We start from the raw sequence: 230,686 nt of genomic DNA on the forward strand, positions 1-230,686 counted from the left end.
ATCTGGTCTGGTAGCAATTGCGGAGGGGTTCCACGCGTACCCATCCCGAACACGACCGTTAAGACCTCCAGCGCCGATGGTACTTGGACCGCAGGGTCCTGGGAGAGTAGGACGTTGCCAGGCTGGATCACAAAGCTTTGCTTACATTCCCTGATAGCTCAGTTGGTAGAGCACTCGACTGTTAATCGAGTTGTCACAGGTTCGAGTCCTGTTCGGGGAGCCATTTGGAGAGGTGTCCGAGTTTGGTCGAAGGAGCACGATTGGAAATCGTGTAGGCGCCTAAAGCGTCTCGAGGGTTCGAATCCCTCTCTCTCCGCCACTATTTTTCCTGTAAGCATGGCCCCTTGGTCAAGCGGTTAAGACACCTCCCTTTCACGGAGGTAACAGGGGTTCGAATCCCCTAGGGGTCACCATCTTTAACAAAAAGAATTACCAGAAATTGAGGGTTGCATTACATAGGCGATATGAGTTATGATAATAAATGTCGCTTTAAGAAGTAACCTAAATGATTAACGACGCGGGGTGGAGCAGCCCGGTAGCTCGTCGGGCTCATAACCCGAAGGCCGCAGGTTCAAATCCTGCCCCCGCAACCAAATGAACTACCCTCGGCTCATTACCGAGTAACTAACGTGGAGCTGTGGTGTAGTGGCCTAACATGCCTGCCTGTCACGCAGGAGACCGCGGGTTCGAATCCCGTCAGCTCCGCCATCTTTACACTTAGTTAGGCTCGATAGCTCAGCTGGTAGAGCAGAGGACTGAAAATCCTCGTGTCGGCGGTTCGATTCCGTCTCGAGCCACCATTAACACAAAGAACCAAATACGTTACGCCGACTTAGCTCAACTGGTAGAGCAACTGACTTGTAATCAGTAGGTTGGGGGTTCAAGTCCTCTAGTCGGCACCATTTTCTTCTCCTGATCGTGGAGGATTAGCGAAGTGGCCAAACGCGGGAGACTGTAAATCTCTTCCTCACGGTTCGGTGGTTCGAATCCATCATCCTCCACCATTTTCTACTCTTCGTAGGGGCATAGTTTAAGGGTAGAACAGCGGTCTCCAAAACCGTTAGTGTGGGTTCAATTCCTGCTGCCCCTGCCAATTGAATATTGCATTAAAGTCATGGCGGTCGTGGCGAAGTGGTTAACGCATCGGTTTGTGGATCCGACATTCGGGGGTTCAATTCCCCTCGTCCGCCCCATTTTCACCAATAGAACTTTGTTGGGGATTAGCCAAGCGGTAAGGCAACGGACTTTGACTCCGTCATCCAAGGTTCGAATCCTTGATCCCCAGCCATTTATATGCGGAAATAGCTCAGTGGTAGAGCATCTCGTTGCCAACGAGAAGGTCGCGGGTTCGAGCCCCGTTTTCCGCTCCAATATCTTTAAGCCTTTGGCGCCATAGCCAAGTGGTAAGGCAGAGCTCTGCAAAAGCTCTACCCCCAGTTCGAGTCTGGGTGGCGCCTCCAAAATGCTTAAACATGCGCCCTTAGCTCAGCTGGATAGAGCGTTTGACTACGAATCAAAAGGCCAGGAGTTCGAATCTCTTAGGGCGCGCCAAGTAAGAAAATTGAATATGCCGGTGTGGCGGAATGGCAGACGCGACGGACTCAAAATCCGTTTCTCGCAAGGGAGTGGGGGTTCAAGTCCCTTCACCGGCACCATACAAAATCAGTAAGCTTCTAAGGCATTCACATGCTTTAGGAGCTTTATTTCTTTATACGGAAACATAAGATGCCGAAGAAGCAGCGGGTGATATTCTGCCTGCTGCTTTTTTGGGTTTTAAAGACAAACGGCCTTAGGAATAAGAGAAAACATGGAGAGAACGAAGTGTCCGTTCGGATCACGCCCTAACAAATGTCATGTAATATGACACAACACAAACGTGAATATTACTAATTACAAAATCCAAAAAAATGTAAACGGAACCATATTGTTGCCCGACGCATAAAAAAACATCGCAGACAAAATCTAGCCAATAAAAACAAAAATAAACCATTTGAACGTTATGTTAATTCACATACTATTGGTTTAGGCACAGAAGCCGAGTTGAATAGGGAGGAAATAAACAATGAAGAAAAACGTAACGATTTCTCTTGCATTAACGTTAGGCGTGGGACTGCTAGCAGGTTGCGGCAATTCGAATAACGATTCGAACGTTTCGCCGTCTGCCTCCGCTACTACGGAGCCAGGCGCAAGCTCGACGGAGTCGGCAGCAGCCTCAGAACTTTCGGGAACGATTATCTGGGCTACTCACCGCACGGAACTGGTCGATACCGACCTAAAGAGATACGTAGAGAAGTTCGAAGCGAAATATCCAGGTACAACGGTTAAGATCGAGGGCCTTAAAGATTACGAGCAGACGATTCGGGTGCGGATGGCCGGTAACGAATTGCCGGACGTACTGTCTCTAGTAGAAACAACCAAGGCGGATTTGCCGAAGTTCTACGAGCCGTTGGACGATCTGGGCTTGAACGATAACATATACTTCAAAGACTACAACACCTATGAAGGAAAACTGTACGGAATTACTCAGCAAGCCGCGATCAACGGACTAGTATACAACAAGAAAGCATTCGAGACTGCCGGCATCGCGGAGCCGCCTAAGACGCTGGACGAATTGTTCGCGGATGCCGAGAAGCTGAAAGCCGCAGGCATCGTTCCGATGGCTACGTCCTTCAAAGATGGCTGGACGCTGCAATACTGGACCGATCCGGCGGAATTCATCTACGGCAGCACGAACCTTCGCAACGACAAGATCAAGACGGACACTCCTTTCACCGTAGACGGTCCTTACGGACAAGGTCTTGGCATTCTGAAACAGCTGTACGAGAAAGGCGATCTGGAGAAGGATATCTATTCCGCCAACTGGGATCAAACCCAGAAGGACATCGCTTCGGGCAAGACGGCTATGATGTATATTGGCAACTGGTTCTTCTCGAACCTCGTTTCCGCAGGCTTGCCGCTTGAAGACATCGGTTTCGCACCGCTTCCTTACGATAATAGCGGAACTTACAAAGGCATGATGCGCAACGACTGGGCTTACGCGGTCAGCTCGACGAGCAAAAACAAACCGCTGGCCAAAGCGTTCGTCAAATTCATGCTCGAGGAGTCCGGAGACGAAGCAGATCATATGTTCATCTCCCCTCTGAAAGACAAAAAACAAGACTTCCCGCAGCTGACGCAATTCATGAGCTATAACCCGACGATGCTGGAAGCTCAGTCAATCAGCGTGGAAGTAACGGCAGCCGAGAACAAAATGCAATTCGACCCGTTCAAATTCATCCAAGAAGCGACGGTAGGCAAGCTGCAGGACGTATTCAACGGGTATAACAAGAAGTGGAAAGCGGCTAAAGAGGCTGCAAGCAAATAATCGTACCAATCGCATACGCCTCGCGAAGACCGACAAAATGGATGGCTGGTCACCCCAGACCATCCATTTTGTCGTCCTTATTTTACTTCAAGGCAAGAAAGGGGAGAGACGATGGTCAACAACTTATCCTATCGCCAGCAGAAAACAATTCTGATCATCCTGTTTCTGCTTGTCCCGCTTACTTTGCTCGGCCTGTTCTCCTTATATCCCGCAGTCTATTTGATCTATTTAAGCTTTATGAGCTGGGACGGATTCAGTCCGGACAAAACGTGGGCCGGTATCGCCAATTACAAGGATGTGTTCGCTAACAAAGAAATTTGGAACGCTTTTTCGCATAACTTCGTTTACTTGGGCTGGGGTCTCCTTCAGAACGCGATGGGTTTGATGTTCGCGCTGATCCTCAACTCCCGGTTGCGCGGACGCAACGTTTACAGGGTCGTGCTGTTCATGCCTTACATTATGAACGGCGTTGCCGTGGCTTACATGTTTAACTACGTGTTCAACTCGGAATACGGCTCTCTGAACACGTTGCTGCACGCGGTGGGGCTTGATTCTCTGGCCATTAGTTGGTTCGGATCCCCCAAAGTCGTGAATCACGCGCTCGGGTTCATCACTTTATGGAAGTTCATGGGGCTGAACATGGTCATCTACCTGGCTGCCCTGCAGTCGGTTCCTTCGGAAATTATCGAAGCCGCCCGCATGGACGGCGCCACGCGCTTTCAATCGGTTCGCCACGTTATTCTGCCTAATATGATGAGGGTAATCGAGTTGAATTTGTTCCTTACCATTATCGGCACCTTGGAGATTTTCGATCTTCCGTTCTTGCTCACGAAAGGCGGACCGCTCGGGGCGAGCGATACGTTCCTTACGAAGACGGTCGAAATGGCGTTCAAATTCAATAATTTCGGAGTCGCATCCGCGATGAGCCTTACGTTGATCGCTTTCGTTATCGTTATTCTGAGCGTACAAAGATGGGTAACCAGGAGGTGGGGAGATTGAACGCGACACGCTTCCGGCCGATCGGGTTGTTCAAGCATGTTTTGTTATTGCTCGCCGTTGCGGCGATTGTGTTTCCGCCTTATATTCTCGTAATGAACGCATTCAAGAGCAAGATCGAATTCTCGCAGACGAGCGTCTTTAAGCTGCCGGCCAGCTTTCTGAATTTCGACAACTTCGTCTCGGTCATGCAACGGGCTCACTTGGAACGGGCGTACCTGAATACGTTGACTATCATCGTCATCGCGGTTATCGGCAACGTTTTGTTGGGAACGATGGTCGCCTTCATTCTGGGCCGCTTCGAATTCGCGTTGAAGAAGACGGTTTTCGGCGCCTATATCGCCGTCTCGTTCGTACCGACCATTACGACGCAGGTCGCGACGTTTACGGTCATTCACAATTTGCATCTGTATAACACGATATGGGCTTCCATCGTCTTGCACTTCGGTACGAGCGTGCTTCAGATTTTCATTTATTTACAGTTCATCCGCAACATCCCGAAAGAATTGGACGAAGCCGCGATGATGGAAGGCGCTTCCCTGTTCAGGATTTTCAGGACCATCATTTTCCCGCTGTTGGCTCCCGCCACGGCTACGATCGCCATCATTAAGACGATCGATATTTACAACGACATGTTCATCCCATATTTATACATGCCTTCCCGCAGTTTGACCGTCGTCTCCACGAGCCTTATGAATTTTTCGTCGGAGCGCAGCACGGAATGGGAAATGATGTCGGCGGCCATTCTCATGATTATGGTTCCGATCGTCGCGCTTTATTTGTTCTTCCAGAAGTACGTGTTTGCCGGGATCGTGACCGGTGCAGTAAAATAACTGTACTCGATCAACGGACAACTAGGAGGAACGGACATGAGCAGAGGGACCGGGGATAGCGCGATTCGGAAGACGGCGGAGAAGCTGTGGGTCATTTTCGCCAACTTGAACATGCAGCAGAAGCTGCTTATCGTGTTCCTGTCCCTCGTCTGCCTGCCGGTCGTCATGGCCAGCTACGCTTCCTCTTATTATTATACGCGCTCTATTAAAGCCAACACGATCGCCTACGCCACGGAGATTACCTCCAAAATGATGGTGAAGCTCGACGATTACGTTACCGATCTCTATAACATGTCGGCCATGCCGCTCTATAACAGCGATTTTCTTGAATGGCTCGCGGACCCGAATATTGAATTGCAAAAGATCAAATCGATGGATCTCTATATCGAGAACTTGAACAAAATCAAGCCGGAGACGATGTCGGTATACGTCTTCGATAATTTCGGCAATGCCTATTTCAATATCAAGTCCTTATCCAAGCGCAATAACTTAGGGGAAGTGAAGGAGGAATGGGCGAAGATTGCCGAGGAAGGCGGCGGCCGGCCACAACTGGTGAGCACCCGGGAAGTGTCGACGGATAAAAATTCGTATTACGCATTTTCGGTCATCAGACAATTGAAGCAGCTAAGCGATATGAGTCCCATCGGATTTATCGCGTTCGATACGAACATTACGGCGATTAATCGGCAAATTCAAGACGTCGATCAAGTGACGAAGGGAAAAACGATTCTCGTCGACGAGAAAAACAATGTCGTGTTCGATAGCGACAATAAGCTGATGACCCAAGATTTATCAAACGACGAATCCATTCGCAAAGCGACGTCGAACATAGGCTCTTTCCCTATCGAGGTCGAAGGGAAATCGTATATTTGCGCCTATGCGGAATCCGCGCTTACCAAATGGAAGATGTTTGTCTATATTCCGATGGAAGAAGCGACGCGACAAGCTACGTTAACCCGCAACATCACTTTGCTTATGACGGGTCTATTCGTTACCGTCGCGTTACTGATCGCCATTGCGATTTCGTATGCGCTTACTCGGCCGTTGAGCAAGATTAAAACGTTGATGCAAGAAGTGCAGACGGGCAATCTGGACGTCAGCTTTAATCAGAAGTATCGGGACGAGGTCGGTCTGCTCGGAAGGCATTTCAATATTATGATCCATCGGGTCAGAGATTTGCTTGAGGAAGTGAAGCAGACGCAGTCGCGCAAGAAAGAGGCGGAGTTCGCGGCGCTGCAAAGTCAGATCAATCCCCACTTCATCTATAACACGCTCGAGATGATCCGCATGAGAGCGGAACTGAACGACGACGAGGAAGTGGCGGATATGACGTTTACGTTAGGCAAGCTGCTCCGCTATGGGGTAAATCACGAGGAACAGCTAGTCACCGTCGGTCAAGAGTTGGAGCATCTGAACAACTACATGCTATTGCAGAATTCGCGGTTCTCGAATAAATTCCAACTCATAAACGAGATTCCCGGTGTTGATTACGGTATTCCGTGCATTAAGCTGATGTTCCAGCCCCTCGTCGAGAACGCCATACATTACGCTTTCAAGAATCGGCTCGAAGCGGGAACGATTCGTCTTTCCGTCGTTCATGAAGGAAAGGATGTCGTCTTTACCGTTGCCGATGACGGTTGCGGCATGGATGCCTTGAAACTCGGTGCTTTAAGAGAGCGCATGCGAGGAAACCGTGAGCTTACGGGCGGGAAAGGAATCGGTCTTCGCAACGTGAACGATCGCATTAAGCTCCAATTCGGCGAAACGTACGGATTGCGAGTGGAGAGTCGGGAGAACGAAGGCACGAAGATTACGATTCGGATACCAGATAGACGGTTGAGCGAGGAGGTCTTGGAATGCTGAAAGTAATGGTCATCGACGACGAGGAGCAGATTCGCCACGGCATCGTGAAAATTTTGTCCCGATATCCGGGTCAACTGGAAGTAGCGGGTCAGCACGCCAACGGCCTGGAAGCCATGCTCCAGCTATCGGGTATGGAGGCCGGCGATCTAGACGTCATTCTTACCGATATCGAGATGCCGATGATGAACGGGCTCGATTTTATCGAACGAGCCAAAAGCAGTCTGCCTCATCTGTGCATCATCGTGCTAAGCGGGTACAACGATTTCGAATATGCCCGCAAAGCGATGAGGGCGGGGGCAGCCGATTATTTGTTGAAGCCGATGGACAAAGTGGAAGTGTTCCGAATGCTCTCCCGGATCGAGGAAACCAAGTCCGCTTCTTCCAAGGCCGGTCCGCCTACGGAAGTTTCTCCGGCGGCTCCCGTGCAATCCAACTCGGAGAAGACGACCGCGGAACGAATCCGCAAGCTGATCGAACAAGATTACAGCCGGGAGATCGATTTGAAATACATCGCCGACAAGATAGGGTTCAATGCAAGCTATATCAGCAAATTATTCAGTAGGGAAACCGGAGAAACAATTACGGATTGCTTGAACAAGGTTCGGATCGCGAAAGCCAAGCAGTTCCTAAAGGACCATCCCGGGCTGAAGGTTTACGAAATCGCCCATAGCGTGGGCTACGGCGACAAGATCTATTTTCAGAAGCTGTTCAAACGAATGGTCGGCGTGACCCCGCTCGAGTATCGCACGGGCGCGCCCGACGGATAGGAGAGAGTAAGCATGGCTTCTTTTGTCATCGAGGGAAACGGGTTTGCGTACGACGGCAAACCGATGCGCATCATTAGCGGCGCCATGCATTATTTCCGCATCGTCCCCGAATATTGGGAGGATCGGCTCAGGAAGCTTAAAGCATGCGGCTTTAATACGGTCGAGACTTACGTGGCCTGGAATATACACGAGCCGAAGGAAGGACGATTCAACTTCGAAGGCATTGCGGATCTCGCGCGTTTCGTCCGTCTTGCGGAGAAGCTGGAATTGTTCGTCATCCTTCGTCCGAGTCCTTATATATGCGCGGAATGGGAATTCGGAGGATTGCCTTCCTGGTTGCTCGCCGACCCGTCCATGAGGCTGCGTTGCAGCCATAAGCCTTATCTGGACAAAGTGGATGCTTATTACGACGTGTTGCTTCCGAAGATAAAACCGCTCCTTTGCACGTCCGGCGGTCCGGTTATTGCGCTGCAGCTCGAGAACGAATACGGAAGCTACGGCAACGATAAGTCCTATTTGGCCTATTTGAGACAAGCGATGATCGACCGGGGAATGGATGTCTTATTATTCACTTCCGACGGTTCCGAGGACTATATGCTGCAAGGAGGCACGCTTCCGGGGACGTTGGCTACGCTTAACTTCGGCTCCAAACCGGAGCAGGCTTTCGCGAAGCTTCTCGAGTATCAATCCGACAAGCCGCTCGTGTGCATGGAGTACTGGAACGGCTGGTTCGACCATTGGGGCGATCAGCACCATGTCAGAGGCTACGACGACGTCAAGGAAGTGCTGGATCGGATATTGCGAATGGGCGCTTCGGTCAATTTCTACATGTTCCATGGCGGAACGAACTTCGGGTTTTATAACGGGGCCAATCATATCGATTTTTACGAACCGACGGTAACCAGTTACGACTATAACGCCTTATTGACCGAGTCGGGAGACATTACCGACAAGTATAGGGCGATCCGGGAAGTCATCTCGCAATATGCGGACGTTCCGGACGAGCCTTTGCCTCCGGATTCGGAGAAAAAAGCTTATGGCGAGGTTCGATTGACGGAGCGGGCTTTCTTGTTTTCTTCGTTCGATAGCTTAAGCGTACCTATCGGCAGCGTTTTTCCAGAAACGATGGAAAAGCTCGGACAGGATTACGGATTTATCTGGTACGAGACAGTGCTCTCCGGACCGCAAACGAATTGCGAGATTATGCTGCAGGACGTTCATGACCGCGCTTTGATCTATCTCGATGGCACTTTGCGCGGAATCGCCGAACGTTGGCGCGCCGAAGATTCCGTTACGGTCGATGTTCCGCCATCCGGGGCGAAGTTAGGCATTCTCGTCGAGAACATGGGGAGGATCAATTACGGCGCCCGTTTAAAAGATGCCAAAGGAATTACCGAAGGAGTTAAGGCAGGCACCCGTCAATACCATCAATATTTATTCGACTGGACGATTCGATGTTTGCCGTTGGACGACCTTTCGGCTCTTAGTTATGAGCCGATTCCCGTTAACGAAGCAGATGGGCAGTCTTCGGTAAACGGGGGTACTCCCGCATTCTATAGAGGGACTTTTCAAGCGGACGGGATAGCCGACACCTTCTTGAAATTAGAAGGGTGGGTCAAAGGAGTAGCCTACGTGAACGGATTTAATCTGGGTCGTTATTGGCAGAAGGGACCGCAACGCACTTTGTATGTTCCGGGTCCTTTATTGCGGCAAGGAACGAATGAAATCGTGATCTTCGAGCTAGAAGGAATGGAACGGCCCGCGGTAAGCTTGCAAGATTTTCCCGAGCTCGGGTAGCCGTTCGACAACGAGGAGAGAGATCGCCTATGAATATCGGAATTATCGGCTACGGAACGCGTTTGAACTATTTTGTAGATCGCCTGCTGGAGCTTGATTTAGGGGTGAAAGTGGCGGCCGTTGCGGATATCGATCCGGAAAAGGCGAAGTCGCTGCTGGTCAAAAAAGGAATGGAAGCGGATAAGATCCGATTCTATGCGGATGCGGACGAGATGCTCGAACGCGAAGTGTTAGAGGGGGTCATGATCGGAACGCGTTGTACCTTGCATGCGGCTATGGCGGCCAAGGTCATGAAGTTGAATTTACCCCTGTTTCTGGAGAAGCCGGTAGGCGTGACGATGGCGGATTTAACTTTGCTGCGGAAGGCGGCATCCGAGTCCTCATCGGAGGTAGTCGTTTCTTTTCCGCTCAGGAGTACCCCCATGGTTCGGCTGGTTAAAGAAATTATCGATTCTGGGCGGCTCGGAACGATCGAGCACGTTCAAGCGGTCAATAACGTTCCCTATGGTGGAGTCTACTATCATAGCTGGTATAGGGACGAGGCGGAAGCGCACGGCTTGTTCCTTCAAAAAGCGACTCATGATTTGGATTGCTTGAACTACTTAGTGGGTCTTCGTCCGGTCACGATTGCGGCGATGGAATCCAAGCAAGTGTTCAAGGGAGATAAGCCTGCCAATCTCCGTTGCGGCGATTGCGGGGAATATCATACATGTCCCGAAAGCCCCTATGTGCTGTCGCGGTTTAGGCAAGAGGAAGTGACGGGAGATTCGTGCGCCTTCGGCGTCGATACGGGCAATCACGATTCCGGAAGCGTGTTGATCCGTTACGAGACCGGGATGCATGCCGTCTATTCGCAAAATTTTTACTCTAGAAAATCCGCGGCCCGAAGAGGAGCGACGCTAATCGGGTATGAGGGAACCGTCGAGTTCGATTGGTACCGGGACGAGGCGAAGGTGCATATGCATAACGCGCCTAGAACGGAAACCTATAAGTTGGAAGTTGCCAAGCTCCCGCACTTCGGTGGCGACGCCGCGCTGGCGCTTAATTTTATCGAAGTGATGCGGGGCAGGGAAAAGTCGCGCTCGCCTCTGAGCATGGGAATAACGAGCGCTTTAATGTGCTTAAAGGCGGAGGAAGCGGCTCGCTCCGATCGCTATCAGACGATTGATTGGACATAGGGAGGGGGCCGGCGACAAGTGACGGACCGACGCAGACAGCAATCGCTAGTCGCTCACGACGAGCATGACGATAGACATTACGGAGCGGTCCATGTTCCCGTATACGATAGCAGTCTGTTCACTTTCCCTTCCGTGGAGAGGATGGAGCGGGCGCATGCGGAAGACGGCTATGTATATTCAAGAGGGAATAATCCGACCGTCCGCGAGTTGGAAGTGAAACTGGCCGCCATGGAGGGCGGGGAGCGAGCCAGATGTTTCGCGACCGGTATGGGCGCGATCTCGGCGGCTATTCTCTCCATCGTCCGCGCCGGGGATCATATCGTATGCGTCGATCAGGCTTATGGACCGACGAGGAATTTCATCGGCAACTATATGAGAAGATTCGACGTCCAAGTCCACTTCGTCGATGGCTCCGATCTGGCGGCGATCGAGGCGGCTATCGGCATGAAGACGAAGTTGCTTTATTTGGAAAGCCCGTCTAGCCTCCTGTTCGAGTTGCAGGACCTTCGGGCTTGCGCCGAATTGGCGCGCAGGCATGGCCTTAAGACCGTCATCGATAACACTTGGGCAACCCCGTGTTACCAGAATCCACTGGCTTTCGGCATCGATCTGGTCGTCCATTCCTTAACCAAATACGTCGGAGGACACAGCGATGCCATGGGGGGAGTCGTTATCGGCAACGCGGATCGGATCGGCGAGCTCGACCGCAACGAGCTCGTCCTGCTTGGCTCCGTAATGCAGCCGCAAACCGCCGCGTTGATCGCAAGGGGACTGCGAACGCTTCCGTTGCGCATGGAACGGCATCGGATCGTCGGGATGGCGGTGGCGGAATATTTGGAGTCTTTATCGTTCATAGACAGGGTTCGTTATCCGGGGTTGCCTTCCCATCCGCAGCATGAGTTGGCCGAGAATCAGATGTCCGGTTACGGCGGATTGTTATCTTTCGAGGCGGGGATGGACAGGGGGAAGCTCGTCCGCTTCGTCGATCAACTGAAGTTCTTCCGCATCGGATTTAGCTGGGGGGGCTACGAAAGCCTCGTATCCTTGCAAGAAAGAGCAGAGATAGGACAGGATCGTCCGGTTCCGGTAGTTCGGCTTTACGCGGGGTTGGAGGAGCCGGCGGACTTGATCGCGGATTTGGCGGAGGCATTCCGATCGGCAGGATTCCATGTCGAATAGATCAGAAGGAGAGATCGCGGAAATGAAGGAAATCGAAGCGGTGGAGAAGCGGGAAGTCGAACTGAGAAGCGTAAGTTCTCTGGCAAAGGTGTTTCCCGACGAGGAGCTGCGGGAGCCGCGCGAAGGAGAAGGGACCGCTCTATGGGGCGAAAGGTTTTCTTTCCAAATCGCCTATCGTTCCGAACGACGGTCAAGGCCGTATTACGCAGAGATAAAGGTTTTGTCCGAGGAGCTTAACGGCTCTATATCCGTTCGCCAAGTCGGACTTGCTCCCTCGGAGCTTCCGGGATACGCGGACTCTGATGAACATGTGCTGCGTATGACGCCGGGGTTATATCCGGATCCGTTGTATCCGATCGGCCTTAGCGGAAAGCTGAAGCTATTCCCGCATCAATGGCGTTCACTATGGATCGAGATTACCGTGGAGGCCGGCGTTAGGCCGGGAGCTCATACCGTCGGAATCGAATTCGTATCCGACGAGGGCTCGATAGTGGGACAAGAAAGCTTTATTCTGAATGTCGTTCCTGCCGTATTGCCGGATCAGGAACTGATCCACACCGAATGGTTTCACGCGGATTGCTTGGCTACTCAGTATCGAACCGAGGTTTTCGGCGAACGGCATTGGGAACTGATCGAGGCCTACGTAAAAACGGCCGCCCTTCATGGCATCAACATGATTTTGACTCCACTATTCACTCCGCCGCTTGATACGCAAATCGGGGGGGAGCGCCCGACGGTCCAATTGGTGGACGTTACGCGAACGGACGGGATTTACTCGTTCGGCTTCGAACGTCTAAAGAGATGGATAGACATGCTGGACAGGAACGGTATCGCGTATATCGAGTTTTCCCACTTTTTCACGCAATGGGGAGCGAAACACGCGCCTAAGATCGTCGTCACGGAAGACGGCGTTGCAAGCTCTTCGTTCGGTTGGCATACCGATGCCGCGGGGGAGCCTTACGGCCGGTTCCTGGACGAGTTCTTGCCCGCGTTGTTGGATTTCGTTCAAGCGAACGGACTCGAGAAGCGTTGCTTCTTCCATGTGTCGGACGAACCGCAGGAAGAACATCTGGACTCTTATAGGACGGCAAGCGAACGAGTGCGCAAGCATGTGAATAGCTATCCGATCATTGACGCGTTGTCGGACTATCGGTTTTACGAGAAAGGGTTGGTCAGCCATCCGATTCCCTCGAACGATCACGTGGATATTTTCCTGGATGCCGGCGTAACGAATTTGTGGACTTATTATTGCTGCGCGCAATACAAAGACGTAACTAATCGCTTCTTCCATATGCCTTCGGCAAGAAGCAGAATTCTCGGTTTTCAGCTCTATAAGTTCGATCTAAGCGGATTTCTGCATTGGGGCTATAATTTCTGGTATTCGCAATATTCTTTGGATTCCGTTAATCCTTACGAGATTACCGATGCCGGAGGGGCCTTCCCATCGGGCGACGCTTTCCTCGTCTATCCGGGCGAGAACGGTCCGATCGAATCCGTTCGTCTTAAAGTATTGTTCGAGGCCTTACAGGATTTGCGCGCGTTACGCCTTCTGGAAAAACTGGCGGGAAGGGATAAGGCGTTGCGACTGCTCGAGGAACAACTTGACGAGCCTTTGACGTTCAAGACTTATCCAAGGCAAGCGCAATGGCTGCTGTCCAAGCGCAACCGGATTAACGAAGCGATTCGCCAACTCGTCAAGGGCAACGATTAGTCGTAAGAAATAGACCGGAACTTTAAAGCAGACGAGGTATCGTTTCCCTTGTTCTGCTTTATTGTCGTACCCGTGTTTTCCGAAGCGCGCGTTGCAGTTATAATCATTTCGTAGGTCCTATGGGAGGTGTTCGGCTTGAGCGAAAATAATCAATTCATCGCGTACGAGTGTCGTTATGTTATATACGGGGATAAGGCTTGGGACGATTTGCCCGAGAATTCGCTCGTGGATGTCGTGACGGGAGGAGAAGTACGGGAGCCAACGAAAGTGAAAGCCTGTTGGGACGAGCGGGCACTGTATGTCAGATTCGATTGCACGGACAATCATTGCGTCTCGGATTTCAAAAATCGGAAAGATCCGTTATACGAACAGGATGTCGTTGAAGTGTTTATCGACGAGGAAGGTTTGGGCAACAAATACATGGAAATCGTATTGAGCCCCAACAATGTCGTTTACGATGTGTTTATTACCCACAAACCGAGAGCGGATCGGAACCAACCTGTTTTCGATATCGATCGAGAATGGACCGTCGAGGGGCTCGAGACGTCCGTTGAAGTCGGCGAGCTTAAACGGACCTATACTCTTTCCATTCCATTCTCTAATTTCGGAAAAGCCCCGCGCGAAGACGTTGAATGGAAAATCAACTTCTTCCGCATCGACGACGACCCCGAGGGGAATCGGCACTTTCAAGCTTGGTCGCCTTCCGGCCGCATTCAATTTCATCTTTCGGAGTTTTTCGGAACACTGCGGTTCGTAAAAGTATGAACTATCCCCCGTCAAGTCGACAGTATAATAAATGAGATGCATTAAGCGGCCTTGTCCTGAATTCCACGGGACTAAGGCCGTTTTATTTGAAGTATGAAACCCTCAATTGTGGGCGGGGTTCGGACCGTAGGTCTGATCGTATAAGGTCGCAAGGCGGTAAGGATCCTCGACTACAGTCTAGGAACAAAAACATACGCGAGTCCGTTATGCATAAAGGCGGAGAGGTTTACAATAAGGTCATGAGGTAACGAGTTACAGAAAAGAGGTGAAGCAAAAATGAGAAGCGGTAATGGGCTGGCTCTACTGTTAATCGGCTTCGGCGGATTGATTATTCTCGGCAAGTTGGGCTTCGGACTGGGATTCCTGTTCGGATTGCTAATCCCGATACTGATCATCTTGTTGGGAGTCGTCGCCTGGAACAACGGTAACCGATTGTTGGGAGGCGTGATCGCGGTCGTGGGAGGATTCATTCTCTTAGGCAAGCTGTCCTTCTTGTTCGTATGGGCCGCGGCCATCGCATTAATCGTATTCGGAATTTCAATGATCAGCCGCAAGAACAATTCAACGAGGATGTAGTCACTCGACAATAAAGTCGCAACGGACAAGGGAGGGAATATAGGAATGAGCGTGATGAGAAGAGTGCGCGATATGACGGCGGCATCTCTTAACGACCGCCTGGAAAAGGCGGAAGATCCGGTTCGCGTCATCGATCAATTCCTGTGGTCGACGCACCAAGAGATTACGCAGAGCGAGGCTTTACACCGCCAATACGCTACGCATACGGATCATCTGCTGCGCCAATGGAAAGATGCCGAGCAATGGTCGTCGAAACGGGAAGGTCAAGCAGTGACGGCGCTTAAGGCGGGGGAAGAAAACGTCGCTAAGCTGGCGCTGCAGGATAAAGTGATCCATGAAGAACGATCGGAGCGTTACCGGCTTCTATACGAGCAGAGCAAAGACGAGCTTACCGATCTGGAACGGCTCATTCAAGAGCTGCGCAACGAATACCGAACCGTGTACGACCGTCGTCAGTTCTACGTAGCCAAGATGGAATCGCTTCGTTTGCAGCAACGATTGAACGCCCGTTACGGGCCCGGACAAGCGGATACTTCGCAGATGTTCCGCAAGATCGACGATCGCCTTACCGATATGGAACTGGAAAGCCGAAGCCTGCGCGATCTGCGCAGAATGGGACAAGAAACGCTGCTTCATGCGGGCGAGGTTGTTAAAAACACGATAGAGAGAGAATTAGAACAGTTAAAGCGCAAGCTGCAACAAGGAGGTTAAAGGAATGCGCAAACTATACCGATCGACGAGAGATCGCAAGCTATTCGGAGTATGCGGAGGGTTAGCGGATTATCTAGGCATGGACGCTACGCTGTTGCGTATTGCGCTGATCGCCGTAACCGTCTTCTCCGCGGGATCCGTAGTTATCGTTTACATCATTGCCGGTTTAGTTATTCCGCGAGAGCCGAGCTTCGGCGGCGGATACGGCGGTAATCCTTTCGATCAAGGCTGGAAAGGTCATGATCATCAGCCTAATTACGGCTACGGCAACCAAAGCTGGAACCCGAACGGGAACAATGCGGGGCAAGGACCCGTACCGGGAGGATCACCCGGCTATGCCGGAACGCATACGACGGCTCCCCGTCCGGGACCATCCGTCGCCACCCCTCCCGTAACGGGGCGCGCGCCTCAAGGGCTGGACGCGATGATGGAAGATATCGAGAAGAAGTCGCTGCAAAGAGAGATCGAGGAACTGAAAGCAAGAATATCAAAATTCGAGAAGCAATCGAAAGGAGAATAACACAATGGGTGTATTCCAAAGAATGAAAGATCTGACAAAGGCGTCCGTACATGATTTGCTTGATAAACTCGAGGATCCAGTCGTGATGTTAAATCAATACCTTCGGGACATGGAGACGGAAATTCACGATGCGGAAGTAACGGTAGCGAAGCAGATGGCTTCCGAACGCAGAATGAAGCAACGCCTCGACGAACTGGTGCGCTTAGGCGTCGACCGCGAAGGCCAGGCGGAGCATTCGCTCCGGAACGGGAACGAGGAGCTTGCGCGCAAACTTCTCGAGGAGAAGATTCAATACGATCAGCAAGCCGCGGACTTGGCGGGATTGCATGGGCAAGCAAGCGCGCAGGTTAACGATCTTACTACGCAGCTTCACGAAATGAAGGAAGAGTATTACAAGCTTCGCAACAAGCGCAACGAGCTCGTGGCACGCTCGCAAATGGCCAAAGCTCGCAAGCAAATGGCGCAGATCAGCACGCTGCACACGATCGAGAGCGGTTCCGCGTCTCGCGGCTTCCACCGCATGGAAGAGAAAATCATGCAGATGGAAGCGGAAGCCGAAGTCGTTCGTTTGCCGGGCTCGTCATACGCCGGCGTTCCGTCCCGCGTCGATCCCGAGAAGGCGTATCGCGTGGATCAAGAGCTGGAAGCTCTGAAAAGCCGGATGCAACCGAACTTGGACAAAGAATAAGGCCGGGCATTCTCGCTTGTCGCAACTTATGCTATGATGTCAGAATGTGAAGGTAAACGATACGTTCGAGCCATAACGGGATTCGTCCCGGTATGGCTCTAACTGCGAATTAAAGTCGAGAGCGGCAGGAGGTGCCTTTCCGGGATGAGAAAATCCAGCAACGCATTAATATTCATAGCAGCGGGACTCTATCTCGCGTTTGGCGCCATGGCGGGTTATGCGACGGTGAACGCGGCCGTTCTGCTGTTACTGGGCATCGAACGCTTCCGTTCGGATCGGTCCAGAATATCGGTCATCGTGATTGCCGTTTGTACGCTTGTCCTCATTATCACGCAATTCGCGATATTCGCATTGATCGTTCTGATCTCTCTAGGCATCTATTATTTCCGGGCGAAGCCGCCCGAATTCGGCAACAACATGAGCAAACATCGACTGTTCCTGAACATGAGGCTAGACGAGCAATCGTGGGTGCTTCAATCGATGAGCTTCTGGCACGCAATCGGCGAAATCCGCATGGACATGAGCTTGGCGGTGCCAGAGGATAAAGAAACGACGATCGTGCTGCAAGGGCTGATCGGAGATCTGGATTTGATCGTTCCGGACGATTACGGGATTCAGGTCGACGCTTCGGCGCTTATCGGCCAAGTATCGTTCAGGCAGATCAAGGAAGGCGGATTGTTCCACCGGCTATCCTGGCGTTCGCCGAACTACGACCAATGCGAGACGCGTTTGAAACTTCAGTTATTTTATCTCGTAGGAGATATCAAAATAAGAACGGTCTAAATAGGGCGCCGAGGAGGAAGAGCATGGAATCCCGCAAGGTCACCAATATGGTATGGCGTCACATGGGCGAGTCCGTGTTATACTCCCTCGGGGTCGGTGCCCTCGTCGTTTACTTACTTATCCGCTACGGACTGGCGGAATCTTTCTTGACTTTGGGATCCGTCATTTCCTATTCGTTGACGGCGATCGGGGTTCTTTCCGTTACGGGGGCCGCCTACGGCTTCTGGCGCAGCTACCCGATTCGCCATCGGCTAGAGCTTCTGGGAGAAACGATGCAGATGCTGGAAAAAGGGAATCCGAGTCTTCCGTTACCCGACTTGGGCAAGGACGAGATCGGGCGGCTCGGGGAACAATTGGGGAAGCTCGGACGCAAATGGGAAGAGCAGGTATCGTCGCTCCAACGCTTGTCCACGAATAACGCGGAACTGGCCAGCCAAGCGCGAATGAGCGCCGTCGTGGAAGAACGCCAGAGGCTCGCGCGCGAGCTGCATGACGCCGTAAGCCAGCAGCTGTTCGCGATTTCCATGACCGCTACTGCCGTAGGCCGCACGATGGACCATGATTTCGAACGGGCTCGCCGCCAGGTGGAGCTGATCGAGGAAATGGCTTCCGCCGCGCAGTCCGAGATGAGAGCGCTGCTCCTTCATTTGCGTCCGGTACATCTGGAAGGCAAACGACTGGCGCAGGCCATTCCGGAGTTGGTCGAGGAGATGAAGGCGAAGGTTCCGGTCGATATCGCGATCGAACTGGAGCAGGATTTGCCGCTTAACAAAGGCGTGGAAAATCATCTGTTCCGCATCGTCCAAGAAGCGTTGTCCAACACGCTTCGCCATTCCAAAGCGACGAAAATGGATATCGTGCTGCAGCGTCGCGGAGAAGCCGTTCGGCTCGGTATAAGGGATAACGGAATCGGCTTCGATCCGCAAGTGAAAAAACACGCTTCATACGGAATGACGAATATGGAAGAACGGGTAAACGAGCTTGGCGGCTCCCTTAATATCGCGAGCGCTCCAGGCAAAGGAACGAGAATCGAAATCAGGGTGCCCTTGATGGCGGAAGGAAGTTGAGCGAATGGCGGAGCGGGATTTGGTTCGAGTGTTATTGGTTGACGACCATGAGATGGTCAGAATCGGATTGGCCGCCGTGCTGGGCACGGAGGAAGGCATCGAAGTCGTAGGAGAAGCGGGCAACGGATTGGACGGCCTTCGTCTCGCGCGGGAGTATTCGCCGGACGTCGTGCTTATGGATCTGGTGATGGAAGGCATGGACGGCATAGAGACGACCCGTCGACTGACCGAGGAAATGCCGGATGTCCGGGTCATCGTGTTGACCAGCTTCCTGGACGACGAGAAAATGTATCCCGTCATCGAAGCGGGGGCATTCAGCTACTTGTTGAAAACTTCCCGGGCGACCGAGATCGCGGATGCCATACGAGCCGCGGCGAGAGGACAGTCTGTATTGGAATCTCAAGTCGCCTCCAAGATGATGAATCGTTTCCGGCGTCCGCCGCAGTCGGCTTCCCAACCTCACGAGGATTTGACCGAACGGGAGATGGAGGTCCTGAAGCTGATCGCCCTAGGAAAGTCGAATCAGGAAATCGCGGACGATCTATTCATCGGAATCAAGACGGTCAAATATCACTTGACCAACTTGTTCGGCAAGTTGGGCGTGGAGGATCGCACTCAGGCAGCCATCTATGCCCATCGTAACGGATTGGCGGATTAAAGCGCGAAAACGGCTCTAACGGGAGCTAAAGGAATGACGGTTTTGACTGAACTTATCTCCATGGGCGGGCCGAAGTCCAGCGTCCCCCAATAGGAAGAGCATGCCGCCGGCGACGTTTGCTCTTCAAACGAAGAGGCCGCGACTTTGCCTTTGACTTTCGATTTACGCGCCCGCTTTCCCGGGCGTGCGGCGCTTTCTCCGTTTAATACGATCGAGGAAGGCCCGCATGAAGTGAGAATCCCCGTATGGCGAGTGTCGTCTTCAAGAATGACGCATACTGGCCGACCGAACAGGGGGCGCAAGGAACCTTCGTCAATCCCATACTCCGAATTCATTTACAAATCCTCCTCATCATATCGAATTGCCAGCATTGTATTCAAATCAAGACATACGCGTACAGGCGTTTGCCTAGTCAAGTGTAAAAGATAGTAAAAACATAGCGTTGTCTATTCAATTGTGCTACACTACAATTCATGAGATTTGACCCAAAAATCAGATCATCCAATCCCGGATATAAGAAAGATGAGGAACATGACGGACAACAAAAACGATACGATTTCCGCTCATGAAGCGGTCTATTTCATTTTCGGAGCAACGGGCGATTTGGCCCGTCGGAAGCTCTTTCCCGCCTTGTACAGCCTTTATCGCGAAGGTAAGCTCGGGGAACGTTTCGCCATCGTGGGCTTAGCGCGTCGTCCTCGCACGAACGAACAATTCCGCGATGACGTGTTCGAATCGATCCAGGAATTTTGCCGCTACAAGCCGGGAGAGAAGGATACTTGGAACGCGTTCGTCGATCATTTTACATATCAATCGCTGGATACGGGCAACGTAGATGCCTTTAAACAGTTAAAAGCACATACCGAAGAGCTGGAAGCTCAATATGGAATTCCGGGCAACCGCTTGTTCTACTTGGCGTTGGCGCCGGAGCTTTTCGGCAACGTATCGCGCAACCTGCGCGAAGGCGGCATGCTCGAAAGCACGGGCTGGCATCGTCTCGTTATCGAGAAGCCGTTCGGATACGATTATCCGTCCGCGGAAAAGCTGAACGAGGAAATCCGTCATGTCTTCCGCGAGGAAGAAGTATTCCGCATCGATCATTACCTCGGCAAGGAAATGGTTCAGAACATCGAAGTCATTCGATTGTCCAACGCTTTCTTCGAACCGCTATGGAACAATAACCATATCGCCAACGTTCAAATTACGCTAGCCGAGACGGTCGGCGTAGAAGAACGCGGCGCGTATTATAACAAGTCCGGCGCTTTGCGGGACATGGTGCAGAACCATATGCTTCAAATGTTGACGATGATCGCGATGGAGCCGCCTAGCCGCTTGGATCCCGAGGATATTCGGGACGAGAAGGTAAAGGTTCTCCGATCCGTTCGCAGCTACGTTTCCGGGGAGGAAATCCGCTCGAACATCGTAAGAGGCCAGTACTCGGAAGGTTCGACGAAAAATAAAACGCTCAAGGGCTACCGTCAGGAAGATTCGGTAGATCCGGAGTCCACGACCGAAACGTTCTTCTCCGCGCGTCTGTACGTCGATAACTTCCGTTGGGCAGGCGTTCCTTTTTATGTTCGTACCGGCAAGCGTCTACCGGTTAAATCGACGGAAATCGTCATCGAATTCAAGAACGTTCCGAACAATGTTCTGTTTGCCAAAAAACAAAATTTGCAACCGAACCTGCTCGTCATTCGCGTGAACCCGATGGAAGGCATCTACATCAAGTTCAATGCGAAGAAGCCCGGCAACGATATGACCGTACAACCGGTCGCGATGGAATTCTGCCAAAGCTGCCAAGTCGGGTTGAATACGCCGGAAGCTTACGAACGGCTCATCTTCGATGCCGCCCGCGGCGACCACACGTACTTTACACGTTGGGATGAGCTCGCGGTCGCCTGGAAGCTGATCGATCCGATTGCCGCGGCTTGGAGACAATCTCCGGAAGATCTGCAATTTTATCCTGCGGGTTCATGGGGACCGGAGAAATCGGAGCAGTTGCTTGCGGATCAAGGGTATCACTGGTGGCCGGTGAACGGCCAAGACGAAGACAACGTCATTTGGGTGTCCAATACGAGCAAATAACGCGTGAGGAGACTTTAGATATGCCTAATATTTACGATATTACGATGACCGTAGAAGAAAGCATGCAAGTGTGGAAAAACTACGAGCAGAAGAAGCCGCGCATCTCGAACGTGCAGAACCATGACGAAGGCAAGCCGCATGAAAGCTTGCTTACGATGAACACGCACACGGGTACGCACGTAGACGCACCACTGCACATGCTCGCGGGCGGAGCAACGATCGAGACGATTACGCTCGAGCGCCTAGTCGGACCGGCTCGCGTGCTCGATCTCACCCACGTCGTAGATTGCATCACGAAGGATGATCTCGTTCCGTTCGCCATTCAGCGCGGCGAGCGCTTGTTATTCAAGACGGCAAGCTCGCTCAGCGAGGAGTTCCTGATGGACTTCCCGTTCCTCCGCGAGGACGGGGCGAAGTATTTGGCGGATATCGGGGTAGGATTAATCGCTTCCGACGCTCTAGGGATCGAGCGCGCGCAAGCGGAGTATCCGACGCATCGGACGCTTATGCGTAACGACGTGATCATCGTCGAGGGCGTACGCTTGAAAGACGTCGAAGCGGGCAACTATACGCTCGTGATCGCTCCGTTAAAGCTGACCGGCATCGATGCCGCTCCGGCTCGGGCTTTCTTGATGGCTTAATCGGCGTATACAACGTTGAAGATGGGAGAACCTTTGGGTTCTCTCTTTTTTTGGTCTTTACAGCGTAACAGTGTTATGTTACATTAATGGCGGAGGGATGATCATGGAACCGAATTTAATATCCAAAAAGGAACTGCTCGACGAAAAGGGCATTTCTTACGGTCAATTGTACCGTTGGAAACGAAAGCAGCTCATTCCCGAAGACTGGTTTATCCGAAAATCGACGTTTACGGGCCAGGAAACGTTTTTCCCGCGGGATTTGATCTTAGCGCGTATCGATAAAATCATGAACATGAAAGATGATTTGTCGTTGGATGAACTCGCGGATCAGTTTTCCCCCTTGCTTCCGGAGTATGAATTGCGCAAAGCGGATTTAATGAAACGTAACATTGTTTCGAATGTGGTCATCGAAAGGTTCGCGTCCGTTGATTCGGATTCTATCGTATATACGTTCGAGCGACTGCTTTACTTCTTCGTCGCGGATAAGTTGCTCCATGCGGGCGACATGAGCATGGAAGAAGGCGAACGATTGCTGCAGACGATGAGGGAGCATTTTCCGAAATTCGAAGGCAAAGCATGCGATTTGTTATTCGCTCGTAAGATGGGCGTGTCGTCTTTCGCGTTGCTGTCGGTACCGGCCGATATTTATTACGAGAGCGGAGTCAAACTGATCGCGCGACTATCCATGAACGAATGCATCGAACAATTAAAAGCAAAATTGATGTAGGAGGAATTGCAGATGGCAGTAGGCGCGGGGAAACCCGATCTGATCATTAACGGGGTAAGCAATGCCGGAGGCGGAGAGTATTCGAGCGTGAAGGTTGACGGAGTCGGCACGGTTAACGGCGATGTGTCCGCGGTCACGTTCGATGCGAACGGGGTTACGAAGGTCAGAGGAAACTTGGTCGCCGAGGAAATAGATTGCGACGGAATCATGAAGGTAAAAGGCGATTTGATCGCAGGTCGTTCCGTCGTCGACGGTAACATCAAGATCGAAGGAGCGGTCAAGGGTGATCGTCTCTCGGTTAACGGGATTCTGAACGTCGGCAAGGAATGCGAGCTCGAGACGCTCGAGATGGAAGGCGCCTTTAACATCGGCGGGTTTCTGAATGCCGGACAATTGAATGTAAGGCTTCACGGGAAAGGGCGAGCGCAGGACATCGGCGTGGAATCGATCAAGGTCCGACAGGCTTCCAAGAGCAAATGGAATATTTTATGGCGATGGATGCTTCCGCGGTTCAGTCCCGAACTCGAGACGAATTCGATCGAAGGGGACGAAATCGATCTGGAATATACGGAGGCTAACGTTGTACGCGGTTCCCGGGTTTTCATCGGCAAAGGGTGCGTGATCGGAACCGTGGAATATCGGACGGAGCTTAAAGTTCATCCGGGAGCGAAAATCGGCAAAGAGGTGAAGACAGGTGGCTGAGCAAACGAGAAGGGATTTGAGGATGGTCGGGACGACGACATCGGCGGGAGGTTTGTTCCGCGACGTCAAGCTGATCGGAGAAAGCGAGTTTCATGGCAACGTGGATTGCCTTAAGTTTACGAACACGGGCGAAGTCGAGGTCAACGGAAGCCTGAAAGCGGCCTCCGAATTGAAAGTGACGGGGGAATGCACGATCCGCGGCAGCTTGGAGGCGCGGAGGTTGCGCGGTAGAGGAGAGATTAAAATACTGCAAGGCCTCCGCGGCGAGCATATTAAGTTCACCGGGAACATAGATACCGGAGGAGATTGCGAAATCGACGCCTGCGAACTGCAAGGGGCATTTAACATCGAAGGGCTGTTGAGCGCTGATCATCTCGAGTTAAAAATGTTCGGTCCGTGCAGGGCGCGGGAAATCGGCGGAACGGCTTTGTCGGTGAAGCGCAGCAAAGCTTCGAAGTTATTAAGCATTTTTCGGTCGAGCGGGAACGCGGGATTGACGGTCGATCAAATCGAAGGAGACCGAGTGCAATTAGAGTACACGGTCGCCGCGGTCGTAAGGGGAAAGCATGTCACGGTCGGTCCGGGCTGCGAGATCGGGCGCGTAGAGTACGGAGAAACGTTAACCGTGCATAAGAGCGCAATCGTGAAACAAAGGGTAAAACAATAACCGGACGAAAGAACAAAGGAAATATCGAAAATTTATCGAGGATAGGGTGTGCGTAACTCGTGTCTCAACCGGTAAAAAGCAATTTGGGCGTCGTCATCGCCGGACTATTGTTAGGGATTCTGATGGCGTCCATGGACAATACGATCGTCGCGACGGCGATGGGCAATATCGTAGGAGAGCTTGGCGGCCTGGATCAGTTCGTATGGGTCACATCCGCGTATATGGTCGCGGAAATGGCGGGCATGCCGATATTCGGCAAGCTATCCGATATGTACGGCCGCAAGAAGTTTTTCATCTTCGGCATTATCGTGTTCATGGCAGGATCGGCCCTGTGCGGAACGGCGCATTCGATTACCGAGCTAGCGCTTTACCGCGCGATTCAGGGCATCGGCGGCGGCGCTCTCGTTCCGATCGCGTTCACGATTATGTTCGACGCCGTGCCGCTTGAAACCCGCGGCAAGCTGGGAGGATTGTTCGGAGCGGTGTTCGGCTTGTCGAGTATTTTCGGACCGCTTCTCGGCGCCTACATTACGGACCATATCCACTGGGCATGGATTTTCTATATCAATCTGCCGCTAGGCGTCATTGCCTTCATTATGATCGCTTTCTTCTACAAGGAATCGCATGAGCATTCCAAGCAACGAATCGATTGGGGCGGAGCTTTCACGCTTGTGGGAGCGGTAGTCTGCCTAATGTTCGCGCTCGAGCTCGGAGGCAAGAAATTCGCTTGGGATTCGACGGAAATCATCGGCTTGTTCGCGGGCTTCGCGGTACTCGCCATTTCCTTCCTCATTACCGAGACCAAGGTGGCGGAACCGATTATTTCTTATGCCTTGTTCAAGAATCGTCTGTACGCGACGAGCATTATCGTAGCGATGTTCAGCGGAGCCGCGTTTATCGTCGCTTCCGTCTACATTCCGATTTTCATTCAAGGCGTACTCGGCGGTTCGGCCACGAACTCGGGGCTCGTGCTGCTACCTATGATGGTAGGATCGGTCGTCACGGCGACGATAGGCGGTTTTCTGATGACGAAGGTCCCCTACCGGAACATCATGATTCCTACGTTACTTGTTCTGGTAGCGGGTACGGCCCTCGTGGCAACGCTCCAATCCGACTCCACACGATTGATCGTTACCTTGTACATGATTCTAATCGGTCTTGGTATCGGCGCCTCCTTCTCCGTGCTTGGCAATACGGCGATCCACGGGTTAGAGGCGCGGCAACGCGGAACGGCCAGCGCGACATTAAACTTTACCCGGTCGCTTGGGATGACGATCGGCATTACGGTTTTCGGAATCGTTCAGAGCCATGTGTTCATGAATAAGCTTTCGAAATTCTTTTCCGCCGGCGGAGGCGGAGAGGGCTTCGAACTGCCGAAAGGCATGGATTTGAAGGATCCGCACGCGCTGTTAACGCCCGAACTTCGAATGCATATTCCGCCCAAAATTCTCGACCCGATTACGAAGATGCTGTCTTCTTCGATCGTCTACACCTTCGCATGGGCGATCATCCCTGCCGTGTTAGCGCTTCTGGCCGCTTTCTTCATGGGCAATACCAAGTTGGATCCGAACGCGGAGAAAGAAGAATACTCGGCCGGTCATTAAAGCCCGCATCGAAGCAAGGACAATTAAGTTCATATTGAGTTCATATTGGAACGGTATGGTGGTATTCGTGCCGAACAAGGCACGGAGAAACCAGTACAAAATCGGGTAGGTGTAAAAGTGGAAGAGAAAAAAAATAACAAGGCGCTCGTGCTGACCGGCTTACTGATCGGCCTCATCTTCGCGGAGCTCGACGAGACGGTCGTCTCGACGGCGATGCCGACGATTATCCGCGAGTTGCACGGATTGTCTTTGTATGGATGGGTAGCGGGCGTATATATGCTTGCCATCACGATGTTCATGCCGATATTGGGAAAACTCGCGGATCTGTACGGACGCAAACGGATTTACTTAAGCTGCATCGCTTTGTTTATCGGGGGTTCGATCGTTTGCGGTCTCGCGCCGTCCATGACGTGGTTGCTGATCGGACGCGGCATTCAAGGCATCGGAGCCGGCGGATTGATGCCGCTAGCGCTCGTTATCATCGGAGATACGTATCCCCTGGAGCAACGGGCGAAGATACAAAGCCTGTTCGGTCCGTTGATGATCATTCCGCAATTGCTGGGACCGACCGTCGGCGGCCAAATCGTCGGCAGCATAAACTGGCATTGGGTGTTTCTTATCAACATTCCGGTCGGCCTCGTGGCAGCGGCGGTTATATCTAAGGGCATGCATGAGAAAAGAGGAGAAGAGAAGCGTTCGATCGACTGGGCCGGCGCAATAACGCTCGTGCTGGGTCTTCTATCGCTTCTGATGGCTCCCGTGCTCATCGACAACAAAGGGTACAGCTGGTCTTCTCCGACAATCATCGGATTGTTGGCAATCGCGGCTTTGCTGTTCGCGCTTCTGATCTATATCGAGAAGAAGGCGAAGGAACCGATAATCCCCCTTCATCTATTCCGTAACCGCAACGTTGTCGTTTTGTCCATGATCGTGTTCATTTTAATGCTCGGCATAATGGGCGGCATCGCGACATTCCCGTTTTTCGCGCAGAACGTCATGGGATTAACGCCGACCGCGTCCGGATACTTGATGATGGCGTTTATGGCGGGAGCGATACCTTCAAGCATCATTAATGGGTTCTTGATCACGCGCGTCGCTTACCGCAATTTGTTCATCGTCTGCTTCATGCTTCCGATCGTCGGTTTCTATCTGCTTTCGCAAGTCGGCGTCGATACGACAGTCCTCTACATCGTCGTCACCTTCTTTATTCTCGGCCTCGGCATCGGAGCCTTGTTCGGCGGAGATAACCTGATCGTGCAAGAGTCCGTCGAGAAGGAGAACAGCGGCATCGCCCTCGGAACGGTGCAGTTATTCCAGGCATTGGGAGCGACGATCGGACTGAGCGTGTTCGGCAGCCTGCTGTCGCAGAAAATTACGGGAGGCATCGCGGGCATCGCGGATCGCTTACCCGAAGGGACTGCGGAAAATATCACGACGGGCGGTATCCCGAGCGGATTGGCCGCGGATCTGGTGGATCGGATCAAGCTCGCGTTCGCGGACGCGTTCCAGCACATTTTCTCGATTTCGATTTTCTTCGTCATAGCCGCGTTTATCATTTGCTGGTTCTTGAAAAAGGAAGTGCTCACCAAGCGGGAAGCGGAAGCGGGCGCCGGGTTGTCTCATTAATGCCGGGCTGGTTAAGGCTTGCGGGCTCTTCGGAGCCTGCAGGTCTTTTTTTGTTTTTGAAAGAACTCAAAAAAAATTAATTAGAACCCGATAATCTCATTAGATTGAGATTATCATTTGTTTCTAGGAGGTAAAGACATTGGGTATGAAGCGTAAGTGGTTGGCCGGCTTAACGGCCGGGGGGATACTATTTGGCGCTGGGGCGGCGACGGTATCGGCGAAAACGTCGACGGATTTCACTGATTTGAAGGATTTGGACGCGGCGACGAAAGCGAAGTTCGACGCGATGCTTCAAGCGGGGATATTCGACGGAGTAGGGGATTCAAGCTTCGGACTGAAGGATGAAATGAACCGGGCTCAATTCGCGAAAGTGGCAGCACTGATCATGGGGCTCGATGTGAATAAGGATGTCAAGACGTCTTCCTTTTCCGACGTGAAAGCCGACGAAAGTAACGGTTGGGCGCTTCCGTATATCGAGGCTGCGAAAAAAGCAGGCCTCATGGAGGGCGACGGGAGCGGATCGTTTAAACCTTCGGACCAAGTGACGAAAGAGCAGTTAGCGACGTTGCTCGTGCGGACTCTGGGAAAAGAGGGCGAGGCGAAGTCGAAGACGGGAACCGACCCTTCGGTTTCAGACTGGGCGCAAGGTTACGTGAATCTAGCTTTGGAATTGAAGCTTTTGCCCAACGGATCTGCCGGCCAATTCGGCGGCACGACAAACGCTACGCGGGATTTGCTCTTGACGGGCGCCTACGAGGCGAAGAAAGAAATCTCGGTAGCGCCGGAGATGAAGGGCATCGCGGTGGACGGCAATAAAGAGCTGAAGCTGGCCCTTACGGACGCGATCGATCCGAAATCGGTCAAGCTATCGAACGTCAAGATCAACGGTATTACGCTGGACGATACGCTGGACAGCTTTGAGGTATCGGAGGACGGTAAAACGATCACGATCAAGTTCCGTCCAAATTTCAATTGGGGCTACGGCAGTAACCCTACCATCACAGTGACGGGCTTGACCTCGCTGTTTGGCAAATCGGTTCCGGAGACTCCGGCGACGCCGCCGGTCATCACGGTGACGAATCCTCCGGCTCCTCCTGCGTCGACTTATACGCCTCCGAGTAATCCGGCTCCGACGTTGAGTGTGTCTACGGTGGCCGAAGATCAAACCTATGTGAATTTCACTGTCGAAACTGTAGGGGCAAGCAAGTTGTACTACATGGTTTCGGAGAGTCTTAATTTGAATCCCAGACCAGAGATTTTGAAAGAGGACGCGATGTTTTCCAACCCTCTTCCTTTAACCGGATTCCAATACGTCTCATCCGGTATTCCTACTTCGTTTACTGTAACGGGACTAACTCCAAGTAAAGAGTACATGCTCTACATAGTAGCCGAAGGAGCTTCCGGGTTTTCAAGCGTCGTCAAGAAAGAGTTCTCTACGTTGGGAACAGATCCAGGAACTTATCCAGGTCCAGGTCCAGGTCCAGGTCCAGGTCCAGGTCCAGGTCCAGGTCCAGGTCCAGGTCCAGAAACAGATCCGGGTCCAGGTTCAGGTCCGGGCGGTCCGGGCCCGGGCCCGGAAACAAATCCACCTGAAGAATTACCTTAATAAAGTTGCGAATAAGCGAGCTCCGCGTTCCGAAAGGAAACGCGGAGCTTTTTCGTATATTATGCTATAATGGAGTCTGTTATTTTAATGTGAAGGGAACTTCGAACACGGATGAGCCAAAAAGCAACGGATGAACTACGGCATGAGGTCGAGAAGCGCCGTACTTTCGCTATAATTTCCCACCCCGATGCGGGGAAAACGACATTGACGGAGAAGCTGCTCCTTTATGGAGGCGCGATCCATATCGCCGGGTCGGTCAAAGCGCGCAAAGCGGCGCGCCATGCGACGAGCGACTGGATGGAGATCGAGAAGCAACGGGGAATCTCGGTTACTTCCTCGGTTATGCAGTTCCAATACGAAGGCAAGCAAGTTAACATTCTGGATACTCCCGGTCACCAAGACTTCTCCGAAGATACGTACCGGACGCTTACCGCGGCGGATAGCGCGGTCATGCTCATCGACGTCGCCAAAGGCGTCGAGGCCCAGACGATCAAGCTTTTCCAAGTATGCAGCAAGCGTGGCATTCCGATTTTTACTTTTATTAACAAGCTGGACCGCGAAGGGCAAAACCCGTTCGAATTGCTAGAGGAAATCGAACGCGTGCTCGGCATCCGCTCGGTGCCGATGAACTGGCCGATCGGCATGGGACGCGAGCTGTGCGGAGTGTACGACCGGATGAAAAACCAAGTCGAGCTGTTCCAAGGGAAAGACCATAGCTCGATCGAGGTTCGCAAGACGGAGGATTACCATGATCCCGTCATCCGCGAGATGGCCGGCGATTATTTGGCGGACCAACTGGCGCAAGATTTGGAGCTGCTCGATGTCGCAGGCGATTCCTTCGACTACGAGAAAGTCCGCACGGGACAACTGACGCCGGTATTTTTCGGAAGCGCGGTGAACAACTTCGGCGTGCAAACGTTCCTCGAGAATTTCCTGGAACTAGCGCCGCAACCGACGGAACGCAAATCGACGGACGGCATGGTCGATCCAACCGACGAGAAGTTCTCGGGTTACGTATTCAAAATCCAAGCGAACATGAATCCCGCTCACCGCGATCGCATCGCGTTTCTGCGGATTTGCTCCGGCAAATTCCAACGGGGAATGAGCGTAAAGCACGTGCGCGTGGGTAAAGATATCAAGCTGTCGCAACCGCAACAATTCCTTGCGCAGGACCGGGATATCGTCGAGACGGCATACCCGGGCGACATTATCGGGTTGTTCGATCCGGGTATTTTCCGCATCGGGGATAGCTTGAGCGAAGGCAAGGAAGTCGTGTTCGACGAGCTGCCGACGTTCTCTCCGGAGATTTTCTCCAAGGTGTCGATCAAGAACGCGCTGAAGCAGAAGCAGTATTTGAAAGGTCTTGACCAGCTCACCGAAGAGGGTATGGTTCAGGTGTTCCGTTCGGTCGGAGCATTCGAGGACACCTATCTCGGCGTCGTCGGCCAATTGCAATTCGAGGTGTTCGAGTATCGGATGAAGAACGAGTACGGCGTCGATATTCAATTGTTCCGCACGCAGTTCCAGTTCGCGCGGTGGATCGTCGGAGGTAAAGTAGACCCGACCAAATTCCGTATCAATTCGATTCTCGTCAAGGACAAGAACGACGTAGACGTCGCGCTGTTCGAGAACGAATACGCGATGAGAACCGCGATGGAGCGGATGCCGGACTTGGAGTTCCTCGAAGTCGCGCCTTAAGTTACAACGTTAAGCAAGGAGTTCGTTGCCAGGGAAGTTGGCGGCGGGCTCCTTTTTGCGTTCGCGAGAATATACTGGGTAAACGATCGATGCCGCAGGGAGACAGGGGAGTGCAATCATGATCGCCCGGGATTTCTTTCTGTTCTTATCCAAGAATGCGTTAGCGAATCGGACGGCGAGAAAATGGGGCTTGCGCTTCGGCGCGAACCGATTCGTGGCCGGAGAAACGCTGCAGACGGCGATTCAAACCGTTCGCGAGCTTAATTCCGATGGAATCGAGGCAACGCTCGACCATCTTGGGGAATTCGTATCGAGTCCCGAAGAAGCGAATGCAATGATGGAATATTGCTTGCGCACGCTAGATGCAATCCAAGATTCCGGAGTTCGCTCTAATCTTAGCTTAAAGTTGACTCAGCTTGGCCTCGATATTTCCGCGGACCTATGCCTCTCGAATATGAAACGAATTCTGGACCGGGCGCGGCAATACGGAAATTTCGTGCGCATCGACATGGAGGATTACGCCCGGAACGAGAGGACGCTCGAAATGTTCGAACAGCTTCGGGGGACTTACGTAGCTACGGTCGGCGTCGTCATTCAAGCTTACTTGCGCAAATCGATTGGCGATATCGAGCGCTTGGCTTCGTTGAAGCCGAATCTTCGTCTTGTTAAGGGAGCTTATAAGGAGCCGCAGGAGGTCGCTTATCCGTTAAAAAGCGACGTCGACAGCAACTTCATCCGGCTGATCGAAAGTCATTTACTGCATGGAAATTTCGCGGCGGTAGCCACGCATGACGAAAAGATCATCGGGCATGTGAAGAGTTTCGCGGCTGAAAGGGGTATTCCACCGTCCCGATTCGAATTCCAAATGCTGTACGGCATTCGAAGTTATCGGCAAAAGGAGCTTGCGCGGGAAGGTTACGCGGTCAGGGTCTATGTTCCGTTCGGCACGGATTGGTACGGTTATTTCATGCGAAGACTCGCGGAAAGGCCGGCTAACGTTTGGTTCGTCGTCCGGTCGATGTTCAGGCGATAATAGTGACCTTATTCCAGGAAGGAGATGAGTTGCCATGACCTTATCGAAGGTTACACTAGAAGGATTGCCGGTTTATCGGAACGAGCCGTTCACGGATTTCGCGATTGCCGATAACAGGAAAGCGATGGTCGACGCGATTGCCGCGGTCAAAGCCGAGTTTGGCCGAACCTATCCGCTTACGATAGGCGGCAACAAAGTTTATACCGCAGAGACGATTCGTTCGGTTAATCCCGGCAACGTGGACGAAACCGTCGGTTATGCATGCAAAGCCTCGAAGGCCCACGCGGAGGAAGCGATGGGAGCGGCGCTAACGGCGTTCGAGACATGGAAGCGGGCGGGCGCGGCGGAGCGGTCTTCGTATCTATTACGCGCCGCCAAGCTGATGCGCGAGAGGAAGCATGGCTTCTCCGCGACGATGATTCTCGAATCGGGGAAAAACTGGGTAGAAGCCGACGTCGATACGGCCGAAGCGATCGATTTCTTGGAGTTCTACGCGCGCGAGGCGATTCGCTTGTCCGAGACGAACGAACATCGTCCTCTGGTCGCAATTCCGGGAGAAGCCAACCGGGTCGAATATATTCCGCTCGGCGTCGGCATCGTAATCCCGCCTTGGAATTTCCCGCTGGCGATATGCGTGGGAATGACTGCCGCCGCGATCGTTAGCGGGAACACGGTCGTGCTTAAGCCCTCATCCCTCACGCCGGTCATCGCGCATCGCTTCTTCGCGCTTATGGAAGAGGTAGGCCTTCCTGCTGGCGTCATCAACTATTTGCCGGGAAGCGGGGCCGAGGTCGGAGACTACCTGACGAAACATCCGCAAACCAGGTTCATCAGCTTTACCGGCTCTAAGGAGGTCGGACTCCGCATTAACCGGCTGGCGGCGGAGACGAGCGATGGCCAGATCTGGATCAAACGGGTCATCGCCGAGATGGGGGGCAAAGACGGCATCGTCGTCGACGAAACCGCCGATCTCGACGCGGCAGCGGCGGCGATCGTCGCCTCGGCTTTCGGATTTCAGGGGCAGAAATGCTCGGCGGGATCGCGAGCGATTATCGTCGACGACGTGTACGAGGAACTGGTCGGCAAGATCGTCGCGCGAACCCGCGAGTTGGAGGTAGGCTTGCCGGAGTTGGATTTCCCGAGCGGTCCCGTCTCCGACCCGTTAGCTTTCGATAAGATCATGGAATACATCGATATCGGAAGAGGCGAAGGCAATCTGTTGGTGGGGGGGCATAAAGCCGAGGGCAACGGATATTACATTCAGCCGACCGTGTTCTCGGAAGTGTCACCTAAAGCCCGCATTATGCAGGAGGAAATTTTCGGGCCGGTGCTGGCCATCTCGAGGGCGAAAGATTACAAGGAAGCGATCTCGATCTACAACGACACCGAATTCGGTCTTACCGGATCGTATTATTCCCAAGACGAGGGACGCATCGCTTACGCAACGCAAGAGATGCATTGCGGGAATTTGTACGTGAACCGCAAATGCACCGGCGCACTCGTCGGCGTTCACCCTTTCGGCGGATTCAATATGTCGGGGACCGATTCCAAAGCGGGCGGATACGACTACTTGTTGCTCTTCACGCAGGCGAAACTCGTTTCCCGCAAACTCAAGTAACTGGGGCTAGCGATTACGGCCGGTCTTTTCCGAAAGGGGGGATCGGTTTTTTGTCGGGTAAAGAGTTCGTTTGGCGCGGGGAATCCCTTGTTGTAAAATAGAGAGACAAACTTTACCGAAGAGGGCGGCGGATACGTTCATGGGGGACTTTACGACAATAAGAGGCGGATGGATCGTTCTTCCGGATGGCGTCATTAAAGGCGATCTGAGGATAGAGGACGGCCGAATCGCCGGGATAGAAGCAACGAACGTTTCCGAACGGAAGCTCTCGGATGATCGGATTATCGACGCGGAGGGCTCGTGGGTGCTGCCGGGACTGATCGATATTCATTGCGACGCGATCGAGAAGGAAGTGGAGCCGCGGCCGAATACCCTTTTTCCGTTAGACATGGCATTTCTTCAATTCGAACGCAAGCTGGCCGGGCATGGGATTACGACGATGTTGCATTCCTTGTCGCTTGGGGTGGGATTGAGCCTCAGGGGAGAACATCTTGTCTCGCAAATGGTAAGATTAATCGCCGAGCTTCGCGCGGAGAGGGCGATGATTCGGCATGGCGTCCATCTGCGCTACGAAGTTTCTCACTTGACGGGATTCGATCTCGCGAGAGGCTTGATGGAAGAAGGATTGCTCGATTATTTGTCGTTAATGGATCATGCTCCGGGACAAGGCCAATATCATCGTCCGGGGGCGTTCGAGCGGTACGTAATGAAAAATCAAGGCGTCGGATTGGAAGAAGTAGCCGCGATCGTGGAAGAACTGGAACAACGGCGGAGCCGGGTCGATTGGAGCAAGTTGAAGGATTTAACGGCGGAAGCCCGCGGTCGCGGAATCGCCGTTGCCTCTCACGACGACGACAGCCGAGAAGCCGTAGATCGATCTTTGGGTTTTTGGGCGACGGTGTCCGAATTTCCCCTTAGCCTTGAAACGGCAAAATACGCGCACTCCAAAGGAATGGGCGTATGCGTCGGCGCCCCCAATATCGTACGGGGAGGATCGCACGACGGTAATCTGAAGGCCGTGGACGCGATAAGGGATGGCGTGGCGGACATCCTATGCTCCGACTACCATCCCGCATCGTTGTTACATTCTATTTTCCTGTTGGAGAACGATGGAATTCCGCTTCACAAGGCGGTGGCCATGGCCACGATCAACCCCGCGCAAGCGTTGGGACGCTCTTCTGAAGTCGGTTCGATCGTCGTTGGCAAGAAAGCCGATCTCATCGTCGTGCGCAAAGTTCGCGGCAATCCTCTCGTGAAATATACGCTTGTCGGCGGAACGGTCGTTCACGCGTCTCAAGATTTTATTTGACCGCGGATTGTTCGCTTAGTTTCTTATGAAGAACGTTGGCCATCTTCTTGCGAGCGGCGGCGGTGCTGCCCTGCCAGATGATCTCGAATAATACGCCGATGCCCGGCAAGGCCATCTCTTCGCCGCCTATCGAGCTTTCGATGACCTCGGCGAGCTCATCTTCGCTGTTGCCCTGCACGCGCTGAACGATTGCTTGCCGTAAATTCAATTCCACGGATGTAGCCTCCTCTTAAAGGGGAACTTCCCGTGTAGATTTCCCTGTCGGCCCAGCGGTTATGCCCGTTTGGGATTATGTTATAATTATGACCTTGAGGAATTATTTCGGTCGATTATCGTGAGGAGGATGTCCATCGTGACCAAGAAAGCCTACGCCAAAAAAGCTAAAAAGCAATTCGCCATCATCGGATTAGGACGGTTCGGATCGAACGTCGCCAAATATTTGGCGGAGTTAGGCTACGAAGTGCTGGCCGTCGACGATAACGCCCAACGCGTGCAGGATGTCGCCCATTACGTAACGCATGCCGTCATTGCCGACTCCACGGACGAAGAGGCGATGAGCGCGCTCGGAATCCGTAATTTCGACGTCGTCGTCGTCGCTATCGGGCAAGATATTCAGTCGAGCATTCTAACGACGTTAATCTTAAAGGACTTGGGAGTACCATCTATTATCGTGAAAGCTCAGAACGACCTCCACGGAAAAGTGCTCAATAAAATCGGTGCCGATAAAGTCGTTTTCCCCGAGCGGGATATGGGACTGCGGGTTGCGCATCATCTGATCTCGCCGAATATTCTCGAGCATATCGAGCTGTCCGTCGATTATAGTATCGTTGAAATGAAGCTTCCTTCTTCGATGGTCGGCAAAAACTTGAAGCAGCTCGATATCCGGCTGAAATACAATTGCAACGTTCTCGCCGTAAAGCGCGACGGAGAGATGAACATTACTCCCCGGGCGGACGAGCCTCTCATTCGGGACGATGTGCTTGTTATCGTCGGCAAGAATGATCAATTAACCAAATTGGAGCAAGCGCATGCGGAACCTTAAAGGATACATAGGCTCGTTAGACAACCCGCGCGTGAAAGCTTGGGCCAAGCTGCTGGAACGCAAGCATCGGGAACGGGAAGGCAAGTTCCTGCTGGAAGGCGTTCACCTCGTGCAGGAAGCATTGGCTGCCGGTTGGCCATTGGAAGCGATCGCCTTCGACGAAGGTTCGGAAGTTCTCGATCAATTCGAGTCTTTCATGGACGATGAAGAAATGAACGAAGAGGGATCCGACGTTCCTTGGTTCCCTGTCTCGCCCGAGATTATCGCGAAGTGCAGCGAGACGGGCACGCCTCAGCCGATCTTCGCGATCGCGCTCAAGAAGCCCCCCAGCGCGGAGTCGCTATTCGGTGCGGAGAGCGGGCTTGTGGCCGTCCTCGACGGCGTGCAGGACCCCGGCAACGTCGGCACGATTGTCAGAAGCGCCGCTGCTAGCGGGGCGACTGCCGTCGTTCTAGGCAAAGGAACGGTCGACTTATACAATCCGAAGACGATTCGCTCGACGATGGGCGCGCTATTCCATGTCCCCGTTCTGGAAGCGGACTTAACGACATTGCTGCCCCAAGCTTCCGCTCGAGGAGTCTCAATAGTTGGGACAAGTCTGCAAGCCGCGAAGTCTTGCTATGACTACGATTTTCGCGAGAGCAACGTTTGGCTTATCTTCGGCAACGAAGGGAGCGGCATGTCCGAGCAAGTAAGCGTATTAGCGCATGCGAATGTAATTATTCCCATGACCGGTCGCGCGGAATCCCTTAACGTCGCCATGGCGGCAACGGTGCTTCTTTTCGAGGCTCAGCGGCAACGGGGACAATAAGACGTATCGCCTCCCGATATCGCGGAGGACATATCGCCCGGGACCTGCTTCGATTAGTCGTGGATGACGCAAGAAAGCAGGACAAACGGATTATTCCAACGTGCTCCTATGCGTTGGCACAGTTCAAACGGCATGCGGAATACGGGGACGTATGGCAGAAATGAACGAATAACTTATCGTTTTATCGAATAAACCGATTAAAAGGACAAGCGTCCCCGGGATATCCCGAGGGCGCTTTTTTAGCTGTTTCTGCTTGTTAATGTAGTTAAATAGTCCCGTTTTAGCAACTAAAGTAGCGCGACTTCCTACACTTCCCTAGGAAATTCGTTGTGGTACACTGGAAATGTTAATCATTCCACCGGAGGTAGATTATGGAACGGTTTCTAGGGAAGCTAGTCCTAAACGATATTTCTAACTCGCGAGGCGTTACCATAATTCCCGCACAAACCGTAATTGATCGCGATGCAGTAAGATTAATGATAAACCACAAAATCAGCATGGAGTCTATTGCTGTTGCGTTGGACATTCCCGAGGTGCCGATTAGTTCTCCTGAACTAGCCGCGAGAAAGCTAACCGATGAGACGGTTGAAATCTCCAAGGAACTCTTCGAGTCGATTAAGTCATCGCGCAAAATCCCGTTAATGGAAATCCGCAAGGACGTGCTCCCTGCCATCCATTCCCTCTCGAAGAACCCGAATTTATTCGAACTGTTCGAGACGGTTAAAGCGAAAGACGACTATACCTATCAGCACAACGTGGGCGTGGGAATCTTGGCTACGTTAATCGGAAGATGGATGGGCTTAAACGATCTTGAGCTATCCATGTTATCCCTGGCCGCGGTGCTTCATGACGTCGGTAAAGTGAAAATTCCGAAGGAAATTTTGAACAAACCGGGTAAGCTTACGACGGAAGAATTTCAAGAGATCAAGAAGCATACGATATACGGCTATGAAATGCTCAAGGAAACGAAAGGTCTGAATATTCGGATCGCGAATGTCGCGTTGCAGCATCACGAGCGCAATGACGGTACCGGATACCCGCTTGGACTAAAGAAAGAACAACTCGATCCGTTCAGTTCCATCGTGGCGGTCGCCGATATTTTCCATGCAATGTCTTCCAAGAGGCCTTATCATGAGCCGATCCCGTTTTATGAAATCGTTAGCCAAATGAGGCAAGGGAAATTCGGAGAGCTTGATCCTCAGATCGTTTCCGTTTTTATTGAAAATATTATGAAGCGCTTGATCGGCGAGCAGGTCGTTCTGACGGATGGACGAAAGGGAGAAGTCGTGTACCTGAATCCCCAATGCATCGAGCAGCCGCTAATCAAAGTGGAAGACGAATTTTTCGATCTCAGCAAAGAAAAAGAGCTGCAGATCCAAGAGATCATCGTAGGCTAACTTGAAAGCGATTCAAGAACCAATCGACCCTCGGAGCCAGTAGCTCTGGGCAGGCAGGTTGGTTCTTTTTTTTGGCATCTTGGTTCATTATTGTTCGAATTTGTTTGTTGTGATAGAATGAAACCAAAACAAACGAACTCATAAGGAGAATCCGAATGGAAATCAGACATAGCTCGCACCCGGCGGACGTTAAACAATACGATACGGCAAAGCTTCGCCAGCACTTTTTAATCGAAGGTCTTTTCCGCGACGATAAAATTACGACGGTGTATACGCACGAAGATAGAGTCATTATCGGCGGAGCGATTCCGTTAAACAAAACGTTGACGCTTGAAACGGAGGCCGCGCTTAAAACCGAATATTTTATTGAGCGACGGGAAGCCGGATTCATGAATATCGGAGGGGAAGCGACGATCGAGGTGGACGGCGAACGATATGAGCTCGGGAAATTGGACACCTTGTACGTAGGTAAAGGAGCTCGCCAGATTAAATTATCCAGTCGCGAAGCGGGCAATCCCGCCAAAATATATTTCGTCTCCTCGCTGGCCCACGCTGTTTATCCGACGCGGAAAGTATCGGTACGGGAAGCGAACACGATGAACCTCGGTTCGATCGAAACGTCCAACGAACGGACGATTCACCAAATTATTCACGAGAACGGCGTGCAAAGCTGTCAATTGATGATGGGTGTTACTTTGTTTAAGCCGGGAAGCGTGTGGAACACGATGCCCGCTCATCTGCACGACCGACGGATGGAAGCTTATCTGTATTTCGACATGAAACCGGACACGCGCGTCTTTCATTTCATGGGGCAGCCGGAAGAAACGAGACATCTCGTCATTGCGAACGAGCAGGGGGTTATTTCTCCTAGCTGGTCTATTCATTCCGGGGCGGGAACAGGCAGTTATGCGTTCATCTGGGCGATGGCCGGGGAAAATTACACGTTCAAGGATATGGATGTCGTAGGGATGGACGAATTGAAATAAGCGGGCCAAAGGGATTCAGATCGGGAGGAAAACAAGATTATGCTAGCCGTTACGAGACATCAATCGATATTGGAATGCATAGAGAAGCAAGGGACGGTTCAAGTGTCCGAGCTTAGCGAGATGCTATCGGTAACGCCCAAGACGATTCGAGAGGATCTGGAGAAGCTTGAGGAAAAAGGGCTTCTTAGCAGAATACACGGCGGAGCGATGAAACGAAGCGATCGGTCCGAGTCGTTGTTTCCGTTGGAAATTCCGAATACGAAGCACGGGCGGGAAAAGGAAGCGATCGCGATGTACGCGCTCCGTTATATTCGCGAAGGAGATGTTATCGCGCTGGACGCGGGAAGCACGACGCTCGAGATCGCCAAGAAGCTGCCTAACGCGCCGATAACCGTAGTGACGAACGATTTATTGATTATCCGGGAGTTGACGGGCAAGGAGCTCGTACGCCTCGTCGTACCGGGAGGGTACAGGCATCGAAACGTGCTCATCGGTAACGACGCGCTCGATTGGCTAACCCGACTCAACGTACAGAAAGTATTTCTGTCCGCATCGGGCGTGCACGATAAATTCGGACTTTCTGTATTTACGGGCGAGCTGCTCGATCTGAAGAAAGCCTACTTGTCCGGCGCCAAAGAAATATACGGAGTGGCGGATCACAGCAAGTTCGATAGGGCGGCGCTTCAGACTTTCGCATCTTTGGATGAATTAGACGTGCTTATTACGGATGAATGGCTCGCCGACGAGACATTAAAGCGATATGAAGGAGGTCGGGTCCGCATTGAAAGAGCAAAGAAACAATCGATTTGATTTGACGGGCAAAACCGCGATCGTCACGGGAGCGGGCAGGGGCTTGGGACAGGCGATCGCTGTCGGTTTCGCCGAAGCGGGGGCGAACGTCGTGCTCGTAACGAATCGTTCATCCGCGGCAACGACGCTGGCCAAGATCGAGGCTCTCGGAGGGCAAGCGAGAATCGTTCAGGCGGATGTTGCCGATCGAGAGAAGCTGCCGGCAATTATAGAAGAAACCGTGTCCGCGTTCGGCGGGGTGGATATTCTCGTGAATAACGCGGGTATTATCCGCCGTACTCCGGCAGCCGATCATGCCTACGCCGATTGGCAGGAAGTATTGGACGTCAATCTGAATTCCGTCTTCGTCCTCTGTCAATTGGCAGGCAAACGGATGCTCGAGCAGGGGAGCGGCAAAATCATCAACATCGCGTCCATGCTTAGCTTTCAAGGCGGCATTAACGTTCCCGGTTATACGGCGAGCAAACATGCCGTCGCCGGTCTAACCAAAGCGTTAGCCAACGAATGGGCGCCGAAGGGCGTACAGGTTAACGCCATCGCTCCCGGCTACATGGCCACCGACAATACGGAAGCATTACGCAACGATCCCGCGAGAAGCAGGCAAATTCTCGAGCGGATTCCCGCCGGACGATGGGGGACGGACGAGGATTTGATCGGACCGGCTATTTTCTTGGCATCTTCTTCATCCGAATACATGAACGGACATATTCTCTGCGTCGACGGCGGCTGGATGAACCGATAGCCCGGCTTCTTTTTCCGCCCGCAGCCGCATAAGCTTGAACCATGGAAACCCGGGGACGAACCTCCGGGCTTGACGCGGGGAGGCATGGCGATGCGCAGAAAATGGGGCAGAGGCTTTCAGTTCACGTTCTTTAAGAACGGCTCGCTACCGAAACCGTTGCCGCGCAAGTGGGGCAAAGGTTTCGTTTTGTTTCGCGGCGGAGGCGCTCCTTCAAGGAATTCTCCGCGCAAGTGGGGAGGGCCGCGGCGATTGTCCGCCCCAAGCACCGCTTACGCGCCGGCGAAGAAGTGGACGTCCAAACGTCCGAGACGCAAGATGAAGCGTAGCCATTACTGGTTGATCATGTCCGCTATCCTACTGTTCATCGTCGCCCAGAGCATCATGTTTCTGGACCGTGAGCTTCGGAAGCCGCTCATGTTCCTTGCCAAAATACGCGTGAATCAGATGGCTACCGAGGCTATCAACACGGCGATATCGAAGGAGTTCGCGCAAAATGCCGACTCCGACAAGATGATTCGCTGGAAGACGAACGATTCCGGCAAAATCACCGGATTCGAGATCGACTACAAAGAGCAAATGGCGATTACGGCCAAGACGATCGAAGTCGTTACGGACGCGCTGCAACGGTACGAAGACGTTCCGGAGCGGATTCCAATCGGTCATGCCTTGAATAGCCCGTTCATCTCGTCGATCGGTCCTTCGGTTTCGGTCAAATTTCATCCGGCCAGCACGGTGAAGGTCGACGTGGAGACCGAGCAATCGGAGGCCGGCATCAACATGCTGCTTGTCGAGGTTTACGTAAGGATTAGGACGGATATTTCGGTCGTCGTTCCGTTCGACCAGGACGCGGAGAGGCTGGAAACGAAAATCCCGCTCTCCTATGCGCTAGTCGTCGGAGACGTGCCGACCTATTATTACGACGGCAAAGGCAATCCCGTAGGTAACAGCGCGGCACTGGCTCCTCCGATCGCGTTACCGGGCAAGCCGGAGCAGGCCGATTCCGTCCAGCCGATTCAACCGCAAGCGAGCCCGCATTAATAAAACCGCCCCGGGGAGGGCGGTTTTATTAATGTTTAGAAGCTTTCAGAGACTTCAGCTCTTCTCTTTCCCAACGGCGCAGTAATGGGTAGGGGTCGAAAGCCCATTCCACCAGCCCTCTATCCCTATATACTCCGTAATGAAGATGAGGAGGGAACTTGCCTTGCGTTCCGGGTCGACCGTATCCGGAGCTACCTACGTACCCGATTACTTGGCCCGGCCGGACGATGTCTCCCATCTTGATCTTTTTGTCGAAGCCGGATAGATGCGCGTAATAATGATACAGGTTATTCAAGTCCCGAATGCCGATTCGCCACCCCCCGAAAGCGTTCCATCCTTTCATCTCGACGACTCCGTAACACGTGCTCTTGACGGGCACTCCGTAATTGGCGAAGATGTCCGTTCCTTCATGGATTCGTTTGCCGCCCCAGCCTCGACTATTGCCCCACGTGCTGCGGAAGGAATACGTACTCTCGAGCGGAAGGGGAAAAGCATTGCCGGACAAGTCCAAGCGATCGAAATGCCGATAAAGCATTACGAACTGCATTACGCGCTGCACGGCACGGGTATTGTGGTAGTATTCCCAAAGTCCGATGGCGAGATCGTCCTCGGCGCTGCCTTGTTTCGCCACCTGGGCGGCTACGGAGAAGAGCGCGTCTTCGTCTTTGCGACGATCGGCGACGCCGTCTCCCGATCCGTCGCGCCCGATTCCGCGAAAAAAACGGATCGACGACGGATTCGAATCGTTAGTCTCGGGATTTAAGTCGCCGCTCCAATCCGATTCCGTAACGTAGACTCCCGATACGGCATTCTCGCTAATCGGACGAGTCTTCGGATGGGCTCTGGACATCGTTCGTTCGTATTGGTCGATCGCGGCTACGAAATGCCAATCCAGCCCCGATTTCAGGGCGATCGACTCGTAAAGCAAGCGGCGTTTCTCGTACATCCCGGTATCGACGCTTTTATCCGCCGACGTTGCCGCCATAGCGCCTAGATCGTCGAAAGGAAGCAGAAAAAGGACAAACGCGGACGAGACGCAAGCCATTCGCGTCGTACGTCCGCGCCATCTTCGCCAAAAGGTTTGCAAAGTGACTCCTCCTTTGGTATGAGCCTGTTAGAAGTAGGGTTTACAGAACATTGGTTTTTATCCGAAACCTGCTATAATAAGAAGGACGGAAAGAGGGGAATCACAATGACGACAAGCGCCAAACCGCGCAAACCCGATTGGTTGAAAATCAAATTGACGACCGGAGAGCCCTATCAGGAGCTTAAACAGGTCATGAGGAGCAAGACGCTTCATACCGTTTGCGAAGAAGCGCGCTGTCCGAATATATATGAATGTTGGGCTAATCGTACCGCGACCTTTATGATCCTGGGCGATATATGTACCCGGGCATGCCGGTTCTGCGCCGTGAAGACGGGGCTTCCCACCGAGCTCGATCTTCAAGAGCCGGAACGGGTAGCGGAAGCGGCCGAACAGATGGGATTAAAACATTGCGTAGTTACATCCGTGGCTAGAGACGACCTGAAAGACGGGGGCGCTTCGATTTTCGCCGCTACCGTTAAGGCGATCCGTAAGAAGATGCCGCTATGCAGCGTGGAAGTTCTTATCCCCGATTTTTTAGGGGACAAGAATTCGTTGCAGATCGTCATGGACGTCGAGCCGGATATTCTGAACCATAACATCGAGACGGTCGAACGGCTGTCCAATCGCGTTCGCGCCAAAGCCAAGTACCGGCGTTCGTTAGAGCTTATCCAACGTGCGAAGGAAATGAAACCCGATATTCCGACGAAATCGAGTATCATGCTCGGCTTGGGGGAAACCTACGAAGAAATTATTCAGGCGATGGACGACCTCCGCGCCGTGGATTGCAACATCTTGACTCTGGGACAATATTTGCAGCCATCGCCTTCCCATATCGACGTCTTCCGTTACGTTCATCCGGACGAATTCGCGGCGTTGAAAGTCGAAGGGCTGAAACGCGGTTTCTCCCACGTGGAATCCGCGCCGTTCGTTCGCAGTTCTTATCATGCGCACGAGCAGGTAAAATCGGCGGAAGCTAGGACGAACATCCTTCGGGAGGAGAGCCTAACATGATTTTCATGGCTGGAGGCAACGCATACTCGCTCGTTCACGAACATAAGACCGGATGGAATCCGGAGGCTTTCCGCGAAAGATACAGCGAAGTATTGGAGCGTTTCGACTATATCGTCGGGGACTGGGGTTACAATCAGCTTCGCCTCCGGGGCTTTTACCGGGACGGGCATCCGCGGGCGACCAAGGAAAGCACGATTTCGAGTTTCGTCGATTACATTAACGAATATTGCAATTTCGGCTGCGCCCACTTCGTGCTTACCAAAGTGGACAGCAGCGCTTTGCCTCCCGGAGCGGAGATTTCCCAGGAGGAAACCCCCGAAGCGATTATCGCGATGAGCGAGACGGGCGAACAAGCCGCCGAGACGGCCGCGGCGCTAAGTAACGGGCCGATCATGCGCTGGCCGCTTAAGGAAAGAGCTGGCGGGCCTGCCCGCGTGCCTAATATTACGGTTTCCGCGGTGGCAAGAGCCGCGGCGGACGCCGAACGTCGCAATGCAAGCGCTAACTCGGGACGCGACGGATCGAACGGCGCATCGTCTTCGCAACCGCGTGGCAATTCATACAAGGGGCAGGATGGCGGGCACAACAACCGGCAAGGGCGATCCTATAACAACGGATCTTCCGGCGGAGATCGCCGTTCTAACTCGAACGGTCAGGGTAATGGCGTCCAAGCTTCCAACAGGCAATCGACTCCGAGAGGTCCTCGCCAGTCGGGCGGGGAGCAACAAGCGTCCCGGGCTCCGGTCGAAAATCGGCCGATCGAGGCTCGCCAACCGGAATCACGCGGACCGGATTCATCGCAAGCCAACCAGGCTCGTCAAGACGCTTCGCGCGGCGACAACCGCTGGCACGGCAAGAACCGGCGCCGCAAGACATTCGGCGGTAAACCGGGTCCTCGCCCGGAAGGAGCCGCTCGGCCGGAGGCAGGCGCTCCAAGATCAAGCGAATAGATCAAAACGAAAAAGGCCATTCCCCGTATTGCGAGGGAATGGCCTTTCCGTATGAGTTGCCGTTAGTTCGCGTCGATGAAAGCTTCCCGTACGCGATTCCAGAACGGGAAGGGACGATGCCTCGCGAACGTGATTTTGCTTTCCGCGACTTTGCACGTAATGGAACTGACGCCGGTCATCCTCATGACTTGATGGTCGATCCCGATCAACAGTTTCACTTCTTGATCGGGAATAATATCGCAATGGTGGTGCTTCGGGAGAATAACCGAAGAACCCAGCGTTCGATATACCCTGTTGTTAATGGAAGCCATCTCGGCGATCTGCAGGGCTTCCAAGGAAGGGTGGATGACCGCGCCTCCGAGGCTTTTGTTGTATCCGGTACTTCCGGACGGGGTGGAAATGACGATGCCGTCGCCCCTAAAGGTCTCGAACGGCTCATCGTTAATATGGAGCGCCGCGACTAACGTGCCGTCCACGCTTTTTAACGAAAACTCGTTAAGAGCCAAATGAATCGATTTTCCGGCCGAGGAAGTAATTTCTACCTGCAGCAGAGGATACTGAATTTTGCGGGGCTCCGACGTTGCCATGATATCGACAAGTTCGGATAGCTCATCCTTTTTCCAATCCGCGTAAAACCCGAGATGACCGGTATGTACGCCTATAAAAGCGACTTGGTCCAACTGGTATTTGAACCGATGGAACGCTTGAAGCAAAGTTCCGTCTCCTCCGATCGAGACGACGATGTCCGGGTCGCTTTCGTTCGGCGTGAAACCTTTCAATGCCGCTAACGCGCGGAACTCCTCCGATAAAGCCCGGGACAATCGGTCGCCCCGGTCAAGCAATGCGTATTTCAAACCTGGCCGCTCCTTCCGACTCGCCCTGATACTTCTAGCTGATTCGATCATAAACAATAACGGTGTCGAATTCAATCCTCCGTTACCGCCCACGTCGAATCGCGGCGAGAGCGGCGGCTACCGATCCGGCGGCGATAATGATCGCGATCGTAAGCAAGAACGTAAAAGGCAACCATGCCGCGGAAGAAAAGAACGAAGATGCAGGGAGCAGCACGGCATGCGGCGAACCCGGTACCATTGCGTTCATCCCCGGAGGAGGAATGGAGGCGGAACCCGTTATGGCGCTAGGTCCAAGATAAGGCCAGATCGCGTAGACGATCGCCATGGCCAGAATACCGTGGGCGAGCCTCATCCGCGCGAAGGGTAGGTAACGCCACGCCGTACGGCTCATGAGTCCCGCGACTTGGGCGTGCACGGACAGTCCGGCCCAACTCAAGACGAAAGCCGCTACGGCGACCCTGTCCACTAACGGGATACCCGGCACTGTGGCGGCGGCTTTCGAGCCGAGGGTAACTTCGAAGGTTCCGCTGACAAAAGCCGGGGCGAGCTTAGGAGATAAGCCGATTAGCCGAAGAAGCTCCCCCATCGAGTCGCGGAAGAGCAGAAGCAGCCCGCTGTGCAAAAGCAGATCAAGCACGGCGGAGAAAAATACGACCAATCCGCCTACGATCACGATGAGCGTCAGCGAGGATTGCAGGGATTGTTGCAGCATGACGCCGAATGGACGGCCATCCGCAATTCGGGCTCTATGCATCGCTTGCAGCGCGGCGCGGAGTCGTCCTCCTGGCGGTTTCGGAGGAGTTAACGATAAGTCGCCGGAGGCGCGCGAGCGAAAGCCTGCGACTAATCCGAGCAAGAGCGCCCCGCTGTAATGGGCGACCGCGAGAGCGGGGGCGGCTTGCAGGCTGCCGAAAAAGCCGATGCTGACGGCGCCGATCAGAAAGATCGGATCGGAGGTCGTCGTCATGGCCACGAGACGTTCTCCCTGGTCGCGGGTGACGAGCTTCTGTTCCATCAAACGCGAGGTAAGCTTCGCTCCTACGGGATACCCGGAAGCGAAGCCCATAGCGACGATAAAGCCTCCTACGCCGGGTAACCGGAACAGCGGACGCATGAACGGATCCAGCAATGTCCCGGCGAGATGGACGATGCCGAATCCTAGAAGAAGTTCCGACATAACGAAGAAAGGGAACAGCGCGGGGAACAAAATATCCCACCATACGGCTACTCCCCTTAATGCGGCGCTTAAGGCGATATGCGGATTCGCCAGGGCCAAGAAACCGATGACGAGGGAAATTCCTCCGATCGCGAATACGGTCGCCAGAACGTGACGATCGGATTTGGGCTCGCGAGAGTTCCGAATCATTTCCATAATAGATGTGCTCCAATCCAATCCGGAATCGATCGTCGATAAAGTCTCTTGTCCACTATATGATCCGGCATGGACAATCTTGCCGAGGATCTTGGGCGTTATTTTATTGTAAACGGTTACATTAAAAACATTGCTGTGATACAATAGAACTAGTCATAACAAGAACAGTTCATGAACGACCAAGCAACATCAAATTCATTCGAAGGTGGAGTGATGATAATGGCGGGAATCGTTGCAGGCCTAATTGTATGCGCTTTCGTATATGTTATTCGCGAGTCCCTGGTCACCCCCGAAGAAGAAGTATAATGCGATATTCATCTTTCCGGCGCATGTCCGGTCTCGATCGCCCCTTAGGGGCGATTTTTGCATTTATTCGAAAGTCTCGTTCCGCCCTTTGTGGTATAATGGGCGTATTCGTCCGGGCATTCCCGGTAGGGCTTTAAGCCTGCATACAGCTAAGAAAACACGGGTCGACGGAACTTTCGAATTCCCTTGATCCGGCGTAGGAGGTACGACTTGAGCAATTACGACTCTTTGTACGAAGCGCTTGGCGAAGCGGAGGGCATCCGCGACCTAGTCGGTAGATTTTATCCGAAGGTTCAAGCGCATCCGTTGTTAGCCCCTCTGTTTCCCGAGGATATAATCCCCGTCATGGAGAAACAGATTTTATTTTTGACCCAGTTTTTGGGCGGTCCGCCGCTTTACTCCGACGAATACGGGCATCCGATGATGCGCGCTCGCCACTTGCCGTTCCCGATTACTCCGGAGAGGGCCGAGGCATGGTTGGATTGCATGACGCGCGCGCTGGCCGAAACGTCCGTCCCGGGTCCCTTGCAGAAGCTGACGATCGAGAGATTGTCCGGGCCCGCTAATCATTTCGTCAATACCGTATCCGATAACTCGCCAAGCCTATAAGGAGGCACTACCGTGGAGCCGCTTTTTCAAATTAAAGTTACTTGCATCTGTTGCGAGGAAAGCTTTCAGACGTCTCGGGTGAGACCCAGCTTGAAGAAAGCGGTCAGAACGGATACTGATTTCTGCAGCTATTTTAAGTCTGTAAACCCGGATTATTACGTGGTGAGGGTGTGCCCTTATTGCGGATTTTCGTCCACGGAAAATTTCGCGGATCGGCTGAACGACAAACAACGGGCGGCCTATTTCGAGAAAATGGGCAATCAATGGAAATACCGGGACTACGGGGGAGAACGCGACGCGGCTACCGCCATGGATTGTTATAAGCTCAGTCTACTGACTGCCCAATCGATCGGCGAGAAAGATCGGGTTATCGCCGCATTGCTTCACCATATTGCTTGGCTATATCGTTACGAAGGGAAGCACGATCAGGAGAGGCGTTTTATTTCGTTTGCCCGAGATGCTTACGTAAGGGTATACGAGACGGAGCGGGATTCGATCAGCAACGCAAAGCTTATGTATTTGATCGGGGAACTGTACAGGCGGCTCGGCGAATATCATGAAGCCGTCCGTTGGTTCGGACGGGTCATTCACGATAAGAAGATCACGGATGCCGCCATGATTCGCGCATCTCGCGAGCAATGGCAGCAAATCCGCGAGGAGATGACGGGCAAGGGAATGGAGCTTCCGGAGGAAATGTTGGAAAACGGGGCTTGAACTATCATCGACGGCAATAGGATTACCGTCGAATCGGACGGTTCGCGAGCAAATAATCCGAATCCGCGTCGACGAGCCGAACGCTTCCGTGGCAGCATGGGAATACGAGCATAATTTTTCTTCGTCCTCCGTACATATCGGTAACGTCTTCCGGTTTTAAGGGCAGAAGCACGTGCGAGCGGTCGCAAAACGGACATTGTTGCGCATAAACTTCGTTCATGACAATATCGTAGGGTAGGGAATTACGTAATGGGATCATGTTCAAGCCCCCTTTCGCGTATTCTTAACATACAACAGAGAATAAGCGTAGCGCAATGAAAACGGAGGGATTACGGAATGAGTAACGCATTACGATGGAATTTGGATTCGCTGTTTCCCGGCGGTTCGGCTTCGCCGCAATATGCGGCATTCGTGGGAGAAACCGAGGTACTCGTAACTTCTTTGTTGAAAGAGCTGCAGGATAGCAGCGGTTCTGAGGCCGGGCTAGACCGGTTGACGGAGTGGACGGATAAGCTTCAAACCGCGGTTTCGAGACTGAGGGAAGCGGATGCGTTCGTCTCTTGCATTACCTCGCAGGACATGAAGGACAAGCGCGCGGTCGCTTGGACGGAGCGGATTCAAACGTTGTCCTCCAAGCTCAAACAAGCTATGGACTTATACGACGCGAATCTCGCTTCCGTGCCGGATTCGGAATGGCAAGAATGGAGCGGGCGCGCGGCGGCGGAAATCCGATTCCCGCTGGATGAACGACGCGATTCCGCGAAGGACAAGCTGCCGCCCGCATTGGAAGCCGTTGCTAGCGAGTTGGCCGTCAACGGTTATCATGGCTGGGGAGAGCATTACAATACGATAGTCGGCCGAATTTCGATCCCTTGGAATGACGATAACGGACAAGAAGAGAAACTGTTGTCCGTGGGCCAAGCGGCCAACAAGCTGGACGATCCGAATCCTTCCGTACGCGACGCCATGGCCGTCAAATGGGAGGAAGCTTGGTCCGGGCAAGCGGACTTAACCGCGGACACGCTTAACCGGTTAGCGGGATTCCGACTGAAGCTGTACGGCATGAGAGGCTGGGACGATCCCATAAGGGAACCGCTCCGGATCAACCGGATGAGCCGCGAGACTTTGGATGCGATGTGGAAAGCGGTAGAAGGCGGAATCGAACCATTGAAGCGTTACTTGAAATTAAAGGCGCAACGCTTCGGTAAGGAGAAACTGGCATGGCATGACGTCGACGCTCCGATCGCGACGAGCCAAGCCAAAATCCCATTCGAAGAAGCCTCGCACTTGATTACGGACGCATTCGAGCGATTTTCCCCGAACATGGCGAAGCTGGCGCGAAAAGCGTTCGAAGAACGCTGGATCGAAGCGGCGGATCGTCCCGGCAAGCGTCCTGGCGGTTTCTGCACGAGCTTCCCGATCAGCCGCCAAGGCCGGATTTTCATGACCTATTCGGGTACGCCGGGTAACGTGTCCACGTTGGCCCATGAATTGGGTCATGCTTATCACGGGGAATTGGTCGAGGAGCTTCCGCCGTTCGCTCAGGATTACGCTATGAACGTAGCGGAGACGGCATCCACTTTCGCCGAGGCGCTCGTAAGCGATGCTCTGTTAGGCCGGGCGGAGAGCAAGGAGGATAAGCTTGCCCTGCTGGACGATCGGCTTCAGCGCGCCGTCGCGTTCTGTATGAACATTCGCGCGCGTTTCTTGTTCGAGACGCGATTCTACGACCGCCGTGCGTCCGGTATGCTTGAGGCAGACGAACTGAGCGAGCTAATGGTCGCCGCGCAGAAGGAAGCCTTCGGCGACGCGTTGGGAAGCTGGCATCCGCATTTTTGGGCGGCCAAGCTGCATTTCTATATTACGGACGTTCCGTTCTACAATTTCCCGTATACGTTCGGCTATTTGTTCAGTACCGGATTAGTCGCCGTCGCGGAACGGGAAGGCGTTTCGTTCAGCGAACGCTACGACAGCCTGTTGCGGGATACGGGCATTATGACGGTGGAGCAGCTTGCTTCCCGCCATCTAGGCATCGCGCTCGACGAGCCTCGCTTCTGGGAAGACGCGGTCGCGAGAGCGGTCGCCGACGTCGAGACGTTCGCGCGGTTGATCGAGGAATAACGGAAGGATAACGGATATATACGAGCCGAAGCTGGCTGCTCAGGATGATTTACAAACCCTGGGCAGCCCTTCTTTGTTGTTGAGGCGAAGCGATTTCGCGGCTTCTTTTCCAACCGTTCATCAAAAAATGCTAAAAATTGACAAAATCATTGAAATTTTCAAAATATTCAATTATACTGAGTCCGAAGTCGCAACAGGTAAATACTAGCAAATAAAAAACGTAAGCACAAAGGAGGAAAATGATGGGTTCTGGGCACGTTTCTTTAGCTCGGCAAGTAGAAGTGGCGTTGGAGAGGCTCGGAGATGAACTTCAGGGAATGAACGCAGGGACGATCGTTTTGCAAATTCGCGACGATGCGGTCGGCAAGTTCGGCATTCGCCACTTGCCCGTGGATTGCGGTACCCAAGAAAAAGGAACTTCCGGATTGTCCGCGCCGCAAGTACTGAGTTTAAGGAAAATGGCTATCGAGGCTCTTAAGCACAAGAGCAACTGGACGCATGGGGAAATCAACTACGATTTCGTAGTAAAGCATGGTCAAGTGTACTTAAGTGTCCAGTTCGAATCGAATTACAACATGGCGAACATCATGTTCCGTTTCTCGCCTAAGAATCGGGAACGCAGAGAAGCTTCCAACGAATAGCGGTCGTACATAACGAAAAACCGGCAACTCCTTCGGAGCGTGCCGGTTTTTTGACGTGCAAGGTTAAGTATGGATCAGCGCCCGAATTTTCCAGACAGCTGTTGTTCTGCCATTTGCACGAGACGACGGGTAATTTGACCGCCGATGGAGCCGGTCTCCCTTGTCAGCATATGACCGTAATAACCGTCTTTCGGGAGCTGGATGCCGAGTTCTTGCGCGATTTCGTACTTCAATTGCTCTAATGCTTGGGCGGCTTGAGGAACGACTAGGGAATTGCTGCGCGAACGTGATGCCACTATCGCTCACCTCCTTTGAACGTAGTATGGACTTTATTGGCAGGGCTATGCATTTGTCGGAAACGATTCCAATAAAAGCAGGACGGGATGTTACTCCATTCCGAAATCCAAATCGGGGGAGACGTAAGGCTCTTTCGGAGGTTCGATTTTGACGGCATTGCTAACGTCGATCTGAATGATTTCGATGCCGTTGTACGACGCGAGGCCTAGCGTGCCGGTTACGGCAACCCAATCATCGGTTTCGAGCGTGTTCGCTTTATCGAACTTGGCCATGATGCCGTAAGGCGAAGCATCCGCCGAGCAGCAAGAGATCGCGAAACGGCCGACCGCGAACTGTCGGGATTCCATCGAACCTTCGCGGTAGACGAACCCGCTGAGCGTAATCGTTTTGCCGATGAAAGCGGTCCGGTATAGATCAAGGGTCGTTAATGTCTCGATAAAACGCTTGTCGGTAACTTGAACGATCGGACGTTTAACAAGCTGCTTGCCATACTCGGCATAAACTTCCGTGAATGCGTCGGAAGGGAAGAGGAGATCTGCAGCGACGGTGCTTTCCAACGGCTTGACCAGCTGCTGAGGAGCGAATTGCACGCCTTTGGCGGTAGCCAGATCGCTTCCGAGAAGGCCGTCGGGCACCGTGAAGCCGATTAGCAGCGGCAAAGCGAACCAGCCGTACAGCAATAAGCTTCTGCCCCATGTCGCCGGCATTTCGTGGCCGCAATCGCAGGAAGAATCATGGACGCCCCCGTCTGACCAATTACGAAAAGAGGCATAAAGCTGCTGCGCCGCGATCGCGTACATCGCGAGAGCCGACAGCTTGACGATTAATTGCATGCGACCGGCTATGTATAGATTCAAATGCTCCGTCCGGACGAGATGAACGATAAAAAAAGCAAAACAACCGAGCAATAATGCTCTAGCCAAATAATGGACGGACATGACGACATGCCGATTATTCATAACGGGCCGCCTCCCACTAGATAATTCCCATGTGGTCGAACAATATCGACCCGGTCAGCACGAGCAACGCGATCAGCAAGCTGAATTTGAGCACGAATTTCTTGCGAAAGACGGCAAGCATCATAAGCGTGTTTTTCAAGTCGAGCATAGGTCCGAATACAAGGAAAGTCAGCAGCGCGGCGGGAGGAAACATATTATTGAACGAGGAAGCGACGAATGCGTCAGAAGTGGAGCATAGAGACAAAGCGTAAGCGAAGCCCATCATGAACAAATGGGACGAGAGCTCGTGATCCGCGACAGCCGCGAAAGACGATCGTGAGACTAGAGTCTGCAGAAGCGCGGTGATGAGAGAGCCGAGAATTAGGTACTTCCCCATGTCGAAAAATTCCTCGGCGGCATGGGCGGGAGTATCGGCTAGCCTTTTGACGATTCCTGAGGATCGAGAATGCCCGTGATGGACATGATCGTGCGCGTGCGGATGGTGATGCTCGTGCTCATGAGGGGGCTTCTCTTGGCGCTCGGGCTTCAGCGGATCTTTTTTCATGAAAAAGTAGAGGATGAATCCTAACGCGACCGAGACGCAAAATGCGAGGTAGAAGCGCGAATACGCAAGCTCTTTATGTGTCCGGAAAGCCGCGAAGGTCGCGCCGAACACGATCGGATTAATGATCGGACCGGCTACGATATAGATCATTCCTATGTAGGCCGGGAGACCTTTGCGGATGAGCCTGCGTACGATAGGGATCATCCCGCATTCGCAGAGAGGAAGAATAATGCCGAGCAGAGAGCCGAATAATACGCCCGCAACCGGGTGTTTTGGAGTCAGTTTCCGAATGAGCTTGTCCGACACGAACGATTGAAGAAGCGCGGACACGAGCACGCCGATCAATAAGAAAGGGAGAGCTTCAAGGATGATGCTAAGGAATAAAATCTTGAAGGTTTGCATTTTAGCGGCATCGAAGTTCCAACGGGACATATCCCTTCCGAAAAAAACGAGCACGACTAGAATGGCGCACCCTGCCGTCGCGGTCCAATTCGCAAGGCGAATGAATAAGTTGGACAATCGATCACTTCCTTAGTAAACGGTAATCATTACGATTATCCTAACGTATGCTTGGATATCGGAACTTAAGAACTTCGCGTGTTGACAATCCGCGAGCGAGGGGTATAATGAGTAACTAATCAAGTATATTCGGCGATGAAGAGAACAAGTACGCTTGGATGGAGCGCTCCCAGAGAGCCGGTGATTGCTGGAAGCCGGTACGCTTGCCTAGCGGAATGGATCTTGGAGCCGAGAGCGAAACGGCATATCGCGGTCGGAGCGAGCAGCTCGGATTTTCGCGCAAGCCCTATGCTCTCCGACTGTTCCCCGTTAACGGAACCGAAGGTATCGCGACCGATGAATGGATCTGAGGCGGCGATGCGAATAAGGGTGGCACCACGGCTTTCTCGTCCCTTGCGGAGAGAGGCTTTTTTTGTGTTTAAAAAACAGAGGCGAAGGGGTTAAACGACTATGGCAAAACAACGCGTATTATCCGGTATTCAACCGAGCGGCAAGCTCACATTAGGCAATTACATCGGCGCGATGAAAAATTTCGTAGCCTTGCAACACGAACACGAATGCTTCTTCATGGTAGTCGATCTTCATGCGATTACCGTACCGCAGGAACCGGCCGCGCTGCGCGAACAGAGCGAAGCCGTAGCCGCCTTGTTCGTGGCCGCGGGACTGGATCCGGCGCAGGCTTCGATCTTCATGCAATCCCATGTCCCGGAGCATGCCGAGCTAGGCTGGTTGCTAACGACGATGACATATATGGGCGAACTGGAGCGAATGACGCAATTCAAAGACAAATCCGAGGGCAAGGATGCGGTGGGAGCGGGCCTGTTAGTCTATCCTTCGCTCATGGCCGCCGACATTTTGCTCTATAACGCGAATCTCGTTCCGGTCGGAGACGATCAGAAACAACATCTGGAGCTAACGCGCGATCTGGCCGGACGCTTCAACTACCGTTACGGCGAGACGTTCGTCATCCCGGAACCCTTCATCCCGAAAGTCGGCGCGCGCATTATGTCCCTTGAGGACGGCACGAAAAAAATGAGCAAGAGCAGTCCGAATGCGGGCAGCTTCATTACGCTGCTGGATACGCCGGACGAAATCCGCAAAAAAATATCCCGGGCCAAAACGGACTTGGGCCGGGAAATCGTATACGACGTTCAAAACAAGCCGGAGGTTAGCAATCTGATGACGATCTTCGCGCAATGCTCGGGTCAGACGATCGAGCAAGTGCAAGCCGCTTACGACGGTCTAGGCTACGGTGCTTTCAAGAAGGACTTGGCGGAAGTCGTCGTTCAATCGCTCGAACCTTTGCAAAGCAAATACGAGGACATTCGCGCTTCCGGAGAAATCCATCGGATTCTCGCCGAAGGAGCGGAACGCGCTTCCGCGGTCGCAGAGGTAACTTTACGCTCCGCGAAGGACGCTATGGGCTTCCTGCCGAGAAAACGTTAAGGTAATTTTTTCCGCAAACGAGCTTTGACGACGAAGCCGCTTCCCGTCGTAACGAGCGCCAATACGGCAAAGAGCAGCGTCAACCATCCATTGTGGCTGATCGAGAAAGCGGTCGCGAGCAAGAAAATAATCGAGACGACCGCGAAAAAAAGAGACAATGGTTTACTCATGACATTCACCTCGCATATTTTCCTTCGTATCTAGCATACTAAGTTGGCAAGCTTGCAAACCAATCATCTAGGCGAAGGGAGAATTTAATCATGGCATCAAGTAACCAACTCGTAGTGCCTCAAGCCAAAGCAGCTTTACAAAGTATGAAAGTTGAAGCCGCTCAATCCTTAGGTGTGCAAATTCCTGCGGATGGATACTACGGCAATGTAACTTCCCGCGATGCAGGTTCTCTTGGCGGTTATATCACCAAGAAACTCGTCCAAATTGCCGAGCAACAACTTTCCGGTCGCTAAGGACGAGAGTCCGGCACCGAAAGCCCGAGGAGAACCCTCGGGCTTTTCCTATTGTGCTCGCATGTAGGGCATACGTCAAGCGGGAAGCACCTATCCGAAGGACGGTTCTTCCCGCTTTTTGCGCTCAGTACGTATTCATTCGAAGTCTTTTCTCCAGTCGCTCGTCGCTGAGCCATCCGACGTACGATTGCAATGGCTTGTAAGACAAATCCATCAATACGACGGCCACGAAAGGATACTGTCTTCTGTAACGGTAACGGACATCGACCCACCTTACTTCGTAACCCCAGCTTTGGGTTTTCACGTGTCCGCAAGGGAAGGCGGTTACGCTTAGGAAGGCCTGTACGTCCTGATGTTGTTTCGAAGCCTCCAACGCGGGATGCTCATCGCATTTCAGTACGTCGTGCCACTTCATGCGGCCATGATCCCACTCGCCGATTCCGAACGTGCAATCCGCCGACGTTCTGACGATGTTCCAACGGTATAACGAGATCGTAGGCAATAGAGTGTACTTGTCGTCGTCACGGAACCCCGGATCTTTAGCTGGGATACTGCGGGTCAGTCTTCGGTGAACAAGAGTTCTCCAGCCATAATAGATGCCTAGCAGAATGTAGAGAACGGGGAAAACGACTTGCGGTGCGGCGATTCCCGACACCCAGAGCAGTATAGCGATCAGATGGGTGGAGAAAATAAACGGGTCGAAAATGTGAATGATATTCCAAGCTACCCATTGCTTGCTAACCGGACGAAAAGCTTGCGTCCCGTAAGAATTGAACAAATCCGCGAACACGTGAACGATGACCGCGAGCAGTACCCACAAGCCGATGTGAACCCACGGGACGCTTCGGAAGACGAGCGACACGGCGGTCGTTATCAATGCCGCCCATCCGACGATGGCTGGAAACGAGTGAGACAATCCTCGATGGTTTTTGATATAATCTGCATTGCTCTTGAATCGGAGCAAGCCGTCCAAGTCCGGGGCGTTAGAGCCTGCGACGGTGCCGATCAACACGGCGACGGGACCGTAGGCGTGAGAAGAGATCGCGGGATCGATCATGGCTAAGCCGCCTAACCCCAAGCCGAACACGAAATGCGTGCCGGTGTCCATACTTTCAGCCTCCTTCTTGATTCAGTATGGACGTCTTGCCGATAAAATATGAAGGAAAGGAATTGACGCGAAGTGCTATTGTTCTGCGAATATGTGATTTCCGACATGCATCGGGTAGCGTTCTCCGAGTGGAGAACAGCTCATGCGGCTCGCTGGCGGGACGCCGAATTGTTGGAGAATACGTCGCAACCGGGCGTATTCGTCGAAATACGAAGGCCCTCCTCCGCCGAGGAAGCGGCGCGAATGGAAAAAGAACGCCGGGAAGGGCGTTCTTGGGAAGAGATGGAGCAATGGGTCAAAGGCGGCCGTGAAGGCGTTCGGATCTGGCTATTTCGCCCCGTAGAGCTTAACGGGTAGGCATCGATCCGAACGGAAGCGTATAGTTGATCGGTTCGTCGAACGTAATGTAATCCAGATTCAGCATGAGCAGCAAATAGCGTTTGCCCGTTACCGGATCGCTGATGATAATGTGGTCGCGTCCCGCCGCTTCGAGTACGCCTTTGAAAATTTTGGCGTTCCATTCGGAATTGTTCTCGTAAGTCATGTATAAGGTAGCTACTTTGCCTAAGTTCATGCGGAGAATGTTCTCTACATAAGATTCTTCCGTAGGAACGGCAGGAAGCACGGTTCCGCCCGGGGTGATCGGCATGCCGTTCGTAACCGGAGGCGGGGTCATCGCTCCTTGCACCATGCCCATATTCGACATCGGCACCATTCCGCTCATCGGCATGCTGCTCATCGGCATGCTGCTCATCGGCATGTTGCTCATCGGCATGTTGTTCACGGGCATCACTTGGTTTTGCGCGTAGCCGTTCCATGGCATTTTGTTGTTCAACATCGTAAAAGCCTCCTAATGATTAATAAACTCTCGGACAGTCTTCCGGCGTCGGGGCGAAGAAACAATGCAATTTGTATCTGCCGATATTCGCTTGATCGTACCAAGTGTCCGGGCAGCCGCCGGCAGGACGGAAATACCATAAGGCATTTGAAGCCGGCCATTGGCGCTCGCCGTTAATCGCTCGTTGGGCAAGCCGGATGTCCTTGTCGCGGGCTCTCTGATAGAAATAAGACTTCTGCACCGCTTCGAAGCCTCCCGGGGATTGATACACCATGTCGTTCATGTTGCGAATATTCTTAAAATCCATGCAGTTGCCCAGTATGCGATTGACGCCGACGTTGCCGACCATCAGCATGCCTAGCTCGCCTTCGCCCTCGGCTTCGGCGCGCATAAGGCGGGCTAGCGTTCTGACGTCTTCGCTATTTGTCTTAACAACGGCCAATTCGCATCCACCCTTCATGAATCAAGTCGCCCAAGCTAATCGCTTCCGCATTAGGCGATTGTCGCAATACAGTGTATTTAGGCGACCCGCAATGTGTGACTCGGATCGGAACCGATTTTGCCCCTAGTTCGCACCTTGTTCACATGTGGTGGCGATTTGATGAACTCGGAAGAGCGAACATTGTCATTGCTTGAAGATTTGCGGTATCATTGAACAAACGTCAGGTTATGCGGCTTTACTTGCATAAAGGAGGAACTCCGTGCTTAAAGATCTTGTGGCTTTAACCAAGCCACGCATTATTCGCTTGAACTTGATTGCGGCTTTCGGCGGTTATTGGGTCGCTTCCAAATGGGACCATATTTTCAGTTGGACATTGCTATGGATGCTTGTCGGCTCCGCTTTGACGATGGCTTCCTCATGCGTTTTCAATAATTATCTCGACCGCGAGCTCGATATGAAAATGGCCCGTACGCGCGATCGCGCGTTACCGCAGAACCGAATGACGCCCGGATTCGTTCTGGGCTACGGCATCATTCTGGGCATTACTGGACTCGTCGTGTTGTTCGCGCTCGTGAACCCGCTGTCCGGCTGGCTAGGTTTGCTCGGAATGTTCGTATACGTCGTCGTGTATACGATGTGGCTTAAACGCAGTTCGACTTGGAGCACTTCGATCGGAGGCATCTCCGGCGCTATGCCACCGGTAATCGGCTATTGCGCGGTTACGAACAATGTGGATGCGGGCGCGTGGATCTTGTTCGCCCTGCTGTTCCTGTGGCAGCCTGCGCATTTCTGGTCGCTTGCAATCAGGCGGAAAGAAGAATACCGTGCGGCGGGGTTCCCGCTATTGCCGGTAGTCAAAGGCGTTACTCGTACCAAATGGCAAATGCTTCCTTACATCGTGTTGCTCATACCGGCCTCGGTCTTGATGTACAGCTACGGCTATGTAGGCATTTATTTCCTGATCTTATCGGTCGGCATCGCGGTCGTATGGTTCGTTCATGCGATATCGGGCCTCCGCGCCAAGGATGATGAGAAATGGGCAAAGGCCGATTTCATGATCTCGATTAATTATTTGATGATTATGTTTCTTGCAATGATCTTGGATACGAACGGGGTGTAAGAAGTGGTCGACGAACCTAAAATCGAAGGGGATCCGACGCAAGCAACGGAACCGGAAGGCTCTACCGTCTTCGCCGAGCCGATCAAGCAACAGAAAACCTGGCTCCAACGCTACGGCTTTTCTCTAATCGTTCTCGGTTTGTGCATCGTGATGGGGTATTATATTTTAGCGCAGCAAAACGGCAAAAAGTCGGATAATCTCCCCGTACAGAAGGCCGGGACGGAGTTTTCCTACTCCGATACGGACGGGAATAACGTGACTCTAAGCAACACCAACGGCAAAGTAAGGCTGCTATACTTCTTCTTCGCGACATGCCCGGACGTATGTCCGCCGACGACCGCTTTAATGTCGATGGTTCAGGATCAGTTGAAGGAAGACGGCGTGTTCGGGAACAAAGTAGAGTTTTTGTCGGTAACGATCGATCCGGACCACGATTCGGTGGAATCGCTTAAGAAATACGCGGATACTTTCGACGCGGACCCGGCTGGCTGGAAGTTCTTGCGGGGAGACGATCAGCAGGCGATCGCGGATTTGGCCGACAAGTACGATATTCTGGTCGGGAAAGACAAGGACGGCAACTTCTTCCACATGAACCTGATCGTATTGCTGGACAAGGACGGCAACGTGCGCGATTGGATTTCGGCGAACGATTATATCGAACAGGGCGAGAACAACTTAACCCCTCAGGATATGGCGAAAAAAATCAAAAGCTTGTTATAAAATAAAACAGCGCGCTCCGGAAAATAGAGGGAGCGCGCTGTTTTATTCATTAAACGAAGCCAATCAAACGTCCCAAGCGGGAGGAGGCTCCGGGTACAGGATATATTCCTCCAAACCGGCTTTCTCCAGTTGTTGGATTAAATATTCCTCGGGCGTACCCTCTACGCCGCTGTAACCTCTCCTTGTGTAAATATGCTCGGCGTCGGGAAAGACGTCTCTGAGCATGCCGCGGATTCGGCGTCCTGAAGAATCCGGATCGGTGAATAAGTACACTTGACGTTCCCCGACGGCTTTGCGCAATGCTTCGATTCGGCTCGTGCTCAGCGTCCCGAACGTGCAATGGACGGGAACTTCCGATGACAGGACTCGGGATAGCCGGCTTTTATCGTTCTTTCCTTCGACGATGATGGCGATTTCCATTCGTTTGATCCCCCGGTACGATGATTGAACCCGATTGCGCGTTCATTCGTTTATTTATTGTACCACCGTTGTCCGGCATTGTTGCGGGGACTTGTCCTGCGCGATCGAAGGAAAAAAGGGATCGGAGGGTCGTATCCGAATAGAGAGGCCCTCCCTTCCGCGCACCGGGCTTCCGGATTTAGCCCGGTTAGCCGGCGCGCAATACCATAACGAGCAAGATGAACAGTACGAGAACGATAGTGGATGTCACTCCGCTACCTTGGCCGTGTCCGCCTGCGAATTGGGACATGGGAATCACTTCCTTCCGGGTGGGTGAAGTTATCCTGCATTGTATGCCCAATTATTCGCCTCGAAGTGTGCGAATACCCAGAAGCCGACGGAATACTTAGGCAAACGTCAGGATGCCGGGGGCAGGGAAGCGCGCGGGTTCCAGTTTTCCTTGAAAGAAGAACGCGGGAACAGCAAAGCAAGAGCGATCATTAAGGCTAGGAAAGACAGGAAATACGGAGAGAAATAATTTCTTGCCGCGCCGGCGGCGATCGGCCCGAGGAAAGATCCGATCGAGAGCGAGATGGAGAGCAACGAAAACGTTCTTCCGTATCGGGTAGGGCCGCTAAGCTGAAGCAGGAAAGATGTCATCGCCGGGAAAATGACTCCCTTCGCCATACCGAGAACGAATAAAAGGATGGAGAGCGGCAACGGCCAATCGGAAGCTAGTCCGTAATAACAAATCGCGAGAAGCAGGACGCCGATGATCGTGCGCGAGTAAGGCAAATACCGGTTCAAGAAGAGCAGTCCGAGCGTCATGAGCGCGCCAAGGCTTACGATCGAGAAAAGGATGCCCGTACTCATGATCGTCGCGCTGTCGGTGCCTCTAAGAGGCAATTCGAACGCGAGAATGCCTTGCGCGCACGCCAGACCGATCGGCAAGGAAAAGATGGACCACGGGAAGCGGGACGAATCCTTTGCCGCGGTTCTCGCCGGCAGGACCGGGGATTTCCCGCTTATGGCGTGAGGATCGAGAGGTTTGGGTTTCAAAGCAGCCAGTTCCTCCTGCGTTCGGGGGGTCTCTTTTACCAGCCATAGCGAGAAGATTCCCGTGACGAGAAGAATCCAGCCGAGCATCGCGAACGAGCGGCCAAAACCTAACGTAGCCGCCATATAGGCGCCCGCCGCGGGCGAGACGACGGAAGCGATCGTATGCACGAGGCCATTGCCCGCCATCAGTTTGCCTTGATGAATATGGTCTTTGGCCAGTCTGGCCAACAAGGACATGCACGCGGGGGATAGGAACGCCAGTACGAAGCCGCTTAAGGAACGAATGTACAGTAGCTGCCAAGGATCCGTTACGCGGGCTTGAAAGATGAGCAGGATCCCGGCGCCAACGAGGCTTGCCGCGATAAACCATCTGCTGCCTATACGGTCCACCGCGACGCCCGCGATCAAATTCCCGGGAAGATGCGTCAAGGAGTACATGCCCATGACAAGCCCGATAAAGGAAGGCGCGGCTCCGAGAGAGACTGCGAAAGGGGTGAGCATCGGGTATTGGGCGTGAAGGTCGAAGAAAGCAACGAATAGGAATAAATAAAGCCAAATGGCGGTTTTCAAGACTTTTACCTCCTCGACTAAAGGGGAGCGCGCTCCCCTTGTCCGAATGAACTGCCTATCCTACTTGTACGTGTCCGATGACCTGGTTATGACGGTCGTTTACGGGGTATCTCCCCTTACGGTATAATAGGAATATTGCGAGATTGGAGTCATATTGGTCATGGGGGAATAATAATGGATTTCAATTTCAACGATACGGATGCCTGGATTCAATTCGCTAAGGACCATTGGGTGACGGTAGCGATAGCCATCGTCGCGATCATCGTCATCGTCAAAGTAGTCAAAACCGTGCTCAAATGGGTGCTTGTAGTAGCTATTCTAATCGGAATCGTTGTTTATGGCGGATACAGCGTAGACGATATTCAGAAAAAAGTAACCGATGAACTAGGCATAATCGGGGAGAAGGTTTCTTCCGAGGTGAAGGACCAAGCGATCAAGGCAATGGCGGGAGAAGCCAGCGAAGCGACTTACGTGGACAACGCGGACGGTTCTTACTCGATCAAGTCGACCAACTTGGAGCTGACCGGGATTCCCAACTCGGGCGAAGTTAACGTGAAATTCCATAACGCTTCGCTCGGTAAGTGGAAAATGGAAGGCGCGGTTCGCGATTACGTCGTTAAAGCGCGAGCTTCGGCGAAATAAGAATGAGCGGCATAGGGTCCGTTTTCGACCGAAATCCGGTCACCTGGTTATTGTTCGCCATCGTTGCCTTTTCTTTAATTCGCGGCGTTTTCCGGGGAGCTTCCGGCTCCGTCAAACAGCTGGTCTATTTTCTCGTCGGTGCGTTGGTGTCCGTGGCCGCTATCGTGCTGTCGGCGCTTGCGGCTTCTGCGGCGTCGCCGCATCTCCAGAGCTGGCTGACGGATAAAGGTTTATCCAGTCCCGGGGCGAATGCTTCCGCATTGTCGCGGTTCGGTTACACGGCATTGACCGGCTTGCGCGATCTACCGTTGTTGCGGTTCGCGATTTTATTTCTCGTTATCCATTCGTTGATACGGATTTTGACAGGGTTGGCGACGCGAATCGTAGCTTCCGTCGTTTCTTTGCCTTTCGCGGTAGTCCCATCGGGAGGGCCGGTAGGCAGAACGGTAGGCGGAGCTTTGGGCGCGGCGCTCGGCGCCGGTCGTGCTTTGCTGCTGACGGCCGTGTTATTCGCTTATTGCGCTTTGTTCCCAAACGGTCCGTTGACGGATTATATCCAACAATCCGGCTTATATCGCGAGGTGGCGGCGCAAGTCATTCGCCCGGCTACGGGCGGTTTATTGGAGGAACGCCTGCCGGTCTTCGCGCGGGCGATGTCCGGCGAGCTGGACCAGCTCTGGCAGAAGCGCTACGATGTCATCGATTCGGAGTTGCCGGAGGACGTGGCTTTAGCGGCATTGGACGTGACGAAGGACAAAGGCACCGACGAGGAGAAAGCGCGCGCGCTATATGATTGGGTGGGCACGAGTATTGCTTACGACGACGAGAAGGTTCGGGCTTACGAGGAGGATGGCGACTGGCTGGAGCAAGATCCGGAGCAAACGTTCCAAACTCGCAAAGGCGTATGCATCGACTTCTCTAGGTTATACGCGTCGATGGCGAGAGCCGCCCATTTGGACGTGAGAGTCGTAACCGGGCTCGGTTACGACGGACGCGGGGGCTATGGCTCCCATGCATGGAACGAAGTTTATATCGCCGAGCAGCAACGCTGGGTATCATTGGATAGTACATGGGCGAAAACCGGGAATTGGTTCGATCCCCCAGGTTTTGCCGATACGCACATCAGGCAAGGAGGGCAAAGCACTTGAGCAATAACATGACGGAAGAGGCGCAGAAGAGGGAGATTCGGAACCGAAGGCATTTCAGCTTTCGTCTCAACGTCTTTTTTTTCATCACCTTTTTCGTGTTTTCCACGTTGATCATCAGACTCGCTTATTTGCAATTCGTCGAGGGAGACACGCTTCGGGCGAAGGAACACGAAATCGGCTCGAAGTCGGTACCCGTGCCTCCGATTCGCGGAAATATTTACGATTCGGGCGGGAGTCCGATCGCGTATTCGGTGTCGACGCAATCGCTTTACTATACGCTGGACATGAAAATGAAGCCCGATGCGGGGATGGAGCTTGCCATGAGCTTGGTGGCCGTGTTCGATAAGCTAGGCTCCAAGACGGCTAAGACCTTAACGGCTCAAGAAGTTTTCGACGACATGGACTTGACCGGGAGCGTTCATTACTCCTTTCAGCCTCGGAGGATTAAGGCGGGATTAACGAAGGAAGAGATCGCGTACTTCTCCGAGCATCGCTTGGAATTCAAGGGCATCGACATCGTCGAGGAGAGCATTCGCCAATACAGTCAAGACAAAGTCGCCGTACAGCTCGTCGGATATATGAAGAAGCTTAGCGGCGCTACGAAGCTGGACAAATATAAGAACATTAACGAAGAGCAAACCGACGACACCCTGAAATACATCTCCTCGGAAGATGTCGGATTCGACGGGCTGGAGCTGATGTACCAGGATGAGCTGAGGGGGCGCAACGGGGTCAAAGAATATCCGGTCAACTCGCTGGGCGAGATTATCGGACCAATGACGCTGACGAAGCCCGTCAAGGGCGAAAACTTATTCCTGACGATCAACAAAGACATCCAGTTGACCGCGCAGCAGGCGATTACGGATCAAATTAAAAGCATTAGCGAGTCCACGAGCAAGCAAATGGAAAATGCGCATCCGACGACCGGCTATGCCGTTGCCATGGAAGTCGATACCGGCAAAATCGTAGCCATGGCGAGCATGCCGGATTACGATCCGAGCGTCTGGCAGGGCGGGATCAGCAAGAAGGATTTGGATGCGATCCAATTTTTCCAATACAACGGCACGATCAAGGAAGTGTATCCGCCGTACAAGGAAGACAAGGAACGGAAAAACCATCCTTCTTCGCTCGTATATCTTGGATCGACGCAGAAGCCGTTGTCCATTCTCGTCGGATTAAACGAGAAGTTATTCACGACGTCGACGGTATTCCACGATATCGGGTACTTCGAATTCGGTAAGGAAGGGCATACGGTCAGAGTTTCCAACGCCAGCAACAAGGCGAACGGCAATATTAACGCGACCGGCGCGATCGCGCATTCTTCCAATGCGTTCATGTCCGCGATGGTCGGGAATAACCTTTATAAGAAGTATAATGGCAAGGAAGGCGTAAACGTCTGGGATCAATATATGAAGGAGTTCGGCTTGGGCGTAACGACGGGCAGCGGGCTTCCGAGCGAATCCAAAGGCGTTACCGATTATTACCACGAAGCCGATACCGCAAGCTCGCAGTCGGCTTTGATCAGGGCGTCATGGGGCCAACAAGGGCGTTACACGACGTTGCAGCTCGCCCAATACGCGGCGACGCTCGCGAGCCACGGCAAACGCATGAAACCGCAATTCGTTCAGGAAATCCAAGACGTGAACGGCAATGTCACGCAACCTTTCCAATCGGAAGTTCTGAATACGGTCGTGTTTCCGGACTCTTACTGGAAAGCGATCGAGGATGGCATGAAGCAAGTTAGCGTACAAGGCTTCGAGGGGGTCAACTACACTTTTCTTCGGAAAACCGGTACATCGCAACAGGACGTCGGTAACCGCTCTAGGGTAGAGAACGCGGTATTCATCGCCTACGCTCCGGCGGATAAGCCGAAGCTCGCGGTCGCCGTTGTCGTTCCGGACGGCGGATACGGCGGTTGGGGCGCCGCTCCGATCGCGCGCAAGATCTTCGACGCGTACGACGAGAAGATCGGCTTGTACGGCACGCCTCGCAAACCGGTTGAGAACGATGCCGCGAATGCCGATGGCAACAACGGTATCGCTACGGACGGAGTTGCCGCTAACCAAGGGCAATAGCATGTTAAGCCAAAACGAAGGCCGACCGGACGTTTGTCCGATCGGTCTTTGTCCTGTTCCGCGAATTCCCCATTGTAAAGCTCCTCCTGAGTTCATTTTGCACGAAGTAAACATTTTTGCATAAGTTAAAAACTAACGGCAAAAGGAGTGTTGGCGGATGGAAAAAGGCAAGCCTTCGTCGTTCGAGCGATTGGTATTTGCATTGATCTTCCTGGCGGGCGCACTGTTCGTCTTAATGGGCTAAATGTGTTAAAATGACGATGAAATGTCGAAGCGAAGCGGCAGCAAGGAGTGAACGGCACAATTGGCTTACAAAATGGGGAAGTATCGGCTATTGGCACTGGATTTGGACGGAACGCTGTTGAATGACCACAGCGAAATTAGCGAAACGAACTTAACGTGGGTAAGACGCGCCGTAGAAGCAGGCGTCACCGTCATCGCGTCTACCGGACGCGGATTCCCGAGCGCGTTGCCGATCGTCGAGCAACTAGGTTTGGAATCTCCGATGATTACGGTAAACGGCGGCGAAATCTGGACCAAACCGCACTCGTTGCATCAGCGAACGCTGCTGGACTCGAATCAGGTGATGAAGCTTCACGCGCTGGCCGAGAAGCACGACGTATGGTTCTGGGGCTATACGACCGAAGATATTTATAACAAAGAGAAGTGGGTCGGAGATACGCTTGAACGGAAGTGGCTGAAGTTCGGTTATTACACGGAGGATCTTCCCGTGTTGAACGAAATCCTGCAAGAGATCGGCGAATGGGAAGGGCTGGAGCTTAGCAATTCTTCGCCCTTCAACATCGAAATCAACGCCCTGGGCGTTTCCAAGGCGAGTGCGCTAATGGAAGTATGCCGGATGTTGGGATACGAGATGAGCGAAGTCGTCGCGGTCGGCGACAGCTTGAACGACATCGCCGCGATTCGGGCTTCGGGGCTAGGCGTCGCGATGGGCAATGCGCAAGAGGAAGTTAAGCTGGCGGCGAATATCGTCACGGGAAGCAACCAAGAGCATGGCGTTGCCCAGGTCATCCAAAATTACGTATTGAGGACGTGATTGTCGCTGGATATTTTGGGTTGGATTCTCATTGCGGCGCTGTTCGCGGTCGGACTAGCCGGTGCGGTCGTTCCGATCTTGCCCGGAGCGCTTGCCATCTATGCGGCCTTTTTCGTCTATGGATGGTTTTTCTCTTTTAAGCCTTTCGGGTTCTGGTTCTGGAGCATCGAGACGGTTATCGTGTTGATTCTATTCGTGGCCGATTACATGGTGACCGCATGGGGCGTCAAGAAGTACGGGGGCTCCCGCGCATCCGTCGTCGGCAGCACGATCGGAATTCTGATCGGCCCCTTCGTCATCCCGGCGTTCGGACTTCTTATCGGACCGCTCGCGGGAGCCATTCTTGGAGAATTGATTCACGGTTCTTCCATGAAACGTTCGCTGGCCGTCGGCTGGGGCTCCATGGTCGGGTTGCTTGCGAGCACGGTCGTGAAGATCTTCACGCATCTAGGGATGATCGCATTATTCGTAATTTGGCTGACCGCTTATTAATAAATACATTTTCGATATTCGGAAGAGGTCCCCTTGAAAAAAGATACGTTACTTAAAAGCACGCTAATTCTAGCGGCCGCGGCGCTTGTTGCCCGCGCGCTCGGTATTTTCCAGCGGGTTCCGCTGGACTACCTGATGGACGATATCGGTATCATTTATTACAACAACGCGAACGGCATTTATTTGTTGTTGCTCGTCGTGGCGACCGCGGGCATCCCGAGCGCTGTAAGCAAAATGGTGTCCGGCCGTTACGCGGTAGGAAGAGTATCCGAGGCGCAGCAAGTCTACCGGGCGGCGTTACTGTTCGGAGCGGCTGCGGGCGTCATCATTACCTTGGGATTATGGCTGATCGCTCCGTTCATCGCTAGCTCGATCTTGAAGGAACCGGACGCGGCTTCGGCCATCAGGGCGATCGCTCCTTCTTTGTTGCTCTTTCCCTTAATCGCGATGATGAGGGGGTATTTCCAAGGTCGGCAATTTATGACCGCAGGCGGCATCTCGCAGATCGTCGAGCAGATTTTACGCGTGTTGGCCGCGGTGCTCATCGCTTGGGTTTTTTATTCGATGGACAAGACCGACGAACGGGGTATTGCGTCCGGAGCTTCCTTCGGAAGCGTGTTCGGCAGTATCGGAGCTTTCGCGATCATGATGTATTACGCGCGCAAGCTTAAAGCCAGCGATAAGGCAACGGAAGAAAAGAGGCGCGATCCGTCCCGCTCTCTGAGCCTTAGCTCGATCTATCGGGAGCTATTCGGGTTGTCGATTCCGATCGTCATGACCGCCATTACGGTGCAATTGCTCTATACGCTCGACAATATGATGATCAAGTCGATTACGGTCGGACATTTCGCGATCGAACAAATCAATCACTGGGCTGCCGTATACGGCATGAACGCCCAATCGATCGCGGGCATACCGATTATTCTGGCCGTCGCGCTTAGCCAGTCGATCATCCCGCTAATTTCCTCCTCCCATGCGGTCGGAGACAAGGAGCAGGTCGGTCGTCAGGCGTCCTTGGCCGTTCGAATCGCGCTATATAGCGGGATGCCGGTCGTGCTCATTCTCGGCGTGGGCGCGTATAGCGTTAACGGGTTGCTTTTCCAGAATGCCAGCGGAGCCCCGATCGTAGCGATGCTGACTCTCGGGACGTTGTTCCAGATCGGCATGATGGTGACGAACTCGATTCTTCTCGGAATCGGGGAACCGAAGAAGGCGACGATGCACGCGGTGACCGGCGTCATTCTCAAAGTGATTCTAAGCTTCGCGTTAGGTCCCGTATTCGGCGTGTACGGAATTATCGCAGCAACGACGATCTGTTTCGTCTGGGCGCTCACGTTCAATATCATGAGCCTTAAGAAGAGAACGAAGTTCAAAGTCATCGGCGACCGATGGCCCGCATTTCTGGCGACGAGCGCCATCGTGGCCGCGGCGCTTGCTTTCTTGGAATGGGCGGTGCTGGCGATAGCGGGCGGACTTCCGCCGAAGATCGCTTTCTTCCTGTCGTGCGCGGTAATGGGATGCGCTTTGGCCGTGCTTTATCCGGCGTTGCTCGTTCTGCTCAAAGTCGTAAGCCCGGAAGAGATCGCGACTTACCCACGTCCCGTGCGTCGATTGTTGGCTCCGTTCATGAAGCTGCGTTCGAGAAGCAAGGCGGCTTGAAGCTTATGCTGACCGAACAAGTGCTCATGCGTCATGTCGATGATTCGATGCAGCTTGGGCGGCTTAACGTACTTCATCGCATCGTCATGGCGCGCGAACCAATCGGCAGTCTGAGGCTGGCGTAAAGCTTGGTCTGGCCAAGCCTCAGCTAATGGGGGACTTAGCCACATAGAAGGCCTTGACTGGCCGGCTGCAACGTTCGGGTCACCGGGCGTGCCGCCGGCTTTTGCCGTTCTATCGTTCGAGAACCGGTGCGGCCAATAATCCGCGCGCGATCCCGTATGAGGGATGCTTGAAGCAAAAGCCCATATCGCCTTATGGACGTCGGGATAACCGAACAGGATGCCGTACAGGCTTTTTCCGAATTCAACGCGCTCATGCAAATCCTCGAAATTTTCCAGTACCCTGCCGACAAGCCGCATCGGAATAACATCTGCAACTCGGGAATCACGCCAGAGAGGAAATACGATTTGATTCAACTGCAGCAAGGGTTGGCTACGGAAAACGAAGGAGTCGAACACGTCGCGTTTGTAGTCTGCGTCTTCCACGACCCGGGATTGAATGAAATGCTGTTCGTTGACGATCAGGGCGATAGCAAGCGGGACGGGGTCCTGGTCCAACCGGAATCGCTCCCAGAACGGGGTCATGAAAGAGGAGACCGCGAATTCCGGCAGCAAGTAGCTAAGGTCGCGGTTAAGGCGTATACCCTCGGCATATAATTTAAGTTGAGGATAGGCATCGCCGAAGATGAGCGAATTGCTAGCTTCGAGCATGTTGAATAGGGAGGAAGCGAAGCTCTCGTCGATCAGACCGGGTAACCATTGGCCCTTCAGGTCGGTCATGCTCCAGCCTCCGTTCCGGGAAACCAGATGGGCGAGAAAAGCCCACTGCAGTTCGGGGTGGGACTGATACATGTTCAAGTACGCGGCCGTTCGGGTTACGTTGTTGCGATTATGCGCGACGGTTGCCTCGCGGATGGAGGAGCATAGTCGTCTGTCCTCTTCGCTAGCTGTCGTACTTGCCGTTGATGGCCGGTAAGGGCGAGAAAACCCGCTGGCGGCGCATGAGAAGCTTAGAGGTGCGCGTCGGCGAGTGAGCCGGAGGGAGTTCCACAAGCTATCGGCTTTGCCGATTAGTCCAAGAACCAGTCGCCCGGGCACCCGCAACAGACGATAGAACCTTCGCGGTTTGTTAATCCGAAAATCCATCCGAAGCAAAACTCCTTTATCGAAGAAGAGGGAACCTTCTTATCCCGTAAAGGCGTATTATGCGCATTCTTGTCCTTTGTGTTGCAAGGCGTGATTAACGAGCTATAATGGCTATTAAGAGCAAACATGGGGGGATAAACGATGAAAAAAATTCAAGACGAAGCGACTTTCCGCGAACAAACGAACGGGGAGGGGCTTACGGTTGCGGTATTCAAAACGACCTGGTGCGCCGACTGCCATTTCATGGAGCCGTTTATCGCCGATGTCGAATCGGCATACGCCGACAAGCTTACGATGGTGGAAATCGACCGCGACGATCTGCCCGATCTATGCAGCGAGCTTAATATTCTGGGAATTCCAAGCTTTATCGCGTTCCGTCAAGGGAAGGAACTGGTACGCTTCGTAAGCAAGCTTCGCAAAACGCGCGAGGAGATCGAGCAGTTTCTCGATCGGGCCGTCGAGGTATCGGGAGCACTGCAATAGCCAAAAGTGCCGTTAATGAGAGTGGCTCATCCGGAATAAAGAAATGGCGGCGCAGGGAGATCGAATCTCCCAAACGCCGCTATTTTTCATTGCGGCGCCGCCGCAGCTTTGCTGCACGATCAAATCAAATACGAATATACCCCCCGTCAAATCGTCGTTCCCGTTCGTTTGATCTTCCCTTGATTCCAATGTTCACATAATGAACATGGCATTGAAAGTGGGGGTTCTGTATAATGGGGAAAGGCAACTTGCGCTAACTTTCACAAAGAAATCGGGGATGAACATGACCTCACAAAGATATCGATTATTGACTCTGTTGACCTGTATCGGGATGTTCCTCGTCTTAATCGCCGGCGTACTCGTTACGAATACGGATTCCGGTCGCGGATGCGGTTCGGACTGGCCGCTGTGCAACGGTAAATTCGTGCCGGCTCATACGGTGGAATCGTTCGTGGAATACAGTCACCGGATGATCAGCGGTTTAGTCGGCTTGCTAGTAGGCGCGACTTTCCTCGTGACATGGTTCTGGAAACCGGCCCGCCAACGGGAAAATAAGCTTTACGCCGGAGGCGCGTTGCTGTTTACGGTGATGCAAGCCATTCTCGGCGCGATGGCCGTCGTCTGGGAGCAATCCTCGCTCGTTCTGGCGCTCCATTTCGGCATTTCTTTATTCGCTTTTACTTGTACCTGGTTGTTATATAAGTTGGCTAAGCGTCAAGCGAACGAGCCAGCGGGAGCAACGGGAACGTCCGGAACGTCGGGGTTAGCCTCCGGCAATCCGTTAACCGCGTCGCTGCCGAGGGCGCTGTATCGCAGCATGATCGCCGTTCTCGTTTACTGCTACGGCGTCGTCTATCTCGGCGCTTACATTCGTCATACGAGCTCCGGCGGCGCTTGCGAAGGCTGGCCGCTGTGCAACGGCGAAGTGGTGCCCGAGCTGTCCGGATCGACGGCGATCGCTTTCGCTCATCGGATCGCGGCGCTGCTGTTACTCGTGCTGGTCGCGTTTCTCGTCTCTTACGTTCGCAGAACGGCCGGCAAAGGCTCGGAGTTGACCTCGATCGCCAATAAGGCGCTCGTGCTCGTCTGCATGCAAGTGCTGAGCGGCGGATTGCTATCGTTGACGTTAAGCAACGAAGACGTATACGTATTTACCGGATTATTGCACACCGTCATTATCTCGGCACTCTTCAGCATGCTGGTTCTGCTAGCCATTCGAACGCGGCAATTTTCCCGTAAGTCCCTACCCGGAGGTTAATTTATGATTTTTCAGTCGCTTAGGCCATTTATCGACGTATTACGCCAGAACAACGAGCTCGTCATCATCGAAGCGCCCGTGGACCCCGTGCTCGAGATCGCCGAAATTCACCGTCGGGTTATCGAGCGGGAAGGTCCCGCGTTGTTGTTCACGAACGTGAAAGGCAGTACGTTTCCCGTCGTCACGAACCTGTTCGGCACGCAGAAGAGGGTGGATCTCGCCTTTGGACCTCGACCCGAACAGCTCGTGCAGCAATTGATCGGCTCCGTCGATTCCTTGCTTCCGCCTTCGTTTAACGCGTTATGGGGGCAACGGAACATGTTCTTCGACCTACTGAAGGTCGGATTTAAGAAGGTGCCCGCCGAACGCGCTCCGATCCTTCAAGTGTCGCGCAGGGAAAAGCCGCTCGAGGGCATTCCGGCGATTACGAGCTGGCAAGAGGACGGCGGTCCTTTCGTGACGTTACCGCTTGTATACACGGAGCATCCGAATAATCGCAAAAATCACAACCTAGGCATGTACCGGATGCAGATCTTCGATTCGCAGACGACGGGCATGCATTGGCAAATTCATAAAGGCGGCGGCTTCCATTACCACGAAGCGGAGAAACGGGGAGAGCCTCTGCCCGTTACCGTATTTCTGGGCGGTCCGCCGGCGCTTATCGCTTCCGCGATCGCGCCGATGCCCGAGAACATGCCGGAGCTGATGCTGGCGTCGCTCATCATGGGCGGCAAGCTGCCAATGGTAGATAACCCGTTGGGCGGCCATCGGATTCCCGCGGAGGCGGAATTCGCCATCGTCGGCAGGGTCATGCCGCATGAACGGCGCCCGGAAGGACCATTCGGCGATCACTTCGGCTATTACTCCCTCGTGCACGACTTCCCGGTGTTCAAAGTGGATCACGTATGGCACCGGAAAGACGCGATCTACCCCGCGACCATCGTCGGCAAGCCGAAGCAGGAAGATTACTTCCTTGGCGAGTACTTGCAGCGGCTCCTTTCGCCCGCATTTCCGATGGTTATGCCAGGCGTGCGCAGTTTGTGGGCGTACGCGGAGACGGGCGTGCATGCGCTGGCCGCGGCGGTCGTTCGCGAGAGCTACTCCAGGGAAGCCCTCGGTACGGCTTTCCGCATTCTCGGGGAAGGACAGCTGTCGCTAACGAAATTCCTGATCCTCACGGATCGTCCGATGGACTTGGCCGATTTCCCGCTGCTGTTGGAAACCGTACTGGAAAGGTTCGATCCGTTCAAGGATCTATTCGTCTTCGACCAAACGTCGCACGATACGCTGGATTATACCGGTCCGCGTCTTAACCATGGCAGCAAAGCCGTGCTGCTCGGCGTAGGCGATCCGGTTCGGCAGCTTCCGGGCGAATACGAAGGCGGTCCGATTCCCGGAATCCATAAAGTCAAACCTTATTGCCGCGGTTGTCTCGTCGTCGAAGGCGCGACTTACGCGGAAGATCCGGAGCTCGGCTCCCGTCTCGCGGAACGTCTCGCGGAAGAGAACTGTCCATGGCCTCTGATCGTAATCGCGGACGATGCGGATATCGCGGACGGACAAACGGCATTCCTATGGGCGACGTTCACGCGCTTTAATCCGGCGGCCGATATTTACGCGGTAAGCGAAGCCGGGCGTCATCACATCGGGTACAAGCTTCCGATCGTCATCGACGCGCGCATGAAGCCGGGATACCCGGACGAATTGATCGCCCGAGACGATATCGTCGAGCTGGCGGATCGCAGATGGAAAGAATATTTCCAAACGACTGGCTGGAACGGCTAATAAGCCCGGCTAACTATAAGGAGACGGCAGCTGCCCAATCGGATTCGGTTGAGCGCGCCGTCTCTTATGCGTTACAATGGAGCAATGAGGTCGTCGAATCGGCGGCAAGGAGGCATGGCCTTGCTTAGAGAGTTATTCGGCGAAGAGCCGAGACGGTGGACGGGAGCTTCGCTCGAAACGGTGCAGGCGATGGAGCAATTCGCTCTGCTGTCCGCGGAGCTGGCCGAACGGTCGCCGCAACAAGCCGCGGCTTATCGTACGCTCGCGATCTGGACGGAAGGCTTGCTTCGTTCAATGGACGAGCTGGAACAAAGCTGTTACGCGGCCGGAGAGTACGCGAAGCGGATACGTCATACTCTCGTAGACGAGATGGATTTCAAAGAGCGGGCGGATTATCACCGGCACGTGTATTACGATAAAAATGCTTATATCCGGGTATTCGCTTTATTAGACAAGCTTGGAACGTTGTTGAACAGGCTGCTCGGATTGCAAACCGAACGCATTAAGGAGCGCTTCTCTTACTTTACGATGCTTCGCAATTTACGCGACAATCAGTGGCACGCCGAGCTTACGAATCCGCTTGACGAGCTAAAGCAGCGTTCCCAAGGGGCGATGAGCCGGCTTCGTATCCGCAGAAACCTGGAAATTCACCAGATGAACGCGGAACTCAGGGATGATCTGAACCAGAGCATCGGCAACAAGTACGTCCGGCGGACGTTGGAAGATTTGGACGCCAACCTGGCCGATCTGAACGATAGCTTGGAAATGGTTCAAGGCTCTCTTTATCATGCTTTTAGATTCGGGTGCAAATGGTTGCGCAATACAAACTAGGCTAGACGGTGACGGGAGGGGAGCCGCGTGAAGCTGCTGGGAAGAACGGCATTGATTACGGGAAGCGCCAAAGGATTGGGGCGCCGGACGGCGCTGGAGCTCGCTTCGAATGGCTGCGACGTGGCCATTAATTACGTGACGAGCCGCGAGGAAGCCGAGCAGCTCAGACGCGATATCGAAGCGCTGGGGCGACGTTCTTGCGCGATTCAAGGGGACATCGCGAGAGCGGACGATTCCGAAAGATTGGTATCGGAAGTCGAGAGTCGATTAGGCGGCGTGGATATTCTCGTGAACAACGCCGGCCCGTTTATCCGGGAGCGTCGCTTATTCGCGGATTATCGGCCGGAGGACATCCATTATTTGATGAACGGCAATCTCGTCGGCACGATGCTGATGGACCATCGGGTCTTGCCCGGAATGAGGGAGAGGCAGTGGGGGAGAATCATCCATTTCGGATTCGGACACGCTTCCGAAGCCCGTTCCTGGCCTCACAGAGCGGTCTACGCGGCGGCCAAAGTCGGTCTCGTCTCGTTCACGAAGACGCTTGCGGTCGAAGAAGCCTCCAGCGGCATTACGGTGAACATGATCTGTCCCGGAGACATCCGCGGAAGCAACAAGGAGAAGAGCATCGCGGACGTCGACGGAGTGATCGACGACGAATCGCCGCGCGGCCGCCCCGGCACGGGAGAGGACGTGGCGAGAATGATCGCGTTCTTGTGCTTGCCCGAATCGGATTTCATAACGGGAAACACCATCGACGTTTCCGGAGGTTTGGATCCGATCAGAACCCATCTTAAGAGATGACAAAAGGCCCTGCCGGATGGCAGAGCCTTCTCACTTCTGAATAAGAAGAATCAGAACACTTGAACGACTTCTTGAATTCCTTCGACTTCTTCCAACAATGCGCGCTCGATACCTGCTTTGAGCGTAATCGTGGAACTAGGGCAACTACCGCAAGCGCCCATTAGGCGCAATTTAACGATACCGTCCTCGATGTCGACCAATTCAACGTCTCCTCCGTCGCGTTGCAAGAACGGACGCAACTTATCGAGAACGTCGATGACTTCATCATACTGAGTGCTTGGAGCATTCGTACTCATTATCATCCACTCCTTTCAAGATCTATTATAGTACAAAAAGTCAGGTTTTCAAACAGACATGGACGCGAATCCGCATTTGCATAAAAGGGAAGGAATGGTCGGAACCATGAATATCGTGGAGTTCTGCGTGAGCAACATGCACCACGGAACCGACCGGGTGCTTAAGAAACTTGAGCAACGCGGCGATATAGAAGTAATCGAATACGGCTGTCTTGGCAATTGCGGAGAATGTTTCCTGTCTCCGTACGCCTTAGTCAACGGGGAAAGCATCGTTGCCGAGACGGCGGAACAACTCTACGAGCTAATCCTTGAAGCCGTCGAACGGCAGCAACTTGACCGGGAAGCCTTGGACAAGCTGCTTGACGATCTCTAACCGAAGTGGCGTTTGCTCTTCCAGAGCACGCCGCTTTTTAGCATGCGCGGAATTCTGCCCAGTAGCGGAGTCGTTCCCATCAGGCCGAAGCCGGATTTTTTGCCAAGGGAACCAAGCACGCCCTTCAGCTTAATGCCTCCCAGCTTCGGTTCCTTGTTCTCCCAGCGGGCTTTGATCACTTCGGCGACTTGTTTGCCTTGCGCGCCGGCAAGCTGGGCGCTAGGGGAGAACGGCTGGCTTGAGCAATCTCCGATCACGTAGACGTGCGGAACATCCGGCAATTCGTGATACGAGTTTACGATAAGGCGACCTTGCGAATCCTTAGGCAGCTCAATTCGTTGAACGAGCTCCACAGGCTGGATGCCGGCCGTCCATAAGGTCACGTCCGTAGCTATCTGCTCGTCCCCGTTGTGCACGACTCCTTGTTCGAGTTGCGTGATGCCGATATGCGAACGCATTTCCACATCATGCTCTCTGAACCAGGAAGCGACGTACTCCTGGAGTTTGTTCGGGAAAGCGGACATGACGCTATTGCCCCGATCTAGAATGCGTATGTTGATATCGGACCGTGCTTCCCTCAGTTCAGCCGCGATCTCGACTCCGCTCAATCCTCCGCCGACGATGGATAGTTGACCGTAAGGACGAATATCGTTGATCAACTGGAAGGTTTTGCGCGTAGCGGATAATGATTGAATGCTGCAGGAATAGTCCGAAGCTCCGATAATCCCATGATAATTATCGGTGCAGCCGAGCGCGATGACCAAGGAATCGTAAGATAGCGGTTCCTGTTCCGTAATATTGACGACGCGTTGCTCTAGATCGATATCGGTAATATCCCCGTAGACACACTTAAGCTGGGGGTGGCTTGGGAAATTGACGCGAATCTCCAAATCCGATACCGTTCCCGCCGCTAAAGCGTAGTATTCCGTTTTAAGCCCTTGATAAGGCATACGGTCGACGAGAAACAGTTGGGCATCCTTAGGGAGATGCTCCAGCAGCTCCTGAATAACCATCAAACCTCCGTAACCTCCGCCTAATACGACGACCTTACTCATACAGTGATCTCCTTTTTACCAAACGATGATGTCGGGTAGCCTTAGTATGACACAGAAGAGTCCCCGTCTACCCAACGGGGAACTCAGTTTATTCGTATATTTTGACTTCATTGTAGAAAGTATCACGTTCGACGGGGATCCGTCCAGAGCCTTTAATCAACCACACGAGATCTTCCCGAGTAATTCCCGCCGGAGTCAGAGCGCCTGCGGCATGGCTGATTTTCTCCCGAACGATCGTGCCGTGCGCGTCGGAGGCACCCATTGTAAGCGCTACCTGCGTCAATTGCGTCCCGATGTTGATGAAATACGCTTTAATGTGCTGAATATTGTCGAGCATCAACCGGCTGATCGCGATTGCCTTCAGATCGTCGAACGCGGAGTTGCGCCGGCGGATGCTGGCTTTCGGGCTGATCGGCTGCATGGAGAGCGGGATGAATACTTGGAAGCCGTTCGTCTCGTCCTGCAGGTCGCGGATGTGGAGCATATGCCGGACGCGTTCCTCGATCGATTCGACGGAACCGTAAAGCATTGTCGTATGCGTGCGCAAACCGAGTTGATGGGCCGTCCGGTGAACTTCCAAATATTGCTCGATATTGGCTTTGTCCACTCGCATTTTTTTGCGATATTGATCGGATAAGATTTCCGCTCCGCCGCCCGTTAACGTCTCGAGTCCGGCAGCGATGAGCCGTTCGAGCACTTCTTTGTAGGTCAGGCCCGAGATGCGGGAGAAGAAATCGATCTCGGCCGCCGTGTAGGCTTTTATCGTCACGCTCGGGTATTTCAGCTTGAGCGCGCGGAGCGATTCGACGTAGTACTCGAAAGGCACGTTAGGATTGTGTCCGCCGACGATATGGAATTCGCGCACGCCGGGATGGATATGCTGTTCGACGTAGTCGATCATTTCCTGCGGGGATAACGTGTACGAGCCTTCCTGGCCTTCGTCTTTGCGGAAGTTGCAGAACGCGCAATGCGCCTCGCATACGTTCGTAAAGTAAAGACTCATATTCTCGATAAAATAAACTTTCTTGCCGTTCTTCCTTAAGTTAACCTCGTTGGCCAATTGGCCGATCGTCAGCAGGTCGTCGGAATGATATAGAAAAACGCCGTCTTCCAAGGTGAGGCGTTCGCCATTCCGAATTTTGTCGGCGATCTCGGCCATTTGGCGATCGGGATGCGTCGTAACGAGCGTCATGACATGCGCCTCCTGTATGCCTATTAGTATGGGAAAAGAGCATTCGTTCGATTGCGGCGCAGAAGTTTGTGAAAAAAAGAACTTAACTAAACCGCATTCGATCAATTCAGTGAACAACCTGTAAATATTATAAACCTGTTCATTATTCGCGGCAATAGGAAATAGAAAAGGTATAAAACCTGGCGTTTTCGGGAATGAACTTGAATAATAAACATTTTATGGTTATTGTAATAAGGGGAAAATATCGAACGAGGCGGTGTATTGTACTGAAACCGGAGATTTTGCCATTAAGCGAACTTGAAAAACTGGACGAGGCTGAGAAAATTCAAACGTTGCAGCAGTATCGTGCGGCTTATACGATTAAAGACTTAAGCATGGCATGGCAGCTGTCGAACCCGATTCAATATTACATGTGGTTGAAGAAGCAACGAATTTACGAACAAATCGTGCGCAGAGCGGATAAGTTCGAACCGTCGAAAGAATGGAAAAGACTTCAGGAGACGGAATCGCGCGAAGTCGAAAGAGGGCGTGTACGCGGCTTGTCCGCGGACCAATTCCGCTACATGCTGGATACCGATTCTTCGGGACCGGAGTTGGCGCACGTATTTCGCAGGTTGGCGGACTTCCTGCAGAACGAGCAGGGGCAATTCCGCTGCCGGATTGAATTGAAGGCGATAGCCCAGCAGGTAACGGGCGATACCTCACTTGAGGCGTAACACTCTCTAGAGTATACTAAAGAGAGTAACGCACGGGGAGGGAACCGATATGGTTAACATTAGCGAGTCGGCAACGGGTAAAATTCAAGAAATGCTGGCGGCGGAAGAGTCACCGAACTTGTTTCTGCGGATCGGGGTCAACGAAGGCGGTTGTAGCGGCTTCTCCTACGGGATGGGGTTCGACGACGAGATTAACGAAGGCGATAAAGAAATGGACATTCGCGGCGTAAAAGTCGTCGTTGACGGAGATAGCATGAAATATTTGAACGGGCTGGAGATCGACTGGAAGGAATCCGCCATGGGCGGAGGCTTCACGATCCACAACCCTAACGCTACGGCTACTTGCGGCTGCGGTTCATCTTTCCGCACGGCAACGGAAGCGGGCAATCCTGCCGCCGAGCCTTGCTGACATAACTCATGAATGTTAGCCTCCCGAATCGCGTATTCCGATACGCGATTCGAGGAGGTTTTTTGTTGCGATCGTTCAGGAGTCTTTGCCATGATGCTTTCCCATTCGCCGCAAAATATCGCCGATACCCATAATGATGATTCCGAGAGGAATTGCCAGCGTGAGCTCGTATTTCTCCATTCTTTCCTGACGAAAAGGTGTGGGTGGTAATTAAATCCAATTGGATGCTAACATATCTAAATGAGTCCAGTCCCTAACAATTTCTTAACTTTCTTCCATGAACTTTCCACAAACCTTCGTTCTATCATAGGAACTATAAGATGTTCGAGGAGGGATTGGCATGGAGGGGAGAACGAGAGCGCTAAGGAATAAAATCGAGCGCTTGCGCAACGAGATGGTGTTGAAGTTCGTTCAGAACGGAGCGGATTTGAGCGATGCGGAAGTACTCAGCCTTTCTCAACAATTAGACGAACTGCTTAATAGGTACGAGCGCAGCATGAAGTACGAGCCTAACGCGAACCCGTTATCGTTAAAGATCGGCAGATTTCCCGCGTTTGCCTATAAGAATGGATTTAGATTGATGTCCTGCAACCGCTGACTAGCTTTTGTCCTTCAGGGCGGCGGCGCCATAGTAAACGGGCACGTTGCCAGCGTACTGCAACCTACATCCCGCACAATTTCGGCCGTGTAGCACGCTGCTAGCGTGTTACAGCATGAAAAACATACAAATCCCTTTATCTAGCACGCTGTTAGCGTACTACAACTATTATCCCGCACAATTTTGCGCGTGTAGCACGCTGCGAGCGTGTTACAGCAAGGTCTCTATTCGATTTAGCTCATGTAGCACGCTGTCAGCGTGTTACAGCAAGGAATCCGCACAATCCACTTCATTTAGCACGCTCCCAGCGTACTGCAACCCACTTCCCGCACAATTCCCCGCATGTAGCACGCTCGAACGTGTTACGGCATGAAGTTCACATAATACCATTCCGCCGGCCGCCAATCACCGAAATAGAGGCGTTTTTCCGGTGTCATCTATCCAAGAACCTGTCCGTCATGAGGAGTATGTATAGATATACCCTCAGGAAAGGAGCCCGATAGATGAAGGTTTCGATCAGTCGACAGTTGGCGAGCAAGTGGACCAAAACAAACGCTTTGCTGTCGGATCCGTACATTGCCCGGCATATTCCATCGTCCCGATTGTTGAATGCGGAGAATTTGCGCAGAATGCTTTCGAAATATGGCATGGTCGTCGTAAAACCGGTCCGCGGCGCGGGGGGAATCGGCGTCATCAAAATCGAAAGATCGGGTTCATCTTACCGGATGAGTCACAAATCGCATAAAAATGTATATTCCGGATTCAATGGACTAATGCGAGGATTAAATACCACGCGGAGGAAACGGTCGTATTTGATACAAAGAGGCATCCAACTGGCGACGATCGACGGTAGGCCGATCGATTACCGCGTAAAATACGTCAAAGAAAAAGGATCGTGGACCTATCGTTCGATGGTGGGAAGAGTGGCGAAACCGGGATTATTCGTCACGAACCTCTGTCGCGGAGGCACCCTGGTTACGGCCGCGTTCGGAATTCGGAAATCTTTGTCCGCGCGGCTTGTCGGAACGAAGAAAAGAGAAATGCGACATTTGACGAAAGCGTCTACGGCGCTGTTGGAAAGCCGCTTTCCGGGCATCGGCCAACTAGGCTACGACTATGGAATCGACCGGAAAGGACACGTTTGGATGTTAGAGGTCAATACGCGACCGCAGTAAGCGTCCGGATGCGACAATTATTTCTATAAGCGCTTCTAATTGAATAATTTGCGGTCATGAAAGTTGTTTATAGCGCGATAACCGAAAAATGCTGTGCATAACTTCATCCACATTTCCCTCCTTGCCGACAAAGGTCTACAGACGTTTTTCAACAATATGCCCACAACTTGCGCACAGGAAGGTGTGGATAACCGAACGCTTGTCCGCAAAAACGGGAGCATGCTATGATGCCTTCACAAACCTTCTCAAATTCAGGAAAGGGCGTGGGTCATGTTGCCTCTGTTACCCGACGAATTATTATTGGATGCTTATCGCAATGCTCTTCGCTTGCAGCTCGAGAGAGAGTTCGTGCATATGCTTAGGTCCGAAATCAGGCGCAGAAAGCTCTCCGTTCCGGAAGAACGGGTCATCTAGACATGCCAAGCGGCAATTTCGACCGTAAACGGAGCCCCGCAGCGGATACAGCGGACGGCATGCTGGCAGATGGCATCGTCGGCGACTTCCGCTTCCCGCTGTCCGACGAAACCCGCGGCTTCATAGGGAGAGTAGGGGCCGCTCCAATCGCTCCAACGACCTTCGTCTTCGGCAACGGAACCGCAGTCCGGACAAGAAACCTTTAGGGGGATCAACGCATTGCAAATCGGACAAATCAAAAGGGCACCCTCCTTGGCGACCGGATAAGTTCCGGCGTGCTTTGGTAGGATGCCCTTTTGTCGGTCATAATTTCATGTTGCTGCTATGTCCGGGCGATAGCTTGGCTTCCGGATCTACATATACCTTGGCATTGTTGATCGCGGTCGGCGCTTCGCCGAATCCGACGGCAATCAATTTCAGCTTGCCGGGATAGGTCGTAATATCTCCCGCCGCGAATATGCCGGGGATGCTGCTTTCCATCCTTGAATCGACGACGATAGAGCCGCCTTCGATTTCAAGGCCCCATTCCGCGATCGGTCCCAGCGAGCTTACGAATCCGAAGTTGATGATGACCGCGTCGACTTCGTAGTCCGTAGTCGCACCGGTTTTTACGTCCGTCAGCGTCACTTGGTCGATCGAGCCTTCTCCGCTCAACGCGGTAATTTCGGTCGGCGTAATGACTTTCACCGACGATTTCATCAAAAGCTCCACGCTATGTTCGTGAGCCCGGAATTTGTCCCGACGATGGACGAGCAGCACTTGTTCCGCGATCGGCTCGAGCATCAGCGCCCAATCCAACGCGGAATCTCCACCCCCGCTTAGCAGCACTTTTTTGCCGCGATACCGTTCAAGATCGCTGACGAAATAATGCAAGTTAGACTTCTCGTATTGCGCCGCTTCCGGAAGCTCTAACCGCCTTGGCTCGAAAGCTCCTACGCCCGCGGTTATAATTACGGCTCGTGCATGGTGTATGCGCTTATCGGTAACAATCTCAAAGAGGCGATCTTCGAGCTTGCCGACCCGAACGACTTTCTCTTCCAGATAGATCCGGGATTGAAACAGCTCCATCTGGCTTTTCAAATTATTGACGAGCTCCTGGGCCGTAACCTTCGGAAACCCGGCGACATCGTAAATATACTTTTCCGGATATAGGGCCGCTAGTTGTCCGCCAAGCTGCGGCATGCTTTCGATAAGGCTTACCGACATCTGTCGCATTCCGCCGTAGAAAGCCGCGAACATCCCGGCCGGGCCTCCTCCGATGATGGCTACGTCGACTGTTTCGGCAGAATCAATGCTGTGCTTCAAAAGGCTGACACCTCCGTTGATGAAGTCCAAACTCTACACCTAAACGTATTCATTATAATCTTGGTATAACGGACTGGAAAGTATTTTGTAAGGATGTCCAAATATATTCGTGAAAATGAACCTTGAAAATTATAGGAAAAGCCGATATAGTCAACTTGTAGAGCTTCGTTTAAGCGACTTAACGAAGGACATTGTGTAATTTTTCACAAATTAAATACAAACAGGGATTGGATGGGATCATCAATGAGCAGCATACCGAAAATTGTAATCCTGGGCGCAGGTTATGGCGGTGTTCTGACTTCGCTACGACTGCAAAAGGAATTAAATTATAACGAAGCGGACGTCACTTTGGTTAACAAGCATGATTACCACTACATTACGACACATCTTCACATGCCGGCGGCAGGAACCGACAATCCGGAGAACGCGCGGGTTAACATCTCCAAGCTGATCGACGAATTCAAAATCGACTTCGTGAAATCGACGGTCGTTCAAATCCGTCCGCAAGACCGCAAGGTCATTCTGGAAGACGGAACGCTTTCTTACGACTACCTGATCATCGGACTCGGCGGCGAGCCTGAAACGTTCGGCATCCCGGGACTCGGCGAACATGCGATGAACATCCGGAGCATCAACTCCGTTCGACTGATCCGCGAACATATCGAATATCAATTCGCGCGGTTTAAACGCGAGCCGCACCGCACGGATTACTTGACGTTCGTCGTCGGCGGCGCGGGCTTCACGGGCATCGAATTCATCGGCGAGCTTGCGGACCGCATTCCCGAGCTTTGCAAGCAATTCGACGTGGATCCTTCCCTCGTTAAAATCATCAACATCGAAGCGGCTCCGACCGCTCTTCCCGGCTTCGATCCGGAATTGGTCGAATACGCGATGCAAGTGCTGCAGAAAAAAGGCGTTACTTTCCGCATCGGAACCGCGATCAAAGAATGCACGCCGGACGGCGTTGTCGTCGGCGACGGCGAAGAAATCAAATCGCAAACGGTCATCTGGACCGGCGGCGTTCGCGGTAACCGTTTGATCGAAGAAGCAGGCTTCGAAACGATGAGAGGACGCGTGAAAGTCGACGAGTTCCTTCGCGCTCCAGGCCATGAGAACGTATATATTTTGGGCGACAACTCGCTCGTGTTTAACCCTGAAGGCCGCCCTTATCCGCCGACCGCGCAAATGGCGATGCAACAAGGCGTTAACTGCGCGCACAACTTGGTCGCTTCGATCCGCAACCAACCGTTGAAGAGCTACTCGTTCTCCAACAAAGGTACCGTGGCATCGCTCGGCAAAGGCGAAGCGATCGGCGTTGCGTTCGGCAAGAAGTACAAAGGCCGCATGGCTGCATGGTTGAAAAAAGCGATCGACATTCGTTACTTGTTCATCATCGGCGGAATTCCGCTTGTGTTGCGTAAAGGCAAGTTCCTCTAATGAGACACTGCAGCGTGCAAGTGCGGGGCCTGTTGACCCGTGACGAACTGGACCGTTACAACGCGCTGATGGAAGTGGGCTCTTACCTGGAGTCGCAGAGCCGCTACGATCTCGTGGCGACGGTTCAAGCGGAAGTGGATTTGCTCATTCAACCCGGAATCGAGAGGCTGAAAGAGAAAGGACGCGCGCGGGACCGAATGACCCAGGAATATTTGGAAGAAAAGCGTCGCGCGGAATGGGAAGCCCAGATGCGCGCGGCGGATGAAGACGAAGACGAATAACGAACGGCCGGTTACCGTGCTCCTTGAATAGGAGTTCGGGGACCGGTTTTTTTGTGTTACAATATTATCCAATGCGGGCTAACGAGGGAAAGCTTGGTTCAAGCGCGCATGAATGGGGAAAATTATCGGCAACCGTATCACAAACAAGAGGAGAGATGGTCAATGTCCGAGCGCATCGAGAAAGATTCAATAGGTAGCCATACGGTTCCGGATACGGTCTATTACGGGATTCAAACTCTAAGGGCGTTGGAAAATTTCCCGATTACGGGAACGCCGGTTCATTCGGAGCTGGTCGTTGCGTTGGCCCACGTGAAGAAAGCGGCGGCGCGGGCTAATCTGGAGATGAAGTGGCTGCCCTCGTCGATAGCGAACGCCATCGTCGCCGCAGCGGAAGAAGTCGTTCAAGGACAATGGGCCGATCAATTCGTCGTCGATTCGATACAGGGCGGCGCGGGTACGTCGATCAACATGAATATGAACGAAGTTCTGGCGAACCGGGCGCTGGAACTGATGGGACATCATAGAGGAGATTATTTCCATTGTAATCCGAACAATCACGTGAACATGTCCCAATCTACCAACGATGCGATTCCAACGGCTCTTCGGATTGCGGCGTACACGCTTGCCCAGCGATTATTAACGACGCTGGGGGAACTTCATGACGGCTTTCTTCGGAAATCGGAGGAGTTCGACGACGTAATCAAGATGGGCCGGACGCATCTGCAGGATGCGGTGCCGATCCGGATGGGGCAGGAATTCGGGGCGTACGCCAAAGTGCTCGAACGGGATATCGGGAGGATCGGAAGAGCCGTATCCGGGCTATTGTCCGTCAACATGGGCGCTACCGCGGTCGGTACTGGACTAAACGCTTCCGTTGATTATATTCGGATCGTCGTCGGGTTGCTGGCGGAGGACTTGGGGATTCCGGTAAGTTCCGCGCCGGATTTGGTCGACGCCACGCAAAATACGGATGCTTATACGGAGCTGTCGGGCGCATTGAAAGTATGCGCGATGAATATGTCCAAAATCTGCAACGACATCCGCTTGATGGCATCCGGTCCGCGCGTAGGCCTTGGCGAAATTCAGCTGCCTCCGCGTCAGCCGGGCTCATCGATTATGCCTGGAAAGGTTAATCCCGTCATGGCCGAAGTCGTGAACCAGGTCGCCTTCCAAGTGATGGGCAACGATCATACGATCTGCATGGCATCGGAAGCGGGACAATTCGAATTAAACGTCATGGGCCCGGTAATCGCGTTTAATTTACTGCAATCCTTGAAAATTATGCGAAACGCCTTAGACGCGTTCCGGCGCTACGCGCTCGAGGGTTTGACGGCGAACCGAGAGCGTTGTCGCGATTACGTAGACCGCAGCTTCGGCATCGTAACCGCGTTAAATCCGCATCTGGGCTACGACGTGGCCGCCCAGCTCGTCAAGGAAGCGATGGCATCCGGGATGACGATTCGCGAGCTCATCGTCGAGCGCAACCTGTTGACCGCTGCGGAAATCGATGAAATTCTGGATCCTATGCAGATGACGACGCCGGGCATCGCAGGGGAAAGATTGCTAAGGGATCAACAGTAATAATGATTAGATCGTACGCGAACAAAAAATGGCTGCCCGTTTGAAAGGGCAGCCATTTGACGTATTTAGGTTTAGCCTTGAAGAAGCAATCTAACTAGCGATTCGCCGGTCAACAGGTTTCCGACGTAGAACGAACCGAACTCGCCGTAGCGCGCGCTCACTTCGTCGAAGCGCATCTCGTAGACGAGCTTCTTGAATTGCAGCGCGTCGTCCGCGAAGAGCGTGACGCCCCATTCCCAGTCGTCGAAGCCGACGGAGCCGGAGATGATTTGCTTGACCTTGCCGGCGTAACCGCGGCCGATCATGCCGTGGCTGCGCATAAGCGTTTTGCGGTCATCCATCGGGAGCATGTACCAGTTGTCTTGAAGGTCGCGTTTCTTGTTCATCGGGTAGAAGCAGATGTGATTGCTCTTCGGCAGAATCGGCTTCAGACGGGCGACGATCTCTGGGATTTGCAGCGGATCGACTCCAGGTGGCGCCATATAGTTACTGAGCTCTACTACGCTCACGTAGGAATATTCTTTGCGGGTGAACCGTGCGAATCCGGAACGGTTGAACGCGTTCTCGATGGCGTTCAATTCCTCCAGCGTTTCTCTCAAATGCATGAAGATCAGGTCGGCTTTCTGGCCTACGATCGAATACAATCCGAGGCTTCCCTCGTTGCGCGATTCGACCTCTTGCCATTCCGTAACCAGGCTCATTAATTCATTCAAAGCTCCGTCTTGCTCGGCCGCTGAAGCCGCGTTCCAAGCTTGCCAATCGATGCTGCGCAAATCATGAAGGACGTACCAGCCTTCCAACGTTTGGGCCGCTTCGCTCATCGTCAATCTCTCCTTGTCCAATATGCTGTTCCCATTGTAGCCCAAGAGCGGGGTACGGGCAAACCTTGGCACCCGTCATTGGGCAAAAAAATCGAACGCGTCGCCGCATTGTTCACATCTCCTTCACACCCTGCTCGTTGACTGGCCATGGACCAACTTGTAAACTGATAAAGTACGCGATTTTTGCGCAATTGGTAACGCGAACGGCAAAGCCGTTTTACATGGAGGGAAAAACGTTATGGCCGGTGGAATACTAGGCGGCATATTGTTCGGGATTATCGGATCGCTGCTTTGTCTGGTGCTGTTTTTCGGCATCGGCTTCATATTGAACATGCTGATCAAGACGACTTGGTTTCCGTTCTGGATGTTCTTGGTTATCGTCGTGCCTATCGGCATCTGGCAATTGTGGCAGAACGACCTTAGCGTCGCCGAGAATATCCGGTCGATGCTCGTATCGGACATGATTCTAATCGCGGCGGGTGCGGCAGGCGCGTACCTGAGCGGCTGGGCGATCCGGGCTTTGCGGCGCGGCGGGTACAAAATGTTCTAATGCCGCTGCGCGGTCAGGAGGGGAAGCATGCTCCGTTTATCGGAAGGAAAGAAGCTGGCGAAGTACGCTCTCGTGGGCGGGTTAAACACGGGGGTGGATTTCGCCGTTTTTTGTACGCTGGTCTATGCCGTCGGAATGGGGTCGTTCGGCGCGCAGACAATTTCTTATGTTGCGGGCGTCGTGAACAGTTATTTACTTAACCGTTATTGGACGTTTCAGGTGAAAGGCAAGAAAAGCATGGCCGAGTTGGCGCGGTTCATTCTGATTAACGTCTTGTCGTTCGCGGCGGCCACCGCCGTGTTGCTTGGCTTGGAATGGTTCGGCATGGAGTCGGCATTCGCGAAGATCGGTTCCGTGTTCTGCTCGCTGGCGGTTAATTATGCGGGTTACCGTTTATGGGTATTTCAAGGAATGGAACAACCAGGCAAACGGGCACACTAACGGTAAAACAATCGCGAGGTGTTCGCCGTGCCCCTCATTCACGTGAACGGTGTCGAGCTTCATTACCATCTGCAGGGTAAAGGGACGCCCATCGTGTTCGTCCACCCTCCTTGCATCGGCAGCCGGGTGTTCACTTATCTTCGGAACGACTTGTCGCAGGATCACAAGACGCTATTGTTCGATTTCCGCGGCCACGGGCGCAGCGAAAGCTCTAAAGCAAGAATTACGATTTACTCGCTCGCCGAGGATATGCTCCGGCTGCTGGACGCGTTGCATATCGAACAAGCTTACGTATGCGCTTATTCCGAAAGCTCGTTCGTCGCCTTGCAAGCGTTGATGACGTACCCTAACCGATTTGTCGGAGGGATCTTGCTCGGCGGAGTCGCGGAAGCGACGGGTTGGAAAACGCGCGCTAAGCTAAAAGCCGGATTATGGGCGGGGAGGCTGGGAGCGAGAGGACTGATCTCTTTCCCCCTCTCGTGGGTGCATGCGGATAACCACGAGGCGTTTTACCGCATCCGCGGCGAGACGCGTTCGGGAGATATGCGGAAATGGCGCGAATACATGGAAAGCGCGCTGGCCTATTCGGCTTCGAAAAGGCTGAAGGAAATCAAGCAGCCTATGCTCCTGTTGTGCGGGCAAAAAGACGCGGAGTACAAGATATATATGCGGGAGATGCAGAGAGGGCTGACGAATTTTAGCTCGGCGTATATTCCGGGCGTCGGGCATACGCTGCCGATTTACGGCGCGGCACCGATCGGCGAGCTGATGCGAGGCTGGGTGAGCGCCCAGGAAGGGCAGAGGATTCAGGAATCCATGCGGACCGTGCACAGAGCCGCTGAGCGAGCTCGTCCGGCTTACGAGGACATTGTCGCCTCCCCGCGGGATTACGATAGCGAACAAGAGGCGCAAGAACCTTATTTCCACTGATCCCGCTGAACGGGAGATAGGCGAATCCATAGACTTCGGCACAAGGAATCGCGGCGACGAAGAGCGCCGGAGCGGCTTCTTGTAGCGAAGTCTTTTTTTACATCTCATCCGCGAAGGGGTTTTGTGCTACAATAGATAGACTATTATTCAGCGAAAAGAGTTGTCGAACCCGCTATGCGAGTGTCGAACTTGATGGAATTTACCGAGAATCACCGTTATTTTACGAATCGCGATTTTTCCCTTAGCGGCTTGGACCGCAAAGTGTTTATAGCCCTCTACCAGCCGATGGTAGGGGCGATTTCGGCGGCTTTCTATCAGCTGCTCTATCACCAGACCGCCGACGACGGCGCGGGTTTTTCCTCTCCCGAGCCGCAGCGCAAGCTGTTTCTCGGACTCGGCTACGAATTAAACGCGACGGGCCGCCAGGCGCTGATCGACGCGTCCTCTAAGCTCGAAGCGGTCGGCCTGTTGCAAGTGTTCCGCAATCATAATCCTTTGACGGAAGAATCGATGTACGAGTATGCGCTGCAACGGCCCCTGAGTCCGTCGGAATTTTTCTCGAACTATCATCTCACGTTATTGTTGCAGGATAAGATCGGCAAGTCCGCGCTGCTGGAATTGCGCGACGGGTTCGCGGCGGCGACGCCTCCCGAACTGGCACGTTTCGTTAATCGCGAGGAAGCAACCGTCCCGTTCTACGAGATGTTCAAGATCGCTTCCGCCGCTTTGGATCCCGAGTTGGAGACGGGCTGGGCGGAAAGCGCCACGGCAAGGGAGAAGAAGTCGTCCTTCGAGCCCCAGGAACGCATACGCCACAGCGAGATGCTGTTGCGGTTCCCGCGAGGCTCGGTCAATCGCGTATTCGTGGAACGGCTTAACCGAGCGCCCGAATCGATGGCGCAAATCAATTATTTAGCTTACAAATTCAATCTGGAAGTGCCGGAAATATGCAGGCTGCTCGACGAAGACGGCATCTTTCAGCTCGACGGCATCCTCCTATGGGACGAGCTCCAGAATCGAGCCAACTCGATGTACCGCCAAGATCGGAAGCGGGACGGGGAGCGCGAGCGGTTTCTCGCCAGGAGCGAGGAACGGCAAGCCGCGGATACGGGCGGCGAGCAAGGATCGAATTCGAATGCCGCTCTGCAGCTCGCTATCCCGGAACGATTCCAGGAAGACGTCACGGTTGCGCGCTACAACGAAATGCTGCGCCGCGAACCGTACACGCGGATGCTCGAACGATTTTTCCCGGGTATGGTGCCGGATAATTTCGTCCAAATTTTCGAGAAAATCGATTTGAACTATAAGCTGCCGGAGCCGGTGACGAACGTCCTCATCCATTACGTATTTTCATTAGGCCAGGCGCAACGTCTAACGAAGTCGTTCGTCGATTCCATCGCCGCCAATATGCTGGCCAAAGGGATCGACACGCTAGATAAAGCGGTTCTTTATATTCGCGAACAAGAGAAGCTCAACATTGCCCTCGAGCGGAAACGACGCGGAGACGAACCGGGTCGCGAAGGCGGTGCCGCTTTCCCGCAATCGGGACAAGCTCGCGGCGGCGGTCGACGCAAGCCCGCGATGTCCGTCGTCAAGGACAACGGTCCGGCGCAGGAAGTCACTCCGGAACAAATGGAGAAAATGCTGGAGCGAGCAAGGGAATTAAAAGGAAAAAACTAATCTGTTGCGGTTACTCGACTGAGAGGTGAATCGAATATGGAATCATTGGGAGAGGCGTTGCGGCGGACGCCGTTCAATAACCTCGGCAACGCGGAGAATGTAGCGAGGCAAGTGCTGAACGATCCGCTCGTGCTGAAGCTGCGTTCCCGTTACCCGGAACTGGACGAACCGGTGCTCAGATTGAATCTGAACCGCTTGTATCAGATGACGACGGAATACCGGAATTGCAAATCATGTCCTGGACTAGCATTATGTCCGAACGATATGCAAGGACACTCCACGGGTATCAACTGTGTGGAATCGAACGGCAAGTGGCAATTGAACGACTACAAAACCGCATGCTCCAAGTGGACGGCCAACGAGCAGCAGGAGCAAATCCGGCGTCGCATCACGAGCTTCTACATCGATGAGACGGTGTTGGACGAGCGATACGACGAGGAAGAGATGATCCGACTCGATCCGGCGCGGGCCATCGCGGTCGATCAGTTGCAAAGCTACGTTCAAACGACGATCAGCGACGGGCTTCAGAAAAAGGGCATTTACCTGAAGGGCGATTTCGGCACCGGCAAGACGTTTCTGGCCGGTTACTTGCTTCAACGTTTGGCGAAGGAAGGGTTTTCCGGCGTAATCGTGTATATGCCGGAATTCGTGGAAGACGCCAAGGCGCTCATGTTCGAGCCGCAGAAGCTGAAGGAAACGCTGACGCTCATGAAAGAAGCGGACTTGCTCGTGTTCGACGATATCGGGGCCGAGAACTTGACTCCGTGGGTGCGGGATCATGTGCTCGGCGCGATCCTGAACCATCGGATGAACCGGAAGCCGACCTTTTATACGTCCAATCACGATTTCGAGGATCTGGAGAAGCACTTCAGCTTTACGCACAAAGAAGGCGAAGAGCTTCACAAAGGCCAGAGGCTGATGGACCGGGTGCGTCCGTTCGTCGACGTCGTGCACGTTCGGGGACGTAATCACCGGGGAACATAGAATAGCACGAGAAGCGAATAAGCCGCCGTAGAGCGGGTTGCTCGCTTCTTTTTTTCGCGTTTTGTCTTGATGGGGGAAGTTTGCAACCTCGACTAAAGTCTGATTGATACTGGACATGAGATGGTGCGAAAACCAGACGCGGAACGGTGGGAGAGTCGATCGGCGCGAGGTACGATTGAAACAAGAAAAAAAGCCGCATTAGTCCTCGAACCGTAAGCGGATCGTGTACCTCGCCTCTAGGAGAATTAAGCAATGGAATGGATGAATCATCTCTTCGTGCAATACGGATATATCGTTTTGTTTATCGGGTTATTATTGGAATCGCTGGCGCTGCCCTTTCCCGGGGAACTAGCCATGGCTTTTGCCGGACACTTGACTGCCCTCGGTCATTTTAATCTCGCGATCGCGATGGTTTGCGCGTTTCTCGGAGCTACCGTCGGTACGACGATCACTTATTATTTAGGTAAGAAACTAGGCAAGCTCTTTTTCGAGAAGTACGGCAAGTTCATTTTCTTAAATGCCAACCGATTGGACAAGTTAACGAAGTGGTTTGCGCGATACGGCAACAAGCTGTTGCTGGTCAGTTATTTTATCCCCGGCTTCCGGCATTTCACGGGTTATTTTTCGGGAATATCGGGTATTCGCTTTCGTAATTTTCTGATTTTTAATCATCTTGGCGCCTTAATATGGGTATCGACATACGTAATGGTTGGCCATGTTTTCAGCGGTCAGTTCGAAAAAGCGATCCATCTCATTTCTAAGTATTCTATGAGATTCGTATTCTGTATGATCGTGGTATCGGTGCTCGTCCTCCTGCTCAGAAAATATAAGACAGTCGCGAATTCCCGGAAAATAATGAAGAAAGAAGTGACGGTCCATGAGAGAAAATAAGCGCGAAAAAATATTGATCCTTACGGGCACGCTGGGCGACGGGCACAATCAAGCGGCGAAGGCGATTCTCGAAGCGACGGGTTTTTATCGTCCGGAGGTAGAAGTGAAAATCGTGGATTTCTTGCAATGGACCCACCCGTATTTACATTCGGTAGGCCGATTTTGCTATATGCAATGGGTGAAAGGGCTGCCTTCCGTCTATGGGTACTTGTACCGCAAAACCCGCGACGAGAACACGTTATCCAACCTGTTCAAAAGGATTAGATCGTTTAGCGCGGACCGGATGTCGAAGCTGCTGGACGAGGTCGAACCGACCGTGGTGGTCAGCACTTTCCCCGGTGCGGCGTCGGCAATGTCCTACTTAAAAGCCCAACATTTGACGGATGTTCCAACGGTAACGGTAATTACGGATTACACGGATCATAGCTATTGGATTCATCCTTTTACCGATCGTTACATGGTGGGCGCTGAGCATGTAAAGCAAGCATTGGTTAAGCATGGCGTCCCTATTCGCAACATCGAGGTAACGGGTATTCCGATAAAGCTATCCTTCACGCGCGCTTATAACCGGGTTGCGCTTTTCGAGAAACACGGCCTCGATCCGTCTATGCCGGTCATTCTTGTCATGGGGGGCGGAGACGGCCTTATCGGGAAGCAGTTGTCCTCCCTACTTAGATCGGAACAATCCCCGTGCTCACTCCAATTTATTTTCGTGTGCGGGCGCAACGAGAAACTTAAGAAGTCCCTCGAAGAAGAGTTAGGCAGCCGGAAAACAAAGTCGCGCCACAGGGTAGTCATTACCGGTTTTGTCGATTATGTGCACGAACTGATGGCTTTATCCGATGTCATCGTCACCAAGCCGGGCGGAGTTACCGTATCCGAAGCGTTAGCGCTCGAGTTGCCGATGATTTTATATAAACCGATCCCCGGCCAAGAGCAGGAGAATTCCGCGTATTTGATTCGAATCGGTGCTGCTTTGGAAGCCGGAAACGTTGCGGATTTAAAAGAACGGCTTCTGAACATGATGGAAAACCGGGCTTCGCTCGCCGACCTGAAGAACAACGCAAGGTTAAACAATCTTAAAGACGGCGCCTATAACGTTCTCACGGCGATATTGCAGACGCAAAACCAATATGTTCCGGCATTCGAAAATTCGCATACGGCATGGGCAGGAGCCAATGCGTAGTTGATCTACGCGCCCATATTTCGATCGAACCCACGTCAGTAATGACGCTGGGTTTTTTGGCTATCGCCGATAGATAAGCAAAACAAAAAATAGTTATCAATTATTTTTATAGTAGTTATTGACAGCCGGCAAGGCCAACTGTTATCATTTCACCAATACCAACTAATCAGGTAGGAATTATAAAACGGGTAGGAATTCTTTAGGTATAAAGGGCGACCGGATTGGCCATCCGGAGTCTGCGCAGAGTGAAAGACTGACAGCTACGACAATCGAATATATATTAGGGGTGTATGAGAATGAAAACATTTAAAAACCTCCGTTGGGCAATCATTGCGGCAATTATCGTTACGGTTTTATCGGCTTGCGGTTCGAATAACGGCAATAACAAGTCCTCCGAGACGGGCGTTACGGGTAAAACGCCAAGCAAGGTCACGCTTCTGAACGTCAGCTACGATCCGACCCGTGAACTGTACGCGGAGTTCAATAAAAGCTTTGCCGAATACTGGAAGCAAAAGACGGGCGGAACGGTAGACATCAAGCAATCCCACGGGGGATCGGGCGCGCAAGCTCGCGCGGTTATCGACGGTCTGGACGCGGATGTCGTTACGCTGGCGCTCGGTTACGATATCGATTCGATCGCCGCCAAGGGAGCGATCAAGACGGATTGGCAGAAGTCGTTCGACGACAACAGCACGCCGTACACGTCGACGATCGTTTTCCTCGTTCGCAAGGGCAACCCGAAAGGCATCAAGGACTGGAACGACCTGATCAAGGACGGCGTGAAAGTCATTACTCCGAATCCGAAAACGTCCGGCGGAGCCCGTTGGAACTACTTGGCGGCATGGGGTTATGCGACGAAAACGCTCGGTTACGACGAGCCTCAGACGCTTGATTTCATGAAAAAATTGTTCAAGAACGTCCCCGTGCTCGATACGGGCGCTCGCGGGTCGACCACGACGTTCGTGGAAAAGGAAATCGGCGACGTGCTGCTCGCATGGGAGAACGAAGCCTACCTTGCGTTAAAAGAATATGGCGACAAATATGAAATCGTTACGCCTTCGATCAGTATTCTTGCGGAACCTCCCGTTGCGGTCGTAGACAAGAACGTAGATAAAAAAGGTACCCGCGAAGTCGCGGAAGAGTACCTGAAATATTTGTACACGGAACAAGGACAGGAAATCGCGGCGAAAAACTTCTATCGCCCGCGCTTGCAATCGGTCGCCGACAAATACAAGGACCAATTCAAAGAACTGAACCTGCTTTCCATCGACGCGGATTTCGGCGGTTGGAAAGAGGCGCAAGCGAAGCACTTCGCGGATGGCGGAACGTTCGATAAAATTTATACCCCGGGTTCCTAAAAAAGGGCCGGGAAGGGGAGCTAAGGCGGGCACATGACAGGACTTCGCAGGAAAGACCGGGTATTGCCGGGATTATCAATCACGTTGGGGTTCGGAGTGCTCTATCTCAGCCTCATCGTCCTTATTCCGCTAGCCGCGCTTGTCCTTAAATCGGCTAATCTTTCCCCTTCGGAATGGTGGAATACGATTTCCGATCCAAGGGTCGTAGCCTCGTATAAATTGAGCTTAATGACCGCTTTCTTCGCGGCGCTGGTCAACTTGGTATTCGGACTGCTGCTGGCTTGGGTGCTCGTTCGTTACCGCTTCCCGGGCAAACGGATCATGGACGGACTGATCGACTTGCCTTTCGCTTTGCCGACGGCCGTCGCGGGCATTGCCCTAACGACGATCTACGCGCCCAAAGGCTGGGTAGGCTCGTTGCTTGAACCGCTCGGCATCAAAGTGGCGTACACGCCGCTAGGCATTACGATCGCGCTCATTTTTATCGGATTGCCGTTCGTCGTTCGCACGGTCCAGCCGATCATTCAGGATATGGAATCCGACATGGAGGAAGCGGCCGTATTGCTCGGCTCCTACCGTCTTAGAACGTTTTTCAGAATCATTTTGCCGGATTTGATCCCTCCGCTGTTGACGGGGTTCGCCCTGGCGTTCGCACGCGGTATCGGCGAATACGGCTCGGTCGTGTTCATCTCCGGAAATATGCCGATGAAAACCGAAATCGCGCCTTTGCTAATCATTACGAAGCTTGAGCAGTACCAGTATAGCCAAGCGGCCGCGGTGGCCGTCGTACTGTTGCTTATCTCGTTCGTGCTGCTGCTCTTCATTAACATCCTGCAACGGTGGAGCAATCGCCGGCTGCGCACCGTGAAGGGAGACTGACCGAAATGGCCGGAATCGTTACGAATCCTCGGGCGGGCAAAAAAACCGCGCCGACGCGCCCGCACTTGACGGAATCGCGTACCGTTCGTTATGTGCTTATCGGGATATCGCTGGTTTTCCTGGCGTTGATCGTCATCCTTCCGATGGTCGCGGTCATCGCGGAGTCGTTTCGCAAAGGATGGAGCGCGTACTTGTCGGCGCTGACCGATCCGGATGCGATGTCAGCGCTCAGATTGACGCTCATTACCGCGCTTATCGCCGTCCCGCTGAACACGATCTTCGGGGTCGCGGTCGCCTGGGCGGTCACGAAGTTCAAATTCCGCGGCAAAAACCTGTTAATCACGCTAATCGATCTACCGTTCGCGGTGTCGCCTGTCGTCAGCGGATTGATCTACGTATTGCTGTTCGGCGCTCAAGGTTTCTTGGGACCGTGGCTCGATGCGCATAACATCCATATTATTTTCGCGACGCCGGGGATTGTCTTGGCCACGATGTTCGTTACCTTTCCCTTCGTGGCGAGAGAGCTCATCCCTCTGATGGAGTCGCAAGGGGTACAGGATGAGGAAGCGGCCGTTAGCCTGGGGGCTCGCGGTTGGCGGGTATTCTTCAAAGTAACGCTGCCCAATATCAAGTGGGGATTGTTATACGGGATGATTTTGTGTAACGCCCGCGCTATGGGGGAGTTCGGAGCGGTATCCGTCGTATCCGGCCACATCCGGGGCGAGACGAATACGCTGCCGCTGCACATCGAGATCCTGTATAACGAATATCAATTCAGCGCGGCGTTCGCGGTGGCGTCCTTGCTTATGCTGCTCGCCATCGTGACTCTTGTAGCCAAGTCGATATTGGAAAGCCGCATGAGTCAAGAACATTAACTTGCGAACTGTCGAACATAAGCTCCGGAATGAATACGGGAGGGAAACGAATGGCGAAACCGGTAGAAGTAGATGAGCGTTGGCTTAGCCGCATAGCGGAGCAAGTGAACGGATTGGAGTACGGCGAAGTGAATATCGTCGTCCATGATGGAAGAATCGTACAAATCGAACGCAAGGAACGCAAGCGATACGACGATTTCTCGGGTCGCGCGGTCAAGCAGGAACACAACGAGGCGCAATAGCATCGGTTAATTAGCGACCATGCGATAATTCGACAAGCGATGAACAGTCCTCTTGATAGGGGCTGTTCTTTTTTTTGCTGGACGGACTCATCGATTAATTCGCGAGAAAAAAACAAAGCCGTTAAGGAAGATCATCTTCCTTGACGGCTTTGTTTTTTCGAACGGTAAATCTAAATTAAGAAATGTTAAATTTAACGACGACCGCAATGATAAACACGACGGCCATGAAGCCGAACATCGCTCCGAAGCCGATAGCGGTATCCATAAAGTCATCGCGCGGTTCTTCGTTGATGTGCTGGCGGGGATCTCTAGCGTTTTCCATGGGAAAGCCTCCTGACACATTCGATACTAACATTATACCCAACATCGCTTTTTGTTGTAAAGTATTCCCGATCGGGCTTCGTGACAAGTTTGCGACAACGGACCGATTAAGCAGGGCGCGAAACTCCCTAACTGTGCTACAATGGGAGGAACGGGTGTTCTGCCCCATACCTGCCGTGCGAGGAGGCGCCGATATGGACGAAGGGATTTCAACCCAGAGCCGGGACAAGGCGATGGAAAACATACGACACAAGCTTGCGCTGCTCCCGGATCAGCCGGGCTGCTATTTAATGAAAAACGAAGAAGGCAAAATCATCTACGTGGGCAAAGCCAAAGTGCTCAAAAACCGGGTTCGCTCCTATTTCTCGGGAAGCCACAACGCCAAAACGCAAAAGCTGGTCTCGGAAATCCGGGATTTCGAATATATCGTAACCGCGAGCAACACGGAGTCGCTTATTCTCGAATGCAACTTGATCAAGGAGCATTTTCCTCGATATAACGTGCTGCTCAAGGACGACAAGTCTTTTCCCTATCTGAAAATCACGCACGAAGCTCACCCGAAGCTCGAAGTGACCCGGCGGATCGTGAAGGACAAAGCCAAGTATTTCGGCCCTTATCCGAACGCGTTCGCCGCCCAAGAGACGAAGAAACTACTGGATAGGTTGTACCCGCTGCGCAAATGCAATACGTTGCCGGACAAGGTTTGTTTATATTACCATCTCGGCCAATGCGTGGCGCCATGCGAATATAAGATTGATCAAGCGGTCTACGACGAGATGATCGGCGAGATTTCGCGTTTCTTGAACGGCGGGCACGGAGATATCAAAAAAGAGCTAAAGCGCAAAATGGAATCCGCGGCGGAAGAACTGGAGTTCGAGCGGGCAAGGGAATACCGCGACCAGATCGTGGCGATCGAAGCGCTCATGGAAAAGCAAACGATCAATATGTCGGACGCGATGGACCGCGACGTATTCGGTTATTCCGTCGACAAAGGCTGGATGTGCGTGCAAATTCTGTACATGCGCCAAGGAAAAATGATCCAGCGCCACGTGTCCGTGTTCCCGTACTACGGAGAAGCGTACGATGACTTCCTAAGCTACGTGACGCAATATTACAGCGATAACCCGGCGCTGCCGCGCGAGATGCTGCTTCCTGCACCTCCGGAGGCGGGCGAATCGGAGAAGGCTATAGGTGCGAGCGAATCAGCGACGGAAGCGGGGATGGCGTCTGAAGCCGCTTCGGCAACTGAAGGTTCGTCGGCGCTTTTAGTTGCGGAGGAGAAGGAATCCTACGGAGAAGATGCGGGGTCGGCGGACGCGGCGGACGCTGCAGAAGAGGGAGAAGCCGCCGAGGTCGGCGAATCGTTGCGGCGCTGGCTTAAGATCAAAGTTGCCATTCCTCGCCGCGGCTCGAAACGCCAGCTCGTCTCGATGGCTTGCGACAATTCGCGCGTAGCTTTGGAGGAAAAGTTCCGTTTGATCGAACGCGACGAGTCCCGCAGCGTGAAGGCGGTGGAAGGATTAGCACGTTGGATCGGCATTCCGAGCGCGGACCGGATCGAGGCGTTCGATAACTCGAACATCCAGGGTTCGTCGCCGGTTTCGGCGATGATCGTGTTCACGAACGGCAAACCGGACAAGAAGGAATACCGTAAATATAACGTTAAGACGGTGCAAGGTCCCGACGACTACGAGTCGATGCGGGAAGTCGTGAGGCGTCGTTACGAACGCGTGCTTAAGGAAGGACTGAAACTGCCCGACCTGATCGTCGTAGATGGAGGCAAAGGTCATATCGCGTCCGTGCTTGACGTATTAACGAACGAGTTGGGCTTGGACGTTCCGGTTTGCGGTTTGGCGAAGGATGCCAAGCATAGAACGGCGGAACTGCTCGTAGGCGACCCTCCTGAAGTCGTACCGTTGCCGCGCGATAGCCAGGAATTTTATTTGCTGCAGCGCATCCAGGACGAGGTTCACCGTTTCGCGATTACGTTTCATAGGGAGAAGCGGGCGAAGTCGATGGTCGCGTCCCGCCTCGACGCCATTCCCGGCATCGGGGAGAAGCGGCGCAAGCAGTTGCTTAGCCACTTTGGCTCGCTGAAGGCGATCAAGGAAGCGACGGTCGAGGACTTCAAAGCCGTCTCCATCGGAGACTCGCTCGCTCAACGGATTTTGGAGACGCTAAACGCGGAGTAAGGGGATAGGAGAAAGCGATAAACCGGTCGTCAGATTAATCTGGCGGCCGGTTTTATTTGACCGTTTCTTTGTACTCGTACTATCAGGTTTTACCCAACTACAGCCTTCCTTCAGTCTGCTTCGAGGCACGTAGTCAGGTTTTAACCAACTACAGTCTTCCTTCAGTCTGCTTCGAGGCACGTAGTCAGGTTTCATCCAACTACAGCTTTCTCTCGGCACACTTCGAGGCATGCAGTCAGGTTTTAACCAACTACAGCCTTCTATCGGCGCGCTCCAAGGCACGGAGTCAGGTTTTAACCAACTACAGTCTTCTCCCGGCCCGCTTCGAGGCACGCAGTCAGTTTTTAACCAACTACAACCTACTCTAGGTCCGCACCACCTCCATCACCCAATTAGTTTGACTAGGTTGAGAGTCCCGTTCGAGAGCCAGTTAGTTCGCCGGAGCAAGTAACTTCCTGCTGGGCACCCCGTTCGAGCGTCAGTTAGTTCGCCGGAGCGAGTAACTTCCTGCTTGGAGTTTCGTTCGAGCGCCAGTTAGTTCGCCGGAGCAAGTAACTCCCTGCTGAGAGTCCCAATCGAGCGCCAGTTAGTTCGCCGGAGCAAGTAACTCCCTGCTGAGAGTCCCGTTCGAGCGCCAGTTAGTTCGCCGAAGCAAGTAACTTCCTGCTGGGCGCCTCGTTCGAGAGCCAGTTAGTTCGCCGGAGCAAGTAACTCCCTGCGGAGAGTCCCGTTCGAGCGCCAGTTAGTTCGCCGAAGCAAGTAACTTCCTGCTGGGTGCACCGTTCGAGCGTCAGTTAGTTGGCCGGAGCGAGTAACTTCCTGCTTGGAGTTTCATTCGAGCGCCAGTTAGTTCGCCGGAGAAAGTAACTCCCTACTGAGAGTCCCGTTCGAGCGCCAGTTAGTTCGCCGAAGCAAGTAACTCCCTGCTGAGAGTCCCCTTCGAGCGCCAGTTAGTTCGCCGAAGCAAGTAACTTCCTGCTGGGCGCCCCGTTCGAGCGTCAGTTAGTTCGCCGGAGCGAGTAACTTCCTGCTTGGAGTTTCGTTCGAGCGCCAGTTAGTTCGCCGGAGCAAGTAACTACCTGCTAGAAGATCCGTTCGAGCATCAGTTAGTTCGCCGGAGAAAGTAACTCCCTGCTGAGAGTCCCGTTCGAGAGCCAGTTAGTTCGCCGGAGAAAGTAACTCCCTGCTGAGAGTCCCGTTCGAGCGCCAGTTAGTTCGCCGGAGAAAGTAACTCCCTGTTGAGAGTCCCGTTCGAGCGCCAGTTAGTTCGCCGAAGCAAGTAACTTCCTGCTGGGCGCCCCGTTCGAGCGCCAGTTAGTTCGCCGAAGCAAGTAACTTCCTGCTGGGCGCCCCGTTCGAGCGTCAGTTAGTTCGCCGGAGCGAGTAACTTCCTGCTGAGAGTCCCGTTCGAGCGGTTAAATTAATCTCCCACCGCGCCGCCTCTAGCACCCAATTAGTTTGACTAGGTCAAACTAAACTCCCACCGCGCCGACTCCAGCACCCAATTAGTTTGACTAGGTCAAACTAAACTCCCGCTGCGCTACCTCGAGCACCCAATTAGTTTGACTAAGTCAAACTAGACTCCCATCGCACCGCCTCCAACACACAATAAGTTTGACTAGGTCAAACTAAACTTTAGCCACAACGAGCAAACGCCGTCCGTCCCCGCCGTCGCACCCGGAACGAAAAGGCCTCCCTTCCGAATCTTTAGTTTTTCTTCAGATTTATCACAGTCGGTTCCTTATTTCTTTTCCTTATGATGTGTTCATCACGTTGCAAGGAGAGATAATGTATGCCTTCTAGAACTTATAAACCTTTATTGTGGCTGTTAGCCATACCGCTGCTGAACCTTCTGTACGCTCTGCAAAATCATTCGTCGACGGGAGTCCAGTCGCTAGTCACCGAGGTGGATCGGAATACGCCGTTCATTCCAGCGTTTTCGGTACCGTATTTGCTCTGGTACCCCTTTTTGTTTATCGTGCTGACATTGATCCTGCTTCGCGACAAAAGGCAATATTACCGTACGTTGCTTTCGCTCTGTCTCGGATTATTGGTTTCCAATTTGATTTTTTTGATGTTCCAGACGACGGTCCCCCGCCCGGAGGTTCCCGCAATGGGAACGTTCAACCGTCTCGTATCCCTCGTATACGCCAACGACGAGCCTTATAACTGTTTCCCGAGCATACATGTCATGACGAGCACGTTGATGTTATTCGGCTCCGCGGCATTGCGATGGCAGGTCAGAATTCCCGTCGTCGTCTTCGCTCTTTCCATCATCGCATCTACGCTTTTCATTAAACAGCACGTAATCGCGGACGTTCTGGCGGGGATACTGATCGCGCCACTCGTTTATTGGGCAGCCGACCTGCTATTGGAGAAGTTAAGCAGCAGAAAAAAAGCGCCGTCTCCAAACGCAAGGGAGGTGAGCCGGCGCCATGCGATTGATGAGTGAGGAGAGCCGACTATTCCTGCGCAGGTTTCTGCGGCGTCCGAAGCAGATCGGGAGCATCGTTCCCAGTTCGGGTTATTTGTCCCGGCGTATGGTTTCCGCGATTCCTTGGCACCGTGTGGGGACCATAGCCGAGCTGGGAGCGGGCACGGGAGCGATTACCGGAGAGATTGCCCGCATGGCTGTATCGACCGCTAAAGTATTCGTGTTCGAGAAGGATGCGAAAATGAGGCAGCGATTAAAGCGGATGTATCCCGAATTCATCTGCGGAGCCAACGTGACGAATCTATCGCTCCTGCTTGAGGCTTATGGATTATCGGGCGGGCTTGATTGCATCGTGAGCGGATTGCCATTCTATAACTTCTCGGAACCCGTACGAGAGATGTTGCTAGGACACATCTTCGAAGCATTAAAGCCCGGCGGCTTATTCGTTGCGTTTCAATATTCCTTGCAGATGCGCAAGCCGTTGTCGCGAAAGTTCGAAATCGAGCGAATCGATTTCGTTCCGTTAAATTTCCCGCCCGCGTTCGTATATGTCTGCCGAAAAAGATAATTAGCCGTAAGCAACCGATCCCCCACGGATTGTATTTTGCTGGAAAAAAGGCGCGCCGTAGGTATAGAATGTAGGAAAATAGAAGGAAAGAGGGGAAGGGCATGAACGGTGGCACGATTCTCGTCGCGGACGACGACTCCGAAATTCGCGATGTCATCCATGTGTATTTACGCAATGAAGGGTACCGCGTGCTGGAGGCGAATAACGGGAGGCAAGCCGTAGAACTCGTCAAAACCGAACCTGTCCGGCTCCTCATTCTGGACGTCATGATGCCCGAGATGGATGGCATTCAAGCTTGCCTAAAAATCCGCGAAATATCGGAAATCCCAATCATTATGCTGTCGGCCAAACAAGAGGATATCGACAAAATCCAAGGCTTGTCCACGGGAGCCGACGATTACGTATCCAAGCCCTTCAGTCCGCTGGAGCTTATCGCGAGAGTTAAGGCCCAGCTTCGGCGCCAATCCCGCACCGCCAAGTCCGAGGCGGATACATCCATCCTCGTGGCGAATGACCTGCAAATCGATATCGCTCGCCATCTTGTCACGGTTAAGGGGTTGGAGGTTGCCTTAACCCCGCTGGAATTCGCGATTCTCGAACTGCTCGTGACCCATCCCGGCCAAGTGTTCCATGCCGATAAAATCTACGAGAAAGTGTGGAAGGAACCAGCCGGGTTCTCGGAAAATACGGTGATGGTGCACATTCGTAATCTTCGCGAGAAGGTGGAGATCAATCCGCGGGAGCCCCGCTACATCAAGACGGTATGGGGGGTAGGCTATAAAATTGATAAATAAATTCCTGACGGTCATCAGCGGCAGGGGAAGCATCCGTATGCAAATGGTTTGGTCGTTCATCGCGAGCCTAATCATGGGCTTCCTCGTATCCATCGCCATCCCCAAAGGAATGTTTTTCGACGTTCCCGCGTCCATCATCGCATTTTTCGGTACTTTTACGTTGTCTTTTCTGGTGCTGACCCGCCCTACGATCAGGTACTTAGTGAAATTGTCGGAAGGTTTGACCATTATCTCAAACGGAAATCTTCGTTATCGGATCGCCGGGAGGAGGCAAGACGAACTGGGCAAAGTCGCCGAACGCATTAACGCGATGGCCGAGAAATTAGAAGCCCAACTGGAAAGGGAACGAGAGACCGAGAAATCGAAGATGGAGCTGATTACGGGAGTTTCGCACGATTTGAGGACGCCACTCACGAGCATTATCGGTTATCTGGAGCTGCTGAAGGGCAAAGCCTACAAAGACGAGGAAGAATATGAGAGGTTTATCGCAAATACGCACAGCAAAGCGCATCATTTGAAGACGCTTATTGACGAGCTGTTCGAATATACCCGCCTCTCTCAGGGGGGAGCGAGCTTACAGATCGCCTTCATTGATCTAAGAGAGCTATTAATCCAATTTTTGTCGGAGATCGAGCCGATCGCGAAGGAAAGCCGAATCGAGGTTCATGCCGACGTTCCGGAGAGGCAACTGATGATCCGGGTCGATCCCGAGCAAATCCGCAGAGTCGTCGACAATCTGTTGACCAATGCAATAAAGTTCTCCCCGATGCCCGGCGACATAAAAGTCGTTTTGGCCGCCGACGACGGCCAAGCGACGATTACGGTCGAGAACGAGGGAGAACCGATTACGGAGGAACAAGAGGCGAGATTGTTCGAACGCTTTTACAAAGCGGACGCCGCTCGTTCAAACGACAGTCGGAGGGGTGGAGCCGGACTCGGACTGTCGATCGCTAGAGGAATAGCGGAGCAGCACGGCGGCCGACTAACTCTCGACTACGCCGATGGTAAATTCAGCTTTCGACTGTTTTTGCCTCTCTCCTGAAGGTTCGATGTAGCCACCAGATGGCGATCGCTACGATTGCGGGCATCGCGATGCTGAAGACGCCGCCGATAAAGTCGTATGGCAACCCGTCGAACATCATTTGCAGTCCCATCAGAATCGCATCGAGAGTCACGTGAGCGAAAATAGCGGCCATAATGCCGAATCGCAGCATGAACCAACCGAAGAGGAAGGACATGAGGACTAGCTCGATTATTCGCGTGTAGAAAGGGTAGATCGCGTACCCGACATGCCCAAGCGCCCATAATAATCCCGGAGGAACGATCGCCGCGATCGTCAGGATGGAGGCCGTTCTATGCGAAGGTTCGCGCCCTAACAGTTTGCGGGCGGTTCCGACGAACCAACTGCGGAAGAGGCCGATGCCGAACAAACGGCTTTGAAGCTCTTCGGAAATGCCGGCGCACCAAGCCAATAGCGGCAATAGCCACGGGATGCTCATATTGTACATCGATTGGGACGCATCCGACGAAGAGAAGGACCCCAATGACTTCTCCAGAACGAGAAGAATAAACGACTGCGCTCCAAGCAAAATGAATGCAAGAAAATAACCTATGCGCATGCTGTTCAGCACGTCGTTCCCGTAACCGGCTTCTTTCCATCTGGGCCATAAGGAACGCCCCATGGACCTCCAGAGTCCGTCTCCTCCGACTGCGGAGAAGTATGTGAGCAACGCCATCGCCGCATAAGTGATGAGGCTAGCGATAACGCTGACGTTGTCGCTTAGGCTTGCGCCCATTTTCCACGTTCCCGCCCTCAGCCCCGGTATCATGTTAAACGTCAATCCCGCATATAGCGCGAAGAAGATCACGGATAAGAAAATGCCCCGGCGATAGGAAGTGTGTTCCCCGTGCGTTCCCGTATAGACGATCGCGATTACGAACATGAGCAGGGAGGGCAGAATGAATCCGAAAATCGAAAGCTGCATCGCCCAATGCTCCTGTTTGTCCATGTAGCCGGTAAAGGAGGCAGGTAAGTCGACGCCATACGTAACGGAGCCTCCTTGCCAAGGAGGGAATGCCGATGAGATCGCGCTGTAACCATTCGGAACGGCGACTTTTAACCATGGGTTTGCTTGCCCGATTTCGGGTAGAGCGGAAACGAACCTTACCGATCCATCGGCATTTTCCTGGCCATCCCATTTCCATTGATCCGCCTGAACGCCCCAATGCATGGCATAATTCATCGCCCGGTCGGCAAGATTATCCGCGGGTAAGTCTGAATTTACCTGTTCGGAAGATTGGTTCCCTTTCGTTTGCCAGGCGACGAGTTTCCCCTTATCCATGTCCAGGTACAGCACCAAACCTTCTAGGGTATCGCGAAGACGAATTTCCACGGCATATACGTCACGCGGAGCGGTAGCCGACCATTGTTTATCGAACGCGTCCACGAGCTCGTATTTCGTCAGGTAACCGACGGTGTCGCTATCCGAAAGGTGCGTCACGGTCGTTTTTTCCACGTTTTCCCGCGCGAGGCCGAAACGGTCGCTCGCCCACTCCAGCGCTTTAACGTTCGCTTCCGTCCTTGTTAGCACATGATTGGTATCGGTCGAGAACAATTGTCCGGTAACGGGGAATACTTGAATAAGAAGAAAGAGCAGGAACCCTATCGTTGCCGTCCATAGCCAGCGCTTATCCAGTTGTGATGGGACTATTCGATTCAAAATCATCTCTCCTTATACGCTGGTCTTTTCCCCTAATTTCCATCAAGTATCTCTCAAATTCGTCGAAAATGAAAGCAAAGCGCTCGATAATCATTGTCCGGGGCTCTATCCATGCGTTTACTTTCGGTTTTATCGTTCAAATCAGTCGGAATGCCCCCTTTTTGGTGTTGTCCCCCTCAGATGGAAGGAATATAATTCGATGGTACGTCATTCATGAGCAATGACGAACCGAAATCTAACTCGCCGAATTTCAGAAAGATGAAAACGGGGGAACCAACCGATCGCGCGTACAAGTCTAATTGTATTCGATGATCATGGGGTGAATTCCGGTCGCGATGCAATTTGCCGGCCGGATAGGGCAGCCTGTTCGAGCCCGAACCCGACAGCTAACCTCGTAGGCGACTTGCGAACGGGAATCGCGTGCGTATTCTAAGCACTGGATTTCCAGTGCTTTTTTTTGTTGTCCGGATATGAAAATAAGTTTGAGGTGAATGACTTGTTTAAGAAAGCCGTGCGATGGCTTAACGCATCGCCGCCCCGTATTTTATTGTCGGGTTTCGCATTGATTATTCTTTTCGGCGCCGAGTTGCTCAGATTGCCGATCGCCAGCGTGAGCGGCAGTTCCATGTCATTCGTGGACGCGCTGTTCACGGCCACGTCCGCAACGTGCGTAACCGGGCTCGTAGTCCTTGATACAGGCACTTATTTTACCACTTTCGGGCATTGGGTAATCTTGCTGCTGATTCAAATAGGCGGAATCGGCTTCATGACGATGGCCACGCTCTTCGCGCTCATACTTAGAAGAAGAATATCGCTGAAAGAACGGCTAGTCCTGCAAGAATCCCTTAACCAGGGCAGCATCGAGGGACTCGTTCGACTCGTGAGAAAAGTCGTTTTCTACGCGCTTGCGGTCGAGACGGTCGGTGCGCTGCTATATACGTTCCGTTTCGCGGCGGACATGTCGCTAGGAAAAGCGATCTATCATGGGGTATTCCACTCGATTTCGATTTTCAACAACGCAGGTTTCGATTTGACGGGAGACTTTCAAAGCTTTTTCAATTACTCCGAGGATATTTATATGAATGTCGTATCGATGGGCTTGATCATCGTCGGCGGATTCGGTTTCGTCGTCCTCGCGGATTTATTCGATTTCCGTCGCAGAAACAAATTTTCCTTGCATACGAGAGTCGTGCTGAGCGTTAGCGCCGGTCTGATCGTAATCGGGACGTTGGTCATTTTCATATTCGAATTTACCAACAATCGTTCGATCGGAAGCGATGGTTTCGGACACAAGCTGCTCGTCTCGCTGTTCCAATCGGTGACGACGCGTTCCGGCGGAGTGGCTACGGTCGATGTTTCCGAATTCCGCCAGGCGACGCAGTTTTTCATGATCATCCTCATGTTCATTGGCGCTTCTCCGGGTTCGACGGGCGGAGGGATCAAGACGACCACGTTCGCCGTGTTGGTCGGCGCCGTGTTCGCGATGATACGCGGGAAGGAAGACGTCGTGCTATTCCGCCATCGGCTTGCGCAAGAAAGAGTCTACAAGGCGGTCACGGTTACATTGTTCTGTATCGGAATCGTTATGCTAGGGACGATGTTGCTCGCGACGACGGAGGATGCCGCTTTCCTGAAAATCCTGTTCGAGGTTACATCGGCGTTCGGTACGGTCGGACTGTCCATGGGATTAACGGGGGATCTTACATTTGCCGGGAAGTGTACGATTATTATGTTGATGTTCATAGGCCGACTGGGACCTCTCACGTTAACCTATGCTCTTGGTCCTAAGCCGGGACGCGTGCTCTATCGGCATTCGGAAGGCAAAATCATTATCGGCTAACGGAGGGTTCGCCTTGTTTCGAAAGTTATTTGGTTTGATCGTAGCTTCGCCGCCCAGAGTACTCGTACTTGGCTTCGCGGCAATCGTCTTGTCGGGAGCGAGCTTGCTTATGATGCCTTTCGCCCATACGAAGAGCGCCGCGCCGCAATTCATCGATACGTTGTTCACGGCGACTTCGGCAACATGCGTGACGGGGTTAATCGTCGAGGATACGGGCACGTATTGGACTACGGCCGGGCAGTGGATCATACTGGCGATGATCCAAGTCGGCGGTCTCGGCTTCATGACGATGGCTACCTTATTCGCGATCGTGTTGAAAAGGCGTATTTCCCTGAGAGAACGGCTAGTGCTCCAGGAAGCCTTTAACCAAACGAGTATCGAGGGGATCATACGCCTCGTTCGCAAGGTCGTCATCTATGCATTGACGATCGAATTGTCGGGAGCGCTGCTGTTCACTTCTAGATTCATGTTCGATATGCCCTTCGGAAAAGCAGTCCACTATGGCGTGTTCCACGCCGTATCGTTCTTCAATAACGCCGGCTTCGATATTATGGGCAATTATCGCAGCTTGACTGAATACGTAGGAGATCCGGTGATCAATATCGTCACGATGCTATTGATCGTATTGGGCGGCCTCGGATTCGTGGTGCTCGCCGATCTCGTCGATATTCGCAATCCCAAACGGAAGTTATCGCTTCATTCCAAAGTCGTTCTCAGCATGACAAGTATTCTGATCGTAGTAGGCGCAGCGGTCATTTTTATATTCGAGTACACGAATCCAGGGACGCTGGGGCCTCTGCCATTCGGACAAAAGGTGCTTGCGGCGTTTACGCAATCCGTTTCTCCAAGAACCGCCGGCGTCAATACGGTTGATTTGGCCTCGTTGAGACAGGCAACCGAGTTCTTCATGGTTATTCTCATGTTTATCGGCGCCTCTCCGGGTTCCACGGGAGGCGGTATAAAAACGACCACTTTCACGGCGCTGATCGGGGCCGTGATCGCGATGATAAGGGGCAAGGAAGACATCGTGTTATTCAAGAATAGATTGGCTCAGGAAAGGGTGCATAAGGCGTTAACCGTTACGTTGTTCGCCTTCGGGATCGTCATTCTGGCGACGATGATCTTATCGACGACGGAAAATGCCGCCTTCCTGAAAATCCTATTCGAGGTTACGTCGGCTTTCGGAACGGTCGGACTTACGTTAGGGTTGACCGCCCATCTGACCTTGGCGGGGAAAATCATCATCATTATTATGATGTTCATCGGCCGATTAGGTCCGTTAACCTTGACTTATGCGCTCGGACCAAGAAAAGAACGGCAGCTATATCGCAACGCGGAAGGCAAAATCATAATCGGATAGAGGTTGTTGCATAAATGAAGATGAATCAATTCGTCATCATCGGGTTGGGCAGGTTCGGATCGAGCTTAGGACGCGAGCTCGTCAAATTAGGTTACGAAGTACTGGGCGTCGATCGCGACGAAGAAAAGGTGCAGGAGTTATCCAGCGTCTTGACTCATGCCGTAGTTGCGGACGCGACGGAGGAGGAAGTTCTTCGATCCGTCGGCGCGAGGAATTTCGATTGCGGAGTCGTCGCGATCGGGGATGATATTCAAGCAAGCATTCTGGCGACGATACTGTTGAAGGAACTCGGCGTGAAGAAGGTCGTGGCCAAAGCCGTGTCGGACTTGCACGGACGCGTGCTGGAACGGGTAGGCGTCGACCGGATCATCTATCCGGAGAGAGACATGGGCATACGCGTTGCCCATCAGCTCGTGTCGCCTAACTTGCTCGATTATATCGAGCTTTCGAAGAAATATACGATCGCCGAGCTTGCGGTACCCGAGTGCCTGTCAGGCAAATCTCTTGACGACGTAAATCCCCGCGGGCGGTTCGGATGCAGCGTCGTGGCGATTAACAAGCCTAAGGGCATAATTATCGCCCCGGTGGCGAAGGACGTATTGGCGAAGGACGACGTCATGGTCGTCATCGGCACGAACGATCAAATCGAACAGTTCCAAGTGTCGATCGAGCAGTAAGCAGTCGGTTCGTTTCGAGTATTCAGGGAGCGATCGGGGGATTGAGGCATGGAAAACGCGGACGCGGTTATGGTTACCGTCCGGCACCTTTTGTTACTGTTGTTGATCGTTTTCGGTACGGGAATCGCGTCGGGAAAGCTCGCGGCATGGCTGAGGATTCCGGACGTCGTCCTCTTTATCGGGGCCGGAATGCTTCTAGGTCAAGGGATTCACTTGATCTCCGAAGCGAGCACGTCGTTAACGAATCAATTGATCCTATCGGCGGGCTCCGCGCTTATCCTTTTCGATGGCGGAAGAAACATTCGTTGGCATGGTTTACGGCAGGTCGCGTTATCCGTCACGCTGTTGAGTACGGCGGGGGTACTGATAACGGCCGCTATTGCGGGGAGCGCCGCGCATGCCGTATTCGGCTTGGATTGGACGACTTCATTGCTGATCGGGGCCGTTATCTCATCTACCGATCCCGCGACGATTATTCCCGTATTTCGGCAAGTCAAGGTTCGCGAGAGATTGCGGGAAACGGTCGAAAGCGAGTCGGCGTTCAACGATGCGACCGGTTCGATATTAACCTTCGCGTTACTGGCGGCGATTACGGGCGGACATGCGCCGAGCGTCGGCTCAATTTCGCTCGATTTCGTTAAGACGGCGGCCGGTGGGCTCGCTGTCGGTTTCTTGATCTCGGCGATCGTCGTTTTCTTGGTGGCGCATACGAAGTGGGGATGGTTCCGGGAGTATGCGGCGATCTCGATGCTCTCGGTAGCCTTGGCGGCTTATTTGGTCGGAGATATGCTTCACTTCAGCGGTTTAATGGCTACTTTTACGGCGGGACTCGTGTGGGGGAACTCGCATCATTTGGGCTTGCCCATCGACGAAAAGCAGACGGAAATGGGACATGTCGCGGACAATGCGTCCGTTATGATGCGGATGTTCATCTTTATCCTGCTCGGCAGCCAAGTTAACTTTACGTTGTTGAAAGAGTACTTGTGGCCTTCTCTTGCCGTCGTCGCCGTGCTCGTATTCGTCGCGAGGCCGCTTACGGTATTCGCGTCAGCATTGCCCGATCGGCGCACGCGTTGGACGTGGAAGGAAATGCTGTTCATGTGCTGGGTAAGGGAGACGGGAGTCATTCCGGCAGCATTATCCGGCATGATCGTCGCCAGCGGAATTCCCGGCGCAGACAAAGTAGCGGCGGTAGTGTTGATGGCCGTCGTCTTTACGATACTCGTTCAAGCAAGCACGACGGCATGGCTTGCGCGAAAACTGGATTTAGAGGAACGATCATCATCGTTTGCTGAATGAAAACCGTTCCTTTCGCTCAGGATAAAGGGGAGATGAGCCGGAGTGGAGGTAGCAGTATGACGATGTCTCGTTTGAATAAAGCGGTGATGGTGCTGCTCGGCACCGTCACCCTTTTGTCTTCGTGGGGAACTCGCGCCGATGCCGAAGCGAGTTCGAAGCCTTCCTGGTCCGAGATGGAGAGAAAGTACGACGGCGTGTTCGTGCTCTCCGCCTCCAGGGGCTCCCGCAAAGTCGCCCTCACCTTCGATGACGTGCCCGATCCGCGTTTTACCTCGAAAGTTCTCGATGTGCTCAAGAGGAAAAAGGTAACCGCCACCTTTTTCGTCGTAGGTACCCGCAGTATGAAGCATCCCGACTTGGTCAGGCGCATACATAGGGAAGGACACGATATCGGCAATCACTCTTACAATCACCCCGATTTCTCGAAGCTGCGGTTAGCGAAGGTTCAAGAACAAATCGCGCGCTCGGAAAAAATCATCGAGCACATCGTCGGCTTCAAGCCTAAGCTTGTTCGTCCGCCGTATGGAGAGATTTTGCCATCGCAGCTGGATTGGGCGAAGGCAAAAGGATACACGGTCGTGAATTGGGACGTGGATTCTTCGGATTGGAGGCAACTGAAGGCGGAGACGGTGTTTCGGAACGTTACCCGTACCGTGCGTCCCGGCTCCGTCGTGCTCATGCACGCAGGGGGCGGAACAGGTCAGAATCTTTCCGGCACCGTTCAAGCGCTGCCAAAGCTGATCGACTGGCTTCGGGCCCATGATTACGAGCCGGTAACTTTGACGGAGCTGTTGGGCATTCCCGAAAAAAGGAAAGGCTGACCATGGAAAACGGGCTATCCGAAGCGCGGCAGCGCGCCTCGGATAGCCCGTTTTCGTAATGGATTGTCGCTTTATTTCAAGATGTACACTTTGACGCTCTGGTAACCGAAATCGGATACGAACGAGCGAGAGCCCGGCACGAAAATATCGATTCGGTTTCCTTTGATGGCGCCGCCTTTATCGGTAGCCGTAGCGATCAATCCGCCCGTTGGCAAGCCCGAGAAATCGTACCCCGTAATGTAAACGCGCGTTCCGAACGGAATAACGTTCGGGTCTACGGCGATCGTTCCGAGCTTAAGCGGATTGCCGAAGAAATCGACGGCGCCCCATATGCCGTTCTCCTCGGCGGATGCCGAATAGGCAGTAGCTTTAATGTCCATTACCTTGGAGAAGGAAAGGGATTGTCCCGCCGTCGTCGTGACCGACTGAACGGGCGCTATCGGCACGGCGGGAGCGACGGATTCCGCCATTACTTTGGCCGTGGTGTCGGGAATGACGAGCTTGAGTCCCGCGTAGATGTTTAGAGGGTTAACGTTCGGATTGGCCGCCATTAATTGTTGGAGCGGAATATCCAATTGTTTGGATAGTTTCCAGAACGTGTCGCTGTCTTTGGCCGTGTAAGGAGTCGCCGCGTGCGCGGTGAGAGCCGGCAGCAGCAAAGCGGTTCCAAGTGCGAGTGTTGCGGTACGCGTTCCAAGCTTTTTCCAATTGCTAATCATTGACGATAGTCCTCCTGGATGTCGGCCGGCGAGGTTAGCTGTCGGATTCGGACTGGGAGATCAGCCCTACGCAAAGTTCGCGATTCACCCCAAGTACATGCCGGATTGTTATCCGGTGCATACTTTCGATATTGTCCCCCGCACCACGAATGGTTTTGGCCCTTTTTTTATTTTCTGGTATTCCCTAATCAAAGGTTTTCGATGCCCTTCGACATGTGTAAAAGGTTACCACACCCCTACGAGCGTTTATACCGGAAAGTAAAGGTAAAGGGACGCAAAGCCGCGCCAGTACTGGGTTCATCTACTCGTTCCGCTGGTTGGCACGGCGAGCGAAATAGGCTTTCGTCTCCTCGATCAAGAATCGGGTAGAAGGTGTGAGCCAAGCGGGGTCTCCATGTATGATCGAAGTCGTCCGATTCGTTTCCTCCAGCTCCCGGATGCGAACGAGGTAGAGATCGTTGTCGAGTAGCACCTGTTCCCGCAAATAAGATCTCGGGAGCAACGTGCCCGCTCGGCAAGCGGACAACAACCGAATAATCGCTTCGAAGGAGTCGATTTCCATGCGGACGTCCGGTTTCAGTTTATAGGCGCGGAATAGCTCGTCCGTCATCGTTCGGTACCATGTTCCCGGAGCGAACAGAATCATGGGCAAACCGTGAAGATCGGCCATCTCCAGATGAGTTCTTTCTAATAAAATGTGCGAACGCGGGAGGACGAGGATAAGATGATCGTCGAATAAGGGTAAACTGGTAATAGCGGGATCGTCGATTACAGCGGACGCGACGATGCCGAAGTCGACTTTGCGCTCTTTTACGAGAGTGGTGATTTCATGCGACTTGCCCGTGATCGCTTTGATCTCCAAGTTGGGATGCTGCTCGGTGATGGCGGTAATGAGATCGGGAAGCGTCGTCTGAAGCGTCGTTAAGCTCGCCCCGATCGTCGCGAGAGGGGCTTCGGTGGACTTGTACGCGTTAAGCTTCTGCAAGAAACCGCCATGAAACCGGCGCAGCTCGAGCGCGAATTCGTACGTGACTTGACCCGCGGCCGTCAATTCCAGTCTTTTGCCGATTCTGCGGAACAGCTCGATCTCCAACTCGGATTCTAACCGGGCAAGTCTGCGGGACAATGCGGGTTGCGACAGGTTCAATCTCTCGGCGGCTTTGTTTAGGCTTCGGTGCTCGACGATGGTCGCGAACAATCGCATATCTTCTAGCATGAAGATTCACGTCTCCTTATGCGCTTTGGTTATAAGTTTTAATATTAAATAAGCAGTTCCATTATAAGCGAAAATAGAGTAACCTTAATAGCGGTGATAATTGGTGACTCATGGAAAAGTCGAGTCGGATATTGTCTAAGCACGGTTGCGAAAGGAGATCGAACACAGACATGGCAGGTAATTCTTATTTACCGAGAAAGATTCATTCCTTGCTCGGCGTAATCCCGCTCGGGTTGTTCATCGTCGAGCATGCGCTGACGAACTATTCCGCGTACGAAGGCGGAGCGGAGGGCTTCTCGAAAAGCATCGACTTCCTGAACAGCGTTCCACTTGTTTTCTGGTTGGAACTGTTCGTCATCTGGTTGCCGATCTTGTTCCACGGAGTATACGGACTGTACATCGCGTACCAATCGAACTTGAATTCCGGCCGATTCAGCTACGGACGCAACTGGGCGTTCACGATGCAGCGGATCACGGGGGTTATTACGTTTATTTTTATCGCGTGGCATTTCTACGAAACCAGGTTCCAGGTTACGCTCGGCAACGTTAAGCATGAAGATCTTGGCCAGCACATGAACGACATACTTAGTAATCCGGTAGCGTTGACGGCTTACATCATCGGCGTCGTAGCGGCTATGTTCCACTTCGCCAACGGCTTGTGGGCATTTCTCGTCAGCTGGGGCATTACGGTCGGTCCTCGTGCGCAGAAGGTTTCCTCCAACATTTGCATGGTGATCTTCGTCATCTTGTCGGTGTTGTTCTTGTTGTCCCTCGTTGCGTTCCGGGGCGACGAATTCTCGTCGGAAGCGGCAGCCGCTCTAAGCGCGGTGTCGTTCGGATAAAGTTAGGCTCGATACAAACGCGTTCCGCGGTCTTGATGACCGCGAAGCCCGATTTATTTGGGAGGAGAAACATACGATGGCTACTCAAAAAGTAATTGTCGTCGGCGGCGGGCTCGCGGGCCTGATGGCGACGATTAAGGCGGCTGAAGCCGGCGTACGGGTCGATTTATTCTCGCTCGTTCCGGTCAAACGCTCTCACTCCGTGTGCGCCCAAGGCGGCATTAACGGAGCGGTAAATACAAAAGGCGAAGGCGATTCTCCATGGGAACACTTTGACGATACGGTATACGGAGGAGACTTCCTTGCGAACCAACCGCCCGTCAAGGCGATGTGCGAAGCGGCTCCGGGCATTATCCACTTAATGGACCGTATGGGCGTAATGTTCAGCCGGACGCCGGAAGGTTTGCTAGACTTCCGCCGCTTCGGCGGCACGCAATACCATCGCACGGCGTTCGCCGGCGCGACGACCGGTCAGCAGTTGCTGTATGCACTGGACGAGCAAGTTCGCCGTTGGGAAGTGGCGGGTCTCGTTCAGAAGTACGAGCATTGGGAATTCACGGGCGCCGTACTCGATGACGACGGCGTTTGCCGCGGAATTTCCGCGCAAGACCTGCGCACGATGGAGTCGGTTACTTTCCGCGGAGACGCGGTTATTCTGGCGACGGGCGGTCCGGGGATCATTTTCGGCAAAACGACGAACTCGGTCATCAACACGGGAACCGCGGCAAGCGCGGTTTATCAGCAAGGCGTTCATTATGCGAACGGCGAGTTCATTCAAATTCACCCTACTGCTATTCCCGGCGACGACAAAAACCGTCTCATGAGCGAATCTGCACGTGGAGAAGGCGGCCGGATCTGGACTTACAAGGACGGCAAGCCATGGTACTTCCTCGAGGAGAAATATCCGGCGTACGGAAACCTCGTTCCGCGCGATATCGCGACTCGCGAAATTTTCGACGTCTGCGTCAATCAGAATCTCGGCATCAACGGAGAGAACAAGGTTTATCTCGATCTCTCCCACAAAGATCCGAAGGAGCTTGACGTCAAGCTTGGTGGGATTATCGAGATTTACGAGAAATTCACGGGAGACGATCCTCGTAAAATCCCGATGCAGATTTTCCCGGCGGTCCACTATTCGATGGGCGGTCTCTGGGTAGATTACAACCAAATGACGAACATTCCGGGGCTTTTCGCTTGCGGAGAATGCGATTATCAATACCACGGCGCGAACCGTCTCGGGGCGAATTCGCTCTTGTCCGCGATCTTCGGAGGCATGGTTACCGGTCCGAAAGCGATCGAGTACATCAAAGGCTTGAACAAGTCGGCGGAAGACATCTCGGAGAGCGTGTTCGAGCGCGAGCGCAATAAGCAATCGAGCAAGTTCCAGTCGATCCTGAAAATGGACGGCACGGAAAACGCCTATGTCATCAGTAAAGAGCTGGGCGAGTGGATGACGAACAACATGACCGTAGTTCGCCATAACAAGAAGCTCGAAGAAACGGTCGGAAAGATCAAAGAGCTGAAGCAACGTTATGCGAAAATCAACATCAACGACGTGGCGAACTGGAACAACTCGGGCGCCGCTTATACCCGTCAGCTGTGGAACATGCTGGAACTGGCCGAGTCTATGACCGTCAGCGCGCTCTTGCGCAACGAGAGCCGCGGCGCGCACTACAAGCCGGACTTCCCGGAACGCGACGACGACAACTTCCTGAAGACGACGAAAGCGACATGGACGCCGGAAGGTCCTCAGATCTCGTACGAGGACGTCGACGTCTCCTTGATCAAGCCGCGCAAACGCGACTACTCCACGAACAAGAAGAAGGAGGGCTAACACATGGCGACGACAGCAACCGCAACCGCGCAACGCAAGGTCAAGTTTGTTATCACGCGCAAGGACAGTCCGGATGCCGCTTCTTATACCGAGGAGTTCGAGGTTCCTTACCGTCCGAACATGAACGTCATCAGCGCGCTCATGGAAATCCAGCGCAATCCGGTCAAAGCCGACGGCGCGAAAACGGCTCCCGTATGCTGGGAATCGAACTGTCTCGAAGAAGTGTGCGGCGCTTGCTCGATGGTTATCAACGGCAAACCGCGCCAAGCTTGCAGCTCGCTCGTAGACAAGCTGGAGCAGCCGATCCGGCTTGAGCCGATGTCGACTTTCCCGGTCGTGCGCGACCTCGTCATCAACCGCGAACGGATGTTCAACGCGCTTAAGAAAGTCAAAGCATGGATTCCGATCGACGGAACGTACGATCTCGGGCCTGGTCCGCGCATGGCCGAATCGAAACGCCAATGGGCGTACGAATTGTCCAAGTGCATGACTTGCGGCGTCTGCCTCGAGGCTTGCCCGAACGTCAACGACCGGAACAGCTTCATTGGTCCGGCTTCGATCTCGCAAGTCCGCTTGTTCAACGCTCACCCTACGGGCGAGATGAACGCGCACGAGCGTCTCGAAGCGCTCATGGAAGAAGGCGGCATCGAAGGCTGCGGGAACTCGCAGAACTGCGTGCGCTCCTGCCCGAAAGGCATTCCGCTTACGACTTCCATCGCTGCCATGAACAGGGACACGACTAAACATATGTTCAAGCAATGGCTCGGCATGTAACAGGTTCACTTAAAGCCAAGGAAGCTCTGCTTCCTTGGCTTTTTTATTTATCGTGCGCAGACCCAGCAAACCCAGCAACCCAGCAACCCAGCACCACAGCAAGCCCAGCAAGCCCAGCAAGCCCAGCAAACCCAGCAAACCCAGCAAACCCAGCAAACCCAGCAACCCAGCAACCCAGCAACCCAGCAACCCAGCAACCCAGCAACCCAGCAACCCAGCAACCCAGCAACCCCGCAACCCCGCAACCCCGCAACCCAGCAACCCAGCAAACCCAGCAAACCCAGCAACCCAGCAGACCCACAGACCCCGCAACTCAACTGCTCGCGCGACAAAAAAGTGGTGAAAGTGCACTTATTTTCTTTTAGTAGCCACTGATTAATAAACAGTTGGAAAAAATCCAATTAATTTCAATCAGATGGTCGACTTCTTGACTTATGTCCACAATTAAACGTAGTTATTACAACTAAATGGTTGGAATCTTGAAACTCGCACCCAAATAGTTGGAGTATTTCCACTCCATTCGTAACGCGTCGTACTAGAAGCATGTATCCATTCCGATCTTCTAGCTGGATTTTCTTCGCTTCCAAACACCAACGATGATAAACAAGGTTGGACTAGCTTAAGTACTAGCACAAATACTTGATCGCATCTTTGACGGCCTCGTACCTGACGATTCGCTCGCCGACTCCGGCTCCGGCTCGGATGGGTTTAAGCCAGCCCTTGACTACGAGTTGGTCGAGCAAACGCTTTGCCGTACGGTAATCGACTTGTAGGTGGCGCGTAACGTCGATGGGCCTAATCGCGATCGCTTGCCGAAGTGCGAACTTCAATACCTCTTTTTCCCCTAATAAGTTTGTTGACATCGGCGCGTTCGCTGTATGGAATTGGCTGAAGTACAGTCGCAGCAGCGTCAGGCAAACTTCCGGGCGATCGGCAACGTCGTCATAGGCCAGGCACACGACTCGATAACCCATGGCCTGCAGGAATACTTCTCGATTTAACTCATTGCAATACCCATTGCGATCCATGTCCCGAACGTGCTTGCCGAAGCCCTTAATCTCGAAGAGGACGGTAATTCCCCAAGGCGATTGCCAAGCATAATCGGCGTAATAAGGTCGCCCTCGCCAATCCGAGATTTCATACTCCGGATGCAATCCGTCAAGGTTTCCCATCAATGGCATCCAAACCTTCCGAAGAAAAAGCTTTTCCCCATGAAAATCTCGCGAAAGTAATCGGCCTCGGCGTTCCCCTGAACGACGTTGAACGTGGGACTGCATGAATGAGGCATACACGGCTTCAAACTCCATGTCTTATCCCTCCTTGGAATAAAAAAACGCCCTTTCCCAATGTGAGTCGGAAAAGGACGTGCTTCGTCTTTGAGGCTAGTCTAGCTTACAAACGCCAACATTGCAACGTTATTCCGTCACCCGCGCCAAATACGTTACGAACTTGTTGCGGCTCTGCTGTTCGTCGGGCTGGGTAGAGGAAACCATGAGACGATTGCCCGTAGGGCTCCAATGCAGGGTGTCGGCGATGAACTTGACGTCTAGGGATAACGCCGAAGACAGCCCGGTTGTCGTATCGGCTACGTATATCCCACGAACGGTTCCGTTAGTCGTAATAGCGGCGTAAGCGAGTTTGTTTCCATCCGGCGACCAAGCCGAACCGTAGATTTGCGCGTCTTGCGCGATCGCTTGCAAGATATTGCCCTGCAGATCCGTTGTGTCGAGCTCCATGGCCCCGCTCTTGAGTTTGCGCACGATAGCCAGTCGCTGCTCGTCGGGGGAAGGTACCATCCATACGACGTTTGTCGTGAAGTCCTCCGGCTTGCCGTTCAGCGCCATCGTCATCATTTGTCCCCGCAACGAAGAGAAATAGAGCCGACCGTTCAGGAGAGCGATATTGGTCGCGAACGGGAACGACTTGCCGAGTAGCGATTCCGGTACCGCATTTCCGTAACGGGCTCTCAGTATTTCTCCCTCGATGGTCGAATATACGACAGAGTCGTTATCCGCCCATCGCCCGTTCTGGACGTCCATGGCATCCGGCCCCGTGAAGCTGACCGGTTTGCCGGTGGCGAAGTCGAATATATAACCCTTTCCTGTATTGCTCTGCAATGAAAAGGTTTTGTAGAACACTTTCGTCCGGTCCGGACTGACTTGGGCATAACCCTGGTTCTCGTCGGCGGCATGAAGGGGGGCTTGCGTCTTGGTCGTCAAGGAGTATACGTACATGTTATGAGGATACCATTCCGCACCTTCGGCAAACTCTGGTTTGAAGTCTCGATTCTCTCGGTCGATCAGGATTTCGTCTTCTCCAAGCCAATCCATTCCTCTGACATCGTCTAGCCGAACGAGCGAATCGACAGTCGATTTCCCGTAGGATGCCGGCTCCGGATTGTCCATTACGGTAATCAAGTTTCCGGAGGACGACTGAACCTGCTCGCGGTCATTGGAATCCTGTTGCCCGCAGCCGAGGACAATGAGGAGAAATGCAGAGGCTACAATCGCGCGGGTTAAAGACGAGAAATTCAAAGGGGTTCCTCCTTCCTGGGGAGAGTAGGTTTCACGGGGAATGTCAGGCGGAAAGTCGTGCCCGTTCCGGTCGTCAGCAGTTCGATCGTTCCCCGGTGTTTCTCGACGAGCCGTTGTACGAGCGCCAGCCCGAGCCCGGTTCCGCCGCTTACCCTGGAACGATCCTTGTTCACGGTGAAAAAAGGTTCGAAAATGTTTATGCGGGCTTCATCGGGAATTCCGATGCCGGTATCGGCGATTTCGACGATCGCTTGCGTGCCCGTCGGATCATGCCGGCAGTTCACGTCTACCCTTCCGCCCGGTACGTTGTATTTAATCGCGTTGTCGAGCAGATTCACGAAAATATGAATGAAGCTCTCGCGATCCGCCCAAATGTCCGCGCTTGCCAGAGAGGCGTTGATCGTCACGCCGAACCGTTCCGCTTTGCCGGTCATCCTGTCGGTCAAATCCCGAAGCAACGACTGGAGATCGACTAATTCCGGCCTGTATTCGAAATCGTATTTTTCCAATGCCGCGAGCCTCAATACTCTCTCGACCATCTCGTTAAGCCGACCAGTCTCTTCCAGAATACGATGGACGGCATCCGCGCGCAGGTTCGCATCTTCGCTATATAGATCCATTAGCTCCGCGTACGCTTTGATCGAAGTAAGAGGCGTCTTGAACTCGTGACTGATGTTTCCGATGAATTGCTTTTGCTGTTGTTCAAGCTTCTGCAGCTTGTCGACCGCTTGGCGCAGCTTCGTTTCTTCTTCTTTCATCGCGCCGATATTATTGCGGATTTCCGTGCTCATGTAGAAAATGCTCCGACTAAGCTGACCCAGTTCGTCCTTGCGCTTGAGCGGGGCGGCCAGCAGAAACTGTCCCGTGCGGATTTGTTCGGCGGATTGGTTCAGCTTTACGATCGCCGAGGTTGCGCGTCGGAAGTAGAGGTAACCGAGAATGAAGCTTGCGGTAAGCACGATCCCTCCCGTTAACAGGAACAAGCGGGCGATCGTATCGTAGAATCGCATATCGCTCTCAAGGGAGTACCGGAATTGAATGACGCCCATCTGACTGTCCGGACCTTGCAACGGCGTTAAGTAAAGCAAAGATTGCCCGTCTTGCTGGTAGGCGATTTTCCCCTGAAGCGCATAAGACAAAGCTTGTTCTACATCGTAGGGACCGCTCAACGGTACAGAGTCGCCCGCTTTAGCGCCCGTCATATCGTAAAGGACGACATGAAGTCCCGAATACACCGCCAAATCCATGGCAAATTGTTGACCCCGGTTTCTTAAGAACAATTGGGCTTCGGTCGGAGGCGAGGTTAAGTAGGCTTGCTTGACGCTTAGGTTGGCGATTCTTGTCTGCTGAAGCAGTTCCTTCTCCCGATGCTGCCGTTGTTGGTCTTTAATTCCCCTGAGCACGTAAACGCTTAGGACGAGCACGGTGAGCGACAATAACGCGGCGAGGAAAAGACTGAATTTAACTTTGATGCTGACCGCGCTCATTGATCGTCTCCGATCGACTTGTAACCTACGCCGAAAACGGTTTGAAGATATCGCTGCCCGGATTGCCCTAGCTTCTTGCGCAGGCGCTGCATATGAATGTCGACGGTTCTGGTTCCGGCCGCGTATTCCAGTCCCCAGACAGCGTCGAGAAGCTCGTCCCGGGTATATACCCGGGACGGGTGGGCGAGCAGTAGCGCGAGCAGGTCGAATTCCTTCGGAGTGAGCTCGACGGGTTCGTTGTCCGCCGTTACCGTGCGAAGCTTCAACTGGACGATCAGAGGCCCGACCTTCAGAGTGTCCATCTCCGGATCCTTCTTCTCCAGACGTCGCAGAAGCGCTTTTACCCTGGCGATCAGTTCGCGCATATCGAACGGTTTGGTCATGTAATCGTCGGCACCCATTTCGAGTCCGACGATTTTGTCCACGATGTCGTTCTTGACGGTAAGGAGAATAATGCCCATGTCGGAGCGGTTCTCCAATTTGCGGCATACTTCATAACCGGTCAGCTTCGGCATCATGACGTCAAGCACAATAACGTGGGGACGGAAGCTTAGCGCGGAATCGAGAGCGGCTTGGCCGTCGTATACGGTGTCGACCTCATAGCCTTCCCTGCGGAAAGCGTAAGAGATCGGATTCGCGATTCCCGGCTCGTCGTCGGCGACGAGAATACGTTTGTTCATCGATTGTCCTCGAGTGACCGGATTAAGAACGGCCGGCGAGCGTTTCGGCCGCCGAGTCCAAGTACTCCTCCAGCGTCACTTTTTTCTTCATAATGTCTTTCGCGATGTCTTTGCCCACGTAACGGACGTGCCAGGGTTCGTAAGAATAGCCGGTTATCGACTCTTTACCCTTAAGAAAACGGATAATAAACCCGTGGTCCGCCGCGTGGGCGGCCAGCCATTTGCCTTCCTTTGTTTTCGCGAACGATTCCTCCAAAGCATAGCCGACGCTCGCGCTGGATATATCCATGGCAAGGCCTGTCTGATGCTCGCTTTGTCCGGGACGCGCGCTTGTGCGGTTGGCGACTTCTTCGCCTTTGTTCTTGGCATTGTTGTCGAATATCGATTTCTGAGTTGCGTATGAGCGATAACCGGATACGGCTTTCAGCTCTATTCCGTCTTTTTTGGCTGCAGCGAAAAGAGATTCCAACGCTTTGGCAGCCGCCTTGCGCATTTGTTTTTTCGGGGAGCTGCCCGAGAAAGAGAAAGGAACATCGGGCACAACGAGATCGTTAGGGACGTAGGAAGACGATAATTCTCGCTTCTTGTTTACTAAGACGTATAAACTTAACGAATTGTTTACAACCGCGATTCCTTTATCGTTCTTGTCGATCGTCATTGCAGGCAAATCGTCCGCCAACAATGCGGCTAATGCAGACGTTGCGGACTCCGGCGAAGAGGACGGCTTTATATCTTCAGGCGGTTCCGACGTAGGAGCGTTGCTTTCTTCGGATTGCGAAGGCAAATCTTCTTCATCGACCGCAGGAGTGGACGCCGATGGGGAAGGGGAAAGGGTGCCCTTCGGCAGATCGATTGTTTTATTTTCTCCAGATGGACTTAATGCATTCGATTGGGACCATAGGCCTCCGACGATGATGGCACTGACTATGGCGAATAACGCAACGCTTTTCTTCAACTTAGTCTCTCCTTCTAATGTTTCTGAAAGATAGATTAAGAGAAGGATGTATCCAGACGATGTCGATTTGTATCAAAGATGTAAACATTCCGTCATCCGACAATAAAACTTTCAAAAAAGGCTCGAATCGCGTCGAAACAAGAAGGATAATTGCAAGATTTGTCAAAAGAAATAGAGGAGGATTAGGGGAGGAATATGGAGAAATGGAAGTTCGCCGCGGGTTCTGGAAATATTTAAGATTTCAAGTGTTGTTAATGATGCTCGTAGTACTATTGATTCCGCTTGGATGCGTTGGATGGGTGTACTATAAGACGTTAAGCGACGATCTGGGGAAGATCGAGCGTTCGCATGCCCTTGAAGTTAGCGACTCGGCGAATCGTCTGTTGGATCAACTGGGGGAACAGCTTTCCGGCACCGTGATCACGAATGCCAAATGGGGAGCGTTTTTGGATGCTTATAAAGCCGGGGACATCAAATGGATCGAAGAAAACGTCAACGTTTCGCTCGACATTATCCCGCATCTTAGTTTCGTTGCAACCGTCGACGAGAACGGGGAGATCATATCTCAACAAGGCAAAGTAGCGGATTTCACGAAACAGCTCAAGGAAATATCGATTTTGGAAAAAATAAAACAGACTCCCGACGTGTTCGGAATCATTCAAATGCCGGAAGGCTTGGCGATCATGGCCGCTTCCCGAATTACGGACGAACAAGGAAACGAGTCGTCCGGGATCCTGATCTTCGGACGTATGTTGGACGACGAAGCGATGAAAGGCGTCGGAAAAATCCTGAATGCCGGAATGGCGATTCGCTCCTCTACGGGTCAGACGCTGGCCACCGACGAGCACACGGCATCTCTATTAGCCAGAGGAGCGAACGATTCCTCCGCATTGCCTCAAGCAGGGGCGGCGGCAAGCTTCCGCAGCGGAACTCATGACGGCAAGAGGTTCGGCGAAGTCAGCTCGGGATTTCCGGGGTTCACGGGACAATCTGTCGCGGAATTGGTCGTAGCCGTACCCGCCGAAGCGAGCGGGACCGTGCAGAAGGAAATGATCCGGTTAAGCGGGATCGCCGGAGGGCTTGCGGTTGTGCTTATTTTGTTGATCGCGGTCATGCTTCATCGCAGAATCGTCGTCCCGCTTGTCGGCTTCGAACGGTTCCTGGACGAAGTCGCAGACGGACAATTGTCCGTACAGCTTCCCGACAAGGTTAGACGCAGGGGAGACGAGATCGGATCCATTGCGCGTTCGTTAATGGAAATGGTCGAGCATCTTAAGCAGCTCGTAACGGGCATACGTTCGACGGCTTCGGACAGTTCGTCGGCCGCGACGCGTTTGACAGGCGAGACGGATGCCGCCGCTTCGGGAGCGAACCGTATAGCCGATTCCATGCGCGAAGTAGCGGCGGGAGCCGATTCACAGGCTCAAGGCATGAAAAGGGGCGCCGAAGTTACCCGGGAAATACAGACGAGCATGATGATAATCAGCGATCGGACGGCCTCCGTTGCGGCCGTCTCGGAGCAAGCGACGCAACAGGCGGAAGAAGGCAATCAAATTGTAACGCTCGCGGTGGAGCAGATGGAGCGGATTGCCGCCTCGGCGGGCAACTCGGTTAGCGAAGCGTTCGAGCTTCACGAGAAATCGGAACAAATCGGCAAGATGGTCGAAGCGATTTCCGGCATCGCCTACCGGACGAACTTGCTCGCGCTGAACGCGAACATCGAAGCAAGCAGGGCGGGCGAGCATGGTCGGGGATTCGCCGTCGTGGCGGGAGAGGTCAGGAAGCTAGCTAGTCAATCGGACCAGACGGCTGCCGAGATTAGACGGGAAGTCGAAGCGATTCAATCCGTCATCGCTTCGGTAAAAGCGAAGATCGAAGACGGATATCGGGAGACGCAGAGTGGAGCGACGATCGTTAAGGATGCGGGGAACGCGTTCCGTAATATCTCCGAGGGAGTAAAGGATATGGAGGCCGAGCTGCGGGAAATTTCCTCGGCTAGCCAGGAAATCGGAGCTCAAGTGGAGGAGTTATCGGCTCTGGTTGACCAGACGGAAGCGATCTCCGAGTCGAGCGCCCAACGTTCGCAGGATGTCGCGGACATCGCGGAATCCCAGATGGGATCCGTGAGGATGGTGGCCGATGCCATGGTGTCTCTCTCCAAGCGCATCCGCGATCTCGAACTTGAAGTCAATCGCTTTAAACTGTAAAACGGAAGCAAAAAAGGGTTGAGCAGCTAACGCTGCTCAACCCTTTTAACTTGCGGCGCTACATCCACGCTTCGCCCCAATTTTGAATGGAAGTAATGACTTCCTCGAGATTGCGGCCTTTCTCGGACAACTCATATTCAATGCGTACCGGCATTTCCGGATACACGGTTCTCGTGAGAATTCCGGAAGCTTCCAGCTCCTTCATGCGGTCGGTCAGCATTTTGTCGCTCATGTCGGGTATTTGTTCCTTAATGTCCTTGAAGCGTTTCGGACCGCCTAACAATACGCGGATGATGAGCCCTGTCCATTTTTTGCCCAATAACTCAGCTGCAGACTCGTATTTGGGGCACATTTTGGAATAGTCCATACCGATTCCCCCCTTTATATCTATATTAGCATACTCACTTCAGAAAAGTAAGTAATATCTTTATATTATTAAGTAGCTTGACAAAAGTAAGTGATAAAAGTAAAATGAATTCATAAGAACGGATTGTACATGGACCAATAAATCGGAATAGAGGAGGCGTTAATCGATGATCTCGATCCAACGCGCTGACGAACGTTACTCCGCCGACCATGGTTGGTTGAAGTCTAACTTTAGTTTTTCATTCGCCGATTATTATGATCCAAAATACATGCAATTCGGACCGATGAGGGTGCTTAACGACGACTCCATCGCGGCATCGGAAGGTTTCGGAATGCATCCCCACAGAGAAATGGAAATCGTTACTCTCGTGCTTAACGGAGTGCTCGAGCATAAAGATAGCCTAGGCAATCGGGCGGTAACTTCGTGGGGCGGCATTCAGCGGATGTCAGCGGGCACCGGCGTATTTCATTCGGAATACAACATATCTCCGGACGAACAATTGGATTTGCTTCAGATGTGGTTTATGCCTAACGTCAAAGGAGTAGAGCCCTCCTACGAAACGACGGAATTCGATACGAACGGGTTGAAAGACCGCTGGGTACCGATCGTTTCCTCGAACGGAGTAGAAGGCAAAGTCGCGAGCTTGCATCAGGATATGTCGATGTACTTGTCGGAGCCTTCGGCGGGAAAAACGATAACTTATAAGCAATTAGCGGGAAGGAAAGCGTTCCTGTTCGTGCTGGAAGGCGAGGTCGGCGTTAACGGCGAAGTTGTGCTGGGACGACGCGACGCGGCCAGAATCGAAGACGTGCCGGAGTTAACGATCGCAAGCGCGGGGGGCGCGCGTATTTTATTGATCGATTTGCCTTAAGCGAGTTCTCGCATTTCCCGATAGGCTTCATTTGTTACACAAATGAAATATTTCTGTGATATTCCTGTCGCAGTGGTGGGCTATTATAATTAACAAGACCCCCTTTTTTCATATTCTTGAAGCCTGCCACCGTTGGCGGGCTTCCTTTTTTTTGTACGACGACCTGATGTCGTCGTTTTTTTATTATTAGCCCAATCGAACTTGATAGACGCGTCAGGTCGCTTTTTATCCGCAAAAGCGGAACAAAGCACACCCATTTGAAACTATGACGTTTAAGCGCAATAATCTTCAAACTTTCGATTCATGAAATGCCGAATAAAATGCACCAAATCGGAAAACAGAGAAATGTCGAAACGAACGTTCTCCCACCATAATTGAAAGCGTAACCATTCATGTTTTCAAGGGGGACTAACAGTGAGAATTACGTTCAAGCTTACGAAAGGAATCGTCTTGATCGCGTTTGCGGCTTTTATCCTGTCGGCTTGCGGATCGAAAAACAACAACGACGCCTCGCCCAGCGCCAGCGGCGCTCCGTCGCCCTCGGCACAGGCCAGCGAATCCGCGAGTCCGAGCGACAGTCCATCCGCATCCGCGTCGGCGTCGCCGAGCGATGAGCCTCAAGTAACCGTGGAATTCTGGCACGCATACGGCGAAGGAGAAGAAAAGGTACTGCTCGAGCAAGTGATACCGAAATTCGAGTCGGTATACCCGAGCATCAAGATCCACGCCACACGCATGCCGACCGAGAATCTCGACCAGCAGGTGCTGACGGCAGTAGCCGGCGGTACGCCTCCGGATATTATGCGAATGGACAATACATGGGTATCGAATATGGCAAAGCAGGGCGCGCTGCAAGAAATCTCCGGATTCCCGGACGCGCAGGCGATACTCGACAACTCGTTCAAGGGCACGGTCGACACGAATCTGTACAAAGGCAAATATTACGGAGTACCACTGGATACGAACACCCGCGTCGCCATCTATAACCAAGACCTGCTTGCCAAAGCCGGAGCCACCGAGGCTCCGAAGACGATCGACGAACTCGTGGATCTCGCGCGCAATATTAAGAAACAGGGCAAGTTCTCGGGAATTACGATAGGCGGCACTAACGTATGGGATTTCTCGGCCTGGTTCTGGACGCTAGGAGGCCAGTACACGGATCCCGATTATACGAAAGCAACCGGCTACCTGAATTCCGACGCCAGCGTCAAAGCTCTAGATACGATCTATGGATGGTACAAAGAGGGACTGCTAGCGCCTCCTATTCTCGGCGGCCAGCCCGGAACCTGGGAAGGATTGCGCGGCGACAAAGGCAAAGCGCCTTCCTACATGATGATTACCGACGGTCCCTGGTTTTTCTCGTTGATCGGAGATGCGGACACGAAAGGCAAAATGTTGCCGGCCGTCATGCCGGCTGGCCCCGACGGCCAGAGCCACTCGGTCATCGGCGGCGAAGATTTGGTGTTATTCAACGGCGCGAAACAGCCGGATGCGGCTTGGAAGTTCGCGCAGTTCATGACGTCGACGGAAATTCAAGTTCTGCTGGCGAAGCAGACCGGCCAAATTCCGACGAACAAAGATGCGGCTCAAGCCCCCGAGCTCAAAGACGTATGGTATTTGCAAGCATACGTAGATCAGCTGGCTACGGCCTATACGCGCACGCCTAGCCCGAATGCCAATAAAATCAACGACGCCATCGGAGCCGCCTTTGAATCCGTATTTCGCGGCAAAGCGAAATCCAAGGATGCGCTCGACAAAGCGGCTTCGCAAATCGACGGCTTTCTGAACGAATAAACGACCGGTCTCAACAGTAAAAAACAACGGAAAGCAACGAGAGGCGGCCAGCCGAACGCGACATGCGGCCGGCTGCCTCTTGCCGACCGGAAAGGAAGGCCCCGCCAATGCGCAAAGCGCTAAAGCAATACGCCCAAGTGTCGCCTTACCTCGTTGTCGGTCTCGCGCTGACGCTCGCTTTCGTGCTTTACCCCATGGCGAAAGGGATGTACATTAGCTTTTTCCATTACAACGTCATTAAGCCGGAGACGAGCGAGTCGGCCGGTTTATCTAATTTTAAGCATGTTTTTACCGATCCGATGATCGGCACCGCGCTGCGCAATTCTCTGCTCATGGCGATTGTCACCGTGCCCGGCCAATGGATCGCCGGCATCGTGCTCGCGCTGCTCATTCAGATGAAAACGGTGCGCCTTAAGGTGTTCTGGAGGCTTATTTACTACGTGCCCGTCATCAGCTCGTGGATCGTTGTTTCGTACTTGTTCCGGTTTCTGTTCGCTGACGGGCACGAGGGCATGATCAACTACTTGCTCGTCGATATCCTCCATTTGATCGGCGAGCCGATCGGCTGGCTGCAGAATACGGGGACGGCCAACCTCGTCGTCTGGCTCGTCAGCATTTGGAAGGGGGCCGGCTGGGTTATGGTGCTCTACCTCGCTGCGCTTCAATCGATTCCCAGGTCGCTGTACGAAGCCGCCGAGATCGACGGGGCACGGCCTGCCGCCGCGTTCTTGAATATTACCCTTCCGCTTGTTCGTCCGCTCACCGCTTATGTGATTATTAACCTGGTTAACGGAGCGATTCAAGCTTTTATCCAAGTGTACGCGATTACCCAAGGGGGACCGATGGACAGCACGCAATTGCTGAACACGTACCTTTATAAGCAGGCGTTCCAATATTTCGATTTCGGATATGCTTCCGCCATCAGCGTTTGCCTTGGGGTGCTGATTTTTGCCCTGACTTATACGCAGCAACGCTCCATCGGCCGCGACCGGATCGAATTTTAAGAGGAGAAGCGCCCATGAAAAAACTCGAAACAACGCTCGTTCACCTTCTGCTCGTCATCGGAATCATCGTCGTCATCGGACCTTTTGCTTATATGGTCCTTACTTCGCTGACGACCGATAACTACAGCCTTCCCAGTCCGCAGAAGCTGATGACCGACACGAAAACGCTTGGCAACTTTGCGCAAGCGTGGGGGAAAAACCATTTTCAGCTCTACTTTCGCAATAGTATCGTCGTCACGGGATTCACGTTGCTATTCTCGTTGACATTGTCATCCTGCATGGCTTATGCGTTCGCCAGATTCGAATTTCCGGGCAAGGAAAAGCTGTTTCGGCTGTTCGTCTTCACGCTGTTCGTGCCGGCCATCATAAATATCATTCCGCAGTTCACCATTCTCAAAAGCTTGCGCCTGGTCGACAGCTATTCCGGGCTCATTCTGTTGTACGTGGGCTCCGGGCTTGTCGGCAGCACGTTTTTTTTGCGCGGTTTTTTTGAGCGGATCCCTCGCGAGCTGGAGGAATCGATCGTCATCGACGGAGGCGGACGCTTCACCATTTTTCGTTCCATCTACATTCCGTTGTCGCTGCCCGCGCTCGGTACGCTGGCGATTTTCTCGTTCCAGGGAACATGGGACGAATTCGTCGTCGCGCTTACCGTCATGAAATCGGAAGCCCATCGAACGTTGCCCATCGCGCTGCAACTGTTCCGCGGACAATATGTTTCGTTCTACGGGCTGTTCTTCGCGGCTTCGATCATCGCGCTTATTCCGACGATTATCGTTTTTCTCGTTTTCCAGAAGCAGTTCGTGAAGGCCAATCTCTCGGATGGCAGCTTGAAAAACTAAGGAGGTATTTTCTTGTTAACTATGCCGCGGCTCTATTTGCTGCCAGACAAAGCCCAGTACAAGCCGGGGGAGGAGGTTCGAATTCGAGTAGAATTGCGCGAACCTGCGAGTTCGACGTTAGCCTTGCGATTCTGCTGGCGCGTTTGCGAGTTGGATCAAATCGTATTCGACGGCGAAGGCGAACTGCTTCTCAGCCGGCAAGGAATACTTTCGGGCGACATAAAGCTTCCGGGATTCGCCGATTGTAGCGCGTTCGGGGTTTTCGCGATCGCGGAGATCGAAGGAGGCGAAAGTTCCGAAGTATATGGAGAGACGGCGTTCGACGTCGCCCGTCATTGGAGCGAAGCCCCCCGTTACGGCTTCTTAAGCGACTTTTCTCCCGGGGGTCACGACGATGGCGCTGCCGATTTTTTGCTCGGGCGGCATCTGAACGTCGTACAATTTTACGATTGGATGTACCGGCACGATAAGCTGCTATCGGATGAGGAACCGTTTACCGATCCGCTCGGGCGAACCGTCTCTCTTGCTGCCGTGCAACGTAAAATAACGGCGCTGCGGGAGAGGGGAATCGCCTCGTTCGCGTACGCCGCCGTGTACGCAAGCTTGCCGGACTATGCGCGGGAGCATCCGGAGCAGCTGTTGTACCGGAATGACGGCACCCCCTTCAGCCTCGGCGATTATTTCTACATTATGGACATCTCGCCAGGTTCGGCGTGGACGGAGCATGTGACGGACGAGTTCCGGATGGCGATCGATTGGGGGTTCGACGGGCTACACCTTGACCAGTACGGCTTTCCCAAGCGAGCGATTCGCAAGACGGCCGACGGCGATTCGGAAGCCGTGCGGCTATCCGAGCTGTATCCGGCGCTGATCGGACGCGCCCGGGAGAAGCTTCCGGAGGCCGGGCTTATTTTCAATAACGTCGGAACGTATCCCGTCCATACGACGGCGGAAGCCGCGCAGGACGCGATTTATATCGAGGTGTGGGATCCCGTCTCGCGGCTTCGGGATTTGTACTCGCTTATCCGGCGCACAAGGGCTTTGTCGCGTAAGCCGATCATTCTCGCCGCGTATTTGCCCGCCTTTCACCCGGATCGCCCCGCAATCCCGGAACAAGCGGAGATCGGGGCAATCGTAACGATGGCGACGATATTCGCTTCGGGCGCCTACCATTTGCTGCTCGGAGAGAACGGCGGCGTGCTGGCCGATCCCTATTATCCGAAATACGGTCAATCCTCGGCGGCTTTCCGCGAAAGGATTTCCCGTTATTATGATTTCATCGTAATGTACCGCGAGTTGCTGTTCGATCCATCGCTTGACGATTGGACCGATGCTTTCACCGGAGGGATCAACAACGAGCTGCGGTTCGGCACAGCCGAAGGCGATGTCGTATTCTCGACGGAAGCAAAGACGGGTGTCGTATGGACGTTAGCGAAAGAGAAGGAAGACGTTTACGTCATCCACCTCGTAAACTTGACCGGACTCGATAATGATACTTGGCACGCGCCTAAGGCGAGCGGTCCCGAACCGGTCGAAGGCATAACCATGACGGTGGAGGTCATCGAGCAAATCGAAGGCATCTTTGCCGCTACGCCCGATGGCGATTCCATTGTATCACGGCCGCTTGCTTACGATTGGGTGCGCCAAGATGACCATGGCCTCTTCGTCAGTTTTACGCTGAATCGTCTCGATTATTGGACCGTCGTCTACATCCGGCTTCGCTCCGGAAAGCCATCCGAAGCTTTCGATTCGAAAGCATTTCCCGTCCATGAAGGATGAAGGATAAAAGATTCAAGCGGATTCACATCACCCGACGATCGGGCCCTGTGCTATACTGATCATACAAATTCTCGCGAAATCGGCTGGTACGCCTATGATTAAATGGCTCAAAAGGTTGCTGTTCGAGAAAGTTTCCACGAAGCTGACCGCCATGATCATTCTCCTCATCTTCCTGTCGGCCACGTTCATCAGCACGACCTATTACGGCTCTGCCGTCTCCATTATCGGCGATCATGTAAGGGCTTCCACGAAACAAGGGGCTAAGCAAACGGCCGATTATTTGTCGCTCATGCTGACGATCGGCACCGACATGGGTCAGCAAATTTTTCGCAACAATCGGCTGCAGGATGCCCTTAATCGGGAGCGGCAGGGCAATTTGTCCGTGGACGACAAGTTCGAAGTCAAGGATTCCATCGGCCAAACGCTCAACAATACGATTTACTCCAGCTCCTTCGTCCGCAGCATATACATCTTACGCGAGGAGGGGGAGAGCTGGGGCAGCGGCTTGTTCAATGCGTCGAAAGTGAAAAGATACACGCTTTCGAACCATGAATGGTACAGCAGGGTCGTCGCGGACCAAGTCAACGAGACGTGGCTTCCGCTCGGTTACGATCCCTTCAGCGGCGGGGGGGACAACACCGAACTCGTGCTTACGTTGGTGGATGCGTTTCGCGATTTGAAGACGAAGCGGACGGAAGGCGTCATTCTCGTCAACTTGGACGGGCAACTGCTGCTCGACGCCGCGCAAAGGATCAAGCTCGGGCGAACAGGTCGCTGGTCCGTCGTGGACCGAACGGGTCAAGTGCTGATCGATTCCGACCCCAACCGTTGGGGCCAGCCGATTCGGGAAGCATTGATAGCTCGGAAAATCATTACCCAAAGCGAAGACGTGCTGGAATTTCAAACGAATCAGGGAGAAGAGGAAGATTACGTCGTTTCCGTCCGGATGGCGAACGGCTGGAAACTCGTCGGGCAAGTGCCCGTGAAGGAAATTATAGGGGATATCGAATCGCTGCAACGCAAAATTACCCGTTACACGGCGTTGTTCCTGCTTGTCGCGCTGCTGGTCGGATTGTTGTTCTCGCTGAGGATCACGCAGCCGCTCAAGGAATTGACCCGCCAGATGGAAGCAATCGAGAACAACGATTTCAAAGCGCGTTCCCGTATTCGATCACGGGATGAAATCGGTAAGTTGAGCCTGCGTTTCAATCAGATGGCCGGGCAAATCGAGACGCTAATCCATGAAGTGGACGAAGCGGGGACCAAGAAACGGGAGGCTGAAATCCGGGCGCTACGGCATCAGATTAACCCTCATTTTCTGTATAATACGCTCTCAACCGTTCGTTGGATGATCAAGCTGGGAAGCGCAGACGGAGCGTACAAGGGAATCGCCGCCCTCGTAGAGCTAATGGAATCCAGCATGGGAAGAGAAGGCATGTTCACGACGATCCGCCAAGAGCTGGAGATGCTGGACAAATACATGGTCATCCAGCAATTTCGATATGGCGCGGAACTGAAGCTTGCCGTAGAGGCGGACGAGACGTTGCTGAGCTTCGAGATTCCCGGGATGCTGCTTCAGCCGATCGTCGAGAACGCGATCTTTCACGGACTCGCTCCGAAGAACGAACGAGGGACGGTATGGCTAAGGGTCGGCAAGGCGGAGCAGTTTCCGGCGGCTGCCATCGTCATCACGGTCGCGGACGACGGGGTAGGAATGGAGACCGAACGCTTAAAAACGCTGTTGAGGGATGGCGGGAACACGCCGAAGTCGGGCATGTTCGGCATCGGGTTGAGGCATGTTCATGAAACGCTTCAACTTTATTACGGGTTAGGCAGCGGCGTCATTATTCGAAGCCAGCCCGGGGACGGCACGACCGTAGAACTGACTTTGGTGCCTAGAGGAGTGGCGGATAATGATCTATAAAGCGCTTATCGTGGACGACGAGCCGATTATCCGTTATGGACTCGCCTCCACGGTCGATTGGGAGGGAGCGGGCGTCGAACTCGTTGGCGAAGCAGGTAACGGAGAGGCCGCGCTAGGCATGGTGAGCGAGCGGGAAGTCGATATCCTGATCACCGACATCAAGATGCCCATGATGGACGGACTTGAGCTGATACGCTTAGCCAAGCTGAGTCGTCCCCATATCAAAGCGATTCTGATCAGCAGCTACAGCGATTTCGATTACGCGCGTCAAGCGGTGCAGCTCGGAGTCGTCGTGGATTATTTGCTGAAACCGACGATGGAGCCCGAGGATGTGACCCGCCTGTTGATCGATTGCAGGCGAAGGCTCGAAGATGAGCTTTCTCTGGAAAAAAACTCATCGCTATATTCCATGGGAGAGAAGCAGCGCAAACGACAAGGCTTCGCGACGGAGATGAACCGGGCGTTGAACGGGCAAGCGGCCGACCTTGTCCGTTACGCGGGAGATTTCCCCGGCCCTTACGTGCTGTCCATATGGAGAGCCGACGAAGGGCAAGGAATAGATACAGCAATAGAGAAACTAGGCGCGCTTCTGCCGGATAGCGTCGTATGCGCGACGAAGGAGAGCGAGCTGGCGCTGTTGTTGCCAGACCGGACGGGAGGAGGAGCTGCCGCAATGGCTGCCAGTCTTGTGCGGGATGCGCATATTGCGCTTCGCGAGGATGCCGACCGTATCCGGTTCACTATCGGAATTAGTCCGCCGTTCTATCGTCTTGACCGGTTACCGGAAGCGTACGCTTGGGCGGAAAGCGCGTTCGAGCATGCGTTCTTCGGAGGCAAAGGCAAGTGCTATGACGGGGAAATTCGCCGTCAGAACGGAGAAGCCGGCGCCGCTCCGCAACTCTCTTCAAAGCAGGAGGAAGCCAACGAGCTCCTCGATCGTTTCTCCCGCAAGCTCGCCGGTTCCGACGATGCGGCCTGCGAACGGGCGCTTCGGCAATTGTTCGAGCTGTGGCGGTCACGGGCGGTCGCGCCGGGAGAAATCCTCAAACAGGCCGGGGATGCGCTACTAAGAATCGCCTCGGGTCAGTTTTATCTAAAAGCCGAAGAGAAGCTTGAATTGCTTATGGAAGAGAATGAACGTCTAAGGAAAGCAGGCGCGTTGGAAGAAGTCATCGCGATCGTCATCGCCGGTTTGCGCGACGGAAGAAGGAACGTAGATTCATTACCGCTAACGGCAGTCTCCGAAGATACGGGCGGCGCGCATGCGATTCAAACCGCTCTCGTTTATATTCAGGAGCATTACCGATCGGAGCTTTCGCTCCGGGAAGTGGCCGATAGCGTTCACATGAGCCGCAATTATTTCAGCGAGCAGTTCAAACGGCGCACGGGTTTTAATTTTATCGACTACGTTATACGGCTTCGTATCCGCTACGCCAAGCATTTGCTGGAAACGACGATGCTCAAGGTGTTCGATATCGGCATCCACAGCGGATTCAACAACTCGAAGCATTTTCTCAAAATGTTCAAAAGAGAATCCGGTTGCACGCCAGCGGAATACAGAAGCCGTTCGCAACACGGCGAGGAGGGAGAGACATGAAGAAGATTTTACCGCTGATTTTGCTGTTTACGGTGGTCCTATCTACGGGCTGTTCTTCCTACTCGCTTGTAGAGGATCCCGCCGTTCAGGGAAGCAACGATGCGGCGGGTGAAAAAGTCGAATTGCAATTCTGGCATACGTACAGCGACGTGGAAACGAAAGTGTTCGAAACGCGTGTCCTGCCGATGTTCGAACGCGAGCATCCGAACATCGTCGTGCATGCCGTGCGGCAGAATTATACGTCCCAATTGAACGACAACATCGTCGCGGCAATCGCGGACGACAAGCAGCCGGACATTATGCGGATGGACATCATCTGGGTGCCTCAGTTCGCACGCAGCGGCGCTTTAACCGATCTGACGGAGATGAGCGACTTCTCCGAGTACGAGAATCGGTTTACGGGCTCGCTCATTCAGACAAACCGATATGCCGGGCATTATTTCGGAATTCCGTTGGACGCGACGACGATGGTGCCGATTTATAACAAGACGCTGCTTCGCGAAGTGGGCTTGACGGAGCCTCCAAGCACGTTCGAGGAGCTTATCGCCGCTTCCCGAAAGTTAAAAGCGAAGGATGCCGGATTGTTCGGCATCAGCGTCTGTTGTTCGAGCACTTGGGGGATGTTGCCGTATTTCCGAACGCTCGGAGGAGAGTTGCTTAGTCCCTCGCTGGACAAAGCGAGCGGTTATCTGGATAGTCCGGCAAGCGTGGAGGCGATGAAAAGGCTGAAGTCATGGTTCGACGAGGGACTGATCAGCCCGACCGTCGTCGGCGGCGAGCCGGGCGGATGGGATGGCCTGTTTAATCGCAAAATCCTAATGATAGACGAAGCCCATTGGTTTTTTACCTCCAACGAAAATACGGAAAACGGGCCAAAGCTGAACGACACGGTGACCGGCTTATTCCCGTCGGATGCGAGAGAAGGAACGTCTATTATCGGCGGGGAGAACCTTGTGCTGTTCCGAGGCTCCCGGCACCCTTATGAAGCGTGGACGTTCATGAAATTCTTGGTGTCCGAGCCCGTGCAGGAAATGATGGCCGAGACGGGATTGATCCCGTCCATCAAGGACTTCGATCGCGCCAAGCTGCAGCCGGTATACCGAATCTATCTTGATCAGCTCCGACGTGCCGAACCTCGACCGCCGATTCCCCAGTGGGACGAAGTGGACGACGTGTTCTCCCGCATGGTCACTCGGATATTGGTGGGCGAGAAACCCGTGGCCGACGCGATGCGCGAGAGTGCCTCCCAGATAGATGGAATCTTATCTTCGCGTTAAAGAACCGCTTCCTAGCATCATCTGCTAGGAAGCGGCCCAGATAGTTACTTTGCTGCTTAGCGGATATTACCGGCCGTTATTAGTACCCATTGACCTTCCACGACTCGACTCCCGTGGAAGTGGTAGCTTTAGCCGTAATATTTAAGCGGATTTTGTTCGTTGATACGGGAGTAAACGTCGTCGTGTTGTATTGGTTGGCTAGCAATCCAAGTCCCGATGGACTTGCGACATTGACCCAAGCCGTGCCGTTCCAGTACTGGATCGAACAGGAGGCGGGAAGATCAATGCCGGCATTGTCGGCGAACCAGTAAACGTCCATGCTCGAAATCGTGTAATTCTGACTGAAGTCGTATTGAATCCATTGCGTCGTATTCGGATTGTTCCAATTGCCGTAGACGGAGTGGCCACGATCGTTGGAACTCGTCGGCGTGTAACCGTCGTTTAGACCCGCCAAGCTTTCCCAAGTGGAGACGAACGATGTACTCGCCGTACCGAGTGGCGCGATGTTGGAAGCGGTGGTGCTTCCGTTATACAACGACGTGATCTCCGTGGCGCTAAGCGCCCTGCTGTAAATTGTGAAATCGTCGATCGCACCGTTCAGATAAGGATCCCCGAATTGGGATTTTCCGATATAGTTCAGCGTAGTGTTCCCCAGGCTGGATGGCTTGAGCGTCATGCTCGTATTCGTGGCAACGAGCGCCCCGTTAACGTATAGTCGCCCTGTCGATCCCGTCAAAGTGACGGCGACATGCGTCCAAGAGCCCGTCGTTAACACCGGAGCGTTTAACTGCTGCTCAGAGCCGTTTCCGCTAGTCGTAATAGCGAATCTCAGACCCGAACCGCCGGCTCTCGGCGCAAGGAACATATAATTGCTCGTTCCGGTGCCGAAGTCGAAAATGCGAGCCCAATCGCTTAATGCGGTCAACTTCACCCAGGTCGAAATCGTAAAGTCGTTCACATTGCTTACAATGCCTGAAGGCAAGCTAGCATAGGCGTTCGTGCCGTTTAAGCCAAGGGCGTTGCCCGCATGACCGGCTACCCATGACGTTCCGCCGGTTAAGGTCGCGTTTTTCCCGTTACCCGAAGAATCGGCGGCCGTCGTACCCGTTGATTCGTTGAATAAATAGTTCGCGATAACCTCGGGCACCGGCAATGCGGCATTCACCGTATGGGTAACCGTGGAGGACGAAGACAGGCTTCCGTCGCTCGCGGTTAGCTTGAATACGTACGTTCCCGCCGTAGACACGGTAGCGGTTGTATTCAACGCGCTAGCATTCGCGAAGGTAGCCGTGCCAGGGCCGCTTTGCAGGCTCCAAGTCGTCGTCAGCGTTCCGTTAGGCAAGCCGTCGTCGGTCGCCGTTCCAGCCAGTACGACATTGGCAGGCAAGGTGAACGTCGCATTCGTTCCTGCGCTAACGACCGGAGCCGTATTCGCCGGAGGCGTACCTTGCTGCAGCTTCACATCGTAAGTTGCGGCAGTACCGATGCTCAAGTTAATGGTCGCTTTATTCCCGGCGGTCACGTTCACGCTGCCGGCGGCAACGTTGTTCACCAAGATGTTATAAGAGCCTGTTGCTAGACCGGAGAAAGTGACTTTCGTCGTATGCGCGGAGCCCGTCGTTGAGTTCTTTAACGTGAAATTGACGTAGTTCTTGGCGATGGCAACTGTAGCGGCCGTATATTTATCGCGCTCAAGCTCCATGCCGAATTTCTCCGTGATGAGATTGAGCTTTTGGAAGACGCCGTCCTTCGGCGTAACGGAATAATTTCCTCCGCTTGACGTGACGTCGCAGCCATAGCAATAGAGCCCGAAAATCGGATCGACCGCGACGTCGGAGCTAAGAATTTTGATCGCTCCGAACAGACCGAGATCCGCTTCCCCGGACATTCCCCTCCAGCCGTTGAACAGCGGGCCTCCATCCAAGCCGAGCGCTCCGTTATTCCCTTTGCTCGATTGATACGTCCAGGATACGGCTCCGATGTTGGCAGGGTCCGAACTGATCTGCCCCGAATTGATCGCGCTGATGTTAGCGATTTTAGCCGCATAGGACAGTCGTTGATCTACCGCTGCATTCGTGGAGTTATTGCGTGTCCAATCATCCATCGCATAGCCGGCCAACGATACCGTGTATTGGAAGTTCCACCACGGCTCGCCGGTAATCGTAACCGGATCGGCATAGAAGTACCAAAGCGGCATTTGACCGCGCGTCGCGCGCGTTTTCGTGTTGATCTTGCTTTGGATCGTACTGTTGTTATTCATTTTGGCGAGCGTGTACACGGCCTCTTCGCCCGTATTGTCGTAGTTGTATTCCGAGCCGTACGGATAAGTCGTGTTTTTGAAATTGTTGTATTTGGTCGCCATCTTCGCGATCATGTCGTTCGCTTGCGTCGTCAAGCCCTCGTCCTGCAGCGCTTTAATGATGTCCGGCGTCGTCATTTCTCCCATTAAGCCCGTATTCCAGTTATAGGAGACCGGCCCGTCGTACAGCGCCTTAAAGATGTTATACGCCCTTAGAAGATAAGTGTTTTTCGGATTGGCGTAGGTGATCAAGTCCGGGTAGAGCTTGGCGATTTTGTACATGCTGAAGTACGTGTTGTATATATGCGGATAAGCGTATCCCCGGTAAGTCGGGGTCGTGTTCGGAGAGGCCATTAGAAAATCGTAGATGAGGTAATCGGAGTGATGGCCCGCCATCAAGTTCGTCCAGATCGCCGTCTCCAAATATTGATCTACGGCCGTAACTTCGGACGCCACGGGAGTCTGAACGTTTTTCTCGGCTAGGAACTGGGCATGCGTATAACCCCAATCGTCGCCCCAGCCCCAATACCCCGCGAAATTGTTCCGTTTGGCTTTGGTTTGCATCATCCAATCGTCGAACACCTTGTCTTTGATATTACCGGGAAGGTTCCATTGCTGGTTGTTCACCATAAACGTAGAATGTCTTTGCAGCGCGGCGTCGATCGGTTCGATCGCGTAAAATTGCAATACCGTCTTCTCCCCGCTGCCGTAATTGACCGTGATGTTATTAGGCCCCAAATGGTTCATCTGCAACGAATATACTTTGTGATCGGTTCCAACGGTTCCGAGCGAAGCGATCGTCGTCTCGGACGGATATTGCGCGGTAACGGAAGTAATCGCTTTGGAAGTATGGAGATCGAACTTCGCCGTTTGATTCGTCGGGACGATCATGCCCGGCACGACGCTGACGTCGATCAGTCCTTCGGCGTACAGTTTGTCTTTTAACGCTTGGTCGTTAGCCGTCTTGAAAAATTTGAACGAATAAGTCTTGCTTGCATTCGGCGCAAGCGTAAGGCTCGTGTTCGGGAGGTATCCCCGGTTGGTACTTTTGATGACGTTGGAGTGGATGTAGTAAACGGTAAGGCCTTCTGGCCAGCCTCCTTGATCCGCGGACCACTTGCTTCCGGGATGCTCTTCGACGCGCCAGTTGTCCATGTATTCGAACCCGGCTCCCGTCGTCGAATCGGGTATCATCAGCAAAGAGGAACCGATGCCGCTCGGACGCTGTGCGGTCATATAGGAGCTGTTATTTCCGACGAACGAATGAGATACGACGCGGGTTTCATAGATTTGTTCGTTGCCGCCGCCCGACCAGAACTCGTTGAAGGGCAAGGGAAGCCCGAAGTCGCCGATCTCGAGCGTTTGGGTGCTCGTATTCGTAACGTTGATCGACCAAAGGAGATAGTCGTTCACGAGCGAATACGTTTCAACGACCTTGAAATTTTTGATGCCGTCGGTATTAGCCGAATTCTGGTAAGTGACCGTGACCGTATTTCCGCTCTGGCTTTGCGTTCTTCCGTCCGCGGATTTGCTGGTCCATCCGTTCGTCCAGGCGCCGGTGCCCAATCTGTACTTGAACATGAGCTCGCCGAGCCATTGATGGTCGGCTGTATTCTGGTTGGGAGCGTTCGTGGCGTTCATGACATAGTTGGTCGGGAAGGAGTCCCCTACGAGCTGCAGCGAGGTAATCTCGCCGTTCGACCCGGTCTGGACGTTGAAATTCGTGTTGGAGATCGTATAAGCGGAAGCGAGCTTCGGTAACGCAATCAGGAATATAGCGGTTAAAACGAACGATGTTGCGAGCATAAGAATACGTTTAGTATTAGGTGCCGCCTGCGTTAGCATTAATCATTCCTCCTTCTATTCTCCTTGTTATCAGCGGATTTCCTCCATCTGGCTGTCCGTTCTTTTCTCTAGGACGGGTGCGGATTATCGGAAGGCGATCACCTCCTTCAATGTAAAAAAACCTTCGGGCAATGAGGCAATTAGTAATGCATTCGCTGGGAAAAGGGAGTGGAGGACTGGTGCGAATAGAGTGCGACGGATGGTATGCACATTTATCTAAACGTTTAGATTTATAACTAAAAATAAATCACAAACGTAGAGGAGGGGCTACGGAATCTCTTTCGATCAGCTTGCAATTGGGTAAAGGGTTGTTCGGGATGGGTTCGCCTTTGATCAATAGCGCCAAGGATTCCATCGCTTGATATCCGATCTCGTGCAAAGGCAAATCCATCGTCGAAATGCGGGGAATCAAATATTCGCTGAACTCGCGGTTGTCGAATCCGATGACGGAGAGCTCTCTCGGAATGAGGACGCCGACTTCCGCGGCCGCGCGCAGAACGCCTACGGCCATCACGTCGTTCATTGCCAGTATCGCCGTGGGAGGTTCGTTCAGCTCCAGCAATTCCATCGTGAGCCGATAGCCGGACTCCGCTTCCCAGTTACCCATTTTCATCAATTGGGGGTCGAAGGGAAGATTGTACTCCATTATCGCTTTGTAAAATCCGTTGAATCTGAGGCGGGAGGGAATCGAATCCATCATTCCCGTAATGACGGCGATTCTCTTATGGCCTTGTTTGACCAAATGAGCCATCGCGTCGTAGGAGGCTTGTTCGTCGTTGTATTGGAGGGAGACATCGTTTTGCGTATAACAATAAGCGTATACGATCGGCTTACCGTATGTATCGAACAATCCGGTAAGATCGCGGGGGTGGATACCGATATAGATAATGCCATCGACCTGTTTGCTTAGGAGCTCCGAAACGGCGTTCGCGGCAAAGCTGCGATAAGAATCCACCTGATCGAAGTTACGGCTTATTCTTTTGTCTAACCGGAGATTGGTCAACAAAATATGCATGTCGAGTTTATCCGCGCAGTCATTGATTCCGTCTATGATTTCCGGAACGTTAAATACGGTAACGTCTTCGGCGATTACTCCGATCGTGTTGGTCCGCTTGCGCTTAAGGCTCTGAGCGGCGTTATTGGGCTTGTAATTCATTTCCTCGATAACCCGGAGAACCCGTTCGCGGGTTTTGGGTCTCACGTTCCGAGTACCGTTGAGGACGTACGATACGGTAGCGATGGAGACATTAGCCTTTGCGGCGATTTCTTTGATCCCAATGTCGGCCAATGTTTCACCCCGCACCCCGATTATCTAAACCTTTAGATTTGCTTCTATTAACGTTATAACACATCCGGGATTTTTCTTGCAAGCGCTTTATTTCGCGCGATGGCGAATCGGAAAATGCGGCATATTTTTACATAAAAAGGGAAGTCCCTGGATCTTCATAGACCTAGGGGCTTCCCTTTTCGTGAGTTGGCTAGTTTTACAGCGGAACGACGACTTTCTGCTTCCCGCGGAAAAATACCCAGCGGCGGAATCCGAACTCGCGCAGACGTTTCTGCACGAGCTCCCAATCGTCGCCGATCCGTTCCGGTACGTGCGCATCGGATCCGAAGGTCACGTCGACGCCGAAATGCCGAGCGCGCTCCAAGATCGCATGAGAGGGATACCAGCCTCCAACGTCTTTGGTTTTACCGCTCGTGTTGATCTCGATGGAAATATCGTTCGCGGCGACGGCCTTAAGAGCTTCGTCGATCTCGGCTTCGGCGCCCGAGATGTTCGCGAAATCCGGGTAGTAGCCCTTCATCGCGTCGATATGCCCGAGAACTTGGAATAGGCCGCTGCCGGCCGATTGTCGGATAAGATCGTAATAGTGTTTTTTCTCGTCGAGTTGTTCGTCTTCGTTCTTGCCCTTCCAACGATTCCGATTGAAGATGCTGACGCCTCTGGTCTGATGGACGGATCCGATAATGTAGTCGAACGGATAAGGCTCGTATGAGGCCCGGTACAACTCGATCTGGTCGACGTAGAAATCGGATTCGACTCCGAGCAACACTTCGATTCGATCCTTGTATTGCTCCTTCAGGCGCAGCACCTCGGCGACGTAATTAGGGAAGTCGCTTCGGGCCATCGCGATGCCGGGTTGAGGTTGATCCAGCTCGTGCGCGAAATAGGGCGAATGATCGGAAATGCCGATCACATGCATGCCGGCTTCGATCGCCGCTTCAATATAATCGCTGATCTTGCCTTGCGCGTGTCCGCATCTATCATGGTGCGTATGCAAATCGAATTTCATGTGATCTCTCCTCGCGTGTTCGTTATTCGCTGCCGATGAATTGATCCTCCGGCATCCCTTTCAGGTCGTTCAGGAATTGGAGCATGGCGCTGTTCACGTATCGTCCGGTTTTCGTCATGACGCCGACGGGGTGGCTGACCTCGAATTCGTTGACGGGAATCATCTTCAGCGTTCCGAGTCGAAGCTCGCTGGATATCGACAGCTTCGAGATGACGGCGGCCCCCATGTTCAGCTCGACCATCCGTTTGACTTCCTCGCTGCTGCCCAGCTCCATGACCTTATTCGGCTCGAGGCCGTACTCGCGGAATATCCGGTCTACGAAGCGGCGACCTAACGTATCCGGGGACAACATGATTAGGGGAATATCCTTTAGCATCCCGATCGTAATCCGCTTCTCGGATGCGAGCTTATGCCGCGGAGCGACGACGAACTGAAAGGTGTCGTAATACAGGATGGAGGTTTCTACTTGCGGGCTTCTGTCGGTCAAGTATCCGATTCCGATGTCGACGGTTCCGTTCTCTACGCTAGACAGAACTTGCGTGGAGGACATGGATACGATTCTTGTCTTGATAAGCGGATATTGGTCCTGGAAATAGGATAACACCCTGGGCAATATTTGAATCGCGATCGATGTCGTCGTACCTAAAACGATATGTCCTTGCGGGACTTGATTGAGATCGGACAGCTTCTGCTTCAATTGCTCCACGATCGCGAGAATCTGCTCGGCATGCTCGAGGAACACTTGGCCGCGGTCCGTTAAGGTCACGGGATGGTTGCGGTCTACTAGCACCGCTTTGAATTCGTCTTCGAGGTTCTTGATTTGCGCGGAGACGGCGGGTTGCGTCAAGTTGAGCACGTCGCCGGCTTTACGGAAGCTAAGCGTCTTGGATATCGTTACTAACGTCTCCAATTGGCTAATGTTCAATTGATCTCCCCCTCTGGAATCGAATAAATTTATCATTTCATTCGAAGGATATAAAAAAGCTTTGTCGTTCTTACATTATAGGGGATTATTAAAATCGTCGCAAAGGGTTGAATGTTACTCAAATTTGAGTATACTATCATTTGGGTATTCAAATTTGAGTAATATCATACCGAACAATCGGATTGATGAAGGGGTTAAGATTATGGATGCAAAGAAAAGCAGCGTTAAGCTCGTCGTAGCGGGCTTGTTGCTCGGACTGTTCATGGCATCGCTCGATCAGACGATCGTCTCCACGGCGATGACTACGATTATTAAGAAGCTCGGAGGGTTCGAAAGCTTCATTTGGGTGTATTCCGCCTACATGATCGCAATGGTCGTATCGACGCCGATTTTCGGCAAGCTGTCCGATATGTACGGTCGCAAACGGTTTTTCCTGTTGGGACTATCGTTGTTCTTGATCGGTTCCATCCTGTGCGGAACGGCGACGAACATGGATCAACTGATCATTTACCGCGCGATTCAAGGAATCGGCGGCGGCGCGCTTATGCCGATCGTATTCACGATCATTTTCGATCTGTTCCCCGCGGAGAAACGCGGTAAGATGATGGGGCTATTCGGGGCCGTATTCGGATTGTCCAGCGTTTTCGGGCCGATTCTCGGCGGCACGATTACCGACAATATCAGCTGGCGTTGGATTTTCTATATTAACGTCCCGATCGGCATTCTTTCGATTATTTTCATCCTTAGAGGGTATCACGAATCCAAAATTACGAAAAAGCAAGTCATCGACTGGTTGGGAGCGATTCTGCTTACGGCCGCGATCTTGTGCTTGATGTTCGGGCTGGAGCTCGGCGGCACGGACGGCTGGGCATGGGGTTCCGCGAAAACGATCTCGTTGTTCGTCGGCGCCGGAGTATTGCTCGTATTATTCCTTCTGGCGGAAAGAGTCGCCAAAGACCCGATTATCAAGCTTAGCCTGTTCAAAACCCGCTTATTTACGGGCAGCATGGGAGTCAGCGCCCTGTACGGCGGCGTTATGATGGCATCCGCGACTTATATTCCGATCTTCATCCAAGGCGTCTTCCACAAGACGGCCACGCAAACGAGCACCGTGCTCACTCCGATGATGCTTGGCGTCGTAATCAGCGCTCAGCTCGGAGGAAGAATCGGCATCAAGTTCCGTTACCGCGACGTGATGATCGTCTCGGCGTTGACGTTGATCTTGGGTTCTTACTTGCTCGGATATGTCATGGATCCTACGACGAGCCAATTCACGATCGGCGTGTTTATGGTTATCGTAGGTCTCGGCATGGGCGTTTCGTTCTCGCTCTTGAACATTTCGACGTTAAATGCCGTACCTCCGCAACACAAAGGTTCGGCGTCTTCCCTGATCACTTTCTTCCGGACGATCGGCTCGGCGCTCGGGATCACGGTGTTCGGCACGCTTCAAAAGCATGACTTCCAAGAGGGAATCAAACAAATTCCGAACATCCCGGCCGAGATGGCCGAGAAAATCAAAGGCGGTCAAGCTTTGCTCGATCCCGAGGTACAAGCGAAAATGCACTTGCCGCCGGAACTCGTAAATTCGTTGCTTGCCAAGCTTTCCGACTCGATTTTGTTTATCTTCCAATGGTCGATCATCTTGCCGATCATTGCTCTCGTGTTCATCTTCCTGATGGGCCGGGCACGCATGGAAACGGCGAAGCCGGGCTCGCAAGGCGCCCCCGGCAAACAAGGGAAGCAAGGCGAAGGCGGCAAGCCGGAACCTTCCTTCCACTGAGGCTAAGCGATGTCCATTAAACTGCTCGTGCTCGGTCTGCTTATGGAGAAGGAGTGCCACCCTTACGAAATCCGACAGACGATCAAGGGGCGGAATTGGGACCAGACTTTTCGGGTGAAGGACGGTTCGCTGTATTACGCGGTCGATCAATTGAGGCAGGACGGCTTTATCGAAGTGGCGGAGACGATTCCGGTTTCCGGCGACAACCGGCCGGATAAGACCGTGTACCGCATAACGGAAAGCGGAAAGTCGCAATTGCTCGAAATGCTCTATTCCCAGATGACCCAAGGCTTCTACCCGCAACATCCGCTGTTCATGACGCTGCCGTTCGTCCGGCATACGGACTTGAAGCGCGTCGAAGAGCTGATCGAGAAACAGCTGGAAGCCAGCTTAGGCCGGATCAGCCGTCTCGAAGGCGTATTGGAGATCAAGAAAGAACGGCTTCCCAGAGGCTCCGTCCTGTTGATCGAAGGAATACTGCGCTTTAACAAGACGGAGCGGGAATGGCTGGAGGATTTGTTGAAGGAGGCGCGTAACGCGCGTCTGGCCGAAGGCCCGGCTCCTAAGCCGGAAGAGTGATGACATAAGCCCGATTTATCGCGCGAGGAGAATTTTGCATCCGCGGTAATTCGGGCTTCTTTTCCGTTCGGCGCGTATTTGCGGAATATTAAATCCGTCTAAAGTCCGTCGGAGGCACAGGAAAAAGTAAGCCGCCTGTCGAATGATTCCGTCAAACAGAGCTAGAAAGTAGCGGGAAGAGGCGACGACACGATGAACGAGAAGAAGAAAATCCGGGCATGGGTAATGTACGATTGGGCGAATTCCGCCTTTGCGACGACGATTATGGCTGCCGTCATGCCGATTTACTTCATTAGCGTGGCGGGAGGCACCGACGGAAGTTGGAGTTTTACCCAGACGGCCGCGGCGATCGTCGTGGCGCTATTATCTCCGTTACTTGGGGCCATCGCGGATTATAGCGGCAGGAAGGTGTTTTTCCTTCGGGCGTTCACCATTATCGGCGCTCTCGCGAGCGCGGGGCTTGCCTTCGTCGGCACGGGCGACATGTGGCTGGCTTCGGTACTGGTCGTCATCGGGATGGTCGGTTTCGGGACGGGAAATACGTTCTACGATGCTTTGCTGAACGATATCACATCTCCGGATCTTCGGGAGGGAGTAAGCGCGCGCGGATATGCGATGGGCTATCTGGGCGGGGGGCTGCTGCTTGCGGTTAACCTGGGTCTCATTCTGGGCTGGGACAAAATCGGATTGCCCGACAAAACGGCGGCATCGCAAATTTCTTTCGTTTCGGTAGGCATATGGTGGCTCGTGTTTTCTTGGCCGCTGTTCCGTAATCTGAAGGATCAACGATCGGCCATCGCCGGCGGGCTGCGGGATACCTTGAAAACCGGCTCCCGCCGATTAGGCGAGACATTCTCTCAGCTAAAGAAGTATCCGGAGCTGTTAAAGTTCATGGTCTCGTATTGGTTTTTCTTCGACGGCATCAATACGATCATCGTTATGGCGGCAAGCTACGGCACGACGATCGGGATCGAAGATAAAGATCTCATTACCGCGTTGTTGATCACCCAATTCATCGGGTTCCCGGCAACGCTGGCGTTCGGTAAAATGGCGGATCGGTTAGGGAGCAAGAAAATGCTGTACGGCTCTTTAGTCACTTATTTGATCATCGTCATCCTCGGGTATTTCATGACGAACTCGCTCCACTTTTACTTGTTGGCGTGTCTTGTCGGCCTCGTGCAAGGAGGGTCGCAAGCCACTTCGCGGGCAATCTTCAGCAAGATGATCCCTCAGGGCAGAACCGCCGAGTTCAATGGATTCCTGAGCTTTACGAGCCGGTTCTTTTCCTTCGGCGGGCCGCTCGTCTTCGGCATCGTGAAGCTGGTCAGCGATTCGAGCCGTTCGGCGCTGCTCGCCGTCGCGCTCTTCTTCGTCGCGGGCATCATTCTGCTCACGTTCGTCAATCTGGCGAAAGGCGAGAAGGAAGCCGAACAGCCGTATTCTGTATGAGGCGGAATCAACTTCATTACCTTTGCGGCACGACGGATTCCGCATAAGTAACGGGGATCCCGCCGCAAGGCAGCCCGGTTTCATAGGATAAATCCTGGAGCAGCTCGCTGAACGAAACTTTCAGTAGGGCTGATTCTTCGTTCGTCTTCGCATCGAGCCAAGAGATCGCCGCGGCCGTCGTCGCGTGCGCATCCTCCAAAGCCCGGTCCCATAGCTCGTCAGCGCTGTCATGATGGACGAGCGTACGGTCCGTCGGATCGATCCAAGGCTGCTTGGCATCGTTCAGTACGTCCCAGTCGGGTATTTGCAACGGCGGAGAGAAAGGCGACAATTGACCGAAAGCGACCCTGCCTTTCCAACCGGAAGGGTCATAGAATAGCCGCTGCGCTCGAGTCATCTGGGCGATGGCGCCGTCAAGTTGCTCCGCCGTAATCTTGCCGGCTATGGCGGGATAATGCTCGGAGACGACCCGCAGGAAATCGGAGGAGAATTCGCCGGGGAGCCGTCCTCCGGTATCGATGTCGGGAGCGACGGGAGTCGAACCGGTATGCACGCCGGCTCTTCGCATCAGAATCGCGGAATCCATCGCCGTCTCGTAACGTTGATGGTGCCACTTCTTGAAGCCGGAACGGCTGAAGACGAACGGATGGAGGTGACGGTCGAGAATATGGTGCAACAAAAAGCCCAGCGTATATGCGATCGCCGGATCCGCGAACGGACGCTTGCGTGCCTCGTCGAATAAGGAAAGAAGGAACGGGCCGCATCGGACGTTGTGCATGAGGGAGCCGAGACGGTTAAGCTCCGTTGACGGTTGCCAAGGCAGAAAATGATCGTAAAAAAGGAAATCCGGACCTTGGCAGCCGATCCGGAATGCGTTAAGCCACTCTTTCGCGAGAGCATTCCTGTCGATATGAAGGACGTCTAAGACTTCGGTCCCAAACCGGATATGGGCCCATATGTTCGGCATAGTTCTCGCTCCTTTGACAAAAATCAGTGTACTTGTACTCTTGATTTCAGTATAATGAGGGAAAGCGGTTACGGCTAGCGGTTTAATCCAGTTAGGAAAAGGGGCGCGTTCAGACATGAAGGCTGAGTACATCAACCCATTTTTGGAATCCGCGCGCATGGTTATCGAACAAATGGTGCAAATTCGTCCCAGTACCGGCCAACTGTCGATCAGGGACATTAAATTTGCGGAAAACCATGTGTGGATTCAAATCGGATTGACGGGACATATGACCGGAGACATCGTGTTCGGTTTAAGCGAGTCGGTGGCGCTGCGGATCATTTCCGCGATGATGGGCGGCTACGCGATTACGGAAATCGACGAGATGGGCAAGAGCGCGATTTCCGAGCTTGGCAACATGATCAGCGGCAACGCAAGCACGATGCTTTACAATCAAGGCGTTCACGTCGATATTACGCCTCCTAAGATTATGGGCTCCCATTTCGCCTCGGCAACGGGCGCGAGCAGGGCATTGGCGGTTCCTTTGATCATGGACGGCATCGGCGAGATGGAGATTCAAGTATTAATCGCTTAATTACGACCGACTCTATGTACATACGATATCGTATAGCAAGCAAGACCGCCCCGGCAGGGGCTTTTTTCATGATTCGGAAACGATATCGTTTCACGCCATGCGGATTCGGCTCCGCTGCGCTTATTTCCTCCAAGGAGGGTAATGATGAGAGTAACGTTACGGAACAAGGTGGTGCTCATTACCGGAGCATCCAGCGGTATCGGCGCATTGGTCGCGAAGCTGCTGGCCGAGCGAGGCGCCATTCCGATCTTGACGGCGCGTTCGAAGTCGAAGATGCAACAGTTGTCCGCAAAGATCGAGGGGGAGCATGCCGTCTTCGAGATGGATGTCACCTCGGAAGATCAGGTGCGCGAGGTCGTCTCGCAAGTGCTCCGACAATACGGTAAAATCGATGTATTGCTCAATAACGCGGGGTACGGCGAGTTTATTCCTTTCTCCGAAGCTGCGCTTGCGCATTTCGAAGGCATGATGGACGTGAATTACATGGGTACGGTGCGTTGCGCGCATGCGGTGCTTCCTTCGATGCTCCAATCGGGGCAGGGACATATCGTTAACGTTGCTTCGATGGCCGGCAAGCTGGCTACCGCCAAGTCGACGGGATACGCCGCGACCAAGCATGCCGTTCTCGGCTTCACCAATGCGTTGCGCCAAGAGCTTAGAGGTTCGGGCGTGCAGGTTTCCGCCGTAAATCCGGGTCCGATCGATACGCCGTTCTTCGATCGCGCGGATCCTCAAGGGACGTACGTAAAAAACGTTCGTTGGCTCATGCTGGATCCGGACAAGGTCGCCAAGGCGATCGTATCCGTCATCGAAAGAAGAAAGGCCGAGCTGGATATGCCTTGGACGGCTTCCGTCGGCGTGAAGATCATGCAATTGTTTCCCCGCGCGAGCGAAGCCCTTTTCGGGCGGTTCATGAATAAGAAATAGGCAAGTTCAGATAAGGGGTTGGAACGATGGGGTTCATCGAATTGGGTTTAAACGAGGTACTCGCCGAGAAACTGGCGGCCTCCGGAATAGCGGAACCTTCCGAGGTGCAGAAACAAGCATTGCCGGCGTTGATCGAAGGCAAGGACGGAGTTATCGTATCGCCGACGGGAACGGGCAAGACATTGGCATATTTACTCCCTTTGCTGCAGAAGATCGACGGCACGCGCAAGGAAACGCAAGCGCTCGTGCTGGCGCCGACGCAGGAGCTGGCGATGCAAATCATGCGCGAAGCGGAAGCTTACGGACAACCGCTCGGCATTAAAGCGACGGCGCTGATCGGCGGCGCATCGCTTGCGCGCCAGTTGGAGCGGATGAAGGGCAAGCCCGCGTTAATCGTGGGCACGCCTGGGCGCGTAAGGGAAGTCGCAAGCACGCGTAAGCTAAACCTGCACGCGGTATCGTTCGTCGTCGTCGACGAGACGGACCGTATTTTCTCGCTCGGCGGCAAGAGCGACGTGGAAAATCTATTAAAGCAATGCTCCCGCGATCGTCAAACCGTCTTCGTCTCGGCTACGCGCTCGCAAGCGATGAAGGAAGCGGAGAACAAATGGCAGCGGGATCCTTGGGTGTCCGACGTGACCGAGAAGGAAAACGAGAACGGTCTGTCTTCGACGCTTCAACACTGGTACTTCCTGACGGATCGCCGGGAGAAAATCGATCTGATCCGCAGAATCGTTCGTCATATGAAGCCTTCTTCCGCGCTGTTGTTCGTTAACGATACGGAGAAAATCGGAGAGCTGCTCGCAAAGCTTCGCTTCGAAGGCGTCTCCGTCGACGCATTGTACGGGGACACGAGAGGGCAGGAACGCGGCGAGGTCATGCAGCGCTTCCGCCAAGGGCGGACGAAGCTTCTGATCGCGACCGACGTGGCCGCGCGTGGGCTGGACCTTCCCGGACTGCCGCTCGTCATCCAGTATGAGCCGGCGCTGGACGCGGACCACTACGTTCACCGTTCGGGCAGGACGGCAAGAATGGGGCGCGAAGGCACGTCGATCACGTTGATCGCGCCGGAAGAACGCTTTATTATCGACAAGCTCGAGAAGCAGTTGAAGATTGAAATTCAGCCGCGGACGCTGTACGAGGGCAAGGTCGTTACGTTGGAAGAAAGCGACGCGAAGAGAGGGCAAGCCTTGGAGCGGAAGCCAAAGCTGGAATGGAAATCGAAGGCGGAATATTTGGCGTCTTTGCAGCCGGAGTCGCCTAAGGCCCCTTCGACTTCATCCGCCGAGGCTTCGAAGACTCCGCGTAACACGAGCGGAACCCGAAGTGATACCCGGCGCGATTCCCGAAGCGTTTCACCTAGCACGGAGAGAGCACCGAGGACGGAGGGCAAGTCCGTGCCGAAGACGACCGCGCAAACATCGTCGAGACCGTCTTCGCAAGCTCCCGCAAGGACGACAACAAGGCCTTCCGCGAAGTCGTCGGTAAATCCGCCGTCTGCGAACGCCGATGCAAGGCCTTTGACCGCGGGTTCTCCGGCAAAGCCGTCCGCGAAAGCCGCGACGAGAACCGTCAAGCCTGACGGTAAAAGCGCGAGCGATACGGAAGCGCAGACGCAAGCTAAACCGCAAACTAAACCGGTCGCGTCCGCCAAATCCGCGAAACCGGCGAAAACCAAAACCGACCGGGCGCGCGACCAGAAAAACAAAGGCGCTCCGAAATGGCTGAAAGAGAAAAGAGAGTCGGCTACTTCTCCAAGCGATCCGAAACAATAAAAGCCCTATTCAAAGCCCTGGACACTGTCCGGGGTTTTGCGCGTTATTCGGAATAGATAGGTTTTCTGCGGATTTTATGCTTTTTTTAGAATCGGTTTAGAGGAAGTTTACACGTTCGTTCTACAATGGAAGGGAAGGGGGTTAGCCGTATGTCCATACGCACCAAGCTTTTGCTTTCTTATATCGCGATGATCGTCGTTCCGTTGGTCTTGTTCGGTATTTCCGTCGCCTTGACGGCATCGCTGTTTTTCCGGGATTTCGACCGCGGCAAACTATCCGCTCCCGAAGGGAACAAACGGTTCCCGGCCGCGGCGGTCGGACAATGGTTCGGGGAAAGGGAAGAGATCTTATCCGGACTTAAATTCGTCGCGCGGTACGATCCGGCGTTGATGGACGATCCGACGTTCGTCAAGGAAACGGAAGACAGACTGTCCGAATTCGGAGCGGGCATCGTTATCGCATACGGTCAAGAGACGAAGCATTATTCCCCGGGTCTGGATGCGACGGCGCTTCTAAACGGAAATAAAGGCGCTTATTCGGTGGAAGAGATCGATTTCCGGCTGAAGGACGGAAGCGAAGGCAGGCTGTTGGTGGCGTCGGACGGAGAACCCGCGCAATCTTTCTTCCGAAAGTTCGTGCCGACGATTATGCTTATCTTATTTGGCGCGCTCGCGCTGACGAACGGCTTGCTTACTTATCTTGTTTCCAGGAGCATCATTAAACCTCTGAACGCTCTGAGGAAGGCGACGGAGAACATACGCGAAGGGAATCTGGAGCATCCGCTCGACTTGGGGCGCAAGGACGAGATAGGACAACTGGGAGCGGCATTCGAAGAGATGAGAATCCGGTTGAAGCAATCCATCGGCGTTCAATTGCAATTGGAGGAAAACCGGAAGCAACTGCTCGCGAATATATCCCATGACCTGAAGACGCCGATCGCGGCCATTCAAGGCTGCGTGGATTGTTTGCGCGACGGCGTGGCGGATTCCGAAGAGAAGCGAGACAAGTACGTCGGCATGATCGGGAAAAAGACTTCCGACATGGATCGGCTTATCGAAGAGCTGACGTTATTTTCGACGTTGGATATGAAGAAGCTGATCTTTCATTGGGAAAAGATCGACGTTAACCGTTATTTGGAGCAGACGGCTGAGGAACTGCGGTTAGATCCAAGGCTAAGCGGAATTCAGGTGAACTACCAGTACGCCGGAGGAACGGCTCCGATCTATATTCATGCGGATCGCAGGAAGCTTCAACGGGCGCTCTTGAACGTTGTCGACAATAGCCTCAAGCATATGGATAACGCCGGCGGGAGACTCGACATTATATTGCAAGACGGGGAAGCGAATATCCTGATTACGATTGCCGACAACGGGGAGGGCATTCCCGAGGAGGCCATGCCTTATATTTTCCAGAAGTTCTACAGGGCGGATCGTTCCCGGAATTCGGGGACGGGAGGAAGCGGTCTCGGACTAGCTATCGTTAAGCAAATCATCGAAGAGCATGGCGGGGAAGCCGGCGTCCGAAGTACGGGCGATAAGGGTACGGAGATCGCATTCAAACTGCCTAAGCTCATTCAGGATCGGGACGGAGGAGACGAATGAAACGAATCTTGATTATCGAAGACGATCCGATCATCGCGGAGGTACAACAGGATTATTTGTCGGCAAACGGCTTTACGGTAGAAGTCGCGGATCGGGGAGACGTCGGCCTGGAGATGGCCATGCGTGGGGAATACGATCTGTTGTTGCTTGATTTGATGCTCCCGCATACGGACGGCTACGAGATTTGCCGGCAAATCCGGAAGATCAGCAACGTACCTATTCTAATCGTGTCCGCCAAAAAAGAAGAAGTGGACAAGATCAGAGGTTTCGGACTCGGCGCGGACGACTACGTCCTTAAGCCTTTCGGCTTGGGAGAACTCGTAGCCCGCGTGAAAGCGCACTTAGCGAGATATGACAGGCTGGTCGGCAGCGGGGAATGGCGCAAGGACGAAATTCGACTTCCGGGCATCCGCGTTGACAAGAAATCGCGAAGAGTATTCGTCAACGAAACCGAGATTTCGTTGACGGCGAAGGAGTACGAGTTATTGCTTTTTATGGTCGCGCATCCGAACCGGGTATTTCGCAAGGAGGAGCTATTCGAACGGATCTGGGGGTTGGAGGCGAACGGCGATCACGCTACGGTGACCGTGCATGTTAGCAAGTTGCGCGACAAAATCGAAAGGGATCCCTCGAGGCCGCAATATATCGAGACCGTATGGGGCGTGGGATATAGGTTTAACTTATGAAAAAGCTGACGTTAAACGGCAGAAGAACGTTGCTTGTCGCGCATTTGCTTTTCGTCGCCATTTTATTCGGCGTCCATGTTATTTTGCTGACTCTGAGTTTGACGGCTGCGATGACGAATGACGAAGCGGTGCTGAAAGCTTGCTATACGGTCATGCATCTCTTGGCGAACACCAGCGTTCGCGCTTCGACGATCGGCACGGTCGTATCGGGCGTATTGCTCTCGATGTTCACGACATGGGGCTTATTTAAGTATTACTGGGTCGTCGCGAAGGAGATTCTTACCGTATTCGCGATGATCATCGGGTTGTACGGGATTTATCATTGGACGCTGCAAGGAGTAAGGATCGCGGACGAGTACGGCATGTTATCCCCGGATGGCCACTCGTACGACTCCAATCTCGTGAAATTGATCGTCGGCATCGTTTTCCAATTAATCTTCTTGATCGCGATGTATTTGCTTTCCGTGTGGAAGCCGGGAGGGAAAATCGATCGAAAGCCACGCAGCTACAGGGGAGGAACGAAATAATACGTGATACCGAAAGATGAAGAACCCATCGTTTCAGGGGTCTTCATCTTTCATTATTTTCGACTTATTGTTACATCTTATAAATGCTATAAAATCAATTGTCTTGTTACTCCGGGCATGGCGTGATAAGTTAAGATCGACAATGTCGTAAATGGATATCAGAATGATCGGGATATCTTTTTAAGCTAAGCGAGCGAGGTGCGTAGAGTTCATGCTTCAAGTTACGAATAGCCCTTTTCAACAAGATCAAGTGGAATTGCTTAATCGTTTGTTGCCTACGCTGACGGATGGACAGAGAAATTGGTTGAGCGGTTATCTGGCAGCGCTTCAAAGCACGGGAGCGGGAGCGGTCGCGCCGCAAGGAGCATCTGTTCCGCAGGCGCCGTCAATCCCTCTAGAAGCGACGGTGCTTTTCGGGTCGCAGACAGGAAACAGCCAGAAGTTGGCGAAAAAGCTATCGGGCAAGCTGCAGGAGCAGGGTTTCCAGGTTACGCTGTCATCCATGATCGACTTCAAGCCGAACGGGTTGAAGAAGATCAAAAATTTGTTCGTTCTCGTGAGCACGCACGGGGAAGGAGATCCGCCGGATAACGCGATTTCCTTCTACGAATTTTTGCATGGCAAGAGAGCGCCCCAGCTGGAAGAGATGTCTTTCTCGGTGCTGGCGTTAGGCGATACTTCATACGAGTTTTTCTGCAAAACGGGCAGGGATTTCGATCAACGTCTGGAAGAGCTAGGCGCCAAGAGATTGGCTCCACGCGTCGACTGCGACGTAGATTTCGACGAGTCGGCCGAACAATGGATCTCTAGCGTTCTCGAAGCCGTAAGTCGGTCTTCGGCGGGCGCTCAAGCTCCATTAGCCGTTACTTCCCAATCGGTGTCCGGAACGCAAGCATCCGAATATTCCAGATCGAATCCGTTCCAAGCGGACGTGCTGGACAATTTGAACTTGAACGGGCGCGGTTCGGACCGGGAAACTCGCCATTTGGAAATCTCGTTGGAGAATTCGAATCTTCAATACGAACCCGGCGACAGTCTAGGCGTCTATCCGCGCAATCATCCCCGACTCGTCGACGAACTGATCGAAGCGTTGGGATGGAACGAGGACGAACTCGTACCGCTTCCGAAGAGCGCGGAAGAGCGCTCCCTTAAGGAAGCGTTGACCGGCTACTACGAGATTACGGTGCTGTCTAAACCGCTGATCGAGCATATGGCGGAGCTTGTCCCTACCAGCGGATTAAATCATCTTCTTGCGCCGGGCCAGGAGCAAGCGTTGCGAGAGTACGTCAAAGGACGCGACTTGCTGGATCTCGTCCAAGATTACGATCTTAATGGAGTGACGGCCAAGTCCTTCGTATCCCTATTAAGAAAAATACCGGCCAGGCTTTATTCGATATCCAGCAGTCCGAAAGCTTATCCGGACGAAGTGCACCTGACGATTCGCAAAGTTCATTACGAATCTCACGGCAGAGTTCGATACGGCGTATGTTCATCATACGTCTCGGAGCGGCTCGAACCGGGACAAACGTTGCCCGTATTCGTGCAGGAGAACCCGAATTTCAAGCTTCCGGCTAATCCGGATACCCCGATCATCATGATCGGTCCGGGCACGGGCGTCGCCCCGTTCCGCGCCTTCCTGGGAGAACGGGAGGAGCTTGGGGCCGAGGGAAAATCCTGGTTATTCTATGGAGACCAGCACTTCTCCTCCGACTTCCTCTACCAGATCGAATGGCAGCGCTGGCTGAAAGACGGCGTGCTGACGCGCATGGATGTCGCATTCTCGCGCGATACGGATCGGAAGGTATACGTGCAGCATCGGATGTTGGAGCGTAGCAAAGAGCTCTATCAATGGCTGCAGGACGGAGCCGTCGTCTACGTCTGCGGAGACGAGAAGAAAATGGCGCATGACGTTCAGGCCGCGTTAATCGCGATTCTGAAGCAAGAAGGCGGCCTCGGCGACGAGGAAGCGACGGCATATCTGACCCAGATGCAACAGGATAAACGTTATCAGCGGGACGTTTACTAAGACCGGATAAGAAGAGAAGGCAAGGAGGCGGAAGCATGTCCGAAAATCATTTATTATCGCAGAACAGCGCGCCACATAGCGATGTAGAGGCGATTAAGCGCAGAAGCGATTACTTGCGGGGAACATTGAACGAGTCGCTACTGGATCAGATCACGGGCTCGATCTCCGAGGACGACAACAGGTTGATGAAGTTCCACGGAAGTTATATGCAGGATGATCGCGACGTACGCAACGAACGCAACAAACAAAAGCTGGAGCCGGCTTATCAGTTTATGGTGCGGGTTCGGGCGGCAGGCGGCATCGTCACGCCGGAACAATGGCTCATGATGGATCGAATCGGGCAGAAATATGCCAACGGTACGATCCGGTTAACGACCCGACAATCTTTCCAGTTGCATGGCGTCATCAAGTGGAACATGAAAACGGTCATCAAGGAAGTTAACGACGAGTTGCTCAGTACGCTCGCCGCTTGCGGCGACGTAAACCGCAACGTCATGTGCAACCCGAATCCGTACCAGTCGGAAGTTCACGAGCAGGTGCAGGAATGGGCGCAAAAGGTAAGCCAGCATCTCGATCCGCATAGCCGCGCCTACCATGAAATCTGGCTGGGCGAGGAGAAGGTCGCGGATAGCCGCAACGGGGAAGAGCAGGAGCCGATCTACGGTCCGGTCTATCTGCCGAGGAAGTTCAAGATCGGCATCGCCGTTCCGCCGGCCAACGAGGTAGACGTATTCTCCCAAGATCTGGGCTTCATCGCCATTCACGAGAACGGTCGCCTGCTCGGCTTTAACGTCGCGGTCGGCGGAGGAATGGGCATGACCCACGGAGATACGAAGACGTATCCGCAAGTGGCCCGCACGATCGGGTTCATCACGCCGGAGCAGGCAATCGACGTCGCGGAGAAGACGGTCATGATCCAACGGGATTACGGCGATCGCGCGGTGCGGAAGCATGCGCGGTTCAAGTACACGATCGACGATCGGGGCATCGAGTGGTTCGTGGAGGAGTTGCAACAACGGCTTGGCTGGAAGCTGCAAGAAACCCGCGCGTATCATTTCGATCATAACGGCGATCGTTACGGCTGGGTGAAAGGCAGCAACAACATGTGGCACTATACGTTGTTCGTAGAGAACGGCCGGGTCAAAGACGAAGATGGTTACTTGCTCATGACAGGGTTGCGCGAGATTGCCCAAATTCATTCGGGAGATTTCCGATTGACTCCGAACCAGAACCTGATCATCGGGAACGTTCCGGAGAAGAAAAAGAAAAAAATCGAGCAGCTTATCGAGAAACACGGGTTGAGCGACGGTGCCGCGTACTCCGCGTTGCGAAGAAATTCGATGGCTTGCGTCTCGCTTCCGACTTGCGGAATGGCGATGGCGGAGGCGGAGAGATATATGCCGACGCTGCTTGGCAAGCTCGAAACGGTGCTGGACGAAGCGGGCTTGCGCGACGACGAGATCGTCATGCGGATGACCGGTTGTCCGAACGGCTGCGCCCGTCCGGCGCTGGCCGAAGTATCGTTCATAGGCAAAGCTCCAGGCAAGTACAATCTGTACTTGGGCGGAGGGTTCGCCGGACAAAGGCTGAACAAGCTATATCGCGAGAATATCGGCGAGACCGAAATTCTCGACGAATTGCGGCCGATCTTAAACCGCTACGCGAAGGAGCGAACCGAAGGCGAGCATTTCGGGGATTTCTGCATTCGCGCCGAGTACGTGAAAGAAGTTCATTCGGGACTGGACTTTCATTCCTAATCGAAATAAGCAACACGAATCGTTATATTTCGATTCTGAATCTCGGGACCTCCGCTTAGCCGGATCGTCCCGAGATTTTTTCTGTGCGGGCATCTTCTAGAACTTTAGGCTTATTTTACCTCTAGGACCCTCTCATATCCGAGTACTCTTTCGAATGGTATAAGCGTACGGGAATTATCCGTGACTACTTTGCTAAGAAGGAGAGATGTTCCTCATGAAAAAGATGAAACCTATGTTGAAGAAAACCGCCGCGGCAACGCTCGCGCTAACGATGCTGGTGGGAGGCACGACGGGAGTAATGGTTTCCGCGCACGACTCCGACAATAAGAAGCAGAGCTCTTCCCACGACAAAAAAGACGACAAAAATAAGGGTAAAAACAACAACGGCAAAATCACGATCAACCTCAACTTCAGGGATCTGGACCAGAAAGAATGGAAATGGGCATACGATCACATCATCCGGTTAGCCGCTCAGGGCGTGTTCAACGGATATGAAGACGGCAGCTTTAAACCTAAGAACAACATTACGCGTATCGAAGCGCTAGTAGCCGCCGTTCGTCTGCTCGGACTGAAAGACGAAGCGGAAAAGCCGGAAAACATGAACGCGAAGCTGAACTTCAAAGACTTCGACCAGTTGAAGAAAAAATACGGCTGGGCTGTCGGATACGTTACGGTAGCGCTCGAGAACGATCTGTTCTCCGAGAACGATACGATGATTCAAGCAGAAAAACCGGCTAACCGGTTATGGGCATCCGTATTGCTCGTTAAGGCGATGAAGCTGGAAGCCGAAGCGAAGAAAAAGATGGACACGGTATTGCCGTTCCGCGACGCAAAAGAAATTCCGGCGGGCTCGGTGGGCTATATTGCCGTCGCACTGGAGAAAAACCTGATCACCGGATACAACGACAACACTTTCCAGCCGAACCGTCCGGTTACGCGCGCGGAATTGGCGGCATTGCTTGACCGCGTCGATCAACAGCTCCCGAGCGATCAGAGCGCCCAAGCGATTACGGGTACCATTCAAGGGATCGCCGGAGGAAATCTGACGATCAAAAAGGGCGATAACTCGACGGTGACCGTACCGGTGGATGCAAACGTGTTTATTTTCCGCAATAACGTGAAATCCCCCGTGTCGTCGTTGCAAGCCGGAGACGAAGCGTTCGTTCGTACTTTCCAAGGCAAAGCCGTGTTCATCGAAGTTACCAAAAACGCGGCGACTCCGGCATACACGTTGACGGATTTCGGCAAAGTCGGCTCGTTTACTTTCAGCGCCCAGGGCAAGATAGCCACGATCTCGATCTCGAAGGAAGTAAACGGCACGCTCCAGACGACCATCTATAACGTGGACGCGAACGTAACGATTTCCGGCAATTCCGGAGTGCTATCTCCGAACTTGAACATTGTCGTCAAAGGCAACAATAACGTCGTGCAGGTCATTGAAATTCAAGCTTAAGCCATACTTATAACCGAATAGCAGTGCCAGACCCGAAAAACCCGAACCGTAACACCCGAACCGTAACACCCGAACCGTAACACCCGAACCGTAACACCCGAACCGTAACACCCGACTGAAGAACCCAACTTTGCCAGGAAGCCTTCGATCCCGCCTATATGCGGCGCTCGGAGGCTTCTTTCTTTGTGTCGGGCACTTTCGCCCGCTATAATAAAAGGAAACAAGCGGGAATCGCTTAGGAGGAGAACGGATGGCTGCACGACAAGAAAACGCGGATAAACCGGCGCTTCTCATGAAGGAGCTAACGGGCGGCTACAGTCAGCGCAGACCCGTGCTGCACGGCATGTCCGTCACCGTTTATCCCGGAGAGATGGTCGGGTTAATCGGATTAAACGGCGCCGGGAAAAGCACGGCGATCAAACATATTCTCGGGTTGATGGTTCCGCATAGCGGCGAAGTACGCGTCGCGGGAGTGACGCTGGAGGAAAACCGCGATAAGTATCGCGCTTCGACCTCATACGTTCCGGAGCAGCCCTCGTTAATCCCCGGACTTACGGTGAAGGAGCATTTGAAATGGACGGCGATGGCCTATCAATTAGAGCAGGACGTAGCGTATGAGCGAATGGAACAGCTGGCGCGAACGTTCCGGATGACGGAAGCGATGAACGCCATGCCGGAGACGCTGTCCAAAGGGATGAAGCAGAAAGTCATGTTAATGAACGCGCTGCTCGTTCGTCCGCCGTTGCTCATTATCGACGAGCCGTTTCTCGGGCTAGACCCGTTAGCGATTCGCGGTCTGCTAGAGGCGTTGGAGGATGTTCGCGCGGAGGGGAGCGCGATACTTCTGAGCTCGCATATTCTTTCCGCGTTGGAGAGACGGGCGAATCGGCTAGTCGTTCTTCATCGCGGACACCTGATCGCCGAAGGAACGCCGCGCGAAGTGAAGGCGCAAGCAGGCTGCAACGGCCCGGATTCGACGTTGGACGATGCTTTCGAGGCATTGGTCGCGTCAGCGGAAGGAGGCGTGCCGCTTGGTTGACCGTCCGCGAGAAGAGCAGACCGGCTTCTTGCGTACCCTCCGCCAAAGTCGCGCCGCCGCGTTTCGCAACGAAATTTTTCCTCATTTCCGTTACGTATTCCAGAGTGGCTTCGGTTTATTCGTATCGGCGATTTTCTTCTCGGCATTAGTGTGGTACGTGGATCTGATCAAGAACGTGCCCGCGGAATGGCTTTCGGGCATCGTCGGGATTGCCCTGATGTGGATGATCTCGATAAGAGCGCCGCTACGCACGTACTTGCAGCCGGCCGATCCGATCTTTCTTTTGGCAATGGAAGGGCAGGTGCGGCGCTCTTACATCGATCCTGCCCTGAGGAAAGCGATCGTGACGGCGGTGCTTCGCGCGGTAGCGGTATTCTGTCTATACGCGCCGATCTACGCGCGGGCGCCGAAGACGGCGGATATCGCCGGAACGCATCCGGCCCTCGTTGTCGGGGCGTTACTCGCCATCGTCGCCGGATGTAACGTTTATGGCGGTTGGCGCGAACGCAAGCCGGCTTTCAGCTCATGGCGTCTCGGTCTGCGGTTGGTTAGGTGGCTGTTATCGGCCATTGCCATCGCCGCGATCCTGCTCAAACCGCTCCTGCTGGCCGTACCGCTTCTGATTTTGTGTATGGCCGTAATGACGCTGCTCTGGAGGTTACCCGCGCAGCACGCCTTGCCATGGGACAGGCTGATCGAAGAAGAAGCAGGCTCGCGTCGTCGTTGGATGTCATTCCTCGGGTGGTTCGTGGACGTACCCTCGGAACAGTCCAAGCCGGCGAGGCGGCGTTGGATTGCCTGGGCAGCCGATTTGTTGCCTTGGCAGCACGGTCGTTCATGGCATTACCTCTATGCCAAGGTTTTCTTACGCGGAGAAACTTTCGGAGCTTTCTGGCGATGGCTATTGTTAGCGGGGATTATTATGATCGTGTCGGGAAATGCTTTGGCAGATGCCATTATTTATGGAATTGCCATCCTCATTATCGGTTTGCAACTGAGTGAGTTAAGAAGGGTAAGTTTCGTCGAAACGGCTGCAACCCTTCCGATCGCGCCCGAAGGTCGCCTTGTCGCCGCTGCGGCGATCGCAAGAGCTTCGGGTATTGCCGCGGCGCTGTTCCTTGGATTGGTAGGAATAGTAACGGCAGGAGTAGGCGCTAGCGGTGGAGCGGGAACTTCCGATACCGGAGCGGCGAGCGTTATCCATCTGGACATCTGGGTACCGTTAATTGCTGCTGGCTTGCTCTGGTGCGGCTGGTGGATGCCGAGAAAGATAGCCAAATTTGCGGATGAAGATGACTTGTAGGTAGGAATACGACTTTGCTGCGGGTTCATCGTATCGCGAGCGAGACGACTTCGGCGAAAACATGTTCCGCAGCCTTAAGATGATTTTCATCGCAAGCGCGGCCAATGTAGCGAGTTTGTATGCCACCCAAATTGGCGAAGGTGTATAACATTGGCATAACGCCGAAAAAGGCAGTTCCACAAGGTCGACTGACCGAAGGGAACTGCCTTTTTTCCGTCGCTATGATTAGGCGTTGCCGGATGCTACGTCCAGCACGGCTTTATGGATACGGTCGAACAGATCTTCGAGGTTTTCTTCTTCGATACAGGAGAAGGCGACGCGCAAGTCTGTCGTGCCAAGGGCGATCGTTCCGACGCCGTATGCGTTCAGAAGACGTTGGCGAACGGTTTCCGCATCTACGGTCGCCAGCTTAAGGCACATAAAGTAACCGGAGTTGAACGGGTAGTAGCTCCATACGTCGCCGTATTTGCCGCTGTCCAGCAATTGCTTGACTTTGTTGGCGCGGCCTTTCATGATCTGGTATTTCTCTTCCTTCTGCGCTTGGAATTTATCCGAGGTAAGCGCGCGTAGGATGAACGTCTGCGACGGGTGCGGGCCGCTGGAGATGGTTGCGCGGATAATTCCGATCGTCTTCTGTTCCAGCGCGGACAGACTGGCTTCGGTTAGGCCGCCATAAGTAATGAAACCGACGCGGAAGCCCCATACGTATTCTTCTTTCGTCGCTCCGTCCACTTTCACGGCAAGTACGCGCTCATGCAGTCCGCTTAGTTGACCGAACAGCGATTCCTGCAAGGAGTTCTCGAAGAATAGTCCGAAGTAGGCATCGTCCGTAACGGCAACGACGTTAATTCCGGCTTCGGCGGCTTCGCGGATCGCGTCTACGATGTCGCGTCCTTCTTCGATGCCCGGCGTATAACCCGTCGGGTTAATCGGGAAGTTGAGCAGGACGATCGCTTTACCCCGATCTTTCTGTGCAAGAAGAGCGTCGCGCAAGCCGGCGGAGTTGAAGCGGTTATCCGCGTCGTACAGCGGGTAGTACACCATCTCGGCTCCTCGGCGCACGTTAAACGTCAGCTCGTAGTTTTCCCAGTTTTTGTCCGGGACGATCACCGCGTCGCCGGCTTCGGCGAACAGGTCGGCCACGATGCTCAGACCGTGCGTCAAAGCGTTCGTGACGACCGGTTGGCTAAGGTTTTTGCCATCGATGGAAGGGTTCTCTTCCAGCATTTTTTTGCGCCAGATGGCGCGTAACTCTGGTTTTCCCCCCGGAGGGGCATATTCGTAAATGTCCTTCGGATCGTACGCGGACAACGTTTCTTGAATGACTCCCAGGTGCATCGGTTTGCCCTTCTCGGTCGCGATGCCGATCGTGGCGTTGTAGACGTTGGCTTTCTGTTTGGCTTCGGCGGATTGGCTTAGAATGCCCAGCTTAGGCATGTAAATCGCTTTGCCAAGTCCGGAAAGCATCTCGGCTACGTGCGGATTGTCTCGGGTAAGCGTTTCGTTCAGTTGCTGTGCGAGCGGGTTCATAACTTCCATCCTTCCAATATTCATTAGGTGATATTATACACCATTGGAGGGGGGGCGTCATTGAAATCGAAGCGATTATTTGGAAAAATACTTTGGAAAAAGCTACTGTTTATGAATTGGACACTTTAATGCGCTGTCGCGAATGTGCTTTATCGTATCGAGGTCATTCGAGAGATCCCTTTCGCCTAATGCTTGAACGACCTGATCCCTGCGTTTTTCCGATAAATTTTGCCCGAATTTGAACTTTCCCGTCATCTCTAACGGATCGAGCCGCATGACGGCGACGCCTTTCAAAGAGGAAGCATAACGCTCGTCCTCGGCATCGATCGGCGCGTGACCGCCTTCCGGTTGCATTTGTCCCATTAAAGTATGCAACGCTGACGCTTTTTCCGCAGGGTCAGTCACTTGTTCGACATGGCCGCGAATACGGACGGAGCGAAAAAATACGGTAGCCGGGCAAGCTAGATACGGATCCGTGAAATAGGAAGGGATGAACGCATGCGCTTGATAAACGACGAATTCCGCCTTCGGATCGAGAGCTAGTCCCGCCATTTTTTCTCCATTCTTGCTGCCGTGGAAATAAATCGCCTCCCTATGATAGACGTAATTAAGCGGCACCGCTTTGGGCCAACCGTCCGTTCCGGCGAACGTCAGCACCCCGTCATGCTTCTCCGATAGGAAGCTCTCGCATTGCTCGCGATCTTGAACTTCGAATTCTTTCCTTCTCATTCGGTTTCTCCTCCAACTTCGCTTGGTTGAGGTTTAGTGTAAGGCGGTCATTGACAATAGAAAAGATCCAATTTACATTAAAATGACTAGTCCATTGCAAGAGGGTGACGAAACTGTTATCTCCGTTCGCGTATTCCGCCAAGCTAGACGAATGCGGCAGTAAACATCTTGCGCTTTATTTGGCCGTTAAAGAAGCGATCATCGAAGGAAAGCTCGCTCCGGGAGAACGATTGCCGTCTACCCGCAAGCTAGCCGAATTGTACGATCTATCCCGGGGAAGCGTGAGCGTGGCGTACGAGATGTTGACGGCGGAAGGCTTCGTTCAGGCGGGAATCGGACAAGGGACTTTCGTTACCGGTTGGGAGCAAGAGCAGCTCGGGATTACGGCCGATTCGGAGAAGGCGCGTTCCAACGGAGAGCAAGGATATTCCCGAGCGGCTCCAGCCTTAACGAAATGGGGAAGGCGCTTATCGGAGCTGCGAACGTTACCGGATCGGAACCGGTTAAGACATTCCGATTTTCCGCACGGGGAAGATGGCCAGGCCGGGATTTCCTTCGTTCCGGAAGGAGTCGGCACGGATTGGTTTCCATGGACGGAATGGAAAGCGGAGGTCGCGCAGCAGTGGAAAAAGACCGGAGCTTCATGGAGAAGCGACGCGCAAGCTACGGAAGGTAGCCTTTCTCTGCGGCAAGCAATCGCGGCCAGGCTGCGGCGCGAGCGGGGGATCGCTTGCGAGGCCGAGGACATCGTCATTACGGCGGGGGCGATGCAAGCGATCGCTCTCTTGTCCCAGCTATTGCTGGAGGAAGGAAGAACGGCGGTCATCGAGAATCCTTGTTATACGGGAATCCAGCGAGCGGTTCGCGCGACGGGCGCTCGCGTCATCGCGCAGGACGTGGACGCAAACGGAATCGTTCCGCTCGACTGGGATGCCGATTTGCTGTTCGTCACGCCGACGAGACAGTTCCCGACGGGCGTTGTCCTCAGCTATGAGCGTCGGCGGGCTTTATTGACTTGGGCGTCCAGGCGCAATGCTTGGATAATCGAGGACGACTACGACAGCGACTTCCGGTGGGGAGGGCGTCCGATCGAACCTCTGAAGTCGCTCGACAAGGAAGGCAGAGTCGTCTACGTCGGATCGTTCTCGCGGTCGATGAGCGTCGGCGTGCGAATCGGTTACGCGGTTCTGCCGAAGGAATTGTTAGGGCCGTTCGTGAAGGCAAAACGGCTGTACGATCCTCAACCGACGGGAATCGCGGAGCAGTTGGCGCTTTCCAACTGGATGTCGGAGGGCGGCTATGACCGATACATGCGAAGGCTGCGAAGAACCTACGGCAAGCTGGAGAACAAGCTGCGAACCGGACTCGATACCCGACTGGGAGGTTTGTTCGAAGCGGCTCCCGCCGACGCGGGTTTGCACGTGTATGCCAAGTGGAAGCGCGACGAAGAACTGTACGCCGAGCTTGCCGAAGAGTGCGCGAAACGGGGAGCAGTCTGGTTGGACGGCATGAAGTACGAGAATCGGATCGGCGAGTTGTCGGTGAAACCCGCGATATCAGCCGTATTCGGATTCGCTCATCTGACGGAGGAGCGAATCGAGAAAGGGTTGTCGACGATTTGCCATGCCGCGCAATGCTTAGGATTGATCGATTCCGACGAGGGGCAAGGAGGAAATGTTAATGCTTGAAATATCGCCATCATCGTTCAAGTTGCTACCGGCATTCGCCAAAATATCGTGCGAGCCGGGCTGGAAGTGGCAGAAGCGAGAAAAGCCGCTGGCGAATTATGATATTTTCTACGTATGGAGCGGGGAAGGAGAATTGTTCCTTAACGGCAAGCCTTATACTCTCGGCAAGGGCAGTTGCTTCCTGTTCCGTCCCGGCGATCATACGAGCGCGACCCATAATCCCCAGAAGCCGCTCGTGCTTACGTATATCCATTTCGATGTGACGGAGCCGGTGACGGATGTGCCCGCGTCATACCGCGTGCTTAACGAAACGTTCGATTTCGAGCATATGCTGGCCAAATACGTGCGCTTGTTTCTCGTTCGGACGTTCGCGGCGGAAATCGAAGCCCAACTGATTCTGAAACAGCTCATTATCCATCTGCTTCGCCACGATCGGGACGAGCCCGTCGAGCGCAAAGCGTCGAACCAATTAACGGAAAGCATCCGCGAGGTCGCTAATTACATCCAGCAGCATCCTAGCATCATTCACCGCGTCGAGGACCTAGGTAAACGCGCGGGATTGTCTCCGCGTTACTTCTCGATCAAGTTCAAGGAACTCATCGGCGTATCGGTGCAAACGTATATGATCCGCACGCGGATCGAGCGTGCCCAACATCTGCTCATGCATGCGGGAATGAACGTGACGGAAGTGGCCGACGCGCTCGGCTACCGCGATATCTTTTTCTTCAGTCGGCAATTCAAACAGTATACCGGGAAAAACCCGTCGGAGATTAGGTAAGCTGCCGCGCGAATAGGAAAAAGCTCGTCCGAGGGACGAGCTTTTTTGCAGTGAAATAAAGTTTTTTGGTCCTGCCAGGCCGCAATTGAGGAATCTAACGAACCGTCAAAGTGCCGAGTTTCTCGCCCATGACGACTTTGGATCCCGTCTTCAGATCGGAGCGCGGTACCAGGGTTCCGTCTTCGGTCAGAAGAACGATCGTAGAACCGAACTCGAAATAGGCGAGCTCGTCTCCGCGTCCAAGCGTCTTGGGCATCGGTTCCACGTATCGGATGCTGCTGACGTTTAGAGCTCCGACTTTTACGACGGCGGCTTCTCCGACATCATTGCGGATATAGGTGACGAGCCGTTCGTTGCGGGACAGCACTCGTCGCATCTTCGTAAGGCCGAATTCGTTAACCGGATATACGCGTCCGGGTATGTGCTCGGTTTCCACGATTTCGCCTTCGCAAGGCGAATGAATCCGATGATAATCGGTCGGGCTTAGATAGAGCACCCAGAAGTAGCCATGCCGGTATTGAGATAGCCGGGGAGATTCGTTCAGAAGTTCCTCGATCGTATAATCCTGGCCTTTAACTTGCAACAGCATCCCGTCTTCGATAACTCCGCAACCTGTAATGAGCGCGTCCACGGGGCTTACCAATGCGCTTGGAGTAGCGTCAATCGGTCGTCTGCCCGGCTTCAGCCTGCGCGTAAAAAAGTCGTTCAAGGATACGTATTCGTCGATTCTTTTCTCCGCGTCTTCGATGGGGATTTTATAGGTCGCGGCAAATCGAGCAATAAAACGGCGGCTAAAAGAAGATTTAGCGAAACGTCCCGTCATGCGGGACACGAATTTGCGTGAAGACAGTTCCGTCATCATGCGCAGCAGCCAACGAGTCATGCAGCCGAGCACTCCTTTGTTATTAAAATACATTCCCGTGAATTGTGACACATTGGTCGTTAAAGTGCAATAGCCGTGCATGGCAGGTAGATGCCATCACGATTTGACGATTGATCGTCGATGCCGTCACGATAAGCGGCTATTGCGAACGAAAGAAGCTCGATTCCAAGCCCCCAAGGGCGAGGAACGAGCTTCTTCGTGTATGAAAGCTTAGCCGAAAAGCGTGGTATACAGTAAATAGAGATTCAAGGACATGATGATAACCGCAACGACCCAAGCGAGAATGTTTAGCCACATCGGATTGGCGAATTTGCCCATTTTTTTCTTGTTGCTCGTGAACTGAACGAGCGGTACGACTGCGAACGACAACTGAAAGGAGAGGATAACCTGGCTAAGGATGAGCAGATCCATCGTACCGCTATCGCCGTACAGCGCCGTAACGATGACGGCAGGAATAATGGCGATCAAACGAGTAATCAGCCTCCGGAGCCACGGTGCGATGCGGATGTTCAGGAAACCTTCCATGACGATCTGGCCTGCAAGGGTTCCGGTTATCGTAGAGTTCTGGCCCGATGCCAAAAGCGCTACGCCGAACAGGATGGCCGCGAACGAGGAACCGAGCATCGGAGCGAGCAGGTGGTAAGCCTGATCGATCTCGGCAACGTCTGTTTTGCCCGCGGTATGGAATACGGCTCCGGCGAGTATTAGAATCGCGGCGTTAATGAATAAGGCGAAGAACAAGGCGATCGTCGAATCCCACGTGGAGAATCGAATGGCTTGCCGTTTGCCGAGTTCGGTTTGTTCATATTGACGAGTCTGTACAATCGATGAATGAAGGTACAGATTGTGCGGCATGACGGTCGCTCCGAGAATCCCGATGGCGATATACAGCATCTCGGGGTTGTTGATAATCTCGGAAGAGGGCACGAAGCCCTTCATCAAGTCTCCCATAACCGGGGCGGACCAGATCAGTTCGACCGCGAAGCATCCGGCGATTAAGACGATCAAGGCGATGACGAAAGCTTCCAAATACCGAAACCCTTTATTCTGAAGGAACAGAATAATTAAGACGTCCAAAGCGGTAAGTATGACGCCATACAAGATCGGAATGCCGAAGAGCAAATTGAGCGCGATGGCCGCTCCGATGACCTCAGCCAAGTCGCAAGCGGCGATTGCCAGTTCGCATAAAATCCATAAGCCGAAGTTGACCGGTTTACTGTAGCTATCGCGGCAAGCTTGCGCCAAGTCGCGTCCGGTCGCGATTCCTAGTTTGCCCGACAATGCTTGGAGTAGAATAGCCATCAGATTGGACATTAGAATGACGGATAGCAACGTATAACCGAATTGTGAACCGCCGGCGAGATCCGTCGCCCAGTTGCCGGGGTCCATATACCCGACGGCGACCATGTAGCCCGGACCCGCGAAGGCTAGAAATTTACGGAACGTAGAGCCGGTTTTTGGGATTTTGACGGTGCGGAAAGATTCCGGCAACGATGAAGTATCCCTTTCTCTGCGCCAACCGCCTTTTCTTGCGGGCTCGGAGTGAGCCGACGCAACGTGAGGCTGGGTAACGGCCAAATCATCTTGCATATGAAACACCTCTTTTTTTTGTCGTCGTGTTGTAGGTGGGAACAAGTGTAGCGTTAGGGACATTAATTTTCCCTAGGGCAAAACTTTCTGATGCTTATAATATACGCTCGATATTTGAAAAAGTAAACTGAAAACAAGAAAAAGTTTCCCTAGGGCAAAAATCGTTTGCTTGGAAGACTTGGTTCGGAAAACTAAACTCCCTGTCCCGTCCTGCCAGATCGAAAATAAGGCTCCGAAAAGGCGCAGGTTCGGAACAATCGCCCATCCTCGTGACGTGCCCATGGGTGAATGCATATGATACTGAAGATTTCCAAGCACAGGAAGGAGAGCGACATGAAAAAGAACAAGGCGAGCAAGACGACAAAATCACGCCGGCCGTTATATTACGTAGATAATCCTAATAAGTCCGAGCTGCAATGGCTGGATGACATACAAAAACCGGATGACAAGCCAATTAACGTTCACGGTTCGGCAGCAACGAAGCAACCGCCGGCGGAAGGCCAAGCAATCAGCAAGCAAGGGCATGCGAAGGGCAAGCCGGTCCAAGCAAACGGAAAGCAAGGGCAAGCGAACGCCGACGCGGCCGGTACATTCGGTCGTTCCTCGCAAAAGGCACCGGCCGCCAAGGCGCCGGCTTCGCCTGCTCAGGACGTTACGTTCGGCGAACCGATTATGACGGTTCCATCGGTTTCGGAGTATATTTCCACCCTTCAGGAGGCGGAGGAGATCGTCGCGATCGCCACGGCGCTTCCGCAAGCATCGATTCCGCCCGTCGCCGAATCTTTGCCGGTTCGGGATGTGCCGGATATTATCTCGGTAGTCGCATCAACGCAAACGGAGAGCACGCAGGAAACCGAAGCTATCGTCGCGTTATTGAATGAGGAATCCCCTGTCGGAGAAGCGACGGAATCCGCAACGGAAAGGGAAGAGCGCCATCGGAAGCTGGAAGAGAAGCGGATGCCCTCTCGTCCGGCTCCGATCGTCTACACGGACGATATCGCGGATGAAGCGATAACGAGCGATAAGTTGGCGCCATATGCGATTCGTGCCGTACATCTAGGGGCGGATTCCGTATCGACGGATTCGCTCGCGGATTTCTCCGTATCGGCGATCAAGCTTGCGGATGGGTCAGTTACTTCGTCGAAGCTGGCGCCGGAGTCCGTCATCGGAGACCATCTAACGAAAAATTCGATCTCCGGACAGAAGATTAGAGACCGGTCGATAACCGGGGAGAAGCTGCGGGATGGCAGCGTTTCGTCGGAGAAGCTGGCGGATCGGACGATCAGCTCGGACAAAATCGCTGAAGGATCGATCCATTCCAAGCATCTTAACGTGTCCGTCATCAGCTCCGAGCTGCTGCAGGATCAAAGCATTACAACGGAAAAAATACGCAGCGGCGCGATACGGAGCGAGAACCTGGCCAATGAAAGCATCGATACTTCGAAGCTTGGCGATGGCTCGGTTACGTCCTCCAAGCTGCGCGAAGGCGCGGTGACAAAAGATAAAGTGGCGCGAGGCGCGATCGAATCCTCGCATATCGCGAACGGAGTCGTGTTAGCCGACCATGTGGCCCTCGGCGTGTTGCAGGGAAAGCATATGGCTCCGCGCGCGGTCGCGTCGGAGCATCTCGAAGAAGGAGCGGTCGGAACTCGGGAGCTGTCCGATCGGTCCGTATCGGACAGCAAGCTGATCTTAAACTCGGTCCGGTCGGAACACTTGCGCGAGGGAGCGGTTCTTGGAAGCCATCTCGCTGAAACAGCCGTAGAAAATAAGCATTTGAAGGACGACTCGGTTACCGCGATCAAGCTTGCGGACCAATCCGTTACGACGCTTAAGCTAGTCGACCATTCCGTTACGTCTACCAAGATCGCGGATCAAAGCGTCGTTCCCGGAAAGCTTGCGGACGAAGCCGTATTGACGCGGCATCTGTCCAGAGGAAGCGTCGTTTCCGACAAGCTGGCGGAAGGAGCCGTGGAATCGCGGCATTTGGCCGAGAAATCGGTTGGGAATCTTCAGATTTCCGCGCTTGCAATCGGAAGAGAGCAGTTGCGAGACGGTTTGGTCGGTCCAGATCAGCTTGCGGGAAACGCTGTGCAATCCCTTCACGTGGCGGACGGAGCGATTGATTCCGCTCAGCTTGCGGACGGAGCGGTTCAATCCGCTAAGCTCGGAGATCATTCAATCAAGAGCCGGCACCTGGCATCTACTTCCGTTCATTCCGAGCACTTGGCCGCCGAAAGCGTGAACTCGGAGCAACTGGCTCCCGCTTCCGTTAAGCCTTACCATTTCGGAGCGGAAGCGGTAACTGGAGAGGCATTGGCATCGGATGCCATCGAAAGCCGGCATATTCGCAAAGGATCGGTGGAAGCAACCCATTTTAGCAATGCTTCAGTGAGTACGGCAGCCTTGCAGGTCGAATCGGTAACGGAGAAAAATATCGCTCCCGGCGCGGTCGGCGAACGCCAGCTCGGTATTCGTTCCATTTTCTCCCATCATCTTACAGATCACTTGATTACTTCCTTAAAGCTCTCCCCGGAGTGCGTATCGACGGATAAATTGGCCGACTTGGCGGTTACGTCCGCGAAATTGGGTGACGATAGCGTCACGGCGATTAAACTCGCCGAGAACGCGGTATTCGAGAAGGCTTTGCAGGAAGGCGCCGTGTCGGGACGGGTATTGGCCGAAGGAGCCGTTTCTTCCGATCACGTGAAGCCGGGTGCCATTGGACGCGCTCACCTAAGCGAGGGCTCGGTAACGTCGGATATTCTCGCGGACGGTTCGGTGAAATCCGGTAAACTCGGAGAGGGTACGGTCAAAGCGAAGCATATCGTCTCCAACGCGGTCGAAAGCCGACATCTTGCTGAGAATTCCGTACTGAGCTTACACTTGGCTGAGAATAGCTTGCGGGAATATCACTTTAACGACGGAATCGTTACGGCAAGCAAACTTGCGGCGAACAGCGTCGACGGTAGCAAACTGATGCCTGGTTCGGTAAAGGATGTGCATATCGCGAACCAATCGATTTCCTCCGTTCATTTGAAGGCAGACGTAATCGAATCCGTTCATTTGCGTGAAGGAGCCATCGGGGCGGCGCATTTGGCGATAAGCAGCGTGAAAGAATCGACGATCGCGGACAAGGCGATTACGTCCAATAAGTTAGCCAACGACAGCGTTACGGCTAAGAAGCTTGCTTCCCAGAGCGTAAACGGCGAGCATCTGCAGATCGAGAGCATCGGCGGCAAACATCTGAAATCGGAAGCGGTGCATGGGTTCCATCTCCGCAAAGGGACGGTGTCGATCTCTCATCTAGCTCCGGATTTGCTTGAGCTTGCCAAGAACGGCGAGCGTCGGATCGACTCGGAACGGTTGGAACCGAATGCGGTAAGTTCGGTGCATGTGAAAGATAAAACGATTACCAATGAAAAACTCGCGGACAGTGCGGTAACTGCGGCTAAGCTAGCGCCGGGTAGCGTCGGAACGGAGCATTTGGCCGCCGGCGCAGTCGCGAACGGCATTCTGGCTGATGCTAGCGTGACGGAGGAGAAGCTTGCGGACGGCGCGGTTGCAACAGGAAAATTGGCGCTTGGCAGCGTAGGAACGGAGCAATTGTCTGCTGGCGCGGTCGACACCGGCAATCTAGCCGATGCCAGCGTGACGGGCGAGAAGCTAGCGACAGGTTCGGTCTCTAGGGAGAAGCTGTCGGTAGACAGCGTTGGAACGGAGCAATTAGCGTTAGGGGCGGTTACGTCGAATATTCTCGCCGATGCGAGCATAACCACCGAGAAACTGGAAGACGGAGTCGTTAGCTCGGAAAAGCTGGCGGATGGCAGCGTAGGTACGGCGGCGTTGGCAATTGGCGGCGTAACGACGATGATCTTGTCTGATGGAAGCGTAACGAGCGATAAGATCCTGAATGCCGCGGTAACTTCGGAGAAGCTTGCGCTGGGCGGGGTAGGAACGGAACAATTGTCGGCGGGCTCAGTAACGGCGGAAATTCTGGCAAACGCGAGCGTAACGGGAGATAAATTGCTGAACGGCGCGGTTACTTCGGAGAAGCTTGCGCTGGGTGGGGTAGGAACGGAGCAATTGTCTGCGGGCGCAGTAACGACGGACATCGTTGCGGACGATAGCATAACCGGCGATAAACTCGTCGATGGTGCGGTCACATCGAATAAGCTGGGAGCAGGCAGCATCGGATCGGGTCATCTGGCGGCAGCCGCAGTCACTTCGGGCATTCTAGCCGACCTAAGCGTAACGGAAGCGAAGCTTATGAACGGCGCCGTTACGTCCGAGAAGCTAGCATATGGCAGCGTTGGAACGGAGCAGCTATCTGCAGGAGCGGTCACTTCCGACATACTTGCGGACTTAAGCGTAACTGGCGAGAAGCTTGCGGATGGCGCGATCGCAACAGGGAAATTGGCGCTTGGCAGCGTCGGGACGGAACAATTAGCCTCTTCGGCAGTAACCTCATTCATCTTGGCCGACTTGAGCGTAACAGGCGGGAAGCTTGCGATTGGCGCGGTAACCTCGGAAAAAATAGCGGAAGGCAGCGTAGGTACGGTACAGTTGTCAGCGGGCGCCGTTACTTCGGACATCGTTGCCGATGGCAGTATTACGACGGATAAGCTGGTCGACGGAATCGTCACGACCGACAAACTTGCCGGAGGCAGTGTCGGCACGAGCCAACTGGTCGACGGCGCGGTTACTTCCGAAATATTGGCGGACGGAGGCGTAACGGCTTCAAAACTAGCAGCGGGAGCGGTCACGTCGGATAAATTGGCCAGAGGTAGCGTCGGAACGGATCAGTTGTCAGCGGGCGCGGTCAGTTCGGGAATTCTGTCGGACGGTTCCGTGACAAGCGAGAAGCTAGCGAATCGTTCAATATTGGCCGAGAAGCTGGCATTCGGAAGCGTCGGAACGGAGCAACTGACGGCAAACTCGGTCTTAACCGACAAATTGGCGGAGGATAGCGTCACGAGTTCCAAGCTGGCTACGGGCTCGGTAACGGCCGAAAAGCTGGCACATGGCAGCGTGGGTACGGAGAAGTTGGCGGATGGCGCGGTAACTTCGAACATTCTGGTTGACGCTAGCGTGACGAGCGAGAAGTTGGCTAACGGGGCTGTTGTTGCGGAAAAACTGGCTGCAGGAAGCGTTGGAACGACGCAGTTGGCTGACTTCGCGGTCAACGAGTATATTCTGGCGGATGGCAGCGTTACGAGCGAGAAACTGCTAGATGGAGTAGTGACGACGGATAAGCTGGCAGGCGGCAGCGTAGGCACGAGCCAACTGACGGATGGAGCGATTACGGACAATAAATTAGCGGATGGCAGCGTGACGACTTCGAAGCTTTCCGATGGATCGGTTACGACGGAGAAGCTTGCGAGGGGAAGCATAGGCCCGAGTCAGTTAGCGGACGGCTCGGTCATCTCGAATATTCTAGGCCCTAGAAGCGTAACTACGGAGAAGCTAGCGAACTCGGCGGTATCGTCCGAGAAGTTAGCATTCGGTAGCGTCGGTTCGCCTCAGTTGGCGGATGGTTCGATCACTTCGGCTAAGCTTGCGATCGGCACTGTTTCCTTTGAGAATCTAGCCCCTTCCTTAGTCCAGTTCTTAACTTACGTCGGAGAACCGATTACGGAAGAGCGGTTGCAGGATGGTTCCGTTAGCTCGGTTAAGCTGGCGAAAGATGCGGTAGGAACGGAGCAACTGGCGTTCGGATCGATCACGAGCGATAAACTAAGCGAAGGTTCTATCGGGACGGTTCAATTGGCGCCGGGAGCGGTGAACGCGGAGAAGATCGGGGTTCGTAGCGTAAGCTCGTCTCACATTATTCCACGCTCGATTCTCGGGTATCATCTTGGGGAACAAACGATTGCCTCTAACCACTTCAAACCGCAATCCGTGACGGAAACGCAACTGGCGGACGGTAGCGTTAGTCTCTCAAAGCTTTCGACCGACGTGAAACACTTATTAGATGAACTGCAGCAATTGCCATCGCAATCGAATTCGATTGAGCCGTTAGAGATCGTTACAAAGCTGGAAGTCGGCAGCGTGACGAGCGAGCATTTGGCCGATGGCAGCGTGAGCGGGTCGAAGCTGGAAGTCGGCAGCGTGACGAGCGAGCATTTGGCTGATGGCAGCGTGAACGGGTCGAAACTGGAAGTTGGCAGCGTGACGAGCGAGCATTTGGCCGATGGCAGCGTAAGCGGGTCGAAGCTGGAAATCGGCAGCGTGACGAGCGAGCATTTGGCCGATGGCAGCGTGAGCGGATCGAAGCTGGAAGTCGGCAGCGTGACGAGCGAGCATTTGGCCGATGGCAGCGTGAGCGGGTCGAAGCTGGAAATCGGCAGCGTGACGAGCGAGCATTTGGCTGATGGCAGCGTGAACGGGTCGAAACTGGAAGTCGGCAGCGTGACGAGCGAGCATTTGGCCGATGGTAGCGTGAACGGGTCGAAGCTGGAAGTCGGCAGCGTGACGAGCGAGCATTTGGCCGATGGCAGCGTGAGCGGATCGAAGCTGGAAGTCGGCAGCGTGACGAGAGAGCATTTGGCAGATGGCAGCGTGAGCGGATCGAAACTGGAAGTCGGCAGCGTGACAGGCGATAAGCTTTCTTTCATCCCCTTGGTCGCGCAAATGCCCGGTATCGGTTTACTGTATGGGAATCTGCCTTACGCATTTCAAGGAGGAATGGAATCGATACGCTTGACAGTTGCGTTTTCTGTTCCTTTTGCAGAAAATGCCTATACTTTGCTCGCGATGACCGATCATCCTTCCTGTAGTTGCATACTCGGAGCCAAGGGCGATAATGAAGCCGAACTCATTGTTTTCCGGACGCAACTGGGGCCAGAGCCTAAAGGAATCATCCAATGGATCGCCATCGGCCGGCAAGCGAACTGAATTCATCCTATGAAGACCAGCGGTGCCGATAATACTCGGCACCGCTTTTGGCTTGCTTTGGGATAGCCGTAGGAGGCAAAGCTTCAATTCTATGAAAGATAGTTATTAATCGGAGTATATCAGCCGTCTCTAGTAGATTACTTATTACATACATTGAACGAGAAAGGAGGAGACAAGCAATGATAAAAAGCTTGAAAGTAGGGAGAGTCTATGTATAGCAAGTGGTGTCCTGATTGCGAGCAAATTCCATGTCAATGTAATGAACTAATCTGCAATAAATGCGGGGAAAGAAATTGTCGTTGCAAGCAAGATATCAACGTTACTGTTAAACCAAAGCAAATCGTAAATATCAATGTACCAACAGGAGCAACCGGAGCAACAGGAGCAACCGGAGCAACCGGAGCAACTGGGGCAACCGGAGCAACAGGAGCAACCGGAGCAGGAGCAACCGGAGCAACAGGAGCAACAGGAGCGACAGGAGCGACAGGAGCGACAGGAGTAACAGGAGTAACAGGAGCAACCGGAGATCCAGGGGTAACCGGAGCAACCGGCGCAACCGGAGATCCGGGGGTAACCGGAGCAACCGGAGCAACCGGAGATCCGGGGGTAACCGGAGCAACCGGCGCAACCGGAGCAGGAGCAACAGGAGCAACCGGAGCAACAGGGGCAACAGGAGCAACCGGAGCTACTGGAGCGACCGGACCGGGAACAGGAGCAACCGGACCAACCGGTCCAACCGGGGCAACGGGGGCTACAGGGGCAACAGGCGATCCGGGCGTAACCGGGGCAACAGGAGCAACGGGAGCAACGGGAATAACCGGGGCAACAGGGGCGACAGGAGCAACAGGAGCAGGAGCAACAGGAGCAACAGGGGCTACCGGAGCAACGGGAGATCCAGGAGCAACGGGGGCAACCGGAGCAACCGGAGCTACAGGAGCAACTGGACCAGGAACAGGAGCAACCGGACCAACCGGACCAACCGGAGCAACGGGGGCAACAGGTGATCCGGGCGTAACCGGCGCAACAGGTGCAACAGGTGCAACAGGAGCAACAGGAGCAACCGGAGCAACCGGGGCGACAGGCGATCCGGGCGTAACCGGTGCAACAGGAGCAACGGGAATAACCGGAGCAACAGGCGATCCGGGCGTAACCGGTGCTACAGGTGCAACAGGAGCAACCGGCGCAACAGGAATAACAGGTGCAACCGGAGCAACGGGGGCAACAGGTGATCCGGGTGTAACCGGCGCAACAGGTGCAACCGGAGCAACGGGAATAACCGGAGCAACCGGAACAACGGGGGCAACGGGAATAACCGGTGCAACCGGAGCAACCGGGGCGACAGGCGATCCGGGCGTAACCGGTGCAACAGGTGCAACAGGAGCAACGGGAATAACCGGTGCAACCGGAGCAACCGGGGCGACAGGCGATCCGGGCGTAACCGGTGCAACAGGTGCAACAGGAGCAACGGGAATAACAGGCGCAACCGGAGCAACAGGAGCAACCGGCGCAACAGGGGTAACCGGAGCAACGGGAGCAACGGGTATAACCGGAGCAACGGGAGCAACGGGAGCAACCGGAGCAGGCGCAATCATTCCGTTTGCATCGGGCCTTCCGACGGCACTGACTACTGTGCTAGGAGGATTACTTGGTACGACGAGCTTGGTCGGATTTGGAAGCTCCGTTACGGGTGTTTCTATCCTCACCAGCGGTGACATTGATCTGACTGGGGCCGGAGGCACGCTTCTAAACTTCTCTTTCTCAGTACCGAGAAAAGGAACAATTGATTCAATGGCGGCGTATTTTAGCACAACAGCTGCTTTGAGTCTTCTAGGAACAACAATTACGATAACGGCCCAACTCTATAGCTCGGCTACGCCTAATAATATTTTCTCACCTATTCCCGGAGCTATCGTGACGTTAAGTCCGCCTCTTACAGGGACGCTAGCGCTTGGAACGATTAGTAGCGGGACAGCCTCTGGGTTGGGAATTACGGTGTCGCAAGGTACGCGTCTTCTAATGGTATTCTCCGCAAACGTAACAAGCGGTCTTTCAATTGCTACTACGATCGCAGGTTATGCGAGCGCAGGCGTCGATATTAGTTAGTTAACGAAATTCGTGCTTCTGGAAAAAGGGATTTTCTACTCCGATTCCAGAAGCATTTTTTTAAGGAGTTATGTGATTCTTTTTTTTCGGGAGTGAACAAATTGATTAAACTAAGCCTTTGCATGATTGTAAAGAATGAGGAAGAGGTTATTGGAAGATGTCTGAAGTCGGTTCATGAGGTTGTTGATGAAATCATCATTGTCGATACAGGCTCGACCGATCGAACGAAAGAAATTTGTTCGGAGTACACCGAAAAAATTTACGATTTCGAGTGGATTAATGATTTCGCGGCTGCCAGAAACTTTGCATTCAGTCTTGCAACGATGGATTATCTTTTTTGGCTGGATGCAGATGACGTTCTGCAAACAGAAGATTCCGAAAAAATAAGGGAACTAAAAGAGACGCTCGACCCGACGATCGATTCCATTACCATGGTATATTGCTTAGCTCAAGACGAACAAGGCAATATGACCTCTAGCAATAGGCGAAATAGAATCGTAAAAAGATTAAATCATTTCCAATGGCGCGGTTTCGTACATGAGTATCTCGAAGTTGGAGGAAAGATCAGTAACAGCGATATCGTCGTTTATCATAAACCGATGAAATCTCATGTTTCTGATAGGAATCTTACGATATATAATTCTCGTCTGGAAAGAGGAGATCATTTTTCTCCGCGTGATTTATATTATTTCGCAAACGAATGTTTGGACCATAGATTGTATGAGCAAGCGGTAGAATACTATGAAAAATTTTTGGATACGAATCAAGGGTGGATCGAAGATAAAATAGCCGCCTGCGGAAAATTGGCCGATTGTTTTCATCATTTAGGCAATAAAGAACGGGAAAGCTATTACACGCTCAAGTCTTTTGAATACGATACCCCGCGTGCGGAGTTTTGCTGCAGGATGGGATTCGGTTTTATGCAACAAAACGAGTGGGAAAAGGCTGTATTCTGGTATAGGCTCGCTTCCGAGATGACAAGACCTAACGACAACTGGGGTTTCTTCAATCATGCATGCTGGACGTGGCTGCCTCATCTCCAACTTTGCGTTTGTTATTATCGTTTGGGCGAATATCTACAAGCTTATAAACATAATGAAATTGCCCGTCAATATATCCCTGACAATGAAAAAGTTTTGTTCAATCGGCGTCTTTTGGAAGGGTTATTGAACTAAGAATGAAGACGAGCACACTTCCGAAATATTAAAAATACGCTTTGCTCGCGCCACCAAGCTCAAGAGGCTTGGTGGTGTTTTATTGAAGATGAAGTGAAGGCCGAGAATCGAAATTTTGGGAAAGTAGACGAATTGCCAATGCAATGCAACATGCAAGTTCATATTTCTAAAGACATAGCCGGAAAAGTTGATTGAAAGATCGAGGAGAGGAATGACTTTAATGAATAAATCGACCGAATTGAAGCGGATGATCCAGTCCCCGACAACGGACTATATCATGGAAGCCCATAACGGCTTGTCCGCGAAAATCGCAGAGGAGGCCGGTTTTAAAGGGATTTGGGCCAGCGGACTTTCGATAGCCGCCTCCATGGGCGTTAGAGACAACAATGAAGCTTCATGGACGCAGGTGCTGGATGTGTTGGAATTCATGAGCGATGCAACAACAATCCCGATTTTGCTGGACGGCGATACGGGATACGGAAACTTTAATAACGCAAGAAGATTGTTGCGAAAATTGGAGCAGCGCCAGATTGCCGGGGTATGTATCGAGGATAAGCTGTTTCCCAAAACAAACTCTTTTATTAAAGGCGAAGCGCAGCCTCTTGCGCCCATCGATGAGTTTTGCGGCAAAATAAAAGCCATGAAAGATGCCCAAGACAATTCGGATTTTGTGGTGGTGGCGAGAGCGGAAGCTTTTATCGCGGGTCATGGACTCGATGAAATGCTAAAGAGGGCAGAAGCTTACCGGCAATCGGGAGCGGACGCCATTCTTGCTCACAGTAAAAAATCGGATATCGGCGAAATAGAAGCATTCATGAAAGAATGGAGCAATAGACTTCCTGTTGTTGTCGTTCCTACAAAGTATTATATGACTCCCAAAAACCGCTATCGGGAATTAGGGATCAATATGGTCATATGGGCCAATCACAATTTAAGGGCATCGGTGAAGGCCATGCAGAAAACGAGCAGAAAATTATTCAAAGAGGAAAGCCTCATCCAAATCGAAAATAAAGTAACCCCCCTCGAAGAAATATTTCGCCTGCAAAACGCGGAGGAGCTTCAATTAGCGGAAGAAAAGTATCTTACTGCCGTTCCAGTTAAGAATGAAAGCGAATAGGAGCAAGAGGTATGGACAAACATGCGTGGGAAACCGTGTCGTTCTTCGAAGGCACGGTTTATTTAAATTCGCTAATAGGTTTGCGGATTTCTTGGCTTTTCCACGTTTGTCTAACACACAGCTGTCCCTTCTCGCATTAACTGGAGCAAAACCCAAGCTTCCGTGTATACGAGAGGAGAATTAACTTTCCATGCAGGTAAAATACATCACCAATCTGGAGGAGTTACCGGGCTTGACCGATGGGGAGAGGGCTGCCTTAAAACAAGTGACCGATAAATTTGTTTTTCGGCTGAATAATTATTATTTGCAGCTGATTGATTGGTCGGATCCGAATGACCCGATCAGAAAACTCGTGATTCCAAGTTCTAATGAACTTCGGGAATACGGCCGTTGGGACGCTTCCGATGAAGACACGAACTATGTGGTTAAAGGATGTCAGCATAAATATCAAACGACGGCGTTATTGCTTGTTTCCGAAGTGTGCGGAGCTTACTGCAGATTTTGCTTTCGCAAGCGTTTGTTCCGGGCGGACGTGAAAGAGGCTATGCCGGACGTTCAAGACGGAATCGATTATATCGCGAGAACGCCTCAAATCAACAATGTGCTGCTGACCGGAGGTGATCCGCTGATCCTGGCGACCAATAAGCTTCGCAACCTTCTGGATGCCTTAAGATCAATCGAGCACGTGAAAATCATAAGAATCGGATCGAAATTACCGGTCTTCAACCCCATGAGAATCTACGAAGACGAGCAACTGCTCGATACGATTCGGACTTATTCCACGGAAGAAAAACGGATCTATATCATGGCGCATGTTAACCATCCAAGAGAGATCACGCAGGAAGCCCGAAAATGTTTTAAGGCACTTTACGATGCCGGAGCGATCGTCGTGAATCAGACTCCTATACTGAAAGGAATCAACGATAATCCGGCAGTACTCGGCGAATTGCTCGACCGGCTTTCATGGGCGGGCGTTACTCCTTATTACTTTTTCATTAACAGACCCGTGGCGGGTAACAGAGGGTTCGTTGTTTCGTTGGAAGAAGCCTATCGAATCGTAGAAGAAGCTAAATCCAGAACATCGGGATTAGGCAAACGAGTGAAGCTTTGCATGAGTCATACATCGGGTAAAATCGAAATCCTCGCAGTCGAGAACGGCAAAGCTTATTTAAAGTATCATCAGTCGCGAGACGGAGATTATGGAAAGTTGATGATTTTGGATTGTCCGGAAGAGGCTGCATGGTTTGACGATTTGCCCGGAAATGAAAAATATTGGAACAGACCGACCAAGAAAACGAACGAGATCATTTCCGTAAACGAAATGTCGGATATGCCTCAGAAAAAAATAAGCGAACAATTGAGGTGAATAGGAATGTATCGTTCAGAGCTGTTATCATCGAACATCCATCCGATCATCGGAGTGTATCTAGGAAGCGGATCAATATCATTAAGAGAAATCGGAAAATATATCAGGATCAATAAACTCGTGAAAGCAAACAGAAGGGCAGGAACGACGCTAGTCTTTTTCACCGCTAATGATTTGAATTTCTCGGAGGAAAATTTCGAAGGAGCTTACTTCGACGAAAAAGGGAAAAAGTGGCATAAAAAATTATTCCCATTTCCGGATGTCGTATATATCCGAGGAGGCGGAGGCGAGACCGACGGCATTCTAGAAAGATTCGATGAGCTGGGAATCAAAAGAATCAATCCGATCCATGCCTTTAATAAGAGCGAGTTATATCAATTCTTGAACGAAAACCATCATTTAAGTGCTCATTTACCAACTACCGTAAATGTTGATAAAAGGAACGAGATCAAAAATACGATTCTAAAGTTCAGGAAAGCGTATGTGAAAGCGCACCGCGGCAGGAAAGGACTGCAAGTAATGCGTATCGAAAAATTGTCCAAGAAACCGGGTTACTTATACAGTTATTCGATTATTGGCAGATTGGTTCGCAGGAAAGCAAATAATATGCAAAGCTTGCTTAAAAACATCAATACCTTTTTCGGAGATAAAAAGGTGATCGTCCAAAGAGCGATCGATCTGGTGAGGATCAACAAAAACCGTCTCGTCGATTTTCGGGCGGAAGTGCAAAGAAACAAAAATAACGAAATCGACATCGTCGGAATATGCGTTAGGGTAGGCAGCCCCAATTCCCCCATTACGACCCATTCGTCCGCTTATCGATACGACGTTTTTCTCCCTAAGCTATTTCCCCGTTATACCGCCAAGCAATTAATGGTTTTGAAAAGAAATATTAAAGAGTTTTTACACGAAGTTTATTTGGGCGTGGAGAAAAAGTACGGAAAATTCGGGGAAATCGGAATTGACTTTGCCGTGGATAGAAAAGGGAAAATATGGCTCATTGAATGCAATGCCCAATCGGCCAAAGTTTCAATCGTCAAAGCGTATGGACTTAAGGCGGAGAGGGTTTTCTTAAACCCGCTGGAATACGCGAAAACGATAAACTATTCCGACAGAAACTTTTTCGACCTTGTCGATGTTCCTGCGGCAGTCGAAGCGGAAGTAGAAGTAAAAGCAGAAGTAAAAGCGGTAGAACCGGTAGAAGCATCGGAAACAGTAGAAGCATCAGAAGCGGTAGAAGCATCTGAAGCATCTGGAGCAGTTGAAGCAGTTGAAGCGGTAGAAGCAGCAGAAGTTTCAATAGAAGAAGTTTCTTAAGCTCTCATGAAAGTTGACTGCAGGAAGGTGCGAATCATCGATGATCAACACCAAAATATTTGGGAGAGAGCTGAAAAAAAGGGGTTTTGATTTTTACGTTGGTGTTCCATGCTCTTTCTTAAAAAATTTAATCAATTATGCCATCAATGAGAGCGAATATATCGGAGCGGCAAACGAGGGGGATGCGGTCGCTATTGCTTCCGGCGCTTTATTGGGAGGGAAGAAACCGATTGTTCTCATGCAAAACTCGGGTCTCGCGAACGCCGTATCGCCGCTGGTGTCTCTTAATTATCCGTTTCGCATTCCGGTATTGGGATTCGTCAGCTGGCGAGGGCAACCCGGCGAACAAGATGAACCGCAGCATGAACTAATGGGACGAATAACGACAAACTTGCTTGATTCCATGCAAGTAAAGTGGATGTACTTGTCTGCCGATTTCAAGAAAGCCAAACGACAGATTTCGCTGGCAGCCAAGTATATCGAGAGCGGTCATCCCTTTTTCTTCGTCGTAAAAAAAGGAAGCTTCGAACCGGAGATCCTGCAAGAACAAGAACGTTATTTCAGCGTTAATCAAGAAAACATCGGCCAACGGGCCGACAATCAGCTGCCTACCCGTCAGGAAGCATTACGGGTCATCAATGAATGCAAAGACGGCCAAACCGCCCAACTCGCGACGACCGGAAAAACGGGTAGGCAATTGTACGAAATCGAAGATGCGTGCAATAACCTTTATATGGTCGGTTCAATGGGGTGCATCGCCTCTTTCGGCCTCGGGCTGTCGGTCAGTAAACCCGATTTCGATATCGTAGTTATCGACGGAGACGGCTCGCTGCTAATGAGGATGGGGAGCATGGCGACGATTGGCTACTACAATCCGCAGAATATGATTCATATTTTACTGGATAACAATGCCCATGATTCTACGGGAGGGCAGAAGACGGTTTCCCATAACGTTAACTTCATCAATATTGCTTCTTCCTGCGGTTACGTGAAATCCATTTACATTCACGATCTTAATGAGCTGAATAAATGCTTGAACGAATGGAAATTAACGAAAGGTTTGACCTTTCTTCATCTTAAAATTTCTCCAGGCACGGAAGATCAGTTAAGTCGGCCGGCAATTAAACCCTACGAGGTCAAAGAACGGCTAGCGACGTTTTTGAACCGTAATGTCTCCGAATCGAGAGGAGCGAGAAGTTGATGAAGCTTGCCGGCAGAAAAATCTTACTCACTCCCGGTCCCGCAACGACAACGTATGGCGTTAAACTTGCCCAAGTCGTGCCCGATATTTGCCCGCGCGAAAAGGAATTCGGCCGATTGCTGAAATCCGTGTGCACTGAATTGACCCGTATCGTTTCGGATTCGGAGAAATATACGACGATATTGTTCGGGGGTTCGGGCACGGCTGCGGTCGAGTCGATATTAAGTTCCGTCGTGGAGCGCGACGGTCTGGTCCTGATCGTGAATAACGGCGCCTACGGCAAACGGATGTGCGAAATTGCGGAAGCTTACGGTTTGGGGCATCTGGTATTTCACAGTCCTGCTCATTCCGCGCTTGACCTGACGGCATTGGAATCGCTTCTGGACAAAAGCCGACGGAAAATCACCCATATGGCAGTCGTTCACCACGAGACAACGACCGGACTTCTGAACGACATAGACGCGATCGGCGCTTTGTGCCTGAAATACGGGATACATCTGATCGTGGATGCCATAAGTTCTTTTGCAGCCATTCCGATCGACATGCGCAAGATGAATATTCATTATCTCGCGGCAAGTTCCAATAAAAATCTGCAAGCTATGGCCGGCATCTCGTTCGTAGTAGCGGAAACCGAGTTATTGGAAAAGAACAATCCGAGTAAACCGAAAAATTATTATCTCGATTTGCACGCCCAATACCGTTTTTTCTCGGAAACCTATCAAACCCGCTTTACTCCGCCCGTTCAAACCCTTTACGCGCTTATACAAGCGATAGAGGAATTGAAGGAAGAGGGGGTCGACCAAAGATACGCGCGTTATAAGAAATGCTGGGAAACGTTAATCGCCGGCATTACGCGTCTGGGTTTGAAATATATCGCCAGCGACAACCTGCATTCCAAGCTTGTTACTTCCATTTTCGAACCGAACGTGGAAGGGTACAGCTTCAAAGAGATGCACGACTATTTGCACAGTAGGGGCTATACGATTTATCCGGGCAAACTCGACGAATTTAAAACATTCAGGATCGCGAATATCGGCGATATCACTTTCAAGGATATAGAGTCTTTTTTGATGCTGCTTGAAACCTATCTTAATCGGAAAGGGTTTGTTAAAGATGTATAAGGAGGTGATCGTATCGTACACACCGTTATTAGAAGCAAAATGAAAAAGGGACTTGCCGTTATGGATGATCCCATTATGAAACATTATGTTCCGGATACGGAATGGTTTGATCAATCCAGTCTCGAAAAAATGCTGCGAACCTATGACCTCGTTTATATCAAACCGGATGTCGGGAGACAAGGGAATGGAATTATCCGGGTCAAGAGACTTAAGGCCGGAGACTATAAGATTTCGTATAAACATTCCTCACACTTATGCTCGCGAGATAAAGTTTATTCGACGATCAAAGAAATACTAGATCCGGATAAGGAATATCTCGTTCAGCGAGGAATTGATTTGGCAACTTATCGGCGTCGTCCATTCGATGTGCGGGTTGTCCTGCAAAAGCCTCGGGACAGGTGGCGCGCGACGTTAATGTGCGCCAAAGTCGCGCCGCAAAGGTCCTCGGTCGTCACGAATGTATCGAAGGGGGCAAAGGATTACAATCTTTACAGACTGCTTAATAGAACCGATCAGCCATTGAGAAGATCGGAGATTATTCGGGATTTGATTGATGCCTCCCAACAAATCGCGCAAATTTTAGGCTCCCGTTTTCCGCTCGAAATTTTAGGTTTGGATATGGCGATTGATAAGAGAGGGAATATCTGGTTTATCGAAGCCAATACGAAACCGGATTGCAAGGGCTTGGAGAAGATCGACCGGAAGCTCTATCGAAAATATCTAAGGGCAAAAAAAATAATGCGCGACGGGTGATTTTATGGCGATTGAGGTACATCATGTAAAAAGCAAGCTTGCAGTGGCCTACCAGCTCATACACACGCCTGGGGTTTCCCGTCATATTCCTGACACGGAATTGCTGCGGGAGAGCACATTCTACAAGATGATAAGAAAGCATGACATAGTCTATCTCAAACCGGACCGGGGAAGAAAATCAAGAGGCGTCATTCGGATCGAGAAGTTGAAGAAGGACCTTTTTATACTGAGGGAAGGCACTGAAAAGACCTACGTCCGCTCGGAGGATCTCTGGGCAAAAGTGAAGGGCATGACTGAGGACAGCAAGTATATTATCCAGCGGGCGGTTAACAGCGTGACGAAGGACGGCAGACCCTTTGATCTTCGTTGCCATAGCCTGAGAGTGAATGGGAGATGGAAAGTCGGAGGGATCTGCGGGAGGCTCGGGGAGAAGGGAAGTATCGTGACAACCTCGCATTACGGGGGGACCCCGACATTACTCGCTACGCTCTTTAAACGACATTTGGGATTAACCTATAAGGAAAGAACAAAACTGAATCGGAAATTAGAAAGATGCGTCGTGAAAACCGTGAGGCAAGTGAGCCATATGTTTCCCAATTTGTATGAGTTCGCCGTCGACATCGGAATCGATCCCCATAATAGAATCTGGATTTACGAAGTTAACATCGAACCGTTGATCAGAGGGAATTTCAAGTTGCTTCCTGATCAAACTCTCTATCGAAAAATTAAAAGAATGAGGGAAATTGCAAGATAAGCATATTTCGCAACGAAGAAAGGAATGATGGAATGGGCTCAACGTGGGATCCTTCAAAGTGGGAGATTCATCGGTTATATTCCAGACATCCTTCTCTCTATAAACTTTTGCCGCAGACAACGCTTCTGAGTATCAATTCTCTTTCGGAATATTTGGATAAATATCATTCGGTATATATCAAAGGAAAGAGGGAACATACCGGCTTAGGAATTATTAAAGCATGGAAAACGGATGATGGATATCGATTCGTTAAAGTGAAGGGCGAACCGGTTGACGTGCGATCGATCGAAGATCTATATCATAAGCTTAAAGACGGACGGCGCGGAAATTCCGTACTCGTCCAAAGGGCAATTGATTTGGCCCACATTAAGGAAAGACCCTTCTCCATTCGCGTAATGCTGATGCGAGACGGGAAAGAAAAATGGCAGTACGCGGGGATGCTGGCGAAGGTTGCGGGAGAGCGCAGCATCGTAACCAATGTTCGTCGCGGCGGAGGTTATGCCACCACGATCGAAGATGCTTTAGCCAAATCCTTAGGCTACGATCACGAGCGAATCGAGAGCGTAAAACGCGAGTTGATCGACAATAGTTATAAATTGATTCGATACGCCACGAAAAGCGATTATCGTACCCATGAGTCGGGCTTAGATTTCGGGATCGATTACAAAGGGAAAATATGGGTTATTGAAGTGAACCTTGCGTATCCTTCCTATGAATTGTTCAACCGATTGGAGGATAAAAAGTATTATCGGAGAATCAAAAGTTTGGCGGCTGCCTACCAAAAGAGCCGAACGAGGTCTAGATAAAGAAGGAAAAAAGCTTTTACCCTGCTTTAGGGGAAAAGCTTTTTTCTTATCGGGCAGCGGCTCTCTATCGTAATTCGCCCTTATTTGTTTGATTAGACAAACATCCCATTCTTACTCTCTTGAATCCGCATACGATACTCGAAAGGAATTCGCGAGGAAGGAGCAGTAGCCTATGAAGCTGCAAGAGCTCAAAGGGACGTATGATGCCATTTTCAGTTTGGGCGATCTTTGTCTGGCCTCCCTTCAATTGAGACAAAACAACCTCAGACCGTTTGCCGGCGTTCTGGATTGGATGGGTTCGCCCATGCTGTCGTCTGTTAATCGGCTGTTGAAGTACCGGTTTTACGAGTTTATGGAATTCTCGAATTTGCGTGTTATCGGTTATGCGGATGATACCAACATCGCCGTGTCGGACGATGCCTACCATATCGTGTCCAGTCACGATTTTGAGGTTGGGCCTAATTCTTTGACTCGGTTGGGCAGTTATGCGGAAGTTAAGAAGAAGTTCGACCGTCGTATCCGTCGTTTTCTGGAGAAAGCCGCTACTTGTCGGCGCATCCTTTTCGTGCGGACGGAAGGGGATTATGAGGATGTCGAGGCTCTTCAAACAACCTTGCGCGGACTGGTAAGGCATGATTTCCGAGTGCTTGTCGTGAACCATACGGATGTTGGCGGACTGGTCGAAGACAATTGGCCTCTAGACAAGGTCTGCGCGGTCCAGCTTCCGTCCATCAACAAATGGACCGATAACGATCATCTGTGGAGGAGGATGTTCGAAGGAATTCAATTGAGCAAATAACCGTGAGAGGTGAAAGAGATGTTCGAAGGGTCAGTCGTCTTCGTGACCGGAGGAACCGGTTCATGGGGACAGGAACTGGTAAAGCAATTGTTAAATCATAATCCTCAAAAAATTATAATCTTTTCGCGCAATGAGACCAGTCAAGTCAAAATGAAAAGGGAAATGGATGACCATCGAATAAGCTTTTGCATCGGCGACGTTCGGGACCGCGAAGCGATGGTCGAAGCCTGCCACGGAGTGGATTACATTTTCCATTTAGCAGCTTTAAAGCACGTACCCATCTGCGAAGAACAGCCGTCCGAAGCGCTGAAAACGAATATTATCGGAACGCAAAACGTGATCGATGCAGCTATCGAGAACGGTGTTAAAAAAGTGATCAACATTTCGACAGATAAGGCGGCGGATCCCGTCAACTTCTACGGCATGACGAAAGCGATCGGCGAAAAGCTGGTCGTCTACGCGAATCGCTCTCAGGTGAAGACGAGGTTCATTAACGTTAGAGGTGGTAATATTCTTGGCTCCAATGGCAGCGTGCTTAATTTGTTCGTCGATCAATTGAACGCGAGAAGCCGGATCGGTATTACCGACAAAAAGATGGTCCGATTCTTTATGACCGCACAATCGGCATCCGAACTCGTATTGACTGCGGCAAGAGAAGGGATAGGCGGCGAAATATTCATCCCGATGCTGTCGGCATGCCGTATTCTGGACTTGGCGGAGGTATTAATCGAGGCCTATGGCGCCGAGGATGCCGAAATCGTTGAAATCGGAAGCAGGCCGGGAGAAAAGCTGAACGAGGTTCTGCTCTCCCAATATGAATGCCGCAATTCGGTTGTGTTGGACAACAAGTACTTTGTTGTTCTTCCGACAACCGAGATTCCGGCACTAAAGCAAGCTTATATTGCGTGGCCTCCCGCGCAGGCGGAATTGCACTCCGATGAGAAGTCCCTCATGACGAAATCGGAAATCAAACAAATGCTGTCGGATGGCGGATTTATATTAGCCAAGGAGGGGGGGCAATGAAAATTTTGCTTGCGACCTATTGGCATATTCCGCATTTAGGTGGCGTGTGGACCTATATGGAGCAATTAAAAACGAAGCTGGAATCATTGGGACACGAAGTAGATTTACTTGGATACGGGGATGAGGAAGCCAGTTTTGTGTACATTGTGAATACCAATCAGCGAATTCATGTCAATAAGCTGCAACCTCTGCTACAAGCAATGTTAAATGAGAAAGATTATCCTATGATTCATAAAAATAATCTCATCAAGTATACCGAATTCCGTCGTTATGCTTTCGAACTAGCCGTCGCCTATTTCGGTTTGGATTCCTATGACATTATTCATACGCAGGACGTCATTTCCACCGCATGCATCAACCGGATCAGACCAAGCAAACCAGCTCTAGTCGCCTCTCTCCACGGATGCGTTGCCCATGAAATCAGACTTCAGTTAAAGACCGTGAACAAATCGAATACTTCTCCGATGGCTCGGGAATATTTCGACCGTCTGGAATATATCGGCGCAACGTCGGCGGAATATACGATTGTGGCCAATAAATGGATGAGAAATATATTGACCGATGAGTTCAAGGTTCCCGACGAAAAATTGCACGTATTTCATTATGGATACGATATTGAATCGTTTATGAAAAAAACGGAAATAAAATCCACGGTGGTCCGTCCCCTCAATAAGAAAGTGATTCTCTATTCGGGGCGGCTGGTTGAGCTGAAAGGCGTACAGTATATGCTGGACGCACTCAAGCGGTTAAAGGATAAGCGTCAGGATTGGGTATGCTGGATTGTCGGAGACGGAGACATGCTGGCGGAGCTGCGCCTTCAAAGCAAAGTACAGGGACTTGCAAAAGAAGTCGTTTTTATGGGCAGACGGGAGGATGTCCCCGCTCTTCTGTCACAAACCGATATCTTCGTCCTTCCAAGCCTGATCGAGAATCAGCCTATGTCTATTATCGAAGCCCAACTCGCCGGAAAAGCAATCATCGCAAGCGACGTAGGAGGATTGCCGGAAATCGTAAAACATAAAGTTACCGGTTTATTAACCCCTCCCGGAGATTCGGAAAAACTGATGAATTGTTTGCTCCTCCTGTTGGAAAAGGAATCTCTCCGCAAAAAATTAGGCGACGAAGCTAAACAATGGGCTATGAATCATTGGTCGTTGGATAGCTCGGCGGAGCGGGTATTGGATGTATATCAAAGTGCCGTTACGGAGAGGAGCCGCCGTTTCGATGCTTAGAAAGCTCATAAAATCTGTCCGATCGAAAGTTGCCCAATCCAAAGCCAAAAATTCAAAAGCTTCTCAATCGAAAGCTGCCAGAGCAAAAGCTCCCCAATCAAAAGCTGCCAGAGCAAAAGCTCCCCGATCAAAAGTTGCCCAATCAAAAGTCGCCCGATCAAAAGCCGCATTAAAAAAAGTTGCAAGCGTCTTGAAAAAAAAGATCAAACCCAAAAAACAAACCGCTGAGGATCAAATCAAATCGATGCCTGTCCATGTCGTTCAAGAATTCAACCAAGATTCCAATGAAGAACTTGTTCCGGAAGCCGTGCCGCAGTTCACTCCTCAAGTCCTTCCACAAGTCTTTCGGGAACCCGATATACCGGATACTCCATATCTTAACTTTCAACTGTGGACCAAGATTTCCGTCAATCTTCCTCCCGATTATAAGCTCCCGAATCCCGATTCCGTCGATCTTCTGTTCCCGAAGGCATCTGATTACTATAGGAATTTGTTCGCCTTAGCGTCCAAGAATCAACATGTGATGGTCGACGATCAGGTATGGAGACGGATCAAGGAAGCCCTGCCTGGTGATTTTCAGATCCCTGACTCCAGATTGACATCGGACCTGAAATGACGGAGAGACATACGTATGAAGAGGAGGGTCTTCATGAGAGCCCAGTCTCATAAGATGACGGTGAACATCGACGAGCATGCGTCGCATTTGATGCAATTAAAAGCATTCTTCAATGAACTGGATGAAGCAAGGATAACTATCGAAAAACTACCCCGCGAGAAGCGCGAACAATATCAACTGCAAGCAATCAACGGGACGCTTGAACATATCTGGAACAATAACGCGTTTTATCGGGCGGCACTTGAAGAAGCCGGATTCAAGCAGCCTTCGATTGACAATCTCGGGCAATTAGCTTCCGTACCGCTGTTGAAGAAAGACGTCATTCGCGGAGACAAAACGAAGTTGCTTTGCGTCGATCCTAAGGAGATCGGCCAGGTTCACCTCACAAGCGGAACATCCGGAAAGCCGATTTATACGTCATACACGCTCGCTGACCAGTACGTTTACGATTTGTTGCCTAAATATTTGGAGTTGTTTCCGGAAACGGACAGCGATATCGCCGCGATCGCGCTTCCCTACGAATTTGCGCTTCCCGGTCTCGGTTTCCAACGTTTGTTTCAATTCGCTTTCGGAACCGCGATTCTATCGCTTGGCAAAGGCGGATATATGGCGCCGATCGACAAATCGCTGGAGCTCATGAAGGAATATCAAGCGACCGTGCTTGTCACAACGCCTTCTTATGCGGCGTTGTTGGCGGAAGAAAGCGAGCGGTTCGGCATCGAGCTTGGCCGGGATATTTGTCTGCGGAGAATCGTGCTTACCGGGGAAGGATGCTCCAGCACCTTCCGCCAACGGTTGGAAAAATGGTGGGGATGCGAAGTATCGTTCTTTTACGGATCGACGGAGTGCGGCGTTATAGCCGTCGAATGCAAACAGCATAATGGTTATCACGTTATGGACGGTCATGTGAAAGTGGAAATTATAGATCCCCGAACAGAGGCCCCGCTCGGTTATCATGATATCGGCGAGATCGTCGTAACGACATTGCTGCGCGAAGGAATGCCGATGGTACGTTACCGGAGCGGGGACATCGGTTATTTGCAAAAATCGCAGTGCAGTTGCGGGATTACGATGGATGTATTGCATCTTCGAGGCAGAATGGAAAATATGTTGACCTTGGACGGTAACGAATACTCGCCGTTTTTCATCGAGCATTTTCTGATGGAAATTCCCGAAGTGAGCTTATGGTATCACTTTATTATGAGTAAAGGTCGCTTGACGATCGAAGTGGAGCCGTTTCGAACGACATTAACCGATGAGCAATTGGAGGCCAAAGTTCGTAAGCATATGTCGGATCGCCTAGGAATCGATTGTAACGTTGAAATTAAACGCTCATTGCCCCGTACTTTCGGCAAAGCCAACCGGATTTATATGCAATGATGAGCCGGTCAAGTTCCAGAGGGGAGCGTTATCTTGTATGTCCGAGACCCAAATAGAGCAGGAGCGAAAATTTCAAGATTTGTTGATGCGTATCGCGAAATCACCTCTGTATAAAGAAAAATTGGCGGCGTACGACATGGGAAGTATCCGATTGGACCGAATGCTGTCGCTTCCGTTAACTTTGAAAGAGGAGCTTCGAAATGCCGGTGCCTTCGGTCACCTAGCCGTCGACATGAAGGAAACGGCGCAATACCACGAGTCGTTCGGCACGACTGGAGAGCCCTCTGCTTCTTGGTTTACCAAGGAAGACTTGGAAACCGGCGGAAGGCAGATGAGAGACTGCGGAGTAGGATTAACCCCTAAGGACATTGTACTGATTCGGTTTCCATATGCGATGTCTCTTCCCGCGTTCCTGATGCAGCAGGCTTCAAGGCAAGCCGGCTCAACTACCATTCCAGCAAGCAGCCGCACGCCGATCACGCCTTATCCCCGGGTGCTGGAGTTAATAAAGCGACTTGGCGTCACCGTTATGGCCGGGCTTCCCCGGGAGATGGAGCTGTTGGCCGAGACGGCAAGGTTGCTTGGGTCGGATGTGAAATTGGATTTTCCTCATTTGCGGGCTATTTGTGCTGCCGGAGAATTGCTGAGCGAGCCTCGCCGGAAGCATATCGAGCTTTTGTGGGGCGTTCCGGTTTTTAACCTGTACGGTTCCACTGAGACCGGCAATATTGCCGCAATGTGCGAGCAAGGCGTCATGCATGTCGCGGAACAAGACTTCTTAGTCGAAGTGTTGAACGAAGAGGGTTCCCACGCGGCCCGGGGGGAGAGAGGGTTCGCCGCGGTAACGACGCTGTCGCATCAAGCGTCTCCGTTGCTTCGATATTTCAACGAGGACATTATTACCGTCGAACCCTGCCAATGCGCGTGCGGCCGCAGCGGAAGCAGACTGGTCCATTTCGGCCGGTTAAAGGAACGGATTCTATTCGAAGCGCTGGTATTGGACAGCAGCGATATTCAAGGTGCCGTATACTCGTTATCTCCCGTGCCGGACGCATGGAAGGCCATCGAGCATGAGAGCGGTCTTCATTTTATTCTAGATTCGCATCGATCCTCGGAGTGGTCCAAAGAGGGGGTTACGACCCATTTGACTAAGCTGTTGGGCGTGCCTGTTACCATAGAGATCGCTGATGACGGCGTACTGCTCAACCGCAGCGAGCTTGTAAGCAATACCCCCTCAAAGAAGCCTGTTTATATCCAGAAACTCGAACCCCGCGTTCCCGAGCCGGCTTCCATCGATCTACTGCGCGATTTGCTTGACCAAGGACGCCGAAAGATGGCGGAACGCGATTTTCACGCAGCGCGGACATTGTTCGAGAAAGCAGTGGCATTAGACGCCAATAGTGCGGATGCGCATGCTTGGCTCGCTGCGGCATATGGCCGTTTGATTGAAGGGAGTATCATGTTGGAGAAGATGAGACTGCTGCCGTTTCTGGAAAACGAGATTAAAGCGGCTCTTGGAATCGATTCTATGCACCCTTTTGCAAGAAGAATTAACGGGACAAGATTGTTAAACACGCCGGATACGCTTGGAGGGGACCCGGCTGCGGCCGCGAAGGAATTTCTATATTGTATCGAACATGGGATGGATGAAGCCGACCTTTGGGTGTCTCTCGGTGAGTGTCTTATCAAGCTGGAGGATCCAGAAAGAGCTAGGTCTGCATTGAAGGAAGCATTAGCTCGTGAACCGGAGCATGAACAAGCAAACGAATTAATGGAGCAATTAGCCGGCGGGAATAAAAAACAATGAGCAAAGGCCCTAAGCCGGTTTCCGGTCTAGGGCCTTATTTCCTTCAGTACATGAACTATTTGGAGGCTTTAAATGTTTTGATCAGGTTAACGAAATCATCTACCGCCGTCATCATTTTTTCATTTGCATAATTCGTTCCCCCTTTAATAGCTTCCTCCAATTTCTTCGCGTCGACCGGAGTCGATATCGCGGCTTCCTCCAGCGCGGTCATCATTTTATCTCCGACTTTGTTTGCTCCGTCTTTAACGGCGTCCGCGAATTTATGAATCAATTTGGAGGAGGGTGGAATCAATCCCTCCACAGCCCTTAAGACTTGTTCACGCTCGCCCTTTATAACTGCAGTCGACAATTTCTCGGCAAGAACGGAGGACGGTACTATGAATTCATCTACCGCCTCTAGTATTTTTTCACCGGAATGATGAGCACTGTCTTTAAGGGCATCTGCGAATTTTTCAGACATGGCTGCGAACTCGAGTACTAAATGACCCGTAAATTTGGAAAACTCTTTCTTAAAATTCATCAAACGCTTCACCTCCTCTCGTCGTTAGGGGGATTTGCCTTTCACATCTTCTGATGGATGAGATGGCGGTACTTCGTATCCGCCGATTGCTTTAACAGCCTACTCCAGCAGATCTTGGCTTCTTGCAGGCGGTCGATGCGGTGGTAGGCCTCACCAAGCTCATAGATTAGCTTCTCATACGTATCATTGGTAATGCTGCCTGGGTTACGAAGTTCCCCATCGATGAGGAAGAGATAATCTTCGATCGCCGTTTCAGTACGGTGGAAAAACTGCTCCGGCAGCCGGTAAGCGATGTTTCCGCGCAGCATTCTAATCTTGATGTCCGCGGGTGCGGAGGCTACCGCCTCGTCAAGCAGCTTCAGTCCACGGTTTGCCCATTGAAAACGCGTGATTGGACTTGATTCATCGCGTGCGATCAACGTCATGATGCTACCGTGAAATGCACCTGCAATCGGCTGGTCGGGAAAATCGTTACGCAATTTCTCGAGCTTGTCGTTGGCTTTCCAAACAGCGCTGGTGCTACCGCCAAGACCCTCATTATGCAGATCGACCGCCTCGGCTAACCGCTGCTCGAACACGGACTGATTCGACTCGTCCGGGACCCGTTTCGGAACCTCATTTTCCTGATTTGACGATGTATTTGCCAAGCGGAAGCACCTTCCTTTGATTAATGTTTGTTGGCGCGCCTTTATCGTTAAGAGGGATTGCAGCAGTGAGAGCAGCGATCCGCCTTTTATATGATTTCACGATCTGAATACCTATCATTTCGCGAAACTAGTTCCAAACTGCTTCACCTCCCGAAAATACGGTAGCGTATTTCTCATTGTATGGTGTACAGCCATTTGAAGTGTGGGTCAACTGGAATGAACAGCTAAAGATGTATGTATGTCCGTATCATTTGATGAACGTCTTATATAGGTTGTGACACAATGTACCGATTCGGACAGAAGTTCCGCTTCTGTTTGTTTCAAAGAAGCATGTTCCGTAATAACATGAACAAGGAAAATTCCTAATCGGCAGGGAGGTACATTTATTGGAAGAGGAAGAAATAATATGGAAGCAATTCATTCAGCTCGAACGAAAAAAAATACAGCCGGATGATCCAGACGGTGAGCCTAGAACCGAACTTGAACTCGACTGGCCGCCGGACGCTTCCGATGAGGTTGCGAATGTCGAAAAAGGAATGTTTGCCGGATCGCAAACTGCCGCGAATACTGAGTCAATTACGGATGAGGAAGAGATAAGCTGGCGGAAGTTTATCCAGGATGAACTGAACAAAATACAGCTTAAGGACGCTGATAAATCATCGATTCGTGCCATCGCTCCAGAGTTGGTCCAGATCGTTTTTCGTCATACAGCGTCGTCCTTGCTCACTCGATTAAGGAAATTGATAGAACCTTCGAAAGACGAAACCTCAATCGAATCGCGTCACGATAAGGAAGTTAAGAGAAATGCCCCTCTGCGTCTGCGTGATAGATCGAATAGAAGCATGAAAAGATCCGACTCCGGCGAGTATGCGAGGAGGCGGCGGAGAAAAGAAGCGGTGAAAAGGAGTGTCAAGCGAGGGCCAAAACCAATTCTCAGGCGCGTAGTCCGAGATTTGAAGAAATCCGCGGCGAAGCCAAGCAATAAGAAGACCATTGTCCGTAGCAAGAGCAGCCAGACAAGACAGAAATCCATACCGGTGAAAGCTAGCAATAAGAAGACCATTGTCCGTAGCAAGAGCAGCATCCGGACAAGACTGAAATCCATACCGGTGAAAGCTAGCAATAAGAAGATCATTGTCCGCGTCCAGCGCAACCGGGCAAGACAGAAATCCATGCCGGCGAAGCCTAAGATCTTCATCAGATGAACAGAAGGGAGCCTGTTTCCATGATTGTCGGTAAGAAACACAAAATCATTGACTGCACGATACGCGACGGCGGTCTTGTCAACAATTGGGATTTCAGTGTCGAATTCGTTCAACATCTGTATAAATGCTTAAACGCAGCCGGCGTAGATTATATGGAGATCGGCTACAAAAACTCACCTAAGCTGCTCAAAGGCTCCGAATCCTCCGGCCCTTGGCGCTTCCTGAAGGATGACTTTCTGCAAGAAGTGATCGAAGAGAAACAGACCACCAAGCTCTCGGCATTGGTTGATATCGGCCGGGTTGACGTTAACGATATTGTTCCGCGCGAGAAAAGCATGCTTGATCTGATCCGCGTCGCCTGCTATATCAAGGACGTCGATGAAGCGCTGGAATTGGTGCAGTTGTTCCATGAGCGTGGCTACGAATCGACTCTTAACATAATGGCGCTTTCCAATGTCAAAGAGAACCAGCTAATCGAAGCGTTCAAGAGGATCTCGCATAGCGTCGTAGACGTTGTCTATATCGTGGATTCTTATGGCAGTTTAATGCCGAGTGACATCCAGTATTTGGTGAAGATGTTTCAGAAGCACCTTCCGAGTAAGCGTCTAGGCGCACATATGCACAACAACTTGCAGCTAGGCCTTGCCAACACGCTGGCAGCTGCGGACCACGGCGTTGAACTGCTGGATTGTTCCGTATATGGCATGGGCCGTGCTGCAGGCAACTGTCCGACGGAATTGTTGGTGGGACTCTTGAAAAATTCAAACTACAGTCTTCGCCCCGTCCTTGATATGGTTGAGAAATATATGATTCCTCTTCGCAACATAGAAGAATGGGGTTATCTTATTCCGTATATGATCACAGGGATGTTCGATGAGCATCCTCGTTCCGCTATGGCGTTTCTTAACTCACCTGACAGAAATATGGCTCTTCAATTCTATGATATGCTGACCGTGCCCAATGTTAAATCTTAGTCGAAAATTGGCCAGGCATCAGGGCTCCTTTAGCTACGCGAATTGCTAATGACGGCGATAATCTATCTTTTCTAACTTATAGGTAGATGCTGTTGTTGTCCGATAGTTTCCGATCATATCATGATCCAAGCATCCGGATTGTTTTTATGGAGGAGATTAAATGACTAGAACGGAAATCACGGACATCGACTCAGGGTTCGACTTCTTGCACAAGCTGTTATTCAATATATTGCTAATCACTGACGGAAGGACAACCGATATTCTAGAAACCTTGATGGGCGAAACAATGTCTCTGCAAGTAATCCGGCAGGAACAATTAAACGAAGAACAAACGGCTCATCTTGGCAAAGTTCTAGACGCTCCTTACTATGTGAGAGAATCCATTCTGATAGGCTCCAAGAGTCAGCGCGTTATCTCACACAATATTGCGCTTGTATGCTCGGAATACTTACCGCCTCTAATGTTTGAAACGATTGTCGCCAAACAAGAAGGAATCGGGAAGACCATCGGTGCCTTCGGGCTTCAAACCTCGCGCAAGGTGGTCGATTCGGGATGGAGTAACGATACGGAAACCGTCGACTTATTTTATAAGCCGATACAGCTTCGTTTTTCTCCTACTAAAAGCAAAATACCGTATAAAAAATACTCGATTGACTTTGGCTCTCAACCCGGTATCTATTTGCTCGAATATTTTAATCCGAACATGATTCTCGACCGGTGGAAACAGGTACGCAATGAAGATAAGCGGTAAGTTGCGGGTCAAGGCGGGGGCAAAACGGCTATTGATCTTGATCGAAAATAGCAAATTTGACTATTATATACGACCTAGCAATTCCTTTGAGAGTGAATAGGATAAGGTATCTCAAATGGAAAGGAGAGAAAAATAACTATGGCAGGTCTAAAAACATTCATCAATAATAGTGCAGCAACGCTACAGATGACGCTTTTTGTTCGTCAAGGAACGTTCCCATACAATCAAGACGGGACCGTATCCTTTACCTTAAATCCGCAGCAACAGCTTGATGTCCAATACGGAGATGCTCTAAATCCTTTTCTTAACGGTCTATCCTTATTTACGATTTTCCAAGGAGATCTTTATAGCAAAATCCAATTTGTGACCGTTGCCGAAAGTCTGCTTGATAATTTGCTTAATACGAATAGCGTAATTACGATTACTAGCGACGAAACGGACTACGTGATATCCGGAAGCCCTTAAAAGATAGATTTACTCCCAGTCCAGTGAAGACCTTTTATCACTTATAAGTGGTAAAGGTCTTTTTTCTAACCTCTGCCCTTTCTTAATGGTTTTAGACAAACGCCTCGTTCCCAAGCCTTCTAATCCGCATACGATACATAGACGCTAAAGGAGAGTGATCATGAAAGCCATTGTAACCGGGGGAGCTGGTTTCATAGGTTCCCATCTCGTAGAAGCTCTTGTGCGCGAAGGCATTCAGGTATCGGTTATTGACAATTTGGTTTTCGGAGAGCGGCGCTGGATTCATCCGTCTGTCGTACTTAACCGCATGGACATTCGAAGTAACGAGGCTAAAAAGCTTATCCTTCGGGAGAAGCCGGATGTCGTGTTTCACTTGGCTGCACAAACAGATGTGCAGAAGTCTCTTCTCGATCCGAAATACGATGCGGATGTAAATGTTTGCGGTACGATCAACCTTCTCGAAGCTTGCCGTGAAGCCGGCGGCGTGAAGCTGGTCTTCGCGTCTACTTCCGCGGTATATGGAAATTTGCAAAAGGAACGCATTTCTGAAGAGGACCCGGTCGCTCCGATTTCCTATTATGGCTTATCAAAGCGGTCCGCCGAGTCATATATCCGCCTATTTAATCAGTTATATGACATTCCCTATACAGTCCTTCGTTTCAGCAACGTCTATGGACCTAGACAAACGCCGAAAGGGGAAGGAGGCGTAGTGGCAGTTTTTCTCGACCGGATTCAAGCAGGCAAACCTCTTAATGTTCACGGCGACGGAGAACAAACCCGGGATTTTATTTACGTGAAGGATGTCGTCGGGGCTATGCTGGCTGCTATTGAACGAGGAAACCAGGAAACCGCTCAAGTCAGCTCATCGAACAAGACTTCAATCAACAAGTTGGTATCCATGCTTTCTCGGATTCACGGAGCGGATCTCGATGTTGTCCATACACCGGCAAGAAAAGGCGACATCGAACACAGCTGCCTCGACAATAGAAAAGCTTCCCTGCTGCTGCGTTGGCAACCGCTCATGGAACTGGGTGAAGGCTTAACGGAAACCTTTGCCTACTGGGGAAAATAGTACTTTGGCAAAAAGGAGCAGTAGCTGCATTACCCGGCCTAGTTTGGGAACTTCATGCTGCCGATTCGATTGGGAGGAGATCCGTCGTGGACGAAGTTTCAACCTCGGTAGCCCTATGGGCTGCAAAGGATCCGGAGCGAGCCGCAGTTATAGATGATCATGCAGCCCTTACGTATGGAGTTTTGGACGAGCGGGCCAACCGCTGGGTTAGCGCTTTGCAAGCGGCCGGCGTTACGCCGGGCGATGGGGTTCTGCTGATGCTTCCCAACCGAGTCGAGTTTATCGAAGTGTTGGTCGCAACCATACGGGCGGAAGTCGTGCCGTATCTCATGAATTCCAATGCTGCCTATTATACAGCCAATGATGTTATCGATTTGGCGGTTACAACGAATGCCCGACTGTTAATTACAACTCGAGAATTCATGAGGGAATTGAAACTCCATAAGGAGGCTCCATTCAGGCTTTTGTGTATAGATGAGGTTGACGTTTCCGAATATCCGAACAACGCAGTGCATTTGACCGGGCGGGGTACCGACATTGTGTTCTTCACATCGGGAACGACCGGAACCCCGAAAGGAATTTTAGTCGCCAAATCCATCTTTAATTTGAGGCTGTCGGCAAGCAGTCACGTGACGAAACCGCGTTTTCATTTGTTGATACAACCGCTCGCTTTCCGCGGCAGTATGACAACAGCATGCAACATCCTTCAAGAGGGCAATACGGTCGTAGTAGCCAGGCAATCCACCGCAATTTGGATGGATTTGAATGAACGGTATCCCATTTCTTTCATAAATCTCGGTCCGAGCGACCTCATGAGATGGTTGGATGACATGGAGCGGATAGGAGCCAAGTTTCCGTCCTCTGTGAAACATATCATGACAAACGGCGAGCCGCTGACGAACGCATTAAAATCGAGAATAAAAGAACTGCCGTCGCACGTACGGGTCACCGATTTATACGGTACCAGCGAAGTAGGAATGATTACGATGATCAATGACGACGAATGGGCCAACAAGGAAGGTTCATGCGGGAAACCCGTCTTTTTCATCACGGTTAGAATTGCGGACGAGAATAATAGGGACCTGCCTGCAGGAGAAGTTGGAGAAGTATGGGTCAAGACGCGTTACCGGATGAAGGCTTATTATGGCGATCCGGAGGCGACAAGTAAAACTTGTGTAGGCGATTTTGTGAGAACCGGGGATATGGGCTTTCTCGACGAACAAGGTTATTTATATTTGTGCGGTCGGAAGCACGATATGATCAAACGAAGCGGATTTCGGATTTTTCCCGGAGAGGTGGAGAACGTGCTGCAGGAAGCGAGCGGCGTCGAAGATGCCGTTGTCGTTGGCATCCACCATCCCGAACGCATGCAGGAACCGATCGCCTTTATCCGCATTCGCGAACCGATGGATGCCGAATCTGAAGCGAAGAAGAAACGAGAAATCCTTGCGTTTTGCGCAAGCCGTCTAGCCCGTTATAAAGTCCCCGCCTACGTTTGCTTTGTTGAGGAAATTCCGCTGAATGCCGCGGGTAAGGCCAACCGCCTTGAACTAGCACAAAGATGGCGCGACCAATTGTAAGCGGCTGACGCCGGAGGATCTTCGAAATGCCGGCGGATATCGAATATAATGAGCAAAAGCCCTAGGCCGGTTGCCGGTCTAGGGCTCTTTAATGTTGTTCTACGCATAGGGTGGTTTGCCTTTCACATCTTCTGCTTGATGAGATGGCGGTACTTGGGGTCCGCTGTTTGCGTTAACAGCATACTCCAACAGAGCTCGGCCTCCTGCAGCCGGTCAGTGCGATGATAGGCATCGCCAAGCTCATAGATCAGCTTCTCGTACTTTTCTTTGGGAATGCTGCCGGGGGTGTGCAATTCCCTATCGATTAGAATAAGATAATCTTCGATTGCCGTTTCCGTCCGGTGGAAAAACTGCTCCGGAAGATGATAAGAAATGCTGCCGCGCAGCATTCGAATCCTATTGTCCAACGGCGAGGATGCTACCGCTTCATCAAGTAGCTTCAATCCGCGGTTCGCCCATTGAAAACGTATCATCGGGTTTGATTCATCGCGAGCGATCAACGACATGATGCTTCCGTGAAACGCGACTGCAATCGGGTGGTCGGGATAATCTTTACGCAATTGCTCGAACACGATGTTGGCTTCCCGGACGGCGTCCGCGTCCCCGATGAGCCCTTTATTATGCAGATCGACAGCGCTGGCCAACCGCTGCTCGAATACGGCTTGTTTAGACTCGTCCGGGACCTGTTGCGATTGTTCGTTATGCGCCTGCTCCGACGAATGATTTGCCAATCTGAAGCACCATCCTTTGCCTTATGTTTTTCCAAGTTAGTGTTGTTCGCTCCCAGAAGGCATTCGTTTTGCCGCCTAATTGAAATTTGAGTTTTCTTGCATGTTTTTATCGTTATGCTTGATCGGTTCAACCGGCCATACCTCGGATGCAGGAACATCTTTCGCGTCACTCTCTCCGTCTGGCGTCGACCGCAGTAGCGAAAGCAGCGTATCGCCTTTTCTGTATGCTTTCACGATCATGATTACCGTTGCAATAATAACGAACAACAAAATAAATACCGCAAAAGATATTCCAAAGACGAACAATAGCGTTTCAGTTTTGCTCGTCTCTTTCTTCTTCATGTTCATCTCTCCCTTTTGTTCACAAATTCGATTACCACTTCTCATTGTATGGTGAACAGGCCTTTGAAGTGTTGGGCATCTGCTATGAACTGCTAGAGAAGTTCCTATTAACGCTCCTATGAACGCATAAAAATGAGGAACGAAGGCAAGCTGACGGACTTGGAACCGTGTGAATGCATGCAACAGGAATTCGATGCCGTTAAAGCAGGCAAACAATCCGTATCGGAGGCGTTAACGAAGCTTCAAACGATCGGTCAGGAGATGCTTGGAACACAATCGGCTAATAATTGACAAATTTTTAGTTGACGGACGAATATTGTTGTTTATATAATAAATTATCTAAATATTGGATGTTCACGCGAGGAAGCACCCGCAGACGTTTTAACCGACGCCGGCCGTGCTTTCTTTTTTTATTTCCATTTTGATAGAAGTGGAGTGAGGCAGCAGCAAGCTGAATTTCTAATTCCCATCATAAAAGGAGTGTAATTAATGAGAAGGATGCTTTCATTGTTCGTTGCGATCGCGATTATGTTGGTGAATATTCCTGCCTATGCGGCAGCGGCGGACAAGCCTATGTTTAAGGATGTTCAGTCTTCTCACTGGGCTTATGCGTCTATCGTTCAAGCCGCGACAGCCGGATATGTAAAAGGGTTTCCGGATGGGACGTTCAGGCCTAATGATCCCGTGACGGCTTCTCAATTCATGGCCATGTTGGTGTTGTCGCTCACCGAGAAGGATGGAAGTGGAGATATTAATTGGTCTAAAGAAACGTTTGCTAGGGTTCCGGAATCCAGTAAAGAAGTAACTTTTTATGGTGTCAAATTCGACTTTTCATTAGGCAAACCGTGGTACATCAACTATGTAAACACATTAAAATACTTGGGTGTAATAAGCGGCGAGTTTAACGGGCGTTTTGAAGAAGCATTAACGCGGGAGCGCGCAGCAAGCATTTCAAACCATATGGCTGAACATCTTGATGACTTTATACTAGATTCCTACGCTGAAGTAGCTACATCTCAAATCAAAGACAATGCTAAAATCGATACGTTTTCTCGTGCTTCTGTCGGTGCGACAGTAATAAGAGGACTTATGACAGGGTTTTCTGATGGAAACTGGCAGCCTAAAAAAGTTGTTACTCGCGCAGAAGCAATTGCGATTATTGAACGCGTGAAAAATCCATCCCTGCGTTCTCCTCAAATACCTAATATGTCGGGAAAATTCTACTCCGATGTTCCATCTTATGAATTCACAGCACTAAAGCGAATTGTATTTCCGAATTTGGAGATGAAAAAAGCTTATGAAACATTGACTGGTCAACTTGCAAACTTTAATGGTACTTCATTAATTGATAGTGGAAAGCTATGGTACTACAAAGATGAGAAAGAGAAAGAGAAAGCGAAACGGAAGTTATTTTATTTCGAAAAATTCGCTGATCCAGAGCAATATTATGATGTAGTTTTTAACCTAAGCGGAAATTCCTATTATGTAGGATTGAACATTGAAAAGGATGGAAGCATTAATAGAGCGGCTACGCCTGTAAATGATCTACTTAAGGTCATCTTTAACACTGCAGATGCAACGACCGTTAGTAAATTGATTCTTAATAGTGCTACTCCAAGTGGGACGAAAGTAATTGGAAAACGTCAGATTGTTATTAATAATCTAGGCAACATTTTAGCGGTTACCATCTCAGCATATCCAGACAGCAAGTGAGGTGGTTTCTGTGAAAATAATACATAAGAAAAAGGAACTGGTCTTTGTTGTTCTCTTCTCAATATTGTTAACGCTTATTCCAACATTCCCTAATATCACTTTTGCCGCAAAGAGTAAGGAGGAAATCTGCTTAGATACAAATGCGGGCGTTACGCCGCCGCCTGGTTTCCCGAAATGTAGCAAAGCAAATGATGGTGGGGAATCGTATCCTTTTAATCAGTATTTATTTGATCGGTTCGGTAGAATCGTTTATGTCCAGAAGGATAGTAGCGGTAAACCAGTAATGGAAAGCATTACCGAAAATCGAAAAGGCAACGGGTTTAAGCGTGGGTGGCAAGATCCGGAAACGATCGACCAATATCCGGACGGAGCCACGCGAAGTAAAGATAACAAGCATCCTGCGTTTCCGATTGGAAATCCTTACGGCGAGTATCGTTATTACGGGTATGACAGGTTTGGTGTATTGTTCTCAAATCCTTTTTTCATTAATGATGCCATTACTTACTCCGACCCAAACAAACGCGATTGGGTATTCAAGCCTTGGACCAGCTTGCTTACTTCAGGGAGATCGGATCGCCCAGGTACAATGAGTCCAATCTTAGCGAAAGGATTTGGAGGTGAAGATACTGATTTTGTATATAAAACTAAAGAAGGTGTGACAACAGCAAATAAATTAATTAAATCCCCCCAAGTCCAAGTACAACAAGCCGCTACTATAGGAGGAAAGGAACCAGACACGCTACACAATTTGTTCGATTACATGTACGTAGAACAAGATCCGACCGTATGGGCAGAAGGTTTAGGTCGAATGTGGCATAAGAAATCGGACGGGGCGATCTGGTATCAGACCTTCGTGGTGCCGAAGACGTCCGGTAAAGATATGCCGGGGAATCTTCCTGATATTATTGTGACGAAAGCAGAGACGGATCTGAACAAGTGGTCGGATGAAGAAACCTTCAAGTTTAACATTCAAAGTAATTTGAAAGATTCGGACTATTATAACGACCGCTATAAAAAAGCACTGTATTACACGCGTTATGATCTGAAGCCCAAAGAAGAATGGAAACTTGAAGTGAAGATCGCGTATCCTGGCGGACAATTAACGACGATGGCCACTCGCTCTGCGAGTAAAGACGGCGATCTAAACTACATGAATGAAAAGTATGTTGCGTACGCCAAAGATGTCCCTATTAAACTTAATAAAGGTACATTGAAGGACGGCGATAAGATCACTTACATCTTGGCATCAACGTCTTGCTACCAAGATCCGGAAAAAGGGAAATTATGCGAAACCTATGAAACAGTCTCTAAAACGGTCACTCTAGGAAAGCCAATCATCGAAGAAGTCATTCCGGTTATTAAAGAGAACTCAACGCCGCTTGAATGTAAGCCAAGCATCGGAGAACATGCATTTGATATCGTCCCGTTTGCGGACGCTTCCGACGGTACGGACTTGAGTAAGGTTAGCAAAAGAATCGTAAAAGTAAATGGCGCGGAAATAGACGCAAATGAGTTTTTCGCCGGCAAGTATGTATTCGGCGATGATGCGGACGGAGTGAATCGTATTGATGTGGCTTGGATACCCAATGGACCTCAAACCGGATGCGTGTCCACGGACTGGGTACTTGTCCATGATACGAAACCGCATGCCTTTTACAAACTTTTCGGAGGGACGTACAAAGAGAATCGTAAAATGACGATCGACGATTACTCGACGATTCCGGACGCGAACGATCAATACGTTCTCGCCCGCTATCCGATCACTCATTACGATTGGGCTTGGGGTGCTTCGGCAGGCAGCGACAGCGATCGTAAAATGAAAATCGATCAAACGCTGCACAAGGAATTTTTGTACAAGAGTCCCGGAGAATACGAAGTCAGATTAACCGTTACAAATTCGCTTGGGCGTACTTCGGATCCGTTCGTCATTACATTCTCGGTTATTCCGGACTACGATCCGGCTATTATTATGACTCCGTATTCTAGTCAGATTGCCCGCGGAGAGGACTTGCCTCTTTATTACGAAGCAGTCAGCAACGACGGGGATATCATCACTAAGAATAGCTTCGAAGTTTATTATGACGAGCGTGGAGATGAAACTTATACGAAGCTCATCGACTCCTTTGAAGGGGCGATAACGAGTTATAAGCCGAGAATCAACAAGCTTGGTAAGTATCGGATTAAAGTGAAGGTCGAGGAGGAGTACGGACAAGAAACGTTCCCTGAATTCCTGACAGCCGCGGATAAACGAAGCTCTGAGCAGCAGGTTGAATTCGAGGTAGATAATTACTTGCCTTACTCGGACCTCTATACGGATATTCCTTCGATCCGGCAACAGGTCGATACTTGGTTCCTGCTAGATAAAAACCTAGAACAAAGCAAAATTAATTACGTGAACGCAAATCCGATTACGATAAACAACCAGCTTCGCGTAGAGGGCATCGATCCCGAATTACGGGTATGGGATATGCACACGTATACCCATTATGACACGACGTCTCAAGTCGTCTATACGGGTACAAGACCATCTAGCAACCCGAGTTTAAGCGTTTATTCCTTTTGCAGTCCGACGAACTATTGCGGAAGCCTGCCGCTCGTAAGCGAGAATAATCAGCCGTATTCGCATGATTTCGGATATTACGATACCAAAACGGAAAGTAAATCCGTTTCAGGTACGTGTCCTACGGCGCTTCAAGGTACTTATGACAGTGCGGGTCATTGGGGTGGGGGACAAAATCCGAATAACTGTCCAGGATCACAACCTTATAGCGATGGCGATGGTTACAGCGGCACAATGGATAGAACCGGAACTAGCGGTTCAGCATGTCCTTATATGGGTACGCCGGGATCCTCTTGTACTTCCTATTTCGTTGCTAGTTATAGCGGTACTGCTACGAGAACGGTTTCCTTCTGGGTACCTAATATCCGGTTAGTAGACGATTGGTACGGTACATATACCGGAACGATATCAAAGGATATAAGACAGCCCTTCGTCAATTCTTTCACGCGAACTACATCGGAGAAATATGTCATTTATATCTCGGATGGTGCAATCAGCGAACTAGCCGATTTCAAGAAGGCGATGGCTCAATCCGACTCTAAAGCGATTGTTGTTGGCGCACCGGCTATTAAAACGCAGACGGTCTATGATTATTTCATCGAGAACAAGGGACAAACGATCGAAGCGATCATCCAGAGCATCGTCGATTATATCGCCTCGCATAATCCGCCGACCGCATCGCAACTCGTGCTAGTCAATGAGTCGTTTCAGCTGTTTACGTCCGAGAATGACGTGGAGAATGATCCGATCGTGAAGAGAGAAACGATGTACGTCCATAATGAGAGCTACTTCGACAATTCGATGGGCCATGCGTCCTTCGCGCTAAGATCGGGTGATGATCCGATATGGTCGAATGAAACGCTTCGGACAAGCTTTGCGCAGACGGGAGAGTACCGAATTTTCCGCCGCGTTAAAGATCGGCCGGACACCGACCCGGCATTCGCCAAATACTCGTATTATTCCAATGAAGCAGAAACGATCGTCCGCGTTCACCGCAAACCGATTGCCCTAGCGACGTTGGATTGGACGTACGCGACGGGTTGCGCTTGTTACGAGACGACATGGGTCGATCAGTCTTATGATCTGGATCATAACGTAAGCGACCCGATCGCGAAGGGAATCGTAGAACGTAAAATCCGGTATCGAAAGGACGGGGGAGAATGGTTTTACAAAATACCGGACCGATTGGAGCCTGGAACATACAAGCTGGAGTATTTCGTGAAGGATTTGGAAGGCGTGTGGTCGGATCCATTCCTCATGAACTTCACGTTGGCGCAATCCCCTCCGCCTCAACTGCAAGCTAAGCTGAAATCGACCGATCCGACGTTTACGATCGCAAGCGGCGTTCCGGCCAGCGAAACCGTGACCGGTTACGGTCTGTGGACGCGATATCCGTTTTCCGTTGATCTTCAGTTCATGATGGGAAGCTATATTAATAAAATCGTTCCCTACTATACGGGAGTCAAATCCGGGAGCGATATCGCTTGGACGGACGTAGTTACGACGATCCCGGCGATGACTCCGGACGGGATATACCCTTATCGTATACGGGCGAACGGTTCAAGCGGTGTTTTCGAATACAAGGACTTCACGGTAAAGGTGTTGACTCCGATCCAGCTTGCGCCGGCGATTCTCGATGCGGAGGGTGCTGCGACGAATACGGTCGTCGTAGGATACCCGTTCAAGCTGACGGCCGATACGACGGAATATCCCGACCAGACGACCGTCATCGCGTTCAAAGGAAAGTCGTTTCAAAGAACGCTTAGTCTCTCTGGGCAGGTATCATCAATAGCGGGCGTAGGCAGCAAACAATGGAGCGTTCCGTTTACCCCGGTCGGAGCTATTCCGGACGGTACCTATACGTTCGAGTGGACTTCGCGAACGCCCAACGGCAATAGCGAAACAAGGTCGCTTCAGGTTCAATTGGTAAACAATACTCCTCCTTTCGGAGACTTCAAGCATTACACGTATGACGCCAACGATACCGGAATGCCGATCTACGAAGGGGACTTGGTCCATATTCGTTCCATCGGGCTTGGAGACAATGAACGAGATCCTCTAACCGTTCACTATAGGATTACAGATCCTTCAGGAACGATTCGATATGAGGAAACTTTTAATACGGTGTATCCTTATGTATCCGTGGGACCGGATTACCGGCTCCCTGAGGGTGCCGCCGCAACTGGAACATGGACGATACGACAATCGATCAGCGACGGTAAAGCCGATCCGGTCATACGTAACCATACGATGCTTGTAAGAGGGCTAGGTGTTCAAGGTTACGTTAAACATACCGATGCGTGGGAAGCTAACCGACTTCATTACAATGAGAAGCATCCCAACACGCAACGTCCGGCTCATTGGTTCTGGGCAGGAGAAGCTTTCGTGCTGGAATCGACGGTAACCGATACGGGATCCTCCGGAACGATACCGCTAACGGTGAAGGCCTTTGCCTCGGCCGAACTCAAAAAAAGCTTAGCAAAGTCGGCGCCAGGGTCACCTTTGTGGAAAGGTCTGCTGAGGGAAGCGGATACTCACATTATCTTCGCGGAATTGCCGGAGGGAGCCTATTCTTTCGAGTTTACTGTCACTTATAGCAACGGAGTTACTAAAACCTCAGTCGTAATGATCCAGATTAAAGGCACAACGGACCAATACGTACAAGTCCATCGCATCCAATGATCGCATGATTAACTAGAAACAGGCTAAGCGCCCTTTCTCCCGATTACCATCAGGAAAAAGGGCGCTTTTTTTCAGTGAACGCCATATACCGACTCCATTTCGATCCGTTGCAGGATGTCCTTCACCTTGTGAACTTCCGATTTGTTGCATATGAGTAATCCAAACTCCGTATGAACGACAATCGCATGGTCCAATCCGATGACAATCGTCTGTTTATGATCGGAGATCACGGTGGTGTCCGTAGTATTTAGAGCATGAATGTTCCCGTGAAGGAGATTTCCGTCCGAATCTACCGGATAAATGCGTTCCATAGAAGACCATAATCCGATATCGTCCCATTTAAACCCGACGGGAATGCAATAAATCTCTTCGGCTTTTTCCAAAATCGCGTAGTCGATGGAGATCTTCGGAAGCTCCGCATATCGTTCCTTGATCAATTCCGCCGAACCGGTAAGTATCGACCACATCGATCCATGATACTCCATCATGTAATGAGCTATTGTAGATGGCTTCCAGATGAAAATTCCACTGTTCCAAAACATATGTTTTCTCTCAATGAATTGTTGGGCTTTTTCAATAGAAGGTTTTTCGAAGAAATGGTTAACCTTGTAGATCCCGTCCTGAGTCTCTTCTGATTGAGTTTCAATATAACCGTATCCGATTTCCGGTCGCGATGGCGGAACGCCAAGAGTGACAATGCAAGCGGATTGTTTAGCTTTGCTCTCCGCGGCATCCAACACGCGACGCAATTCGGATGTATCCGAAATATAATGATCCGAGGGCATGGTCACAAGAACTTCATCGTCACCGTGATTCAAAAAATTTGAGGCGGTTAATGCAATGCAAGGACCGGTATCTCTAGGCATCGGCTCAACAATAATCTGCTCTTCGGAAAGCCACGGCAACTGTTCCTTAACGGTCTCCACATATTGTTCGATCGTAGCGACGAAGATGTTCTTGGGAGGCAGCCATTCTTGGAAACGCAAATAGGTTTCCTGGATCATCGTTCTTTCCGAAGTTAAAGCGAGGAATTGCTTCGGTATCGCTTTAACGCTTTTGGGCCAAAACCTGGTTCCAGAACCTCCGGCTAATATGATGATCTTCATCTATACACTCCCTGACATTTAAACTTCTACGTATTCTATGAGTAGAAGGACAATGATTCATGGAGTAATGCACCGTACTCATACAAATTGGCGAATGACCGTAACCGTTTTAAGCTCGTATCATCGTCCATCGCAGCAGTAAACCAGATTGAGTCAAGCCTGAGCCGAATCCGTATAGCGCCATCAGTTGTCCGGATTGAAGCTTTCCTTCCTTAAATGCAGCATCGAGTGCGAGCGGAATAGAGGCAGCGGAAGTATTGCCATTATTGACGACGCTTTGCAAAGCCTTCTCGGGAGTCAGCGCCAATCTTTCGCAGATTGCTTCGATCATCCGTAGATTCGCGCTATGCGGCACGAACCAATCTAGATCGTCGAGCGTCTTTCCCGCTTGGGTGAGTAAACCTCGTACGCCTTCGGGAACGACGGTTAACGCCCACTTGTATACTTCCCTGCCGTTCTGAACGATATTGCCTTCGTCGTTGCAATATACATGTATGCCGCCCGCTCCTTCCGTGTCTGCATTCGCCGCGAGGAAAGACCCGACTTCGTCGTCCGCGGCTGCTTCAACGAGCACCGCGCCGGCTCCGTCGCCGAATAAAATGCAAGTCGATCGGTCGGTGTAATCCGTCATTTTCGTCAGCGTCTCCGCTCCGATGACGAGGACTTTGCGATAAACTCCCGACAATAGGAGTCCGTTCGCCAATTGGAGAGCGGAGACGAAGCCGGCACATGCTGCGCTTAAGTCGATGGCGAAGCTGTTACGGGCGCCGATCGCTTGTTGAACCTGCGAGGCAACGGAAGGAAAAGGTTTGTCGGCAGTGGAAGTGGCGACCAGTATCGCATCTATTCCGTGAGCTGCTGCAGGAAAGCGTTCAATGAGGTTTTGCACGGCCGCGATCGCCAAATCGCTCGTAGACTGGCCTTCTGCTGCCTGATGGCGTTGCTCGATCCCGGTTCTGCGTACGATCCATTCATTATTCGTCTCCACTAACCGTTCCAGATCCTCATTCGTTATCAATCGTTCGGGTACGTAACTACCGATCGCCGTTACGCGAGCGCGAGATACAAATGCGGTTTCGGTCATCCTAAACCCTCCTTTATGAAAAAACAATTCATTTTATAGTACATAGTATTAGTACCTGGTATTAATTATTTATGTTACTTCTGTCTGGCTGAAAAGTCAATTGGGTGGTGTCAGAATTGTAGAGAAAGTTTGCAGAGTTTGTTATAGAAAGCGGTCATAAATACAGAGAATATACACAGTTCGGTATTTTTATTCATTATTTTTGGGGCGAATACATTATCTTATTGGAAAGAAGCTGATTTAACGCGTAGCTGGTTTGTATTGTAGTCCGGAAATATACGGTGCCATCGCACTCGTGATTCGCGTCTACTGCAAATTCTTGCCTCCGGATCCTGCAGTGATTTTTGTGGAATCTCTCGCAGAAGAGAAGGAATGACTATTGAATTGAGGCACCTCAACCAAGCTTTTAAGAAAATTAAACAGACTGCAAGGCCTCACGATGAATCCTTTTGAATCAGAAGATTTCGAACTAGCCGCTGAACTCCACAAGGAAACGGAGAAAGGAAATAAGTAAAAGCAAAAATTACCTGCGAAGCAAAAGTTGGAAAAACGATTATTTAAGAAGCGCCATAAACAAAACACGGATCAGCCCATCGGGGGCTGATCCGTGTTTTTAATTCTACCGAAGGAACTCCTTGATAACCACTTTAAGTCTTTTAAATCAGTGCGATTCAATCGTATCAACAATTCGGGGGCGATCCGGACAACATCGCGATCGGCGGACAATCCGCAGGCGGTGGAAGCGTCATGAGCCAGCTCACTTCTCCGCAGAACGAGGGCTTTTTCAAAGGGCGATCGTCCAAAGCGGAATGATTGCGAATCTTTACCCGGGGGCGCTTATGCCTGGATTTCGATATCATTTGGCGGACGCAGAACAGGACGGCGTGGAGTTTTTCCTTATCCGAGAGTATCCACACTTGCGGAAGCTCGTCTGCTGGATGCGGAATTCATTCGCGACAAAGCCGTGGCGTACGGGACGTTCTGGAGTACTGTCGCAGACCAAGCGTTCTGCGTGGACAACCCATTTGAGCGATTCATTCAAAACGAGCACTGGAAGGTGCCAGTCATGTTCGGCCATACATCCTCCGAGTTTTTCAGCGTTCCGAAGGCGGAAACGTTAAAGGAATTAAAGAAGATGGCCGTGGACATGTTCGGTGATGATGCCGGCGCGTATATGGAGCTTTGCGAAGCACGTTGTACCGATATCGAGGAGAGAAAGAAGAGAGCATCCGTGAGCAGCAGCGAATATGCGATTCGCGTCGCCACGCAAGCCAATGCTGATATGGTTGCCAATACGCCAATGTACTATTATGTCTTCGACGTGGAAATACCCGGTTGGGATAATCCCGGTACCTTCCACTCGGTGGACCTCTGGTTTTTCTTCGAGACGCTTGCTAAGTGCTGGAGACCGTTTGTTGGCAAGCATTACGATCTGGCCCGCCAAATGTGCAATTATTGGGCCTACTTCATTCGTTCCGGAGATCCTAACGGACATGACTCGACGGGAGAGGAACTGCCGCGATGGGAAGCCTATTCGCTGACAGCTCCATATGGAATGCTGTTCGCGGACCGTTCCGAGTTCTCAAGAGAAGAGCCGAGCGAGCTCATGAGATTTCTCGTGCAACAATATTTCAAAAAGAATTGGAAGAGAGTTCATGCAGAATAAATCGAAGATTCGCCTTTCCCGGTTGATCGGCGACGGATGGTGTTGCAACGAAACGCGCAAATCAATATATGGGGATGGTCGTCGACGGAAGAGGACATTATCATTCAATTCAACGACCGTGTCTACACAGGAACCGCGGATCCACTCGGGCAATGGCTGATCCATGTGGATACAGGGAATGCTGGCGGCCCCTACGAGATAACGATCGAAACCGGAGACGGGGCGGAACGCATCGAGATCCGCAATATTTTGCTAGGCGATGTGTGGTTATGTTCGGGTCAATCCAACATGGAATGCAGATGGTCTCACTACGGCAAGCGTTTCCTGATGAAGTGGCGAATGCGGAAAACGATGCGATTCGGCATTTCAATGTCCCGGTCAAGTACGATTTCAATCAGCCTCATGACGACTTCGAATCCGGGGGTTGGTTGGCGGTCGATACTGCAAGCGTTCAGAATTTCACCGCAGCAGGTTATTTTTTTGCCGCCAAGCTATATGAACGATACCGCGTGCCAATTGGGCTGATCAACGCAAGTTTGGGCGGAGCGCTAGTTGAAGCTTTATGAGCGAGGATGCTCTTGCGCCGTTTCAGAAATATTCGGAAGACTTGCGAATGCTTAAAGATCAGAATTATTTGGCGTCGTTAGCTCGTGAGGATCAAGTAAACCAAGAGCAATGGTACAACCATATTAATCAAAATGACTCGGGATTGCCTATCGATGGATTGCCGTGTTACGATCCTGCATTTGACGCTTCCGCCTGGCCTACTATCCCGGTGCCATCGGTATGGGAAGATGAGGGCTTGGGTGCATTCAACGGAGTCCTCTGGTTCCGTAAGGAAATCGAGATTCCAGCTTCGTGGGCGGGCGATCCGACGACGCTTGAGATGGGAAACGTGATAGACGAGGACATCGTTTACTTCAACGGAATAAAGATCGGAACGTTACCGAGCCAATATATTCCGAGAAAGTATGACATTCCGAAAGGTTTGCTGTTGGAAGGTAAAAATACGATTGTAGTTAGGGTAGTCAATCTTTCCGGGAAAGGCGGGTTTTATAAGGGGGAAGCCGTATCATCTTCGAATCGGGGATCGGGGCTTGGACATTTCCGGCGAATGGCAGTATTTGATTGGGGTCAAGTGCGGCCCGATGCCCGACCCTTCCTTCGTTCAGTGGCGACCTACGGGCTTGTATAACGGTATGATCGCGCCGATTGTCCCCTATACGATCAAAGGCTTCGTCTGGTATCAAGGCGAATCTAACTTGAAGCGGCCCGAAGCATACGGACCTCTGTTCCGAACATTGATTGCAGATTGGAGAAAAAAATGGAGCCGGGGAAATATTCCTTTTCTCTACGTACAATTGCCCAACTATTCTGAGCCCGTAGCCATGCCTTCCGAAAGCCAATGGGCGGCGTTAAGGGAGGCTCAGCGGAAAACACTTGCTGTACCGATGACTGGTATGGCCGTGACAATCGATATTGGAGAATGGAACGATATTCATTCAGTTAACAAGATAGATGTAGGATACAGGCCGGCGCTCGCTGCCCGGAAAGTCGTTTATGAGGATGAAGCGGCGGTAATATCCGACCCGCTGTTTCAATATGCGGAAAAGAAAGGCCATCGGATCATCCTGCACTTTAATCATACTGGCGGCGGACTTGTCGCTAAAGACGGTGCTGAGCTCAAACACTTCGCTATAGCAGGTGCTGATCAAATGTTTTTTTGGGTGAACGCAAGCATAGAGGATGATCGCGTTGCGGTGTGGCACGAGCATATTCCCGATCTTTTACAGGTAAGGTACGCGTGGCCGATAATCCGGAAGGCGCTAATCTGTATAATCGGGAAGGCTTGCCTTCATCGCCATTCTCTAAGGAATAATAGAAATCAATAATATTTATATTGTTTTTGGTAGGTTCTTGGCGATTCCCCCGTTATCTTTTTGAACTGCCTGCAGAAATGTTCTACGTTTTGATAGCCGCAGTGGGATGCGATATCGGCAATGCTTTCGGCACTATGAATCAAAAATTCTTTGGCCAATCGAATTCGACTTCTGATAACGTCATCCATGCAGGAAACGCCAAAAGCTTTCTTGTAGATGTTCAATAGATAGCCTGGGCTGACTTGAAGATAATCAGCTATTTCCGAAACCGTCCAACAATTGCCCGGATCCTTTTGAATGGCGGTGCGAAGTCTCAATAGATTGTGATACTGGGGCGTGATATTATCATGAAAGCAGATTCCAATAGCTTATTGAACAGCGTTCTTAGCAAGCAGACGATTGAAAATTTCTTGTAATCCCGATTATAGTTGTGCTCCATGGCAAGAAGTTCAAACAGCTTCTGGCAGTAATCGGGATCGCTCACGGAAAAAGGAACGCCGCATGGAAGCGAAGAATCAGTAATGAAAGGTTCATTGGTTTCGAAACGTTTCCAGTCATTGATGAAATGAGATCCGCACGCTTGGTAATAAACTTTCAGTTGTGGTCGGTAGAGGATGGCGCTATGGGCCGGACATTCTTTGAGCTCGCCATCGACCCAGAATAGCGCGGGCGTTTTGGTAATGACGAGAAGCCAGTTTAACCCGACGGGAACATCGATCACGAAATTGCTTGCATGCGTCATATTACATTCAACGTAATAAATGTGGGTCATCCGTCTCCCTCCCTGAATTTTTATTACCAGTATACCACAGGAGTAAGGACGAGGATTCGAATTTGGAGAGCGCGGTAAACGATGCCAGAGGAAGCGAGAGTGAGCGATAATGGATGAAGGTGGCGGAGTGCGCGAAACGGGGAACGGTAAGGGAAATTGCTTTCCCGGTATATTACTATATTAATTCGTCTCGAGAGCTTGTGACGGATCGACGTATCGAATAGGGGGAAGGGCAAAGGTAAGCGGGGAGCCGCTCCTGAAAGCGTGCAGCGTCTATCTACCGGCGGGGGGTGTAAGCATAATGACCTGGATACCGATACGTTGTGCTGTATTTGCTTCATGAAGTAAGCGGAGACCAGTACGAGTGGTTACGCGGGAGCGGGAGGATGGAAGCGTCTCCATCCTGTGCAATATGTTAGATAATCTAATCGGCGACGGAGTTAATGATCCGGTCATTGTGATTATGCCGAACGGAAGAAGCGCGCATGATTGGGCTGATCGCTCCGTCAATCCCGAAGGGACCAACATGTTGGGATTCAACTATTTCGATTACGAGTTGAGATACGATCTGATCCCGTTTATAGAATCGACATTCAATACGTACGCGAATATTGGGGAGACGTCATCAGCAGCGGTACGGTACAAGCGAGTGTATTGAGCTATAGCGGGTCTATTCATAGGTGGGATGTAGGCTTTGAATCTCATTCTCGGGGCTATCGGTGCGATCAGCGGCAATCGATTGAAGGGCTCGCGGATATTTGTGGGAGATTATCTTGATCGGTTTTGCGAGATTACGATCAAGAACGGCGTACATGACTTCCACGTTTGAATCGACGGCCCGTATCATTTTACCCGTCTGTCCTTCGGAAAAGAAAAAGTAATTGAACTCGAATGTCTGATATAGTCTTGGCCAATTGCCGTATAGAGCTTTCTCAGCTTATTTTGAATCGGCTCGTCAGCTTCATTCACATCTTGAAGTAAGCGAGGAAACTCCCAGCGCTCTGCCTCCTGAAATCTTAACTCTGAAGTAATATTCATCTATAGCACAATATGGGGACGATTATGGGTTGTTATTAGAGTGAATGTGAGTAAGTGGGATGGAAGCCTTAATTTATCTGGGCTCAATGGAATTTTGCATTGAGCCCAGATTTTATTATTTGGGTTAATTTTAGTTGAGTTAATTCCGATATATGATTATGAATCTATTGTTTCTTTATTGGTTGTTATTGGTTAAAATGTAAATAATATCATCCGGCATAACAGTAAATAATCTATACCAAATGGCTTTGCTCTTTATTTTCAAGGGGCGAAGCCATTAGATGTTTTTAGGGGGTATAACGAGCAACTCGCTATAGGTTTTTTATGGAAAGCGAAATGTAGGTGCGAGCCACTATGACATCGATTAGGAGGACATGGAAGTGGTACTAGCACAGTATAGGTTTGTTGTGAAGGAGACGGAAATCGAGGAAGTAGTTGATAAACAAATAGTTAGTGGGTTGCGAATATAGGATTGAAGGATCGATTGTGGCAAAACGAGTGGTCAAATGAAGATGGCGGTTCAGGCTATAACTGGTGTCAATAAAAGAGACAGCATCACGTCGTTCGAGGTTGTGCTATACCCTCGAGTCATATCACTTTAACGTTCCGACAAATCCAAGAGCAGATTCGATCTCTGTCACAATACCAACTCCAATTCCAAGCTCAAGTACAATCACAACTGCAAGAGCAATCCCAAGCCCCAGTAAAAATACATGGTAGGGGGTACCCTACTTCATAAATGATGAATAGCGCAATCTCGTCTTTGCACCTCTCGTTCTTAAACGGTAAGGGCACAAACCTCCGAATAAGTTCGGCGAAATTATGCTTGGCATTGATAAGATTTCTATAGAAACTATCGTGCCGGTTATTTTGACCAGTCCATTTCAATTATTAGTTGATGAAAGGCGCTAGCCGGGTTGATCCGCTCAGGTGGTTAATAAATTGTTTATGATGTCGTAATAATGCAAGTGAATAGTCGGAAACAGAGTAGCCGACTATTCGTAGAAGGGATAGACTGAGGTCAGTTTTCTGCATGAATAGGATCGGGGGTTACAGAATGAAGCAGTTGCCGCAATTAAAAAAGGAAAACGGAGTCTTCAATCTGTATGTCGACGGCAAGCCGTTCGTGGCTTTGGGAGGAGAGATCCACAATTCCAGTTCCTCCAACTTGGCGTATATGAAGGAGAAGGTGTGGCCCTATCTGAAAGGGTTGCATCTGAACACGGTTATTTTGCCGGTTTATTGGGAGTTGATCGAGCCGGTCCGAGGCGAATTCGACTTCGAATTGATGGACGGCATTATCGAACAAGCCCGTGAACATAACGTACGTCTAGTGGTGCTATGGTTCGGACTGTGGAAAAATGGAAGATCCACTTACGCTCCCGGTTGGGTCAAGAAGGATTATCGAACCTTTTTCAGGGCACGTTATCAGAACAATGGCATTTCCGACACGATCTCGCCTTTGTGCGAGGCAGCAGTTCAAGCCGATGCCAGCGCCTTCAAAGAATGGATGAATCATCTGAAGAAGGTGGACGGTGATACGCATACGGTTATTATGGTGCAAGTGGAGAACGAAATCGGGTTCCTCGGAAGCGACAGAGACTATTCCGATTTCGCTAATGCGACTTTCGCCGCAGCGGTTCCGCCGGAAGCGGAAGCTGCTTACGGCATAAGCGAAACGTGGACCAAATCGTTCGGGGAGGATGCCGGCGAATACTTTATGGCGTATCATTATGCCAAAGCGATCGAACGAATCGCAAGCGCGGGAACGGAAGCGTATCCGTTGCCGATGTTCGTTAATGCCTGGCTTGAGCAATTTCCGTGGCGTGCTGGCACTTACCCAAGCGGAGGTCCCATCGCCAAGGTGATGAAGCTGTGGAAAGCGACGGCCCCGACGATCTGCCTGTACGCTCCGGACATCTATTTGCCTAATTTTGCGGAAGTGTGCGCGGAATATACGGCCGGCAACGATAATCCGTTGTTTATTCCCGAAGCCAGAAGGGACATAGTATCGGCGACGAACGTGTTCTACGCGATCGGCAAGTTTGATGCGCTGTGCTTCGCGCCTTTTGGCATCGAGGACTTCCTTTCTCCGCCTCAGGATGATGGCGGAGGAATCGATTTCGGTCTAATGATGGCTCTTAACATCGATATGTCGGCCTTTCAACTGAACGGTACGGGCCCGTATCTCGCACGGAGCTACGAGCTGCTTGGGAACATGATGGGGATCATTCACAAGCACCGCGGAACGGGGAAAATGACAGGTTTCCTGCAAAATCACGATAACGGGTGCTTGCTTTCTTTGACCGAATATGATTTGAAATTGAGCTACAAGCGACAGCAAGAAGGCAAGCCGATAGCCGGCGGTCTCGTCATCGAGTTGTCGGACAACGAATTCATTTTGGCGGGCATCGGATTTTCCGCTGAATTTTTGCCAAAGCGCGGGGAATCGGCCGCAGTCGGGTATATTCGAATCGAAGAAGGGAAATTTGTCGATAACGAGTGGATTCGCAGCCGCGTTCTAAACGGTGATGAGGCCGCTTACGGAGTTGGAGTCGGCAGCCATCCTGCGGCTCTGCGAATCGAGATGTATAAATTCGAGTAACGCGTTAGAGATATAATGAGACTGTTCGGTTCTTTCCGACAGTCTCTTTTTGGACATAGAAGGAGGAACAAAAATGGTCGGCCTTCTCACTAGAATGCCTTGGAATTCCATTCGCTTCAAATTAATATTCGGCCTGCTATGCGTCATCGTCCCGTTGATTACGTTGCTGATCTATAACAATTATTACAGCGTTGGTGTCGTTCACAACCAAGTGGCCCTGTCCAACAAAAATATGATGTCCATGTACATGAATCAAATCGACGGCCAATTGTCGGATGTAGAACGGGATCTTATCGGGCTAACATTGTCGGATCTGGATGTTCAGACGATGGGAGATCCGCGTACGGACGATGAATATCAGTTGGCCAAAGCCGCCGTATCCCGCAAGCTGTCCACGGATATTTTGCTCTACAAGTCCATCGACGGTTTTTTTGTCTATTCATTCGCAAGACAGGACATGCTTGATGTCTCAAGCGCAGCGAGCAGTTACTCCGAGATCGTTGCCGTACGGGACAGTTTGGAAGAGGGGTTTCTTAGCGTCCGGGACGAGATGAACGGGGAAAAAACGGCTTGGCAGGTTCGCAAGATTAACGAGACTTATTATCTGACTCGCACCTTCAAAAGCGGAAATCTCTACATCGGCGCATGGGTAAACGCGAAGACGCTGCTCGTTCCGCTGCATCTGATCCGCCTCGGAGAGACCGGCGCCGCCTTGTTCGTGACCGATCGTGGAGAAACGATGGTCAGCACCCTACCGTTGCCCGACGATCAAATCGATCTGTCCCGCGACTTGCAAAACTACTATATGTCGGGCGCACGCCATCACTATTTGATTGTCGGAGAGCCTTCAGGCAAAGGGAGCTTCAGTATGGTGGCGATCATCCCGGACGAGCAGATTTTGGAGAACCTCCCCTATCTGAATCGGATGATCAAGTTGATTTCCTTCGCTTCGATTCTTCTGCTGCCGATCAGTCTTCTTTTCCTGCGCAAGGTGTTGCTTAGGCCTTTAAGAAGGATTGTTGCCGCGATGCGTCGCATCGGCGAGGGCAACGTTAATATGCGCATCGAATCATTTCCGACGTCGGACGAATTTCGGGTCGTCAATCGCACGTTTAACCAGATGATGTCGCAGATCGAGGAGCTCAAGATTCACGTCTACGAAGAGCAACTGAGCAAACAGAAGGCGGAGCTTCAGCACCTGCAGCTTCAGATCAATCCCCATTTTTACCTGAACTCGTTAAATATATTGTTTAATCTCGCGCAGGTCCGTAATTTCGAGCTGATTCAAGAAATGACGCTCAGTCTAGTGAACTATTTTCGATACATGTTCCGGAGCAATTTCGATTTTGTACCCTTAAAAGATGAACTACGCCATATTCGCAATTATGTGCGCATTCAAGAATTGAGATTTCCACATAACTTGACATGCAGCATTTCGGTACCCGATTATTTGTCGGATGTTCCGATTCCGCCGCTGTTGATTCAAACTTTCGTCGAAAATACGATCAAACATGCGGTGTCCATCGAGGAACCGATCGAGCTTGCCATCGAAGTCGAATGGGACGAGACGGGACTGGAGCCACGCGTTCGAATCCTGATTCGCGATTCGGGAAAGGGATTCCGGGAGTCGGCGTTGGAGAGCATCCGCGCCGGACGCCGTATCGTCGACGAGCAAGGGGAGCACATCGGGATTTGGAACGTCCAAGAGCGGCTTAAGCTGCTCTATGGAGCTTCGGCCCGATTGGAATGCTATAATGGGCACCCTCAAGGCGCCGTCGTAGAGATCTTTATTCCGATGCGGACGACGGATGAAGGAAAGGATTGACGATATGTTTCAATTATTGATCGTAGATGATGAAGTCCTCGCCGTAGATGGCGTGAAGTCCGGCGTCGATTGGCGGGAAGTAGGCATCTCCCGGGTATTCGCCGCCTACAGCGTAGCTCAAGCCAAAGAGATGTTCGAACGCGAGCGAATCGATATTTTGCTGTGCGACATCGAGATGCCGCAGGGTACGGGACTCCAATTGCTGGAATGGGTCCGCGAGCGCTACCCCAAGACGGAGACCATCTTCCTTACTTGCCACGCCGACTTCGCTTTTGCCAAACAGGCCATTCAATTGGGAAGCCTGGATTACGTTCTGAAGCCGGTGCCTTTCGCCGAATTGGCAGACGTAATCAGACGGGCCGCCAATAAGGTTCGGCAAGAGAATCAGTTAAGCGAGTTTACCCAATATGGCAAGTATTGGTTTCAATATCAACCGCTCCTTGTAGAGAAGTTCTGGTTGGACATTGTGAATCAGACGATTCCGGGAAATGCTGAAGCCGTTATGAGGGCAGCGGAGGAGAGAAAAATACCTTTCGCCGGGGAAATGAAGTTCATTCCTGTTCTGATCCGCGTTCGGCGATGGCATAAGGTCATTTCGTTAAGGGAAGAGAAAATCATGGAATACGCGTTTCGAAATTCCGCGGAGGAACTTCTTCTCCCCGGGCGAGAGAACGGACTGCTCCTGTCTCTAGGAAACGGCACCATGCTGGCCCTTCTTGACGGGGACGCGGAGTCGTCAAGGGAGGACAAGCTAAAGGAAGCTTGCAAGGCATACATCGCCTTCTGCCATCGCTATTTCTATTGCGATCTGTCCTGTTATATCGGAGACGGGGTGCGAGGTCACGAAATGGCGTCCATGCTCCTTCGGTTGACAGAGCTTGATCGGAATAACGTCGCCTATGATAATCGCGTGTTTTTACTGCACGAGCTCCGCATGGCGGCAAAGCAAGGTGTCTTGCCGGATATGAGCGTTTGGGCGGTGATGCTGAGGGAAGGAGCACAGGAGAAAGTGCTGGCGGAAGCGGAAACTTATATGGAGCAGCAAGCGAATGCCGGCCGATTGAGCCCGGAGCTGCTGCATCAGTTCATCCAGGATTTCCAGCAGACGCTTTATTATGTGCTGCAGACTAAGGGGATTCAGGCTCATCAGTTGCTAAGCGACAGCGAATCGATGGAGCTGTCCGTCCGTTCCGTCCGTTCGGCAACCGATCTGATAGCCTGGATTCGGCATGCGGTCGTCAAAGCGATGACATATGCGACGTCGATCGAGCAATCGCAAAGCGTCGTTAACCGGGTGATCTTCTACATCAAACAACATATAACGGAAGATTTCTCTCGGGACGATATTGCCAATTCCGTCTTCTTGAACCCCGATTACTTGACGCGCGTCTTTAAGAAAGAAACGGGGATGTCGATCTCCGACTATTTGCTGAAGGAAAGGCTCGGAATCGCGCAGGAACTGCTTGCGAAGACCGACATGCCGGTAAGCGCCGTCGCCGCTCAAATCGGATATTCAAACTTCTCGCACTTCTCCCGTATGTTCAAGAAGTATACGGATTTGAACCCCATCGACTATCGGATGAAGCAGCAGAACAAGCAAGCGGCGCTCGAAGGTCGGCAAAGTGACAACGAAAAGTCGTAAGCGGAGCAGTGGGTCGAACAAGTCCTTCGTACAATAGGAACAGATAGACCGATAAACCTAGAAACGGGGGAGACAAATGAAGAAATCATTAATGGGAGTAAGCGCTTTACTGATCAGCACTATGCTTTTTGCATCTGCTTGCAGCAGTGGCGGGAACGATTCGGCAGGGAGTGCATCAAATGCGGGCGCATCAAGCAAACCGACGGAGAAGTCGGTTGAACTGACGGTGGCTTTTCCGATCTTCGGTGCTGTTCCCAAGGACATGCAGGTGGTACAGGATGAAATCAATAAGATTACGCAGGAGAAAATCAACGCAACCGTGAAGCTTATGCCGATCGGCTTCGGCGATTGGCAGCAGCAGACAAACCTCATGCTGACAAGCAACGAAAAGCTTGATTTGATGGCCGTTTTCGGGACCTCTTACAGCAATATGGTGGCCAAAGGTCAACTGGTTCCGCTCGACGAGCAACTGGAGGAGAACGGCCAAGGGATCAAGAGCGCGCTAGAGCCCGACTATCTGAATGCGGCCAAGATTAACGGCAACGTGTATGCCGTTCCGACGATCCGAGATTTGGCAGTCGATTACGGCATCTTGATGCGCAAGGATCTGCTCGATAAGAACAATATCGACGCCGCATCGGTCAAAACGCTGGACGACGTGGAGCGCGTTCTGAAGACGGTCAAAGGGAGCGACGCCAACTTCACGCCGCTTATTCCGGGAGCCGTCGGAATGACACTTAGGGAAGGCTATGTCGTATACGACGACTTGGGCGACTCCATTGGCGTGCTACCCGACTTCGACAATGGGCTGAAGGTCGTCAATCTGTACGAGACGCAGGAATACGCAGACTTCGTCAAGCGGATGCACAATTGGTACAAAGCGGGCTATATCCTGAAGGATGCGGCTACGAACAAAACGACGCAGTTCGATTTGATCAAAGCGAACAAGGGATTCGCGTATATGTCGAGGCAAAAACCGGGCTTCGAAACGGTCGAATCGAAATCGAACGGGCAGCCGATGGTAGCGGCCGAGCTTCTGCCGCCCGTGGCCACGACGAGCTCCGTGACGAGCATCATGTGGGGCGTTCCGGTCAATTCCGTGAACCCGGACAAGGCGACGGCGTTCCTCAACTTGTTATTCTCGGACAAAGACGTGATCAACCTGCTCGACTGGGGCGTCGAAGGCAAGGATTACGTGAAGAAGTCGGACGGCGTTATCGACTTCCCGGAAGGCGTCGACGCGTCCAACAGCGGTTACAATTTGAACATGGGCTGGCTGTTCGGCAATCAATTTTTGTCCTACGTATTCAATGGCGACGATCCCGATCTGTGGACCAAAATGGACGAATTCAACAAGTCCGCGAGAAAGTCGAAAGCGCTCGGGTTTATTTTCGACGTAACCCCGGTCAAGACGGAATATGCCGCGGTTTCCAACGTGATCACGCAGTATAAGCTGCCGATCGAGATGGGAAGCGTTGATCCGGACAAGATTCTTCCCGAATTCATCTCCAAGCTGAAGTCAGCCGGCATCGACAAGATCATCGCGGCCAAGCAGCAACAACTGAATGAATGGGCGAAGGCCAATTCCGTCCAATAAACCGTAAATCGCCAATCGCTTTGGCCCGACCGGTAAGACACGGTCGGGCTTCTATCGTAACAGGCTAAGCCGCTTCGGCAGGTCGTCAAAGCGCAAGCCGAAAGTCGTCTAAGCGGTAGTGGGGGCTTCGCGCTTTTCGTTAACATAGAAAGTGCAGCTGAGGAACCAGCCCATATACGTGCTGCGAGAAGGGGGAACGTGCGACGATGAACCATTCGCACAACAGATTCGGAAGGAAGCTACGCAAGTTCGGTCCGCTTTATCTCATGATGATTCCGGGCCTGATCTACCTGGCAATCAACAATTACTTGCCGATGTTCGGGCTCTCCATCGCCTTCAAAGACATCAATTATCGGAAAGGCATCTGGGGCAGCGATTGGATCGGCCTTAAAAACTTCGAGTACCTGTTTAAAACCTCGGATGCCTACTTGATCACCCGTAACACGATCCTATACAATGTCGCCTTCATTATTATCGGACTCGTTGTCGCAGTCGGGGTCGCCATCTTGCTTAACGAGATCAAGAACAAAATCGCTTCGCGTTTGTATCAGAGCCTGATCATCTTGCCGTTTCTGATATCGATGGTGCTGGTCAGCTATCTCGTGTACGCGATGCTTAGCATCGACAACGGATTCGTCAACAAAACGATCTTGCCGGCACTCGGGCTGGATCCGATCTCTTGGTACAACGAGCCGAAATATTGGCCGTACATTCTCGTCTTCGTGAACGTTTGGAAAGGCGCCGGCTATGCTTGCATCGTCTACCTGGCCGCCATCATCGGAATCGATCCCGAATATTACGAAGCGGCGACGCTGGACGGGGCTTCCAAATGGCAGCAGATCCGGAAAATCACGATTCCGCTTATATCGCCCGTCATAATCATGCTTACGCTTCTCGGGATCGGACGCATCTTCTACTCGGACTTCGGCTTGTTCTACCAAGTTCCGATGAATTCCGGCGCGCTCTTCGATACGACGAACGTCATCGATACGTACGTGTTCCGCGGCCTTATGCAGCTGGGCGATATCGGCATGTCCTCCGCGGCGGGCTTCTATCAATCGCTTGTCGGGTTTATCCTGGTCCTGCTGTCCAACTACATCGTACGCAAAATCAACAGAGAGAACGCATTGTTCTAAGGAGGCTGTCGAGATGAACAAAGAGAATCGGGCTTGGCAGTGGTCGGCTCATACCGTATTGATCCTGTTTTCCGCAGCTTGCGTGCTTCCGTTCCTGTTGCTCGTAATCTCTTCCGTCACGGACGAGAACGCGATCGTCCAAAACGGCTATACGTTTTTCCCTGACAAGTTCGGACTTCAAGCTTACGACTATCTGAGGCAGCAGTCTTCGTTAATATTCCACGCCTACGGCATTACGGTGCTGATCACCGTCGTAGGAACGACGGCAAGTCTGCTCATCACGTCGCTGCTTGCTTATCCCCTGTCCAGAAGGGATCTTCCGGGCGGAACGGCGTTGGCGTTTATCCTCTTCTTCACGCTTTTGTTCAACGGAGGACTCGTTCCGACTTACCTCATCTACACGCAGTTATTCCATATCAAGAACACGCTGCTGGCCTTGATCGTCCCCGGGCTCCTGATGAACGGCTTCAACGTTCTGCTGATGCGGACGTTCTTCATGACGACGGTTCCCGTCCCGGTTCTGGAGTCGGCGAGCATGGACGGGGCGGGCGAATTCAAGATGTATTACAAGATCGTCCTTCCGCTGTCGCTGCCGATTCTGGCCACCGTCGGCCTGTTTCAGGGGCTCGCTTACTGGAACGATTGGAACAACGGATTGATCTACGTGACGGATCCCAAGCTGTTCAGCTTGCAGAACGTGCTGAACCGGATTATGAGCGATATTCAGTTCCTGGCCAGCAACAGCTCGATGAGCTCCCATGCCAGCGATGCGATCGCGAAGCTTCCTAGTGAGACATTCCGGATGGCGATAGCAGTTATCGGCGTCATCCCGATTTTGATCGCGTATCCGTTCTTCCAGAAGTATTTCGTCAAAGGCATGACGATCGGCGCGGTGAAAGGCTAAACCCATTCCTTAACGGAGGTGAAACGATGATCGGTATTTGGCACTCCCTGATTGAGACTTCGCACAGCCGTCTGAAGATTCAATTGGTCATCGAGAAGAAGGAGATTTACACGTTAGGCTTGGTCATGGAGCCCTTCCCGCTGCCGCTAACGATAACGTCGGTGACCGTCGAGGGGAATCGGTTAGACGCAATCGGGTATTCCGTCATGGCTCCGGGCGAAGAGGCCGCGGTTAAGCTGGCGTTCGATGATGACACATTCTTGGGGGAGATCCGGCTGCCCTTCATGGGCACGATCTCCCTTCAAGGCTCGAAGGGAAGCGGGCCGTCTCTCGCGGAAGCGATGATATCCGAAGTCGCCCCATACCGCAAGGCCGATGTCCGAGAGCGAAGCGAAGACGAGATTCGCGACGCGGTGGAGGACTTGCTCGGGCGAATGACGATCGCCGATAAGGTCGGGCAGATGAGCCAATGCATGGCGTCGAGCTTCTCGTTCGGAGGCAACGTCGCCTCCGATCCGCCGGAGAAGCTGGTGGCGGAAGGCAGTGCCGGCTCCATTCTGGGCGCCTTCGACAGCCGCCGCGTGTTCGAGCTGCAGCGAATCGCCGTGGAGCAATCGCCGCACGGCATTCCGCTGCTGTTCAACGCGGATATCATCCACGGACACCAGACGATCTTCCCCGTGCCTCTAGCTTGGTCTTGCAGTTGGGATCTGGAGGCGATTAAGCAGGCGTGCGCGATTGCGGCCAAGGAAGCCAGCGCGTCCGGCATTACGTACAACCATGGACCGATGGTCGACGTTACGCGGGACGCCCGCTGGGGGCGAGCGGTGGAAGGCGCGGGAGAGGATCCGTACTTGGGCGCTTTGATAGCGAAGGCGCAAGTCGAAGGATTCCAGGGCGACTCGCTGTTCGATCCCGAGACGATCATCGCTTGCTTAAAGCACTTTATCGCATACGGCGCGGCGGAGGCAGGAAGGGATTACAATACGGTCGATATTTCCGAAGGGACCTTGCGCAACGTTTATCTGCCTCCGTTCCAGGCCGGTATCGAAGCCGGAGCGGGTTCGGTGATGAATTCGTTCAATCTATACGAAGGCATTCCCGTGGCCGCAAGCCGATTCCTGCTTAAGGACTTGCTCCGGGACGAGCTCGGATTTGACGGCATTCTCATCTCCGATTACGGAGCGATCGAGGAAATCGTCCAACACGGCAACGCGAAGGATGCGAAGGAAGCGGCCAAGAAAGCGGTCGAAGCGACGATGGATATCGAAATGGTGACCCGCTCCTACGACCATTTGCCGACTTTGATCGAAGAAGGCCAGCTGTCGGAAGCTCTGCTCGATGCGGCCGTTCGGCGTATTCTCGCCTATAAATTCAAATGCGGCTTGATGGACGATCCGTTCCGCTACATTCGGCCCGAGAAGGAAATCGAGTATCACTTCAACTCCGCTCACCTGCTAGCCAGCAGGGAACTGGCCCGCAAATCGATCGTTCTGCTCAAGAACGATGGTGTACTGCCTCTGGCGAAGAAGGGCGGGAAAGTGGCCGTCGTCGGTCCGTTCGGCGACACCAAGGATTTGCTCGGTCCTTGGCAGTTCTCCAGGCACGGGCACGAGACGGTTACGCTCCGCCAAGGGCTTGAAGCCAAGGGGCTGGAAGCGGATCGGCTGCTGTTCGCCGAGGGATGCGGCGTCGAATGCGAGATCGAAGGCGGGCTGGAGCAAGCGGCGGAGCGGGCAAAGCAAGCCGACCTGGTCATTCTGGCGCTTGGCGAGAGCAGCGACATGTCGGGGGAAGCGGCTTCACGCATGGATATCGCACTTCCGGCCGTCCAGCGGCGCTTGGCCGAAGAGATCGTTCGGCTTGGCAAGCCGGTCGTGCTTGTGCTGACGAACGGCCGTCCGCTCGTTCTGGACGGGCTCGAAGAGCGGGTTGACGCCATACTGGAGACGTGGTTCCTCGGTTCCCAAGCTGGCCATGCCATCGCCGATATCCTGTTCGGCGATTCCAATCCGTCCGGCAAGCTGACGATGAGCTTCCCGGCGAAGGTCGGTCAAGTCCCGGTTTATTACAATCGCTTCAACACGGGCAGGCCGGTAACGGAAGCCAACAAGGAGCAGAAGTTCGTCTCCAAATATCTGGACGGTTCGAACGATCCGCTGTATCCGTTCGGATACGGGCTGAGCTATACCCGGTTCGACTATTCGGACATTCGCCTTGACCGGAACCGGTTGACGATGGACGGATCGCTTGTCGCTTCTGTTACCGTAAGCAATACGGGGCCGATGTCCGGGGAAGAAACGGTTCAGCTTTATATTCGCGACTTATACGGCAGTGCGGTCCGTCCAATCAAGGAGTTGAAGGGCTTCCGCAAGCTTGCGCTCGCTCCGGGGGAAAGCCGTGAGGCAAGCTTCACGATCGCGGCGGCGGACTTGGCGTTCTGGACGCCCGCCAACGGCTATCGCGCCGAGCCTGGGGAGTTCAAGCTCTATATCGGGCCGAACAGCCGAGACGCGAAGGAAGTCGAATTCGAGCTTATTTAAGGGAGAGTGGAATCCGCGATGACTGCAAAGAGAAGCGTGAAGGATCTTGTATCGGCTATGACGCTGGAAGAAAAGGCAGGCCTCTGTTCCGGGCTTGACTTCTGGCATACGAAAGGAATCGAGCGACTGGGCATTCCGTCGGTCATGCTGACGGACGGTCCGCACGGGCTCCGCAAGCAGAAGGCTTCCGGAGATCATCTGGGGCTGTTCGACAGCGTGCCGGCCACGTGTTTTCCGTCTGCGGCAGGGGTTGCGAGCTCTTGGGACCGGGAGTTAATCGAGAGAATGGGCCGGGCATTAGGGGAAGAATGCCAAGCCGAGAACGTCGCCGTGCTGTTAGGGCCGGGCGCGAACATCAAACGCTCGCCGCTGTGCGGTAGGAACTTCGAATACTTCTCCGAGGATCCATACCTCTCCTCGGAGATGGCCGCCCATCATATTATTGGGGTGCAAAGCCAAGGAGTAGGGACATCCCTGAAGCACTTCGCCGCCAACAATCAGGAGCATAGGCGAATGACTTCGGATTCGATCGTGGATGAGCGTACGCTGCGGGAAATTTACTTGGCCAGCTTCGAAGGAGCCGT

At 52.2% G+C, this 230,686-nt stretch carries 211 protein-coding genes, 15 tRNA genes, 1 rRNA gene and 2 riboswitches (1 of these 229 cut by a window edge); of the genes, 176 read left to right on the top strand and 51 right to left on the bottom strand.

What is annotated here, in order from left to right; translation table 11 throughout:
- Positions 1 to 6: 6 nt before the first annotated feature.
- From rrf to D7Z26_RS05385, 33 genes are all read left to right on the top strand, one after another.
- A 5S ribosomal RNA gene (gene rrf, locus D7Z26_RS05225) occupies positions 7 to 123 on the top strand.
- Positions 124 to 147: 24 nt separating this feature from the next.
- Positions 148 to 223 (top strand) — tRNA-Asn (locus tag D7Z26_RS05230).
- 3 nt (positions 224 to 226) lie between these two features.
- A tRNA-Ser gene (locus D7Z26_RS05235) sits at positions 227 to 319 on the top strand.
- Positions 320 to 338: 19 nt separating this feature from the next.
- Positions 339 to 413 (top strand) — tRNA-Glu (locus D7Z26_RS05240).
- A 103-nt stretch (positions 414 to 516) separates the two neighbouring features.
- Positions 517 to 593: transfer RNA gene (locus D7Z26_RS05245), tRNA-Met, on the top strand.
- A gap of 38 nt (positions 594 to 631) precedes the next feature.
- Positions 632 to 708: transfer RNA gene (locus tag D7Z26_RS05250), tRNA-Asp, on the top strand.
- A 16-nt stretch (positions 709 to 724) separates the two neighbouring features.
- Positions 725 to 800: transfer RNA gene (locus tag D7Z26_RS05255), tRNA-Phe, on the top strand.
- A 26-nt stretch (positions 801 to 826) separates the two neighbouring features.
- Positions 827 to 902, top strand: a tRNA-Thr gene (locus D7Z26_RS05260).
- 18 nt (positions 903 to 920) lie between these two features.
- Positions 921 to 1,004: transfer RNA gene (locus D7Z26_RS05265), tRNA-Tyr, on the top strand.
- A gap of 15 nt (positions 1,005 to 1,019) precedes the next feature.
- Positions 1,020 to 1,093: transfer RNA gene (locus tag D7Z26_RS05270), tRNA-Trp, on the top strand.
- 24 nt (positions 1,094 to 1,117) lie between these two features.
- Positions 1,118 to 1,193, top strand: a tRNA-His gene (locus tag D7Z26_RS05275).
- A gap of 21 nt (positions 1,194 to 1,214) precedes the next feature.
- Positions 1,215 to 1,288: transfer RNA gene (locus D7Z26_RS05280), tRNA-Gln, on the top strand.
- Positions 1,289 to 1,295: 7 nt separating this feature from the next.
- Positions 1,296 to 1,370, top strand: a tRNA-Gly gene (locus D7Z26_RS05285).
- A gap of 16 nt (positions 1,371 to 1,386) precedes the next feature.
- Positions 1,387 to 1,460, top strand: a tRNA-Cys gene (locus D7Z26_RS05290).
- A gap of 14 nt (positions 1,461 to 1,474) precedes the next feature.
- Positions 1,475 to 1,551, top strand: a tRNA-Arg gene (locus D7Z26_RS05295).
- A gap of 18 nt (positions 1,552 to 1,569) precedes the next feature.
- Positions 1,570 to 1,655: transfer RNA gene (locus D7Z26_RS05300), tRNA-Leu, on the top strand.
- 407 nt (positions 1,656 to 2,062) lie between these two features.
- Positions 2,063 to 3,364, top strand: a complete 1,302-nt coding sequence (locus tag D7Z26_RS05305; protein WP_120975038.1) for an ABC transporter substrate-binding protein — start codon at positions 2,063 to 2,065, stop codon at positions 3,362 to 3,364.
- A gap of 111 nt (positions 3,365 to 3,475) precedes the next feature.
- On the top strand, positions 3,476 to 4,363 hold the full coding sequence (locus tag D7Z26_RS05310) for a carbohydrate ABC transporter permease (RefSeq protein ID WP_120975039.1): 888 nt from the start codon (positions 3,476 to 3,478) through the stop codon (positions 4,361 to 4,363).
- Positions 4,351 to 5,193, top strand: a complete 843-nt coding sequence (locus D7Z26_RS05315; protein WP_325050435.1) for a carbohydrate ABC transporter permease — start codon at positions 4,351 to 4,353, stop codon at positions 5,191 to 5,193. The genes D7Z26_RS05310 and D7Z26_RS05315 overlap by 13 nt, the downstream gene beginning before the upstream one ends.
- Before the next feature lie 36 nt (positions 5,194 to 5,229).
- The gene (locus D7Z26_RS05320; protein ID WP_120975041.1) at positions 5,230 to 7,056 is read left to right on the top strand and encodes a sensor histidine kinase; all 1,827 of its coding nucleotides are present in this window, start codon (positions 5,230 to 5,232) and stop codon (positions 7,054 to 7,056) included.
- Positions 7,050 to 7,823, top strand: a complete 774-nt coding sequence (locus D7Z26_RS05325; RefSeq protein WP_120975042.1) for a response regulator transcription factor — start codon at positions 7,050 to 7,052, stop codon at positions 7,821 to 7,823. The genes D7Z26_RS05320 and D7Z26_RS05325 overlap by 7 nt, the downstream gene beginning before the upstream one ends.
- Positions 7,824 to 7,835: 12 nt before the next feature.
- Positions 7,836 to 9,620, top strand: coding sequence for a glycoside hydrolase family 35 protein (locus D7Z26_RS05330; RefSeq protein WP_120975043.1), 1,785 nt, complete (start codon positions 7,836 to 7,838; stop codon positions 9,618 to 9,620).
- A gap of 29 nt (positions 9,621 to 9,649) precedes the next feature.
- Positions 9,650 to 10,798, top strand: coding sequence for a Gfo/Idh/MocA family protein (locus tag D7Z26_RS05335; RefSeq protein ID WP_120975044.1), 1,149 nt, complete (start codon positions 9,650 to 9,652; stop codon positions 10,796 to 10,798).
- Between the two features lie 18 nt (positions 10,799 to 10,816).
- On the top strand, positions 10,817 to 11,977 hold the full coding sequence (locus D7Z26_RS05340) for a trans-sulfuration enzyme family protein (RefSeq protein ID WP_120975045.1): 1,161 nt from the start codon (positions 10,817 to 10,819) through the stop codon (positions 11,975 to 11,977).
- The gene (locus D7Z26_RS05345; protein ID WP_325050428.1) at positions 11,967 to 13,688 is read left to right on the top strand and encodes a DUF4091 domain-containing protein; all 1,722 of its coding nucleotides are present in this window, start codon (positions 11,967 to 11,969) and stop codon (positions 13,686 to 13,688) included. The genes D7Z26_RS05340 and D7Z26_RS05345 overlap by 11 nt, the downstream gene beginning before the upstream one ends.
- 135 nt (positions 13,689 to 13,823) lie before the next feature.
- The gene (locus D7Z26_RS05350) at positions 13,824 to 14,453 is read left to right on the top strand and encodes a carbohydrate-binding family 9-like protein (RefSeq protein WP_158602202.1); all 630 of its coding nucleotides are present in this window, start codon (positions 13,824 to 13,826) and stop codon (positions 14,451 to 14,453) included.
- Between the two features lie 276 nt (positions 14,454 to 14,729).
- Positions 14,730 to 15,029: a LiaF transmembrane domain-containing protein gene (locus tag D7Z26_RS05355; RefSeq protein ID WP_120975047.1), complete on the top strand. Its 300-nt coding sequence runs from the start codon at positions 14,730 to 14,732 to the stop codon at positions 15,027 to 15,029.
- A gap of 45 nt (positions 15,030 to 15,074) precedes the next feature.
- Positions 15,075 to 15,740 carry a PspA/IM30 family protein gene (locus D7Z26_RS05360; protein WP_120975048.1) on the top strand — a complete coding sequence of 222 codons (666 nt, stop codon included), beginning with the start codon at positions 15,075 to 15,077 and terminating at the stop codon, positions 15,738 to 15,740.
- Positions 15,741 to 15,744: 4 nt separating this feature from the next.
- On the top strand, positions 15,745 to 16,260 hold the full coding sequence (locus D7Z26_RS05365) for a PspC domain-containing protein (RefSeq protein ID WP_120975049.1): 516 nt from the start codon (positions 15,745 to 15,747) through the stop codon (positions 16,258 to 16,260).
- 4 nt (positions 16,261 to 16,264) lie between these two features.
- Positions 16,265 to 16,948, top strand: coding sequence for a PspA/IM30 family protein (locus D7Z26_RS05370; RefSeq protein WP_120975050.1), 684 nt, complete (start codon positions 16,265 to 16,267; stop codon positions 16,946 to 16,948).
- Positions 16,949 to 17,092: 144 nt separating this feature from the next.
- Positions 17,093 to 17,731, top strand: coding sequence for a cell wall-active antibiotics response protein LiaF (liaF, locus tag D7Z26_RS05375; RefSeq protein WP_120975051.1), 639 nt, complete (start codon positions 17,093 to 17,095; stop codon positions 17,729 to 17,731).
- A 23-nt stretch (positions 17,732 to 17,754) separates the two neighbouring features.
- Positions 17,755 to 18,798 (top strand): sensor histidine kinase, encoded by a 1,044-nt coding sequence (locus D7Z26_RS05380; RefSeq protein WP_120975052.1) that lies wholly within the window; start codon positions 17,755 to 17,757, stop codon positions 18,796 to 18,798.
- 4 nt (positions 18,799 to 18,802) lie between these two features.
- Positions 18,803 to 19,456: a response regulator gene (locus tag D7Z26_RS05385; RefSeq protein WP_120975053.1), complete on the top strand. Its 654-nt coding sequence runs from the start codon at positions 18,803 to 18,805 to the stop codon at positions 19,454 to 19,456.
- Here the strand turns inward: D7Z26_RS05385 and D7Z26_RS05390 are convergent.
- The gene (locus tag D7Z26_RS05390; RefSeq protein ID WP_120975054.1) at positions 19,453 to 19,791 is read right to left on the bottom strand and encodes a hypothetical protein; all 339 of its coding nucleotides are present in this window, start codon (positions 19,789 to 19,791) and stop codon (positions 19,453 to 19,455) included. The two genes, D7Z26_RS05385 and D7Z26_RS05390, sit on opposite strands and share 4 nt — an antisense overlap.
- Before the next feature lie 196 nt (positions 19,792 to 19,987).
- On the opposite strand from D7Z26_RS05390, the gene zwf reads away from it, so the two are divergent.
- From zwf to D7Z26_RS05450, 12 genes are all read left to right on the top strand, one after another.
- Complete coding sequence (zwf, locus tag D7Z26_RS05395; RefSeq protein ID WP_120975055.1) at positions 19,988 to 21,541, top strand: glucose-6-phosphate dehydrogenase; 1,554 nt, start codon at positions 19,988 to 19,990, stop codon at positions 21,539 to 21,541.
- 20 nt (positions 21,542 to 21,561) lie between these two features.
- Positions 21,562 to 22,182, top strand: a complete 621-nt coding sequence (locus D7Z26_RS05400) for a cyclase family protein (RefSeq protein ID WP_120975056.1) — start codon at positions 21,562 to 21,564, stop codon at positions 22,180 to 22,182.
- Positions 22,183 to 22,285: 103 nt separating this feature from the next.
- On the top strand, positions 22,286 to 22,909 hold the full coding sequence (locus D7Z26_RS05405; RefSeq protein ID WP_120975057.1) for a YhbD family protein: 624 nt from the start codon (positions 22,286 to 22,288) through the stop codon (positions 22,907 to 22,909).
- A 12-nt stretch (positions 22,910 to 22,921) separates the two neighbouring features.
- Positions 22,922 to 23,611: a bactofilin family protein gene (locus D7Z26_RS05410; RefSeq protein ID WP_120975058.1), complete on the top strand. Its 690-nt coding sequence runs from the start codon at positions 22,922 to 22,924 to the stop codon at positions 23,609 to 23,611.
- Complete coding sequence (locus D7Z26_RS05415) at positions 23,604 to 24,278, top strand: hypothetical protein (RefSeq protein WP_147423830.1); 675 nt, start codon at positions 23,604 to 23,606, stop codon at positions 24,276 to 24,278. The genes D7Z26_RS05410 and D7Z26_RS05415 overlap by 8 nt, the downstream gene beginning before the upstream one ends.
- A gap of 59 nt (positions 24,279 to 24,337) precedes the next feature.
- Complete coding sequence (locus D7Z26_RS05420; protein ID WP_120975060.1) at positions 24,338 to 25,882, top strand: MDR family MFS transporter; 1,545 nt, start codon at positions 24,338 to 24,340, stop codon at positions 25,880 to 25,882.
- A gap of 117 nt (positions 25,883 to 25,999) precedes the next feature.
- A complete protein-coding gene (locus D7Z26_RS05425) occupies positions 26,000 to 27,508 on the top strand; it encodes an MDR family MFS transporter (protein WP_120975061.1) in 1,509 nt (502 codons plus the stop codon).
- Positions 27,509 to 27,653: 145 nt separating this feature from the next.
- On the top strand, positions 27,654 to 29,114 hold the full coding sequence (locus D7Z26_RS27425) for an S-layer homology domain-containing protein (protein WP_199731673.1): 1,461 nt from the start codon (positions 27,654 to 27,656) through the stop codon (positions 29,112 to 29,114).
- Between the two features lie 111 nt (positions 29,115 to 29,225).
- Positions 29,226 to 30,812 (top strand): peptide chain release factor 3, encoded by a 1,587-nt coding sequence (locus D7Z26_RS05435; RefSeq protein WP_120975062.1) that lies wholly within the window; start codon positions 29,226 to 29,228, stop codon positions 30,810 to 30,812.
- Positions 30,813 to 30,930: 118 nt separating this feature from the next.
- Positions 30,931 to 31,845, top strand: a complete 915-nt coding sequence (locus tag D7Z26_RS05440; RefSeq protein ID WP_120975063.1) for a proline dehydrogenase family protein — start codon at positions 30,931 to 30,933, stop codon at positions 31,843 to 31,845.
- Positions 31,846 to 31,879: 34 nt separating this feature from the next.
- Positions 31,880 to 33,463 (top strand): L-glutamate gamma-semialdehyde dehydrogenase, encoded by a 1,584-nt coding sequence (gene pruA, locus D7Z26_RS05445; protein WP_120975064.1) that lies wholly within the window; start codon positions 31,880 to 31,882, stop codon positions 33,461 to 33,463.
- A gap of 139 nt (positions 33,464 to 33,602) precedes the next feature.
- Positions 33,603 to 34,772: an alpha-D-ribose 1-methylphosphonate 5-triphosphate diphosphatase gene (locus tag D7Z26_RS05450; protein WP_120975065.1), complete on the top strand. Its 1,170-nt coding sequence runs from the start codon at positions 33,603 to 33,605 to the stop codon at positions 34,770 to 34,772.
- On the opposite strand, the gene sspI is transcribed toward D7Z26_RS05450, so the two are convergent.
- The gene (sspI, locus tag D7Z26_RS05455) at positions 34,765 to 34,986 is read right to left on the bottom strand and encodes a small acid-soluble spore protein SspI (RefSeq protein ID WP_120975066.1); all 222 of its coding nucleotides are present in this window, start codon (positions 34,984 to 34,986) and stop codon (positions 34,765 to 34,767) included. The two genes, D7Z26_RS05450 and sspI, sit on opposite strands and share 8 nt — an antisense overlap.
- Positions 34,987 to 35,124: 138 nt before the next feature.
- On the opposite strand from sspI, the gene D7Z26_RS05460 reads away from it, so the two are divergent.
- The 8 genes from D7Z26_RS05460 to yunB all read left to right on the top strand — a co-directional run bounded on the left by D7Z26_RS05460 (position 35,125) and on the right by yunB (position 41,598).
- Positions 35,125 to 35,814, top strand: coding sequence for a potassium channel family protein (locus D7Z26_RS05460; protein WP_233566648.1), 690 nt, complete (start codon positions 35,125 to 35,127; stop codon positions 35,812 to 35,814).
- On the top strand, positions 35,801 to 36,625 hold the full coding sequence (locus tag D7Z26_RS05465) for a TrmH family RNA methyltransferase (RefSeq protein ID WP_120975068.1): 825 nt from the start codon (positions 35,801 to 35,803) through the stop codon (positions 36,623 to 36,625). Before D7Z26_RS05460 ends, D7Z26_RS05465 begins: the two co-directional genes overlap by 14 nt.
- Positions 36,626 to 36,630: 5 nt before the next feature.
- The gene (locus D7Z26_RS28065) at positions 36,631 to 36,789 is read left to right on the top strand and encodes an N-acetyltransferase (protein ID WP_407643488.1); all 159 of its coding nucleotides are present in this window, start codon (positions 36,631 to 36,633) and stop codon (positions 36,787 to 36,789) included.
- Between the two features lie 207 nt (positions 36,790 to 36,996).
- The gene (locus D7Z26_RS05475; protein WP_120975070.1) at positions 36,997 to 38,022 is read left to right on the top strand and encodes an HD-GYP domain-containing protein; all 1,026 of its coding nucleotides are present in this window, start codon (positions 36,997 to 36,999) and stop codon (positions 38,020 to 38,022) included.
- Between the two features lie 155 nt (positions 38,023 to 38,177).
- Positions 38,178 to 39,008: a 5-dehydro-4-deoxy-D-glucuronate isomerase gene (gene kduI / locus D7Z26_RS05480; protein ID WP_120975071.1), complete on the top strand. Its 831-nt coding sequence runs from the start codon at positions 38,178 to 38,180 to the stop codon at positions 39,006 to 39,008.
- A 39-nt stretch (positions 39,009 to 39,047) separates the two neighbouring features.
- Positions 39,048 to 39,818: a DeoR/GlpR family DNA-binding transcription regulator gene (locus D7Z26_RS05485; RefSeq protein ID WP_120975072.1), complete on the top strand. Its 771-nt coding sequence runs from the start codon at positions 39,048 to 39,050 to the stop codon at positions 39,816 to 39,818.
- Positions 39,790 to 40,560 (top strand): 2-dehydro-3-deoxy-D-gluconate 5-dehydrogenase KduD, encoded by a 771-nt coding sequence (gene kduD / locus D7Z26_RS05490; protein WP_407643486.1) that lies wholly within the window; start codon positions 39,790 to 39,792, stop codon positions 40,558 to 40,560. The genes D7Z26_RS05485 and kduD overlap by 29 nt, the downstream gene beginning before the upstream one ends.
- A gap of 90 nt (positions 40,561 to 40,650) precedes the next feature.
- Positions 40,651 to 41,598, top strand: coding sequence for a sporulation protein YunB (gene yunB / locus D7Z26_RS05495; protein WP_120975074.1), 948 nt, complete (start codon positions 40,651 to 40,653; stop codon positions 41,596 to 41,598).
- Positions 41,599 to 41,626: 28 nt separating this feature from the next.
- Here the strand turns inward: yunB and D7Z26_RS05500 are convergent, their stop codons facing one another.
- Complete coding sequence (locus tag D7Z26_RS05500) at positions 41,627 to 42,643, bottom strand: M23 family metallopeptidase (protein WP_120975275.1); 1,017 nt, start codon at positions 42,641 to 42,643, stop codon at positions 41,627 to 41,629.
- Between the two features lie 60 nt (positions 42,644 to 42,703).
- Between D7Z26_RS05500 and lipA the strand changes: the two genes are divergently transcribed.
- The gene (lipA, locus tag D7Z26_RS05505; RefSeq protein ID WP_325050430.1) at positions 42,704 to 43,696 is read left to right on the top strand and encodes a lipoyl synthase; all 993 of its coding nucleotides are present in this window, start codon (positions 42,704 to 42,706) and stop codon (positions 43,694 to 43,696) included.
- The gene (locus D7Z26_RS05510) at positions 43,693 to 44,646 is read left to right on the top strand and encodes a YutD-like domain-containing protein (RefSeq protein WP_120975076.1); all 954 of its coding nucleotides are present in this window, start codon (positions 43,693 to 43,695) and stop codon (positions 44,644 to 44,646) included. The genes lipA and D7Z26_RS05510 overlap by 4 nt, the downstream gene beginning before the upstream one ends.
- A 62-nt stretch (positions 44,647 to 44,708) precedes the next feature.
- Here D7Z26_RS05510 and D7Z26_RS05515 read toward each other — a convergent pair whose 3' ends face one another.
- On the bottom strand, positions 44,709 to 45,500 hold the full coding sequence (locus D7Z26_RS05515) for an NAD kinase (protein ID WP_120975077.1): 792 nt from the start codon (positions 45,498 to 45,500) through the stop codon (positions 44,709 to 44,711).
- A gap of 82 nt (positions 45,501 to 45,582) precedes the next feature.
- Entirely contained in the window at positions 45,583 to 46,872 is a 1,290-nt protein-coding gene (locus D7Z26_RS05520; protein WP_233566649.1) for a nucleoside recognition domain-containing protein, read from the bottom strand.
- A 516-nt stretch (positions 46,873 to 47,388) separates the two neighbouring features.
- Between D7Z26_RS05520 and D7Z26_RS05525 the strand changes: the two genes are divergently transcribed.
- Both D7Z26_RS05525 and D7Z26_RS05530 read left to right on the top strand, forming a co-directional pair.
- Positions 47,389 to 47,787, top strand: a complete 399-nt coding sequence (locus tag D7Z26_RS05525; RefSeq protein WP_120975078.1) for a globin domain-containing protein — start codon at positions 47,389 to 47,391, stop codon at positions 47,785 to 47,787.
- A gap of 12 nt (positions 47,788 to 47,799) precedes the next feature.
- Entirely contained in the window at positions 47,800 to 48,501 is a 702-nt protein-coding gene (locus D7Z26_RS05530) for a DUF2225 domain-containing protein (protein ID WP_120975079.1), read from the top strand.
- Between the two features lie 22 nt (positions 48,502 to 48,523).
- Here D7Z26_RS05530 and D7Z26_RS05535 read toward each other — a convergent pair whose 3' ends face one another.
- Positions 48,524 to 48,760, bottom strand: coding sequence for a hypothetical protein (locus tag D7Z26_RS05535; protein ID WP_120975080.1), 237 nt, complete (start codon positions 48,758 to 48,760; stop codon positions 48,524 to 48,526).
- Between the two features lie 77 nt (positions 48,761 to 48,837).
- Between D7Z26_RS05535 and D7Z26_RS05540 the strand changes: the two genes are divergently transcribed.
- Together D7Z26_RS05540 and D7Z26_RS05545 are read left to right on the top strand one after the other, a co-directional pair.
- Positions 48,838 to 50,622, top strand: coding sequence for a M3 family oligoendopeptidase (locus D7Z26_RS05540; RefSeq protein ID WP_120975081.1), 1,785 nt, complete (start codon positions 48,838 to 48,840; stop codon positions 50,620 to 50,622).
- Positions 50,623 to 50,864: 242 nt separating this feature from the next.
- Positions 50,865 to 51,263 carry an O-methyltransferase gene (locus tag D7Z26_RS05545; protein WP_120975082.1) on the top strand — a complete coding sequence of 133 codons (399 nt, stop codon included), beginning with the start codon at positions 50,865 to 50,867 and terminating at the stop codon, positions 51,261 to 51,263.
- Positions 51,264 to 51,337: 74 nt separating this feature from the next.
- On the opposite strand, the gene D7Z26_RS05550 is transcribed toward D7Z26_RS05545, so the two are convergent.
- From D7Z26_RS05550 to D7Z26_RS05560, 3 genes are all read right to left on the bottom strand, one after another.
- Positions 51,338 to 51,562 carry an alpha/beta-type small acid-soluble spore protein gene (locus D7Z26_RS05550; RefSeq protein WP_120975083.1) on the bottom strand — a complete coding sequence of 75 codons (225 nt, stop codon included), beginning with the start codon at positions 51,560 to 51,562 and terminating at the stop codon, positions 51,338 to 51,340.
- Positions 51,563 to 51,649: 87 nt separating this feature from the next.
- Positions 51,650 to 52,519 carry a TIGR03943 family putative permease subunit gene (locus tag D7Z26_RS05555; RefSeq protein ID WP_120975084.1) on the bottom strand — a complete coding sequence of 290 codons (870 nt, stop codon included), beginning with the start codon at positions 52,517 to 52,519 and terminating at the stop codon, positions 51,650 to 51,652.
- A gap of 16 nt (positions 52,520 to 52,535) precedes the next feature.
- Positions 52,536 to 53,582 (bottom strand): permease, encoded by a 1,047-nt coding sequence (locus D7Z26_RS05560; protein WP_233566653.1) that lies wholly within the window; start codon positions 53,580 to 53,582, stop codon positions 52,536 to 52,538.
- 203 nt (positions 53,583 to 53,785) lie between these two features.
- Between D7Z26_RS05560 and D7Z26_RS27245 the strand changes: the two genes are divergently transcribed.
- Complete coding sequence (locus D7Z26_RS27245) at positions 53,786 to 53,932, top strand: hypothetical protein (protein ID WP_158602203.1); 147 nt, start codon at positions 53,786 to 53,788, stop codon at positions 53,930 to 53,932.
- Positions 53,933 to 54,032: 100 nt separating this feature from the next.
- Positions 54,033 to 55,028 (top strand): tryptophan--tRNA ligase, encoded by a 996-nt coding sequence (trpS, locus tag D7Z26_RS05570; protein WP_120975086.1) that lies wholly within the window; start codon positions 54,033 to 54,035, stop codon positions 55,026 to 55,028.
- On the opposite strand, the gene D7Z26_RS27250 is transcribed toward trpS, so the two are convergent.
- On the bottom strand, positions 55,025 to 55,198 hold the full coding sequence (locus D7Z26_RS27250; protein ID WP_158602204.1) for a DUF5325 family protein: 174 nt from the start codon (positions 55,196 to 55,198) through the stop codon (positions 55,025 to 55,027). The genes trpS and D7Z26_RS27250 overlap by 4 nt on opposite strands.
- 90 nt (positions 55,199 to 55,288) lie before the next feature.
- On the opposite strand from D7Z26_RS27250, the gene D7Z26_RS05575 reads away from it, so the two are divergent.
- On the top strand, positions 55,289 to 55,492 hold the full coding sequence (locus tag D7Z26_RS05575) for an alpha/beta-type small acid-soluble spore protein (protein WP_094050148.1): 204 nt from the start codon (positions 55,289 to 55,291) through the stop codon (positions 55,490 to 55,492).
- A 124-nt stretch (positions 55,493 to 55,616) separates the two neighbouring features.
- Here the strand turns inward: D7Z26_RS05575 and D7Z26_RS05580 are convergent, their stop codons facing one another.
- A complete protein-coding gene (locus tag D7Z26_RS05580) occupies positions 55,617 to 56,600 on the bottom strand; it encodes a metal-dependent hydrolase (protein WP_120975087.1) in 984 nt (327 codons plus the stop codon).
- Between the two features lie 105 nt (positions 56,601 to 56,705).
- On the opposite strand from D7Z26_RS05580, the gene D7Z26_RS05585 reads away from it, so the two are divergent.
- Positions 56,706 to 56,957, top strand: a complete 252-nt coding sequence (locus D7Z26_RS05585) for a hypothetical protein (protein ID WP_147423831.1) — start codon at positions 56,706 to 56,708, stop codon at positions 56,955 to 56,957.
- Here D7Z26_RS05585 and gerQ read toward each other — a convergent pair.
- The gene (gene gerQ / locus D7Z26_RS05590; RefSeq protein WP_407643489.1) at positions 56,947 to 57,435 is read right to left on the bottom strand and encodes a spore coat protein GerQ; all 489 of its coding nucleotides are present in this window, start codon (positions 57,433 to 57,435) and stop codon (positions 56,947 to 56,949) included. The two genes, D7Z26_RS05585 and gerQ, sit on opposite strands and share 11 nt — an antisense overlap.
- Before the next feature lie 22 nt (positions 57,436 to 57,457).
- Positions 57,458 to 57,880 (bottom strand): cell wall hydrolase, encoded by a 423-nt coding sequence (locus D7Z26_RS05595; RefSeq protein ID WP_120975090.1) that lies wholly within the window; start codon positions 57,878 to 57,880, stop codon positions 57,458 to 57,460.
- A 259-nt stretch (positions 57,881 to 58,139) separates the two neighbouring features.
- Between D7Z26_RS05595 and cyoE the strand changes: the two genes are divergently transcribed.
- Positions 58,140 to 59,000 carry a heme o synthase gene (cyoE, locus tag D7Z26_RS05600; protein WP_120975091.1) on the top strand — a complete coding sequence of 287 codons (861 nt, stop codon included), beginning with the start codon at positions 58,140 to 58,142 and terminating at the stop codon, positions 58,998 to 59,000.
- A gap of 3 nt (positions 59,001 to 59,003) precedes the next feature.
- Positions 59,004 to 59,720 (top strand): SCO family protein, encoded by a 717-nt coding sequence (locus D7Z26_RS05605; RefSeq protein ID WP_120975092.1) that lies wholly within the window; start codon positions 59,004 to 59,006, stop codon positions 59,718 to 59,720.
- Between the two features lie 63 nt (positions 59,721 to 59,783).
- On the opposite strand, the gene D7Z26_RS05610 is transcribed toward D7Z26_RS05605, so the two are convergent.
- The 3 genes from D7Z26_RS05610 to D7Z26_RS05620 form a co-directional block, all read right to left on the bottom strand.
- On the bottom strand, positions 59,784 to 60,140 hold the full coding sequence (locus D7Z26_RS05610) for a toprim domain-containing protein (protein WP_120975093.1): 357 nt from the start codon (positions 60,138 to 60,140) through the stop codon (positions 59,784 to 59,786).
- A gap of 187 nt (positions 60,141 to 60,327) precedes the next feature.
- The gene (locus tag D7Z26_RS05615) at positions 60,328 to 60,429 is read right to left on the bottom strand and encodes a sporulation protein YjcZ (RefSeq protein WP_120975094.1); all 102 of its coding nucleotides are present in this window, start codon (positions 60,427 to 60,429) and stop codon (positions 60,328 to 60,330) included.
- 107 nt (positions 60,430 to 60,536) lie between these two features.
- On the bottom strand, positions 60,537 to 61,748 hold the full coding sequence (locus D7Z26_RS05620) for an MFS transporter (protein ID WP_120975095.1): 1,212 nt from the start codon (positions 61,746 to 61,748) through the stop codon (positions 60,537 to 60,539).
- 174 nt (positions 61,749 to 61,922) lie between these two features.
- On the opposite strand from D7Z26_RS05620, the gene D7Z26_RS05625 reads away from it, so the two are divergent.
- The 6 genes from D7Z26_RS05625 (at position 61,923) to D7Z26_RS05650 (ending at position 68,821) form a co-directional block, all read left to right on the top strand.
- Complete coding sequence (locus tag D7Z26_RS05625; protein WP_120975096.1) at positions 61,923 to 62,390, top strand: hypothetical protein; 468 nt, start codon at positions 61,923 to 61,925, stop codon at positions 62,388 to 62,390.
- Between the two features lie 2 nt (positions 62,391 to 62,392).
- Positions 62,393 to 63,538 (top strand): transglutaminase domain-containing protein, encoded by a 1,146-nt coding sequence (locus tag D7Z26_RS05630; RefSeq protein ID WP_120975097.1) that lies wholly within the window; start codon positions 62,393 to 62,395, stop codon positions 63,536 to 63,538.
- Entirely contained in the window at positions 63,535 to 65,613 is a 2,079-nt protein-coding gene (locus tag D7Z26_RS05635) for a peptidoglycan D,D-transpeptidase FtsI family protein (RefSeq protein ID WP_325050431.1), read from the top strand. Before D7Z26_RS05630 ends, D7Z26_RS05635 begins: the two co-directional genes overlap by 4 nt.
- A gap of 316 nt (positions 65,614 to 65,929) precedes the next feature.
- On the top strand, positions 65,930 to 66,670 hold the full coding sequence (locus D7Z26_RS05640; RefSeq protein WP_120975279.1) for a Cof-type HAD-IIB family hydrolase: 741 nt from the start codon (positions 65,930 to 65,932) through the stop codon (positions 66,668 to 66,670).
- 6 nt (positions 66,671 to 66,676) lie between these two features.
- Positions 66,677 to 67,162: a DUF456 domain-containing protein gene (locus D7Z26_RS05645; protein ID WP_120975280.1), complete on the top strand. Its 486-nt coding sequence runs from the start codon at positions 66,677 to 66,679 to the stop codon at positions 67,160 to 67,162.
- A 33-nt stretch (positions 67,163 to 67,195) separates the two neighbouring features.
- Entirely contained in the window at positions 67,196 to 68,821 is a 1,626-nt protein-coding gene (locus tag D7Z26_RS05650; RefSeq protein ID WP_158602205.1) for a putative polysaccharide biosynthesis protein, read from the top strand.
- Here the strand turns inward: D7Z26_RS05650 and D7Z26_RS05655 are convergent.
- Positions 68,752 to 70,029, bottom strand: a complete 1,278-nt coding sequence (locus tag D7Z26_RS05655; RefSeq protein ID WP_120975099.1) for a DUF2515 family protein — start codon at positions 70,027 to 70,029, stop codon at positions 68,752 to 68,754. The two genes, D7Z26_RS05650 and D7Z26_RS05655, sit on opposite strands and share 70 nt — an antisense overlap.
- Before the next feature lie 141 nt (positions 70,030 to 70,170).
- On the opposite strand from D7Z26_RS05655, the gene D7Z26_RS05660 reads away from it, so the two are divergent.
- From D7Z26_RS05660 to D7Z26_RS05680, 6 genes are all read left to right on the top strand, one after another.
- Positions 70,171 to 70,512 (top strand): thioredoxin family protein, encoded by a 342-nt coding sequence (locus D7Z26_RS05660; RefSeq protein WP_120975100.1) that lies wholly within the window; start codon positions 70,171 to 70,173, stop codon positions 70,510 to 70,512.
- A gap of 283 nt (positions 70,513 to 70,795) precedes the next feature.
- Positions 70,796 to 71,770, top strand: a complete 975-nt coding sequence (locus D7Z26_RS05665; RefSeq protein ID WP_120975281.1) for a COX15/CtaA family protein — start codon at positions 70,796 to 70,798, stop codon at positions 71,768 to 71,770.
- Positions 71,771 to 71,773: 3 nt separating this feature from the next.
- Entirely contained in the window at positions 71,774 to 73,555 is a 1,782-nt protein-coding gene (locus D7Z26_RS05670; RefSeq protein WP_120975101.1) for a UbiD family decarboxylase, read from the top strand.
- Complete coding sequence (locus tag D7Z26_RS27255; protein ID WP_158602206.1) at positions 73,516 to 73,683, top strand: hypothetical protein; 168 nt, start codon at positions 73,516 to 73,518, stop codon at positions 73,681 to 73,683. Before D7Z26_RS05670 ends, D7Z26_RS27255 begins: the two co-directional genes overlap by 40 nt.
- On the top strand, positions 73,676 to 74,386 hold the full coding sequence (locus D7Z26_RS05675; RefSeq protein WP_120975102.1) for a Cthe_2314 family HEPN domain-containing protein: 711 nt from the start codon (positions 73,676 to 73,678) through the stop codon (positions 74,384 to 74,386). The genes D7Z26_RS27255 and D7Z26_RS05675 overlap by 8 nt, the downstream gene beginning before the upstream one ends.
- A gap of 33 nt (positions 74,387 to 74,419) precedes the next feature.
- Positions 74,420 to 75,190: an SDR family oxidoreductase gene (locus tag D7Z26_RS05680; protein ID WP_120975282.1), complete on the top strand. Its 771-nt coding sequence runs from the start codon at positions 74,420 to 74,422 to the stop codon at positions 75,188 to 75,190.
- Between the two features lie 50 nt (positions 75,191 to 75,240).
- Here D7Z26_RS05680 and D7Z26_RS05685 read toward each other — a convergent pair whose 3' ends face one another.
- Positions 75,241 to 75,486, bottom strand: coding sequence for a NifU family protein (locus D7Z26_RS05685; protein ID WP_115994096.1), 246 nt, complete (start codon positions 75,484 to 75,486; stop codon positions 75,241 to 75,243).
- A gap of 106 nt (positions 75,487 to 75,592) precedes the next feature.
- Here D7Z26_RS05685 and D7Z26_RS05690 point away from each other — a divergent pair, with 106 nt between their 5' ends.
- Positions 75,593 to 75,859 (top strand): YuzB family protein, encoded by a 267-nt coding sequence (locus D7Z26_RS05690; protein WP_120975283.1) that lies wholly within the window; start codon positions 75,593 to 75,595, stop codon positions 75,857 to 75,859.
- Here the strand turns inward: D7Z26_RS05690 and D7Z26_RS05695 are convergent.
- On the bottom strand, positions 75,856 to 76,914 hold the full coding sequence (locus D7Z26_RS05695) for an NAD(P)/FAD-dependent oxidoreductase (RefSeq protein WP_120975103.1): 1,059 nt from the start codon (positions 76,912 to 76,914) through the stop codon (positions 75,856 to 75,858). The genes D7Z26_RS05690 and D7Z26_RS05695 overlap by 4 nt on opposite strands.
- An 88-nt stretch (positions 76,915 to 77,002) precedes the next feature.
- Positions 77,003 to 78,106 (bottom strand): aminofutalosine synthase MqnE, encoded by a 1,104-nt coding sequence (gene mqnE, locus D7Z26_RS05700; protein WP_120975104.1) that lies wholly within the window; start codon positions 78,104 to 78,106, stop codon positions 77,003 to 77,005.
- A gap of 281 nt (positions 78,107 to 78,387) precedes the next feature.
- Here mqnE and D7Z26_RS05705 point away from each other — a divergent pair, with 281 nt between their 5' ends.
- From D7Z26_RS05705 to sda, 5 genes are all read left to right on the top strand, one after another.
- Positions 78,388 to 78,822, top strand: coding sequence for a hypothetical protein (locus tag D7Z26_RS05705; protein WP_120975105.1), 435 nt, complete (start codon positions 78,388 to 78,390; stop codon positions 78,820 to 78,822).
- 49 nt (positions 78,823 to 78,871) lie between these two features.
- On the top strand, positions 78,872 to 79,231 hold the full coding sequence (erpA, locus tag D7Z26_RS05710; protein WP_120975106.1) for an iron-sulfur cluster insertion protein ErpA: 360 nt from the start codon (positions 78,872 to 78,874) through the stop codon (positions 79,229 to 79,231).
- A 340-nt stretch (positions 79,232 to 79,571) separates the two neighbouring features.
- Positions 79,572 to 79,829: an aspartyl-phosphate phosphatase Spo0E family protein gene (locus tag D7Z26_RS05715; RefSeq protein ID WP_120975107.1), complete on the top strand. Its 258-nt coding sequence runs from the start codon at positions 79,572 to 79,574 to the stop codon at positions 79,827 to 79,829.
- A 503-nt stretch (positions 79,830 to 80,332) separates the two neighbouring features.
- Entirely contained in the window at positions 80,333 to 81,004 is a 672-nt protein-coding gene (locus D7Z26_RS05720) for a YheC/YheD family protein (protein ID WP_120975108.1), read from the top strand.
- Positions 81,005 to 81,274: 270 nt separating this feature from the next.
- Positions 81,275 to 81,418, top strand: coding sequence for a sporulation histidine kinase inhibitor Sda (gene sda / locus D7Z26_RS05725; protein WP_120975109.1), 144 nt, complete (start codon positions 81,275 to 81,277; stop codon positions 81,416 to 81,418).
- On the opposite strand, the gene D7Z26_RS05730 is transcribed toward sda, so the two are convergent.
- Together D7Z26_RS05730 and D7Z26_RS05735 are read right to left on the bottom strand one after the other, a co-directional pair.
- Positions 81,415 to 81,657, bottom strand: a complete 243-nt coding sequence (locus D7Z26_RS05730; protein ID WP_120975110.1) for a hypothetical protein — start codon at positions 81,655 to 81,657, stop codon at positions 81,415 to 81,417. The genes sda and D7Z26_RS05730 overlap by 4 nt on opposite strands.
- 64 nt (positions 81,658 to 81,721) lie before the next feature.
- Complete coding sequence (locus tag D7Z26_RS05735; protein WP_267900975.1) at positions 81,722 to 82,723, bottom strand: NAD(P)/FAD-dependent oxidoreductase; 1,002 nt, start codon at positions 82,721 to 82,723, stop codon at positions 81,722 to 81,724.
- Positions 82,724 to 82,966: 243 nt separating this feature from the next.
- Between D7Z26_RS05735 and D7Z26_RS05740 the strand changes: the two genes are divergently transcribed.
- The 3 genes from D7Z26_RS05740 to aspA all read left to right on the top strand — a co-directional run bounded on the left by D7Z26_RS05740 (position 82,967) and on the right by aspA (position 86,022).
- Positions 82,967 to 84,160 (top strand): NAD(P)/FAD-dependent oxidoreductase, encoded by a 1,194-nt coding sequence (locus tag D7Z26_RS05740; protein ID WP_120975111.1) that lies wholly within the window; start codon positions 82,967 to 82,969, stop codon positions 84,158 to 84,160.
- Positions 84,160 to 84,441 (top strand): hypothetical protein, encoded by a 282-nt coding sequence (locus D7Z26_RS05745; RefSeq protein WP_120975112.1) that lies wholly within the window; start codon positions 84,160 to 84,162, stop codon positions 84,439 to 84,441. Before D7Z26_RS05740 ends, D7Z26_RS05745 begins: the two co-directional genes overlap by 1 nt.
- Before the next feature lie 162 nt (positions 84,442 to 84,603).
- Positions 84,604 to 86,022, top strand: coding sequence for an aspartate ammonia-lyase (gene aspA, locus D7Z26_RS05750; protein WP_120975113.1), 1,419 nt, complete (start codon positions 84,604 to 84,606; stop codon positions 86,020 to 86,022).
- Between the two features lie 71 nt (positions 86,023 to 86,093).
- Here aspA and hemQ read toward each other — a convergent pair whose 3' ends face one another.
- Entirely contained in the window at positions 86,094 to 86,843 is a 750-nt protein-coding gene (hemQ, locus tag D7Z26_RS05755; RefSeq protein ID WP_120975114.1) for a hydrogen peroxide-dependent heme synthase, read from the bottom strand.
- 238 nt (positions 86,844 to 87,081) lie between these two features.
- Between hemQ and D7Z26_RS05760 the strand changes: the two genes are divergently transcribed.
- The 11 genes from D7Z26_RS05760 to D7Z26_RS05810 all read left to right on the top strand — a co-directional run bounded on the left by D7Z26_RS05760 (position 87,082) and on the right by D7Z26_RS05810 (position 96,859).
- Positions 87,082 to 87,393 (top strand): YuiB family protein, encoded by a 312-nt coding sequence (locus D7Z26_RS05760; protein ID WP_120975115.1) that lies wholly within the window; start codon positions 87,082 to 87,084, stop codon positions 87,391 to 87,393.
- Positions 87,394 to 87,420: 27 nt separating this feature from the next.
- Positions 87,421 to 87,834 carry a GtrA family protein gene (locus D7Z26_RS05765; protein ID WP_120975116.1) on the top strand — a complete coding sequence of 138 codons (414 nt, stop codon included), beginning with the start codon at positions 87,421 to 87,423 and terminating at the stop codon, positions 87,832 to 87,834.
- Between the two features lie 27 nt (positions 87,835 to 87,861).
- Positions 87,862 to 88,764, top strand: coding sequence for an alpha/beta fold hydrolase (locus D7Z26_RS05770; RefSeq protein ID WP_158602207.1), 903 nt, complete (start codon positions 87,862 to 87,864; stop codon positions 88,762 to 88,764).
- A gap of 192 nt (positions 88,765 to 88,956) precedes the next feature.
- Positions 88,957 to 90,444 carry a replication initiation and membrane attachment family protein gene (locus D7Z26_RS05775; protein WP_158602208.1) on the top strand — a complete coding sequence of 496 codons (1,488 nt, stop codon included), beginning with the start codon at positions 88,957 to 88,959 and terminating at the stop codon, positions 90,442 to 90,444.
- Positions 90,445 to 90,480: 36 nt separating this feature from the next.
- Positions 90,481 to 91,428, top strand: coding sequence for an ATP-binding protein (locus D7Z26_RS05780; protein WP_120975119.1), 948 nt, complete (start codon positions 90,481 to 90,483; stop codon positions 91,426 to 91,428).
- Positions 91,429 to 91,680: 252 nt separating this feature from the next.
- Entirely contained in the window at positions 91,681 to 92,319 is a 639-nt protein-coding gene (locus tag D7Z26_RS05785) for a DedA family protein (protein WP_120975120.1), read from the top strand.
- The gene (locus tag D7Z26_RS05790; RefSeq protein ID WP_120975121.1) at positions 92,306 to 93,505 is read left to right on the top strand and encodes an MGDG synthase family glycosyltransferase; all 1,200 of its coding nucleotides are present in this window, start codon (positions 92,306 to 92,308) and stop codon (positions 93,503 to 93,505) included. The genes D7Z26_RS05785 and D7Z26_RS05790 overlap by 14 nt, the downstream gene beginning before the upstream one ends.
- A gap of 296 nt (positions 93,506 to 93,801) precedes the next feature.
- On the top strand, positions 93,802 to 94,863 hold the full coding sequence (locus D7Z26_RS05795; protein WP_120975122.1) for a sulfate ABC transporter substrate-binding protein: 1,062 nt from the start codon (positions 93,802 to 93,804) through the stop codon (positions 94,861 to 94,863).
- A 33-nt stretch (positions 94,864 to 94,896) separates the two neighbouring features.
- Entirely contained in the window at positions 94,897 to 95,742 is an 846-nt protein-coding gene (gene cysT / locus D7Z26_RS05800) for a sulfate ABC transporter permease subunit CysT (protein WP_120975123.1), read from the top strand.
- Between the two features lie 5 nt (positions 95,743 to 95,747).
- Positions 95,748 to 96,617, top strand: a complete 870-nt coding sequence (gene cysW, locus D7Z26_RS05805; protein WP_120975124.1) for a sulfate ABC transporter permease subunit CysW — start codon at positions 95,748 to 95,750, stop codon at positions 96,615 to 96,617.
- A gap of 50 nt (positions 96,618 to 96,667) precedes the next feature.
- Positions 96,668 to 96,859, top strand: a complete 192-nt coding sequence (locus D7Z26_RS05810; RefSeq protein WP_120975125.1) for a YezD family protein — start codon at positions 96,668 to 96,670, stop codon at positions 96,857 to 96,859.
- Positions 96,860 to 97,034: 175 nt separating this feature from the next.
- Here the strand turns inward: D7Z26_RS05810 and D7Z26_RS05815 are convergent, their stop codons facing one another.
- Positions 97,035 to 97,181, bottom strand: a complete 147-nt coding sequence (locus tag D7Z26_RS05815) for a YqzM family protein (RefSeq protein ID WP_120975126.1) — start codon at positions 97,179 to 97,181, stop codon at positions 97,035 to 97,037.
- A 193-nt stretch (positions 97,182 to 97,374) separates the two neighbouring features.
- On the opposite strand from D7Z26_RS05815, the gene uvrC reads away from it, so the two are divergent.
- From uvrC to D7Z26_RS05840, 5 genes are all read left to right on the top strand, one after another.
- Entirely contained in the window at positions 97,375 to 99,372 is a 1,998-nt protein-coding gene (uvrC, locus tag D7Z26_RS05820; RefSeq protein ID WP_120975127.1) for an excinuclease ABC subunit UvrC, read from the top strand.
- Positions 99,373 to 101,164: 1,792 nt separating this feature from the next.
- On the top strand, positions 101,165 to 101,824 hold the full coding sequence (locus tag D7Z26_RS05825; RefSeq protein ID WP_120975128.1) for a phosphatase PAP2 family protein: 660 nt from the start codon (positions 101,165 to 101,167) through the stop codon (positions 101,822 to 101,824).
- Entirely contained in the window at positions 101,808 to 102,374 is a 567-nt protein-coding gene (locus D7Z26_RS05830; RefSeq protein WP_233566656.1) for a class I SAM-dependent methyltransferase, read from the top strand. The genes D7Z26_RS05825 and D7Z26_RS05830 overlap by 17 nt, the downstream gene beginning before the upstream one ends.
- 101 nt (positions 102,375 to 102,475) lie before the next feature.
- Positions 102,476 to 103,168: a response regulator transcription factor gene (locus tag D7Z26_RS05835; RefSeq protein ID WP_120975130.1), complete on the top strand. Its 693-nt coding sequence runs from the start codon at positions 102,476 to 102,478 to the stop codon at positions 103,166 to 103,168.
- On the top strand, positions 103,158 to 104,210 hold the full coding sequence (locus D7Z26_RS05840) for a HAMP domain-containing sensor histidine kinase (protein ID WP_120975131.1): 1,053 nt from the start codon (positions 103,158 to 103,160) through the stop codon (positions 104,208 to 104,210). Before D7Z26_RS05835 ends, D7Z26_RS05840 begins: the two co-directional genes overlap by 11 nt.
- On the opposite strand, the gene D7Z26_RS05845 is transcribed toward D7Z26_RS05840, so the two are convergent.
- A complete protein-coding gene (locus D7Z26_RS05845) occupies positions 104,179 to 105,888 on the bottom strand; it encodes a CPBP family intramembrane glutamic endopeptidase (protein ID WP_158602209.1) in 1,710 nt (569 codons plus the stop codon). The genes D7Z26_RS05840 and D7Z26_RS05845 overlap by 32 nt on opposite strands.
- A 231-nt stretch (positions 105,889 to 106,119) precedes the next feature.
- Positions 106,120 to 106,305: riboswitch (cyclic di-AMP (ydaO/yuaA leader) on the top strand.
- A 70-nt stretch (positions 106,306 to 106,375) separates the two neighbouring features.
- Here D7Z26_RS05845 and D7Z26_RS05850 point away from each other — a divergent pair.
- From D7Z26_RS05850 to D7Z26_RS05870, 5 genes are read left to right on the top strand one after another with little or no spacing between them, the layout of a single operon-like run.
- Positions 106,376 to 107,728, top strand: a complete 1,353-nt coding sequence (locus tag D7Z26_RS05850) for a TrkH family potassium uptake protein (RefSeq protein ID WP_407643487.1) — start codon at positions 106,376 to 106,378, stop codon at positions 107,726 to 107,728.
- 13 nt (positions 107,729 to 107,741) lie between these two features.
- Positions 107,742 to 109,088, top strand: coding sequence for a TrkH family potassium uptake protein (locus D7Z26_RS05855; protein ID WP_233566658.1), 1,347 nt, complete (start codon positions 107,742 to 107,744; stop codon positions 109,086 to 109,088).
- 14 nt (positions 109,089 to 109,102) lie between these two features.
- Positions 109,103 to 109,765: a potassium channel family protein gene (locus tag D7Z26_RS05860; protein ID WP_120975135.1), complete on the top strand. Its 663-nt coding sequence runs from the start codon at positions 109,103 to 109,105 to the stop codon at positions 109,763 to 109,765.
- A gap of 48 nt (positions 109,766 to 109,813) precedes the next feature.
- Positions 109,814 to 111,064 carry a cation:proton antiporter gene (locus D7Z26_RS05865; RefSeq protein ID WP_120975136.1) on the top strand — a complete coding sequence of 417 codons (1,251 nt, stop codon included), beginning with the start codon at positions 109,814 to 109,816 and terminating at the stop codon, positions 111,062 to 111,064.
- 56 nt (positions 111,065 to 111,120) lie between these two features.
- Complete coding sequence (locus D7Z26_RS05870) at positions 111,121 to 111,885, top strand: polysaccharide deacetylase family protein (RefSeq protein WP_233566660.1); 765 nt, start codon at positions 111,121 to 111,123, stop codon at positions 111,883 to 111,885.
- Positions 111,886 to 111,956: 71 nt separating this feature from the next.
- Here the strand turns inward: D7Z26_RS05870 and D7Z26_RS05875 are convergent, their stop codons facing one another.
- Both D7Z26_RS05875 and D7Z26_RS05880 read right to left on the bottom strand, forming a co-directional pair.
- Positions 111,957 to 112,604 carry a 3D domain-containing protein gene (locus D7Z26_RS05875; RefSeq protein WP_233566662.1) on the bottom strand — a complete coding sequence of 216 codons (648 nt, stop codon included), beginning with the start codon at positions 112,602 to 112,604 and terminating at the stop codon, positions 111,957 to 111,959.
- Positions 112,605 to 112,610: 6 nt separating this feature from the next.
- Positions 112,611 to 112,775, bottom strand: a riboswitch (cyclic di-AMP (ydaO/yuaA leader).
- Between the two features lie 130 nt (positions 112,776 to 112,905).
- On the bottom strand, positions 112,906 to 113,820 hold the full coding sequence (locus D7Z26_RS05880) for a LysR family transcriptional regulator (protein WP_120975137.1): 915 nt from the start codon (positions 113,818 to 113,820) through the stop codon (positions 112,906 to 112,908).
- A 170-nt stretch (positions 113,821 to 113,990) separates the two neighbouring features.
- On the opposite strand from D7Z26_RS05880, the gene D7Z26_RS05885 reads away from it, so the two are divergent.
- The 3 genes from D7Z26_RS05885 to sdhB all read left to right on the top strand — a co-directional run bounded on the left by D7Z26_RS05885 (position 113,991) and on the right by sdhB (position 117,270).
- A complete protein-coding gene (locus tag D7Z26_RS05885) occupies positions 113,991 to 114,662 on the top strand; it encodes a succinate dehydrogenase cytochrome b558 subunit (RefSeq protein WP_120975138.1) in 672 nt (223 codons plus the stop codon).
- 76 nt (positions 114,663 to 114,738) lie between these two features.
- The gene (gene sdhA / locus D7Z26_RS05890) at positions 114,739 to 116,496 is read left to right on the top strand and encodes a succinate dehydrogenase flavoprotein subunit (RefSeq protein ID WP_120975139.1); all 1,758 of its coding nucleotides are present in this window, start codon (positions 114,739 to 114,741) and stop codon (positions 116,494 to 116,496) included.
- Between the two features lie 3 nt (positions 116,497 to 116,499).
- Positions 116,500 to 117,270, top strand: coding sequence for a succinate dehydrogenase iron-sulfur subunit (sdhB, locus tag D7Z26_RS05895; protein WP_120975140.1), 771 nt, complete (start codon positions 116,500 to 116,502; stop codon positions 117,268 to 117,270).
- 9 nt (positions 117,271 to 117,279) lie between these two features.
- Here the strand turns inward: sdhB and D7Z26_RS05900 are convergent, their stop codons facing one another.
- From D7Z26_RS05900 to D7Z26_RS05925, 6 genes are all read right to left on the bottom strand, one after another.
- Positions 117,280 to 117,459, bottom strand: a complete 180-nt coding sequence (locus D7Z26_RS05900) for a hypothetical protein (protein ID WP_199731664.1) — start codon at positions 117,457 to 117,459, stop codon at positions 117,280 to 117,282.
- Positions 117,460 to 117,896: 437 nt separating this feature from the next.
- A complete protein-coding gene (locus D7Z26_RS05905; protein ID WP_120975141.1) occupies positions 117,897 to 118,577 on the bottom strand; it encodes a helix-turn-helix domain-containing protein in 681 nt (226 codons plus the stop codon).
- Positions 118,578 to 118,685: 108 nt separating this feature from the next.
- Positions 118,686 to 119,804, bottom strand: a complete 1,119-nt coding sequence (locus D7Z26_RS05910; protein WP_120975142.1) for a TolB family protein — start codon at positions 119,802 to 119,804, stop codon at positions 118,686 to 118,688.
- Positions 119,801 to 121,291 carry a sensor histidine kinase gene (locus tag D7Z26_RS05915; protein WP_120975143.1) on the bottom strand — a complete coding sequence of 497 codons (1,491 nt, stop codon included), beginning with the start codon at positions 121,289 to 121,291 and terminating at the stop codon, positions 119,801 to 119,803. Before D7Z26_RS05915 ends, D7Z26_RS05910 begins: the two co-directional genes overlap by 4 nt.
- A complete protein-coding gene (locus D7Z26_RS05920; RefSeq protein WP_120975144.1) occupies positions 121,288 to 121,971 on the bottom strand; it encodes a response regulator transcription factor in 684 nt (227 codons plus the stop codon). Before D7Z26_RS05920 ends, D7Z26_RS05915 begins: the two co-directional genes overlap by 4 nt.
- Positions 121,972 to 121,993: 22 nt before the next feature.
- Positions 121,994 to 122,926, bottom strand: a complete 933-nt coding sequence (locus D7Z26_RS05925) for a M15 family metallopeptidase (RefSeq protein WP_233566664.1) — start codon at positions 122,924 to 122,926, stop codon at positions 121,994 to 121,996.
- A 203-nt stretch (positions 122,927 to 123,129) separates the two neighbouring features.
- Between D7Z26_RS05925 and D7Z26_RS05930 the strand changes: the two genes are divergently transcribed.
- Positions 123,130 to 125,133: a methyl-accepting chemotaxis protein gene (locus D7Z26_RS05930; protein WP_158602210.1), complete on the top strand. Its 2,004-nt coding sequence runs from the start codon at positions 123,130 to 123,132 to the stop codon at positions 125,131 to 125,133.
- Between the two features lie 58 nt (positions 125,134 to 125,191).
- Here the strand turns inward: D7Z26_RS05930 and D7Z26_RS05935 are convergent, their stop codons facing one another.
- Positions 125,192 to 125,500 carry a winged helix-turn-helix transcriptional regulator gene (locus D7Z26_RS05935; protein WP_120975146.1) on the bottom strand — a complete coding sequence of 103 codons (309 nt, stop codon included), beginning with the start codon at positions 125,498 to 125,500 and terminating at the stop codon, positions 125,192 to 125,194.
- 166 nt (positions 125,501 to 125,666) lie between these two features.
- On the opposite strand from D7Z26_RS05935, the gene D7Z26_RS05940 reads away from it, so the two are divergent.
- The 8 genes from D7Z26_RS05940 to D7Z26_RS05975 all read left to right on the top strand — a co-directional run bounded on the left by D7Z26_RS05940 (position 125,667) and on the right by D7Z26_RS05975 (position 136,588).
- Positions 125,667 to 126,371, top strand: coding sequence for a pirin family protein (locus tag D7Z26_RS05940; protein WP_120975147.1), 705 nt, complete (start codon positions 125,667 to 125,669; stop codon positions 126,369 to 126,371).
- A 414-nt stretch (positions 126,372 to 126,785) separates the two neighbouring features.
- Complete coding sequence (locus tag D7Z26_RS05945; protein WP_233566666.1) at positions 126,786 to 128,165, top strand: extracellular solute-binding protein; 1,380 nt, start codon at positions 126,786 to 126,788, stop codon at positions 128,163 to 128,165.
- Positions 128,166 to 128,272: 107 nt separating this feature from the next.
- Entirely contained in the window at positions 128,273 to 129,169 is an 897-nt protein-coding gene (locus D7Z26_RS05950) for a carbohydrate ABC transporter permease (protein WP_120975148.1), read from the top strand.
- 14 nt (positions 129,170 to 129,183) lie between these two features.
- Complete coding sequence (locus D7Z26_RS05955; protein WP_120975149.1) at positions 129,184 to 130,011, top strand: carbohydrate ABC transporter permease; 828 nt, start codon at positions 129,184 to 129,186, stop codon at positions 130,009 to 130,011.
- 21 nt (positions 130,012 to 130,032) lie between these two features.
- A complete protein-coding gene (locus tag D7Z26_RS05960; RefSeq protein WP_120975150.1) occupies positions 130,033 to 131,790 on the top strand; it encodes a glycoside hydrolase family 66 protein in 1,758 nt (585 codons plus the stop codon).
- 94 nt (positions 131,791 to 131,884) lie between these two features.
- On the top strand, positions 131,885 to 133,714 hold the full coding sequence (locus tag D7Z26_RS05965) for a sensor histidine kinase (protein WP_120975151.1): 1,830 nt from the start codon (positions 131,885 to 131,887) through the stop codon (positions 133,712 to 133,714).
- Positions 133,704 to 135,311 carry a response regulator gene (locus D7Z26_RS05970; protein ID WP_120975152.1) on the top strand — a complete coding sequence of 536 codons (1,608 nt, stop codon included), beginning with the start codon at positions 133,704 to 133,706 and terminating at the stop codon, positions 135,309 to 135,311. The genes D7Z26_RS05965 and D7Z26_RS05970 overlap by 11 nt, the downstream gene beginning before the upstream one ends.
- Positions 135,308 to 136,588 carry an extracellular solute-binding protein gene (locus D7Z26_RS05975; protein WP_120975153.1) on the top strand — a complete coding sequence of 427 codons (1,281 nt, stop codon included), beginning with the start codon at positions 135,308 to 135,310 and terminating at the stop codon, positions 136,586 to 136,588. The genes D7Z26_RS05970 and D7Z26_RS05975 overlap by 4 nt, the downstream gene beginning before the upstream one ends.
- A 79-nt stretch (positions 136,589 to 136,667) precedes the next feature.
- Here D7Z26_RS05975 and D7Z26_RS05980 read toward each other — a convergent pair whose 3' ends face one another.
- The 4 genes from D7Z26_RS05980 to D7Z26_RS05995 form a co-directional block, all read right to left on the bottom strand.
- The gene (locus D7Z26_RS05980; protein WP_120975154.1) at positions 136,668 to 140,732 is read right to left on the bottom strand and encodes a DUF5695 domain-containing protein; all 4,065 of its coding nucleotides are present in this window, start codon (positions 140,730 to 140,732) and stop codon (positions 136,668 to 136,670) included.
- A 247-nt stretch (positions 140,733 to 140,979) separates the two neighbouring features.
- Entirely contained in the window at positions 140,980 to 142,020 is a 1,041-nt protein-coding gene (locus D7Z26_RS05985) for a LacI family DNA-binding transcriptional regulator (protein ID WP_120975155.1), read from the bottom strand.
- A gap of 196 nt (positions 142,021 to 142,216) precedes the next feature.
- A complete protein-coding gene (locus D7Z26_RS05990; protein ID WP_120975156.1) occupies positions 142,217 to 143,029 on the bottom strand; it encodes a histidinol-phosphatase in 813 nt (270 codons plus the stop codon).
- Between the two features lie 22 nt (positions 143,030 to 143,051).
- Entirely contained in the window at positions 143,052 to 143,954 is a 903-nt protein-coding gene (locus tag D7Z26_RS05995; RefSeq protein WP_120975157.1) for a LysR family transcriptional regulator, read from the bottom strand.
- A gap of 202 nt (positions 143,955 to 144,156) precedes the next feature.
- On the opposite strand from D7Z26_RS05995, the gene D7Z26_RS06000 reads away from it, so the two are divergent.
- The 3 genes from D7Z26_RS06000 (at position 144,157) to D7Z26_RS06010 (ending at position 147,762) form a co-directional block, all read left to right on the top strand.
- Complete coding sequence (locus tag D7Z26_RS06000) at positions 144,157 to 145,734, top strand: MDR family MFS transporter (RefSeq protein ID WP_120975158.1); 1,578 nt, start codon at positions 144,157 to 144,159, stop codon at positions 145,732 to 145,734.
- A gap of 9 nt (positions 145,735 to 145,743) precedes the next feature.
- Complete coding sequence (locus D7Z26_RS06005) at positions 145,744 to 146,313, top strand: PadR family transcriptional regulator (protein WP_120975159.1); 570 nt, start codon at positions 145,744 to 145,746, stop codon at positions 146,311 to 146,313.
- Positions 146,314 to 146,505: 192 nt separating this feature from the next.
- Positions 146,506 to 147,762 (top strand): MFS transporter, encoded by a 1,257-nt coding sequence (locus tag D7Z26_RS06010; protein WP_120975160.1) that lies wholly within the window; start codon positions 146,506 to 146,508, stop codon positions 147,760 to 147,762.
- A gap of 16 nt (positions 147,763 to 147,778) precedes the next feature.
- Here the strand turns inward: D7Z26_RS06010 and D7Z26_RS06015 are convergent, their stop codons facing one another.
- The gene (locus tag D7Z26_RS06015; protein ID WP_158602211.1) at positions 147,779 to 148,729 is read right to left on the bottom strand and encodes a zinc dependent phospholipase C family protein; all 951 of its coding nucleotides are present in this window, start codon (positions 148,727 to 148,729) and stop codon (positions 147,779 to 147,781) included.
- Positions 148,730 to 148,844: 115 nt separating this feature from the next.
- Between D7Z26_RS06015 and D7Z26_RS06020 the strand changes: the two genes are divergently transcribed.
- The 11 genes from D7Z26_RS06020 to D7Z26_RS06070 all read left to right on the top strand — a co-directional run bounded on the left by D7Z26_RS06020 (position 148,845) and on the right by D7Z26_RS06070 (position 162,397).
- Positions 148,845 to 149,303 carry a chemotaxis protein CheX gene (locus tag D7Z26_RS06020; protein WP_120975162.1) on the top strand — a complete coding sequence of 153 codons (459 nt, stop codon included), beginning with the start codon at positions 148,845 to 148,847 and terminating at the stop codon, positions 149,301 to 149,303.
- 144 nt (positions 149,304 to 149,447) lie between these two features.
- Positions 149,448 to 150,230, top strand: coding sequence for an SDR family NAD(P)-dependent oxidoreductase (locus D7Z26_RS06025; protein ID WP_120975163.1), 783 nt, complete (start codon positions 149,448 to 149,450; stop codon positions 150,228 to 150,230).
- Between the two features lie 26 nt (positions 150,231 to 150,256).
- On the top strand, positions 150,257 to 152,005 hold the full coding sequence (locus D7Z26_RS06030) for a DEAD/DEAH box helicase (protein WP_120975164.1): 1,749 nt from the start codon (positions 150,257 to 150,259) through the stop codon (positions 152,003 to 152,005).
- Positions 152,006 to 152,154: 149 nt separating this feature from the next.
- Positions 152,155 to 153,606, top strand: a complete 1,452-nt coding sequence (locus D7Z26_RS06035) for a sensor histidine kinase (RefSeq protein WP_158602212.1) — start codon at positions 152,155 to 152,157, stop codon at positions 153,604 to 153,606.
- The gene (locus D7Z26_RS06040; RefSeq protein ID WP_120975166.1) at positions 153,603 to 154,292 is read left to right on the top strand and encodes a response regulator transcription factor; all 690 of its coding nucleotides are present in this window, start codon (positions 153,603 to 153,605) and stop codon (positions 154,290 to 154,292) included. The genes D7Z26_RS06035 and D7Z26_RS06040 overlap by 4 nt, the downstream gene beginning before the upstream one ends.
- A complete protein-coding gene (locus D7Z26_RS06045) occupies positions 154,289 to 154,819 on the top strand; it encodes a hypothetical protein (RefSeq protein WP_120975167.1) in 531 nt (176 codons plus the stop codon). The genes D7Z26_RS06040 and D7Z26_RS06045 overlap by 4 nt, the downstream gene beginning before the upstream one ends.
- Before the next feature lie 211 nt (positions 154,820 to 155,030).
- A complete protein-coding gene (locus D7Z26_RS06050; protein ID WP_120975168.1) occupies positions 155,031 to 156,845 on the top strand; it encodes an assimilatory sulfite reductase (NADPH) flavoprotein subunit in 1,815 nt (604 codons plus the stop codon).
- 35 nt (positions 156,846 to 156,880) lie between these two features.
- Positions 156,881 to 158,602, top strand: a complete 1,722-nt coding sequence (cysI, locus tag D7Z26_RS06055; RefSeq protein WP_120975169.1) for an assimilatory sulfite reductase (NADPH) hemoprotein subunit — start codon at positions 156,881 to 156,883, stop codon at positions 158,600 to 158,602.
- A gap of 214 nt (positions 158,603 to 158,816) precedes the next feature.
- Positions 158,817 to 160,055, top strand: coding sequence for an S-layer homology domain-containing protein (locus D7Z26_RS06060; protein WP_233566667.1), 1,239 nt, complete (start codon positions 158,817 to 158,819; stop codon positions 160,053 to 160,055).
- Between the two features lie 250 nt (positions 160,056 to 160,305).
- Complete coding sequence (locus tag D7Z26_RS06065) at positions 160,306 to 161,094, top strand: ABC transporter ATP-binding protein (protein WP_120975170.1); 789 nt, start codon at positions 160,306 to 160,308, stop codon at positions 161,092 to 161,094.
- On the top strand, positions 161,087 to 162,397 hold the full coding sequence (locus D7Z26_RS06070; protein WP_158602213.1) for an ABC transporter permease: 1,311 nt from the start codon (positions 161,087 to 161,089) through the stop codon (positions 162,395 to 162,397). Before D7Z26_RS06065 ends, D7Z26_RS06070 begins: the two co-directional genes overlap by 8 nt.
- Before the next feature lie 225 nt (positions 162,398 to 162,622).
- Here D7Z26_RS06070 and D7Z26_RS06075 read toward each other — a convergent pair whose 3' ends face one another.
- Together D7Z26_RS06075 and D7Z26_RS06080 are read right to left on the bottom strand one after the other, a co-directional pair.
- Entirely contained in the window at positions 162,623 to 163,927 is a 1,305-nt protein-coding gene (locus tag D7Z26_RS06075; RefSeq protein ID WP_120975172.1) for an aminotransferase class I/II-fold pyridoxal phosphate-dependent enzyme, read from the bottom strand.
- Between the two features lie 102 nt (positions 163,928 to 164,029).
- Positions 164,030 to 164,656 carry a pyridoxamine 5'-phosphate oxidase family protein gene (locus D7Z26_RS06080; protein WP_120975173.1) on the bottom strand — a complete coding sequence of 209 codons (627 nt, stop codon included), beginning with the start codon at positions 164,654 to 164,656 and terminating at the stop codon, positions 164,030 to 164,032.
- A 104-nt stretch (positions 164,657 to 164,760) separates the two neighbouring features.
- Here D7Z26_RS06080 and pdxR point away from each other — a divergent pair, with 104 nt between their 5' ends.
- Positions 164,761 to 166,344 carry a MocR-like pyridoxine biosynthesis transcription factor PdxR gene (gene pdxR, locus D7Z26_RS27260; RefSeq protein WP_158602214.1) on the top strand — a complete coding sequence of 528 codons (1,584 nt, stop codon included), beginning with the start codon at positions 164,761 to 164,763 and terminating at the stop codon, positions 166,342 to 166,344.
- A complete protein-coding gene (locus D7Z26_RS06090) occupies positions 166,337 to 167,122 on the top strand; it encodes a helix-turn-helix domain-containing protein (protein ID WP_120975174.1) in 786 nt (261 codons plus the stop codon). The genes pdxR and D7Z26_RS06090 overlap by 8 nt, the downstream gene beginning before the upstream one ends.
- A gap of 94 nt (positions 167,123 to 167,216) precedes the next feature.
- Here D7Z26_RS06090 and asd read toward each other — a convergent pair whose 3' ends face one another.
- Positions 167,217 to 168,005, bottom strand: coding sequence for an archaetidylserine decarboxylase (gene asd / locus D7Z26_RS06095; protein ID WP_120975175.1), 789 nt, complete (start codon positions 168,003 to 168,005; stop codon positions 167,217 to 167,219).
- 210 nt (positions 168,006 to 168,215) lie between these two features.
- Positions 168,216 to 169,595, bottom strand: a complete 1,380-nt coding sequence (locus D7Z26_RS06100) for an Nramp family divalent metal transporter (protein WP_120975176.1) — start codon at positions 169,593 to 169,595, stop codon at positions 168,216 to 168,218.
- 333 nt (positions 169,596 to 169,928) lie between these two features.
- On the opposite strand from D7Z26_RS06100, the gene D7Z26_RS06105 reads away from it, so the two are divergent.
- The 17 genes from D7Z26_RS06105 (at position 169,929) to D7Z26_RS06185 (ending at position 195,062) form a co-directional block, all read left to right on the top strand.
- Positions 169,929 to 176,492, top strand: a complete 6,564-nt coding sequence (locus D7Z26_RS06105) for a WIAG-tail domain (RefSeq protein ID WP_158602215.1) — start codon at positions 169,929 to 169,931, stop codon at positions 176,490 to 176,492.
- 210 nt (positions 176,493 to 176,702) lie between these two features.
- Positions 176,703 to 178,595 (top strand): exosporium glycoprotein BclB-related protein, encoded by a 1,893-nt coding sequence (locus tag D7Z26_RS06110; RefSeq protein WP_120975178.1) that lies wholly within the window; start codon positions 176,703 to 176,705, stop codon positions 178,593 to 178,595.
- Positions 178,596 to 178,696: 101 nt separating this feature from the next.
- Entirely contained in the window at positions 178,697 to 179,770 is a 1,074-nt protein-coding gene (locus tag D7Z26_RS06115; protein WP_199731665.1) for a glycosyltransferase, read from the top strand.
- 220 nt (positions 179,771 to 179,990) lie between these two features.
- Positions 179,991 to 180,887, top strand: a complete 897-nt coding sequence (aepX, locus tag D7Z26_RS06120; RefSeq protein WP_120975179.1) for a phosphoenolpyruvate mutase — start codon at positions 179,991 to 179,993, stop codon at positions 180,885 to 180,887.
- A gap of 190 nt (positions 180,888 to 181,077) precedes the next feature.
- Positions 181,078 to 182,253, top strand: coding sequence for a KamA family radical SAM protein (locus D7Z26_RS06125; protein WP_120975180.1), 1,176 nt, complete (start codon positions 181,078 to 181,080; stop codon positions 182,251 to 182,253).
- A gap of 6 nt (positions 182,254 to 182,259) precedes the next feature.
- On the top strand, positions 182,260 to 183,570 hold the full coding sequence (locus D7Z26_RS06130; RefSeq protein ID WP_120975181.1) for a YheC/YheD family endospore coat-associated protein: 1,311 nt from the start codon (positions 182,260 to 182,262) through the stop codon (positions 183,568 to 183,570).
- A gap of 40 nt (positions 183,571 to 183,610) precedes the next feature.
- On the top strand, positions 183,611 to 184,771 hold the full coding sequence (aepY, locus tag D7Z26_RS06135; RefSeq protein ID WP_199731666.1) for a phosphonopyruvate decarboxylase: 1,161 nt from the start codon (positions 183,611 to 183,613) through the stop codon (positions 184,769 to 184,771).
- The gene (locus D7Z26_RS06140; protein WP_120975182.1) at positions 184,771 to 185,892 is read left to right on the top strand and encodes a 2-aminoethylphosphonate aminotransferase; all 1,122 of its coding nucleotides are present in this window, start codon (positions 184,771 to 184,773) and stop codon (positions 185,890 to 185,892) included. The genes aepY and D7Z26_RS06140 overlap by 1 nt, the downstream gene beginning before the upstream one ends.
- Before the next feature lie 60 nt (positions 185,893 to 185,952).
- Positions 185,953 to 186,645: a YheC/YheD family protein gene (locus D7Z26_RS06145; RefSeq protein ID WP_267900978.1), complete on the top strand. Its 693-nt coding sequence runs from the start codon at positions 185,953 to 185,955 to the stop codon at positions 186,643 to 186,645.
- Positions 186,646 to 186,649: 4 nt separating this feature from the next.
- Positions 186,650 to 187,399 (top strand): YheC/YheD family protein, encoded by a 750-nt coding sequence (locus D7Z26_RS06150; RefSeq protein WP_120975184.1) that lies wholly within the window; start codon positions 186,650 to 186,652, stop codon positions 187,397 to 187,399.
- 32 nt (positions 187,400 to 187,431) lie between these two features.
- A complete protein-coding gene (locus D7Z26_RS06155) occupies positions 187,432 to 188,205 on the top strand; it encodes a YheC/YheD family protein (RefSeq protein ID WP_120975185.1) in 774 nt (257 codons plus the stop codon).
- A 172-nt stretch (positions 188,206 to 188,377) separates the two neighbouring features.
- A complete protein-coding gene (locus tag D7Z26_RS06160) occupies positions 188,378 to 189,004 on the top strand; it encodes a DUF1796 family putative cysteine peptidase (RefSeq protein WP_120975186.1) in 627 nt (208 codons plus the stop codon).
- A gap of 18 nt (positions 189,005 to 189,022) precedes the next feature.
- Positions 189,023 to 190,027: an SDR family NAD(P)-dependent oxidoreductase gene (locus D7Z26_RS06165; RefSeq protein ID WP_120975187.1), complete on the top strand. Its 1,005-nt coding sequence runs from the start codon at positions 189,023 to 189,025 to the stop codon at positions 190,025 to 190,027.
- Positions 190,024 to 191,259: a glycosyltransferase family 4 protein gene (locus tag D7Z26_RS06170; RefSeq protein WP_120975188.1), complete on the top strand. Its 1,236-nt coding sequence runs from the start codon at positions 190,024 to 190,026 to the stop codon at positions 191,257 to 191,259. The genes D7Z26_RS06165 and D7Z26_RS06170 overlap by 4 nt, the downstream gene beginning before the upstream one ends.
- Positions 191,252 to 191,875 carry a hypothetical protein gene (locus tag D7Z26_RS06175; RefSeq protein ID WP_120975189.1) on the top strand — a complete coding sequence of 208 codons (624 nt, stop codon included), beginning with the start codon at positions 191,252 to 191,254 and terminating at the stop codon, positions 191,873 to 191,875. Before D7Z26_RS06170 ends, D7Z26_RS06175 begins: the two co-directional genes overlap by 8 nt.
- 33 nt (positions 191,876 to 191,908) lie before the next feature.
- The gene (locus tag D7Z26_RS06180; RefSeq protein ID WP_120975190.1) at positions 191,909 to 193,255 is read left to right on the top strand and encodes a phenylacetate--CoA ligase family protein; all 1,347 of its coding nucleotides are present in this window, start codon (positions 191,909 to 191,911) and stop codon (positions 193,253 to 193,255) included.
- A gap of 37 nt (positions 193,256 to 193,292) precedes the next feature.
- Positions 193,293 to 195,062 carry an AMP-binding protein gene (locus D7Z26_RS06185; protein ID WP_120975191.1) on the top strand — a complete coding sequence of 590 codons (1,770 nt, stop codon included), beginning with the start codon at positions 193,293 to 193,295 and terminating at the stop codon, positions 195,060 to 195,062.
- A 55-nt stretch (positions 195,063 to 195,117) separates the two neighbouring features.
- Here D7Z26_RS06185 and D7Z26_RS06190 read toward each other — a convergent pair whose 3' ends face one another.
- Positions 195,118 to 195,582, bottom strand: a complete 465-nt coding sequence (locus D7Z26_RS06190) for a hypothetical protein (protein ID WP_120975192.1) — start codon at positions 195,580 to 195,582, stop codon at positions 195,118 to 195,120.
- 41 nt (positions 195,583 to 195,623) lie between these two features.
- The gene (locus D7Z26_RS06195; RefSeq protein ID WP_120975193.1) at positions 195,624 to 196,229 is read right to left on the bottom strand and encodes a hypothetical protein; all 606 of its coding nucleotides are present in this window, start codon (positions 196,227 to 196,229) and stop codon (positions 195,624 to 195,626) included.
- A gap of 386 nt (positions 196,230 to 196,615) precedes the next feature.
- Here D7Z26_RS06195 and D7Z26_RS06200 point away from each other — a divergent pair, with 386 nt between their 5' ends.
- The 6 genes from D7Z26_RS06200 (at position 196,616) to D7Z26_RS06225 (ending at position 202,276) form a co-directional block, all read left to right on the top strand.
- Positions 196,616 to 197,434 (top strand): hypothetical protein, encoded by an 819-nt coding sequence (locus D7Z26_RS06200; protein WP_120975194.1) that lies wholly within the window; start codon positions 196,616 to 196,618, stop codon positions 197,432 to 197,434.
- A gap of 20 nt (positions 197,435 to 197,454) precedes the next feature.
- The gene (locus D7Z26_RS06205; protein WP_120975195.1) at positions 197,455 to 198,408 is read left to right on the top strand and encodes an aldolase catalytic domain-containing protein; all 954 of its coding nucleotides are present in this window, start codon (positions 197,455 to 197,457) and stop codon (positions 198,406 to 198,408) included.
- A 160-nt stretch (positions 198,409 to 198,568) separates the two neighbouring features.
- Positions 198,569 to 199,159: a 4-hydroxybenzoate synthetase gene (locus D7Z26_RS06210; protein ID WP_120975196.1), complete on the top strand. Its 591-nt coding sequence runs from the start codon at positions 198,569 to 198,571 to the stop codon at positions 199,157 to 199,159.
- A 138-nt stretch (positions 199,160 to 199,297) separates the two neighbouring features.
- Entirely contained in the window at positions 199,298 to 199,624 is a 327-nt protein-coding gene (locus D7Z26_RS06215; protein ID WP_120975197.1) for a hypothetical protein, read from the top strand.
- Positions 199,625 to 199,784: 160 nt separating this feature from the next.
- Complete coding sequence (locus D7Z26_RS06220) at positions 199,785 to 200,696, top strand: NAD-dependent epimerase/dehydratase family protein (RefSeq protein ID WP_120975198.1); 912 nt, start codon at positions 199,785 to 199,787, stop codon at positions 200,694 to 200,696.
- Between the two features lie 86 nt (positions 200,697 to 200,782).
- On the top strand, positions 200,783 to 202,276 hold the full coding sequence (locus D7Z26_RS06225) for a class I adenylate-forming enzyme family protein (RefSeq protein WP_120975199.1): 1,494 nt from the start codon (positions 200,783 to 200,785) through the stop codon (positions 202,274 to 202,276).
- A 122-nt stretch (positions 202,277 to 202,398) separates the two neighbouring features.
- Here the strand turns inward: D7Z26_RS06225 and D7Z26_RS06230 are convergent, their stop codons facing one another.
- Positions 202,399 to 203,007, bottom strand: coding sequence for a hypothetical protein (locus tag D7Z26_RS06230; protein ID WP_120975200.1), 609 nt, complete (start codon positions 203,005 to 203,007; stop codon positions 202,399 to 202,401).
- A 75-nt stretch (positions 203,008 to 203,082) separates the two neighbouring features.
- Positions 203,083 to 203,349 carry a hypothetical protein gene (locus tag D7Z26_RS06235; protein ID WP_120975201.1) on the bottom strand — a complete coding sequence of 89 codons (267 nt, stop codon included), beginning with the start codon at positions 203,347 to 203,349 and terminating at the stop codon, positions 203,083 to 203,085.
- A gap of 132 nt (positions 203,350 to 203,481) precedes the next feature.
- Here D7Z26_RS06235 and D7Z26_RS27265 point away from each other — a divergent pair, with 132 nt between their 5' ends.
- From D7Z26_RS27265 to D7Z26_RS06245, 3 genes are all read left to right on the top strand, one after another.
- The gene (locus D7Z26_RS27265) at positions 203,482 to 203,640 is read left to right on the top strand and encodes a hypothetical protein (protein ID WP_158602217.1); all 159 of its coding nucleotides are present in this window, start codon (positions 203,482 to 203,484) and stop codon (positions 203,638 to 203,640) included.
- A gap of 198 nt (positions 203,641 to 203,838) precedes the next feature.
- Entirely contained in the window at positions 203,839 to 205,062 is a 1,224-nt protein-coding gene (locus D7Z26_RS27270; protein ID WP_158602218.1) for an S-layer homology domain-containing protein, read from the top strand.
- Positions 205,063 to 205,345: 283 nt separating this feature from the next.
- Positions 205,346 to 210,304, top strand: coding sequence for an Athe_2463 domain-containing protein (locus D7Z26_RS06245; RefSeq protein WP_120975202.1), 4,959 nt, complete (start codon positions 205,346 to 205,348; stop codon positions 210,302 to 210,304).
- A 71-nt stretch (positions 210,305 to 210,375) separates the two neighbouring features.
- Here D7Z26_RS06245 and D7Z26_RS06250 read toward each other — a convergent pair whose 3' ends face one another.
- Both D7Z26_RS06250 and D7Z26_RS06255 read right to left on the bottom strand, forming a co-directional pair.
- A complete protein-coding gene (locus D7Z26_RS06250) occupies positions 210,376 to 211,410 on the bottom strand; it encodes a mannose-1-phosphate guanylyltransferase (RefSeq protein ID WP_120975203.1) in 1,035 nt (344 codons plus the stop codon).
- Positions 211,411 to 211,519: 109 nt separating this feature from the next.
- Positions 211,520 to 212,494, bottom strand: coding sequence for a ketoacyl-ACP synthase III (locus D7Z26_RS06255; RefSeq protein WP_120975204.1), 975 nt, complete (start codon positions 212,492 to 212,494; stop codon positions 211,520 to 211,522).
- Positions 212,495 to 213,208: 714 nt separating this feature from the next.
- Here D7Z26_RS06255 and D7Z26_RS27685 point away from each other — a divergent pair.
- From D7Z26_RS27685 to D7Z26_RS27440, 5 genes are all read left to right on the top strand, one after another.
- Positions 213,209 to 213,307 (top strand): carboxylesterase family protein, encoded by a 99-nt coding sequence (locus D7Z26_RS27685; RefSeq protein ID WP_233566687.1) that lies wholly within the window; start codon positions 213,209 to 213,211, stop codon positions 213,305 to 213,307.
- Between the two features lie 199 nt (positions 213,308 to 213,506).
- Entirely contained in the window at positions 213,507 to 214,160 is a 654-nt protein-coding gene (locus D7Z26_RS06260) for a carboxylesterase family protein (protein ID WP_233566688.1), read from the top strand.
- 36 nt (positions 214,161 to 214,196) lie between these two features.
- Positions 214,197 to 214,685: a hypothetical protein gene (locus tag D7Z26_RS27430; RefSeq protein WP_199731667.1), complete on the top strand. Its 489-nt coding sequence runs from the start codon at positions 214,197 to 214,199 to the stop codon at positions 214,683 to 214,685.
- 88 nt (positions 214,686 to 214,773) lie between these two features.
- Entirely contained in the window at positions 214,774 to 215,355 is a 582-nt protein-coding gene (locus D7Z26_RS27435) for a sugar-binding domain-containing protein (protein ID WP_199731668.1), read from the top strand.
- The gene (locus D7Z26_RS27440; protein ID WP_199731669.1) at positions 215,258 to 216,052 is read left to right on the top strand and encodes a sialate O-acetylesterase; all 795 of its coding nucleotides are present in this window, start codon (positions 215,258 to 215,260) and stop codon (positions 216,050 to 216,052) included. The genes D7Z26_RS27435 and D7Z26_RS27440 overlap by 98 nt, the downstream gene beginning before the upstream one ends.
- Here D7Z26_RS27440 and D7Z26_RS27690 read toward each other — a convergent pair.
- On the bottom strand, positions 216,046 to 216,357 hold the full coding sequence (locus D7Z26_RS27690) for a helix-turn-helix domain-containing protein (protein ID WP_325050432.1): 312 nt from the start codon (positions 216,355 to 216,357) through the stop codon (positions 216,046 to 216,048). The two genes, D7Z26_RS27440 and D7Z26_RS27690, sit on opposite strands and share 7 nt — an antisense overlap.
- Complete coding sequence (locus D7Z26_RS27695) at positions 216,354 to 216,812, bottom strand: tetraspanin family protein (RefSeq protein ID WP_233566671.1); 459 nt, start codon at positions 216,810 to 216,812, stop codon at positions 216,354 to 216,356. Before D7Z26_RS27695 ends, D7Z26_RS27690 begins: the two co-directional genes overlap by 4 nt.
- 364 nt (positions 216,813 to 217,176) lie before the next feature.
- Between D7Z26_RS27695 and D7Z26_RS06275 the strand changes: the two genes are divergently transcribed.
- The 10 genes from D7Z26_RS06275 to D7Z26_RS06315 all read left to right on the top strand — a co-directional run.
- Positions 217,177 to 217,470: a hypothetical protein gene (locus D7Z26_RS06275; protein ID WP_120975205.1), complete on the top strand. Its 294-nt coding sequence runs from the start codon at positions 217,177 to 217,179 to the stop codon at positions 217,468 to 217,470.
- A gap of 36 nt (positions 217,471 to 217,506) precedes the next feature.
- A complete protein-coding gene (locus D7Z26_RS27910) occupies positions 217,507 to 217,641 on the top strand; it encodes a hypothetical protein (protein WP_267900979.1) in 135 nt (44 codons plus the stop codon).
- A 1,266-nt stretch (positions 217,642 to 218,907) separates the two neighbouring features.
- Positions 218,908 to 220,455, top strand: a complete 1,548-nt coding sequence (locus tag D7Z26_RS06280; RefSeq protein WP_158602219.1) for a GH35 family beta-galactosidase — start codon at positions 218,908 to 218,910, stop codon at positions 220,453 to 220,455.
- Positions 220,456 to 220,528: 73 nt separating this feature from the next.
- On the top strand, positions 220,529 to 222,280 hold the full coding sequence (locus tag D7Z26_RS06285) for a sensor histidine kinase (protein WP_120975207.1): 1,752 nt from the start codon (positions 220,529 to 220,531) through the stop codon (positions 222,278 to 222,280).
- A gap of 4 nt (positions 222,281 to 222,284) precedes the next feature.
- On the top strand, positions 222,285 to 223,922 hold the full coding sequence (locus tag D7Z26_RS06290) for a response regulator (RefSeq protein WP_120975208.1): 1,638 nt from the start codon (positions 222,285 to 222,287) through the stop codon (positions 223,920 to 223,922).
- Positions 223,923 to 223,998: 76 nt separating this feature from the next.
- Complete coding sequence (locus tag D7Z26_RS06295) at positions 223,999 to 225,519, top strand: ABC transporter substrate-binding protein (protein WP_120975209.1); 1,521 nt, start codon at positions 223,999 to 224,001, stop codon at positions 225,517 to 225,519.
- A gap of 206 nt (positions 225,520 to 225,725) precedes the next feature.
- Positions 225,726 to 226,655, top strand: a complete 930-nt coding sequence (locus tag D7Z26_RS06300) for an ABC transporter permease (protein WP_120975210.1) — start codon at positions 225,726 to 225,728, stop codon at positions 226,653 to 226,655.
- Positions 226,656 to 226,668: 13 nt separating this feature from the next.
- Positions 226,669 to 227,559, top strand: coding sequence for a carbohydrate ABC transporter permease (locus D7Z26_RS06305; RefSeq protein ID WP_120975211.1), 891 nt, complete (start codon positions 226,669 to 226,671; stop codon positions 227,557 to 227,559).
- Between the two features lie 26 nt (positions 227,560 to 227,585).
- The gene (locus tag D7Z26_RS06310) at positions 227,586 to 230,102 is read left to right on the top strand and encodes a glycoside hydrolase family 3 N-terminal domain-containing protein (protein ID WP_120975212.1); all 2,517 of its coding nucleotides are present in this window, start codon (positions 227,586 to 227,588) and stop codon (positions 230,100 to 230,102) included.
- Between the two features lie 18 nt (positions 230,103 to 230,120).
- Positions 230,121 to 230,686, top strand: partial view of a glycoside hydrolase family 3 C-terminal domain-containing protein gene (locus D7Z26_RS06315; RefSeq protein WP_120975213.1) — the start only. Its footprint extends 1,705 nt past the window's final position; the window shows 566 of its 2,271 coding nt (coding positions 1-566); the start codon lies at positions 230,121 to 230,123; the stop codon falls past the right edge of the window.

It is taken from the genome of Cohnella endophytica, assembly GCF_003628305.1.
GTDB lineage: Bacteria > Bacillota > Bacilli > Paenibacillales > Paenibacillaceae > Cohnella > Cohnella endophytica.

Excerpts from the sequence above, each read along its gene's own strand:
- D7Z26_RS05305 (WP_120975038.1), top strand. The coding sequence starts at position 2,063 with ATGAAGAAAAACGTAACGATTTCTCTTGCATTAACGTTAGGCGTGGGA.
- D7Z26_RS05310 (WP_120975039.1), top strand. The coding sequence starts at position 3,476 with ATGGTCAACAACTTATCCTATCGCCAGCAGAAAACAATTCTGATCATC.
- D7Z26_RS05320 (WP_120975041.1), top strand. The coding sequence starts at position 5,230 with ATGAGCAGAGGGACCGGGGATAGCGCGATTCGGAAGACGGCGGAGAAG.
- D7Z26_RS05325 (WP_120975042.1), top strand. The coding sequence starts at position 7,050 with ATGCTGAAAGTAATGGTCATCGACGACGAGGAGCAGATTCGCCACGGC.
- D7Z26_RS05330 (WP_120975043.1), top strand. The coding sequence starts at position 7,836 with ATGGCTTCTTTTGTCATCGAGGGAAACGGGTTTGCGTACGACGGCAAA.
- D7Z26_RS05335 (WP_120975044.1), top strand. The coding sequence starts at position 9,650 with ATGAATATCGGAATTATCGGCTACGGAACGCGTTTGAACTATTTTGTA.
- D7Z26_RS05345 (WP_325050428.1), top strand. The coding sequence starts at position 11,967 with ATGTCGAATAGATCAGAAGGAGAGATCGCGGAAATGAAGGAAATCGAA.
- D7Z26_RS05355 (WP_120975047.1), top strand. The coding sequence starts at position 14,730 with ATGAGAAGCGGTAATGGGCTGGCTCTACTGTTAATCGGCTTCGGCGGA.
- D7Z26_RS05360 (WP_120975048.1), top strand. The coding sequence starts at position 15,075 with ATGAGCGTGATGAGAAGAGTGCGCGATATGACGGCGGCATCTCTTAAC.
- D7Z26_RS05365 (WP_120975049.1), top strand. The coding sequence starts at position 15,745 with ATGCGCAAACTATACCGATCGACGAGAGATCGCAAGCTATTCGGAGTA.
- D7Z26_RS05370 (WP_120975050.1), top strand. The coding sequence starts at position 16,265 with ATGGGTGTATTCCAAAGAATGAAAGATCTGACAAAGGCGTCCGTACAT.
- liaF (WP_120975051.1), top strand. The coding sequence starts at position 17,093 with ATGAGAAAATCCAGCAACGCATTAATATTCATAGCAGCGGGACTCTAT.
- D7Z26_RS05380 (WP_120975052.1), top strand. The coding sequence starts at position 17,755 with ATGGAATCCCGCAAGGTCACCAATATGGTATGGCGTCACATGGGCGAG.
- D7Z26_RS05385 (WP_120975053.1), top strand. The coding sequence starts at position 18,803 with ATGGCGGAGCGGGATTTGGTTCGAGTGTTATTGGTTGACGACCATGAG.
- D7Z26_RS05390 (WP_120975054.1), bottom strand. The coding sequence starts at position 19,791 with ATGAATTCGGAGTATGGGATTGACGAAGGTTCCTTGCGCCCCCTGTTC.
- zwf (WP_120975055.1), top strand. The coding sequence starts at position 19,988 with ATGACGGACAACAAAAACGATACGATTTCCGCTCATGAAGCGGTCTAT.
- D7Z26_RS05400 (WP_120975056.1), top strand. The coding sequence starts at position 21,562 with ATGCCTAATATTTACGATATTACGATGACCGTAGAAGAAAGCATGCAA.
- D7Z26_RS05405 (WP_120975057.1), top strand. The coding sequence starts at position 22,286 with ATGGAACCGAATTTAATATCCAAAAAGGAACTGCTCGACGAAAAGGGC.
- D7Z26_RS05410 (WP_120975058.1), top strand. The coding sequence starts at position 22,922 with ATGGCAGTAGGCGCGGGGAAACCCGATCTGATCATTAACGGGGTAAGC.
- D7Z26_RS27425 (WP_199731673.1), top strand. The coding sequence starts at position 27,654 with ATGAAGCGTAAGTGGTTGGCCGGCTTAACGGCCGGGGGGATACTATTT.
- D7Z26_RS05435 (WP_120975062.1), top strand. The coding sequence starts at position 29,226 with ATGAGCCAAAAAGCAACGGATGAACTACGGCATGAGGTCGAGAAGCGC.
- D7Z26_RS05440 (WP_120975063.1), top strand. The coding sequence starts at position 30,931 with ATGATCGCCCGGGATTTCTTTCTGTTCTTATCCAAGAATGCGTTAGCG.
- pruA (WP_120975064.1), top strand. The coding sequence starts at position 31,880 with ATGACCTTATCGAAGGTTACACTAGAAGGATTGCCGGTTTATCGGAAC.
- D7Z26_RS05450 (WP_120975065.1), top strand. The coding sequence starts at position 33,603 with ATGGGGGACTTTACGACAATAAGAGGCGGATGGATCGTTCTTCCGGAT.
- D7Z26_RS05465 (WP_120975068.1), top strand. The coding sequence starts at position 35,801 with ATGCGGAACCTTAAAGGATACATAGGCTCGTTAGACAACCCGCGCGTG.
- D7Z26_RS05475 (WP_120975070.1), top strand. The coding sequence starts at position 36,997 with ATGGAACGGTTTCTAGGGAAGCTAGTCCTAAACGATATTTCTAACTCG.
- kduI (WP_120975071.1), top strand. The coding sequence starts at position 38,178 with ATGGAAATCAGACATAGCTCGCACCCGGCGGACGTTAAACAATACGAT.
- D7Z26_RS05485 (WP_120975072.1), top strand. The coding sequence starts at position 39,048 with ATGCTAGCCGTTACGAGACATCAATCGATATTGGAATGCATAGAGAAG.
- yunB (WP_120975074.1), top strand. The coding sequence starts at position 40,651 with ATGCGCAGAAAATGGGGCAGAGGCTTTCAGTTCACGTTCTTTAAGAAC.
- D7Z26_RS05500 (WP_120975275.1), bottom strand. The coding sequence starts at position 42,643 with ATGGCTTGCGTCTCGTCCGCGTTTGTCCTTTTTCTGCTTCCTTTCGAC.
- lipA (WP_325050430.1), top strand. The coding sequence starts at position 42,704 with ATGAGCCTGTTAGAAGTAGGGTTTACAGAACATTGGTTTTTATCCGAA.
- D7Z26_RS05510 (WP_120975076.1), top strand. The coding sequence starts at position 43,693 with ATGATTTTCATGGCTGGAGGCAACGCATACTCGCTCGTTCACGAACAT.
- D7Z26_RS05520 (WP_233566649.1), bottom strand. The coding sequence starts at position 46,872 with ATGGAAATGATTCGGAACTCTCGCGAGCCCAAATCCGATCGTCACGTT.
- D7Z26_RS05535 (WP_120975080.1), bottom strand. The coding sequence starts at position 48,760 with ATGATCCCATTACGTAATTCCCTACCCTACGATATTGTCATGAACGAA.
- D7Z26_RS05540 (WP_120975081.1), top strand. The coding sequence starts at position 48,838 with ATGAGTAACGCATTACGATGGAATTTGGATTCGCTGTTTCCCGGCGGT.
- D7Z26_RS05545 (WP_120975082.1), top strand. The coding sequence starts at position 50,865 with ATGGGTTCTGGGCACGTTTCTTTAGCTCGGCAAGTAGAAGTGGCGTTG.
- D7Z26_RS05555 (WP_120975084.1), bottom strand. The coding sequence starts at position 52,519 with ATGAATAATCGGCATGTCGTCATGTCCGTCCATTATTTGGCTAGAGCA.
- trpS (WP_120975086.1), top strand. The coding sequence starts at position 54,033 with ATGGCAAAACAACGCGTATTATCCGGTATTCAACCGAGCGGCAAGCTC.
- D7Z26_RS27250 (WP_158602204.1), bottom strand. The coding sequence starts at position 55,198 with ATGAGTAAACCATTGTCTCTTTTTTTCGCGGTCGTCTCGATTATTTTC.
- D7Z26_RS05575 (WP_094050148.1), top strand. The coding sequence starts at position 55,289 with ATGGCATCAAGTAACCAACTCGTAGTGCCTCAAGCCAAAGCAGCTTTA.
- D7Z26_RS05580 (WP_120975087.1), bottom strand. The coding sequence starts at position 56,600 with ATGGACACCGGCACGCATTTCGTGTTCGGCTTGGGGTTAGGCGGCTTA.
- D7Z26_RS05585 (WP_147423831.1), top strand. The coding sequence starts at position 56,706 with ATGCATCGGGTAGCGTTCTCCGAGTGGAGAACAGCTCATGCGGCTCGC.
- D7Z26_RS05610 (WP_120975093.1), bottom strand. The coding sequence starts at position 60,140 with ATGGAAATCGCCATCATCGTCGAAGGAAAGAACGATAAAAGCCGGCTA.
- D7Z26_RS05615 (WP_120975094.1), bottom strand. The coding sequence starts at position 60,429 with ATGTCCCAATTCGCAGGCGGACACGGCCAAGGTAGCGGAGTGACATCC.
- D7Z26_RS05625 (WP_120975096.1), top strand. The coding sequence starts at position 61,923 with ATGGATTTCAATTTCAACGATACGGATGCCTGGATTCAATTCGCTAAG.
- D7Z26_RS05630 (WP_120975097.1), top strand. The coding sequence starts at position 62,393 with ATGAGCGGCATAGGGTCCGTTTTCGACCGAAATCCGGTCACCTGGTTA.
- D7Z26_RS05640 (WP_120975279.1), top strand. The coding sequence starts at position 65,930 with ATGGGGAAGTATCGGCTATTGGCACTGGATTTGGACGGAACGCTGTTG.
- D7Z26_RS05655 (WP_120975099.1), bottom strand. The coding sequence starts at position 70,029 with ATGGATTTTCGGATTAACAAACCGCGAAGGTTCTATCGTCTGTTGCGG.
- D7Z26_RS05660 (WP_120975100.1), top strand. The coding sequence starts at position 70,171 with ATGAAAAAAATTCAAGACGAAGCGACTTTCCGCGAACAAACGAACGGG.
- D7Z26_RS05665 (WP_120975281.1), top strand. The coding sequence starts at position 70,796 with ATGACCTCACAAAGATATCGATTATTGACTCTGTTGACCTGTATCGGG.
- D7Z26_RS05670 (WP_120975101.1), top strand. The coding sequence starts at position 71,774 with ATGATTTTTCAGTCGCTTAGGCCATTTATCGACGTATTACGCCAGAAC.
- D7Z26_RS27255 (WP_158602206.1), top strand. The coding sequence starts at position 73,516 with ATGGAAAGAATATTTCCAAACGACTGGCTGGAACGGCTAATAAGCCCG.
- D7Z26_RS05685 (WP_115994096.1), bottom strand. The coding sequence starts at position 75,486 with ATGAGTACGAATGCTCCAAGCACTCAGTATGATGAAGTCATCGACGTT.
- D7Z26_RS05690 (WP_120975283.1), top strand. The coding sequence starts at position 75,593 with ATGAATATCGTGGAGTTCTGCGTGAGCAACATGCACCACGGAACCGAC.
- D7Z26_RS05695 (WP_120975103.1), bottom strand. The coding sequence starts at position 76,914 with ATGAGTAAGGTCGTCGTATTAGGCGGAGGTTACGGAGGTTTGATGGTT.
- mqnE (WP_120975104.1), bottom strand. The coding sequence starts at position 78,106 with ATGACGCTCGTTACGACGCATCCCGATCGCCAAATGGCCGAGATCGCC.
- erpA (WP_120975106.1), top strand. The coding sequence starts at position 78,872 with ATGGTTAACATTAGCGAGTCGGCAACGGGTAAAATTCAAGAAATGCTG.
- D7Z26_RS05715 (WP_120975107.1), top strand. The coding sequence starts at position 79,572 with ATGGAGGGGAGAACGAGAGCGCTAAGGAATAAAATCGAGCGCTTGCGC.
- D7Z26_RS05720 (WP_120975108.1), top strand. The coding sequence starts at position 80,333 with ATGAAGGTTTCGATCAGTCGACAGTTGGCGAGCAAGTGGACCAAAACA.
- sda (WP_120975109.1), top strand. The coding sequence starts at position 81,275 with ATGTTGCCTCTGTTACCCGACGAATTATTATTGGATGCTTATCGCAAT.
- D7Z26_RS05740 (WP_120975111.1), top strand. The coding sequence starts at position 82,967 with ATGAGCAGCATACCGAAAATTGTAATCCTGGGCGCAGGTTATGGCGGT.
- D7Z26_RS05745 (WP_120975112.1), top strand. The coding sequence starts at position 84,160 with ATGAGACACTGCAGCGTGCAAGTGCGGGGCCTGTTGACCCGTGACGAA.
- aspA (WP_120975113.1), top strand. The coding sequence starts at position 84,604 with ATGTCCGAGCGCATCGAGAAAGATTCAATAGGTAGCCATACGGTTCCG.
- hemQ (WP_120975114.1), bottom strand. The coding sequence starts at position 86,843 with ATGAGCGAAGCGGCCCAAACGTTGGAAGGCTGGTACGTCCTTCATGAT.
- D7Z26_RS05760 (WP_120975115.1), top strand. The coding sequence starts at position 87,082 with ATGGCCGGTGGAATACTAGGCGGCATATTGTTCGGGATTATCGGATCG.
- D7Z26_RS05765 (WP_120975116.1), top strand. The coding sequence starts at position 87,421 with ATGCTCCGTTTATCGGAAGGAAAGAAGCTGGCGAAGTACGCTCTCGTG.
- D7Z26_RS05775 (WP_158602208.1), top strand. The coding sequence starts at position 88,957 with ATGGAATTTACCGAGAATCACCGTTATTTTACGAATCGCGATTTTTCC.
- D7Z26_RS05780 (WP_120975119.1), top strand. The coding sequence starts at position 90,481 with ATGGAATCATTGGGAGAGGCGTTGCGGCGGACGCCGTTCAATAACCTC.
- D7Z26_RS05785 (WP_120975120.1), top strand. The coding sequence starts at position 91,681 with ATGGAATGGATGAATCATCTCTTCGTGCAATACGGATATATCGTTTTG.
- D7Z26_RS05790 (WP_120975121.1), top strand. The coding sequence starts at position 92,306 with ATGAGAGAAAATAAGCGCGAAAAAATATTGATCCTTACGGGCACGCTG.
- D7Z26_RS05795 (WP_120975122.1), top strand. The coding sequence starts at position 93,802 with ATGAAAACATTTAAAAACCTCCGTTGGGCAATCATTGCGGCAATTATC.
- cysT (WP_120975123.1), top strand. The coding sequence starts at position 94,897 with ATGACAGGACTTCGCAGGAAAGACCGGGTATTGCCGGGATTATCAATC.
- cysW (WP_120975124.1), top strand. The coding sequence starts at position 95,748 with ATGGCCGGAATCGTTACGAATCCTCGGGCGGGCAAAAAAACCGCGCCG.
- D7Z26_RS05810 (WP_120975125.1), top strand. The coding sequence starts at position 96,668 with ATGGCGAAACCGGTAGAAGTAGATGAGCGTTGGCTTAGCCGCATAGCG.
- D7Z26_RS05815 (WP_120975126.1), bottom strand. The coding sequence starts at position 97,181 with ATGGAAAACGCTAGAGATCCCCGCCAGCACATCAACGAAGAACCGCGC.
- uvrC (WP_120975127.1), top strand. The coding sequence starts at position 97,375 with ATGGACGAAGGGATTTCAACCCAGAGCCGGGACAAGGCGATGGAAAAC.
- D7Z26_RS05825 (WP_120975128.1), top strand. The coding sequence starts at position 101,165 with ATGCCTTCTAGAACTTATAAACCTTTATTGTGGCTGTTAGCCATACCG.
- D7Z26_RS05830 (WP_233566656.1), top strand. The coding sequence starts at position 101,808 with ATGCGATTGATGAGTGAGGAGAGCCGACTATTCCTGCGCAGGTTTCTG.
- D7Z26_RS05835 (WP_120975130.1), top strand. The coding sequence starts at position 102,476 with ATGAACGGTGGCACGATTCTCGTCGCGGACGACGACTCCGAAATTCGC.
- D7Z26_RS05860 (WP_120975135.1), top strand. The coding sequence starts at position 109,103 with ATGAAGATGAATCAATTCGTCATCATCGGGTTGGGCAGGTTCGGATCG.
- D7Z26_RS05865 (WP_120975136.1), top strand. The coding sequence starts at position 109,814 with ATGGAAAACGCGGACGCGGTTATGGTTACCGTCCGGCACCTTTTGTTA.
- D7Z26_RS05870 (WP_233566660.1), top strand. The coding sequence starts at position 111,121 with ATGACGATGTCTCGTTTGAATAAAGCGGTGATGGTGCTGCTCGGCACC.
- D7Z26_RS05875 (WP_233566662.1), bottom strand. The coding sequence starts at position 112,604 with ATGATTAGCAATTGGAAAAAGCTTGGAACGCGTACCGCAACACTCGCA.
- D7Z26_RS05880 (WP_120975137.1), bottom strand. The coding sequence starts at position 113,820 with ATGCTAGAAGATATGCGATTGTTCGCGACCATCGTCGAGCACCGAAGC.
- D7Z26_RS05885 (WP_120975138.1), top strand. The coding sequence starts at position 113,991 with ATGGCAGGTAATTCTTATTTACCGAGAAAGATTCATTCCTTGCTCGGC.
- sdhA (WP_120975139.1), top strand. The coding sequence starts at position 114,739 with ATGGCTACTCAAAAAGTAATTGTCGTCGGCGGCGGGCTCGCGGGCCTG.
- sdhB (WP_120975140.1), top strand. The coding sequence starts at position 116,500 with ATGGCGACGACAGCAACCGCAACCGCGCAACGCAAGGTCAAGTTTGTT.
- D7Z26_RS05905 (WP_120975141.1), bottom strand. The coding sequence starts at position 118,577 with ATGGAGTTTGAAGCCGTGTATGCCTCATTCATGCAGTCCCACGTTCAA.
- D7Z26_RS05915 (WP_120975143.1), bottom strand. The coding sequence starts at position 121,291 with ATGAGCGCGGTCAGCATCAAAGTTAAATTCAGTCTTTTCCTCGCCGCG.
- D7Z26_RS05920 (WP_120975144.1), bottom strand. The coding sequence starts at position 121,971 with ATGAACAAACGTATTCTCGTCGCCGACGACGAGCCGGGAATCGCGAAT.
- D7Z26_RS05930 (WP_158602210.1), top strand. The coding sequence starts at position 123,130 with ATGGAAGTTCGCCGCGGGTTCTGGAAATATTTAAGATTTCAAGTGTTG.
- D7Z26_RS05935 (WP_120975146.1), bottom strand. The coding sequence starts at position 125,500 with ATGGACTATTCCAAAATGTGCCCCAAATACGAGTCTGCAGCTGAGTTA.
- D7Z26_RS05940 (WP_120975147.1), top strand. The coding sequence starts at position 125,667 with ATGATCTCGATCCAACGCGCTGACGAACGTTACTCCGCCGACCATGGT.
- D7Z26_RS05950 (WP_120975148.1), top strand. The coding sequence starts at position 128,273 with ATGCGCAAAGCGCTAAAGCAATACGCCCAAGTGTCGCCTTACCTCGTT.
- D7Z26_RS05955 (WP_120975149.1), top strand. The coding sequence starts at position 129,184 with ATGAAAAAACTCGAAACAACGCTCGTTCACCTTCTGCTCGTCATCGGA.
- D7Z26_RS05960 (WP_120975150.1), top strand. The coding sequence starts at position 130,033 with ATGCCGCGGCTCTATTTGCTGCCAGACAAAGCCCAGTACAAGCCGGGG.
- D7Z26_RS05965 (WP_120975151.1), top strand. The coding sequence starts at position 131,885 with ATGATTAAATGGCTCAAAAGGTTGCTGTTCGAGAAAGTTTCCACGAAG.
- D7Z26_RS05970 (WP_120975152.1), top strand. The coding sequence starts at position 133,704 with ATGATCTATAAAGCGCTTATCGTGGACGACGAGCCGATTATCCGTTAT.
- D7Z26_RS05975 (WP_120975153.1), top strand. The coding sequence starts at position 135,308 with ATGAAGAAGATTTTACCGCTGATTTTGCTGTTTACGGTGGTCCTATCT.
- D7Z26_RS05980 (WP_120975154.1), bottom strand. The coding sequence starts at position 140,732 with ATGCTAACGCAGGCGGCACCTAATACTAAACGTATTCTTATGCTCGCA.
- D7Z26_RS05990 (WP_120975156.1), bottom strand. The coding sequence starts at position 143,029 with ATGAAATTCGATTTGCATACGCACCATGATAGATGCGGACACGCGCAA.
- D7Z26_RS06000 (WP_120975158.1), top strand. The coding sequence starts at position 144,157 with ATGGATGCAAAGAAAAGCAGCGTTAAGCTCGTCGTAGCGGGCTTGTTG.
- D7Z26_RS06005 (WP_120975159.1), top strand. The coding sequence starts at position 145,744 with ATGTCCATTAAACTGCTCGTGCTCGGTCTGCTTATGGAGAAGGAGTGC.
- D7Z26_RS06010 (WP_120975160.1), top strand. The coding sequence starts at position 146,506 with ATGAACGAGAAGAAGAAAATCCGGGCATGGGTAATGTACGATTGGGCG.
- D7Z26_RS06015 (WP_158602211.1), bottom strand. The coding sequence starts at position 148,729 with ATGCCGAACATATGGGCCCATATCCGGTTTGGGACCGAAGTCTTAGAC.
- D7Z26_RS06020 (WP_120975162.1), top strand. The coding sequence starts at position 148,845 with ATGAAGGCTGAGTACATCAACCCATTTTTGGAATCCGCGCGCATGGTT.
- D7Z26_RS06025 (WP_120975163.1), top strand. The coding sequence starts at position 149,448 with ATGAGAGTAACGTTACGGAACAAGGTGGTGCTCATTACCGGAGCATCC.
- D7Z26_RS06030 (WP_120975164.1), top strand. The coding sequence starts at position 150,257 with ATGGGGTTCATCGAATTGGGTTTAAACGAGGTACTCGCCGAGAAACTG.
- D7Z26_RS06035 (WP_158602212.1), top strand. The coding sequence starts at position 152,155 with ATGTCCATACGCACCAAGCTTTTGCTTTCTTATATCGCGATGATCGTC.
- D7Z26_RS06040 (WP_120975166.1), top strand. The coding sequence starts at position 153,603 with ATGAAACGAATCTTGATTATCGAAGACGATCCGATCATCGCGGAGGTA.
- D7Z26_RS06045 (WP_120975167.1), top strand. The coding sequence starts at position 154,289 with ATGAAAAAGCTGACGTTAAACGGCAGAAGAACGTTGCTTGTCGCGCAT.
- D7Z26_RS06050 (WP_120975168.1), top strand. The coding sequence starts at position 155,031 with ATGCTTCAAGTTACGAATAGCCCTTTTCAACAAGATCAAGTGGAATTG.
- cysI (WP_120975169.1), top strand. The coding sequence starts at position 156,881 with ATGTCCGAAAATCATTTATTATCGCAGAACAGCGCGCCACATAGCGAT.
- D7Z26_RS06060 (WP_233566667.1), top strand. The coding sequence starts at position 158,817 with ATGAAAAAGATGAAACCTATGTTGAAGAAAACCGCCGCGGCAACGCTC.
- D7Z26_RS06065 (WP_120975170.1), top strand. The coding sequence starts at position 160,306 with ATGGCTGCACGACAAGAAAACGCGGATAAACCGGCGCTTCTCATGAAG.
- D7Z26_RS06075 (WP_120975172.1), bottom strand. The coding sequence starts at position 163,927 with ATGAACCCGCTCGCACAGCAACTGAACGAAACGCTTACCCGAGACAAT.
- D7Z26_RS06080 (WP_120975173.1), bottom strand. The coding sequence starts at position 164,656 with ATGAGAAGGAAAGAATTCGAAGTTCAAGATCGCGAGCAATGCGAGAGC.
- D7Z26_RS06090 (WP_120975174.1), top strand. The coding sequence starts at position 166,337 with ATGCTTGAAATATCGCCATCATCGTTCAAGTTGCTACCGGCATTCGCC.
- asd (WP_120975175.1), bottom strand. The coding sequence starts at position 168,005 with ATGACTCGTTGGCTGCTGCGCATGATGACGGAACTGTCTTCACGCAAA.
- D7Z26_RS06100 (WP_120975176.1), bottom strand. The coding sequence starts at position 169,595 with ATGCAAGATGATTTGGCCGTTACCCAGCCTCACGTTGCGTCGGCTCAC.
- D7Z26_RS06105 (WP_158602215.1), top strand. The coding sequence starts at position 169,929 with ATGAAAAAGAACAAGGCGAGCAAGACGACAAAATCACGCCGGCCGTTA.
- D7Z26_RS06110 (WP_120975178.1), top strand. The coding sequence starts at position 176,703 with ATGTATAGCAAGTGGTGTCCTGATTGCGAGCAAATTCCATGTCAATGT.
- aepX (WP_120975179.1), top strand. The coding sequence starts at position 179,991 with ATGAATAAATCGACCGAATTGAAGCGGATGATCCAGTCCCCGACAACG.
- D7Z26_RS06125 (WP_120975180.1), top strand. The coding sequence starts at position 181,078 with ATGCAGGTAAAATACATCACCAATCTGGAGGAGTTACCGGGCTTGACC.
- D7Z26_RS06130 (WP_120975181.1), top strand. The coding sequence starts at position 182,260 with ATGTATCGTTCAGAGCTGTTATCATCGAACATCCATCCGATCATCGGA.
- aepY (WP_199731666.1), top strand. The coding sequence starts at position 183,611 with ATGATCAACACCAAAATATTTGGGAGAGAGCTGAAAAAAAGGGGTTTT.
- D7Z26_RS06140 (WP_120975182.1), top strand. The coding sequence starts at position 184,771 with ATGAAGCTTGCCGGCAGAAAAATCTTACTCACTCCCGGTCCCGCAACG.
- D7Z26_RS06145 (WP_267900978.1), top strand. The coding sequence starts at position 185,953 with ATGGATGATCCCATTATGAAACATTATGTTCCGGATACGGAATGGTTT.
- D7Z26_RS06150 (WP_120975184.1), top strand. The coding sequence starts at position 186,650 with ATGGCGATTGAGGTACATCATGTAAAAAGCAAGCTTGCAGTGGCCTAC.
- D7Z26_RS06155 (WP_120975185.1), top strand. The coding sequence starts at position 187,432 with ATGGGCTCAACGTGGGATCCTTCAAAGTGGGAGATTCATCGGTTATAT.
- D7Z26_RS06160 (WP_120975186.1), top strand. The coding sequence starts at position 188,378 with ATGAAGCTGCAAGAGCTCAAAGGGACGTATGATGCCATTTTCAGTTTG.
- D7Z26_RS06165 (WP_120975187.1), top strand. The coding sequence starts at position 189,023 with ATGTTCGAAGGGTCAGTCGTCTTCGTGACCGGAGGAACCGGTTCATGG.
- D7Z26_RS06170 (WP_120975188.1), top strand. The coding sequence starts at position 190,024 with ATGAAAATTTTGCTTGCGACCTATTGGCATATTCCGCATTTAGGTGGC.
- D7Z26_RS06175 (WP_120975189.1), top strand. The coding sequence starts at position 191,252 with ATGCTTAGAAAGCTCATAAAATCTGTCCGATCGAAAGTTGCCCAATCC.
- D7Z26_RS06180 (WP_120975190.1), top strand. The coding sequence starts at position 191,909 with ATGAGAGCCCAGTCTCATAAGATGACGGTGAACATCGACGAGCATGCG.
- D7Z26_RS06185 (WP_120975191.1), top strand. The coding sequence starts at position 193,293 with ATGTCCGAGACCCAAATAGAGCAGGAGCGAAAATTTCAAGATTTGTTG.
- D7Z26_RS06190 (WP_120975192.1), bottom strand. The coding sequence starts at position 195,582 with ATGAATTTTAAGAAAGAGTTTTCCAAATTTACGGGTCATTTAGTACTC.
- D7Z26_RS06205 (WP_120975195.1), top strand. The coding sequence starts at position 197,455 with ATGATTGTCGGTAAGAAACACAAAATCATTGACTGCACGATACGCGAC.
- D7Z26_RS06210 (WP_120975196.1), top strand. The coding sequence starts at position 198,569 with ATGACTAGAACGGAAATCACGGACATCGACTCAGGGTTCGACTTCTTG.
- D7Z26_RS06215 (WP_120975197.1), top strand. The coding sequence starts at position 199,298 with ATGGCAGGTCTAAAAACATTCATCAATAATAGTGCAGCAACGCTACAG.
- D7Z26_RS06220 (WP_120975198.1), top strand. The coding sequence starts at position 199,785 with ATGAAAGCCATTGTAACCGGGGGAGCTGGTTTCATAGGTTCCCATCTC.
- D7Z26_RS06235 (WP_120975201.1), bottom strand. The coding sequence starts at position 203,349 with ATGAAGAAGAAAGAGACGAGCAAAACTGAAACGCTATTGTTCGTCTTT.
- D7Z26_RS27265 (WP_158602217.1), top strand. The coding sequence starts at position 203,482 with ATGAGGAACGAAGGCAAGCTGACGGACTTGGAACCGTGTGAATGCATG.
- D7Z26_RS27270 (WP_158602218.1), top strand. The coding sequence starts at position 203,839 with ATGAGAAGGATGCTTTCATTGTTCGTTGCGATCGCGATTATGTTGGTG.
- D7Z26_RS06245 (WP_120975202.1), top strand. The coding sequence starts at position 205,346 with ATGGAAAGCATTACCGAAAATCGAAAAGGCAACGGGTTTAAGCGTGGG.
- D7Z26_RS06250 (WP_120975203.1), bottom strand. The coding sequence starts at position 211,410 with ATGAAGATCATCATATTAGCCGGAGGTTCTGGAACCAGGTTTTGGCCC.
- D7Z26_RS06255 (WP_120975204.1), bottom strand. The coding sequence starts at position 212,494 with ATGACCGAAACCGCATTTGTATCTCGCGCTCGCGTAACGGCGATCGGT.
- D7Z26_RS27430 (WP_199731667.1), top strand. The coding sequence starts at position 214,197 with ATGGTGTTGCAACGAAACGCGCAAATCAATATATGGGGATGGTCGTCG.
- D7Z26_RS27435 (WP_199731668.1), top strand. The coding sequence starts at position 214,774 with ATGCTTAAAGATCAGAATTATTTGGCGTCGTTAGCTCGTGAGGATCAA.
- D7Z26_RS27695 (WP_233566671.1), bottom strand. The coding sequence starts at position 216,812 with ATGACCCACATTTATTACGTTGAATGTAATATGACGCATGCAAGCAAT.
- D7Z26_RS06280 (WP_158602219.1), top strand. The coding sequence starts at position 218,908 with ATGAAGCAGTTGCCGCAATTAAAAAAGGAAAACGGAGTCTTCAATCTG.
- D7Z26_RS06285 (WP_120975207.1), top strand. The coding sequence starts at position 220,529 with ATGGTCGGCCTTCTCACTAGAATGCCTTGGAATTCCATTCGCTTCAAA.
- D7Z26_RS06290 (WP_120975208.1), top strand. The coding sequence starts at position 222,285 with ATGTTTCAATTATTGATCGTAGATGATGAAGTCCTCGCCGTAGATGGC.
- D7Z26_RS06295 (WP_120975209.1), top strand. The coding sequence starts at position 223,999 with ATGAAGAAATCATTAATGGGAGTAAGCGCTTTACTGATCAGCACTATG.
- D7Z26_RS06300 (WP_120975210.1), top strand. The coding sequence starts at position 225,726 with ATGAACCATTCGCACAACAGATTCGGAAGGAAGCTACGCAAGTTCGGT.
- D7Z26_RS06305 (WP_120975211.1), top strand. The coding sequence starts at position 226,669 with ATGAACAAAGAGAATCGGGCTTGGCAGTGGTCGGCTCATACCGTATTG.
- D7Z26_RS06310 (WP_120975212.1), top strand. The coding sequence starts at position 227,586 with ATGATCGGTATTTGGCACTCCCTGATTGAGACTTCGCACAGCCGTCTG.